The organism is Actinomycetota bacterium (genome assembly GCA_019347675.1).
GTDB lineage: Bacteria > Actinomycetota > Nitriliruptoria > Nitriliruptorales > JAHWKO01 > JAHWKW01.
In genome coordinates this window covers 1-225,267 of the sequence record JAHWKW010000002.1, presented here as the reverse complement: position 1 = coordinate 225,267, position 225,267 = coordinate 1, and the positions used below count along the sequence as shown (strand labels likewise).

Below are 225,267 nucleotides of genomic sequence, written 5' to 3'. Positions count from 1 at the left end.
ACCGCCGCGGTGGTGCGCTGGCCTACCTGGCCGCCTGGGACGTCCACCGCGCCAAGATCTTCGGCGCTGCGAGCCGTCGTCGGGCATCGAGCCGTTCGGCCGGCTCGTCGAGCAGGTCATGACCACCCAGCCCTACGCCTCCGCCAAGCGGGTGTTCTGGGTGGTGGACAACGGCTCGTGCCATCGCGGGCAGGCCTCGGTCGAGCGGGCCGCGAAAGCCTGGCCCAACCTCGCGCTCGTGCACCTGCCGATCCACGCTTCGTGGCTGAACCAGATCGAGATTTACTTCTCAATCGTGCAACGCAAGGTCCTCGACCCCAACGACAGCCCCGACCTCACCGATGTCGAAGCCCGCCTACTCGCGTTCCAGGACCACTACCAGCAGATCGCCACTCCGTTCGAATGGAAGTTCACCCGAACCGATCTCGACCGCGTTCTGGCCCGCTGCGACATGGCCGCCGCAGCCTGAACCGATACGTCAACGAACTTCCGTGCCAGAGCACTAAGGTTGGATGAGCCCCTCGATCGGGAGGCCGATGCAGCGTCAGAGGTTCGAAGTGGCGTGGAGCCCGGCGCCGGAGTACGTGCAGGGCAGCAACCTGCAGCGCCTGTTGGATCGACACGGGATCGCCGCGTTCGAGGACCTGCGGGCCCGGTCGATCGAGGAGCCCGAGTGGTTCTGGGCTGCCGTGGTCGACGACCTTGGCATCCCCTTCCACGACCCCTACGAACACGTGGTGGATACATCCGCCGGACTGGCCTGGGCGACATGGTTCGTGGGCGGCACCCTCAACGTCGCCGACGTCTGTGTGGACCGGTGGGTCCGCGAGCGCCGGGGGGACGCCCCGGCGGTGCGGTGGGTCGGCGAGGACGGGTCCGCGGTCACGCTCAGCTACGCGCAGCTCGCGCGGGAGGTGAACCGGCTGGCCAATGGGCTGGCGGGTCTCGGCGTCGAACCCGGCGATGCGGTCGGGGTGTTGTTGCCGATGGTCCCCGAGGCCGTGACCGCCGTGTACGCCATCGCCAAGCTCGGCGCGATCTGCGTCCCGATCTTCAGCGGCTTCGCAGCGCCAGCGGTCGCGGTCCGACTGCGCGACGCGGGCGCGAAGGTGGTCATCACCGCCGACCGGACCTGGCGCCGGGGGCGGACCGTCCCGCTGAAGAGCATCGCAGACCACGCCGTCGCAGCGTGCCCGGCGGTGCAGCGGATCGTCGTGGTGCGCCGCACCGGGGACCCGGACGTGCCGAGCGACGAAACCCGCGACGTGTGGCTGGACGACCTGGTGGCCACGGCGAGCGACCACCGCGAGCCGGCGTGGGTCCCGAGCGAGCATCCGTTCCTGCTGGCCTACAGCTCGGGCACCACCGGCGAGCCCAAGGGCGCCGTCCACGTCCACGGCGGTTTCACGGTCAAGATCGCCGAGGAGGTCGCCTACCAGGTCGATCTGCGCAGTGGACATGGCGACCGTCGCGGAGACCTGTTGTGGTGGCCGACCGACATGGGTTGGATCATGGGCCCCTGGGAGGTGATCGGGGGGCACGCCAACGGTGGGACCGTCCTGCTCTTCGAGGGCGCACCCAACCATCCGCGCCCCGACCGCATCTGGGAGGTCTGCGCCGAGGAGCGCGTGACGATCCTGGGCTGCTCACCGACCCTGATCCGTGCCCTGCAGGCGGACGGCGACGACTGGGTCGCCGGCCACGACCTATCGGCACTGCGGATCTTCGCCTCGTCGGGTGAGCCGTGGAACCCGTCGCCGTGGTGGTGGCTGTTCGAGACGGTCGGTGGGCGCCAGCGTCCGATCATCAACCTCTCCGGAGGGACCGAGGTCGGCGCGTGCTTCCTGTCACCGCATCCCCTCGAGCCGATCAAACCGACGTCGCTGGGTGGGCCGGCTCTCGGCATGGCCGTGGACGTGATCGGTGCGGACGGCGCGCCTGTTCCACGGGGACAGGTGGGCGAGCTCGTCTGCCGCCGTCCGTGGCCGGGGATGACACGCGGACTGTGGCGGGCCCCCGACCGGTACCTGCAGACGTACTGGTCGCGGTTCGAGGGGATGTGGTGGCACGGCGATTTCGCATCGGTCGACGAGGACGGCTTCTGGTACCTGCATGGCCGGTCCGACGACACCCTGAACGTGGCCGGGAAGCGCATCGGTCCCGCCGAGATCGAGTCGGTCCTGGTCGGCCACGACGCCGTCCGCGAGGCGGCCGTCGTGGGCCTGCCCGACGACGTCAAGGGTGAGGCGGTGGTGTGCCTGGTGATGCTGACCCCGGCCGCGGAGCCGACCGAGCGGCTGCGCCTGGAGCTGTCCGAGGCGGTCACCGCCGCGCTGGGGAAGGCGTTCACGCCCAGGGAGCTGCGCTTCGTCACTGACCTGCCGCGGACGCGGTCTGCGAAGATCATCCGGCGAGCGGTCCGGGCCGTCCTGCAGGGCCACGACCCCGGCGATCTCGCCACGATGGAAAACCCGGAGGCTCTCGACGCGATCCGCGCAGCGTCGTGACACCACGGCGATGGCCTTGACCGTGCGACCACCGCTCTCGCAGACTGCCGTAGCGCGCCGCGCGGCGGGCACGACCAGGTGAGGTGAGTCGTTTGGCCGACCAGGGCAACAAGAACGACCGGCGGTCAACGGGTTCGCGCACTCTGGCCCGCGGCCTGTCGTTGCTCCAGGCGTTGGGGGAACACACCGAGGGCGCGACCGTGTCGACCCTGGCGGACGCCACCGACCTCGACCGTGCGGTGTTGTACCGGCTGCTGGAGACCCTCACGGATGAGGGCTTCGTCACCCGCGACCCCGAGACCCGGCGGTACCGGCTGGGCTTGGCGATGCTCGAGTTGGGTGTGCGCGCCGCTCAAGGACTGGAGGTGCGCCGGCTCGCTGGCCCGCCGCTGCGTTCACTGATGGAGGACACCGGCGAGACCGCCTGCCTCGCGGTCCGTGACCGCGGCGACATGGTCGTGGTGGAGGTGGTCGAGCCGCCGGACCGGTTCGTGCAGGTCAACTACCGGGTGGGCTTCCGCCACGAGTTGGGCGTCGCCGCCCACGGGCGCGCGCTGCTGGCGTTCCTGCCTGAGGGCGCCCGCGACCCCACACTCGCGTCGGTCCGCCAGGGTGGTGTGGCTTTCACCCGCGACGAGCTCGAGCAGGGCGCGTCCGGGGTCGCCGCCCCGGTGTTCGACCACACCGGGAAGGCGGTCGCGGGGGTGGGCATCGTGGCTCCGTCGTCGCGACTACCCAAACCGGAGTCGGCGGCTCTGCGGGTGCTGCGGACCGCACGGGAGATCAGCGAACGGCTGGGTTGGCGCCCGCGGCGTCAGGGACCGGGGGCTCCGGGTCCGGGCGCTGAGGGCAGCAGCGGCGCCCGAGCGACGTGAGACGTGACGTGACGTGGACGGACGACCGGCAGCGGGGCGTCGCTTCCCCGCCGCGGCGGGTGTCAGCCGCCGTTGGTGCCGGTGAGCAGGTCGTGCACCGCCAGCGAGTTGGTGATGGCCTCGCCGAAGCCTTCTGGATCAGCCAGCAGCCACGAGTGGCTCCCGGGGACGACGTCGCCACGGCCGCCCGCAGCCTCGCAGAGCGAGACGAACGCTGCCTCGGGCAGCACCTGATCGCCGTCCGCCCACAGGATCGTGACCGGCACACCGCGTTCGCTCAAGTCGGCCAGTTCCTCGAGGATGTCGGCTTCGACGGCCAGGCGACCCGACCGCAGCAGGTTGCCGGGGTGGCGGATCAGGTTCTCAGCGATGTCGCGGGCCACCGCGGGGAGGACCCGGCGGTAGCCCTTGCGGACCCACTCGCGAGGCAGGTGCAGTGCCCAGTCCCACAGCGGCCGCTCCGCCAGCGTCCGGTCGGCGCTCCACGCTGAGCCTCCGACGGAGTTGATCAGCACCAAGGACCCTGCGCGGCGGGGATGGTGCCAGGCGGTCATGGTGGCCACCCCGCCCCCGAAGGAGTGCCCGACCAGCGACGCCGGCTCGTCGACGCCGGCGTGGTCCAGCAGGTCGTCGACCCACTTGGCCAGCTTCTCCCAGGTCAGCTGGCCGGGAAGGTCCTCGCTCTCACCGAACCCGGGTAGGGCCGGGGCGATGACCCGCCTCCCGGCGCTGGCCAGAAGCGGCAGGACGCCGGCGTAGCAACGGCTGGTCACCCCCCAGCCATGCAGGAACACGAGCGGAGGGCCGTCACCAGCCTCGCCGTAGAACGCGAGGCGGCCGTCGAGGGTCGTACGGTGCCAGCTGAGACGCAGTTGCTCGGGGACGCTGGTGGCCGCCACTGGGGCTCCTGGTCGCTGTGCACGCGGAGTATAGGTGCGGGTGACCACTCAGGGTGCGAGGTTGCCCAGGAAGCGTCGACCCGCGCCCGGGCAGACGGGGTCGAGGCGACCCGCGTCGGGCCCGATTGGCCTGGCACCGCTCCACGTGGGACGCTCGTCGCTATTGTCCGAGCGGAGCGCAGCCGTGACCCAGCCAGTCCCGAAGGAGCGCCTGGGCATCGTGGGGGGAACGGGGCCCCAGGGCCGTGGGCTGGCGGTGCGCTGGGCGCTGGCCGGCTACGGCGTGCTGATCGGGTCTCGTTCGCGGGAGAAGGCCGAAGGAGTGGCGGACCGGGTTCGTCAACGCGCGGGGCGCGATGTGGACGTGCGCGGATGTCCCAACGACGAGGCATGCGCGGCTGGGGACGTCATCCTGGTGACCGTCCCCTACGACGCGCAGCGCAGCACGCTGCCTGACCTGCGCCACGCGGTCGATGGCAAGCTGGTGGTCAACGTGGTCAACCCGGTCGTGTTCGACGAGCTCGGTCCGCGCGGTGTGCGGGTGGAGGCGGGGTCGGCCGCCCAGGAGTGCCAGGACCTGCTCCCGGAGGCCACCGTGGTCAGCGCTTTCCACGAGGTGCCCGCGCGTCACCTGTGGGACGTCGGTGAGCCAGTCAGCTGTGACGTGTTGATCTGCGGCGACGATCACGACGCCGCCCACAGGGTGGCGCACCTGGCGTCGGACATCCCCGGCATGTGGGGGGTGTACTGCGGTCCCCTGCGCAACAGCCAGTACGTCGAGAACATCACCCCGGTGCTCCTGGCGATCAACCGTCACTACGACATCCACGCGGGGTTGCGGATCGAGGGCATCCAGAGGGACGACACGACGCTGCACGGGCGTGCCGACGGCGCTCCGGGCGACGGTCGAGCAGCGGCTCCAGGAGCCTGACGTGAACGAACCCACGGACGTGGCAGAGGGCCAGACCGCCGCCGACGTCCGCGTGCGGTACGAGATCGTGTTCGACGCCCGTGACCGGTCGGTGGGAGAGCGCTTGCGTGGGCAGCTGCAGGAGGTGATCTCGGGGTGGGCTTCCGGCACGGAGCAGCCGGTCGAGGTCGGCGAGAGTGACGAGGGCCCGGGGAGCTGGGGCGTCGCCGTGACGTTCCCCGACGCCGCCGCCGCGGACGGATTCTTCCGGGGCGAGGACTATCGGCAGTTCTGTGTGGAGGTGCGACGCAACACCCAGTCGTCGGTGCTGGTGGTCCCGTCCGGCCCGATCGAGGAGGACGGCTGATGGGGTTCTCGGGTCCTGGACTGCCGCCGCCGATCCACCCCGCGTGGGGTGGACGCCCCGCCCGGCCGTTCTGCCCCCAGAACTGGGAACCACGCTTCGCCCGGTTGGTCTACCACCTTGCCGACGTGCACGACGAGCTCTACCTGCGGTTGGTCGAGCGGCCGGTCGATCAGCTCGCGGAACGACACGCCGAGCTGCACGGTCGCCCCGTGGCCATCGACGAGCACGATCAACTGGTGCAGCACCTCAACACCGAGCACGCGTAGCGCTGGTGCGGAGGCGCATTCGGGATCGGCCGTCTCGCTGGTTGCGAGCAGTCTCAGGTCGTCGACGGCACGCTCCATCGACGTCGGAACTCGGCGTCGCTGAGATCGTCGAGGTCAGCCTCGACCCGCTGGCGGTACAGCTCGGCCTCGGCCTGGTCGGAGAACGTCTGGGCCCACACGAGCGCACCGGTGGCCACGACCTGTAGTTGCAGGTCGTACATGACCGCGCCGTCGTACCCGGAACGGATCCGTGTGAGCAGGCGGAAGGCGTGGCGGGGCGATCGCTCGTGGACGGTCAAAAGCGGTCCTTGTGGGGCGCGCGCTCACGGCGGCTGCGGGCGGGCGGCGCGGTGACGGTAGTGAACCGGCCGGCCGTGCCGCAACGGTCGGTGACGACGATGGCCATCCAGGTCATCGTCGGCCTTCCTACGCTCGTCGCATCCGATGAGGAAGGGCAGCGTTGAAGGTCTACACCAGGCGGGGAGACCGAGGCGAGACCGACCTGTTCCGCGGTGGCCGGGTCCCCAAGGACCATCTGCGGACGGAGGCGTACGGCACCACCGACGAGGTGGTGAGCGCCCTGGGCGTGGCCCGCGCGGAGCTCGCCGCCGTCGGACAGGTCGGCGTCCACGACGCCGTGCTCGACGTCCAGAGGGCTCTGTTCGCGGTCGGAGCGCAGCTCGCCACGGACCCGGATCGTTGGCACGGTCTCCAGGTCGGCGTGAGCCGCGTGGACGACTCGATGGTCGACGAGCTCGAACGTCGGATCGACGCGGTCGTCGCCGACCACGCCCTGCCGCGGGAGTTCGTCGTGCCGGGCGGCAACCGCGCTGCGGCGGCGCTCGACCTGGCACGGACGGTGTGCCGGCGCGCCGAACGGGTCGTTGTGAGCATGTTGCGCGAGGGTTTGCTCCCTGACGAGGCTGTCCTGCGTTACCTCAACCGTCTGTCCGACTACCTCTTCGTCCTGGCCCGCGCGGTGGAGGGCGATCACGTGCCGTCGCGGCCGGACCCGTCAGGCCACGACCGTCAGCTGCCGTAGGTGTGCTCATCGGCTGGGTAGACGCCGTCGGCCACCTCGCTGGCGAAGGCCTTCACCGCGGAGGTGATCTCACTGCGCAGATCGGCGTACTGCTTGACGAACCGTGGGAGCCGGCCGCTGGTCAGGCCGAGCAGGTCGTGCCAGACCAACACCTGCGCGTCGGTGTCGGGTCCGGCGCCGATCCCGATGGTCGCGATGGGAACCGTCTTGGTGATCCGCCGACCGAGCTCGGCCGGGACGCACTCGAGCACCAGGCTGAACGCACCGGCGGCGGCCAGGGCGGACGCGTCCGCCGCGATGCGTTCAGCGCTGCCAGGGTGGCGACCCTGGACCTTGAATCCGCCGAACTGGTTCACCGACTGCGGCGTGAGCCCGAGGTGGCCCATCACCGGGATCCCGGCCGCGGTGAGGGCGGCGGTCACCTCGACCATCGCCCCGCCACCCTCCAGCTTCACGGCGTTGGCTCGACCCTCCTTGAGGAAGCGGGTCGCGGTTCGCAGGGCCTGCGCCCGACCCTCCTGGTACGAACCGAAGGGCAGGTCCGCGACGACCAGCGCCCGCGCGGCACCACGCGCGACCGCGCGGGTGTGGTGCAGCATCTGGTCGACCGTGACCGGGACGGTCGAGTCGTGGCCGAGGACGACCATCCCCAGCGAGTCGCCAACCAGGATGACCGGGATGCCGGCCTCGTCGAGGATCCGTGCCGAGATGAAATCGTAGGCGGTGAGCATGGCGAACCGCTCCCCGCGCCGCTTCATCGCGCTCAGGTCGTGGATGGTCACCCCTCGGGCGGGTGAGTCATCGGCGTGCGGCTGGGGTCGGTGTGACACGAGCGAACCTCCTGCTCCTGCCAGCCGGCGTCCTGCCGGTCCAGCGGTGCAGCCCCATGGTGGCACAGCGCCCGGCGTGCGGCGAAAGCGGAACAGGGCGGCCGGCTGACACATCACACGCTCATCGAGCACCATGGTGGCATGGACAGCTTCGCCGCTCACGACGTGATCGCGACATTCCCGGACATGGCGACAGCGCGCCGGGCGGTGCAGGCCCTGCAGATGGCCGGGATCGACGCCTCCCAGATCACCCTGTTCGGTCCGGCTGCCGACGAGGCCGCCGCGGACCTGACCGTGGCCGACGCAGACGAGGCGTTCACCGCGGTGATGTGGCGGCGGACATGGGTCGGCGCGCTGATCGGGACGGCGCTCGGGGCGGTCCTGGGCGGGGCGATCTCAGCGGCGGTGCTGGCCGGGACCTTCCCCCACAGTGCCGGCGTCCTTGTGGCGGCGATCGTCGGCACGGCGGTGCTCGGCCTGGGGACCGGTGCCGCGACGGGGGCCACCAGCTCCGCCCAGATGTCCCAGGCGTGGGAGCTGACGTTCCACCCGGTGGGGCCAGGCCACGTCGGCGTCGGTGTGCACACCGACTCGGCCAAGGAAGCGAACAGGGCGGAAACCGTCCTCGCCCGTCACGCCCCCACACAGTTGGAGCGCTTCCAGGCAGCCGAGGGGTGACCCCGCCCGGGCGAGAGTCGGTCAGCTCCGCCAGGCGTTGGTGATCGGCACGCGCCGGTCCTTCCCGAACGCCCGCTGTGAGATCTTGATCCCCGGGGGGGCCTGGCGGCGCTTCCACTCGGCGCGGTCGACCATGCCGATCACCCGCCGCACATCCTGCTCGTCGAACCCTTCGTCGATGATCGCCTCGACGCCGCGATCCTCCTCGATGTAGCGGTGCAGGATCGGATCGAGCACCTCGTAGGGCCCGAGCGCCTCCTCGTCGGTCTGATCGGCCCGGAGCTCCGCCGACGGCGCCTTGGTGAGGACCCGTTCGGGGATCACCGCCCCGCGCTCGTTGCGGTAACGGGCCAGTGCGTACACCAGCTGCTTGTTGCAGTCCTTGAGCGGCATGAAACCTCCGACCATGTCGCCGTAGAGCGTGGCGTACCCCACGGACGCTTCACTCTTGTTCCCGGTTGCGAGGACCAGATGGCCGAACTTGTTCGAGATCGCCATCAGCAGCATCCCGCGCAGACGCGCCTGGATGTTCTCCTCGGTCTGGTCGGGCTCCGTGCCTTCGAACAGGTCGCCGAGCATGTCATCGAAGGTCCCCATCCCCGGCTCGATCGGGATGGTCGTCTCGTGGATCCCGAGGTTCTTCACCAGCTCGGCGGCGTCGCTCAGCGACTCCTCCGATGAGTACGGCGACGGCATCCGGACGCCGAGGACGTTGCCCGCGCCGACAGCGTCCGCCGCCACGGCCGCGGTCAACGACGAGTCGATCCCACCGGACAAGCCGAGGGTCACCCGCCGGAAGCCGTTCTTGCGGCAGTAGTCCCGCGTCCCGAGCACGACCGCGTGCCAGACCTCGGCCACGTCGTCGAGGCGAGGTGCAGGATCGCGTGGGGGGAGCTCGGCGCGTACGCCACGGTGTCCGGGAAGTGAGGCAATCCCCGCCACAGGCTCCGTTCGGACGGCCAGGTCCGCGAGCACCAGATCCGTGTCGAACTGCTGGCCGCGGGCCACCACCTCACCGCCGGGCGCCGCCACCAGGGAGTCGCCGTCGAACACCAGCTCGTCCTGCCCGCCGACGCAGTTGACGTAGGCGATCGCGACCCGGTGCTGGACCGCATGGTGGCGGACCCAGCGTTCACGCTCAGCACGTTTGCCCCGCTGGTAGGGGGACGCGTTGAGGTTCACGACCACCGCGGCTCCGAGGCGGGCAGCGTCGGCCACCGGGCCGGTCTGGATCCACAGGTCCTCGCAGATGGTGATCCCGACCGGGACTCCGGCGACGTTGGTGATCAGCGGATCATCGTCGCCGACGAAGTAGCGGGCCTCGTCGAACACGCCGTAGTTGGGCAGGCGGGCCTTGTCGTACACGCCGACGAGCTCGCCGTTGGCGAGCACCGCGGCGCTGTTGCGTCGGTCGCGGAGCGCGGTGACCCGGACGTCCCAATCGCTGGTGTCATCCTCTGCCGGTTCGATGCGGACGTAACCCACCACGGCCACCGTCCCCGGCGGCCCGTCCGCCGCCAGCCGTTGCACGGCCCGTTCGCTCGCCGCGACGAACTCTGGTTTGAACAGGAGATCCTCGGGTGGATACCCGGTGACAGCAAGTTCGGGGAACACGACGATGTCCGCGCTGTCGTCGGCCGCGGCCCTCCACGCCTCGAGGATGCGACCGACGTTGCCGTCGATGTCTCCCACCACGGGGTTGAGCTGTGCGAGGGCGGTCCGTAGTGGCACGGCGACCTCCGGATGTCACGCTGTTCCACGCCGGTGAGACACTCGTCCGGCTGTCCGTGACCCGATGGAACAGCACCCGCCCTGCTTGGGACCGTCCGTCCGTCCCTTCACGCGCGTCGACCGGCGGGTGGATCCGCTCGATATCCGACAGCGGCGACCGCGTCGGTAGTGGCAACTACCATGGATGGGCAGCAGCCGCGGGAGGACACGTGGAGAAGCAACAGGAGTACGTGCTGCGCACGGTCGAGGAGCGCGACATCCGGTCGATCCGCCTGTGGTTCACCGATGTGCTGGGGTTCTTGAAGAGCGTCGCGATCACCTCCGCGGAGCTGGAAGGTGCGTTCGCCGAAGGGATCGGGTTCGACGGGTCAGCCATCGACGGCTTCGTCCGGGTGCAAGAGTCGGACATGCTCGCGGTGCCCGACGCCAGCACGTTCCAGGTGCTGCCGTGGCGGCCGGAGTCGCAGGGCGTCGCGCGGATGTTCTGCGACGTCGCCACCCCCGAGGGGGAGCCGTTCGCCGCCGATCCCCGCCACGTCCTGCGCCGCAACCTGCAGCGCGCTGCCGACCTCGGCTTCACGTTCTACGTGCACCCGGAGATGGAGTTCTTCCTGTTCCCGTCCGCGGACGACCCCACGCCGTTGGACAGCGGCACGTACTTCGACATGACGCCACTGGACATCCAGCAGGACTTCCGCCGTCAGACGATCAACACGCTCGAGAAGGTCGGGATCAGCGTCGAGTACAGCCACCATGAGGTGGCCCCGTCGCAGCACGAGATCGATCTGCGCTACGCCGACGGGCTGACCATGGCCGACAACATCATGACGTTCCGGCTCGTGGTCAAGGAGACCGCGTTGGAGCGGGGCGTCTACGCCACCTTCATGCCCAAGCCGTTGGAAGGTGAGTGGGGCAACGGCATGCACCTGCACGTTTCGCTGTTCGAGGGCGACCGCAACGCCTTCTACGACCCGTCCGACGAGTACCACCTGTCGAAGGTCGCCAAGGCGTTCACCGCCGGGGTGTTGGCCCACGCCCGCGAGCTGACCGCGGTCACCAACCAGTGGACGAACTCCTACAAGCGGCTGTCGCAGGGCTTGCCCGGGCCGTTCCCGTCCGGGGAGGCGCCGGTGCACGTCTCCTGGGGCCGCAACAACCGCAGTGCGCTGGTGAGGATCCCGATCTACAAGCCCAAGAAAGGCGCCTCGACCCGGATCGAGTACCGCGCCCCGGACCCCGCGTGCAACCCGTACCTGGCGTTCTCGGTGATCCTGGCCGCCGGCCTGCATGGCATCGAGGAGAACTACGAGCTGCCGCCCGAAGCGGAGGACAACATCTACGAGATGACCGACGCGGAGCGAGCCGCGGCCGGGATCGAACAACTCCCCGCCGACCTGGGTGAGGCGCTGGAGGCGATGCAACGCTCGGAATTCGTCGCCGAGGCGCTGGGCGAGCACGTCTTCGACTTCTTCCTGCGCAACAAGCGCGCGGAGTGGAACGCCTACAGCCGCCACGTCACCCCCTACGAACTCCAGCGGTACCTGCCGCTGCTGTGACCATGGCCGAGCGTGCGACCAGCACCCGGCCCGGTGGTCGGACCGCGACGCCCGCGGCCGCCTTGGTCGCGGTCGGGCTCGACCCCGACCGAGGCCGTGACCGACTCGTCGAACTCGGCCTGTGGTCGGGTGATGGGCCGACCGCCGAGGGCCACGAGCTCCTGGAGGTGATCTCCGAAGCGGCGTCACCTCCCGATGCGCTGCACGTCCTCGCAGAGCTCGGGCGGAACCAGCCGCACGTCTACGACCGGGTCCGCGCCGACCGGGCGTGGCTGCACCGACTCGTCGCGGTGGCAGGAGCGTCGCGTCCGCTGGGTGACCTGCTCGCCCGCCACGCCGACGCCGTGGAGAGCCTGCGCGAGCCACAACCAGTGCACGCGGCCGGCATCGCCGAGCAGGTCAAAGTCGCGATCGCCTCCACCGATGGCGACGATCGGGCGGCCGCCGTCGCCGGGATCCGCCGGCGCACGACCGCGGCGATCGCCGCCCGGGATCTCACCGGCGAGCTCGACGTCGAGCAGGTCGGGTGGGAGCTGGCGCGGTTGGCCGACGGCGTGCTCGCCGGCGCGACCGCTGCCCTCCACGACGAGCTCGGCGGGGAACGGCCGACCGCGCGTCTGTGCGTGATCGGTATGGGAAAGCTCGGCGGTGAGGAGCTGAACTACGTCTCCGACGTCGACGTCGTGTTCGTGCATGCGCCCCGCCGCGCCGACGCGTCGAACCAGGACGCGCGGGCCGCTCGCGAGGAGGCCCAGCAGGTCTTCACCGCACTGCTGCGCCTGTTGAACGCCTCCACCACCATGGGACGCGCCTACGAGATCGACCCCACGCTGCGTCCGGAGGGGCGCGAGGGTGCGCTGTCACGGACGGTCCCCAGCTTCGTCGCCTACTGGGAGCGTTGGGCCAAGACCTGGGAGTTCCAGGCCATGCTCAAGGCGCGCCCGGTCGCCGGGGACCTTGCGCTGGGCCAGGAGCTCCTCGACGCTGCCGAGCCGTTCGTCTACCCCGAGAACCTCGACCCGTCCACGGTGTCGCAGGTCCGCGACATGAAGGGTCGCGTCGAGGCCAAGGACGAGGTCGTCCGTCACGGGCAACGCCACCTGAAGCTCGCACCTGGCGGATTGCGCGATATCGAGTTCGCCGTGCAGCTGCTGCAGCTGGTACACGCTCGGGGCGACCCCACGATCCGGCAACGCGGCACGGTGCGCGCGCTCGCCGCGCTCGGCGACCGGGGCTACATCGCGGTCGACGACGCCGAGACGTTCTCCAGCGCGTACCGGCGGCTGCGGACGGTCGAACACCGCCTGCAGCTGGCAGAGGAGCGCCGCACCCACACGGTCCCCGACGACCCCGACCGCCAGGAGTGCCTGGCCCGCAGCCTGGGGTACCGGCCGACCGCCGACCGCCGCGCCCGAGCGGCCTTCCTCGAGGAGCTGCGGTCGTTGCAGGGCAACGTCCGTGACCTGCACGCCAAGCTCTTCTACCGCCCGCTGCTGGAGATGCATGCTGCTGTTCCCGCCAGCGACGCTGCACTGGTCGAGCAGCGGACCGGCGTCTTGTCGGAGGACGCTGCGCTGCGCCGGCTCGAGGCGCTCGGCTTCCGCGATGCGCGCGGGGTGTTGCGCGACGTGCGGGCACTGACCGCGGGGGTGTCGCGACGCGCGACCACGTTGCGTATGGCGCTGCCGGCGATGCTGCACGCGCTGGCCGAGAGCCCGGACCCCGACGGCGGGGTACGGGGCCTGCGCACGCTGGTCGAGGCGCACGGTGACGATGCCGCGTTGGTCGCCGCGCTGCGAGACCAGCCGCCGGTCGCGGACCTGCTGGCGCGCCTGCTGGGGACCAGCGAGGTGGCCGGTGAGCTGTTGCTGACCGTCCCGCAAGGCGTCGAGTGGCTGACGAACGCCGACGCACGCGCCCAGCCGCGCCTCCGCGAGGACCTGGTCCGCACCGCGCTGGGGATGCTGCGCTGGCAGGAGGACCTGGCGGGGCGCCAGGCGGCGCTGCGCCGCTTCAAACGTCGTGAGCAGGCCCGCATCGTCATCCGCGATCTGGCCGGCGATGCCAGCGTCACCGCGGTCGGTGCGGAGCTGGCTGCCCTCGGCGACGCGTGCCTGGAAGCGGGGCTCCAGGCCGTCCTCGACGCCGTGCGCGACGCCGAGGGCACCGGCGACGGCGATCCGGCCAGCATCGCGGTGATCGGGCTCGGCAAGCTCGGAGGTCGCGAGCTGCACTACCCATCCGACCTCGACGTGATGGTGGTGCACGGCCCCACACCAGACGACGGTGACGCTGGCGGCGACGAGCGGCGCGCGAGCGTCTTCGCGGTCGAGGTCGCCGAACGGCTGCTGCCGGCCCTGTCGTCGGCCACCGCCGAGGGGACCGCGTTCGACGTGGATGCTGAGTTGCGTCCGGAGGGACGCAGCGGGCCCCTGTCGCGCTCGTTGGCGTCATGCCGGGCCTACTACGAGCGTTGGGCCGAGCCCTGGGAGCGCCAGGCACTGCTCAAGGCCCGTCGCGTGGCCGGCGACATGGAACTGGGCCGCAGCTTCGTTGCGCTCGCCCAGCAACACGCCTACCCGCAGGTGTTCGGGACGGCGGAGGCGACCGCCGTGCGGCGCATGAAGGCCCGCATCGAGCGTGAACGGATCCCCCGCCGCGTGGACCCCAAGCGTCACCTGAAGTTGGGCGCCGGTGGGCTGACCGACGTCGAGTGGACGGTGCAGCTGCTGCAACAGCAGCACGGCGCGCACGAGCCGATGCTGCGCACGCCGTCGACCATGGCCGGCGTCGATGCGCTCCAGGATGTGGGGATCCTCGACGCCACCGAGGCCACGTGGCTGCGTGACGGCTACCGGTTCCTCGCGACGGTGCGCAACCGCCTGTACCTGCTCCGCCAGCGCGACGTGGATGTCCTTCCCACGGCTGTGCTCGTGCTCGAGAAGCTTGCGAGAAGCCTGGGGTACGGGCGCAACGCCCGACAGGTCCTCGAAGACGACTACCTGCGCCACACCCGCCACATCCGTCGGGTGACCGAGCGACGGTTCTACGGGCGGACCTGACGTCGACTTCGGCGCCGTCGACGCGTGGCTCGTAGGCTCGGGGCGTCGAGACGACCGGGGGGTCCGTGGACCGCTGGCGCGAGGGGTACGTGGCCGGAGGTGACACCCGGTTCTTCGTGCGGGCGCTGGGACACGGCCCCGACCTTGCGGTCCTGCTGCACGGCTGGCCGGAGACCGGGCGGGCATGGCATCGCGTGGCGCCGCTCCTGGTCGACGCCGGATACCGGGTGGCGTGCCCGGACCTGAAGGGCTTCGGGCGCTCGGACGCGCCCCGCCGCGGGTACGACTCGCGGACCCTCGCCGACGAGGTCAGCCGCCTGATCCGTGCGCTGCACGTCCGCAAGGCGATCCTCGTCGGTCACGACTGGGGCGGGGCGATCGCCTTGGCGACGGCGTTCCGCCACCCGGGACGGGTCCGGGCACTGGTGATCGCCGACAGCCCCTACCGCCACGTCGACCTGCGTCACGCCTGGCACATCCCGATGCTGAACCTGCCGGTCCTCCCCGAGCTGGCGTTCCGGTTGCAGGCCGACCGACTGGTGCCGTTGGTCCTGCGGTACGCCAGCCGGACCCAGGAGGCGTTCCCCGACGAGGTTGTCGACGAGTACGTCGAGGCGGTCGAGGCCGCGCCGGGCGGCTGGTTGGCCTACTACCGCACCCTGCCGCGTCGTGCGGTGGCTGACGCGGTCACGACCAGGATGCGCCGCCGTGTTCCTGGCATGACCGCCCCCACCGGCCCCCACCATCTACGGGTCCCGGCCGCCGTGGTGTGGGGCGAAGACGACCCCGTCCTGCCCGTGGGCCTCGGTCGTCGCGCCGCCGATCAGCTGGGGGCGGATCTGGTGGTGGTGCCTGGCGTGGGTCACTTCCCGCACGAGGAGCACCCGCGCGCCTTCGCCCGGGCAGTGCTGGACCTCACGGGACCGGCACCGTCCCGCGACGCGCCGTCCGAGGTCGCGGTCGTTGGTTGACGCGGTGTCCGACCGTGACGGCCCACCCGCGTCCACCATGTCGGTCCTGGTCGCCGACGACACGCCCGAGCTCCGCTTGGTGGTGCGCATGCTCTTGGAGCGCGCCGGTGGATTCGACGTGGTTGCCGAGGCCAGCGACGGGCAGGAGGCGATCGAGCTCGCCGAGCGCCACCGCCCGGACGTGGTGCTCCTGGACCTCACCATGCCGCGGCTCAGTGGTGCCGACGCGCTTCCCAGGATCCGTGAAGTCTCCCCGCGCTCGGTTGTGATCGTGCTGACCGGCTACCAGCGCGACGAACGGACCGAGGAGCTCCTCAAGGGCGGCGCGCACGCCGCCTTGGAGAAGGTCGACCTGCCCCGTCGACTCGCCCAGGAGATCAACCGGATCATGCAGGACGTCCGGGGCTGAACGGCCGCGGCGAGGCGCAAGCGTCGTCGCGACCCCGGGGCGCTCATACGCGACATCGGGCGTTCGCTCGGCCTGAAGGCTGATTTCCTCGAACACTGTCCGTCACATACCGCGCGCGGACTGGCGCAGCAGTCCGTTGGTGTTCTCGTTGCTGCCGCGCTGCCAGGGACTGCGCGGGCGCAGAAGTAGATCTGGATCCCGGTGTCGATGGTGAAGTTGGTATGCAGCGCCATCTCCTTGCCCTGGTCCCAGGTCAGCGATCGCATCAGCTGGTCTGGCAAGGTCAGCACCTTCTCACTGAGTTTGTCGCGCACGACTCCACGCGACGCCCGAAGGTGTGCAAGCTGGGCACTCAGCGCGAACACTTCGAGGTGGTCTCCTGAACAGATCGCCGTACAGCTCGCCGTGACCGTCTGCCGCAGGAGTCGCCGATCTCGTAGCGTCCCTGGTGTCCGGCTTCCGGTTGATCGTCGCCACCGATGCGGGATCGTCGGCCACCACACGCTCTGCGGCAATCGACTCAGCGGGGTTCCGCAGCGCGGCGGCCGGGTGGAGCGTTCGACGAGCGTCGTTTCGCCGGCTCTATCCGTAGACGGCCAACGACACCAGCGCTGCGATGACCGAGAGTTGACCGAGGAACAGATCGCGGAGATGTGCGGTTCTCACAGGCACCTCCCCATCCGACGCTAAAGAAGCCCAGCTCTGCTAGACCACAAGTCCCGGGCGACCAATGCCGACAAGGAGCGGACTCTCGTGCCCCAGCCCTCCAACAACGCGCCCCGGCTCCGAAGGGGCGGAACTCGCGGAAACGTGGATCGGCTGGTGGGTCTGGCAGGCGGAAAGCGGTCAGCCGGGTCCGTGCCTTGAGCGGCTCGTGATGCCACTGCATGTTCTGGACGAAGTAGTCGATGGCCGTTGCCACAGAGGCCCAGTTGCAGTCGTCAAGAACGATGAGTCCACCGGCCACGACCAGCCGTTGGAGGTAGTACAGGTCGACGAACACGTTGTGGAACTTGTGACTCCCATCGACGAACGCCGCATGGAAGGAGTTGCAGCGGGCGACCAGGCGGGGCAGTGCGACCTGCGACTCCTCCTCCATCAGCTGGTAGAAGCCATCAAGCCCAGCTTCGGCGAGGACCTCAACACCGACGTGGTCGAACAGCGCCTGGTGCGGGTCGATGATGACATGCCGAGCGTCCACGACCTCATGTGCCGCGAGCGACTTAGCGATGGCCAGCACCGAGCTGCCGTACGCCAGTCCGACCTCAATCACCGAGCGAGCGTTCTGGCTGAGCAGACCTACCAGGACATCCGCGTCAGCGGACGGTAAGGCGATGTTGGCGTAGTCGCCGGCCGACCGTTCCCGCGGCGGACCCAGCTCGGCGAGACGACGCCTGGCACGACGGACAGACGATCGGCTCGGCACGCTCAACCTCGACCTCGAGTCGCTCAGTCAGCCTACGAACGCGTCCTTGGACATCTGCAGGGCTACCGTCGACGTCTGCACGACCATCACCGGGCCGTGGGGGCACTGCGTTGTATTCGGACGAGACCGTCCCCACCCTGCTCATCAGCGGGACTATTGGTTCCGGCAAGACTGCCGTGCTCGACGAGATCACCTACATCCTGCAAGAGGTCGACGTTAGCCCCTTCACCGCCCTCGACGTGGACGCCGTCACGACGATGCACCCAGGCGCGGTTGACGATCCATTCAACCAGCGTCTCGCCATGGCCAACCTCGCCTGCCTCTAGAACTGAGGCGCTCGCCCCGGAAGGTCGTGTGCGCTCCGGGCGAAGGGTTGGCGCTGCGCACGAGGTTGACGACGTCCTGCGGCGGCGCCTGCCAGTCGGTCGCGCAACTTCCACGCTGCCGGAGCGCGTCACTTGCTGCCTTCCGTGTCTTGGAGTCGCGCGCCGCGCTGAACGCCTACCGCAAGGCCATCCCCGGCGCGCAACTCTTCGTCGTCCGACTCGTCGTCTCGGAATCCGACTGCGGCGGCCCGGAAGATCACAACGGACGAGCGTCTTGCGCGTGCCGTCCCGACCTCGCTGTCACGCTCTGCGAGTAGACGGGATCCGCCGTTCTCGCCCGGTTATGGAGCCGGTGTCCCGGCGCGATATCGGTCGCTTGAGCCATCCCGTCGTGGGCTCCGGCATCGTCGGACAACCGCGTCGAGACGACCGCTCCCACCGGCGGAAAGCGCACCTGTTCGATCGCATGGCCGGTTCCGCAAGCGGGCGCTTAGGCAGGCATTCCTGCCGAGGCCTTCTTCTGGGCTATGCGGGGTGTGACGGGAGCGATGTCACGGATGATGATCCACCCGACTGCGGTGTAGCCGTGTCAAGGGCCAGCGAGTTCTCCCCGCGGGCGGCCATGAGATCTCCCCGTGTGCGGCCACGAGGTAGACAGAGCGGATGATGAGGCTCGGCCATTCCCCTGTCCAGAGGAAGGCGATGTCGACGGACAGTAGGAGGCTGGCGCCGAGTGGAAACCGTCGCGCCGGGGTGGGTCAGCGTCGTGCCGCACAACGGTGACCCCGACGACGATGAGCCATGCCATGCTGAGGGGCCAGCCCGCGTCGAGGTGTTGATCCACAGGGTGTCGTGCGGCCGGTTCGCCTGCCACAGGTGGGGGATGGTCCATCCGATCGCCAGGCGAGGAAGAACATCTCGATGTTGAGGGCCGCGCGTCCCCATCGCGAGACACCCGTCGCGTCGGTGGCACGCATCACGGCGAGAAGGGCCACGAGGCCGATCTGGAAGACGCCACTGGCCTCCGTCTCGAGCCGTACGACGAGGGCCGCGTTGTCATCCTCCCGACCGAGGCTGCGCCGCCGTTCGCTGGTAGGACGACCGCCGTATCGTCCACGGCGACCTCGTATGTCTCGAGCCCTTCGTCGGCGATCACCGCTTCGGCGCAGTCGCTGGATCCGGCCGCGTCCGTCCAGATCAAGTCGATCTCGGTGCCCACCACCCAAGCCCGTTCGTGCGGCCACCACAGGTTCGGGCTCTGATACCAGGCCGGTCGTGTGCGACGAAGCGCCAGAGAGGCCGGGCAGCAGGGAGCTCTCGCATTGATCAGACAGGGCGACTGCCGACGGATCGACCGTGACGCACCAACCAACCAGCCATTGGACGCTGGAGTCCCGATCCGGCGGCGTCCGGCCTACACGTCGAAGTAGAGGTTGAACTCCCACGGGTGTGGACGCAGACGGATCGCGTCGAGCTCGTGCTCGCGCTTGTACGCGATCCAGGTTTCGATCAGGTCCTCGGTGAACACCCCACCCTCCAGGAGGAACTTGCCGTTGCCCTCCAGCGCATCGAGCGCCTCGTCGAGCGACCCGGGGACGCTCGGGAGGTTCACCAGCTCCTCGGGCGGCAGGTCGTAGATGTTCTTGTCGACCGGCTCCATCGGCTCGATGCGGTTGCGGATCCCGTCCAGGCCGGCCATGAGCATCGCCGCGAACGCCAGGTGTGGGTTGCAGGACGGGTCCGGGCAGCGGAACTCGAGCCGCTTGGCCCTGGGGCTGGTCCCGCTCACCGGGATGCGGACGGCGGCGGACCGGTTGCGGTTGGAGTACACCAGGTTCACCGGCGCCTCGTAGCCGGGTACGAGGCGCCGGTAGCTGTTGGTGGTCGGCGCGGCGAAGGCCAGCACGGCGGCGGCGTGCTCGAGGATGCCCCCAATGTACCAGCGTGCCGTGTCCGACAGCTGTGCGAAGCCGGCCTCGTCGAAGAACAGCGGGTCCCCGTCCTTCCACAGCGACTGGTGGGTGTGCATGCCCGAACCGTTGTCCTGGAAGATCGGCTTGGGCATGAAGGTGACGGTCTTGCCGTGCTGCCAGGCGGTGTTCTTCACGATGTACTTGTAGATGAGGACCTTGTCGGCCATGCGCAGCAGCGTGTCGAAACGGATGTCGATCTCGGCCTGCCCGGCGGTCCCGACCTCGTGGTGCTGGACCTCCACCTCGATCCCGGCGCGCTGCAGGTTGACGATCATCTCCGAGCGCAGGTCCTGGTAGTGGTCCATGGGCGGGACCGGGAAGTAACCCTCCTTGTACCGCGGCTTGTAGCCCTTGTTCCCCCCGTCCTCGTCACGGCCCGAGTTCCACGCCCCCTCGTCGGAGTCGATGAAGTAGAACGCCGAATGCTGATTCTGGTCGAAGCGGATCGAGTCGAAGATGTAGAACTCCGCCTCCGGACCGAAGTACGCCTCGTCGGCGATCCCGGTGGACGCCAGGTACGCCTCGGCCTTCCGAGAGATGTTCCGGGGATCGCGTGTGTACGCCTCGCCAGTCACCGGGTCGTGCACGAAGCAGGTCAGCGCCAGGGTCTTGCGGGCCCGGAACGGGTCGTGCATCGCAGTGTCGGGATCCGGGAGGAGGAGCATGTCGGATTCCTGGATCTCCTGGAAACCTCGGATCGACGAGCCGTCGAAGTACAGTCCGTCGGTGAACACCGCTTCGGTCAACGCGCTGGCCGGGATCGAGAAGTGCTGCACGGTGCCGGGCAGGTCGACGAAGCGGATATCGATGATCTCGTATCCCCCGTCGGTGACGGTCCTCAGGACTTCTTCCGGTGAGCTCGCCAACGTGTGCTCCTTGGTGATGGCTGTTGCGACCATGCCAGCTTGCGGGTCTCGTGTCGCACGTGGACGGGGGCGCACCGTACGAGTGTGCGGTTTCCCGACTGTGTCACCAGTGTTTCGTCGGCGTTACGTCTCGCCGCGCTCGAAGGACACGACCGCGTCGGGTCCGTCGGGGCGCCGGCGAGGATCCCGACCATCCGCGATGATCAACTTGCGGTGCGGGAAGGGGATCTCGATCCCGCGGGCGTCGAACTCGCGCTTGACATGGCGCCGGAAGCGGCGGCTGACCGTCCACTGCTCGAGCGGTTGCGTCTTGATGAACGTCCGGATGGTGACACCGGAGTCACCCAGCATCTCCACGCCGAGGATCTCGACGTCCTCGAGGATCTTCGGGCCGATCTCCTCGTCGTGGCGCAGACCTGCCGCGACCTTGCGGATGGCCTCCATGGCGACGTCGAGGTCGGATCCGTAGCCCACCTGGAAGTCGACCAGCGCGCGCGCCCACTCCTTCGACTTGTTGCCCAGGAAGCGGATCTCGCCGTTGGGCACGAACCACACCGTTCCGTCCAGGGAACGCAACCGGGTGACGCGCATGGTGATGTCCTCGACGCGCCCGCTGACGTCGGGATCGATCTGCACCACGTCGCCGACGCCGTACTGGTCCTCGAGCAGGATGAAGAAGCCCGAGAAGAAGTCCTTCACCAGGCTCTGCGCCCCGAAGCCCAGCGCGACACCGGCGATCCCCGCACCGGCGATCAACGGCCCGAGTGCGATCCCGAACTGACCCAGCGCGGTGATCACCGCCAGGGTCCAGATCACGATCCGGGTGCTGTCCGCCATGACGTCGCCGAGGGTCTTCGCCCGCAGCTCGGCGCGCATGCGGCGTGTCTCATCCATGCGCGACAGGCTGCGGACGGTGGCACGGCTGACCCACCGGCGCACCCCGTGCTTGGCGAGTCGGGCGAGCACGAACGCCGCGACCAGGACGATCGCGGCCCGGGTGGCGCTGTTGACGATCCCGAACCACCACTGCACGTCGCTCACGCGTTCGACGACCTGCTGAGCGGGATCGGTCGGGGTCTCGGTCTGGAACCGCGCCACCAGGCGCATCAGCACGGGGGTTGCCTCGCTGGGTCGGTGTCGAGCGTCTCGGCGGACCGCGCAGCCTGGGCGCTCACGCGCACGGACTGCGCTCCATTGCGTGCGCGCCGGGCTGGTCACCCGTCGGTGCCCACGTCCCGGCGTCGATCGCCTGCTGGCCGGCGTGGTAGCTGGAGCGCACCAGCGGGCCGGCTTCCACGTGGTCGAAGCCGAGCTCGTCCTCGCCGATGCGCCGCAACTCGGCGAACTCCGCCGGGGTGACGTACCGGTCGAGGCGGAGGTGGTTGGGGGAGGGCTGCAGGTACTGCCCGATCGTCAGCAGCGACACGCCCGCGTCGCGGAGGTCGCGCATCACCGCGACGATCTCCTCGTTGGTCTCTCCCATGCCGGCGATGATGTTCGACTTGGTGGCGCAGCGGTCGGGGAGCCGCCGGCGTGCCTCCTGCAGGAAGCGCAGGGACTCGCGGTAGCGGAAACCGGGGCGGATGATCGGGTAGAGGCGCTCGACGGTCTCGACGTTGTGCGCGAAGACGTCGGGATCCTCGCCGCAGACCTGCTGCAGCGCCGACAGGTTCATCGAGAAGTCGCTGGGCAGCACCTCGACGCCACAGTTGGGCAGCCGGGCCCGGATCTGGCGGATGCACTCCGCGAACAGCCACGCACCGCCGTCCGGCAGATCATCTCGGGCCACACCGGTGATCACGGCGAACCGAAGCCCCAGATGCGCGACCGCCTCCGCGACGCGACGCGGCTCGTCACGGTCGTACCCGACCGGCTTCCCGGTCCGGATCTGGCAGAAACCGCAGCGGCGGGTGCAGTTGTCACCACCGATCAGGAAGGTCGCCTCGCGCACCTCCCAACATTCGGAGATGTTCGGGCAGCCTGCTTGCTCACACACGGTGTTCAGATCAAGGCCGGACATCAGCCGCTTCAGCTCGTGGAAGTTCTCCCCGCGGCGCAGGGTCGTCTTCAGCCACGGTGGTTTCCGCCCCGTGCGGACGCCTCCGTACGCGGGGCGGGCCACGCCCGCGCGCCGACGGCGGTCCTCGTCGAGCAGGCGCAGAGGCCGCACGTCGGGCGGGATCACGGGGTGGGTGCTCACGTTGCCCTCCGCACCGGGGAAGCGACGAGGCCATCGAGGGTCCCCGCGGTGATGTCGCAGCCCAACAGCTCGGCGAACCGGGCCTGCATCCGCTGCCGCACCAACCCAACGTCGGCGTCGACGCCCAGCGAGCGCAGCGAGCACACGCCCCGGTCGGGGATGCCGCACGGCACGATCCCCCGGAAGTGGTCGAGGTCGGTTGTGACGTTGAAGGCCAACCCATGGCTGGTCACGCCCCGGCTGCTCACCCGCACGCCGATCGCCACCAGCTTGTCGCGGCCGACCCACACGCCGGTCAGGCCACGGATCGTCGCGGCCTGCACGCCGAAGTCCGCTGCGGTCCGCACGCACACCTGCTCGAGCGCACGGACGTAGGCCACCACCCGGCGCAGTCCCTGGAGGCGCACGATCGGGTATGCCACGAGCTGGCCTGGGCCGTGGTAGGTGACGTTCCCACCGCGGTCGACCTCGTGCAGCTCGATACCGCGTGATGCGCGCTCGGCAGCGTCCCACAAGACGTGGGAGGGGTCGGCCCGCTTCCCGGTGGTGTACACCGGCGGATGCTGCAGCGTCACGATGACGTCGGGGATCTGCCCGGCGGCGCGGCGTGCGACCAGCGCCCGTTGCAGTTCCCAGGCTGACGCGTACGGCACGAGGCCGGCGTCGACGGACAGGACCGGCTCGTCGGAGCCAGCGTCGCGCAGCGTCCCCGCCAGCCGCTGGACGCTGGGTGAGCCGACCATCAGTAGGCGCTCACCTCCGCCGACCAGTCATGGGTCTCGATCATCTCGGCGAGGTCCGCCAGGAACCGTGCCGCGTCGGCGCCGTCCACCATGCGGTGGTCGTAGGTGAGGCACAGGTAGGTCATCGAGCGGATCGCGATCTCATCGCCGAGCTCGTTGCTGCGGACCACCGGCCGCTTCTCGATCACCGGTGTCGCCAGGATGCCGCTCTCCGGCGGGTTGAGGACCGGGGTGTCGAACAGGACGCCGCGCGAGCCGGTGTTGGTGAGCGTGAACGTGCCGCCCTGGACGTCGTCCGGGTTAAGTTTCTTGTTGCGCACCCGGTCGGCGACGTCGGCGATCGCGCGGGCCAGGGCCGGCACGGTGAGGTCCTGCGCGTCCTTGATGTTGGGGACGATCAGACCCTGGGGCGCGTCCACCGCGACGCCGAGGTTGATCGTTTCGTAGTACTTGGCGACGCCCCCGTCGACGTCGATCGAGGCGTTCAGCGACTCATGGCGTGGCAGGACCATGCACACCGCCCGGGCGATGAACGGCAACGGCGACAGAGGCACGCCCTCACGCTGGCGGAACGCGTCCTTGGCTCGGGCCCGCACCTGCATGATCCGGCTGACATCCACCTCGCGGGCCGCGGTGAGCTGCGCGGTGGTCTGGATGCTGCGGAACATGCTGCGGGCGATCGAAGCCCGGACCCGCGACAGCTTCTCCGTCCGGCCCCGTACGCCCTCGTGCGGCTGGCGCGGGTCGACCGCAGCGGCGGGGCGGCGTGCCTCGCGCTCGGGCTCCTTGTCCCGTTCCTCCTCGGGTGGCGCCTCCGGTTCGGCGCGGCGGGCAGCGCCCTCCTGGATGACCCGCTCGACGTCCTGACGGGTGATCCGGCCCCCCTTCCCGGTGCCCTCGACGCGGGACACGTCGATGTCGTGCTGCTCGACCAGCTGCCGCACGATCGGCGAGAGGAGCTCTTCGCGGGCCTGCCCGTCGCCGCTGGGTTCCCCTTCACGTTCAGGTGCGGCGACCTCGGCGGCCGGCGCTTCGCGTTCGGCCTGCGCTTCTGCCGCCGGCTCCTCCCGGGCTGCGGGTCGCTTGTCACGGCGCGTCTCCTCGGCCGGCTGCTCGGCAGCCTCCTGCTCGGCAGCCTCTTCCTCGGCAGCCTCCTGCTCGGCAGGCGCCTCCGCCTCTGCCCCAGCCTCCTCGGCAGCGGGGGCCCCGGCCTCAGCCTCACCGTCGGTCTCGATGATCGCGACGACGTCGCCGACCTCGATCGTGTCGTCGACCTGCGCGCGGATCTCCTTCAACACGCCGCTGGCGGGAGACGGCACCTCCGTGTCGACCTTCTCGGTGGAGATCTCGAACAGCGGCTGATCCTCGGTGACTTCCTCGCCCTCGTTGACCAGCCATGCCGTGATCGTCGCCTCGGTAACGGACTCGCCCAGCTGCGGCAGCTTGACTTCCTCGGCCACGACGACGACCTCCTTCGCTGCGGTAATCAGCCGTGCAGGGCGCGCCCCGCCAGGGCGAGGTGGGCCTCACCAACGGCCTCGTTGAGGGTGGGGTGAGGGTGGATGAACCGGGCGACGTCCATCGGGAGCGCCTCCCAGTTGTAGATCAGTTCCCCCTCGGCGATCAGGTCGGTGGCGTGCGGGCCGGTGAGGTGCACGCCCAGGATCCGCCTCGCCGTGTCGTCACGCCTGTCCGCGATCAGCTTGACCACGCCCTCCGACTTCATCATGCGGGCACGGGCGATGGTCTGGAACTTGTAGGTCTCGACGACGACGTCGTAGCCCTCGTCGCGGGCCTGCGGCTCGGTCAGCCCCACCGAGGCGACCTCGGGGTTGGAGAACGTGACGCGGGGGACACCGGCGTAGTCGATCGGCGCGGGGGAGAGCCCGCCGAGCTGGTCCGCGACCAGGAAGCCCTCCGCGAACGACGCGTGGGCGAGGCCGAGGGTGGGGATCAGGTCCCCCAGGGCCCACACTCCCTCGATGTTCGTGCGGCAGTACTCGTCGACCGTGACGAAGCCGTCTTCGAGCTCCACGCCGACGCTTTCGTAGCCGCAGTCTTCGATCACCGGACGCCGCCCGACCGCGACCAGCAGGAGATCACCTTCGAGCTTGTCCTCCTGGCCGTCGTCGCCGGTGACGGTGACCACGACGCCGCCGTCGCTGGGATCGGCCGCGCTCAGCCGGGCGCCGGTGCGGACTTCGATCCCCTGCCGCCGGAACTGGCGGGCCACCTCACGCGACGAGTCCGGGTCCTCCAGCGGCAGGACCCGCTCCTCCAGTTCTATGACGGTGACCGTCTGCGACCCGAAACCCTGCCAGACGCTGGCGAACTCCATCCCGACCGCGCCCGCCCCCAGGATGATCGGCCGCTCAGGGACCCGGTCGAGGTTGAGTGCGTGGTCGGAGTGGATGATCCGCTCGCCGTCGAACGGTGCCGGTGGGATCTCCCGCGGCACGGATCCGGTGGCGAGGACCACGGCGTCGCCACGCACCCCTTCGCCGCCGACCTCCACCGTGTTCGGATCCACCAGCCGGCCGTGGCCCTCCAGAGTCTCGATGCCGCGAGCCTTCAACGCGCCTTGCAGGCCCTTCCACATCGCATTGACGACCTTGTCCTTGTGCTCGTGCACCTTGGCGATCTCCACCCCTTCGAAGGTGGCGTTCACCCCGAAGTCGGGTGCGTCGCGGACGTGTTCGGCGATCTCTGCGGAATGCAGCAGCGCCTTGGACGGGATGCATCCCCGGTGCAGACACGTCCCGCCGACCTTGTCGCGTTCGACCAGTCCGACCGACAGACCGAGCTGCGCGGCGCGGAGCGCAGCGGAGTACCCGCCGGTGCCCGCCCCGAGCACGACGACGTCGAAGCGGTCCTCGGCCACGGGCCCTCCCTCCACGACACGGGTGATGTCCTCCAACGCTAGTCCACCCACCCTGTGACGTACCTGGGGGCCTCGACCGGACGGTCCCGTTTCAGCGCGGGTGAAGGACAGTAGGGTCGGGACGTCGCGGGCGACGGAGACGACATGGTCACGGCACAGCACGAGGGCCTGATCAAGACGTCCCTGTACAGCCTGCACCAGCGGCTAGGCGCCCGGATCACAGCATTCGCCGGTTGGGCCGCGCCGCTCGAGTATGCGGGCACCGTGGACGAGCACCGGGCCGTCCGCCGCGACGTCGGGGTCTTCGACGTGTCGCACCTGGGCAAGCTGTGGATCAACGGTGACGGCGCCGAGGCGACAGTGGGTGCGTCGTTCACCAACGACCCGCGCGACCTCGGCGACGGCCAGTCGCAATACACGCTGTGCTGTGACGAGTCCGGCGGGATCCTCGACGACCTCATCGTGTATCGCCTGGCCGCCGACCGCTTCCTGGCCGTCCCCAACGCCGCCAACACCCAGACGGTGTTCGAAGTGCTGCGCACGGCAGGCGACGAACACGGCGCGACCATCAGCGACGACTCCACCCGCCTGACCATGCTCGCGGTGCAGGGCCCACGGTCGCTGGACGTGCTCGAGCAGCTGTTCCCGACCGTCTCCACCTCCGTCCCCGAACGTGGGATCGCGCTGATGGACCTGGGCCCGTCCGACGATGGCTGGTACTGCCGCACCGGGTACACCGGCGAGGTCGGGGCGGAGCTGATCCTGCCGGGCCTGGACGGACCCGGGTACTTCGAGGAACTCCTGCGGCTGGGGGCCACGCCCTGTGGGCTCGGGGCACGCGACACCCTCCGCCTGGAGATGGGATACCCGCTGCACGGCAACGACCTGACGACCGACACCAACCCGTTCGAGGCCCGTCTCGGCTGGGCGGTGGCGCTCGAAGGCCGCGACTTCCGCGGAGCCGAAGCGCTGCGCCGCACTGGAGCCAACCGGCCATCCCGGCAGCTGTGGGGCATCCGCGCCATCGAACGCGGCATTCCGCGTGCGGGGATGGTCGTGTCGCACGACGGGGAACGTGTGGGAGAGGTCACCTCCGGGTCCTACTCGCCGGTGTTGGGCACCGGGATCGGCCTGGCGTACCTGTCCACACCACTTGCTCCCGGCGACCGCGTCACGGTCGACATCCGGGGCCGGTCGACGCCGTTCGAGGTGGTCGACCCGCCGTTCCTGGACCGCGACGCCCGGTGAACGACCAGCGAGATGTCGCAAACGGGCGACAGCGCGCTCATGGCCGTACACGAACGGACGGGGACGCAGGATGCACCGCGACCCGGTCGCCCGCACGGTGGTAGGCGACCCGCACGTCCGCGGCGCACGCCGCCCGCGCCGGACCACCGGGCGGAGAGCAGGAGGCAGCGATGAGCTTCTTCAGCAAGATCAAGGCTATGGGGCTGCTGGGCATCGGCGCTGCGGCCGGTGTGGCCGCCACGTACTTCTTCGATCCCGACCGCGGTCGCGCCCGTCGCGCGCAGACCACCGACCAGATCGGCGCGGCACTCCGCGACCAGGCTGACGACCTGCGTAAGAAGGCCGATTACAAGGCCGGTGAGCTCCGCGGTGCCATCGCGGAGAAGCTCCCGACCCAGGAGGGCGGCGACTACGACGCCAAGACCCTCAAGGAGAAGGTCGAGAGCGAGGTCTTGGGCATGGGCGACATCGACAAGAGCGCCATCGTCGTCACCGCACGCGACGGGATCATCGAGCTCCGCGGCCAGGTTCCCACAGTCGAGCAGCGACGCAAGCTGGTCGAGTCGACCCGCAAGGTCGACGGCGTCCGCGACGTGATCGATCTGACGCACCTGCCCGGCGAGACGCCACCGAACATCGAGGAAGCCGTCGAGGCGAGCGAGTCCGCCGCGACGACGGCGAGCCGGACGAGGCGGAGCTTCCGGTGACGCACATCACAGACGCGTAGCGGCTGGTCCCGGGGGGCAAGGATGGTCACCAAGAGGCTCGCCAGGTTCAACGCGGTCGCGGTGTTCGCGGATCTCGACCGGGCCGTCGAGGCGCTCGATGACCTCTTCGAGGCCGGCTACGACCCCGACGTGCTGTCCCTCCTCGGACGCGAACACGCCATGGCACCCGGGACCGGACAGGTCAAGGAAGAGGTGACCCGCGCGGCCGGGGGTGTCGGCAAGAACTTCGCCAAGGGGATCACCTCCGGTGCGGTCGTCGGGGGGTCGCTCGGGGCGCTGATCGGCGCAGCGGTGACGACCATCCCCGGCGTGGGCATCGCGGCCGGCGCGGGGGCGCTGTACGCCGGCGTCGCCGGAGCGGTGATGGGCCACATCCCCGGTGCCCTGCTCGGAGCGGAGGCCGGAGCGCGGAAGGCGATGATGTGGACCCAGACCCTCGAGCCGCTCCTCGTGCTCGTCGAACACGACAAGGTCCTGCTCGGCATCCACTCCAACGATCCGGAGCGGGTCGAGGAGGGTGAGGAGCGTCTGGGGCGCTTCGATCCTGAGAACGTCGTTCGGCTCGACGCCGACGAGGACTTCGAGCCACCAGGCGATTACGCGGCATTGCTGGGTGTCAGCGTGCCGTCCGACCACCCCGAGCGAGCCGGCGGCGAGATGGGCTTCAAGGAGGCCGAGAAACGCGTCGGCATGACCGAGCGGGGCGAGCCGCCGACCCGCGGCGAGTAGCGGACGCCACAGTCGCTTTGCACGTCGTGATCGCGCCCGACTCGTTCGGTGGGACCCTGACCTCGATCGAAGCTGCCGAGGCGATCGCGGCGGGATGGGGGAGCGTCCGACCGGGCGACGACCTCGCGTCGGTGCCGATGGCCGACGGCGGGGAAGGCACCGTGGAGGTCGTCGCCACCCGAGGCGGCCAGCTGCGCCACGTCGAAGTCGCCCACCCGCGGGGGCGGCCGATCAGGGCAGCGTGGCTGCTGCGCCCGGACGGATCCGCGCTCGTCGAGTCGGCCGCCGCATGCGGGCTCAGCCTCGTCCGCGCGGGCGAGCGCAACCCCATGCGCACCACCACCTACGGCGTCGGACAGCTGCTGGAGGACGTCCGCCGCGCCGGCGTCCCGCGGGTCGTGGTCGGGCTGGGGGGTTCGGCCACGGTCGATGGTGGCGCCGGCGCTGCTCTGGCTCTGGGAGTGCGCCTGACCCGAGCCGACGGCAGCAGCGTGAAGATCGGTGGTGGCAAGCTGCTCACCGTCCACCACGTCGAACCGACCTGGCTGGATCCGGCTTGGGATGCGATCCAGGTGCGGTCGTGGTCGGACGTCACGTCCCTGTTGAAGGACGCCGCCACAACCTACGGCCCCCAGAAGGGCGCCACGCCCGAGATGGTGGCAGCTCTCCAACAGGGCCTGCTTCACTGGGCCGACGTCGTCGAGCGCGACCTGGCTGGCAGCTGGCGGCACCTGCCGGGGTCAGGTGCCGCAGGCGGTCTCGGCTTCGGTCTGGCCGCGGTGCTCGGGGCCACGATCGTGCCCGGCGCCGCGGCTGTCGCCGAGGTGATGGGGCTGCCCGCCGAGGTTGCCCGAGCCGACCTGGTCGTCACCGGCGAAGGCCGGCTCGATGCCACCTCGCGACAGGGCAAGGTCGCCGGCCACGTCGCCGCACTCGGCGCAGACGCAGGTGTCGCGGTGTGCGCGGTCGTGGGCAGCGTCGCCGATGACGTGACCGGCTTCGTCGACGTGGAGGACGCGGCGCGCGGCGGCGACCCGGCCGGGGAGGTCGCCGCCGCGGCGGCGCGACTCGCGCGTCGCGCGGCGCGGGTGACATGACCGGTGCGGTGTTCGAAGCCGGGAAGGTCCGCGGGTAGACTGGCGTTGCAGGTGGCAGCGCCGCACGGAAGCGATCGTGCCGCCACCCTTCTCAGGCCACAAGACGACGGGATATCGAACATGAGCGACGCGACCGACACGACGGTCAAGGAAACCCTCGACGGGCCCCCGGTCCGCGAGACCCTCGACGGCCCGCCGGCGGGTCTGCGCACCAGCGTGGTCGCCGTCACCGAGCGCGCCGCGACGAAGATGAAGGAGTTCCTCGCCCAGGAGGACGCCGCCAGTGAGGACGTGGCGCTGCGCGTGGCGGTACAGGCGGGCGGCTGCGCCGGTTTCCAGTACGCACTGTTCTTCGACGACCGCCGCCTCGACGGCGACCTCGAGGCCGTGCAGCACGGTGTCACCGTCCGCGTCGACGCGCAGTCGGCCAGCCACCTGCGGGGGGCGACCATCGACTGGAAGGAGAGCCTCGAGGCCTCCGGGTTCCAGATCGACAACCCGAACGCCTCGTCGTCGTGCGCCTGCGGCGAGAGCTTCAGCTGATCGCTAACGACGTCGACCAGTGACGACAGCGGGGGCCCGACGGCCCCCGCTGTCGCGTTGGGCGTGCCCCGTCGGGAGTGACATCAGCCGCATCCGCCGAGGGCGTTGCCCCGACGGCGGAGGGGACCGTGGGATCGCCTGAACGAGACCGGCACATGGCCGAGGTCTACGCCGGTCTGGCGAGCCGGGCTGGCCGCGACCGTGGCGCGACGCCGGGGCGATTCGCCCTGGGGACGTTCGCGCTGGCCAACGGGGCGCTGTCCATCGCGATCGTGTCGGTCGCGGCGGCCGTGGTCAACGAGTCGCTGGTGTTCCCGTCGCTGGGTCCGACGGCCTACTTGCTGTCGTACGCGCCGACCGACGTGACCACGACACCGCGCAACATCATCGTCGGCCACCTCCTGGGCGTCGTCGCGGGCTACCTGGCGCTGGTCGTGTTCGGGCTCCTGGACGCGCCGTCGGCTTTCGAGGCTGACGTCACGGCGTCGCGCGCCGCCGCCGCGGCCCTGTCGCTCGGACTGACGGCCGCGTTCATGACCTGGCTCGACGCCGCCCATCCACCGGCCGGGGCCACCACGCTCATCGTCAGCCTCGGCATCCTGACCACCCCGCATCAGGTGACTGCGCTGATGATCGCGGTGGTGTTCCTGGCCTACCAGGGGATCGCGATCAACCGCCTCGCCGGTCTCCGCGTCCCGCTGTGGCGCTGAGCAACGAGCGGCCGTCACCCGGTCGCTCGCCGGCGGAGCCCAATCGACGCAGCCGCTACCGTGCCACCGTGACCCTGATGGTGGGAGCGTGACTCCGTGCGCGTGCTGGTGGTGTCCTCAGACCCCGGTATACGGCTGCGGGCCGGGGCCGCGCTGCGGGCACGCGACGGGTTCGAGGTCGACGAAGCCACCTCGGCGATGGATGGCCACCTGCTCACCTCGGAGCGCGACTACGACGTCCTGGTGATCGACGGCGACATGCGCCCCGAGGGCGGCCAGTCGTTGCTGTTCGAGATCCGGGCACGCGCCGAGTACGAAGGAGTGGCCGCCCCGCCGGCGCTGATGCTGATGGGCCGCGAGGTCGACCGCTGGGTGTCGAAGTGGGCCGGTGCCGCCGACGCGGTGGTGAAGCCGGTGGATTCCTTCGACATCGCCCGCCGCGTCCTCGCGCTCGTCGGCGAGGTCGAGTTTCCCGAGGCCAGCGGGCGGTGGGGACCCGGCAAGGCCCGCGACATGGACACGCCTCCCGCGCTCGACCATCCCGACGCCCCCTCGAGCGAGCTCGCACCCTGACGGCAACCCGTCCGCAGTGGGGCGCCGCCGCCCCATTGGGGGGCGCCCCCGCACTGTTCGCCCGGTTGGGGACCGGCGGCTACCGTGCCGACGACCCGGGAGGCGGCAGTAGTGAGGTCGACATGGTGGTGTGGCCGGATCTGATCGGGGCACTGCTACGCGGACAGGACCTGACAGCCGACCAGGCAGAGGCAGCCCTCAACGCGGTCATGGGTGGCGCTGTCAGCCCCCCCGTGGTTGCCGCCTTCCTCGTCGCTCTCCGCGCCAAGGGGGAGACCGACGAGGAGATCGCCGGCCTCGTGCGCGCCATGGTCAACCACGCCGAGCACGTGGCGCTCGACGGCGCCGCAGTCGACACGTGCGGGACCGGCGGAGACCGTGCCGGCACCTTCAACATCTCCACGGTGGCCGCACTGGTCGTGGCCGGCGCCGGCGTGCCGGTCGCCAAGCACGGCAACCGGGCCGCGTCCAGCCGCTGCGGCTCGGCGGATCTGCTCGAGGCTTGGGGCGTGGCGATCGACCTCCCGCCGCCGGTCGTCGAGCATCTCATGAGGGAGATCGGGATCGGTTTCCTGTTCGCCCGGACGTTCCACCCGGCCATGCGGCACGTCGCACCCATCCGCGCCGAACTCGGCGTCCCAACCGTGTTCAACGTGCTGGGGCCACTGACCAACCCCGCCGGCGTCGACCGGCAGGTGGTCGGAGTCGCCGACGCGCGACTCGCTCCGCTGGTGGCGGGGGCGCTCCTGCGCCTGGGACGGTCGCACGCTCTGGTGGTCCGCGGGGAGGACGGCCTCGACGAGCTGACCACCACCGGTCCGAGCCGCATGTGGGAGATCCGCGACGGCCGCGTGACGGAATCGCGTTTCGATCCGGCCTCTCTGGAGTTTCCCCGCGCCTCGCTCGATGACCTGCGGGGCGGCGACGTCGACGACAACCTCCGCGTGGCCGACTCGGTCCTGGCGGGCGGGCCCGGACCGGCGACCGACGTGGTGGCGCTCAACGCCGCCGCGGCCCTGTACGTGGCGGGCGCCGTGTCGGACCTGCGCGGGGGAGTCGAGCTGGCCCGGGCCACGCTCACGTCGGGCGCCCCCCGCGAGCTGCGAGATCGGTGGGTGAGACGCAGTCGGGAGCTCGCCGCCGAACACGTGGCGTGATGGTCGCCGACGGTTCCCACGATCCCGCGGCCCTCGCCCGCAAACCCGACGTCGGCGTCGACCTCTTCGCTGCCCTGGATGTCCGAGTCGGGCGGGTGGTCGAGGTCGAGGACTTCCCCGAGGTCCGGAGCCCCGCCTGGAAGGTCACGGTCGACTTCGGCCCGGCGGTCGGCCGGCTCCGCACGAGCGCGCGCATCACCAACTACGGACGGCCGGAGCTGCTCGGCCGTCAGGTCATCGGTGCGATCAACCTCGGGACGAAGCGGATCGCGGGGTTCGACAGCCAGTTCCTCATCCTCGGCGCGTTCCAACCCGACGGGACGGTCCGGCTGCTGCAGGTCGACGCCGGCGTCCCTCCGGGTGCGCCGGTGGGCTGAACGGTGGCGCGTGACGTCGAAGCGCTTGCAGCCGCGCTGGTGGCAGCCGCCGGTCGGGTCGTGGTCATGTCCGGCGCGGGGATCTCGGTGTCGAGTGACATCCCCGCCTTCCGTGGGAGCGGAGGGCTGTGGGAGCGGTACGACCCGCTGGAGTACGCCCACATCGGCGCCTTCGTGACGCGAACGCGTGAGGTGTGGCGCATGCTCCGTGAGCTCGACGCGGTCTTGGACGAGGCCCAACCCAACCCGGCGCACCATGCCCTGGCAGAGCTTGAGGACCTCGCGGTAGTCCGCACGATCGTGACCCAGAACGTGGACGGGTTGCACCAGGACGCGGGGAGCCGAGCGGTCGTCGAACTACACGGGTCACGCCACAGCCTGACCTGCCTGGCGTGCGGCGCGGCGGTTCCGCGCGAGGACGTGTTGGACGTGGTGGCGCAGGACGAGGTACCCCGCTGTGAACGGTGCGGCGGCCTGCTCAAGCCGGATGTGGTCTTCTTCGGCGAAGCCCTCCCGGCCGGGGCGATCGAACGTGCGCGCGACGAGGTCCGCGACTGCGGGGTACTCGTGGTCGTGGGCACCTCGGCGGAGGTCGAGCCGGCCGCCAGCCTCCCGACGCTCGCCGCCGCCCACGGGGCCGCGGTGTGGGAGGTCAACCCCGATCCGACGTGGACTGAGGCCGTCCACGTCGTGCTCCCGGCGGAGGACGCCCTTCCCCAGGTGGTGGAGCTCGTCCGCAACCGGCTGCAGTGAGTCGAAGCCGAAGCAGACGGATCCCGGCGACCGGCGGGTGGTGACCAGACGGCCATGGTGCCGCGTGGGTGGCCAGGAACGTTCGGCCGGGCCGTGACGAGGTCGTCGGCCGCTACCTTGCGGAGCACAGAAGATGACCCGAAAGCTGCGGATCGCGAGGGAGCGATGCCTGAGTCGGACACAACACGCAAAGTCGTCATCCTCGGTGGTGGGCCCGCGGGTCTCACGGCGGCCTTGTACGCCGCTCGAGGCAACCTCGAGCCGCTGGTGATCGAGGGCGCCGAGGCGGGCGGGCCGACCGGCGGGCAGCTCATGCTCACCGAGGACGTCGAGAACTACCCGGGTTTCCCCGAGGGGATCACGGGGCCGGAGCTGATCGAGCAGATGCGCGACCAGGCGGAGCGCTTCGGCACGATGTACTGGACCCAGGACGCCGAGGAAGTGGACCTCTCCGAGCGCCCGTTCCGCATCGCGACGGAAGATCGCGAGGTCTTCGCCAAGGCGCTGATCATCTCCACGGGAGCCCGGCCGCGACGACTGGACGTGCCCGGTGAAGACCGGCTATGGGGATCGGGCGTCTCGGCCTGCGCCACGTGCGACGGCTTCTTCTTCCAGGACCAACACGTCGTGGTGGTCGGGGGCGGTGACTCCGCCATGGAGGAGGCGACGTTCCTCACGAAGTTCGCCTCGAAGGTCACGGTCGTGCACCGGCGCGATGAGCTGCGCGCCTCCAAGATCCTGCAGGAACGCGCCTTCAAGAAGGATCGGATCGAGTTCCTCTGGAACGCGGTGGTGACCGAGATCCAGGGCGACGGCCAGGTGTCGGCTGTGACGCTCGAGAACACGGAGCCCGGCGATTCCCTGGAGCGGACCGGCGAGACCCGCGAGCTCGAGTGCGGCGGCTTCTTCCTGGCCATCGGCCACATCCCCAACACCTGGCTGTTCGAGGGCAAGCTGGATATGGACGACGAGGGCTACCTCCTCGTGGATCAACCCAACACAAAGACGAACGTCGCGGGCGTGTTCGCCAGCGGCGACTCCGTGGACCACGTCTACCGGCAGGCGGTCACCGCCGCCGGGACGGGGTGCCGGGCGGCGATGGATGCGGAGCAGTTCCTCTCCGACGTCGAGTGACGTCTTCGGCGTCGGTGTTGCATCTGCAGTGACGCGATCGGTGCCCCATCAGGAGCTCAGGCGGTAGAACCGCCAGAAGTCGTTGTCGATCGGGAGCACGTCGACGTCCGAGAAGCCGGCTGCGTGCGCGTACCCACGGAAGGTCGGTGTCCGCATGATCGTCCCCGTCCCGGCCGCGGGCGCCTCGGTCAGCGCGCACGGCAGGCAGTGCAGCGCGCTCCACCCCCACTGGAAGCGCTCGGCGTCGTCGACGTCGGTCGTGAACTCGTCCGCCACCCGCTCATCGACGACGAGAACGGTCCCGCCTTCGGCCTGCAGCGAGCGCATGGCACGTAGCGCGCCGACCGGGTCGGTCATGTCGTGGATCGTCTCGAACGCACAGACCAGGTCGAAGTCGCCGTCCAGTTCCGGATCCGCGGCGTGGCGCACCTGGAAGGTCGTGCGGTCGGCGACGCCCGACGCTTGGGCGTTGGCTCGGGCTGCCGCGATGGAGGCTTGATCGAGGTCGACTCCGACCACGGTCACCTTCGGGAACCCGCGCGCGATCGCGATGCTCGACCATCCTGTCCCGCAGCCGACGTCGACCACCCGCGCGGGCGGATCTGCCTGCAGTCGTTGCACCAGACCGGGCACGGCGGGGAACCATTCCCGTGCCAGCAGGTTCATGAACATCGGACGGTTGATCCGCGCGATGAACTCCCGTAGGTCGGCGCCGTAGGCCTCGTATGGCACCCCCGCGCCGGTACGGAAGGCCTCGATCACGTCGGGGAGCGCGCGGGCGACGCCGACCACGCCGAGAGCCACCGGCATGGACGACAGGCTGTCGCGGTCGAGTAGCACCTCGGTGTGGGCATCGGACAACCTGAACGTGCGGGTCGTGGGATCCTGGGGGTCGGTGACGACCTCGAGGATCCCGGCGACGGCTTGCTGCTCGAGCCACTCACGGGCGTACCGCTCGGCCACGCCAGCGGCATCAGCGAGTTCGGTGGGGCTGAGCGGGCCCTGTTCGGCCAGAGCGCCGTACAGGCCGAGACGGTCGCCGACGTAGACGTGGTAGAGGTCCAGGGCGGCGATCGATGCGTGGAACAGCCGCCCGGCGAACTCGTCCCGCGCGGCCTCGAAATGGTCGTCAGAGACGTTCACGATCTGTCCCATCCCGTGCTCGTGGTGCAGGCATGTCCGCGGGCCCTGCTCGCCCACGGCGATACCAAAGTACGGACGTCGCGCCCTCGGTGCGGCTGGAGGCTGCGATCCAGCCACCGCCGTTAGGCTGGCCGGATGCCGAGTCAGCGACCCCTGACCGCCGAAGAGGTGCACCGACTCACCCCCCCTGACCGGAACCGCTTCGCGGATCTACTCCGGGTGATCTCCATCATCGTGGTCGTGGTCGGGCACTGGCTCATCGCCGTGGTGGTGGTCAGCGACGGCGAGTGGGTCACCGGCCGGCTCCTGGAGTTCGTCCCGGCCACCCGGTGGGCGACGTGGGTCTTCCAGGTCATGCCGCTGTTCTTCTTCGTCGGTGGGTACGCCAACGCCGCGTCGTGGAGCGCCGCCGCAGCCCGCGGTGTGCCGTGGGCCGTATGGGTGCGGCGGCGGTCCCGCCGGCTGCTCCGACCGGTTGTTCCGTTGCTGGCACTGTGGGTCCCGCTGGCGGCGCTCCTGGGGCTGGCGGGTGTGCCCGGTGAGCTCCTGCAGCTTGGGAGCCAGGTCGCGTTCATTCCCGCCTGGTTCCTGGCTGCGTACGTCCTCGTGGTCGCTGCCGCGCGACCCACGTTCGCCGCCCATCGTCGCTGGGGGCTGGGCGCGCTCGTCGGCCTGGTCGCCGTGGCCGTCGCCGTGGACGCGGCGCACCTGTCAGGTACCCCGGTCGTGGGGTACACGAACTTCTTCTGGGTGTGGGCAGCCGTCCACCAGCTCGGGTACTTCTGGTACGACAGCCGTCTCCCGGGCTCGTTGGGGGCCGTGGGCCTGGCCCTCGGTGGCTACGCGGTGCTGGCTCTTCTGACCACGGTCGGCGGCTACCCCGTCGCGATGATCGGGATCGAACCTGGACAGCGCAGCAACAACTCGCCGACGTCGATCGCCCTGTTCGTCCTGGGAGTCGCACAGTTCGGCGTCGTCGCTGCGGTCCGCGATCCGGTCGAGCGATGGCTTCGCCGCACCAGGACATGGGCGTGGGTGGTTGCGGCCGGGGCGGTGGCCATGACCGTCTACCTCTGGCACCAGACCGCGCTCGTGGTCGTGGCTGCGTTGACGATCCCGACCGGTATCTGGCCAGAGACGGGCGTCGCGGACCTGCGCTGGTGGTTGCTCCGGCCGCTGTGGGTGGTCCTCTGTGGATTGGTGCTGGTCGTCCTCGTCCGAGTGTTCGCCAGGTTCGAGCGGGTCGGCGAGCCACGGTCGCGGCCGGGACGGATCCGCGCCGCGGTCGGGGTGGTGGCCACCACCGCGGGGATCGGGCTCCTACTCGCCGGCGGGCTGTACGACCCCGCCCAGACCGCGGGGATGCCGCTCACCGCCCTCGGGGTGCTGTTCGCCGGTCTCGGCGCGCTGGGCGTGATCCGCAACCATCCTGCTGCCGACCTCCGCACGGCCGAGCCCACGGAGCAGGTGACCGGGCCGTGACCGTTGCTGTCAGGCGACCGTGGCGACGGGTCGGGCTCCGACGTCGGCCAGCGCAGTAACGATGATCTCGCAGCAGCGGCGGACCTGACGGACCGACGTTGTCGGGGCACGACCCGTGCAGGGAAGATCGGGGCGGTTGCGGACACGAGCACGCGACCGCCCGTCCGGACCGCTCGGCTGAAGCCGAACTGGGACTCATAGGGCGAGCCAGAGGTCACCCGCCGCCGATCCATCCCGGCGAGCATAGGAGGACCCAGGCGGGCCGCTGCGCTCGGGGGATAGCGCGGATGGCCTCCACGGGGACCAGCCGCGACGCTCGCCACGCCGGCACGACCGGACCAGCAGCACCGAGCTGTAGCACAGGGCCAGCACGCCGCCGAGCGAGCGGAGCGTGCACCGCGGGGCGGAGGCCGTACGCCCCGGCGCCCTCCGCGCGGACGGCCCCGGCGACGGTGACCTCTTGCGGACCGGTCGGCAGTGCGAGCGACAGCCGATCCCCGGGGACAGCGCGCCGACGGGTTCACGACCGGGACGACGAGTTCAAGACCACGCTGCAACCCGCCGGTGCGCGCGGCCACCTCGGGATGCTCTGCGAGTCGGTCGACCACCTCGCCGGGGAAGGACGCGCCGTCGGGTGCGACGACGACCAGGTCAGTGCCCGCCCAGGTCCGGTACGCGTTGAGCACGGCGGACTCGTCCACGGCGTCAGCGGCGATCAGCGCCGCGGTGATGCCCACCGAGCCGATCGCCAACCCAATGACCACGAGCAGCGACTGCCAGTGGCGGCGCCCGACCTCACGCACGGCCAGACGAGCGACGAACCGCCGCCGCAGTGCGACGACGACCAGGCCCAGGTGGCCGACCAGGAAGCCGGCGACTGCGAGGGCCGCGATCACGCCGGGACCGTCGCCGCGTCGGTGCCGACGACCGTGCGTCTCGCACCTCCACCACACGCGACGCCCGGCGTGCGAGGCCGAGATCGTGGGTGACGAGGACAACCGTGTGGCCGCCCGCGACCAGATCAACCAGCAACTGGATCACCCCGTCGGTGGCCGCGCTGTCGAGGTTGCCGGTCGGTTCGTCCGTCCAGATCACCGCCGGTGCGTGCACGAGCGCCCGGGCCACGGCCACGCGCTGCTGCTCGCCACCGGACAGCTCGTTCGGTCGGTGGTTCGCACGGGCCGCAGGCTCACCCGCTCGAGCAGGCTCACCGCGACCGCCCGCGCCTCTCGGGGACGCCAGCCGAGGTTGAGCAGCGGCAACTCCACGTTCTCCACCGCACTCAACACCGGCAACAGGTTGAGCGCCTAGAAGATGAACCCCATGTGGGCGCGCGGTGGTCGGTGCGCGCGGCGTCATCCAGGTCGGCCAGGTCCAGCCCAAACCCGACAGGCAGTTCAGCAGTGTGGTCTTGCCCGACCCGGACGCGCCGACGATCGGGAGCATCTCCCCGCGGTGCACGTCCAGGTCGACCCCGCGCGGCGCCGGAACGTCGGTTCCGCTGCGGTAGGTCTTGCGGACCCCCTCCGGGCCGTACGACCGGTCCCCACGACATGGACCCGCCTCTCTGTGCATCGACGACGACCCGACGCTACGCACGGAGTGACGGGATCGTTACGACACTGGCTGGGAGGAGACCATCCGACGGCCGCGCTCACTCGACAACCGCGAGCGCCGGGACCGCCTCGCTCACCGTGATCAGTCAGCTGTGGCGGCTGCGTTTCGGCGCGCCCACGACCCGAGTGAGCACCTTGAACTGGCACTGGGAGTAAAAGCCGCCCGGTGGGTGGTAGAGCTTGACGTACATGTCGTGGGCCCGGCACCAGCCGTAGGCCAGTCCGCAGGGTGCGGGGGTGAAGGCGGGGCACGAGCGGCAGTCGCGGTTCCGCTCGTCCGTGCGGGCTGCCCGCTCCGCCAGCGTGACGCGGGGAGCGTCATCGGCCGCGAAGAGCGCCGCCGCGGTGGGAGCGCCAGGTTTGCGGGGCGGCGACTCGAGAGCGGCCAGGGCGGTCGGGTCAGATTTCATGGCGCAGATCCTCTCGGTCGGGGGGGATGTCGCCGCGGGGATCGCCGACCGCGGTTTCCCAGAAGCCGGGCGTGAACTCGGTCGTGGCGGTGACTCGCGCTACCCACTTCACTCCCTTGTACTGCCACTTCCCGGGCGGCGGGACGTAGCGCAAGGGGGCGCCGTGCTCGGGGGTTAACGGCCGGTCGTCGAGGTGGGTTGCGAAGAGGCCGCGGACGAACTCGTCGGTGGTGAGGGCGCTGGCGTAGGTCCCTCCGAAGGCGGAAACGACGACGTACGGGCTGCTGATCCCTGCCGCCGCAGCGACTGCCTGGCCACTGACGCCGCTCCACCGGCACAGCGGCCGGCTCCATCCCCACACGCAGTGGAAGTTCCAATTGGCTGCGAACGACTCCAGCACGATCACCTCCGCGAGCGCGAGCACCTGGGGCCGTTCCACGTGACCGTCGAGGGTGAGGGTCCAGCGTTCCGCGGGCACCATCGGGACGCTCGCTTCGAGGTGCACCACGGGGAGGTCGTCCAGCGGCCGCTGCACCCGACGGATCTCGCCGTCGCGGCGGGATCCTGTCTGCGACGCGTCGTCACGGCGCCTCACGGTCGTCCCTCGGGGCAGGCGACGGCCTCCGGTAGCGGCGCGGTCCCAGCCGGGAGGGGCGCCGTGCGAGACAGTCGGCGGTCGGTAAGGCCGGCGGCCTGCGGCTCCGGCAGCCACCGCAAGGACGCTGCGACCGCGACGGCGGAGACAGCGATCACCGCAAAGAAGCGGGCCGGGCCGACGATGGGCAGGAGCGCGAGGTACAGCAGTGCTCCGACGTTGCCGTAGGCCCCGACCAGGCCGGCGATCTGCCCGCACGCCCGGGGTTCCACCAGAGGGACGATCGCGTAGGTGGCGCCCGCGCCAGCGTGCACGAACAACGAGCTCGCCACCGCCACGGTGGCGGCAAGCAGCCAGCTGCGCTGGACCGATGCCATGCCGGCGTAGCCGACGGCCAGCCCAACCAGGACCACCTGCAGGGTCCGTTGGCGGCTGCCCAGCAGGTCACTGCACAGCCCGCCCGCCGGCCGGGCGACAAGGTTCGTGAAGGCGTACGCGCTGACGACCAGGCCCGCCACGAGCGGTGAGAGCCCGAACGTGTCGGCGAAGAACCCGGGCAACATCGACACGACCGCGAGTCCCGAGCCGAACGTCACGGCGTAGGCCAAACAGAGCGTCACGATGGCCCGGATCCGGTCGTCGTCGGGTGCGCGGGCCCTGCGTCGGGCCGGCCGGTTGACGGCCAGGGCCCGCCACACCTGCACGCAGAACACCACAACCAGGCCGGTGAGAACCGCCCGTAGCGCGTCGAGCTGTAGCAGGTCCAACCGGGCGAGCTGCCATGCGACGAGTGCGAGCACGCCGACCAGCGGCACCTGGAGCGCCACGACCCCCACGACCGCGGCGGGATGGTTGACCTCGAGCGCACCTCGCCGAAGGGCGCGCCGGTCAGCCGATCCGTCGGGGGTATCGCTCACCGCCCGCAGGTACACCCCCCCGTAGACGGCGGCGAGTGCCCCGGTCGTACCGATGGCCCATCGCCACCCCTCAGGGCCACCCACCATCGCCGCGACCGTCGGGAGGGTGAAGGCTGCCGCGGCGGAGCCCGCGTTGCCCCAGCCGCCATAGATGCCCTGAGCCAAGCCGATCTCGTGGGGCGGGAACCACTCGGCCATCATCCGCACACCCGCCACGAAGCCCGCTCCGACCAGGCTGACGGCGAGCCGGCTGGCCACCAGCAACCGAAACGATGACGCGGTGGCGAACACGAGTGTGGGCACCGCCGCGTACAGCAGGACCGCGCCATACACTCGCCGCGACCCCCAGCGGTCCACCGCCATGCCGACGAGGACGCGGCCCGGCACGGTCAGGGCCACGTTGCACAGCGACAGTGCAGCGAGCTGCGGGGCTGTCAGCCCCAGCGAACGCCCCACCTGCGTGGCCAACGGGGCGAAGCTGAACCACACCAGGAAGCTGAGGAACAGTGCCATCCACGTCAGGTGCAGCACCCGCCAGCGGCCACGGAACGACAGCAGAGCGCGTGGCCGTACCGCCACTTCCGCCCATCCCACCGGCTGCGTCGGCCTCAACCGCGGGCAACCTCGGGTTCGCCGTCAACCGTCTCGTCCTGGGCCGACAGCACCACCACGGCCCAGCCGTCTTCGACGCGGGTCGGGTAGGTGGCGAGAGGCTTGCGGGCAGGCCCGCGGTGGACTTCGCCGGTGCGCACGTCGAAGACGGCGCCGTGCCAGGGGCAGGCCAGCAGGCAACCGTCGACCGTGCCCTGGGCGGTGGGGCCGGCGGCGTGGGTGCAGTCGCCGTCGAGCGCGCGGACCTCGTCGGGCCCGCAGCGCACCACGGTGATGCGCCGATCCCCGCACGCCACGCTCACAGCCACCCCGACCGGGAGATCGTCGAGGGGCAGCACGACCGCGTCGGGCCTGCGCCGGGTTGGCATCAGGCGACCGCCAGGGGTAGGAGCCGGTCGGGTTCGAGGGTGAGGCCGGCTGTCGGCGTGTCGCCTGCAGCGCGTGGCCGTTGTCCTGGCTCGGCGCCCGACTCCCAGCGGCCCCGGAAGACCCGGTCGATGTGCGCCGCGAACGCGTCGGGGCCGAGCCGGGTCACCGTCTGGGGCAGCGACTCGCCGGCGGCCCGCAGCGCCTCCCACAACCCGACGATCGCTTCGGTGATCGCTGGCACGTCGCGCTCGGCGACCCGGCCCACCACCTGCCCGACCCGGCCCGCCGCGATGTCGCCGCCCAGCCACACCTGGTAGCCCAACTGAGCCCCGCCGCCCACGTGGACCTTCCCGCCGGAGAACCCCACATCGGCCACCTGCTGTTGCGCGCAGGCGTTGGGGCAGCCCGAGACGGACACCCTCAGGTGGCCGTTGCGGGCCAGGGCAGGGCTGGAGCGAACGGCCCAGGCGACCTGCTGGGAGGCGGTGATCGCCAACGAGCACACCGGACCTCCGGTACAGGCGCGGACGTCGCGCGCCGCGGTGGTGCCGGCGACCGCAAGGCCCAGGTCGCCGAGGTCGCCGCGCAGAGCGGGGACGGCCCCGAGCGGTACGTGTCGCAGGGTGATGTCCTGGTCGCGGGTGAGGTGCAGCACGCCGTCGGCGTACCGCCCGGCGAGGCCAGCCAGGCCGCGCAGGTCGTCGGCGTCGAGGTCTCCGAGGGGGATCTCGACGGTGACCACGGCCCGGCCGGGCGTGCGCTGGGGGCGGACCCCACGCGACCAGCCGCCCTCGGGAGCCTGGGCCAGCACCGCCGCGGCCAGGTCGGCGTCGGAGACCTCGACCTGGGGTGGCGGCGGGTGCGGGCGACGGCAGGTCCGGGCGTACGCGGCGCGGAACAGGTCGAGGAAGCGGTCGGCGCCAAGGTCGCGCAGCAGGAACTTCATGCGGGCCTTGTTGGGCTGGTCGAAGTTGCCGTGGGCGATGTAGACGTCGAGGAGGGCGGTGACCGCCGTGACCGCGTGGGCCCGGGGGACGAAGTCCAGGGCCTTCACCGCTAGGGTGGGCACAGAGCGTCCCAGACTCCCGCCGACCCACAGCTCGTAGCCAGGCTGACCACCCGCGCCCAGCACGGAGACCAACCCGGCGTCGTTGAGCCGGGCGTGGTCGCGACAGGCGGGACAGCCGCCCAGGTGGATGTTGACGCGGGACGGCAGCTGGGTGTCCAGGTCGGGCGTTCGGGCCAGGACCGCGGCGGTGATCGCGTGGGCGTCGGGTGCGCAGTCGAACGGCTCGGCCAGGGCAACGCCGGCGTCGGGGCACCACATCACCCCCCGGACGGTGTGACCGCACGTCGAGCGGGTCGTCAGCCCGAGGGCGCGGACGGCGGCGAGCACGGCGTTCACTTCGGTGGCGTGGACGTGGTGCAGTTCGGCCTGCTGGCGGGTGGTGAGGTGCAGCCAGCCCCGACCGTGCCGCTCGGCGATGTCCGCAAGGCCGCACGCCTGGCCGGCCGTGAGATCCCCACCGTTGCGCACCCGGACCATGAACACCTGGGGCTGCGACTGGGCGCACACGCCGTGGGTCTTGAGGGCGTACCGCTGTTCGGGGCTCAGCCAGTCGTCGCCCTCGGCGGTGAGCCGGTCGAGGTCCACCGGGAGTCCGGCACGCTTCGCGGCGGGGATGTTCGCGACCGGCATGCGGTGCTCCTGTTGGCGGGTGAGCGGGACTGTGCCCGGCCCAGGTTCCGACCTCGTTCCCGCACCGTGATCCGGATGTAACGATCCGGTCGCGCGCGACCGGTGAGTCGCGCTCCGTCGTCCCGCGCAGGGTTGGACGTGCTCACGACGGGCCAGAGCCCGTCCGCATCACCCGCAGCACGCCGTCGCGCACACTCTCGCGGTCCCCGGCGGCGAGCCGCTCGGCCAGGCGTTGCGGATCGCGCAGCGCCGTCGCCCAGCGGCGCTGCCACTCGCTGAACGTGACGGTGCGGGGCAGACAGGCCCGCCGTGCGCCGTCGAGGACCTCGACGAGCTGGCCCCATTCGTCGCCGAAGCGGACTTCCAGTTGCTCGCGCAACCGCCGGGCCAGCGCCGGAGCCTTTCCCCCGGTGGAGACCGCCAGGCGCAGCTCGCCACGGCGCACCACCGCTGCGGCGGCGAAGTCGCAGTGGACGACGTCGTCCAGCGCGTTGAACAGGACCCGTTCCCGCCGGGCCTCCGCCGCCACCTCGATGTTGCTGACCGGATCCTCGCCAGTGGCGATGGCCAAGAAGACGCCCGCCAGGTCGCCGGCGCGGAAACAACGCGCGACGAGCTCGATCCGGCCGGCTGCGGCTGCCTCGCGGAGCCCAGGGGACGGGCGGGCGGCGATCGCGACAACCTGAGCGCCGGCTGCGAGCAGACCATCGGCCTTCTGCGCCGCCAGCGGGCCGCCGCCCACCACAACGCAGCGGCGGCCGGCGACGTCGAGACTGACCGGGTAGCCGAACCTCACCCGCTACCGCCTGCTGACGGCGGCGCGTAGCGGTAACCGACGCCTCGCACGGTCTCGATCGACCGGCCGTGACAGCCGAGCTTGCGCCGCAATCGCCCCACCTGGTGCTTGATCAGCCGGGGGTTGTCCGGGGCTCGGTGGCCCCAGGCTTCCACGGCCAGGAGATCAAGACGGCAGGCCACGTGCGGGCGACGCACCAGCGCGGCCAGCACCCCGAATTCCCGGTGCCCGAGCTCGACACGGCACCCGTCGGCGATGACGGCCCGACCCGCGGGGTCCAGGCGCACGGCCGGAACGGGCAGTTGCCGACCGCTCGCCGCCCAGCCGCCCAGGGCCCCCACCAGCTCACCGGTGCGGGGGCGTGGCGGCATGATCGCGACGGGGACGCCAGCGTTCTCGAGGCTCGCGGCGGTCATCATCCCGACTGCGGCGGCCGCCACACGCTCGCCCAACGCGGTCACCAGGGCGCCCTCCACGCCGATATCTGCCGCGATCCGCATCAGGTTGCCTGCCGCGCTCGGGCTCGTGCACACGACGACGTCGACGACGCCGGCGCAGGCTCGGCGGACCAACTCCCGCGCCGGTCGAAGATCGGCGGGCGGGACCGAGGTGCACGGGACGAGCGGAAGGACCTCGCCGCCGGCGTCAACCAGTCGCTGATACGCACCGAGCGAACCAGCCCCACGGACCTGGACAGCGACCCGGTCCCCGGGCAGAAGCCGCTGGCGCAGCCACGTCGCCACGTCCTCGTCGGTCTCCTGCGCAGACACGAACACGGGGTCAACGCCCAGCCACCGCAATGCACCCAACGCCTTCGAGCGACGGGCGACGACCCGGGCGCGGCGCAGCGTCGCCTCCAACAGGTGGAGCCGGCCGTGGCGCTCGGCGACCTCCGCCCAGGCGCGGACCCCCACCCCCGTGGACGCGACGACCCACGATGGCTCGGCCGCGAGCAGACGATCGATCTGAGCCAGCAGGTCCCGGCCAGTCGCGACACGGCCCTCAACGGTCGGCCCCCAGGTCACCACCGCCCCGCGACGCTCGAGGGCACCGCTCAGCTCGCGAGCCTCGCCGGCCGACGTGACCCCGACCCGGAGACCCTCCACACTTCGCCTTCTGCCAACCGCCTTCTGCCAACCGCCTTCTGCCAAGCTCGACCGCCCGTACCGTGCCACCCGTCTGTTTAGCCGCCACTACGACCAGGTTTCGCTGCGGTGACAACCCAGCGAGCGTCTCGCCGACGTTGCCGGCGCTGGCACGCGTGCTCGACGTCGCGCGCCGAGAGCATCCGCACCCCGCGAGGCGACCTGCGGCCCGAGCGAGGACGGCGGGGTGTCAGGACCCCATCATGGCGACGAGCTTCGTCGTGGTGTTCCAGTTGCGCGCAGTGGCCGTCCGACCCAGCACGCGCTGCCTCCTGGATCTGCGCTGTCGGCATGGCATCGATCCGCGTGGTGGCTTCCCGCTCCCGACGGCGACGGATAACGTCGTGCGGCGCGACCGATCGGGGTGGTGGTGAGCGGACCGGTGGGGGAGCGGGACCAGCAGTGCGACAACGAGGCACTCGACGGAGTTGAGCTCCGCGAAGGACGCCGGACGTCGGTGGGTGGTCTCGGCGTGGTCCGGGTCTTGCCCACCAAGGGTCGTCGCACGGTCGGCGCATGGTGCTTCGTCGATCTGATGGGTGCGGCCGACGCTGACCAGCCGGATCCGATGGAGGTGGGGCCCCATCCCCACATCGGCTTGTCCACCGTGACCTGGCTGATCCAGGGGGAGGCGCTGCACACGGACTCGTTGGGCTCCGAACAGGTCATCCGGCCCGGCCAACTGAACTGGATGACCGCCGGGCACGGGATCGCGCACGCCGAGCTGGCTGCACGCCCGCCGTTCTCGGGGGCGCAGATGTGGGTTGCCCAGCCCGAGGCGACGCGGCACGGCGAACCGTCGTTCCAGCACATCGCGCAGCTGCCAGAGATGCAGGAGGGCAGCGCGACGGTGCGGCTGTTCGCGGGCAGCTTCGGCGCCGCCACCTCTCCGGCCCGCACCGATACACCCCTGGTCGGCGTGGATGTGACGGTGCGTGGCGGCCGCACGGTGCTGCCGACCTCGGCCGGGTTCGAGCACGCGGTCGTGCCGCTTGATGCTTCTGTGCGGGTCGGACCCGAGATCGTTGAGCCGGGTTGGCTGGCTCTGGTGCCCACCGGCGTGGAGGAGCTCCCGATCGAGACCCGCTCGAACGCAGCTCGGATGTTGGTGCTCGGCGGGGAGCCGTTTCCCGAGCGGATCCAGATGTGGTGGAACTTCGTCGCGAGGGATCGCGAGGAGTTCGATGCCGCGTGGCGCGACTGGCAGCAGCGTTCGCCCCGCTTCGGGGAGGTCACGTCGAGCCTCGGCCGGATCGACGCGCCACATCCCCCATGGATGTCGATCTGACTCCTCCACAGCGCAAGCCGGTGGGACGCGTTTGGGCCGTCCAGGCGGCGGCCAGGAGCCCGACACCGAGCACCAGGGTCCCGATTGCCAGGCTCGCGCCGCCCAGGTAGGCGAGGTTGATCAGCCGGTTGGGGCGCTCGGCGTCAGGATGCACCACCGACAGGAAGTACGCGACCGGCTGGCATCGTGTTCATGTGCACCGTCTCCTGTTCGTTGATGCGGCAGGGACGGCACGGCGAGGTCGGGCCTGCGGAGAGCACTGCGATCAGACTCGCGGTCAGGCACTATCAGGTCACGGAGGCCCGGCCCTCGCTGTGCCTGCGAGATGCCGCCCTGCGGTTCGCGGACCGCACGACGTGACCTCGCAGCCGGGGCGTCACAGTGGCTGCGGGCGAGGCAGGGTCGCGGGTGGCGGTCACGCTCCCAGAGGCGTGACGACCCGGGCTCCTGGCCCGGGGCCGCCTACTGGTGCGGGCAGGGACGGTCAGGCGGCGTCGCTGGCGCGCTTGCGGCGCTCGCGGGCCTCGCGTTCCCGGCGGCGAAGGTCTCGGATCAGGGTGCGGCGATCAGATTCGAGCATGCCTCCCCAGATGCCGTACATCTCACGGTTGCGGATGGCGTACTCGAGGCACTCCTGGCGTACCTGACAACGGCCGCAGTACTCAAGCGCCTGCTTCTGATCCTCCTCCTCGACGGAGAAGAACAGTTCGACCTCGGCGCCGTTGCATGCCGCTTCCTCCTCCCACCCCTCGCCGGTACGGAGTTGACGGGCGAGTGCTTGCGTGGACGACAACTGGCAACCTTCCCTAGTGTGAAACAGTGTGAAACCGTCTTTCGGAACCCCGATGCCGCGCGGGCGTACGTCTGGGGCACGCATCCATCAAAACGGGGACCGGGCAGTGTGTGTTCCTGTCGTTCGTTCATCCACCGGCGGTCGGCGGCGTCAGCGTGCGTCCACCGCATTATGCGTGCGCTGAACGCACAGTCCGGGTGTGCAGCCTGTGAGGAAAAAGCTACTGAGAGTCACCACGCGACCGAGTGAGGATCCAGCGAGACGTGCCTGCCCGTAACGCCTTGGTGGCAATGGCGGTGCTGGCCGCACAGATCGCGCTCGTGGCCTGCTCACCGGGTGCAGCATCGCCAGCCGATCCCCCATCGGTTCGCCGCTCATCGACCGCCCCGGCGCGGGCGCCGCCCGGATCGATCGGCGAGCCCTCGTGGGGCATGGCCGCCCCGTCGCTGATCGTGACCGCGCAGCCGGTCACCCCACGCGCTGACGACCTCGACGAGATCGAGATCCGATACGCGGTCGAGCGGCGCACCGACGACGCCGCGACCGCGGGGTTCGCCGCGGTGGTCGACGCCACCCTGTCCGACCCGAGGGGCTGGCAGCGCGCTGGATTGCGGTTCGTTCGCGACGACGCCGCCCCCTACCTGATCGTCCTCGCTGAAGGTCACCAGGTCGACGCCATGTGCCACCCGTACCGGACACGGGGTCTGTACTCGTGCCAGAACGGCCCGGTGGTGGCGTTGAACGCCGACCGCTGGCGGACCGCCACGCCGGAGTGGACCGGGGACCTGGAGACCTACCGGATGATGCTGATCAACCACGAGGTCGGCCACCTCGTGCACCTGCATCATCCGGCGGAGCCGCAGTGCCCACGGCCGGGTGCGCCCGCGGCCGTGATGGCGCAGCAGAGCACCGAACTGAACGGCTGCCTGCCCAACGCGTGGCCACTTCAGTGGGAGGTGGAGTTGGCGGCGCGCCGTGCGGAACCGCTGGCACCCGGACCCGACCACCACGCGGATGACCACCGACCGACACCGCCGTGAGGTCGTCGCGTCACGGCCGCTGGCACGTCGCGCAGTAGGTCGTGCCGCGCTGGGCCACGACGATGCGGCGCAGCTCGGTCCCGCACCGCTGGCAGGCCCTGCCCGCGTGTCCGTAGACCTGCAGGAAGTCGGCGTTGCGTCCGCTCTCGCCGTTGACCATCCGGTAGTCGCGGAAGGTGGTGCCCTCCCGCTCGATCGACTCGGATAGGACCTCGCGGATCGCGGAGTGCAGCATCAGGGCGCGGCGCCACCCCACGCGCCGGCTCGCCGGGTGGATCTTGGCCCGCCAGAGCGCCTCGTCGGCGTAGATGTTCCCCACTCCGGCCACTGCGCGTTGGCCGAGGAGGACCGCTTTCACCGGGGCGGTCGTGGCCGCCAGCGCGCGTGCGAAACCGTCGGGGTGGAACTCATCGGTGAGTGGTTCGGGACCAAGCATCGCCAGGGTGGGGATCGACGTGTAGTCGCCCGCTGGCACGACCGCGAGGCGACCGAACCGTCGCGGGTCGCGGTAGTTGAGCTGGCGCCCGTCGTCGAGGAGGAGCTGGGCTCGGGCGTAGTCGTCCGCCGGTCCGAAGTGCAGGGATCCTGTCATGCCGAGGTTCGCCACGAGCTCCAGGCCATCGTCGAGCGGGCACAGCAGGAACTTCCCGCGGCGGCGAACACCCAGGACCATGTGTCCCGCCAGCCGATCCAGGTTCACGAAACGTCGCTGCGGCACGTGGTCGACGCCAACGACCTGGCGCCCCGTCAGCTCGGGGGCCAACTGTCGTCGGACGGACTCGACCTCGGGCAGCTCAGGCATGCAGCGGAGGGTATCCCGGTGCGGTCGGTACCCTGCGGGGAGACGACCCAGGGGAACCGTGAGCGACCAACGACGCCAGGTCCGCCGCTACGAGCGGGACCGCGACGAGAAGGGCCGCCCCGCCAACGCCCGCCCGCGCGACCGGCTCGGCCGGCCGCTGCCTCGCGGTGCCGAACCGGCCGAGACCGTCGAGGACTTCGCGTCGGACGACATCGAGGACGCACTCGCCAAAGCGGTCGAGCTGTGGGACGAGGAGCGCTTCTTCGAGGCGCATGAGGTGCTGGAGGACGTCTGGAACGCCGCCCCGGATACGGACCGGCTGTTCTGGCAGGGTGTGATCCAGGTCGCGGTGGGCTGCTGTCACCATCAGCGTGGCAACGTCCCCGGGTCGGTGGCGCTGTTCCGCAAGGCCGCCGAGAAGCTGGCCGGGTACCCCGACGTCTACAACGGGATCGACGTCGAGCAGCTCCGCGTCTTCGCGGAGGGAGCAGCCGACGTGGTCGCCGAGACCGGCGAGATCTTCGAGATCGGTTACCTGGAGTTCCCCGCCATGGACGCCGGACCCTGGTTCGGCTCGGTCCGATCGAGGTGATGCTGCGGTGAGCGACCTGGCGTGGGGCCTGGATGCGGAGCACCGGTTCCGGTGCGCGTCGTGCGGGAACGTCACCCGTTTCGACGTGGTCGAGACTGCCCGCACCCGCCGTTTCCACCACTTCGACCTGGGCGGTGTCCGCCGGGTCGAGGAGGAGGAGATTCTCGACCGTCGTGTGGAGTCGGTGACCTGTCGCTGGTGCGGCCGCGACGACGCCGTCGTGGTCGAGGCTGCTCCGGCCCGGGCGGTCGGAACCGAGCACTGAAGACCGTGTTGCTGGCGACGGCGGCGTGTACGGTCGCCAGCATGGACCGTCGTGACCTGGCCATCCGCATCGGTGCGGTCACCGCTGTCGTGGCGAGCGCAGCGGCGACGATCTGGGCGAGGACCGCGCGGCGGCGCCGATTGGCGCTGGGCCCCGACGGCGTCGTGGAGAGCGGCGACCGGCCTCGATCCGGCACCGTGCGTGATCGCGGCAAGGGTGGGTACGCCATCGACGTCGAACGACTGCGGGACGCGTCCGACGGCATCGAACCTGCGGTGGAGTACCTCACCTACATCCAGACCCGCCGGGGCACTTCCGAGCATCTGCTGTTCGTCCGTGACGACGACATCGACGCGATCGCTGCGCTCGAGGGTGAGGAGCCGACCGACTTCCTGGAGCGGCTCCAGAAGCTGGGCGTGGTCATCTCCACCAACTGAGCGTGGCGACCGGTGGGCACGAGCGGCTCGAGGACGCGGTGCCGGCACCGGACGAGGAATTGCTCGAGCGGCTCCCCGCCGACGAGTGGGCGGTGCTGTTGCGTAGCGTCCGCGCTGCGCTGCACCAGCTCGACGACAACGTGGTCACACCGCGGATGGCGCAACTGCGGGCGCTGCCGGCGAGCAGGTTGGCGTCCGGGCGGTCCCGGCGGGATCTGTGTCGCTTCCTGTCGACCGGTGGCGCGCTGTGGCATGGGACGCTCGCACGGCTCGACGACGACCCCGACGGCGGCACCGTGCTCGCGATCCTGCGCGGCGAGGTGGAGGTCGCCGCGCCGCAACCGCGCCACCCCCAACGTGCTGATGCCGGCAGCCCAGACCGCCATCAACGCCTCCGCACGCGCGCCCGCGAGTTCCGCGAGCAGCGGGACGATGCGCGCCGACGCGCCGAAGGCCTCGAGGCGCGACTGCGCGTCGAACAGGGGCGGGTGCAGGAGCTCGAGGACGACGTCCGCACTCTCGAGGAGACGATCGAGGCGCTGCAGCGTCGTCTGACCGCGGCGGCCGAGGAGCGCCACCAGGCGGTCGAACGGGTCCGCCGTCAGGCCGACGCGCAAGTGGCCCAGCTCCGCGATGAGCTACGGAAGCTGCGCCGGCGGGAGGAAGAACGCCTCCAACGCCGACGGCGGCACCGGCGCGCACGCGAGGCCCTCGAACGACGCGCCAGCGAGGAGATCGCCGACTACCGCTCGTCGCTCCGGTCGGGGGCGCGCCCGGCCGCGTCCGGGCGCCCCAGCCGGTTGCCCGCCGGTATCGCCCCGGGCACGGTCGACGCTGCGCAGGCGCTGCTGGTCCCCGGCCGCAGGGTGGTCGTCGACGGGTACAACGTCTCCCTGCAACACCGCGGCCACCTGGAGCTCGAGCAGCAGCGGCTGTGGTTGACCACCCAGCTCGAGTCGTTGGTCGCCCGCCTGAAGGTGCGGTGCACGGTCGTCTTCGACGGGGATCCGGGCGTCAACGCGCCTACGTCGCGGTCGCGTCTGGTCCGGGTGCGCTTCACGGCAGGGGGGACCGCCGACGATGCCATCGTCGAACTGGTCGAGTCGCTGGCCGCCGACGAGCCGGTCGTCGTCGTCACCGACGACCGGGAGCTCGCAGACCGTGTCCGCCGGCTCCGGGCGGACGTGATCGGGACCGCTCCGCTGCTCGCCCTGGCCGGTTGAAAGCCGCACCGGTCCGCCGTGACACCCTTGGTCGCCGTCGCACAACCGGTTCCAGGCGCGGGAAACAGTTGCTCGGCTCCGTCGCGGCGGGCAGGATGCGGGCGTCGGCCGACGCCCGATGGAGGTGTCGGGTCCGCCGCTGCGGCGGCCCGACGAGACAGAGCCCGAGCGTGGGGCGGGTCCGGAGGCAAGCGTGATCGAGGTTCACCTCATCGGCTACACCGCGGACCTCCAACATCTCGTCCTCGACGTGCGTCCCGATGCTCACCATGGCCGGTACCGGCTGGTCGTCGACGCCGACCTGTTCCTCACCGTCGAGGAGATCCGTCGGTTGCGCCAGGGAGCCGGATCCGGCGACGGGGAGCCGACCCGGACGGCTGGGTCGTCGCGGCCGGGCGCGACGCCTCGGATCGACCGCCGGCCACGAGAAGAGACGTCAGCGGACGAACCCGCAGAGCCGGCAGCGACCGGGCCTGACAGCGACGAGACGGTGAACGCCGGACGTGAGGCCGACGTCGCGTCGTCGCCGGACCAGCCCGTCCACGAGAGCAAACTCACGCCGGCCGAGATCCAGTCCCTGCTGCGGGCTGGGCGGTCGCCCGCATCGGTGGCCAAGGCTGCCGGGACCGATGTCACCTGGGTGGAGCGGTGGATGGTCCCGATCGTCGCGGAACGCGACCAGGTTCTGCGCGAGGCCCACAGCCGGCGTCTGACACGGTCGCGTCTGGGGGAGTCCGGGGATCCTCTCGAGCAGGCGGTCGTCCGCAACCTCGCCGAGCGCAACATCGATGCAGACGATACGAGCTGGGCGGCCAGCCGCCGAGCCGACGGTCGTTGGACCGTCTCCGTCCGCTACCGCCAGCGCGGCCGGACCCGGACCGCCAGCTGGTGGCTGGACCGCGACGCCGGGACGCTCACCGCATCGAGTCCGTTCGCCCGCGAACTCGGCTGGACGGCCCCCCGGACCCGGGGGAAGGCGAGCCGGTCGTCGCGGACGTCAGGGAAAGCGTCGGCGAAGCCCTCGAACGGGAGAGCGGCGTCGAAGGCCGGCGGGAAGGGTTCGGCCCCCAGTTCCAGGGCCAAAGGGGCGTCGAAGGCCGGCGGGAAGGGTTCGGCCACCAGTTCCAGGGCCAAAGGGGCGTCGAAGGCCGGCGGGAAGGGTTCGGCCCCCAGTTCCAAGGCCAAAGGGGCGTCGAAGGCCGGCGCGAAGGGTTCGGCCAACAGTTCCAGGGCCAAAGCGGCGTCGAAGGCCGGCGCGAAGGGCGAGGCGTCCAGCCGGAAGGCGCGAGGGAAGTAGCACCACCTGACGTGCGGGTGCTGTGGCTGACCAACGATCTTCCGCCACAGGTCGGTGGTATCCAACGCTTCGTTGATCAGCTGATCCGACGGGTCCGCCCCGAAGCGACGGTGGTCGTCGGCCCAAACCACCCCAACGCGGAGCGGTTCGATGACTCGGCGCCGTACCGGGTCGTGCGCGCGGCGAGCCGTTCGCTCCTGCCGACGCCGTCCACCCTGGATCTGGTCCGGGCCGTTGCACGCGACCACCGCCCCGCCGTGGTCGTGCTCGGGGCGACCTGGCCCCTCGGGGAGCTGGGCCCGGCCCTGTCGCGCGACCCGGCCGTCCCGGTGGTGGGCCTCACACACGGCCACGAAGCGGGCCTGGCCACGGTCGGCCTCGGGATCCTGGTGAGACGCGCGACCCGCGCCTTGGCCGCGATCACCACGATCAGCGACTACACCGAGACTCGGCTGCGGCCGCACCTGCCTGATGTCACCGTGGCACGGATCCCACCAGGTGTGGACACCGACACGTTCCACCCGGACGTGGACGGTTCTGCCCTGAGACACGCGTGGGGTGTGCCGGCCGCTGCGCCGCTGGTGGGGTGCGTGTCGCGGTTGGTGCGACGCAAGGGTCAAGACGTCCTCGTCGACGCTTGGCCGGCGGTGCGCCGTCGCCACGTCGATGCGTGGCTGGTGCTGGTCGGTGACGGCCCGCTCGCGTCGAGGCTGCGCCGCCGGGTGCAGGGCATGCCGCAGGTCGTGGTGGCCGGTGAGATCCAGGGACCGCGACTGCCGGCTGCGTACGGTGCGATCGACCTGTTCACGATGCCGTGCCGCACCCGATGGTTCGGTCTCGACGTCGAGGGGCTGGGCAGCGTCTATCTCGAGGCTCAAGCCGCTGGTGTCCCGGTGGTCGCGGGGCGGTCGGGTGGGGCAGCCGAGACCGTCCGCGGCGGCCAGACCGGCGTCACCGTCGACGGTCGCGACCCCGACGCGGTCGCAGGGGCGATCGCGACCCTGCTCGATGATCGGGAGCGTCGTTCGCGGATGGGCCGCGCCGCCCGGACCTGGGTCGAGGCCCGGTGGTCGTGGGAGCAGATCGCCGCGCGCTTCGACGATCTGCTGGTGGCCGTCGCGTCGCGACGGTGACGGCTCAACCTCCTCCGCCGGCTTCCAGAGGCCGCAGCCCCACCGTCAGCGCCACCGGCAGATGGTCGGATGCGGGACTGGCCGGAACGGACAGCCGGCCGATGAACAGCTCGGATGAGACGAAGACGTGGTCGATCGACTCGCGCGGCCGCCACGACGGGTAGGTCGCTGGGGCGCCCAGAGCCACGGAGGCGTCGACGAAGCGGGTGGCCAGCGGTTCGAGCTCCCCCGCACCGGGCTCGGCGTTGAGATCGCCGAGCACCACCACCGGGCCAACCTGCTGGGCCAGGTCGGAGGCCAGCGCGGCCACCCGGGCGACCTGCCGTCGACGCAGCCCCACGTCGGCGTCGACGTGGTGGAGGTGGGTTGCCACGACCCCGAGCGGTTGGCCGGCGACGTCGACCACGACCGAGAGCGCGCTCCGGGCCATCGCGGCGCGCCCGCGGGGCAGGGGCACGACCTGCGGGTCGAGCATCGGGTACCGGCTCAAGACCGCGTTTCCCCAGACGTCGTCGGCTGCCGGGGCGAAGACGTACGGCAACTGCAGCCGCTCCGTCAGCGCGCGCAGGACATCGGTGCTGCCGGTGGTGAACCAACCGCGGTCGACCTCCTGCAACGCGACGATGTCCGGTTGCTCCTCGCCGATCACCGCCGCGAGCGCGTCGGGGTCGTACCGACCGGCGATGTCGAACCCCATGTGCAGGTTGTAGGTCATCACCCGCACCGGGAAGCCCCGGCCAGGTGCCGGGTGCCCCGGCGGCGTCCGGACGGCGACCGCTGCGACGGCTGCGGCGGTCATGCCGGCCACACCCACCGCGACCGCCACGCCGGCGTGGCGGCAACGTGCTGTCGCTGATGCCGGCCGTGCGAGAGCCGGGGGTGCGATCGCAGCGACCGCTGCGACGACCATGAGGGCGCGCCGGTCGAACGGGAACCGCACGTCGTAGCTGGCGTAGTACCCAGACACGACGACGAACAGGACGAACAGGCCACCGGCTGCGCCCAGTGCCCGTCGGGAGGGTCCCGAACCGTCCGGCCAGCCGACCACGGCCAACAGCAGGTGCACCCCGACGACCAGGGCGACGGTCCCCGCCACCCGGACCGGCGGGGTCTGGACGTGCATCGGCGCCAGGACCGCCGCCGAGAGGCCGACCGCGACCAGCACGCCGCCGGCGCCCGGCGCCCGCCGGGACGGTGCCCCCAACGCCGCGACGGCCGCCACGACCCCGATCACGTGGGCAGTGCCGACCACGGCGACGGCGACAACCGGCGAGACACCGGTCACCGTCTCCACCCGCGAGACCGCCGCAACGATCGCCAGCAACCCCACCGCTGGGCCGAGCGAGATCCACGGCAGCGCCTGCCCGCGATCACCGGCCTGCGGCCCGCGGGTCGCCCACGAGGCCGCGGCGAAGGTGGCCGCGACCGCCAGCGTCGCGAACCACGCTGCGGCGCCGTCCCGCCAAGGCAGGTCCTGGCTGCGCAGCGCCGCGTGTAGGACCGCATCGAGAGCGAGCCCCGCGACGAGCCCCAGGGCGGCGGCTCGTGGCGGGACCGCGCCGGTCGCGACCACCACCAGCCACACCATCCCCACCGTCACCGCCACCGTGGCGACCACCAGCTGGGGGGTCCCTCCCGACGTGCTCTGCAGCGCCAGGCGGGCGGCCACGAGCGCGAACGCCAGCGGAGCAGCGGCGCGGCTGACGTCGACACGGATCGTGGTGGCAGCGACCAGGAGCGCCACCACGAACGGGAGGAGGCCGAAAACGGCCAGGTCGGCCGCTGGCGTGGACCCTGCCCGGCCGTAGATGAACAGCACCGACGGGAGCCAGACCCGCACCGCGACCAGGGTCACCACCATGCCGACCGCGACCGCCGCCGTGGCGACGAGCTCCGCCGGCCACACCCCGACGGGGTGGTCGACTGGTCGGTCGCGACCCAGCTGCACGCGGGACCAGCGTAGGCGGCGCCGGCACGTTCGATCACCGCGACGCCATCCGCGGCGGCGCACAGGCCGCGCGGCGGTCAGGTCACCGCGACGGGTCGCCGCGGCGGAGACCCAGGCGAGCGATCACGACCACTCCGACGGAGCCGACCACCCCCGCAGCCAGGACCAGCGGGACGTCGGCCCAGACGGGGGTCCCCAGACGGACGTCGCCGACGCCGCCCTGGTCGGTGGGCCACATCCACAGGACCCGCAACGACCCGGCCATCAACCCGATCAGGCTCGCCATGACCGTGGCGCGGTGATGCTCCAGGAGCCAGTGCAGCGCGGCAGAGAACATCGCCAGGCCGGTGGCGGCGCCTGCGGTGAACACTGCCAGTTCGACGACGCCGCGCTGGTGCACGACGTCGAGGAGATGCTGGTACAGCCCGATCATCAGAAGGATGAACGAACCGGAGATCCCGGGCAGGATCATCGCGGTGATCGCCGACGCCCCGCCGGCGAACATCACGGCCAGCCCAGGATCGCGCATAGCCATGCCACGGAGACCCAGGAGCACGAACGTGGCGGCTGCCACTGCGGTCAGGATCACCAGGCGAGGCAGGTCCCGGCGGTCGAGTTCGTCGCTCGCCACCACGATCGACCCGACGATGAGGCCGAAGAACAACGCCGACATCAGCACGGGGCGCTCAGCCAGGAGGGTACGCAGGATCCCCGCCAGCGTGGCGATGGCCAGCCCGACACCGGCCACCAGCGGCACGAGGAAGGCCCAGCGGACGTCACGCAGCGCCCGCCACGCGCCGTCGAGGTCCAGCCGGAGGAGCCGGCCGACGGCGGAGGACGCCTGGTAGATCTCGGCCACCAGGTCGTCGTAGATGCCGAAGACCAGCGCGATCGTGCCGCCCGACACGCCCGGGACGAGGTCCGCGCTGCCCATCGCGAAACCTCGGACGACCTGCAGGACGGCTCCCATCGGCCGGTTCCGCGCGGACGCATCCGTGGTGGTCTGCGAATCGCTGGTGGCTGCTTGCGACGCGGTGTGGGCGGCGTCACCGGACCGTGGCATGGCGGCGCACGGTAGCGCCGCGGCCGGAGTGTGGTCGTCGACCGGGCTTGTCCTATGCTCGGCGCCCAATGGAGGGAGGTCTGGCGTGGCTCGGTACGACGTGATGCCTGGAGCGCAGTCGTGGTCGTCGACCGGCAGCGGCGAGCGCGGCGAGATCGGTGTGGCCGTCATCCACGGCTTCACGGGGAACCCGATGGCGACCCGGCCGCTGGGCGAGGCGATCGCCGAGGCCGGGTACACCGTCGAGGTGCCGCGACTGCCCGGGCACGGCACCCACTGGCGTGACCTTGCGCGCCTGAGGTACCCGAATCTTCGGCGGGGCGCCGAGCGGACGTTCGATGACCTCGCCGACCGATGCGGGAAAGTCGTGCTGGTGGGTTTCTCGCTCGGAGGGACCATCGCGCTGGACATCGCGGCGCGTCGTTGCCGCAGTGGCCGGAGCGAACGGCTGGCCGGGGTGGCCACCATCAACGCTCAGATCCTCGATCGCCCGGACCCGCTGGCGAAGCTCGGTGGCGTGCTGCAGTACGTCTTCCCCGTCGTCCCGGCTCCGCTGGTCGGACTCACACGGAACGACATCGCCAAGGGTGGCGACGAGCGGGCGTACAGCCTCGTCCCGGCCAAGGCCGGCTACTCGGTGCAGTCGGCGCTGCGACGCGTCCGCGCCGGGTTGGCCGACGTCACCGTCCCCGTGCTGGTGGCTGGTTCACTCCAGGACCACGTCGTCGACCCGCGCAATGCCGACGGCGTCGTGCAGCGGCTCGGCGCCGGCGACGTGACCCGCATCGAGCTCGAGCGTTCCTACCACGTGGCCACGTTGGACTACGACGCGGAGCTGCTGGCGGACGCGATCGTGTCCTTCGTCGAGCGCATCACCGCGGGCGCGAAGACCGCCTGACCGCGCGGTCCCGTACAGATCAAGAGGCAAGCGCCGCGGTTGTTGTCGTCGTCCTCCGCGCGTGGCGGCTCCTGGGGTGGAGGCGGCGGCGCCGGGATACGCAGCGAGAACGTCCCCGCGTCGTCGAGCATCTGCGGGTGCTGGGAACCGTGCGATCCGCGGACGGTGCGGTTGGCTGACCGTGGTGCCGCGTACGCGAACGCCTCCTGCACGGTGACGTCGCCGTCGCCGTTGGCGTCACCGCCGCGGCCCCTCATCCCGCCCTCGATCAGGAAGTAGCCCCACACGGAGTTGCCCACCGAGGGATCCTCGTAGGACTTCTCCGGCTCCGCCGACGAGAACGTCAGGACCCGCCCCGCGCGGCGCATCCCCGGGTCGGCGTACCCGGCCGCCTCGCAGGCGCCGATGTCGATCCACAGCCGGCCAGCGGACACGTGCGCCAACCGGGCCACGAGCTCGCTGTCGACGATGTGGCGGTTGTCGGCTGGCCACAGCGCCTCGTCGGGGACCTCGCCGTCGCCGTCGACGTCGCGCCCGCGCCACTGCTTGGTGTGGCCGCTGAAGTGGAACACCGCGACGGAGGACCCGTCGGTCTTCCGCGCCAGCCATGCGATGGCCTGCTCGATGTTCTCCCTGGTCGCAACGCGGTCGGTCAGCAGCACGATGTGATCGTCGCGCCACCCGAGCGCGCGCAGGTGGGCGTGGAGGTCCTCGGCGTCCTGGCGCGAGCCAACGTTGTCGCGTGTCCGTCCCTCGTAGTCGTTGATGCCGATCAGCACCGCCCAGCGGGTGGTCGCCGGGTCGCGCGGATCCTGCACCGCTTGCTCGTGGGGTGCGAAGCGTGCGGCGAACCGCGAGCGGCCCGCATCGGAGGCCGGCGGTGGCTGTGCCGGCCTCGACGACCGCGGCGGGGCGGAGGAGCCGCTGGCGGTCGCCCCCGGGTCGATCGCGACCAGGCCTGTCTCGACGGCAGGCTCAGCAGCGGCCTCAGCGACCGGAGCTGGTTCGACCGGTGGCTCCACGGCCGCTGGCTCCTCCGCCGGTGGTGCAGCCGCCGCCTGGCCCGGTGCCGTCGGTGGCGATGACCGCGTCGAGGTCGGCTGGGCGACGTTGGTGGTCGTGTCGTCGATCTCGACGGCGGTGGTCCGTGCACCCGGCGACAACATCACCGCCACGGCCACGGCCTGGGCGGCGAGCATCACCGCGACCATCGAAGCGACCACTCTGGGGTCGCCGGTCGCCCGATGCAGCCGACTCACGAAACGACGACGGTCGAACCTGTCACGGCCCACGGTCTCCCCGCTCCCCGGCCCTACCGAGACTAGCCAGCGAGCCGCCTCCCCCTGCAGGGAGGTCAGCTGGCCCAAGGGCCGCAACCACCGTGGCGGCCCTCACCGACCATCGCTGGCGCTGCTGGGTGACGTAGGCTTGGCGTCACCGTGGATCTGTACCTCGACGACGACGCCTTCGTGCGGGCGCCGCCGGCGCTGGTGTACGCGCAGCTGATCGAGTTCGACGCGTACGACCGGTGGTGGCCGGGCCTCTCGGTCGTCCGCGCCGCCCCGGCCGGCGACCGCTGGGACAGCGAGATGGCCGACCGGGTGGATCCGCTGGTGGGGTTCCCGAGAGATCCTGGCGACAGCCGGTTCGACGTGCACATCCGCGTGGGTCGGCGCCGGTCGGGCTTGCGGCTCCACGTGCGGCCCTACCGCTTCCGTCCCGCCAGCGGGGTGCTGCTCGACGTCACCGGCGACATCACGGGGACGGCGGAATGGTGGTTGGAGGACGGGTACGGCGGGACGGTCGTGCACCACCTCGCGCGAGGTGGCGTGTCGCGTGGGCGCCCATCGTCGGCCACAGCGCGGTACCGGCTGGCTGTCCGCAGCGGCCTGTTCGGGTTGAAGGATGCGGTGCAGTCGCAGGTCCGCGAGGCCCTCGGTCTGGTCCCGTGAGGTGCCCCGACTGCGGCGCGCTGAACACCGATACGGCTGCCTGGTGCACGCAGTGCTACACGGAGTTCCGCGCCCGTGGTGCCGTCGGCGACGAGCGCCCGGCGCGTGACCAGACGTCCACTGCCGGCACGACGCCCGAGCGTGGGCCCGCTCCACCACCGTCGCCGCCCTCGGCAACCACCGCGGTGACGCGGGAAGACGCCGCCGAACAGCCTCGCAGCGCACCAGTGGGGGAGACCCCGTTGCGGGCCGGGGGCGGCCGGTTCCGCAAGATCGACGACGAGCTCGAGTGGCGTTGCGCGGTGTGCGAGGCCTGGAACCCGGTCGGCCTGACCGCTTGCAACGTCTGCGGCAGTCCTTTCGGGCGCACGCTGGGTGAGCCGGGCGACGCCCGCGAGCTGCGACCGATCGAGCCGTGGGCAGCGGCGGCCGCCAGCGCGGTCCTCCCCGGCGCCGGCCACGGGCTGCTGGGCCGGCGCGGAACCGCGACCGTCCGTGCGGTCACCTACCTGCTGTGGCTGCTCGGCGGGCTCCTGCTCGTGCGCTCGGCGGCCGCTGCGGGCCAGACGGTCCTGCCGGCGGTCCCGCTTCTGGGCGGGGCGTTGGCGCTCCTGGTCACCAGCGTCCACGACGCCTACATGCTGGCCGGCGGCCGCAGCGACGAGCTGCTCACCCCGCGGGTGTTCTTCTGGCTGGTGATCGCGGTCAGCGGCGGGTTGATGGTCAGCTTCATCCCGGCGGCGCTCCGGCTGGGCTCCGGGGGATGACCCGGCGGTTGGCGACCAGCAGCGCCGCCACCGTCGCAACCAGCGCGCGCCGCCACCCTCCGACGGGTTGCTAGCCTCGCCCCGTCCAGCCTCGCGAAGGAACCGGGTGATCCGCGTCCTGCTGTTCACGGGGAAGGGCGGCGTGGGGAAGACCACGGTGGCCGCTGCGACCGCAGTCCGGGCCGCCGCCCAGGGTCGCCGTGTCCTGGTCACCTCCACCGATCCGGCCCATTCACTCGCGGACGTGTTGGACGTCCCCGTCGGCGATCGCCCGACCGCGGTCGCGCCCAACCTCGCCGCCCAGCAGATCGACGCGCAGCGGAGGCTCGAGCAGCACTGGCACGACGTCCGCGACTACCTCGTGCAGCTGCTGGCATGGGGAGGGCTCGGTGAGGCCCAAGCCGAGGAACTGGCTCTGGTCCCCGGCCTCGACGAGGTCTTCAGCCTGATCGATCTGCGCGCTCAGATCGCCAGCCGCACCTACGACCTCATCGTCGTCGACTGTGCCCCGACCGCGGAGACGCTGCGTCTGCTCGCGTTGCCCGACGCGCTGCGGTGGTACGTCGAACGCATCGTGGGAACCGGGCGACACCTGGCCCGCGCGGTCCGGCCGGTCGTGACCCGGGTCAGCAACGTCCCCGTCCCGGCCGATCCCGTTTTCGGGGCGGTGGAGCGCATCAACGGTGACCTCGCCGCCGTCCACGCGATCCTGCGGGACAACGCCACCACCAGCGTGCGGCTGGTGGTCAACCCCGAACGGATGGTGATCAACGAGGCGATGCGCACGGCCACCACCCTGTCGCTGTTCGGGTACGCGATCGACAGCGTCATCGTGAACCGGTTGTTGCCGGACGCGCTCACCGATCCCTACCTCGCCCGGTGGAAGCAGCAGCACGCAACCCACCTGGACACCGTCCGGGCCTCCTTCACGCCGATCCCGATCCTCACCGCGCCCCTCCTGGCTGACGAGCCGGCCGGGACCGCTGCGCTGGTCGAGCTCGCGGACGTGGTCTACGGCGACGCCGACGAGGCCGCGGTGCTGCACGACACCCGCCCGATCGAGCTGTGTCGCGATGACGACGGTCTGCAGCTGAGGATCGCCCTGCCGTTCACGACGAAAGACGATGTGCAGCTGCACCGCCGCGGCAACGATCTGCACGTGAAGGTGGGAGCGATCAAGCGCACCGTGCCGTTGCCCGCGGCGGTGCGCCACCAAGACGTGGCCCGTGCCGGCCTGCACGACGGCGTCCTCGAGGTGCTCTTCCGGGAGCGGCCCGTTCCCGCCGCCCAGCGGGGCGTGCGGTGACCGACGGGGACCAGTGGCCCTGGTGGGCCAGCGGTGACCGGCGCGGCGACCCGCCCGGTGGCGATCCGGGTCAGCGCCGCGCAGGGACGGAACCGCCACCCCACCGCCACGGCGACGCGTGCCAGGTCTGTCCCATCTGCAGCTTCCTGCGGCTGGTCGAGGGCGTTCGCCCCGACGTCGTCGACCACCTCACCGAGGCCGCACGTCACCTGACACTGGCCGCCAAGGCGGTGATCGACGCCCAAGCGGAGGGGTTCGCCAGGCGCGACGACCGGCTCGAGCGGATCGAGGTCGACGGCGAGTAGCCGTCGAGCCGCTGCCAACCGCCCTCCGGACACGGCACCATGAGTGCTGCACAGCGCAGGGATCCCGCCCTGCACGGCCGCGAGGAGGAGAAATGTCGGATCCGGTCGCGGTCGGCGTCGACGTCGGCGGGACCAAGCTGTTGGGCCTGGCGGTGGACGAAGACGGTGGCGTCCTCGCCCGTCGACGTCAGACCAGCCCACGCAGCGACGCCGAAGGGCTCGTGGCCGCCATCGCTGCGGTTGCCCGAGAGCTCGGCGAGGGCCTGCGGGTCGGTGTGGGCGTCGCTGGCGTGGTCAGCCGCGACGGTGTCGTCCGCTACGGGCCGAACCTCGACGTCCGGGACGTCGCGCTCCGGGACCGGCTCGCGGACGAGCTGGACGTGCCCGTCGCCGCGTACAACGACGCGACCGTCGCGCTGTACGGCGAGCTGCGTGCCGGTACGGCCCGGGGCGCCCGCGACGTCGTCATGCTGACCTTGGGCACAGGGGTCGGGGGTGCCATGGTCGTCGACGGGCGCTTGGTGCTGGGTTCGTCGGGGATGGCCGGGGAGCTCGGACACGTCATCGTCCACGACGGGGGACGCCGCTGCCCGTGCGGCAACCTCGGCTGCCTGGAAGCGTACGCGTCGGGCACCGCAGTCGGCCTCCGCGGGGAGGAGCTCCTCGCCGCAGAGGACACTCCCAGCAGGCTGCGTGACGTCGATCGGGTCGACGGCAAGGCGGTGACGCTCGCCGCTCACGCCGGCGACGCTCTGGCCCGGCGGGTCGTTGACGAGGCGGGGTACTGGCTCGGCGTCGGCCTGACCGGGCTCGTCAACGTCTTCGACCCGGAGCTGGTGGTGATCGGTGGCGGGGCGGCCACCACGTTGGCCCCGTTCGTGATCCCACGCGCGGTCGAGATCATGAGCGAGCGGGTCCTGGGCGTCGGCCACCGGCCACTGCCGCAGGTCGTGGCCGCCACCCTCGGTGACGACGCCGGGGCCATCGGAGCGGCGCTGCTGGCGCACGGCGACGAGACGGCGGCAGCGGCCGACCCGCACGGCGTGCAGCAACCCTGATCCGGTGATCCGCGTGGCCGCGTACAACCTGTCGGGCGTGCTCGACGCCGGGGCGGTGGTCGACGTCCTCGTCCGCTGCCAGGCTGACGTCGTCTGTGCGGTCGAGGTCCCGGGACCCTTCGCGCTGCGTCGCCTCGTTCGCCGGGCGGGGATGGATGTCGCTGCGCGCGCCGGCGGGCGGCGGCTAGGTGTCGCGGTCCTGGTCGGCGACCGCGTCCGGGTGATCAGCGTCACCCGCCACCAGCTGTCGCGCGCATCCGGCCACCCTCGACGCAGCGTCGCGCAGGCGATCGTGGGCGTGGGGACCCTGCGCTTGGCGGCGTTCTCGACCCAGCTGGGCATGTGGCCGCAGCGGCGGCAAGGACACGCCGAGGACATCGCCGCGGTCGTGGCGGCTGTCAGTGCCCCGGTGGTCCTCGGCGCCGACCTCAACGAGGGTCCGACCGGGCTGGCGGCGCAGCTGCTGGCTGCCCGCCTGACGGACGCCTTCGCTGCCGTTGGCGAGGGCACCGGTGAGACCTTCCCCAACCCGGACCCGATCGCGCGGAACGACTACCTGTTCGTGGACCCGACCCTGGTGGTGCGCCGCGCGTGGGTGCCACGGGACGGCGTCGCCAGGGTCGCCAGCCACCACCGGCCGGTGATCGCCGAGCTGGTCGGTGTGCTCGATCAACGCGGCGCGGTGGCCGCGCCGCCGACCGGCCGCACCGGCGAAGAGTCCGCGGCGTGACCGACGGCGGGCGCGACCGGTTCCCGCGGCAGTCGGCGCGGACCCAGCGGTTCACCCTCGGGCGGCCGCGTGATCTGACCGTCGCGGCCGACGGTTCGCGGGTGCTGTTCCGTCGCTCGGGCGGGGCCGAGGACCCCGTCCACCTGCTGTGGTCCGTCGATGTCGACAGCGGTGAAGAACGGCTGTTGGCGGACCCGGCCGCGCTCGCCGACGTCGATGCCGACACGCTGCCCTCCGAGGAGCGGGCCCGCCGAGAACGTCTGCGGGAGGCAGCCTCCGGGATCGTGTCGTTCGCCGGTGACCGCGATCTCAACGTGGTTGCGTTCGCGTTGGGGGGGCGACTGCACGTCGCCGACGTCGCCACCGGCGCGGTCCGTCGCGTCGAGGGGGCCGACGGGGTGTACGACCCGCGCCCCGACCCCACCGCCCGGCGGGTCGCGTACGTGCGTCAGGGCGCGCTGTGGGTGGTGGACCTCGCTGCAGACACCGCTCGCTGCGTCGCCCGCGAGGACGGCGTGCGTTTCGGGGTGGCCGAGTTCGTCGCGGCCGAGGAGATGGGCCGTTCCCGCGGGTTCTGGTGGTCACCCGACGGTGAGCGGCTCGCCGCGGCGCGGGTCGACGAAGGATCGGTGGCACGTTGGTGGATCGCCAACCCGATCGAGCCGGGGTCGGAACCCACCGCGGTCGCCTACCCGGCGGCGGGCACAGCCAACGCCGACGTCTCGCTGTGGATCGTCGAGCTCGACGGGGAGCGCCGCCGCATCGACTGGGACCGCGAGACGTTCCCGTACATGGCGGCTGTGCGCTGGGAGTCCGACGGCGGGGCGCTGACCATCCTGGTGCAGAGCCGCGACCAGCGACACACCCGGACGCTGGTGGCCGACCCGGACCGCGCCACCACCCGGGTCGTGGCCGAGGACGCCGACCCTCACTGGGTGGATCTGGTCGGTGGCGTGCCGACCTGGCTCCCGGCCGGGCGGCTCGTGACCACAGCGGACCGCGACGGCGTCCGACGGGTGCTGGTCGACGGCGTTGCGGTGTCCCCCCCGGGTCTACACGTCCGTCGCGTCGTCCACGTCGACGACAACCGGGTGCTCGTCACCGCATCGGGCGACGATCCCACCCAGGTCCACGTGGTTGCCGTCCCCGTCGACGGCAGCGCCCCGCAGCCGCTCACGTCGAAGCCGGGCGTGCACGCCGCGACGGCGGGCGGCGGGGTTGTCGTGGTGAGCACCACCACGCTGGGTTCGCACGACGTGTCGGTCACCGTCCGACGACACGGCCGCGGTGACACCAGGATCACATCGCACGCGGCGACGCCGTTGATCGCGCCCCGCGTCGAGCTGCTCGAGCTCGGTCTGCGCCGTCTGCGGGCTGCGCTGCTGCGCCCCAGCGACGATCACGGCGGCTGCCTACCCGTGCTCGTCGATCCCTACGGTGGCCCCCACGCACAACGTGTCCTGCAGGCCCACCACGGGTTCCTCATCCCCCAGTGGTTCGCCGACCACGGCTTCGCTGTCCTGATCGTCGACGGGCGGGGCACACCTGCCCGCGGATCGGCCTGGGAGCGCGCCGTCCACCTCGACCTCGCCGGGCCGGTCCTCGACGACCAGGTCGCTGCGCTGCAGGCCGCCGCTGATCACGAGCCGCGGCTGGACCTCGGACGGGTCGCGATCCGCGGGTGGTCCTTCGGGGGCTACCTGGCCGCGTTGGCGGTCCTGCGCCGCCCCGACGTCTTCCACGCCGCGGTCGCTGGCGCGCCCGTCACCGACTGGCGGCTGTACGACACCCACTACACCGAGCGGTACCTCGGCCACCCCGACGACCACCCCGACGCCTACCGGCGTTCGTCCCTGCTCGACGACGCTCGTCGGCTGGACCGCCCGCTGATGCTGATCCACGGGCTCGGCGACGACAACGTGGTCGCGGCGCACTCGCTGCGGCTGTCGCGCGCCCTGCTGGAAGCCGGCCGCCCCCACAGCGTCCTGCCGCTGTCGGAGGTCAGCCACATGACCCCGCAGGAGGCGGTCGCCGAGAACCTCCTGCGCCTGCAGGTGGCGTTCGTCGGCGACGCCCTGGGTGTGGGATGAACGAGGCCGGTCGGGCGTCCCGCCGCGGAAGGTCACGACGCCCCGGGACCGTACGGACCGTCGTCGTGGGTGGACCGCGACCGCAACCACAGCACCACGACCACGACAGCGACGGCGACGAACGCCGCCAGCCACCGCGGACCCTCGAACGCCAGCGTGACGACCAGCAACGCCGCCAGCAGCACCCCCAGGGGAGTGGCCAACCGCCGGAGGCGCTCGGACAGCAGCGGCCGCTGTTCATCATGCACGGTTGACGGTGTCCCTCCCAGCGGTAGATGGCGGCCGTCGGCGGAAACGCCACGGTCTCTCGGGCACCGTCGAAGGCGTCCTCGCGGCGGGCCGGCGGCCGTTGCCGCGTCCAGCCGCCGTTACGCTCGCAGGGTAGCGGGGACCGATCAGTGGGACGCCATGCCGGGGATGAAGGACGCTCCGCTGCTGTACCGGATCCTGCACGCCACGCTGGGGCCGGTCCTCACCCGCCACCTCCACCTGTACATCGACGGGGCCGAGCACGTCCCGGTCTCCGGCGGCGCCATCCTGGCCTCCAACCACCTGTCGTTCGTCGACTCCCTGCTCCTGCCGCTCCCCCTCGACCGGCCGGTGTACTACCTGGGGAAGGCCGACTACTGGGAGTCGTGGCGGACCCGGTGGTTCTTCGAGGGGGTGGGCGTGATCCCGACCTACCGGCAGGGTGGCGACAAGGCCAAGCAGTCGCTGCAGGCCGGACTGGAGGTCCTCCGGCGCGGTGACCTGCTCGGGGTGTACCCGGAGGGCACCCGGAGCCCCGACGGCCGCCTGTACCGCGGCAAGACCGGGCCGGTCCGCCTGGCGCTGGCGGGTGAGGTCCCGATCGTGCCGTGCGGCGTGGTGGGGACACGCGAGGTGCAGCCGCCGGGGCGGTCCTTGCCGCGCCGCCGCCCCGTGACGGTCCGCTACGGGCGCCCGCTGGATCTGTCCCGCTACCGCGGCCCGGACGACGACGACCCCTTCGTGCTGCGGTCAGCCGCCGACGAGCTGATGTACGAGATCATGCTCCTGTCCGGACAGGAGTACGTCGACGAGTACGCCGGCTCCGTCAAGGCCGGTGCGGTGACCGTCTCGCAGCGTCGACCACCGCCGGGCCCCCTCGACACGCAACGCGGCGGGACCGACCGGCGGGGCCAGCTGACCGGCACCGGCGCGGGCGACCGGCCGGGTGCTCGCCGCTGACCCACCTACGATGGACGTCGAGACCGCGAGACAACAGGAGGCCGCGCGTGACCAACCGGATCGGGATCCTGACCGGCGGTGGTGACTGCCCCGGCCTCAACGCCGTGATCCGCGCCGTGGTCCGCAGAGCCGAGCAGCGCAACATCAACTGCTTCGGCTTCCGCAACGGCTGGGCCGGGGTGCTCAAGATGCAGGTCGAGCCGCTCACGATCTCGTCCACGCGCGGGATCCTCCACCGCGGCGGGACGATCCTGGGCACGTCGCGGGTGGATCCGCTCCGCGAACCCGGCGGGGTGGCTCGCATCCGTGAGGCGTTGGACATCCACGGTCTCGACGGCCTGATCGTGGTCGGGGGAGAGGGGACCCTGTCCGCCGCGACCCGACTGGCCATCGACGAAGGCATCCCGCTCGTCGGGATCCCCAAGACCATCGACAACGACGTGGGCGGGACGAACCTCACGGTGGGGTTCACCACGGCGGTCGGTGTCGCCACCGCTGCGGTCGACCGGCTGCACTCGACGGCCGAGTCACACAACCGCGTCATGGTGCTCGAGGTGATGGGCCGCCACGCCGGCTGGATCGCGACCTACGCCGGCATGGCCGGGGGTGCCGACGCGATCCTCATCCCGGAGTTCGACTTCGACATCGCGGCGGTGTGCCGCCACATCAAGCATCGGGCCGGGTCCGGCCGTGACTTCTCGATCGTCGTCGTGGCGGAAGGGGCACGGCCGGCCGAGGGGACCATGGCGATGCCCGAGTACGACGAGGACCAGTTCGGCCGCCCCGTCCTGGGCGGGATCAGCCACGTCGTCGCTCGTGAGATCGAGGCGCGGACGTCGTTCCCGGCGCGCGTGACGATCCTCGGCCACGTGCAGCGCGGAGGGAGCCCGCACCCACTCGACCGGGTGTTGGCCACACGCTTCGGCGTCGAGGCGGTCGAGCTCGCCGGCGGCGGCGAGTGGGGGACGATGACCGGCCTGATCGGCCAGCACGTGGAAGCGGTCGCACTCGAGGACGCCACCAAGGAGCTCAAACGCGTTCCGCGGGACCTGTACGAGATCGCCGAGACCTTCTTCGGGTGATGGAAGACGAGCTCGTCGAGCTCGCTTCGCGCGTCGCTGAGGACGCCGGCGACCTGCTGCTGAGCTACGCGTCCCGCACGTTGGAGTTCGACACCAAGAGCAGCGCCACCGATCCCGTCTCCGAGGCCGACCACGCGTCCGAGGAGACCATCACCGGTGGCCTGCTCGAGGCCCGCCCCGACGACGGCGTCCTCGGCGAGGAGAACGCCTCGAACCGCGCCGGGACCAGTGGCCTGCGCTGGGTGATCGACCCGCTGGACGGCACGGTCAACTTCCTCTACGGCATCCCGGCGTGGTGCGTGTCGATCGCGTGCGAGGACGAACACGGCATGGTGGTGGGAGTCGTCCGCGACCCGCACCGCCGCGAGACGTTCGCGGCCCGCCGCGGAGGGGGTGCGCTCTGCAACGGCCGACCGCTGCAGGTCCGCAGCAGCGCCGCAGAGCTGTCCATGGCCCTGGTCGCGACCGGGTTCGGCTACGGACCGGCGGTGCGGGAACGCCAGGGGCGGTGGGTCGCAGACCTGCTCCCGCGCGTCCGCGACGTGCGACGGGTCGGTGCGGCCGCCCTCGACCTGGCTTGGCTCGCGGCCGGCCGGTTCGACGCGTTCTACGAGTTCGGACTTCAGCCGTGGGACCGCGCCGCCGGTCAGCTGCTGGTGCAGGAGGCCGGCGGGGTGGTGTCGCTGCACCAGCTGACTGTGGGCTCCGAGGAGGGAACGTGCATCTTCGCCGGGCACCGCCCGATCCACGACGCACTGTCCACGTGGCTGCTGGATGAGATCGGGGTGCAGCGGGCGTCGACCTGACCGGCGCCGCGGGGCGCGGTGCTGTCGGGAACCAGGTCGCTCTCCTGGCTGCGGCGGCCTCGACCGGTCGCCCGACCGGTCGCTGGAGCGCCCCGGCTACGGCCAGCGCAGTGCGGCGTCTCCCAGCAGGTCCACGAACGTGCGGGCGTTGCGCGGGGCTTTGGCCTGGTAGTCGTTGTTGAAGTACACGTACGCGTCGGTCCCGTCCGCGACCGCCTCCACCACCGCGTCCGCCCACGGCTCCAGCTCCGAGGGGGAGTAGTCGTAGCGGTACTGCTCCTCACCGAGACCGTGGAAGCGCACGTACACCAGATCCCCGGTGCGGGTGCGGTCGGGTGGCATCTGACGGGAGCTCAACCACACGTGCGCGACCCCGTGCCGGTCGAGGGTGTCGAAGACGTCGTCGTCGATCCAGGAGGTGTGACGGAACTCCACGGCGTGACCCACGCCCGCGGGGAGGACCGAGACGACCGGTCCAGACGCGGCACGTCCTTGCCCAGGTTGGGCGGCAGCTGCCACAGCATCACGGCGAGGAACGTCTTCAGCGGCGCCATGCGCTCCATCACGTTCCCGACCGCCTCCGCCGAGCCCTCCCCGAGCTTGAGGTTGTGCGTGACGTACCGGCTGCCCTTGCAGGCGTACCGGAATCGGTTCGGTGCGCGGTCGTGCCAGCGCTGCGTGGTCGAGGTCCGCGGCAGGCGGTAGAAGCTGTAGTTGACCTCGACGGTGGGGAAGATCCTGGCGTAGTGGTCGAACCAGCGCGTCCGGGCGACATCGTGGGGGTAGAACCGGCCGTCCCAGTCGTCGTACTGCCAGCCGCTGGTCCCGACGCGGATGTCTCCGGCCACAGGCCGCCCGCGCTCAGCCGCGATCGATGACCCGGAACGACTCGGCGTAGTCCAACCCGTGACGTCGCCCCCGCTCCGCCAGCCGCGCCCGTAGGTCGTCGTCGAGTGTCTGCCAGCCGCCCACCTGGGTGGCGTGCGCCTTGATCGCCGCGATCTTCCTGTCGACGGTGGCGGTGATGTCCACGACCCGGTCGCCGCCTGCCGGGCCCATCACCCAGATGTCCTCCAGGCCACGCCAGGGTTGCAGACCCTCGTCGCGTGCCAGCTCAGGGAAGATCGCAGCGGTCGTCCCACCGGTCACCACCACGTCGAGCATCGCGGTGGCGACGGCGCGGTGGTCCGGATGGTTGACGAACCGGTCGGTGGGCAGCAGCTGCGGGTCCGCCACGACCAGCCGATGTGGCCGGTGCCGGCGGAACTCCCGCGCCAGGTCGCGCAGCAGGTCCCGCCCGTACACGACCTCGCTGTCGAAGTGGTCCAGGAACGTCACGTCGGTCACGCCGCAGATCGCGGCTGCCTGGCGGGCCTCCGCATCACGGACCGCCCCGACCTCCTCGGGGTCACGGTCGACGTGCGACACCCCACGCTGGCCCCGCGTCGCGATCACGTAGCGCACGTCCCAGCCCTCGTCCACCCACCGTGCCACCGTCCCCGCCGCGCCGAACTCGATGTCGTCGGGGTGTGCGCCCACGACCAGCGCCCGCCGCGTTGGCGTCGTCATGCGCCCCTCTCCTTGTGCCGCATCGCCCGACCGGCGCGGGACGCAGGCGGCAGCGCCGTGGCCGACCTACGGTAGCGACACCACCCAGGAGCAGCCGTGCCCGACGTGGTGGACCTGCGCTCGGACACCGTCACGCGCCCGACGCCCGCGATGCGCCGCGCCATGGCCGACGCCGACGTCGGCGACGACGTGTACGGCGAGGACCCGACCGTCAACGCTCTCCAGGAGGAGGCAGCGGCCCTGTTCGGCCGCGAAGCGGCACTGCTGGTCCCGTCCGGGGTGATGGCCAACCAGCTGTGGCTGCGGGTCCTTGCCCGCCCCGCCACCGAGGTCGTGGTCGAGGCCGATGCGCACATCGTCGACTACGAGGACGGCGCCGGCGCGGTGCTCGCGGGGGTGCAGTTCCGCACGGTCGACACCCCAGACGGGCTGATGACGCAGGAGCAGGTCACGGCCGCGGTCCGTCCCGACGCCTACCACCTGACACCCACCTCGCTGGTCGCGGTCGAGCAGACACACAACCGCAGGGGCGGCACGGTCTACCCGCTCGCCCGGTTGCAGGCGATCGCGGACGTGACGCGCACCGCAGGCGTGCGCCTGTACCTCGATGGGGCGCGGATCTTCAACGCTGCGGTGGCTGCGGACGTCGACCCGGACGCGTACGGGCGGGTCGCAGACGGGCTGATGTTCTCGCTCTCCAAGGGGCTCGGCGCGCCGGTCGGTTCGGTGCTCGTCGGGGACGGCGACGCGATCGCGGAGGCACACCGGTGGCGGCGGCGGTACGGCGGCGCGATGCGCCAGGCTGGCGTGATCGCCGCCGCCGGCCTGCACGCTCTGCGCCACCACCGCGACCGCCTGGCGGAGGACCACGCCAACGCGCGGATCCTGGCCGAGACGCTGGTCGAGTCGGCGCCGGACGCGGTCGACCTCGGCCAGGTCCATACCAACATGGTGTACGTCGACACCGTCCCGGCTGACGCTGAGCGCGTGGCCGACGAGCTCGCCGACGCCGGCGTCCTGTGCGGGGCGCTGGGTCCGTGGACGCTCCGCCTGGTCACGCACCTCGACGTCGACCGCGACGGGTGCCTGCGTGCTGCACGGGCCATCGCCACCACCCTGGCGCGTTGAGGAGTCGAGACGGCGCATCGTCGTCGCACCTCACATCGGTCACGCCGGTGGCATAGTTTGGAAGCGATCGCTGTCGCTGACGTGCCGCAGGATCAGATCGGAGGGACCGCATGGCGACGAGCCGCGACGACCGCGCATCCGTGGACCAGCTGCGTCTGGGCAACGGGTTCCCGGACTCCGAACGCGACGAGATCGTCGGAAGGCTGCGCAAGCTCGACCGGCGGTTGAAGCGGTTCAACGGTGACGCCGTCGACCTCGAGCTGTCGGTCAAGGATCGTGACGGCAACGACCAGCAGGTCACGCTCGAAGCCCGTCTGCCCAAGATGCAGCGGATCGTGGTGACGTCGCGCAAGCCGGCCATCAAGGACGCGCTCATGGAGGTTCGCAACGAGCTATGGCGGAGGATCGACACGGAGGTCGACAAGATGACCGTGGAGCGGCACCGCCAGTGATCCGTATCCTCTCCTTCCGGTGCGACGAGCGCGTTGAGGGCAGCCGATGACCGAGACGGCGACGTTCGGGGCGGGGTGTTTCTGGGGCGTCGAGGCGGCGTTCCGGCAGGTCGAGGGCGTCACCGCCACCGCCGTCGGGTACATGGGCGGCCACGTCCAGGACCCCGCCTACGAACAGGTCTGCACCGACCGCACCGGGCACGCTGAGGCCGTCCACGTCGAGTACGACCCCGAACGTGTCTCCTACGACGACCTGCTGGACGTGTTCTGGGACAACCACGACCCGACGCAGCTCGACCGGCAGGGTCCCGACGTGGGTTCACAGTACCGGTCCGTGATCTTCACCCACTCCGAGGAGCAGGCCGCAACCGCCAAGGCGTCGCGGGAAGCCCGTGACCGGTCGGGGCGCTACCGCCGACCGATCGTCACCGCGATCGAGCCTGCCGCGGTGTTCTGGCGGGCCGAGGGCTACCACCAGCGCTACCTCGAGAGACGCGGCCTGGCCTCGTGCACGGTCGAGCTGGCCGACTGAACGGAGGGGCGATGGCCGAGTCGCTGCGCGGCCGGCTGCTGGTGGCGACGCCGACGCTGATCGACCCGAACTTCCACCTCACTGTGATCTTCGTGCTGCAGCACGACGACGAGGACGGTGCCGTGGGCGTCGTCGTGAACCGACCCAGCGACGTGGCGGTCATGACGGCGCTCCCGCCGTGGGCGGCGCTGGCCGACGCGCCACCGGTGGTGTTCCTCGGCGGTCCGGTGAACCACGGAGCGGCGATCGCCCTCGCCCGGCGGCGCAGCGGCGCGTCCCCGGCCGGGTGGGAACCCGTCCTGGACGAGGTCGGTGTCGTCGACCTCAGCGGCGATCCCGACGCGGTGCACCCTGATCTGCAGGACCTGCGGGTCTTCACCGGGTACGCGGGCTGGGGACCCGGACAGCTGGAGGACGAGATCGCCGCCGGCTCCTGGTTCGTGGTGGAGGCCGACCCCAGTGACCCGTTCGCCGACGAGCCTGCCGCCCTCTGGCGGCGGGTGCTCACGCGCCAGGGCGGGGTCTTCCGCACCGTCACGGATGATCCGTCCCGGAACTGAGACGGCGTGGCCGTGGCAGTGGCGCGATCCGCACGGCCCTCGAAGGGCTGCGTCAGGTGCCGAGGCGCCCGAGCAGCACATCGGCGGCCGCGAGCCCGGACAGCGCAGCACCCTCCACCCGCGGCCCGTGGAACGCGTCGCCGGCGAAGACCAGCGGCGGCGCATCCTCGACGACGAGCGTGCGTTCCGGGTAGGGCTCCACAGGTGTCGCGTACCGCCAACGGTGCGTGGCGTGGACCCGGACCGGTCGGCCCAGCAGCGGTTCGGCCGCCGCGGCCAGGGCACCAGTCCAGGATGCGGCGTCGGCGTCGAGATGTTCGCGGCTGAACTGCGCACCGGCGTGGATGGTCACCGTCGGGATGGGGGATATCTCCTTACGGTGGTTGTCACCCAGCCACGACACCGGGTCGCCGTCGCCGTACCACGCCCCGGCGTCGGGCAGCTCGCTGCGACCGTCGAGCACCCCGAGGACACACAGCGTGGGCTCGTACCGCAGCGCCCGCAGGTCGTCGGCGGCCGCTGCGGGGAGCCGGACGCCGCCGGCGTCGAGCAGCGCCAGCGATTCGGGCACGGGGGCCGTCAGCAGCACAGCGTCGCTGGAGGTGGTCGTGGCGTCGGCGGTCTCGGTCCGCCACCGGTCACCGTCACGGACCAGTCGAGCGACCGGCGCGCACGTGCGGACGTCGAGGCTGCGTGCGAGGTGGTCGGCGATCGCGGACATCCCGGGGTGCCCGCGGTGGTGCGGTTCGTGGCGGCGCGGGTCGTCAGCGCCGAGGTAGGGCGGGTCCGGTGGAGGCAGGCCCCGGAACCAGGTCCGCACCATCCCGGTGGCCCGCATCTCGTCCACGAGCGTGACGAACGGTTCCTCGCGGGCGGTGAAGTGCTGCGCCCCCACGTCCCACACCCCACCCATCTCCCGGCGCGTCGCCAGGCGCCCACCGGGTTGCGAGCCCGCGTCGTAGACGGTGACGGACACCCCAGCGTCGCGCAGTCGCCGTGCGGCGAGAAGTCCTGCCAGACCTCCGCCGACGACGACGCACGACGTCACCCGCCCCGCCCCCACGCCCCGGCGGGCTGCTCGGTGGCGGGCCGGGCCACCTGGCGACCGACCAGGTCGGCGAAGCGGACCACGTCCTGACGCAGCTGCACCAGGTCGTCGCGGATCAGAGCCTGCGGTCCGTCACACAGTGCGACCTCGGGGCGCGGGTGCACGTCGACGATGACCCCGTCCGCCCCGACGGCGATCGCCGCCCGCGCCAGGGGCAACACGAGGTCGCGTTTCCCCCCGGAGTGGGACGGGTCGACGATCACCGGCAGGTGCGTCAGCGACTGGGCGACCGGGACGGACGACACGTCGAGCGTGTTGCGCGTGGCGGTCTCGAACGTCCGGATGCCCCGTTCGCACAGGACGATCTGCAGGTTGCCGGTGTGGGCGATGTACTCGGCCGCCATGATCCACTCTTCGATCGTGGCGGTCATCCCACGCTTCAAGAGCACCGGCTTGTTGGACAACCCGGCTTCCTTCAGCAGCTGGAAGTTCTGCATGTTGCGGGTGCCGATCTGGAGCATGTCGGCCTTGTCGGCGACGACCTCCACATCGCGGGGCGTGACCACCTCGGTGACGTAGGGCATGCCGAGCTCGCGTGACACGTCCTTGAGGATGTCGAGGCCCTTCTCCCCCAGGCCCTGGAAGGAGTAGGGCGAGGTGCGTGGCTTGTACGCCCCGCCGCGGAGGATCGCCGCCCCGGCGTCGTGCGCCATGCGGGCCGCTGTCCGCGTCTGCTCCTCGGTCTCGACCGCGCAGGGCCCGGCGATCAGCGTGAACGTGTCCCGGCCGATGGGGACGTCGCCGACCATCACCGTCGACGGTCGGGGGTGGGTCTCGATGCTGACCAGCTTGTACGGTTTCGAGACGCGGATGACGTCCTCCACGCCCGGGAACGCGTGCAGGGGCAGCTCGACGAACTGGCTGATGTCTCCCACCAGCCCCACGATGGTCTGGTGCTTGCCGCGGCTGACGAACGCGTCGCCACCGACCTCGCTGACCGCGGCGACCACGTTGGCCACGTCCTCGTCGGTCGCGGTGGCGCGCATCACGACCACCATGGTGTCCTCCCTTGATCTTGTGCTCGTCACCTGGTGGCCCCTCGGACCGGAACCACAGAGCCCCGGGGCTGAAACCCGGGGCTCGCTCGTTGCTCGCGTTCAGCGTCTGTCGAGCTGGCCCCGAGGCCGGAAGCCAGTGAACCAGAAGCCGTACCGATTGCGGGATCGCATGCCCGGAGGGTAGTCGAGATCTCGCCGTGTGCGCGAACCGCACGTCGTCGGGTTCGCACCGTCGGTGTGTACCCTGCGCGCAGGTCCGGCGGGGGGACGATGGGCGGGCGCGAGGTCACGGGTGAGGCACAGACGGCCTGCCCGTCGTGCTCGGCACCCGTCGCAGTCGATGCCAGGTTCTGTCCCTTCTGCGGGCAGCGCCTGCACCGACCCGCCGAGGCCAGGACGGCCTCGGCGGCCACCGAACCGCCGGTCACGCTCGGGGGCGACGACCGTGCCGAGCAGCGGGCGTCTGCACCTGCTGGGCGGGTTCTCGCGACGTGCCGCCGGTGCGGGGCGGCCAACAGCCCCACGCGCGACGTGTGCGGGCGGTGCGGTGCCGACCTCCACTCCGGCGAGCTGGCGGACAGCCTCGCTGTCGCGGGGACAGGTGCGGTCGACGGCGGTGCCGTCAGCGCCGCGGCCTCGCCGTCGCGGGTCGGCCGGGTCGTCCTGGTCGTGCTGATCGGGGCGCTGATCGGCACCCTGATCGGCGCCTTCATCTACCGGCAGGTCGGCCTCGATATGGAAGCCACCCGCGGGCTGCCCCTTTTCGAGGCGTCGCTGTACCCAGACGACCCCGTCGCGCTCGAGATCGCCGGGAACAGCGCAACCTCGTCGACGGACACGGCCAGGTTCGTGGTCGACGGGGATCCGTCCACCACGTGGCAGAGCGCTGGTGTGGGCAGCCGGATCCAGCTGCGCCTGTCCGGACGTGCGTGGATCGCCGCGCTGGTCGTGCGCAACGGCGACCAGCGTGACGACGACGCGTTCGCAGCGGCTGGACGCGTGTCGCAGGTGGTGGTGTCGGTCGACGACGACGCGGTCTTCGAGGTGAGCCTCCACGACCTCCCCGGTGACCAGCAGGTCACCTTCCCGCAGCCGGTGTTCGGCCGTCTCGTCACGCTCGAGGTCGTCGGCAGCTTCCCCGGGGAGCGGTCCCCTGACGTGGCACTGAGCGACGTGACGCTGCTGGGTTGGCCGGCGCGCGGTCGCGACCGCGGAGCCGCCTGGCAGTGACCACGGCTGTCCGTCCGGGCCGGGGCGCTTCCAGGCCGCGACCCGGCGCCGATCACCTCCACACGTAGATGGTGACGCGGTCTCCCCGCCGGACGGTGACGCCCGGGTCTGGGTCCTGCTTGGCGACCGTGTCCTTGCGGCCGCCGAACCCGAAGATGCGCTCCTGCTCGCGGACCTCGACGCTCAGCCCCAGCTGCTCCAGCATCCGGACCGCGTCCGAACGCTGCGTGTCACGCACCTCGGGCATCGGGAACGGCTGGGGCCCCTTGGACACCACCAGCTCGACGCGGTCCTGACGGTAGGCGGTCGCACCCGGCTTGGGGCGCTGGTCGACCACCACGCCTGCGGGAACCTCGTCGCTGAACACCCGGTCGACCACCACCGGATCGAGGCCGTCCGCGGCGACCGCGGCCGACGCCTCGCCTTCGCCGTCGCCGACGACGCCGGGGACCGTGATCGGCTGGCGTCCCCGGCTCACGGCCAGCGCCACGCTGGCACCTTCCTTGATGGTGGTCCCGGGGGGCGGGTCGACGGCGATCACCAGGCCCTCGGCCACCTCCTCGTGGTAGGTCTCGTGAACCTCGACCACCAGGTGGAGCTCCTCCAGCGTTGCCTGCGCGTCCGCGGCCGGGACGTTGACGACCTCCGGGACGCCGCCGGGCACATCGGGCGGTCCAGCGGACAGGGTCAGCACGACCGTGGTCCCCCGGCGGACGTCGCCGGTGGGGTCCTGCGCGGCCACGTGGTCGGCGGGGATCGTGCGGTCGAAGACGCTGTCGTCGTCGATGGCCGGGGCGAAGCCCGACTCTCGGAGCTCTCGGACGGCGTCCTCGCGCGACAGCTGGACCACGTCGGGGACCGGCGTGACGGGTGCGACGTAGCGGTCCCAAGCCAGGTACCCGCCACCGGCAACCAACGCCAGCAGGACGAGTGCGCCGACGGCCTTCCGGACCCACCGCCGAGCCCGACCGGGACGTTGGCGGGGGCGCCGCCGCGGCGCCGGCCGCTCGGAGACGTCCGTGTCGGCCGGTGCGGGCGACGGCACGACGGTGTCGGTCGTCTCGGGGGGGATCACCACCGTCGCTCGGTCGGGGTCACGGCTGGTTGCGACGACTTCGCTGTCGGGGACCGCGGCGCGGAGCGCCGCAGCGAACGCCGCCGCATCCGGGTACCGGTCGGCGGCGTCGGGGGCTGTGGCGGTCGTGACGACCTCGTCGAGGGCTGCCGCGGCCTCCACCATCGTCGACGGTGCCGGGACGGTCTCGCGGGTGTGGCGCACGGCGGTGGCGACGGCGTTGTCGGCTTGGAACGGCGGGTGGCCGACCAGACACTCGTAGGCGACCACGCCAAGGGCGTACACGTCGGCGCGTTCGTCGAGCTGCTCGTCGCGGACCGCCTCGGGCGCCAGGTAGTGCGGGGACCCCACCAGCGACCCCGGCGCGAACGTCTGCGTGCTGGTCGCGGCGGCACGGGCCAGTCCGAAGTCGGTGACCTTCACCACGCCGTCGTCGGCGACGAGGATGTTGTCCGGCTTGACGTCGCGGTGGACGATCCCCCGGCGGTGCGCGGCTGCGATCCCCGCCGCGGCAGGGGCCAACACGGCGGTGGTCTCGGCGGGCGAGAGCCGCCCGCGGGCGCGCAGCACCTGCCGCAACGACAGCCCGTTGACCTGCTCCATCACGAGGTACGCGTCGTCGCGATCGTGTCCCCAGTCGTAGACGGCGACCACGTTGAGGTGCGACAGACCCGCCGCGGCCCGCGCCTCACGCAGGAAGCGGTCGAGGAAGGTGGGCTCAGCGCTGAGATGGCGGTGCATGATCTTGATCGCGACGGGACGATCCAGGACGACGTCCACGCCGCGGTGGACCGTTGCCATGCCGCCGCGCGCGATCTCCTCGACGACGCGGTAGCGACCGCCGAGCAGCGTGGCGGTACTCGAGGGGGGGGACTCCGACACGCCCGGATGATAGGACACTCAACCGCCACGGCATCCCAGGCGCGGACCTCAACCGTCGGGCACTCGCGTACTCTGAAGGCGACTTCGGCTGTCGGAGGCCACACCGTGACCCAGGCGGACACGTTCGCCGAGAGCCTGGTGGCGCTCGGCTTCGAGGATGCGGGGACCAGCCGATGGGGCGGACAGCAGTGGGTGCTGGAGTTCAACCGGTTCCTGACCTTCAGCGTCCACGACTTCAGTGACGAGGTGGTGTTCACCTGGGCGTTCCTGCTCGGGGACTTCTTCCTCGAGCACGGCATGCAGATCGGGGCGGGCGAGACGACGTTCCAGGAGCTGTACCCGCGCCACGACGTGCGGCTGCGTCCCGACCCCGACGCGGTCCGCACCGAGATCACCCGAACCCTGCGGACGTTGCGGGTCGACCTCGGCGACCCCGGGCTGTAGTCGTGCCGGCCAGCGACCAGCGCGACGAGCCTGTCATCGACTTCGCGTGGGTGCGGCGACGCATCGGTGTGGTCGGCGCCGTTTGGGCGGCGCTCGCGGTGCTCGGCGCGGTGCTCAGCGCCGGCCTGACCGGTGGCTTGTCGGCCGCAGCCGTCCGGCTCTGGCTCGGTGTGGCGGGGCTCGGCACGGTGGTGAGCGCCGTCGGCCTGGTGGCGTGGTCAGCTCTGCGCGGGATGGTCCGCGCCGGCGAGCGTGGCGACCGCCTCGCGGGTGATGACGTTGGCCTGCTCCCGCCGCGCCGGCGGCGCGACCGTGGCCGACAGGACCGGTGGCCGTGACGGTCTTCCCGAGCCTGTCCCCGGCCGGTGAGCGGCGCCAGGCCCGACTCGCCGACTCGCGGCTGGCGGCGGTCGCCGGGACCCGCCCGGCCACCGGCGACCTCGGCGGGCGGCTGGCGGCCCTGTGCGAGGGCAGCGTCGACCTGCTGCTGCTACGCGAACCCACCGCCCCGGAGGACGCCCTCCGCGTCGCCGCGGACGCGTTCCGGCGCGTCTGCGACCGGTACGGGGCGCTGTTCGTCGTGGATGGCCTCCCGGGGCTGGCCGTGCAGGTGGGCGCAGACGGTGTCCACGTCGGCCCGGTGGACGCCCCCCCAGACCACGCCCGCAGGGTCGTGGGCCCCGACCTGCTGATCGGCCGCACCGCGCGCCGTGCGGCCTCGGTGGCGGCCGCCGCGGACGAGGATGTAGACTACGTCGCGGTGGGCGACGGCTTGATCGAGTACGCGTCGGGGCGGTGCCCGCACGTCTGGTTCGCTCCGGCCGGGGCGGACCTCGCTGCAGCGACCGGCGCGCTGGACCGTGGGGCGGGGCGGCTGTTGGCCGAGGGGCTGGATGCGGTCGACGACCCCGGTCCGGTGTGCTGGGCTCTGCGCCGGGCCCTGGCGGCGCATCCGCTGTGACGCCGCCCGACGCCACGGTGGCGTACACGGTCCTGCCCTCACCGCTGGGGCGGCTGCTGGCCGCGGTCACGGCCGACGGGCTGGCCGCGGTCGTGTTCGTCGCTGACGGCGTCGGCCAGGCGGTGCAGCAGCTGGCGGAGCGGCTGTCTGCGCGCACGGTCGAGGATCCGCCCCGTCTCGCGGCCGTCCGCGACCAACTCGACGGGTACTTCGCCGGCGCGCAGACCGTCTTCGACCTGCCGCTGGACTGGTCACTGCTCGGCGACGGGTTCGCACGCCGTGTTCTGCACGCAACGGCACGCATTCCCTACGGGCAGGTCGCGACGTACGGGGAGGTCGCGGCGGCCGCGGGCAACCCCCGCGCCGCCCGGGCCGCGGGGAACGCCCTGGGGGCCAACCCGCTCGCGATCGTGGTGCCCTGTCACCGGGTCGTGCGCCGCGGCGGAGACGTCGGTGGGTACACCGGCGGGGCGCACCTCAAGCACGCGCTGCTGGCCCTCGAGGGGGCGCTGCAGTCGGCGCAACGAGGGCCAGCCCCTCGTCAGTGAGGGTGTGGTTCGGCGTGCTCCTCGACGAACGCCCCGATCGCGTCGGCGTCCACGCCCGTGCACGGCTGGCGCACCCCCCAGGCGTTGAGCACCAGCGGCGCCCCGAGGTCACCGGAGAACGGGGTGACTGTCAGCGCACCGGCGAAGCGGTCGTGCGCCAGCTCCTCGAGCTGCGCGGTGGCGTCGGCGGCCAGGCGCGTGGGGTCGTAGGCGGCAACGACCTGGCCGACCTCCAGGGCCTTGACGATCTCCGGCTCGCTGAGCGGATCCGCCGCCCCGAAGACCCCCGTCCGGGGCGCCCCGGCGGCGTGCCATCCGGAGGTCCCCGGGGTCGACGAGTAGGGGACCGGCGGTGTGGCGCCTCCGATCAGGTGGCTGCCGGCCTGCACCTCGGGGTGCTCGACCGCACCGCACGCGACCTGCGCGTCGCCGTCGCCGCAGCCGGGCAACCCCGTGGCGAGCACGGCCAGCGCCGCGACCCACGGGGCGCCTCGCACTAGATCTGGTCCAGTGACGTCCGGAGCAGATCGGCCGGCGTCGGGCCCTCGTAGCGGTCGGCGAGGTTGCCGTCGGACGTGACGAAGAACGTCCACGGCTCCGACGGCAGCGGCAGGGGCCCGTCCTGGGCCACCAGCGGGATCGGGGTGTTCCCGGCGTCGGAGAAGACCTCAACGTGGATCCAGGCCACGTCGTCACGACCGGAGCTGCCCTTTAGGCCCTCCACGATGTCGACCACGGGGCCGCAGATGGCGGTCTTGCAGTACTTCGGTGTCGCGACGGTCATCACGACCGGTCGTCCGTCGGCCCGCGCAGCCTCCAGTGACACGTCGTGCATGGAGCAGTCCGGTTCGCGGGTGCACAGCTCGTCCATGCCCATCGCATCCTCGACCGTGGGAGTCGGCGCCGACGGGAACGCGCTCCCGATCTCGGGCAGCGGGCTGCGGGCCGCGTCGAAGATGTTGAGCGCCCCGACCGCGGCGTGCTCCGACGACGCCGCTGCCAGCCAGTAGGTGCCCGGGTCCTGGACCGATGTGGTGATCACGTAGATCCCCCGGCCCTCCAGGCCCTCCTCGTGGAAGCTGGCCTGCAGCGGGCCCTCGGCCACCTCCAACCCCAGATCGCTGACCAGGTACGCCTCGACGTCCAGGTTCCCGACGACCTCGGTCGGCGAGGTCCCCAGCCCGAACACCACCCGCCGGCCCGGGCCGGTCAGGAAGAACCCGGCCGGCAGGATGACGCTGAGGTCGAGCGGGGCGTCGATCCCCGCCTGGTCCAACACGGCCTGGCGGACGTCTTCAGGGGTGCCGGTGGGAGCCGGAGACGCCGTCCCGGCGGGGCGGCGCTCACCGCAGGCGGCGAGGAGCCCGGCGATGCCGAGTCCACCGAGGCCGCGGAGCAACCCCCGGCGCGACAACCTGAGGGGGTGTTCTGGGGACATCGCCGCACTCCCGGGCGGGGTGGACGGAGGGTACCCGACGGGCCGATCCGCCGTTCCCGGTGGCGTTCCTGGCCGACGGTGGCACCCTGTGTCCGTGCGCCGTGCCCTGGTCGTCCTCACGATCCTCGCCGTCGGCGCGGCGGGTGGTGTCGCGGCGTGGGCGCGACACGCCCGTCACGCCCCGGACGGGCAGCACCCGGTCCGGGTCGGCACCGGTCCCGAGCGCGAGGCGTCACTGTTGGCGCATGTGCTGGTCGCTCTGCTCGAGGCGGACGACGTCGCCGCCGATGTGGTGGAGTTCGCCGATGCGCGCGATGCCCGCCAGGCGGTCGAGCTGGGCGACGTGGAGGTCGTTCCCAGCTACACCGGCGCAGTGTGGATGGATGCGCTGGGGCTCGTCGACCCGCCACGCGATCCCGCCGCGTCCTACGAGCGCGTGAGCCGGGCGGATGCGCGCCGTCACCCGTTGGAGTGGCTGGCGCCGACCGGGGTCAACGCCACCTTGGCCTTCGTGGTCCAACGTCCGCCGGCGCGGGAGTGGATGGACGACCTCGAGGATCTCGCCACGGTCCTGGCGTCCACCGACGATGCCGCCCGCGACGAAGACCTCCCGCGGCTGTGCGTCCATGCGGAGTTCGCCAGCCGCTCCGACGGGCTGGCCGAGGTGGTCCGGGTGTACGTCATCCGCACCGACAGGACGCTGGACGAGTTCGTCCGCACGCAGGTGCTGGCGGTCCCGCCCGAGGACGCGGTGCGCGGGGTCGAACGCGGCGAGTGCGTTGCGGGGTTGACCACCCGCACCGACGGCAACGCCTGGGTCCGGGGCTTGAAGCCGCTGGACGACCCGCGGGGCGTGTTCCCGGCTTTCGTGGTGGCTCCGGTGATCCACGAGGGCCTGCGACGCACCCACCCGCAGGCGGTCGCGGCGTTGGATCCGTTCCGCGAGCTGAACGAGGAGCTGCTACGGCGATGGAACGGGCGCCTGGTGCTCGACGAGCCGGTGGAGGCTGTCGCGGCCGAGGCGGCAGCCACCTTGCGTGAGCGCAGCCGGCGTCCTAGGACCTAGACAGCACCTCCTGCGCGCTTGACTGCGGGGACCCGACGGTCGTAGCGTCGTATCGAACATCCGTTCGGTGCGAGGACGTTCGGTGCGGGGATGACCAAGCGGTACCGCGAAGCGCTCGATGCGGTTGAGCTCGACACCGACCACGGCCAACCCGCCCCGCGCCGTTTCCGCTGGCGCGGCCAGGGCTACGAGGTGGTGCAGGTCCTCGGGCACTGGCGCGAGGACCCGGGATGGTGGCGGCGCTCCGACGGACGCGCCATCCGCATCGAGCAGGCCGATCTGTGGCGGGTCGAAGCCCGGAACGGAACGCCGGGGTCCCGCGGGGTGTACGAACTGGTCCGTCGCGGCGGCAGTTGGCACCTCGACCGCATCTGGGACTGACCGGTGGGCCACGGTCGCACACGAGCCACCCCTGCGCGGGGCGGAGTCCCGCCGTTCGCACACCTCACGGTGCGCTCGTGCTACTCGCTGCGTGACGGCGCGATCCGTCCCCGTGAGCTCGCGACCGCCGCCGCACTGGCCGGCATGACCCACGTCGCACTCACCGACCGCGACGGGCTGTACGGCGCCGTCCGTTTCGCCCAGGCGTGCGCCACGACAGGGGTGACGCCGGTGTTCGGTGCCGATCTCGCCCTGTCTCCCGACCGGCAGCGTCCGGGGTGGGCGATCACCAGGGCCGGTCGTGCCCGCCTGCCGACGACCGCCGCACGCCCCGATCCGCGCACGATGCGTCCGGGCGCTGGCCCGGCCTGGCTCGAGGACGACGCGGCACGGGTCACCTTCCTGGCCCGGACACAGCACGGCTACGCCAACCTCTGCCGGGTGGTCTCCGCCGCCCACCGTGACGTGCGCAGCTCCCCGCACCTGGGCTGGGATGACGCGACCGCCCGCCCCGAGGGGATATACGTCCTGCTCGGCGTGGACTCGCCGGTGGGGCGGCTGGTGGCACAGGGACGGCTGGGGGCGGCCGAGACCGAGACCCGCCGCTGGGTCGAGGCGTTCGGACCCGATCAGGTGGTCATCGCCGTCTGCCACCACCTCGGCCGGGGAGGTCGGGTGGACGGCCGGGGAGGTCGGGTGGACGGCCGGGGAGGTCGGGTGGACGGCCGGGGAGGTCGGGTGGACGGCCGGGGAGGTCGGGTGGACGGCCGGGGAGGTCGGGTGGACGGCCGGGGAAGTCGGGTGGACGGCCGGGGAAGTCGGGTGGACGGCCGGGGAAGTCGGGTGGACGGCCGGGGAAGTTACGACGACGCCCAGTGGGCGGGGCGGATGGTGGCGCTCGCCGACCGGCTGGGGCTGACCGCCGCGGCAGTGAACGACGTGCGCTACCTGCAGGAGGGTGACGCCTACCTCGCCGACGTCCTGGCGTGCGTGCGCGCGCAGGTCCCCGTCACCGATCGTCACGTCGGCCGCCGCACCGCCGAGGGCTGGTTCAAGAGCGCCGCGGACCTGTTGCGCATACCGCTGTTCGGTGATCGCCCCGACCTGCTGGCCAACGCGGCGGCGATCGCAGAGTCCTGCGAGATCGACCTCGGCCTGGACCGCACCCACGTCCCGCGCCTGACTGGCCTGTCGGAGGGGGACGCCGCCCGCGAACTGCACGTGCGCTGCTGGGTCGGGGTGCACGACCGCTACAGCGGGCGGGGCGGTCCCCGGCTCACGCCTGAGGTCACCGAGCGCCTCCGTCACGAGCTGGCGATGATCGACCGGCTGGGGCTGCACGACTACTTCCTCACCGTCGCCGACATCGCCGCCGCGATCCGCGACGCCGGCGTGCTCACCGCCTGCCGTGGGTCGGCCGCGGGGAGCCTGGTGTGCTACGCGCTGCGCATCAGCGACGTGGACCCGATCGAGGGTGGGCTGGTCTTCGAGCGGTTCATGAACCCCTATCGCGACGAGCTCCCCGATATCGACCTGGACGTGGAGTCGGCCCGCCGTGAGGACGTCTACCGCATGATCCTCGATCGCTACGGCGAGGAACGCACCGCATGCGTCGCGATGGTCGAGACCTTCCAGGCGCGGATGGCGGTGCGGGAGGTGGGGAAGGTCCTGGGTGTGCCACCCGAGGAGATCGACCTGGTGGCGACCTCGCTGCACAACGTCCGCGCCCGCGACGTCCGCGCCGCGCTCCGGGAGCTGCCCGAGCTGGAGGGCTCACGTCTCGGCGCCGGCCAGCTCGACACCCTGTTCCAGGTGGTCGAACGCATCGACGGTTTCCCCCGCCATCTCGCCTTGCACCCCTGCGGCATCGTCCTCGCCGACGTCGACCTGATGGACGTCACCCCGGTGGAACGCTCAGCGGGAACGGGTCGTGACGGGCCCGCCCCGCACGGGTTCTCCATGACCCAGTTCGACAAGGACGACGTTGCCGCGCTGGGGCTGTTGAAGCTCGACATCCTGGCGGTGCGACTGCTGTCGTCGATGCGGCACGCCACCGAGCTCATCCCCACCACCCGCGGCGAGGAGATCGACCTCGACGCGATCCCGTTCCACGACCCGGCCGTCTACGAGCTGCTGCGCACGACCCGCTCGATCGGGGTGTTCCAGGTCGAGTCCCCCGGCCAGCGGGAGCTCCTCGGGCGGCTGCAACCCGACCGCTTCGACGACCTCGTCACCGAGATCTCGCTGTTTCGTCCCGGTCCGGTGAAGGCCGACATGGTCGGCCCGTTCGTGGCTCGCCGCACCGGCGCCGAGCCCGCCACCTACATCCACCCGCTGCTGAAACCCGCCCTCGAGGACACCTTCGGGGTCGTGATCTACCACGAGCAGGTGATGAAGGCCGTGGCGGCGCTCACGGGTTGCGACCTGTCCCGCGCCGACCTCGTCCGCCGTCAGCTCGCCGACGAGACGCAGCTGGCTCACCTGCGGGGATGGGCGCTGACAACGGCGTTGGAACGGGGGATCGATCGGGCGACCGCCGAGGCGGTGTGGCGGCAGGTCGAGTCGTTCGCGTCGTTCGGGTTCTGCAAGGCGCACGCCGCCGCGTTCGCCGTCCCCACCTACCGGTCGGCGTGGCTGAAGGTGCACTACCTGCCCGAGCTGATCGCCGGGCTGCTCACACACGACCCGGGGATGTACCCGCGGCGGCTGCTGCTGGAGGAGGCGCGCCAGTTCGGCGTCGCGGTTCTGTCTGCTGACGTCAACGTGTCGGCGGCCGAGTACACGGTCGAGCGTGTGGCCGAGGAGGAGGCCTACGCCCGCTTGGAGGTCGGTCGCGGCGCCCCGCTGCCGGCCGGATGGACCTGGTCGGATCCAGCCGCGTCCGATCGTGCGGCCGATGGTGCTACCGCGCGAGGTGGTGGTTTGTTCCCGGATGCGGGAACAACCGTGGACACCGATCGGGGTGGGGCGCGAGGTGGTGGTTTGTTCCCGGATGCGGGAACAACCGTGGACACCGACCGGGGTAGGGCGCGAGGTGGTGGTTTGTTCCCGGATGCGGGAACAACCGTGGACACCGACCGGGGTGGCCTGCTCCCGCCGGCGGGGCGCGATGCGGGCGACGCTGGCGTCGATCACGACGGACGGCGGTGGCGCTGGGCGGTGCGGGTCGGCCTGCAGGACGTTCGCGGCATGACCGACGCCGAACGTGACACGCTGATCGCTGGTCGGCCCTACACGTGCCTGGAGGATCTGCGTGCTCGCGGAGGACTGTCGCGACCGACTGCCGAGAACCTGGCCAAGATCGGCGCGCTCGACGAGATCGGCTGCGGCGACCGGCGGGCCACCTTGTTGGCGGTCGAGGAGCTGTGGGGTTCACGCCGGGGACGTCGCGGATCGCGACCAGGCGGTGATGCGATCCTGGATCCGCAGGCAGCGCTGGCTCTGTACGCCGACCACCGCCCGCGGCTGCCGCAGATCACCAGCGCCGACCAGGTGCGTGACGAGCTCGAGGTCCTCGGGCTGGACGTCTCCCGCCACGTCGTCGCGTTCTACGAGCCGTTGCTGGACGTGCTGGGCGTCACCCGCGCAGCCGGCCTCGAACGCGACGACCCGGCTGCTACGCCGAACCCGACCGGCGGCGGGGCGCCGGTGCCTCCCGGCCGGGTCCGGGTCGCCGGGGTACGGGCCGCGCTGCAGTCACCCCCGGTGCGGTCCGGGCAGCGGGTGCTGTTCCTCTCGCTCGACGACCGCACCGGCACGACCCAGTGCAACTTCTTCGAGCGGGCACTGGCGGGCGATGGGCGGGGCGATCGAGGGCACGCCTGGACCGTGCTGCACGCCTGGCTGGTCGTCGTCGAAGGTCGCCTCGACCGGCGCGGACCGCGAGGGATCACCGTGATCGCCGAGAGGGCGTGGGACCTCACGCGCCTGTGGCGCGCCTGGGGGGAGGGACGGCTGGACGAGGACCTGGCCCGCAGCGGACCGCCGCCGCCGCACCGCCGCACCGCTGCGCGCCCTTCGGGACTGTCAGCGGCGATGTTCGCCTCCGGAAGCCGCTGACACGCGTCGGGTCATCAGGGACGTCGGGGCGGTCGCCGCCAGGTGTGGATCGCCAACGATGCAGCGGAGGTGTGGAGCGATCGTCAACGCCGCCCGGTGATCGCACGGTCGGCGACCATCAGGCGACACAGTCCGTGCTGGCTCTCGAAGGTTCCGGCGTACTCGAACCCGGCCTTCTCCAACGCTCGCCACGAAGCGATGTTGGCAAGGACAGGCGACGCACAGACCTGGGTCCATCCCGGATGTCTTCCGAAGACGACGTCCACGGCGAAGCGTCGGATCATGACCGACCCCAGACCTTGCCACGCTCCCGCGGATCGCCGACGAGGTAGTCGATCCCAGCAGCTGTCCGGTGAACGCCGAGCGCCCACCACTGTTCGACCTCGTGCTCGCCGGCGTGGTCTGCGGTGGCGTCGCACTGGGTCCAGCCAACCGGCCGGCCGTGTCGCAGCGAGGCGATCCAGTGCTCGGTGAGGTCGCTCGAGGTTGAGCCGTCGTCGCGGACCACGGCCTCCCATGAGACATCCTCGCCCTCCCACCACCGCACGACGCCCGGCTCGTTGAGCCACCTGCGCAGCAGCGGCAGGTCCTGGTCCGTCAGCCGACGGAAGGTCACGTTCACCACACCATCATCGACGACGGAGATCTCGCCCGTCGGGGCAGTTCGAGGCTCCCTTCGGTCACCGCTGGAGCGTGGCCACCCGTGTCGAGGACGTGCCCGACGACGGGATGGCCAGGCGCGCCGCCGAATGGATGTCGCAGGCCTGAGCGGCGACCGGAAGGTCCGCTGTCGACCTCGCCGCGGCGATGCCCGCGCGGGTTGGTTCAGCCCGGCAGATTCGCGAGGAAGCGCGCCGCGACCGGCGCGGCGACCGCCCCGCCCGACGAGCCGCCCTCGACCAGCACCGCGAAGGCGAGATCCTGCTGCGGTCCGTCTCCGTCCGAGCGGAACCCGATGAACCAGGCGTGGGTTGGTAGCGGATCCCCGGTGCCGTACTCGGCGGTGCCGGTCTTGCCGGCCAGACCGTCGGGGAGGCCGGTGCCTTCGGCGGTGCCGCGCCGGGGCACCTCGCGCATCAGCTCCGTGAGGGTCGCGGCGACGTCCTGCAGGTCGCGCGGGGCGACGCCCGACCGGGTGTCGGACACGAGCGTCGGCGCGGACCACTTGCCTTGCGCGACTGCGGCGGCGACCGACGCGAGCTGGACGGGGCTGACCAGGACGCGGGCCTGCCCGATGGCGGCGGCGGCCCGCTCGGCCAGGTCACCGGGCTCCGGGAACGACGCCGCCGGCTCGCCCACCGGGAGCTGCCAACCGCTGTTGAAGCCGTAGTCGGCGGCGGCCGCTTGGAGCGCGCCCTCATCGAGGTCGGCTGCGAGCTGCACGAACGCGGTGTTGCACGAGCGGTAGAACGCCTCTCGGAAGGGGATGGGGCCGAAGGCCTCCCCCTGGAAGTTGCGGAACGGCCGGCCGTGAACGGTCACGGTCTCCGGGCACGGCACCGTGCCGGACGGGGTGACGCCGCTGCGCAGGATGGCGGTGGCGGTCACGACCTTGAAGGTCGAGCCGGGCGGGTACTTCCCGGTCAGCGCCCGGTTGAAGCCGCCGACGGGACGGTTGACCACGGCGCGGATCTCGCTGGTCGACGCGTCGAGGACCACCAGCGCTGAGGTCGCGCCGCTACCCAGCGCGAGCTCGGCCGTTCGCTGGATGCCTGGATCCAGCGTCGTGCGCAGGGGCTGCGGTCGTTCACCTTCGAAGCGGTGCACGACCTCGACGACCTCGTCGCCGCGCACGACGCGGATCTCACCGGTGGGTGATCCGGCCAGTTGCCGTTCGAACGCCAGCTGCAGGCCGCGCTGCCCGACCGTGTCGCCAGCGAGGTAGGGGTCGCCCAGCTGCACCAACAGCTCGGCGGTGACCTCACCGGTGTGGCCGACGACCAGCCCGAGGCTGCCTTCGCCGGACAGCGGCTGCCCGTCGCGGTCGAGGATCGGGGCGCGGTCCGGCCAGCTCCGCGACCGGTCCAGCGCCGTCCCGTCCGACAGGGATGGGTGTAGGACGGCCGGCGACCACTCGACCCGCCACGTCGCTTGCTCCGCGTCCTCGATGCGAGTCAGCGCCAGGGAGCTGCGATGGCTCCAGTCGCCCAGTCCCGCCAGGTGCATGCGGACCTGGAACGGCACGGTGACGCCAGCGTCGAGGTTCGAGGAGTCGTTGAGCTCGGCCTCGCCGGGTTCGAGATCCAACCGGTCAGCCTGGAGCCGCTCGCGCATGGTGGCGTGGTGGGCGGCGAGGTCGTCGGGCGGGGCACGTGTCAGAGCCGGGAGCTGGTCGAGGTTGCCCTCCTCCCAGGCGTCCAGGAACCGCTGGGCGACGGCGGCGGCCTGACGACGCGCCTGCTCCCGTGCCCGCAGCTGCGACTGCTGCCACCACGCCCAGCCACCGACGGCGAGCCCCGCCACGACGACCGCCGCGACGACAGCGATCAGCACGCGGCGCATCGCCACCTCCCCAGGATCCCGCACCGGTCTACCAGGACGCCCCGTGGGGTGGGCCGACGCGAGTACGCTGCGGCGAACGTACGTTCCCTAGGAGCGCCGCGGTGCGTGCTGACCGCCCCCCCGAGCCGATCCTGCACGTCGACATGGATGCCTTCTACGCGTCGGTCGAGCAGCGCGACGATCCGACCTTGGCTGGCCGCCCCGTCGTGGTCGGGGGGAGCGGCTCGCGTGGTGTGGTCGCCGCGGCCTCGTACGAGGCCCGCAGGTACGGGATCACCAGCGCCATGCCGATGGTCCGGGCACGGCGCCTGTGCGCCGCTCTGGTGGTCGTCGCGCCGGACTTCGCCAGGTACGTCGCCGTCTCGGGACGCGTCCGACAGATCCTGATCGCCTACACCCCACTGGTGGAGCCGCTTGCCCTCGACGAGGCGTTCCTCGACGTCGCGGGCGCGGGGCGCCTGTTCGGCGAACCGACCCGGATCGCTGCACAGGTCCGGGCGGACGTCCGCGACCAGCTCGGCCTGTCCTGTTCGGTCGGGGTGGCCCCCAACAAGTTCCTCGCCAAGCTGTGCTCGGGGAAGGCCAAGCCCGACGGGCTGGTCCACCTCCCACGCGACCGGGTCGCGGCGTTCCTGCGGCCGCTGCCGGTCTCCGACCTGTGGGGAGTGGGCCCACGCACCCTCGAGCGCCTCCACCGGTACGGGTTCCACACGGTCGGTCAGCTCGCCGACAGCGATCGCGTGACCCTCGAACGGGTCCTCGGCGGGGCGGTCGGCGGTCAGCTGCACCGGCTCGCCCGAGGGATCGACGACCGCCCCGTCACCCCGTACGAACCGGCCAAGAGCATCTCGGTGGAGGAGACCTACGACCGGGACCTCGATGACCCCGAGGTCATCGCCCGCGAGCTGCTCGGGATGTGTCGGAAGGTCGGCCGGCGCCTGCGCGACGGTGACCTCGCCGGGCGAACTATCACCCTCAAGGTGAGGTTCAGTTCCTTCCAGACGGTGACGCGGTCGGCCACGCTCGACCTGCCGACCGACCGCACCCACGACCTGGTCACCGTGGCCCGGGAACTGTACGGCCGGTTGCGCTTGGAACGGGTCCGGATCCGCCTCCTCGGCGTCGCCGTGACGAACCTCACTGCGGGCGCGGCGGCGCGCCAGCTCGCCCTGGACGGTGACCAGCGGTGGGAGGACGCCGAGCGGGCTGCGGACGCGCTACGCCACCGGTTCGGCGGTGAGGTCGTCACCTACGGGGCGCTGCTGGATTCCGACGCCCCGGCCGGGAACGCCGCCCCAACCCGCGACGACCTCGAAGGCTGACCGACGCATCGGGCGGTGGCCGCCGCTCCGCGCTCACCGACCGCTCGACACGCGCGATCGACGACGCTCCCAGGCAGCGCTAGTCGGCGACCGGGAGGAACCGCACCGTGTCCCGGCGGCGCCGCCGACGGTCGAGGAACGTGGCGAGCTCGTCGTACACCCCGTCGCCGACCATCTCACGCAGCTCACGTTCCATGCTGCGGTACAGCGGTTGCCGTGCGGTGAACGCCGATGGCTCATCGGTGCACCACCAGGCGAAGTCCGCCCCGCCTTCCCCCCACGTCCCACGTTCGAACGCCGAGATCGTGTGGATCTCGAGCTTCTCGCCGTCGTTGGCGACCTCCTCGGCGATCGAGCGGTGCAGGGGCACCTGCCAGCAGACGGTCGGCTTGTAGGTCATGTGGTGCTCGCCGCGGCGCATCGCCAGCACGTGCAACGAGCATCCTTCGCCGGCCGGCCACCCGCCGCGGTTGAGGAAGATGCACGCGCCGTCGACCAGGCGCGTGTGGGCCTCTCCGTCCTCGTCGAGCGACGTGATGCCGTCCGCCACCGCCTGGTCGTGGAGTTGCATGATCTCGGGATCGAGCTCGTTGAGCAGCTCACCTTCGACGCGGACCCGCTCGTCGGCGTCGACGTAGTACGCCCCGTGCACACAGCAGCCCAGCGCCGGGTCGCTGCCGTCGCACAGGACCCCCGGGCAACCCTGCCCGTAGATGCACCGGTAGTGCGACAGCAGGAAGGACACGTCGAAGGTGTACCGCAGGTGGCCGTCATCGGGGTCGCGGATGCTCACCCACTCACGCTCGAGCACATCGTCCCCGTGGCCGTCGGCGGAGCCGATCGTACCGGCCACGGTCGGGTGACCGTCCGCGAGGTGACCCGACGATCCGAGTGCTCACCCACCGTGGTGGCGGGGCCGCTCGTATACTCGTAGAGCCCCGGCCGTGGTGGCGCAGAGGGAGACACAATGCCGCTGTCCGAGCACGAGGAGCGCATGCTGCAGGAGATCGCGCGGCAGCTGTCCGAAGAGGACCCGAAGTTCGTCGCCACCGTGGCGAACACCACCCCTGCCCGGTTGCACCTGCGTCGTTTGCGCTGGTCGGTGATCGGTTTCCTCGTCGGTCTCGTGACGCTGCTCGGCTTGACCTTCCACCTGGTCCTCGGGATGGTCGGGTTCGCGCTGATGTTCACCTCGGTGCTCGTCGGTGCCGGTGCGGTGCGGGGCCTGGGTTCGGGGCCGGGCGGCGTGATCGACGAGCTCCGTCGAGCCTTCGTGCGCCGCCGCCGCTAGCCGTCCGCTCGCCGGGGCGTCGCGAACCGAGGGCGGCCGCCGCGCCGCCGCACCGGCGGTCGCTGACCGCCGTCGCGAAGCCCCGTCGCGAACCGAGGGTGGCCGCCGCGCCGCCGCACCGGCGGTCGCTGACCGCCGTCGCGAAGCGCCGTCGCGAAGCCCCGTCGCTAACCGAGGACTCGGTGCCTGACCACCGCCGCGGCCCGACGCCCCGTCGACATGGCACCCGCGAGCGGGATCCGGATCGGCGCGACCAGCCGGTGACGGCGCGTCACGGACGCTCGCAGCCCGGCTGTGACCTGCCCGCCCAGCCGTTCGGCCTCATCTGCGGCGCCCCGCTCCACCAGGCCGCCGAACGCGGCGGCCTGCGCCAGGTCGGCGAAGCGGCGGGCCTGGTCGGCGCCGACCCTGCCCTCGGCCGCCCACCGCAACGCGACCTCCCGCGCCGTCTCCGAGCGACGGCGGCCGACGCCGTACCGCCGAGCCTGCGAATGCACCCGCCGTTGGGTGGCCAGGACCCGTTCCCGATCGTCGAGGTCGCCACGCGGCCGCCGCTGCGCGAACAGCAAGGCCGCCCCACCCCCCATCACCGCGACCAGCAGCCACGGCAGGGGCTGAGTGCCGTTGTCCTGCGACCCGGCACCGCCGCGAGCGGCGGGGACGGACGGTCGCGCGGAGGGTTCGGTGGGCGCCACGTCATCGGGCGGTCGGTCGGGGAGCTCCTCACCGGACGCAGGTTGGGCGCCACGCGGCGGTCGCGACCCTCCACCGACCGGTTCGGACGGGATGATCTCCTGGCGGGAGGGAACCAGTGCGTCGGGGAGCGCCGGCGTCGGTTCGAACTGGATCCAGCCGTAACCGGGGAACAGCACCTCGACCCAGGCGTGGGCGTTGTCGGTCGACACCACGTACTGGCCCGACTCGCTCTGCCGTCCCAGCCGGAAACCCACCGCCACGCGGGACGGGATGCCCTCCAGCCGCAGCATCACCGCCATGGCGGTGGCGAAGTACTCGCAGTACCCGGTGCGGTCGGTGGTGACGAACCGTGTCAGCGCATCGGCGTCGCGCAGCGGCGGGACGTCGAGCGAGTACTGGAAGCGGCGGCTGTCGCGGAAGAAGTCCTGCAGCGCGAACGCCGTATCGAACGGGGTCGCGGCGTCGGCGGCGGCGAGCACCTCGTCGGCCACGGCTCGCAGCTCGGGGTAGTCCCGCGGCAGCGCCAACCACCGTTCGTCGCCGGGGTCGCCGTAGTTGTGTTCGGTGACCGTCCGCAGGTCCTCGGGACGTGGATTGGGGATCGCGGACCGCACGCTGTAGGCCAGGCCGGGGACCAGCGCCGGCCTGCCGTCGAGGGTCTGGGACGAGGCGATGAACGTGCCGTCGCGGGAGTACACCATGGAGCGGGCGGCGTCGCCGCCGACCCGGAGCGGGTGGTAGGGGACCGGAACGAAGACGTTCTCCAACGACAGGTTCTCGACCGTCACGGTGACCGGCTCCTGCGCGCGGATCTCGACCTCCGGCGGCAGCGTCCGGTCGACCGGGATGACCTCGTCCGGGGAGAACGAGGGCGACCCGGCCGGGCCGACACGCCAGGTGTACCCATCGAAGGTGTCCAGCCCGGCGAGGCGCAGGTACAGCGGCCGCGGCGCGTCCACGCGGAGCAGGTCACGCGGTGCCGGCAGCGTGAGCCGCGTCGAGACGTCGACGATCGGTTGGTAGCCCCGGGCGGCGCGCTGCCCGGACAGGTTCACCCACGGTGCCTGGCCGTACCCCGGGACGATGGTCGGGGCCGACCCAGCGATGAGGATCGCGACCGCGCCCAGTCCCACCCCTGCCGGGCTCAGCCGCGGCGAGCCGGCGGGTCGCCGCCGGGCCGCCACGTCGGGGTCGGGTTCCAGCAGGAGGACCAGCGCCGCTGCGGCCAGGAACGGCATGGCCTGGGGCCAGGTCCGTCCTGGCGGCTGGGGGACCGCCAGGGGGAACGCCCACAGACACGCCGCGGCCACCAGGGCGTGGCCGGGCCGGCGCAGCCGCACCAGGAGCTCGTGCAACCCGTGGGTCACCCACCAGGCCCCGGTCCACACGATCAGCATCAGCCCGGGTGTGGTCCGGGCGGGGGCAGGTTCGTGAGCGAGGTCGTTGACCGCGACTGCCCACAACGCGGTGTACTCGGCCAGGTCGGCGCGCCCGGGCAGCCAGCCGCCGATGTCCAGGTGCGCCGCCGAGGTGGCTGCCACGAACGCAGCGGCGCTGAGGACGGCGGCGCCCACAACGCCGAGCCGCAGACGGTGGGCGGCGGCAGCCACCGCCAGCGCCACCGCGGCCGCACCCCAGGCGTGAGGTCGCCATGCTCCGTCGAGGAAGACCCGCTGCAGGGAGGCCGTCGCGGTCAACACGACCAGCGCTGCCGCGCCGGTCAACACGAGATCGCGACGCATCAGCGCGGTGACCCCGCGGGCGCGCCGCGCGCCGCGTGCAGTGCCAGTTCCCCCCAGGTGACGTCGAGGCGATCGCCAGGCCGGTGCAGGCTCGCGCGCCACCCTGCCACGCGGAGCGCCCGCAGCGCGTCCCCAGCCGCCAGGCGCTCACGACTGCCGGGTTCGGGGCGTGGTGTACGCGCGGCCACCACCACCGCGACCCGCAGCGCGAAGCCGCGCCCGGCGCGGACCATGTGGCGCAGGTCCTCGGCGCCGGGCGGGGCGACCACCGCGACCAGCATCCCCTCGCCGGCCGTGCCAGCGGCCAGCGGCTGCCACACCGGGCGGAGAGTCGCGCCCCGTCGGGCGCTCACCACGGCGAGGCGCTCGAGGAGCACCTCCCACGGCAGGGTCGGGGCAGGCTCGGTGACGGAGCCGGCCACCAGCCGCAGCCGGTAGCCGCGTTCCGACAGGTCGTAGGCTGCGCTCGCGGCGACCGCGACGGCCTCTTCGAACGTGGAGGTGGGGCCGGTGCCGCGGTGGGCGTCCCGCCGCGTGTCCAAGACGATGGTCGCCTCGGCGCCCTGGGGCGCCTGCTCCTGCTTGATCATGATCTTCCCGCGGTGCGCGGTCGACTTCCAGTGCACCTTGCGCAGGTCATCACCGCGGACGTGCTCACGGATGTTGGCGAAGTCCCCGCTTGTGGCCAGCGGACGTGCGGAGCCGTCGCTGACCGTCCCCACCGGTCCCATGCGTGGCAGCGCCGGTGGCAGTGCCCACACCGGCGGGTACACGAGCACCTCGTTGGTCGCCCCGAACCGCACCGGCCGCTGCGCCACGCCGAACGGGTCCCGCAGATGCACGACGGCCGGTCCGATCGCGTAGCGGCCACGCTGCCGCCCGTGCAGGCGGTACGTGACCTGGTGGACCTGCCGCGGGCGCAGAGGCGGAACGACGAAGCGGGGCGGGATCGCGAGGACGCCGGGGACGCGGTCCTCGACGATCAGGACGGCCGTCGGCAGCCGCCCGTCGTTGCGCACGTCCAGCGTGACGGTGGCGTGGGCGTCGTGGAAGAGGCGGTGCGGGCGCACGCTGCGGCGCATCGACACGTGTGCGGACGCCACCCGCGTGTAGGTGACGCCCACGACGACCAGCGCGATGCACGCGAGCGCCGCCATCGACAGCTCGTCGATCGCGAAGGTCCGGCTCACGACCCAGGATGCGGCCGCTGCGACCAGCATCAGCTTGCCTCGATCGGTCACGGCCCGGTCGGGGCGGGCATCCCGGCGACCACGTCGGCGAGGACGTCGCTGGGGCCGCGGCCGGCCAGCTGCGCCTCTGGCCGTAGGATCAGACGGTGCGGCAGCACGTGCGGCACGAGGGCCTTGACGTCGTCGGGGACCACGTAGTCTCGCCCTTCGGTCGCCGCGAGCGCCCGGGCTGCCCGCATCAAAGCCAGCGACGCGCGGGGCGAGGCTCCCAGCTCCACGTCGCCGTGGGTGCGGGTCGAGCGGCAGATCGCGACGATGTAGCGCTCGACCGACTCGGCGACGTACACCCCTCGGACCACCTCGATCACCTCGGCGACGGTCGAGGCGTCGGTCACCGCAGCCAGGTCGGCGAGCCGGTCGCCGTGGCCGTGCGTGCGCAGCACCTCCAGCTCGGCGTCCGCATCCGGGTAGCCGATCGCGAGGCGCATCATGAAGCGGTCGCGCTGCGCCTCGGGCAGCGGGTAGGTGCCGTCGAGCTCGATCGGGTTCTGGGTCGCCATCACCAGGAACGGCACCCCCAGCGCGTAGGTCACACCGTCGACGGTGACGGTGCGCTCCTCCATCGCCTCCAGGAGCGCGGACTGGGTCTTGGGTCCGGCGCGGTTGATCTCGTCGCCGAGCACCACGTTGGCGAAGACCGGGCCCGGCTTGAACTCGAACTGCCCGGTGTCGGGGCTGTAGACGGTGACCCCGGTGACGTCGGACGGCAACAGGTCGGGGGTGAACTGCACACGCTGCACCGAGCAGTCGATGGAACGTGCGAGCGCCTTGGCCAACAGCGTCTTCCCGACTCCTGGCACGTCCTCGATCAGGATGTGACCCTCGGCCAGCAGCGCGACGACCGCCAGACGCACCACCGCGGGCTTGCCCTCGATCACCGAGCGGACGTTGCCTTCGATGGCGGCGAGCGTCGACGCCAGGGGGACGAGATCCAGCCGTGCCCCCGAACCGGTCATGGCCTTGGCCGCCTTGGCCACGATGCCTCCTGGCCGCCGGTGGTCGGCGGCGCGGCGATGGTAGCCGCGGGGCCGACATCCTCCCCGTGCCGAGACGATCTGGATGCCGGCGTGGCAGGGTGTCACCGGGTTGCGCTGCAACGGGTGCACCGGTGGACGGGGCGTACACTCGCCAGCGTGGGAGGGCTTCACCGGGTTGCGCTGCAACGGGTGCGCCGGTGGACGGGGCGTACACTCGCCAGCGTGGACGACGCTGCCCGCACGAGCGACCACGGCCGGGCCTCCGGTGACGCTGGAGGTCGCCATGTGCTGGTGGCCTCGCCAGGACCGACACTGGTCCTGAACGCCTCCATGGAGCCTCTGGCCGTGGTCTCCGCCCGCCGCGCGGTGGTGCTGGTCCTGACCAGCAAGGCGGAGATCGTCCACGAAGACGGGGCGTGGTTCCGCTCCGAGAGGCTGGCGCTGCGCGCCCCGACCGTGGTCCGCCTCACCCGGTACGTGCACGTGCCGCGGCGGGCCCACGCCGGGCTGTCCCGCCGTGCGGTGTTCGTCCGCGACGGCGGCCGCTGCCAGTACTGCCACGCGCCGGCGGAGGACGTCGACCACGTGATCCCGCGCTCGCGGGGCGGTGAGCACCGCTGGGAGAACGTGGTGGCCGCGTGCCGCCGCTGCAACGCCACCAAGCAGGACCGCACGCCGGCCGAGGCCGGCCTGGAGCTCGCCGTCGCACCGAAGGCTCCGCCGCCGGTGTTCTGGCTCGTGGTCCGCGCTGGGCGCCTGGGCCACGACTGGCGACCCTACCTCCAGCCGTACCTCGGGGCGCGGTGGGACGCCGCCCTCTCCGTCCGGTAGCCCTCCACTTCCCTCCACCAACGCCCCGCGAGGATCTGACGGTCGTTGCTGTTGTGGCACAGGAGGTCGTTGTCGCCGCGAAGACCCAACCGAGTCGACGTGTGACCCGACGGGACTGCAGCGACACATCCGAGCGCGAGATCGTCCCAGGACGCGCCGTCGCGGGGGAGAACGCACGGGGTCCGTTGACGCCACACAGCGCAGGGGCGTATGGTGGTGCGAAGTGGAGGGACCTGGGGCCTGTCGGCATCGCGGCCGGCCGTGTGATGGTCCCCGAGCCGGCAGTCAGTTGAAGCGGAGGCAACCACGTGTTCCTCGGCGAACACCAGCACACGCTGGACGCCAAGGGTCGCGTCATCCTGCCGGCCCGCTTCCGCGATCGGCTCGCCGGGGGGTTGGTCTTCGTGCCCGGGCAGGACCGCTGCATCGACATCTACCCCGCCGCCAGCTTCGAGCGGCGTGTGGAGGAGTTGCGCGCACTCCCACGCGACGATCAGCGCGCGCGTGCGTACCTGCGCGTGTTCCTCGCCGGCGCACACCAGGACAGCCCCGACGGGCAGGGCCGTGTGACCGTCCCTGGCCGGCTGCGGGAGTACGCCGACCTCGACCGTGACCTGACGATCGTGGGGGCCGACGAGAAGGTCGAGGTCTGGGACCGTGGGACCTGGGAGACGTACCGCAGCGACGCGGAGAGGGCCTTCGCCGAGCTCGACCGCCTGTTGCCCCTGCAGGCCACGCCGTGATCGCGTCCTGTCGCGTGACGGCCGCGTCCGGCGCCCCGCACGTCCCGGTCATGGTCGACCGGGTCGTTGGGCTCCTCGCCGATGCCCCGCCGGGGCCCATCATCGACTGCACGCTCGGCGCAGCCGGCCACGCCGCCGCGATCACGCGAACGCGCACCGCACGCGGGCTGTCCACGTCGCTGGTGGGCATCGACCGTGACGCTGACGCCCTGGCGCTGGCGCGTCAGCGGCTGTCCGACATCGACGCCCCGACCGAGCTGATCCAGGCGCGCTTCGACGCGCTCGCCGATGTCCTCGACGAGCTGGGGATCCAGCGACCAGCGGGCGTCCTGTACGACCTGGGCATCTCGTCGATGCAGGTCGACCGCCCCGACCGCGGGTTCAGCTATCGCCACGAGGGTCCGCTCGACATGCGCATGGACCCGACCAGCGGGCGGAGCGCCGCCGACATCGTCAACGAGGCCGACCAGCAGGAGCTGGGCCGGGTCATCTCCCGGTACGGCGAGGAACGCTTCGCCTCGCGGATCGCCGCCGCGATCGTCGCGAACCGGCCGTTGTCGACCACCCGCGAGCTGGCCGAGGTCGTCCGCGACGCGATCCCCGCAGCTGCGCGTCGCACCGGTCCCCACCCGGCGACGCGGACGTTCCAGGCCCTGCGCATCGCGGTCAACGCCGAGCTCGAGGCATTGGAGGCATCCCTGCCGCAGGCCCTCGAGCGTCTGATGGCCGGCGGGGTGTGCGTCGTCCTCGCGTACCACTCGCTTGAGGACCGCATCGTCAAGCGGACCTTCGCTGACGCCGCCCGCGGCTGCATCTGCCCGCCGCGCCTACCGGTCTGCGGCTGCGGCCGCCAGCCGCTGGTGGAGGTCCTCACCCGACGTCCTGAGCGGCCACGAGACGCCGAGGTCGCCGCCAACCCACGCGCCCGCGCTGCGCGACTGCGCGCCGCGCGCCGTCTCGAGGTCCCCGCATGAGTGCAGTCCCCCAGTCCCGTCGTGTTCCCGGCCGCGCCCCGACCCCGCGTCTCCGCGTGGTCACCGCACCGCGGCGGCGGCGGACGCTGCTGTTCGCGCTGGTGCTGGTCACGATCAGCGGCGCCGCCGTGTTCGCCACGCTGACCGTCAACGCGCTCGCCGCCGCCGACGCGGTGCGCGCCGCGCAGTTGGAGGCGGACGTCGCCGAGGCCGAGCGCCGCTACGCCGAGTTGGTCGCGGAGGTGGCGGCGTTGGAGGACCCCGCGCGCATCGAGCAGGTCGCGTTGGATGAGCTCGGCATGGTCCCCGCCGACGGGGCGCGGTTCCTGGTCGTGGAGCGGCGCCTGCCCCAAGACGGGACCGTCGTCACCGAAGCGGCCACCGGCGGCCAGACCGACCGGATGAAGCCCGTTCTGTCGGTGCAGCGGTAGCCGACGGTGCTGGCCGGGGGGGCCGCGGGTCGCGGCGCGACACCGACAGGCCGCCCCGGCCGCGGCCGCCGGCGCCGCGACCCGTTCGCCCGTCGCGCCACCGCCGCGCTGCTGGTGTATCTGCTGGCGTTCGTCGCCGTCGGGTACCGGCTGGTGACGGTCCAGATCGTCCACGCCGCCCACTACGCCGCGCTGGGTGAGCAGCAGCGCCTGCGGACGGTGGAGCTCCCGCCGAGGCGCGGACGGATCTACGACCGTGAAGGCGACGTGCTCGCCACATCGGTCGATGCCGCCACCGTCTACGCCGACCCGCGCGCGTTCCGGGAACGCATCCGCGACGACGGCTTGGTCGTCCCGCCCGCCGCCGACGCCGCCGAGGTCGCCGCGACCGTGGCTCCGCTGCTGGGGACGACGCCCGACGCGGTCGAGGCCCATCTCCGCGCCGAGGGACACTTCCGCTACCTGGCTCGGCAGGTCGATCACGCGCTGGGCCAGCGCATCGCCGAGCTGCAGCTGCCGGGGATCGGGGTGCTGACCGAGCCGACGCGGGTCTACCCCGCCGGTCCGCTCGCCGGGCAGGTCGTGGGGTTCACCGGCATCGACGGGGACGGCCTGTCGGGTCTGGAGCTGCAGTACGACCAGCTGTTGGCAGGCGAGCCGGGCCGGCTCGCGCTGGAGCGCGCCCCGGGAGGTCTGACCATCGCATCCGGGACCCGCGAGCTCCGCCCCTCCCAGGCCGGGACCGACCTGGTCGTGACGCTCGACCGGGAGATCCAGCACGTCGCCGAACGGGCCGCCGCGGCGGCGGTCGAACGCTTCGACGCCGTCGGAGCCAGCGTCGTGGTCCTCGAGGTGGGTAGCGGGGAGGTCCTGGCGATGGCCAGCGCTCCCGGCTTCGACCCCAACCGGCTGCAGGGCTCCGACGAAGGGACGCGCCGCAACCGCGCTGTCACGGACATGTTCGAACCGGGGTCGGTGCAGAAGGCGGTGACCGCCGCCGCGGCGGTCGAGGAGGGCATCGTCGGGCCCGACACGGTCCTCGCCGTCCCCGACCGCCTGCCGTGGGGGCGGAAGGTCTTCAGCGACGCCCATCGCCATCCGACCGAGAACCTGACGCTGCGGCAGATCGTGGAACGGTCGTCGAACATCGGCACGATCCTGGTCGCCGACCAGCTCGGCCCCGACCGGCTCAGTCGCTACCTGGAAGCTTTCGGGTACGGGCAGCCTCTGGGGATCGGTTTCCCCGGTGAGGTCGACGGCGCGCTCCTGCCACGCGAGCAGTGGTCTGCGACCAGCCTGCCCACCATCGCGATCGGTCAGGGCGTGGCCGTGACCCTGCTGCAGGCCGCACACCTCTACGCCACGCTCGCCGACGACGGTGTCGCGACCCAGCCGCGGCTGCTGCGCGGCGTGGTCGGCGCGGACGGACGACTCGACTCCGCCCCGCAGCCCGCCCGTCACCGCGTCATCAGCGTCGACACCGCCCGCCACGTGCGGGCCATGCTCGAAGACGTCGTCAGCGGCGACCAGGGCACGGGTGAGCGGGCGGCCGTCCCCGGCTACGACGTCGCCGGCAAGACCGGCACGGCACGCAAGCCGCTGACCGGGGCGCGGGGGTACAGCGGCGAGTACATCGCCTCGTTCGTCGGTTTCGCGCCCGTGGAACACCCGCGGATGGTCGTCGCCGTCATGGTCGACGAGCCGCGGCCGATCTACGGCGGGGTGGTCGCCGCCCCCACCTTCGCGGAGGTGATGCGCTTCGCCCTGGCCCACCGCCGGATCCCACCGACCGACCCAGCTGCAGCGGACGCCCGCGCCGCCCCGCCGCCGGCCCCAGACACCGCCGCTGCGACCCCGACCCCTGCGGCGACCTTCCGGGGCGTGACGGATGCGCCTGCCGACACCCCCTCGCCATGACCACCGACGGCTCCCCGGAGCCACCAGCCGCCGTGGCTATCCTCGCTTGGCGCCACCGACCCTGCGCGTGCCCGAGGCCGGCTCCGTGACGATCACCCTCCCCGAGGTCGCAGACGCCGCTGCGTCCGGACGGAGCGGACCGATCGAGCGGCGCGGCGACGCGGTGATGACCGACGCGACGCACGACAGCCGTCAGGTGCGGCCCGGCTGGCTGTACTGCGCCGTCCCGGGCGCGACCGTCGACGGTCACAAATTCTGCATCGACGCCGTCGACGCCGGCGCGCCGGCCCTGCTCGTCGAACGCTTCGTCGAGGTCGACGTCCCCCAGGTGCGGGTCCCGTCGGTCCGACGGGCGCTCGGACCCGTCGCGGCGCGCATCCACGATCACCCCAGCGATCGTCTCAGCGTCGTGGGCGTCACCGGCACCAACGGCAAGACGACCACCACGTACCTGCTTGAATCGGCGTTCGGCGCCGGGGCGCTCGGAACCGGCGTGGTGGGCACGATCGAGACACGGATCCACGGCCAGCCCCAACCGGGCGTGCGCACTACACCGGAGGCCACCGACGTGCAGCGTCTGCTGGCCACGATGGACGCCCGCGGGGTCGACGCGGTGGCCATGGAGGTGTCCTCCCACGGGCTCGCCCAGCACCGTGTGGACGGGACCCGGTTCGCGGCGGCGGTGTTCACCAACCTCAGCCAGGAGCACCTCGACTTCCATGGGACCCTCGAGGACTACTTCGCGGCGAAGGCACGGCTGTTCACGCCGGAGCTGGCCGAGGTCGCCATCGTGTGCGTCGACGACCAGTGGGGCCGGCGGCTCGCCGACATCGCCACCATCCCCGTCGTCACCTACGGGCAGTCGCCCGATGCGGACGTGCGCATCGTGGACGTCGACTCCAGCATCGAGGGCGTCACCTGCCGGCTCGTGGCCGACCACGCCGGGGCGCTCCCCGGCGGTCCCGCCATGACGCTCACGACGCGGCTGATCGGCGCGTACAACAGCGCCAACGCCGCTGCCGCGTACCTGGCGGCCACCCGCGTCGGTGTCGAGCCCGACGCCGCCGCTGCTGGGATCGCTGACTGCCCGGGGATCCCGGGGCGGCTGGAACCGGTCGACCGCGGCCAGCCGTTCGCAGTGTTGGTGGACTACGCGCACACGCCCGACGCCCTGTCACGAGCGGTCGCCGAGGTCGACAAGCTGATCGAGCCCGGAAGCCGCGTCCACGTCGTGGTCGGGTGCGGTGGCGACCGCGACGTCGGCAAACGCCCCGTCATGGGCCGCATCGCCGCGGAAGGCGGCCGGGCCGTGCTGACCTCGGACAACCCCCGCTCCGAGGACCCCATCGCGATCCTGGCCCAGGTGGAGGCTGGCGCCCGGCGGGTACCAAGCGCCGACGTGGTGGTCGAGCCCGACCGCCGCGCCGCGATCGCAGCCGCCATCGCCGGGAGCGAGCCCGGCGACGTCGTGCTGATCGCCGGGAAGGGTCACGAGACCGACCAGGAGTTCGCCGACCGCACCGTCCCGTTCGACGACCGCCAGGTCGCCACCGAGGTCCTCGCCGCCCGCGGATGGCGACGCCAGCGCGGAGGCGCAGCGTGATCACCCTGCGCCTGGCCGACGTCGCAACCGCAACCGGTGGGCGGCTCGCGGACCTCTCCAGCGGCGATCGGACGGTGCACGAGGTCACCACCGACTCGCGGGACGTCCCCGACCGCGCGCTGTTCGTGGCGCTGCGCGGCGAACGCCACGACGGCCATGACCACATCGCCGAGGCCATCGACGCCGGCGCGGTGGCCTACGTCGCCGAGCGGCCCACGTCCACGGCCGCTCCGGCCGTCCTCGTCGACGACACACGGCGGGCGCTGCGCGACCTGGCCCGCGTGGTCCGCGAGCGCGTCGCTCCCCAGGTGGTTGCGATCACCGGATCGGTCGGCAAGACCACCACCAAGGACCTGGCCGCCGCGGCGCTCGGCGCTGGCCGGCGGACGGTCGCGGCGCCCGGGTCGTACAACAACGAGATCGGGGTCCCGCTGACCTGCCTGGCGGCACGCGCCGACACCGAGGTGCTGGTGGTCGAGGTGGGCTCGCGGGGCGTCGGCCACATCGCCGCACTGATGGCGGTGGTGCAGCCAGACGTCGCCATCGTGACCGCGGTCAACGCCGCGCACCTGGAGATGTTCGGTGACGTCGACACCGTCGCCCGCGCCAAGGGTGAGCTGGTCGAGGCCCTGAGTCCCGCCGGCACCGCGATCCTCAACGCCGACGACGCACGTGTCCTCGCCATGGCCGCACGCACCGACGCGCAGGTGCTGACCTACGGTCGCACCGACGCCGACGTGGTCGCCGACGACGTCGACCTGGACCGCCTCGCCCGCCCGCGGTTCCTGGCACGCACGCCATGGGGCGAGGCGCACGTCAGCGTTCCGCTCGCAGGTGAGCACCACGTCAGCAACTCCCTGGCGGCGCTGGCCGCCGCGGGGATCGCCGGCGTCGACATCGAAGCTGCTGCGGCGGCGCTGCGAGCCGCGCCGGTCTCGTCCTGGCGGAGCGAGGTGAGCGAGGCCGGCGGGGTGGTGGTCCTCAACGACGCCTACAACGCCAACCCGGCGTCGATGCGCGCGGCACTGGATGCGCTGCTGCGGATCCAGGGCACCGTCGCCGGCCGCAGCTGGGCGGTGCTTGGCCTGATGGCCGAGATGGGCGAGACCTCCCACGACGACCATCGGGCCCTCGGCCGGGAGTGCGCCGCTGCCGGGCTCGACCGCCTGGTGGTGGTCGGCAGAGGCGACGCCGCCGCGATCGCGGCGGGCGCCCGCGAAGCAGGCTTCGCTGGGGATCACCTGTGGCAGGTCGATGACGCGGACGGCGCCGTCGACGTGGTCCATCCACGGGTGCGTGCCGGCGACGTCGTCCTGGTCAAGGCCAGCCGCGTCGGTGGCCTCGAGGCCGTCGCCGATGCCTTGCTGAACCGCTCCGGGGCCGCTCCTTGAGGGCCGTCCTGTTCGCGGCGGCGGTGTCGTTCGTCGCGTCGATCGTGATCACTCCCGCGGTGATCCGGTACTTCCGCGGTCAGGGTTTCGGCCAGCTGATCCGGGAGGACGCCGAGCACCTGCACGCCGCCAAGGCCGGCACGCCCACCATGGGCGGTGCCGCGATCGTGCTGGCGGCGCTGATCGGGTACCTCGCTGCCCGGGTGACGGGCGTGCGCGTCACCCCGACCGGCCTGCTGGTCCTGGGCACGTTCGTCGGGATGGGCGCCGTCGGTTTCCTGGACGACTTCATCAAGATCCGGCTGAACCGCAACCTCGGCCTGTCCAAGACCGCGAAGTTCGTGGGACAGGCGCTCGTCGCGATGACGTTCGCCTACGTCGGACCCAACTTCGGCGGCGTCTCGCAGAAGTTGTCGTTCGTCAGCGACTTCGGCGAGCCCTTGCCGGCCGCGCTGTTCTTCGCCTGGGTGTTCGTGATGATGTCGGGGACGTCGAACGCCGTGAACCTCACCGACGGGCTAGACGGGCTGGCCGCCGGAGCCAGCGTGCAGGTCCTGGCCGCCTACGCGCTGATGGCCTTCTGGCAGTTCCGCCATCCGCTGGCGTACGACGTCCAGCCCAACGACGCCATCGACCTGGCGGTCGTCGCGGCGGCGGGCATGGCGGCATGCGCGGGGTTCCTGTGGTGGAACGCGCCCCCCGCCAAGGTGTTCATGGGCGACACGGGGTCGCTCGCGCTCGGCGGGCTCCTGGCCGCGCTGGCGCTCGCGACCAGCACCCAGCTGCTTCTGGTGACCCTCGGGGGGATCTTCGTGATCGAGACCGTCAGTGTGATCGCTCAGATCATCGCCTACCGCGGGTTCGGTCGTCGGGTGTTGCGCATGGCCCCGCTGCATCACCACTTCGAGATGCAAGGGTGGCAGGAGACCACCGTGATCGTCCGCTTCTGGATCATCGCGGGCATCGGGGTGGCCGTGGGCTTGGGCATCTTCTACGCGGAGTTCCTCGCACGGGGCGGTGCCGGTGGCTGACCTCGGTGTGGGCTGCGCGCTGGTCGTCGGGCTCGGCCGCTCGGGCGTCCCGGCGGTGCACGCCCTCCTGGAGGTGGGCGCGGCCGTGGTCGCCACCGACCGGGAACCGCACAGCGAGCACGCCGACGATCTCCGTGCGGTCGGGGCGACCGTGATCCTCGGCGTCAGCGGCGAGGACCAGGTCGACGGCGTCGACGTGGTCGTCGCCTCACCGGGCGTCCCCGAGCACGCGCCGGTGCTGCGCCGCGCCGCCGAACTCGGCGTGCCGGTGTGGTCGGAACCCGAGCTGGGCTGGCGGCTGTCACCGCGCTCGCTGATCGCCGTGACGGGGACCAACGGCAAGACCACCGTCACGGAGCTGACCACGGCGATGCTGCAGGCCGGCGACCAGGACGCGGTCGCGTGCGGCAACATCGGCCACCCCTTCACCACGGCCGTGCGTGAGGCCGCCTCGAACGCTGTGCTGGTCGCCGAGCTGTCGTCGTTCCAGCTGCGCTTCGCCGAGACGCTCCGTCCCGCAGTGGGGGTCCTGCTCAACCTGGCGCCGGATCACCTCGACTGGCACGGCGACGTCGCGGCCTACGGTGCCGCCAAGGCGCGGCTGTGGCAGGCGCAGCAGGAGGGCGACTGGGCGGTGGGCAACCTCGACGACGAGCCGTCCGCGGCACTGGTCCGGAGGCACGCCCCGGCGCGCGTGGCGTGGTTCAGCCACACCACGGTGCCCGAGCTCGGCGTCGGGGTCGATGGTGGACGGTTGGTGACCCAGCTGCCCCACCGCAGCGGGGTGGTCATGGACACCGGGGAGCTGGGGTCCGCGGCGCCGCATCACCTGGCCAACGTGGCCGCGGCGGCGTGCGCGGCGTTGCTGGGGGGTGCGTCGCCCGAGCCGGTGGCTGACGCCGCCCGCGCGTACCGTCCGGGGCGCCACCGCCTGGAGCTCGTCGCCGACCACGGCGGCGTGCGCTGGGTCAACGACTCCAAGGCGACCAACCCGCACGCGGCCGCAGCGGCGCTGAAAGCCGCGACCACCGACCACGGACGGTCGGTGGTGTGGATCGCGGGTGGGCGGCGCAAAGGGGTCGATCTCGCCGTGCTGGCCGACGAGCTCGGTTGCGTCCGCCACGCCGTCCTGATCGGGGAGGCGGCGCCCGAACTGGCCGACATCGCGGCCCAAGCCGACGTCGCGGTCACACGCGCCAGGTCCATCGAGGAGGCTGTCGCGGTCGCCGCCGACCTCACCCGGCCCGGCGACACGGTCCTGTTGGCGCCCGCCTGCGCCTCGTTCGACCAGTTCCGCGACTACGCCGAACGCGGCGACCGCTTCGCCCGCGCAGCGCGGACGGTGACAGCAGGGACGGCGGCGCGGCGGTGACCGTCTCCAGCCACGCGCCGCCCCGTCCGGCCCAGCCGTCATCCGCCGGCCGGCGGACCGGCCGTCTTCGCCGACCGCGGTGCGGGCCGTGGACGACCGATGCGACCGTCGCCGCCGTGCTGGTCACCGCCCTGGTCGTGGTCGGCCTGACGATGAGCTTCTCGGCTTCGTTCGTGGACGGGGCCGAGGACGGCGACCCGTTCGGGACCTTCCGCCGTCAGCTGCTGTGGACCGCGGTCGGCGTCCCGATCTTCGTGGTGGTCGCCGGAACCGATCACCGCGTCTGGCGGCCGCTGGCGTGGCTGATGGTGGCGGCCAGCACGCTGGGGCTCGCAGCGGTCCTGATCCCCGGTGTGGGACTCAGTGAGGCCGGATCAACGCGCTGGCTCGCACTCGGCCCGGTCGTGGTGCAGCCCTCGGAGCTGGCCAAGCTCGCGACCGTGCTGTGGCTGGCCGACGTCCACACCCGCAAACGCGAACGGGGTATCTCCACCGACCGCCTGTCGCACCTGCTCGTCCCGGCGCTGCCGCTCCTGGCGATCGAAGCGATCCTGATCCTGGCGCAGCCCGACCTGGGCACGACCGTGCTGATCGGGATGGTCGTCGGGCTGGTGCTGTGGGCCGACGGCGTCCCCGCGCGCGCCCTGGCGGCGATCGGTGCCGCCGGCGTCACGCTCACCGCCGCCGCCGCCGTGGTGGAGCCCTATCGCTTCGCGCGGCTGGTCGGGTGGTGGGACCCCACAGCCGACCCGCTGGGCAGCGGCTACCAGCTGCTGCAGTCGCTGTACGCGCTGGGGTCGGGCGGGTGGCTGGGGGTCGGCCTGGGTTCGAGCCGGGGGAAGTGGAACTTCATCCCCAACCCGGAGACCGACTTCATCTTCGCGATCATCGGCGAGGAGCTCGGCGTCGTGGGGGCGGCCACCGTGCTGGCCCTGTTCGCTGCGGTGGTCGTGGTCGGCCTGCGCGTGGCGCGCCGTGCCTCCGACCGGTTCGGGCAACTGGTCGCCTTCGCGATCAGCGGCTGGATCGTGGGCCAGGCCCTGCTGAACGTCGGGGCGGTCACCGGGTTGCTGCCGATCACCGGTGTGACCCTGCCTTTGGTGTCGGTCGGAGGTTCCAGCCTGCTGTCCACGCTCCTCGGCTTGGGCATCCTCGTGGCGGTCGCCCGTGCAGCCGGCGAGGAGGATCGCCGGTGAACGGATCGACACGGTCGGTGGCGTTCGCCGGCGGGGGGACGGCCGGGCACGTGTTCCCGTCGATCGCCGTGGCACGGGCGTTGACCCGGCTCGACCCGTCGATCGAGCCGGTGTTCATCGGCACGCAACAGCGGCTGGAGGGCCGCCTGGTGCCCCAGGCCGGGTACCGCCTGCACCACATCGACGTGCTCCCCGTGCCGCGGCGCCCGTCGTTCAAGATCCTCAAGCTGCCCGGCGCGATCCGGGCAGCGGTCCGCCGTTGCGGCGAGCTCCTCGAACATGAGGAAGCGGTCGCGGTGGTCACCTTCGGCGGGTACGTCAGCTTCCCGGTGGCCCGCGCCGCACACCGACTGCAGCTGCCGCTGATCGTGCACGAGCAGAACAGCGTTCCCGGGCTCGCCAACCGGGTCGCCGCTCGGTGGGCGGACCGCATCGCCGTGAGCTTCCCCAGCTCCGGCGACCGGTTCTCCCACCCCGAGCGCGTCGCGGTCACCGGGAACCCGGTCCGGAACGAGATGCTCGAGCTCGACGAGGACACCGCCCGCGCACAGGCGCTGGAGCGGTTCGAGCTGGACGGCGGCCGCCGCACCGTGCTCGTGTTCGGTGGGAGCCAGGGTGCACGGTCGATCAACGACGCGGCCACCGCCAGCTTCGGGCGGTGGCGGAACCCCGACCGGCTCCAGATCCTGCACGTGGCGGGGCGTGCGTTGCACGCCGAAGCCGCCACCGCGTGGGCGGATGCCCGCACGCGCTGGTCGGGTCCGCTGGTGCACTGTGTCGATTTCGTCGACGAGATGGGCCTGGCGTACGCCCTCGCCGACGTGGTGGTGTGCCGCGCTGGCGCGACCTCCATCGCGGAGCTGACCGTGCTTGGCAAGCCGTCACTGCTGGTGCCGTACCCGCACGCGACCGGTGACCACCAGCGCCACAACGCCGAAGCCCTGGTCCGTGCAGGAGCCGCGCGGATGATCCTCGATGGTGACCTCAACGGCGACCGTCTGGCACGGGCGGTCGAGCCGCTGCTGGAGGATCCGGAGCTGGGCAGCGAGGTGGCCGGCGCCGCCCGGATGTTCGGCCGCCCGGACGCGGCCGACAACGTCGCGCGCCAGGTCCTGGCGGTGATGTCGGTCAAGGCTCCGCCAGCGGCCGCCGCAGGCCATCCGGTGGCGGCCGAGCCGCCGGCCGAGCCGTCGCAACGCAGCCGATGAGCAGCCCTCCGGTCGACCTGTCCCGGCCCCGCAGGGTGCACCTGGTGGGGGTGGGTGGGGCCGGCATGAGCGGCATCGCCAGGATGCTGATCCAGCGCGGCCACCAGGTGTCGGGCTCCGACCGGCAAGAGAGCCGGGCGCTGGAGGCACTGCGGGCCATGGGCGCGCAGATCCGCGTCGGACACGCTGCTGCGGCGGTGTCCGGCGCCGAGGTCGTGGTGACCTCCTCGGCGATCAGCCCCGACAACGTCGAGCTCGTCGCGGCGGGTGACCGCGGCATCCGGGTGCTGCACCGCTCTCAGATGCTGGCGTCCCTGATGGCCGGCAGCCGCACCATCTGCGTCACCGGGACACACGGCAAGACGACCACCACCTCGATGGTCGTGGTCGCTCTGCAGGCGGCGGGGCGCGACCCGAGCTTCGCGATCGGGGGTGCCCTGAACGAGACCGGGTCCAACGCGCACGCCGGGTCGGGTGACCTGTTCGTCGCAGAGGCTGACGAGTCGGACCGCTCGTTCCTGGTGTACACCCCGGACGTGGCCGTGGTCACCAACGTGGAGCTCGACCACCCGGACGCGTTCGACGACCTGGCCGATACCGAACGGGCCTTCGGCGAGTTCCTGGCGCGGCGCCCCGCGGACGCGCCGGCGGTGATCTGTCTCGACGACCCTGGCGCAGCCCGTCTGGTGCAGGCCGGGGGAGAGGTCGTCACCTACGGGGAGGATCCCCGCGCGGACGTTCGCCTCGTCACCGACGACGACGCTGGCGACGCGGTGCAGTCCGGGCGACTGCGTCACCACGGGATCGACCTCGCCACCGTCACGCTGCAGACTCCCGGAGTCCACAACCTGCTCAACGCGACCGCTGCCCTGACGGCCTGCTGGCTGCTGGATGTCGACATGGCTGAGGCCACGGCCGGGCTGGCGTCGTTCACGGGTCCGCTGCGGCGCTTCCAGCGCTTGGGCACCGTCGACGGGGTCGAGGTGGTCGACGACTACGCCCACCACCCCACGGAGCTGCGCGCCACGCTCGCCGCGGCGCGGTCGGTCGCCGCCGAGCGGGTGATCCTGGTGGTGCAGCCGCACCGGTTCTCACGCACCGCCCGGCTGGGCGGTGAGCTCGGCCGGGCCGCCGCAGGCGCGGACCTGGTCGTGGTCACCGACGTGTACGGCGCGGAGGAAGAACCCGTGCCCGGCGTGTCCGGGGAGATCGTCGCCGAGGCGGCCAGGGAGGCGGGCGCCAACGTGGTCTGGGAGCCGCACCTGGGCGGCGTGGCGCCCCGCCTGGCGACGCTCGTGTCTCCCGGCGACCTCGTGGTCGTAACCGGCGCGGGAGACGTCACCGAGGTCGGGGCGGCGCTCCTCGCGCTGCTTCGCGACGGCGAGACCTGACCGAGGATGGTGGTGGACACACGCATCGCCGAGCGACGTGCGGAGGTCCGACGCGAGCACATGCTGCGCCGGCGGCGACGGACGCTCTGGATCGTCGTGCTGGTCACGGTCGGCGGCCTGCTGGCCTGGCTGGAGCGCAGCCCGCTCGTCGCCCTACAGCGCGTGGAGGTGGTGGGGACCTCCCACGTCGATCCCGCCGCCGTCCGCGACGCCGCGGCCCTACCGCTTGGGAGCTCCACCCTGCGCCTTCGGCTCGGCGACGCCCGCTCACGGGTCGAGGCCCTCCCCCGCGTGCATCGCGCCACGGTGCGCCGTGTGGACCCCCTGAGCGTCCGGATCACCGTCGAGGAACGACGGCCGCGGCTCGTGGTGCACACCGCCGGCGCCGCCGCCGTGATCGACCACGACGGTGTCGTCCTCGAGCACCGACGTCTCCCCGACGGCACGGCGGACGCCGGTCGGGCGGACGGACCGCCGGTGGTGGTCACCACGGCCCTCCAGCCGCCCGCGCCCGGCGACACCGTCGATGCCGTGCCGGGGGCGGCCAGCGCGCTGCGCGTCCACCGCCAGCTGCCCGGGCCACTGCGCAGCCAGGTCGAGCGCTACGACGCCACAGAGGTCGACGACCTGACGCTGGTTCTGACCAACGGGGTGCGCGTCCGCTTCGGTCGGGCCGAGCGCATCGACGAGAAGGCGCGGGTCGTCGGGGCGCTTCTCGACGAGTGGTCGGGGACCGTGATCGCCAGCATCGACGTCCGCGCGCCGGGCAACCCGGTGGTCCTGGAAGCGGCGCAAGACCCCACCTGACTCGTCCACCACGTGGGGTGCGAGCCGACGGCCGGCTTGACCGCAGCACCCCACGGGTCTACCGTCCACCGAACCTAGAGGTTGACATAACGATAAAGGTCCAGTTGACCTTTAGGGTCCGGGGAGGTCCCTCGGGGGAGGTCCCTCGTGGGAGGTCTCTGGGAGGGAGAACGGGCCCGTCCCGGGGCAGAGGGGGAGACAGGCCAGCGCTCGGACTCATCCGGTGGCCGCCGACAGCGGCTGCCAACCCACCAGACAGTGGCGCGGGGCGGTGAGCCTCGCCAAGAACGAGGGCCGGTGGGTCCTCGACGAGACCAGACCAGGAGGCCAGCATGGCGGCGAACCCGCAGAACTACCTCGCCGTGATCAAAGTGGTTGGGATCGGCGGCGGAGGTGTGAACGCGGTGAACCGGATGATCGACGCCGGGTTGCGGGGCGTGGAGTTCATCGCCATCAACACCGATGCGCAGGCACTGCTGATGTCCGACGCGGACGTCAAGCTCGACATCGGCCGCGACATCACCCGCGGCCTGGGTGCCGGGTCCGACCCGGTGATCGGCCGCCAGGCGGCCGATGATCACCGCGACGAGGTCAACGAGGTCCTCAAAGGCGCCGACATGGTGTTCGTCACCGCCGGCGAGGGCGGTGGCACCGGGACCGGTGGCGCGCCGGTGGTCGCAGAGGTCGCCAAGGAACTCGGCGCGCTGACCATCGGCGTCGTCACCCGTCCGTTCGCGTTCGAAGGTCGGAAACGCAACCTCCAGGCCGAGGACGGCATCAAGAACCTGCGGGACAAGGTCGACACGCTCATCGTCATCCCCAACGACCGGCTGCTGCAGATCTCCGACGGGGAGACGTCGGTCGTGCAGGCGTTCCGCCTCGCCGACGAGGTGCTGCTCCAAGGCGTTCAAGGCATCACCGACCTGATCACCACCCCGGGGCTGATCAACCTCGACTTCGCCGACGTCCGCACCGTCATGAAGGACGCCGGCTCGGCCCTCATGGGCATCGGGACGGCACGAGGCGACCAGCGCGCGCTCGAGGCGGCCAACCTGGCGATCTCGTCGCCGCTGCTCGAGGCGTCGATCGACGGTGCGCGTGGCGTGCTGCTGATGTTGGCCGGCGGAAGCGACCTGGGCCTGTTCGAGGTCAACGAGGCCGCGGACGTGATCACCAAGGCCGCTCACCCGGATGCCAACATCATCTTCGGGGCCGTGATCGACGACAGCCTCGGTGACGAGGTGAAGGTCACGGTGATCGCCGCCGGGTTCGACACCTGGGACGAGCCGGTCGAGCAGGAGGGCGCCTTCGTCGCTCAGCAGCTGCGGCGCGACACTGCGCCCGCCCCGTCCCCGCTGATCGAGGACGACGACGAGGATGAGTTCGACGACGAGGTGTTCCGCCCGTCGACGCGGCCACGCCCCGCCCCGCGGCCGTCGGTGGTGATCGACGCTGACGAGGACGAGGACCTCGACATCCCGAGCTTCCTGCGGTGACGGTGAACGCCGACGCCGGCCCCGCCGCCACGCGCGCTGAGCCGGCCACCGGCGACGTCGACCGCCCCGAGGGCGTGTCGGGACCGGTGTGGCTCGCGGCGGGGACGGCCGCGTGGTTCACCGGTCGGGCCACGGGCAGCATCGCGCATCGACGTCCGCACCAGCCGCGGCGGCTGGCACGCGTCCGCGCCGCCGTGGCCGACCTGATCGGCGTGTCGGTCGACGCCCTGCACTTCATGCAGCAGCTCCACGGCGCTGAGGTCGGCGTGGTCGACGCCGACACGGTGTCAGGCGCGGAGCTGCGCGGCGTCGATGCGCTCGTCACCGCCGAGCCGGATCGGGCCCTGACGGTGCAGGTCGCCGACTGTGTCCCGTTGCTGCTGGGATCCTCCGCGGGTCCGGTGGCCGCCGTCCACGCCGGCCGCCGTGGTGTCGTCGCCAGCGTGGTGGAGGCGTCCCTGGAGGCTCTCGACCGCCTCGGTGCGTCGCCACAGACGCTCCGCGCCGCGATCGGGCCGGCGATCGGCGGCTGCTGCTACGAGGTGCCGTTGGCGCTGCAGCGCGACGTCACCGACCGCGAACCGGCCGCGGACGCCACGACCGCCTGGGGGACGCCGTCCCTGCACCTGCCCGGTGCGGTCGCTGCGATCCTGCGCCGTTGGGGGGTGGAGATCGTCGAGGACTGGCTCGGATGCACGCGCTGTGATCCGTCAGCACGCTGGTTCAGCTACCGCGCCGACCACCGCGCGGGCCGCCAGGCCGGAATCGTCGTCCGCCACTCGGAAGCCGCATGAGCGCCGAACGCGACGTGGTGTCGCGCCAGGCCGAGCCGGGCGCAGCGATCCCGCATCGGGTCGCGGCGGTGCGAGGACGCATCGCCGACGCCTGTCGCCGGGTGGGGCGGGTGCCGTCGTCGGTGACGGTCGTGGCGGTCACCAAGGGCCACCCGGCTCCGTTGGCGCAGGCGGCGGTGGACGCCGGGTTGATCGACCTCGGCGAGAGCCGGGTGCAGGAGATGCTCGACAAGGCAGCCCAGGTGCGCGGCGCCCGTTGGCACATGGTCGGCCGTCTGCAGTCGAACAAGGCCAAGGGCGTGATCGCTCGCGCCACGCTGGTGCACTCCCTCGACCGGCGGTCGCTGGCCTCGGCGCTGTCGACGAGAGCACACGATGCAGGCGTCGTTCAACGTGTCCTGGTTCAGGTCAACGTGGGGGAGGACCCGGCGAAGGCTGGGTGCCCCGCCGAGGACGCGCTCGCACTGGTCGCCGAGGTGCGTGATCTGCCCAACCTGGCCGTGGAGGGCCTGATGACCATCCCGCCACTCGCGCCGCGAGGCGTTGACCAGGCCGAGGTGTCCCGGCCGCACTTCGCGCGGCTGCGGCGCTTGCGTGACCGGGCCCGTGCCCGCTGGCCCGAGCTCGCGCACCTGTCGATGGGCATGAGCGCCGACTTCGAGACGGCGGTCGAGGAGGGAGCGACGATCGTGCGGCTCGGTACGGTCCTGTTCGGTCCGCGCCGTGACCAGGCCTACGGTACGCGGACAGTCGAGGAGGCACGATGAGCAGCATGTGGCGGAAGACGCTCATCTACCTCGGGCTGGTCGAGGAGCCCGAGGACGACGAGTACGGCCCAGGGACCCCGCGCAACACGGAGCCCGACTTCTCCGCGGCCCCGGCTCAGGACGACCATCGTCGGGCCTGGCCTCGTGCGGTGGGGCCTGACGCGAACGTCCGACCGCTGCGCAGCGAGGATCGCTCGAGCCACGTCCGTCCCCTCGATGGCGGCTACGCCCGCGTCGCGATCGTGCGGGCGACCTCGTTCGATGACGCCGCCGAGCAGGTCGGGGAGGGCTACCGCGGCGGGCAGGCGGTCCTGCTCGACGTCGGCGACGTCGATACCCGCACCGGCAGGCGGCTGCTGGACTTCGTGAGCGGCGTGATCTTCGCTCTGCGCGGGCGGATCGTCCCCGCCGGCCAACGGGCGTTTCTCCTCTTGCCCCAGGGGGTGGATGTGCCGCTCGAGGAACGTCGACGCTTGAGCGACCTCGGCTACCACGTCGACGGCGCCCCGTCTGCCAACGCCTGACCCGGACCGAGGTTCGCCGTGGTCGTTGTAGAGCTGATCTGTCTGCTGCTGCTCGCTGTGGTGATCCTGCTTCTGGTGTACGTGGTGTTCTCCTGGATCCCGAGTCCACCGGAACCGATCCGGCCGTTGGTGCGGTGGGTGGCGCGGATCGTGAACCCCATGCTGGAGCCGCTCAGGCGGGTGCTGCCGCCCCTGCAGTTCGGTGGGATCGGCCTCGACATGTCCGTTCTCGTGCTGTTCGTGGTGATCTTCGTGATCCGCGGGGCGCTGCGCTGCCCGGTGTGACCTCCACCGATCCGGGCCGCTCATCCGCCACCATGTCACCGTCCCGGCAAGGAACCGAACGTGCCCCTGACGCCCAACGACATCGTCAACTACCCGCTGAAGCAGGCCGTGCGCGGCTACTCCGTGCAGCAGGTCGACGAGCTGCTCGATCGGGTCGCTGATCAGCTCGAGCGGCTGGAGTTGCAGCTGCAGGAGGCCCGGCGCGAAGCCGAGCGTGTCGCGGCCCGCGTCGACGAGATGCAGGAGACCGAGGTCACGTTGAAGCGCACGCTCGTCACGGCACAGCGTGCCGCCGAACAGACGCTCGAAGAAGCCCGCGAGCGCGCCGCCGAGATCGTGTCCGAAGCGCATCGCGAAGCGGAGCGGATCGTGGCCCGCGCCACCGATGAGGCCCGAAGGACCCAGGTCGAGCTCCGGCGGGACGTCGACGCGCTCGAGCACCGCATGGAGACGTTGCGCACTCTTGAGGAGGAGTACCGATCGGGTCTTCGGATCGTCGCCGAACGTCACCTGCGTGCGGTGAAAGAGATGGCTCCCGTCGCCCCGCCGGCGGTCAGACAGTCGGGGACCGTAGACGACACAGCCCAAGGTCGGCAAGGTGTCGCCGTCCCCGAGTGAGGCCGCCGGCGAGACCGCACGCATCGCGGACGCGTTTCGCCTGGTAGGTGATCGTCGGTACAGTGCGGCGGCGTTGTGCGGCTCTGACCCGCCCACGCCTGAAGTCCACAAGGGGTGGTGCATCCGGTGATCGTTATCAGTTTCCTGCTCGTCATCGTGGCGGCGGTCACGCTGGCGATCGGGATCATCCAGAACGTCCTCGCGCTCGTGTGGGCGTCGATCGCGTCCTGTGTCCTTGCGATCATCTTCCTCGGGATCGGGGTGCTGCAGCGCCGCGTCGGTCGGGCTGGCGCGCCACAACAGGAACAGGGCTACGGGCCGGGCGCGTCACCTCAGGTGGAGGGCGGCGGGTGGCAGCAACGCGGGCCGGCATCGGCCGGGATCAGCGAAGCGCCGGGAATCTCCGGAGCGCGCCCCGGTGAACGACGGTGGCCGGGGCCGGAAGCGGCCGCCAGGGAGCGCCCGCCGGAGCCTGCGGCCGAGACGCCCACCGGCGCCACCGGCGCCGACCAGCCGGTCAGCCCCTGGGCAGCGTCGGCCACCGAATCGACCGCGCCGCCCGAGGACGTGCGCCCGCAGCCGCCGCCGCGGAGACCCGCCAGGAAGGCTGCCGCAAAGAAGGCAGCGACCAGGGGTGCAGCGGCCAAGAAGACCGCTGCTCCCGCCCGGCGCAAGAAGTCCGCACGCGCGCCAGCCAAGAAGGCCGCGAAGAAAGCCGCACGTGCGCGAACGAAGAAGGCCGCGAAGAAGGCCGCCGGCGGGACGACCGGCCCCGCGGCGATGCGTGAGCTGAACGCGGTGCGCGGGTTGGGTCCCGCCAAGGCGCGGGCGCTCCTCGATCGCTTCGGGTCGCTCGAGGCGATCCGCGACGCCCGCGTCGACGATCTGGTGCAGGTCCGAGGCGTCGGCGAGACGACCGCTCGCGAGATCCACCAGCAGCTGTCCTGATCTGATCGTGACGTGATCCGTCGCGTCCGCTCAGGTGGCCTCCGCGGCCGTCACGGCAGGCTCCCGGTCGCCCACGTGACGGCGCAACGAGCGAGCAGCCCCCAGCCGGGCCGCACGCTCCAGAGGATGGTCGCGGTACCCGCGACGCGCCCAGAACCACGTGTACAGCGGCACGATCAGAACACCGAGCCGCTCGACCTGCCGCACGTGCACGGCCTCGTGGGCGAGCAGGGCCGGTGACGGTGCCGCGACCGCGCTGATCACCACCTGCCCGATCGCGTTGCCGTCGGATCCCAGCCATCCCTGGAGGCGGGCAGCGCCCCGGTCCCCGCCGGCCACGACCCAGCAGCGCAGCGCCCGGTCGCGTCTCCAGTCGCCCTTCGTCGTCGCGCCGGCCGCGACGCCCACCAGCGTGGCCGGTGCGGCCCACACCGCCGCGGCCAAGCGCCCGACAGCGGTCCGCGGGGGCGGCGGCACCCACGACGCCAGACGGCGCGACAGAGGTCCTTCGCCGGCAGGCGGCACGGTGCGGGTCGCGGCGAACACCGGTGGGTCGAGGCCGGTCCGGATCCGGTCCTGCTCGCGCCGCTGGCGGACCAGGCCGATCACCAGCAGCACCGCGAGCGCACCGCCGAGCCCCGCGCCGGCGCGCTCGAGCCGGCCCACGGCGGCGCGGACGGTCAGCGCCGTGGCGTCACGCCCGGTTGTGCGGCGTGACGGTGATCGCGGCCCGAACCCCGCCACTCAGCTCGATCTCGTGGGCACCGGCGACCCGGCCGGGACGGACCTCGTCCGCCAGGACCTCGTGGCCGACCACATCCAGCCAGCCCCTCCCTCGCAGGGACGCGGCCACGTCGCCGGGTTCGATGTCGACCTGCAGGAAGATGTGCTGGTCGAGGTCGAGGCCGAGGTCCTTGCGGCGGTCGTTGACGGCCCGGATCAGCTCACGGGCCAGGCCCTCGGTGCGCAGCTCGTCGGTGAGCTCGGTGTCGAGCGCGACCGACGTCGCACCCTCACGGGTCAGCTGCCAGCCGGTGCGCGGCGTCTCGACCACCTCCACCATGTCGGCGGTGATCGCACGGGCGCGCCCGTCGACGTCGATCGTGGCCTGCCCCTGGGCGAGCTGGTCGGCGAGGGCGCCGGCCTGGTGCGGGCCCAGTGTCCGCAACGCCTCGGCGACGTTCGGGGCGTCCTGCTGGAACGCGGGACCCAGCGCACGGAAGTTGGGCTTGAGGTGGCGGTCGGCCAGGTCGGTGGTGGCGTCAGCCAGCTCGACGGTCTTGACGTTGAGCTCTTCCGCGACCTCATCGAGCAGCGTCCGCAAGGCGGGCCGCTCGTGTCCAGGCACGGTGACCAGGGCGCGAGCGAGCGGTTGGCGGATCCGGATCCCGGACTGGTTGCGGGCCTGCCGCCCGACCTCGACCACGCGGCGGGCGGTGTCCATGGCGGCACGCAGCGCGTCGTCTCGCCAGGTGCGTGGCGGCGCCGGGTAGTCGGTCAGGTGCACCGACGGTGCAGCGTCGGCGTCCTGGGATCGCACCAGATCCTCCCACAGCTGGTCGGCCACGAACGGCGTGAACGGCGCCAGCAGCTGCGACAGCGTGACCAGGACGTCGTGCAGCGTCGCGTACGCGGACGATTTGTCGCGGGGCTCCTCCGCGCTGGACTTCCAGAACCGGCGGCGGCTGCGGCGCACGTACCAGTTGGACAAGTCGTCGACGAAGTCCTCCAGCCGCCGCGTGGCGGTCGTGACGTCGTAGCGCTCCAGCGCGGTGTCCACGGCATCGCAGACATCCGCGAGCTCGGCCAGCACCCAGCGGTCCATCGGGTGGCGGTCGGCGACCGGCGGGGCGTCGCCGATGCGGGGATGCCACCCGTCGATCCGGGCGTAGGTGGTGAAGAAGTAGTGGGTGTTCCACAGCGTGAGCAGGAACCGGCGCAGGATGTCATCGGTGAGTCCCACGCTGACGCGCCGGTTGAGCCACGGGTTGCCCTCGGCGATCATCAGCCAGCGCAACGCATCCGCCCCGCTGCGGTCGAGGAGGGTCCAGGGATCGAGCACGTTGCCCAGCGACTTGCTCATCTTCCGGCCGTCCTCGTCCACGATGTGGCCCAGACACAGCACGCTGCGGTACGGCGTCTCGCCGAACACGAGGGTCGACTCGGCCAGGAGCGTGTAGAACCAGCCGCGCGTCTGGTCGATCGCCTCGGCGATGAAATCGGCGGGGAACCGGGCGGCGAACGCATCCCGCCCGCGGTGCGGGTAGCCGAACTGCGCGAACGGCATCGCCCCCGAGTCCAGCCACGCGTCGGCCACCTCCTCCACGCGCCGGGCGTCGCGCCCACAGTCCGAGCACGGCACCACGATCTCGTCGACGTACGGGCGGTGGGGATCGAGGTCGTCGAGGTCGAGCCCGGCGAGTTGCCCCAGCTCCGCGCGGGACGCCACCACGGTGACGTGGCCGTCGGGGCAGAGCCAGAACGGCAGGGGCGTGCCCCAGTAGCGGTCACGCGACAGCGCCCAGTCGACGTTGTTCTCGAGCCAGTTCCCGAAGCGCCCGTCGCGGATGTGCTCGGGGTGCCAGTCGATCTTGGCGTTCTGGGCGAGCAGCTCCGCGCGACGGGCGGTGGTGCGGATGTACCACGACAGCTTCGCGTAGTAGATCAGCGGGGACTTGCACCGCCAGCAGAACGGGTAGGCGTGCTCGTAGGTGCCGGCGCGCACCAGCGCCCCCGCCTCGTCCAGCGCCTCGATGATCAGCGGGTCGGCGGCCTTGACGAACTGGCCCTCCCACGGTCCACGATCGAAGCGGCCCTGCGGGTCGACGGGATTGACCACCGGGAGACCCTCGCGACGTCCGATCGCGAGGTCGTCCTCGCCGAACGCGGGCGCCATGTGCACCAGCCCCGACCCTTCGGTGGTGGTGACCACGTCAGCGGCGACCACGTAGCGGTAGTCGCCATCGATCTCCACGAGCGTGAACGGTGCCTCGTAGTGCAGGCCGACGAGGTCGCCCGCGGTCAGCTGGTCGACCACCTCGACGTCGTCACCCAGCACGGCGGTGACGCGGTCGGCAGCGACGATCAAAAGCTCGTCCGATCGCTGCGCCGCGCGGGCCAGGACGTAGGAGATGCCGGGCCCGACGGCGACCGCCGCGTTGCTCGGCAGCGTCCACGGCGTCGTCGTCCACACCAGGAGGCTGGCGCCCCGCTCCGCCAGCGGACCATCGACGATGGGGAAGCGGACGTAGACGCTGGGATCGGCCACGTCCCGGTACCCGCCCAGCGCAACCTCCGCGTCCGACAGCCCCGTCCCGCACCGCGGGCAGTAAGGGGTCACCCGGTGGTCGCGGAAGATCAGGTCGTCGTCCCACAGCCTCTTGAGCGCCCACCAGACCGACTCGACGTACTCGGAGTCCATGGTCCAGTAGGCGTCGGACATGTCGACCCAGAACCCGATGCGCTCGGTCAGGTCCTCGAAGTCGCGCACGTACCGCCCGACCGACTCCCGGCAGCGCTGGTTGAACGCCTCGATGCCGAACGCTTCGATCTCCGGTTTGGAGTTGAGGCCCAGCTCCTTCTCCACCTCCAGCTCGACCGGCAGGCCGTGGCAGTCCCAACCGGCCTTCCGCGGGACCTGGAAACCCTTCATCGTCCGGTACCGGGGGAACACGTCCTTGAAGACCCGCGCTTCGACGTGGTGCACACCCGGCCGACCGTTGGCGGTCGGTGGGCCTTCGTAGAACGACCAGATCGGCGCGCCATCTCGGCGGCGCAGGCTCTCGGCGAACACCCCGCGCTCGCGCCAGCGGGCCTGCACAGCCTTGTCCAGGTCAGGGAAGGAGGGGTGGTTGGTGACGTCGGGCCACGCGCGCTCAGGGTCGGTCATGCAGGTCTCACGTCGCGACGGTCGGGAACGGTCGGGAACTGTCATCGTAACCGCCGACAGCGCAAGGCCCGAGTTTGGTCGTCGAGCAGCGTCCGGTTGGGCGCGACGCGGGGTCCCGGTCGGTGAAACCCGGTTCGCCACCGTCCGAACGACCCGATGACTCCGTTCGACTCAGCGAACGCTCCGGTACGGTCGAGGGCACAGCCGCCGCCGCTTGACGCTGGGGCGCCACCGGACGAGCGGTGCAGCCCAACGGGGAGCGTGAGCCGTGCGATCCACTGTCGATGAAGTCGAGCTGGCCCAGATCCGCGACGAGCTGATGACGCAGGCGCGTCTGTTCGAGGACCCGCTGGCGTACGTCGCCGGGGTGGAGGACACCCTGGACGCCGTCCGCCGCGCGCTGCGTCGCGGTGCGGATGGCACGACGATCGTGGTCCCGCAGCTGTCAAAGACGCGCATGCTGTGAGACCGCCACGCGTCTGGTAGCGTCCCCGCGCCCGGGAACGTCCCGCGGGGTTGATACGGCCAGGGGCACGGTGGCAACGACCAAGCGCCTGAACAAGACGACGTTGGCCAGGCTCCGTCGCGAGCTGGAGGCCGAACGCGAACAGCTGTTGGCGCAGGCGAACGAACTCGACGCGACCGCTGTGGTTGGGATGTGGCGCGACGGCGGCGTGAGCGACGACGACGCCGACACCGGGACGGCCACGTCGGAGCGGGAGCGCGCCCAGTCGCTCGCGTTGAACGCCCGACGGATCCTGGTCCAGATCGACGACGCGCTGCGACGCATGGGTGCCGGCACGTACGGTCTCTGCGAACGCTGTGGGAAGCCGATCGAGCCGGCCCGCCTCGAGGCGTTGCCGTACGCCACGCTGTGTCTGGCCGACAAACAGCTCGACGAGCGCATCTTCTGATCCGACCTCACGTGGCGGAGATCGCAACCCCGGGAGCGGCGACGAGCGCGCCGCGCGAGGCCACCGACGAGGGTCGTCGTCGTCGGCCGAGGGCCGCGCCGGGTCCCATCCAGGTCGGCCTCCTCGTGGCCGCGATCGGATGGATCCTCGACCAGGCCACCAAAGCGCTCGCCGTCGAGGCGTTGGTGGGCGGACGCGTGATCGACCTGCCGGGGCCGCTGTTTCTGCGGCTGACCTTCAACGCTGGTGCGGCCTTCTCCGCCCCGATCCCATGGTGGGCGTTCCCGATCGTCACGCTCCTGGTGGTTGTGCTGGTGGCGCGGAACCTGCCGCGGGCACGCGACGCACTCGAGCCGATCGCGTGGGGCCTGCTCCTGGCGGGGGCGTTCGGCAACCTCACCGACCGTCTGGTGCGGGTCGAGCCGGGTGGCGTCGGGCGGGGCGAGGTCGTCGACTTCATCGCCTCGACCGTCTGGCCGACGTTCAACCTCGCGGACGTGGCGATCACGGTGGGCTTCCTCCTGCTGCTCTTCGCGGCTGTCCGCGAGGGTCGCGAGGAGCGCCAGGGGGCGCCGTGACCCGCCGCGAGGCTGCGTGACCTCCCGCCGCTTCCGCGCGGCCCCTGAGGACGCGGGGCTCCGTCTGGACGTCGCCCTGGCCGGTTGGATGGGTGAACCGCGGAGCCGGGCAGCCGCCCGCATCCAGCGCGGCGAGGTCACCGTCGACGGGAACATCGCCGCCAAGTCGCTGCGCCTGGCGGGCGACGAGACGGTCCAGGTCGCCGCGCCCCCGGACCCGCCGCGGGGCGCCGCCGGGGTCCCGCCACCGCCGGTCCGCTGGGAGGACGAGCACTTGATGGTGGTCGCCAAGCCCGTCGGGTTGGTGGTGCATCCGGGGACTGGCCGGACCGCCGGGACCCTGGTGCAGGCGCTGGCCGCGGCCGGCTACCCGCTGGCGCGGGCGGGAGGCGAGGTCCGGCCTGGGATCGTCCACCGCCTCGATCGCGACACGTCCGGGCTCCTCGTGGTGGCGAAGACCGACGCCGCCTACCAGGGTCTCGTTGACGCGTTGAAGCGCCGCGAGGTCGACCGGCGGTACCTCGCGCTGGTGGAAGGGATCGAGACCGCCGGCAGCGGCCGGGTCGACGCGCCGATCGGCCGCGACCCCCGCGACCGGAAGCGCTTCACGGTGACGGCGGCCGGCAGCCCAGCGGTCACCCACTGGGAGGTCTCCGGCGTGGGGCACGCCGGCGACCGCCCCGTCATGCTCCTGGCCTGCCGACTCGAGACGGGACGCACCCACCAGATCCGGGTCCACTTGGCGTTCGCCGGCCACCCGGTGGCGGGGGACCGCACCTACGGCGGCGGACGCGACGTCGCCGCGGCGCTCGGGCTCACCCGCCCGTTCCTGCACGCGGTCGCGTTGCGGTTGGATCATCCGGTCACCGGTGAGCGCGTTGCGGTCGACGAGCCCCTCCCCGACGACCTGGCGGGCGCGCTCGACCTGGCGGGCGTCGCGGCGCCTGCGAGCTAGGCTGATGGCCCCCATGCTCCGATCACGCCACCCCCGGGACCGCACGTTGCTGCAGCGGCTCGATGACCGCGTCGTCCCGGTCCTGCAGCGTCGTGCCCATGCCACGGCGCACAGGATGGGGGCCGCGTGGCCGGTGCGCGCCGCGCGCCGCAGCGGACGTGCGGTGGCGCGCGTGGTGACGTGGCCGTTGCGCCTGTCTCTGGTGCGCCGCATCGGGCGGTTCGTGGTCCTGATCCTGGCGGCGCCGCTGTGGGTGTTGGCGGGTGCGGGCCGCCGCGTTGGCGGATGGCTGATCAGCGACCGGACGGTCGGGATGCTCGAGCGCCACCGCCAGGGGCTGGCTCTCGCCGCGGCGGTGATCGCCTTCGTCGGCTCCTACGTGCACCTGCAGCGCTACCCGGATCTGCGTGCGGACGGTCCCGCCCGCGGGGCGATGGCGCCCTCGTGGGGATCCGACGTCGACAGCGACCCGGCGGCTGCGGTGGCGGTGGGGCCGGCGGTCGGGGTCCTGGTGGCGGCGCACGTGGACGAGCGCCAGCGGGCGCTGGCCGACGCGGCGGACGGCGAGGAACGCCTCGCGGTGGTGTCGTTCGGCCGGTACCTCACGGCGGCGGAGGTCGCCGAGCGGCTCCCTGCCGACGTCACCGCGGCGGTTGCGCTGCTGCGTGTTCCCGCCGAAGGGGAGGAGCCGTTCAGGGTGGAGCTCGGCCGCCGACCGGTCGCGGCGATCGACGCCGCGGTGGCCGCACACCGTCGCAGCCTCGCCGAGGACCAGAAGCAGCTGGCGAGCCTCGTGGCGTCCCAGACGGTCGAGGACCCGACGTTCGAAGGCTTCTACGAGCAGGACCTGCAGCGGCTGAAGGCCGCGCTCGAGGTCATCGCGAGCGACGGTGGGGTCGTGTTCGCGGTGGTCGTGCGCGGTCCGGTCACGGCTCTCCGGGAGCTGGTCGACAGCCCCGACGTGCGCCTGGTCGACGTCGCCCCTGCCGAAGCGGACGCGGCGACGGCGCGGTTCTACGGGATCCTGCCCGAGGACCGCACCCAGACGACCTACGGTGCGCCGGCCTGACCGCAGCCTCCTGGGGGCGCTGGCGTGTTAGCCTCTGGCGAGGTACTTACACGACGGTCATTCTTCCCCAGCCGTCGGGGTCCACAGGACGAGACCGCAGGGGAACCCGCAGTGCCAGCACCGACTCCCTGGAGCCCACCGCCGACGACCACCCGCCTGCGCGACGGGTTCGTCCACCTCCACGTCCACACGGAGTACTCGATGCTGGATGGAGCCAGTCGCGTCGACGACCTGGTGCGTACGGTCGCCGCCGATGAGCAGCCGGCGGTGGCGGTTACGGACCATGGTGTGCTGTTCGGCGCCGTCGACGTCAGCCGCGCGGCGGCGCGGGTGGGGGTCAAGCCGATCATCGGCGCCGAGCTGTACCAGGCCCCGGGCTCGCGGTACGACAAGGGCGACCGGCGCAGGGGTGACGAGCCGTACTTCCACCTGACCGTCCTGGCCGCGGACCAGGCCGGGTACCGCAACCTCGTCAAGCTGTCGTCCCGGGCGTACCTGGAGGGGTACTGGTACAAGCCCCGGGTCGACAAGGAGCTGCTGGCCGAGCACAGCGACGGGATCGTGGCGCTGTCCGGCTGCCTGGCGTCGGAGGTGAACCAGGCGCTGCTCCGCGGTGACCGGGCGGGGGCGCGGCGGTCGCTCGGCGAGTTCTCGGAGATCTTCGGTCGGGATCGCTTCTTCGTCGAGGTGATGGATCACCAGATCCCCGAGCAGCAGACGGTCCTCCCGGAGCTGTTCGCGCTGGCCGCGCAGCTGGGCCTGCGGACGGTGGCCACCAACGACTCGCACTACACCCGGCAGGAGGACTGGGAGGTCCACGACGTCCTGCTGTGCGTGCAGACCGGGGCGCAGGTCAGCGACGAGGACCGGTTGCAGTTCAAGGGGCGCGACTTCTACGTGAAGTCGGCGCGCGAGATGCGTGAGCTGTTCCGCGATCACCTCGACGCCTGCGACGCCACCCTCGACATCGCCGAGATGTGCACGGCCGAGATCCCGTTCGGCCGTGATCTCCTGCCGCGGTTCCCGTGCCCGGACGGCTTGAGCGAGGCCGCTCACCTCCGCCAGAAGGTGTTCGCCGGTGCGGCCCAGCGCTACGGCGACCCGATGCCGGACACCGTCCGCGATCGCCTGGAGCACGAGCTGGCGCTCATCGAGCAGATGGGCTTCCCCGCCTACTTCCTGATCGTGGCGGACCTGTGCGAGCACGCCCGGGCGCAGCAGATCCGGGTCGGGCCGGCGCGCGGCTCGGCCGGCGGCTCAGCGGTCGCGTACTGCACCGGCATCACCGCGATCGATCCGTTGCAGCACGGGCTGATCTTCGAGCGGTTCCTGAACCCCGAGCGTCTCTCCATGCCCGACATCGACATCGACTTCGACGAGCGCCGCCGGGGCGAGATGATCCGCTACGCCGCCGAGCGGTACGGCGCCGACCACGTCGCGCAGATCGTGACGTTCGCCACCATCAAGGCGAAGTCGGCCATGCGCGACGCCGCGCGGGTCCTTGGTTACCCCTACGCCCTCGGTGACCGTCTGTGCAAGGCGATGCCGCCTGCGGTGCAGGGCCGTGAAGCCACCCTGGAGCAGGCGTTCGACAAGTCCGCCGAGCTGCGTGAGGCCTACGACAACGAGCCCGACGCCCGCCGGGTGTTCGACACCGCCCGCGGGCTGGAGGGGCTGCGTCGCCAGCACGGGATCCATGCCGCCGCGGTGGTGATCGGCGCCGAGCCGTTGATGGAGACCGTCCCGCTGTTGCGCACCGACGACGGCGAGTTCGTCACCCAGTACGAGATGCACGGGGTCGAGGCCATCGGGCTGCTCAAGATGGACTTCCTCGGGCTGCGCAACCTGACCGTGATGACCGACGCCGAACGTCACATCCGTGACAACCGTGGCGGGGAGGTCGACGTCGGATGCGTCCCCCTCGACGACGAGCGCACCTTCGCGTTGCTGCGCGAGGGATCCACGCTGGGTGTCTTCCAGCTGGAGTCGCCCGGCATGCAGGCCCTGGTCCGGTTGATGGAGCCGGACTCGTTCGAGGACGTGGTCGCGCTCAACGCCCTGTACCGGCCGGGACCGCTGGGCGAGGGCATGCACGTCGAGTACGCCGAACGCAAGCACGGCCGACGTCCCGTCACCTACGACCATCCCGATCTCGAACCGATCCTGGGCGAGACCTACGGGATCATCGTCTTCCAGGAACAGGTGCTGCGGATGGCCGTGGACATCGCCGGCTACAGCATGGGCCAGGCCGATCTGCTGCGCAAAGCCATGGGCAAGAAGATCCCCGAGATGATGGCCGCCGAGCAGGAGCGGTTCGTCGGCGGGGCGGTCGCCAACGGCTACGACCGCGGCTTCGCCGAGGAGCTGTTCGCCCTCATCGAGAAGTTCGCCGGGTACGGCTTCAACAAGAGCCACTCGGTGGGGTACGGGGTGATCACCTACCAGACCGCCTGGCTGAAGGCCCACTACCCGGTGGAGTACATGGCGGCGCTGCTGACGTCGGTGAAGAACAACAAGGACCGACTGCCGCAGTACCTCAACGAGTGCCGGGTGATGGGCATCACGGTGCTCCCGCCCGACGTGAACGAATCCGACGTCGACTTCACCCCGCGGGGCGACGAGATCCGCTTCGGGCTGTCAGCGGTCCGCAACGTCGGCGAAGCGGTGGTCGAGGCGATACTCCGCGCCCGCCATGACCGCGGACGTTTCGACGACTACCGCGACTTCTGCCGGAAGATCGACCTCACCGCGTTGACCAAGCGGGTCGTGCAGTCGCTGATCGAGGCCGGTGCGTTCGCCAGCCTCGGACACACCCGCAAGGGGCTCCTGGAATCGCCGCGGGGCGGTGATGCCCCGCCGTTCGAGTGCATCTTCGATGTGGAGCTCTCGAAGCAGCGCGCCGAAGCCGCTGGTCAGGTCAGTTTGTTCGGCGGCAACGGGGACGACCCGGCGGCGGTGCAGTTCGATGACGCGGTGCCGATCGGAGACGACGAGTACCGCAAGCCCACCCTGCTCGCCCAGGAGCGGGAGATGCTCGGGCTGTACGTCTCGGATCATCCGCTGTTCGGCGTGGGCCGGGTCCTCGACGAGCTCGCCGACCACCGGATCGGCGAGCTCCGCGACCGCCTCGCCGACGACGGCCGGGCGCCGGACACGGTGACCGTCGGTGGCGTGCTGATGGGCATCGCGAAGCGTTTCACCAGGAAGGGTCAGACCTACGTCCTGGCGACCCTCGAGGACCTGTCGGGGTCGGTCGAGACGATCTTCTTCCCGACCGTGTACCAGCAGGTGCACGAACTGCTCGAGGAGGACCGCGTCGTCGTGGTGCGGGCCCGCGTGGACCACCGCGACGAGAACCTCAAGCTGATCGCGTTGGATGCGCTCGAGCCGGACCTGTCCGATGCCCTCGGTACGCCGGTGACTGTCTGCCTCGATGTCCGCCAGTGCACCGCCCCGACCGTCACCCAGCTGAAGGACATCCTGAGCCGCCACCGTGGCCACGTCCCCGTCCACCTCGAGCTCCGCGGCGGCGAGCAGCGGATGGTCTTCAAGCTCGGTGCCGACTTCCGGGTCACCCGCCGGCCGGGCCTGTTCGGCGAGCTCAAATCACGGTTCGGTCCCGAGGTCGTCTCCGACCCCACGCCGATCGCTTGACGGCTTTGGGTCACGGGTCGGTCAGTCATCGGCCCACAGCGCCGCCACGAGGTCGGCGGCGTGGCGCCCCCCTCGCGCATCGTGGACCCGTAGGAGGCGCGCGCCCCGTTCCAGACCCGCGATGCAGGCCGCGACGCGCCGTGCCGTTCGTCAGCGCCCAGACCCAGCAGTCGCCCCAGGAAGATCTTGTTCGAGGCCGCCAGCAGCAGCGGGTGGCCCAGCGCCGCGAAGACCTGCATGTTGGCCAGCAGCCGAACCGACTGCTGCCAGGTCTTGCCGAGGTCGAGTCCGGGATCGACCACGACACGGGAGGCGGGGAGCCCGGCGGCCGTCGTCTCTCCTGCCAGCCGCCGCAACGCCGCCGCGACGTCCGTCACCACGTCGTCGTAGACGGGATCGGGGTCGGGGACCTGCGGTGCCAGCCGGATGTGGGTCGCGACGACCGACGCGCCGGCCGAGGCCGCCGCAGGCAGGTAGCCGTCGTCGGAGAACCCGCTGATGTCGTTGCCGAGGAGGGCACCTTCCGCGAAGGCAGCTTCGGCGACGCAGGCTCGCCAGGTGTCCACCGCGATCGGGACGTCGAAGCGGTCGCGCAGCGCCGCCACGCTCGACGCCACCAGGTCGGTCTCGGCGGCGGCCGTGACGTCGCGCGTCCCCACACCGGCGGCGCGGGCGCCGACCTCCACGACGTCCGCTCCGTCGGACACCAGCCGTTCGGCCTGCCGCAGGAAGGCATCACGGCGGAGGTAGGCGCCGCCGTCGTAGAAGGAATCGACCGTGCGGTTGAGGATCGCGACCACCAGTGCCCGGCGGGACAGGTCGTAGCGGTGCTCGCCCAGCTCGAAGGCTGTGGAGACGCCGCTGTTGATCACGCGCCGGGGTGGCCGCCGGCGTGGCTCAGACGGTCTTCTTGTCGATGCGTTGCCGGACCGCGTCCCGGACCCGGTCGAGCATCCCCGCGACCGGCCCCAGCAGCACGTTCGCTGGCGGCTCCTGTGGTGCGTGCGGGTGGGGGTTGGTCGGCACCCGACTCTTCAGCTCCTGCATCGCCTCGCCCAGGTCGCGCAGCTCCTGGTCGGACATGCCCTGCCGCACCCGCGGGAACAGCTGGTTCTCCTCCTCGTTGACGTGGTGGCGGACATCGCTGATGACCTGCAGGAACTCCGAGTCGAACTGCGGGTCCGTGGGTTCCATCCCCTGGATGTTCGACAGGGTCTTCTTGACGCGTTCATGCTCCTCGAGGTCCTCCTGGATGTCCTGTTCGGTGTCGGGGAGGGCCTCACGGACGGTCGGGTAGAACGCCACCTCCTCGATCCCGGCGTGGACCGACAGATCGGTGATCACCTGGCGCGCGATCTGCTTCTTGCGCTCGGCCTGTCCGGGCCCGAGTTGCTCGTAGTCGGAGAACAGCCTCTCGACCTCGTTGTGCTGGCTTTTCAGCAGCTCCAACGCATCCACGGTTTCCCCTCCCCAGAGGTGTCGGCGAACGTGCTGCCACCGTTGTCGACGCGCTGTGACCGGGGCACCGACCGGCCCGGTAGAAAGGAGGTGAACCCGCGGGCTGGACCACCCGTCCTGGAGTCCGCCCGTCACTGCTGCCAGACATCACCTCCGAACCGGTGGTCGCCAGCGGCAGCCGGCCGCTCGGCGCCACCGTCGCGACCGCCCGGCACCGGCGTTGTAGGCTCCGGCCCCGCCCGGTGTTCGAGCACATGGCCGTCCTCACCGTCCTGGATCTGCGCGGCGACCGCCGCGACCCCACCGACCGTCTCCCGCGGGGGGCGGTCGACCTGGCGTCCGCCCGCGCCGCCGTCGGGGAGATCCTCACCGAGGTCCGAACCCGCGGCGACGACGCCGTCCGGGACCTGACCGAGCGGTTCGATCACGTCCGGCCCGAGCAGCTGGCCGTCGACCCGGAGACGTTGCGACGTTCGCTGCAGGAGCTGACCGGCGACGTGCGCGCCGCCTTGGAGCAGGCCGCAGCGCAGATCCGCTGGTTCCACCAGCAGGCCAGGCCCGCCGACTGGACCGCGGAACGGGGCGGGGCGCGACTCGGTCAGCGGTTCCGTCCCCTGCATCGGGTGGGGGTGTACGTGCCTGGGGGACAGGCGGCGTACCCGTCCAGTGTGCTGATGTCGGTCGTCCCCGCGCAGGTCGCCGGGGTGGACGAGATCGTGCTGTGCACGCCACCGACCGGGAGCGACGGCCTCCCCGACCGCACGATCCTGGCGGCTGCGGCGATGCTCGGCATCGACGCGGTTTTCGGGGTGGGCGGGGCGCAGGCGGTCGCGGCGATGGCGTACGGGACCGGCACCGTGCCGCGGTGCGACAAGATCGTCGGGCCGGGCAACCTCTACGTCGCGCTCGCCAAGCAGCTGGTGCAGGCGGAGGGCCGCTGCGGCGCCGAGGGGTTCGCCGGCCCGACCGAGGTCGCCATCATCGCCGACGCCTCCGCCGATCCGCGCCTTGTCGCGGCGGATCTCGTGGCCCAGGCCGAGCACGACGAGCTGGCGAGCTGCCTGCTGGTCACGCCCGATCCGGCGCTGGTCGAAGCGGTGGCCGACGCGCTGCGCCGTGAGGTCGCGACCACCCGGCACCGCCAGCGGGTCGAGACCGCGCTCGCCGGGCAGGGCGCGGCGGTGATCGTCGACGACCTCGACCATGCGGTCGAGGTGGTCGATGCGTTCGCGCCGGAGCACCTGGAGGTTCAGACCGCCGATCCCGTCTCGGTCGCCGAACGCGTCCGGTTCGCGGGCGCCATCTTCGTCGGGGCTTCGACCCCCGTGTCGTTGGGTGACTACGCCGCGGGACCAAACCACACGCTCCCGACCGCGCGGACCGCCCGGTTCCGGGGCGGGCTGACCACCAGCGACTTCCTGGTGGCGGTCAACTGGGTGCACTACGACGAGTCGTCCCTGAGGGATCTGGCACCGACCGTCCGCGCCCTGTCGGCGGCGGAGGACCTCCCTGCCCACGCCCGCGCGGTCGACCTGCGTGTGGACGGGAACGGGTCGGCGAGGATGCCGTGATCGACCGGGTCCCCGTCCGCGACGACCTGGTCGGTGTCGAGCCGTACGGGGCGCCGCAGCTCGACGTCCCGGTCAGGCTCAACACCAACGAGACCGCCGAACCACCACCGCCGGAGTTCGAGGACGCCGTCCGGGCGCGGCTGGGTGGTCTCGGGCTGCACCGCTACCCCGACCGGTGTGTGCGGGAGCTGCGGACACGGCTGGCTGATCTGGAGCGGCTGGACGCCAGCCGCGTGTGGGTGGCCAACGGTTCCAACGAGGTCCTGCTTCAGCTGTTCCTGGCGTACGGCGGGCCGGGTCGCCGGTTGCTGCTGTTCCGCCCCGGCTACTCCGCCCACCCACTGATCGCACGTGTCGCGGTCACCGACGTGGTCGAGGAGGACCTCCCCGACGACTTCAGACTGGACGCGGATCTGGCTGGCGCCGCTGTGCGCAGGCACCGCCCCGACCTGGTGACGGTCGCCCATCCCAACAACCCCACCGGTCTGCCCGTGTCGCTGGACGCCGTCCGGGCGTTGCACGACGCCGGCGACGCGCTGGTGATCGTCGATGAAGCCTACGTCGAGTTCGGTGCCGCCTCCGCGCGGGAGCTGCTGGATGGGTTGCCCAGGATGGTCGTGACCCGGACGTTCTCGAAGGCGTACCGCCTGGCGGGACTCCGTCTGGGCTACCTGCTCGCCCATGACTGGGTGGTCAACGACCTCCGCAGGGTCCGGTTGCCTTACCACCTCGACACGGTCAAGCAGGTCGCGGCCCTGGCGGCGTTGGATCTCGGCCCGGCCATGCTGACCCACATCCCGCGTGTGACCGCCGAACGTGCTCGGGTGGCCGCGGCGCTCGAGGCGCTGCCCGATGTGACGGTGTTCCGGTCGTCGGCGAACTTCTTGCTGTTCCGCAGCGACGTCGCCGACCTGTTCCAGCGGCTCCTCGACCGGGGCGTCCTGGTGCGTGACTTCTCGACCAGGCCCCGGCTGGAAGGGTGCCTGCGGGTATCTGTCGGGACGGTCCAGGAGAACGACCGTTTCCTCGAGGCTCTGCGCGCGGCGCTCGGTGCCGACGCCGGCGGCTGAGGCTGGACGCCCGCGTGGCCGGTACGGTTGGCACCCCCGACCATCAACCGGAAGAACATGGCCCGCCACGCCCACGTCGAGCGCGACACCCGCGAGACCGCGGTCGTGGTCGACGTCGACCTCGACGGCGACGGTCGCACCGACGTCGCCACCGGCGTGGCGTTCTTCGACCACATGCTCGACCAGCTCGGCCGCCACGCCCGGTTGGAACTCAGCGTCCGTGCCGACGGGGACCTCGAGGTCGACGCCCACCACACGGTCGAGGACACCGGCATCGCGCTCGGTCAGGCGCTGATGCGGGCGTGGGGTGACCGCGCCGGCGTGGAGCGGTTCGGTGACGCCACCGTCCCGATCGACGAGTGCCTGGCGCGCGTGGCGATCGACCTGTCGGGGCGCCCCTACCTGGCGTACGACGTCGCGACCCCGGTGGAGCTGATCGGGACGTACGAGACCACTTTGACCCGTCACTTCTTCGAGTCGCTGGTCGCGCACGCCCGCATCACCCTCCACGTCGAGCTGATCCGCGGGGGGAACAGCCACCACGCGCACGAGGCGGTGTTCAAAGCAGCGGCGGTGGCGTTGAGGCGGGCCGTGGCCGTGACCGGGAGCCACATCCCCTCGACCAAGGGCGTGCTGGCGTGACCGCGCAACCACACGTGGCGGTCCTCGACTACGAGGCGGGCAATCTCCGTTCCGCCCAGCGTGGTCTGGAGCGCGCCGGTGCCGAGGTGACCGTCACCGCGGATCCGCTGGTGGCGGAACGGGCCGACGCGCTGGTGGTTCCCGGCGTCGGGCACTTCGGGACCTGCCTGGCGAACCTGAAGCGCGGCGGGCTGGCCGACCTCGTCCGCCGGTGGGTCAGGGACGGCCGACCGCTGCTGGGCATCTGCGTGGGGATGCAGCTGCTGTACGAGCACAGCGAGGAAGGCGACTGCCCGGGGTTGGGGATCCTGCCCGGCCGGGTGGTGCGCTTCCCCGACACGGTCCGGATCCCGCACATGGGGTGGGACGTGATCGTCCCCGCCTCCGGACACGACGACGACCCGCTGCTGGCAGGCGTCGCCGGTAAGCGCGCCTACTTCGTGCACTCCTATTACGCGGTGGCGTCCGATCCCGCACATGTCGTCGCGACCTGCCGCTACCCCGAGCCGTTCCCGTGCATCGTCCGCGCCGGTCCGGTGGTCGGTACCCAGTTCCACCCGGAGAAGTCGTCGGACGTCGGCATCCGCCTCCTGACCAACTGGGTGGCGGGTCTGCCGGTTGCGGTGGCGTAACCAGCGGTGGGCTTCACGATCTACCCGGCGGTGGACATCCGCGAGGGGAAGGCGGTCCGGCTCACGCAGGGCAGGACCGACGCGGAGACCGTGTACGACACCGACCCCGTGGCCGCGGCACGTCGTTGGGCCGACGCCGGCGCCCGGTGGCTGCACGTGGTCGACCTCGACGCGGCGTTCACCGGCGAGCCCCGCAACCGTCACCTGATCGCCGACATCGTCGACGCGACGGGCCTGGCCGTACAAGCCTCGGGTGGGATCCGTGAGCTGGACGACGTGGCGGCCTCGCTCGGCTACGGCGCTCAACGCATCGTGATCGGGACCATGGCGCTGACCAGCCCGGAGTTCGTCGCCGAGTGCGTTCACCGCCACGGCGGCGCGATCGCGGTCGGCCTCGACGCGCGTGGCCGCACGTTGCAGGCACGCGGATGGACGCAAGCGGCCGGCGACCTGTTCGAGGCCCTCGACCGCTTCACCAGCATGGGCGTCGCGCGGTTCGTCTACACCGACGTCGGCCGTGACGGCACCCTCGAAGGTCCCAACCTCGACACGCTGCGCGCGGTGGCCGACGCCACCGATGCACGGGTCACGGCCTCCGGTGGTGTGGCCACGATCGCCGACCTGCAGGCGCTCGCCGCCTGCCATGCGCGTGTGGACGCCGCGATCGTCGGGAAGGCGCTCTACGCGGGGCGGTTCGGTCTCGGCGAGGCGCTCGCAGCGGTGGGCAACGTCGGATGACCGACGCGGGAGGCTTGGCGGTCCGGGTCGTCCCGTGCCTGGACGTCACCGGGGGCCGTGTGGTCAAGGGGATCCGGTTCGTCGAGCTCCGCGACGCCGGAGACCCGGTTGAACTGGCCCGGACCTACGACGCGGAAGGCGCGGACGAGCTCGTCTTCCTCGACATCACGGCGTCGTCGGAGGGACGCGCCACCATGGTCGGCGTCGTCGCCCGCACCGCCGAGCAGGTCTTCATCCCCCTCACGGTCGGGGGCGGGATCCGGAGCGTCGACGACGTCCGGCGCATGCTGCGAGCCGGCGCGGACAAGGTGTCGCTCAACACCGCCGCGGTGCAGCGCCCCGAGGTCCTCGCCGAAGCCGCCGACGCCTTCGGCAGCCAGTGCGTGGTCGCCGCGATCGACGCCCGCCGTCGACCGGGGCAGGCCTCCGCGTGGGAGGTTCACGTCCACGGGGGTCGGACCCCCACCGGGATCGATGTGGTGCAGTGGGCCCGAGCGTGCGAGGCGCGGGGCGCCGGAGAGATCCTGCTGACGTCCATGGACCGCGACGGGACCAAGGACGGGTTCGACGTTGCCCTGCTGGAGGCGGTCACCGGTGCCGTCAACGTCCCGGTGATCGCCAGCGGTGGGGCGGGCGGCGCCCACCACATGGTCGATGCGGTCGCCCACGGCGGCGCTGCTGCCGTGCTGGCCGCGTCCATCTTCCATTTCGGGCAGGTGCGCATCGCCGACGTCAAGACGGAACTCGCCGCCGCCGGCCTGCCGGTCCGCCATGTCTCACCGGCCGGACAGCCCACCGCGTGACCGACCGGTTGGCCGCCAGCTGGCGGCGCGACGTGTGGGGTCATCCGCTGGCGTGATGCAGCGCCCGCCGGACCGCGTCGGGGGCATCGGAGGCGACTTCGATGGAGTGCCGCGCGCCGGCGGCGGCCAGGTCCCAGGTACGCAGCCCCACCACCGGGACGCCGGTCTTCAGCGCGAACGCGATCTCCGAGAGCGTCCCGAACGCTCCCCCGATCGCCACCACGACGTCGGCTGCGCGGACCAGCAGGGCGTTGCGCAGCTCACCGACACCGGTGGCAACGGCGACCTGAACCCACCGGTTGGCGGCGCGACGGTCGCTTCCGGGCAGGATCCCCAACGCCAGGCCGCCGGCCTGGGCCGCGCCGCGGCTCGCCGCCGCCATCACACCGTCCAAGCCGCCGCAGATCAGCACCCCGCCGGCGATGGCCACGTGACGGCCGACCTCCTCGGCCAGCGCCTCCAACGCGGCATCGGGCGTGCCCGGGCCCACGACCGCGATGTAGGGCTGTTCGTGGGCCACCGAGGCTCCTCGCGCCGGGACAACCCTACGTCGACGGTGGCGTTCACGAGCGACCGACGCCTCCCGCCGAACTGCTGCTGTGTGGTGAAAACGTGGCGGCCGACCGGCCGCAGGCGTTGCTCATCAGGCGAAGGGGCTGGTGGGGAGGATCTCGGGGGAGGGCGGCGGCTCGGGGAGCACCGCCCGCACGGCCGCCGTCTCCACGTCCTCGGCCACAAGGTGGGCCATGCCGCCCTGGAACACGTAGAGGCTCCCGGGGCCGTCGTCGCAGCGGGGGCGGGCGACGAGCACCAGGCCGCCATCGGGGAGCCAGCCGATGGGTTCCGCGCGCGCCACCGACGTCCCCTCCAGAGCCAGAGCGCTCCCTCCGCGCTCGGCGAAGGTGGGCCGGGTGGTGCCATCGGGCTCGCAGCGTGCGAAGGCGACGGCGTCGGTCTCGAAGGGAGAGACCGCCACCCGCCCGATGTGCTCCTGCCCGCTCACCGTGGCCACCGTTGCCATCGTCCCCCGCTGGAGGTCGAGGCGGTGAAGGTCGCTGTGCCCGCCGTGGTCGGCCACGAACACCAGGGCTCCGTCGGACGAGAAGGCGAGCGAGTCGATGCGACGGGCCGTCTCGCCCTCGGCGAGCGGCTGGGGCGCCCCCTCACCCGTGTTCCGGGCTACGAACAAGCCCCGGACGACCTCGCCCCCGGCGATCTCGCCCTCCCCTGAGGCGGCGATGGTGAGCCCCGCGGGGTGGTAGACGGCGTCGTCGGCGCGTTCCATGGCAGCCAGCTCGCTGACCGCTCCGCCCAGTACCTGCTTGCGCAGCCGCCCCTGGGCATCGACGTGGAGCACCGACTTGCCCGTGGGCGCCGACCAGCGCACACGGCCGTCGGAGGGAAGGGCCAGGGAGACCTCGCCCTCGGCGGTCACGGCCCGGGTGGATCCCAGCAGGACGCGGTCGGCGCTGCCTGCCCACTCCAAGGTCTCGGCCTGGCCGACCTCGAGGAGGCACCGCGCCGGTCCCCCCGCGGTGGCGGCCATGAGCCTGCCCTCCGCTAGCCAGGTGACCTCCGCCAGTTCAGGGGCGGGACCGATCCCCACGCACGGGCCGCTCAGCGCCGTTGGCGTGTCCGTGTCCGAGGTGGGCGCCGCGCTGTCGTCCGTCGCGCAGGCGCTACTCACCAACAGGGCCGCACCGGCCAAAAGCAGTGCCTTCCGGCCGCAGGTGGGGGAGTGGGCAGCGTCTGCTCGGCGGTGAATGGTCAGTCGCTTCATGGCTCGGCTCTTCCTCGCTGTTGGAACGGCGCGAGCGTGCCGCAGGGGATTGCCGGCAGTGTGAACCCGCAACCCCTCCGCGGCCCCGCAGGGATATCGCGCGTGGCATGGATCCTTCCTCACAACGCGCTGTCGAGTGATGAACGCACGACGCGGGGCGCGGGTTGACCGGGGAGACTCCGGGTACTGGCGCATTCTCTCCTTGGAGCTGGTGATACCCCGGCTCGAGTCGGACGCCATGATCGGTCCGGCGGTTCCGCCGCCCCGCACGAGCTGCGGTGAAGCGCCCTGACGGTTGCGACCATCGTCCGTCGAATCTCGGACGGGTCATGGGGGCGCCGAGCTGTCGCAGTGCGTCGAAGCGTGTGGGCACTCCCACCTGTTCGACGACCGTCCCCCTGGGCGATCCGTCGTCCTCGACCGCGATCTGGATGTCGGGAAACGCAGCACGCAAGCTCAGCCGGTCGATCTGTTCCTGGCGTCCGATCCGGGACGACGTTGGCGAGACGTCCCACATGTAGCCCCCATTGAGGAACTCGGCCCCGGCATCGGGGACGCGGACAGCAGCCCGGCCGGGGTCCGGGTTCCATCGCAGGGGATGCCTCGGACTGCGCGGCGCTACTCACCGAGTGACAGATCGACTGCGCGCACGTGGTGGCCTGGTGATCGGGGCGGACTGGCACCAGGTCCCGAGGACCGCCTGCCCGGTTGCTCAGCGCAGATGCAGCGCGATACCGCCACCTTCTTCGACACGGATCTGCCTGCCCTGCTGGACTGGGATCTTGGATCCGCTGACGTCTCCCGCATCACCTGTCCGGTTCGCCGAGGTCCGTGACCGATGCTCTCTTGCTTCCCGATGCGAGCCTTCCTCCGAGCCCAGCCGATGGAAGCGTCCGACGACCGGCGTCCGACGACCGGCATCCGACGACCGGCATCCGCCGACCGGCATCCGCCGACCGTGGTTTTGGACGTCCTGGCGATAGTCGAAAGCTGGCACGTCGGCGAGCACTCCGTGATCATCGCCAACGTCATCTGCAACGCCGGGTGCCCGTGCGGCATAGCAGATGTCCCAAGACCAGGGCTCCTTTTCCTCGGGACCAAGATTCGACCCCACGGCGTCGCTGCTCCGCCACGCCAGCCACGCAACTATGGTTGGAGGCATGCTGGAGTTCGTCCTCGGGGGGCAAGCGATGACCGCGTTCCTCGTCATCGGCGCGGTTGGTCTCGCACTGCTCCTGCTGTCCCTGGTGCTCGGCGAGGTGTTCGAGGGCCTGCTCGGTGGCTTCGATGTCGACGCCGGCGGGGGGATCTTCTCGGGACCCGTGCTCGGTGCATTTCTGGCATCGTTCGGCTTCGGCGCCGCCCTCATCATGTACGCGACGGGCGTCGGCGCGGGGGGCGGCGCGCTCGGTGGCCTCGCGAGTGGGCTGGTCGTCGGTGGCTTGGCGCTCGTCATGATGCGGACGCTCGTCAACATGCCAACTGACGCGACCGTCTCGACCCGTGGGCTCGAGGGCTCCCAGGGCATCGTGATCACGACCATCCCCGACGAGGGCTACGGTGAGGTGACGCTCCGCCACCACGGCGAGCAGCGCAAGTACAACGCACGGGCGGACGCACGGGTGGCCGCGGGGACGCAGGTGCGCGTCGTCGCCGTCCTCTCCGCGTCAGCCGTGCTCGTCGAGCGGGCCACGCTCCCGACCGACGCTTGACCGGAGGGCGCGATGCTCGACTTCATCTTCGCCTCGCCTCTGGTGATCGGGATCATCGGCGCCGTCACCCTGCTCGTCCTCGTCGCTTACCTGATCGTCTCGCGCATCAAGGTGGCCGGGCCCAACGAGGCGTACATCATCACCGGGCGGAAGGGTTCGCCGGTCAAGAACCCCGAGACCGGCGAGGTCTCGCACGACATGAGCGGCCAGAAGGTCGTGATGGGCGCGAGCGTGTTCGTCCTCCCGTTCGTGCAGCGTCTGCACGTCATGGACCTCTCCAGCCGGCGCATCTCGGTGAGCATCCGTGGGGCGGTCTCGAGCCAGGGCATCAAGTGCGACCTGGACGGGGTCGCCGTCGTGAAGGTCGGCGGCAACGAGGACGCGATCCGGGCCGCGGCGCAGCGCTTCCTGACCCAGCAGAGGGAGGTGGACACGTTCACGACCGAGGTCCTGGCCGGCAGCCTCCGCGCCATCGTCGGTCGCCTGACGATCGAAGAGATCATCAAGGACCGCGCGACGTTCGCGTCCGCCGTCGCCGAGGAGGCCGAGACGTCGCTCACGAACCAGGGGCTGACGCTCGACACATTCCAGCTGCAGGACATCCAAGCCGAGGGCGAGTACCTGACGGACCTCGGTCGCCCGGAGGCAGCCCGTGTCGAGCAGTCCGCCAAGATCGCCGAGGCGCGGGCCAACCAGGCCGCCGAGGAGGAGCGGCTGCGGGCCGAGGAGGCGGTCGCGATCCAGGCTCGCCAGCTCGAGCTGAAGAAGGCCGAGATCAAGGCGGAGACGGACGAGGCCCAGGCACAGGCCGCGGCCGCCGGTCCGCTGCGGGAGGCGGCACGGAACCGTGAGGTCATCCAGGAGCAGGAGCTGGTGGCCGAGCGCGAGGCCGCACTGCGAGACCGCCAGCTCGACGCCGAGGTCAGGAAGCCCGCCGACGCCGAGCGTTACCGCATCGAGCAGGAGGCCGAGGCGCGGAAGAACGCGGCGATCTTCGACGCGGAGGCCGAGAAGGCCCGGCGTGCCCGGATGGCGGAGGCGGTCGAGCTGGAGGGGCGTGCCGAAGCCGAGGCCATCCTCGCGAAGGGTGAGGCGGAGGCCGATGCACGTCGCAAGAACGCCGACGCGTTCAAGCTCTACGGCGACGCCGCGACGCTCGACCTCATCGCCGCCGTCCTGCCCGAGCTGGTCCGCGCCGCGAGCGAGCCGTTGAGCTCGGTCGACCGTCTGACCGTCATCTCGACCGACGGCGCGTCACAGCTCGCGAGGACGGTGTCGAGCAACGTCGAGCAGGGCATCCAGATCGGTTCCGACCTGACCGGCATCGACCTCCGGAGCCTGCTGTCGAGTCTCGGCAGCCGTGACGAGGGGTCGGAGGCAGATCCGTTGCGACCGGGGACGGAATAGTTCTCGCCTCGCCGGCTTGGTCGGAGAGAGCGATCGCCTACGACTCGACCGAGCCACGTATGCAGGAACCCGTACGGGACTGTGCCGGAACAGTTGGAGCCCAGGGCGGGGCGCGGCGGTTTGTGCCGTCGTTCGTGACGCGGTGAGTAGCGGCGGTCCCGCCATAGGTGGTACCGACGTCGTCACGAACGGCGAGCATCACGCTTCGTCAGGTGTCGCACCGACGGCTCATCGGGCCGGGTGTGCTCCCACACCTCCAGCGCGAGCAGCACGAGTGTGATCGCGTCGACGTCCACCAGCGGCACGATCGGCACCTGCACCGCGCGCACGAGGTTGGTGGGTTCGGGGTCTAGCGGCTGCCCCCGGGACAGCCTGGCCCAAGACGCGTCAACCTGCGCCCGACGCGTGTCATCGAGCTGCCGTCAAAGCCCGTCGGCACGGCCGGCTCGGTGACGCCTGCAACTCTCGGTGCCTGCACTCCGCTTACGAGCTCGCTGGCGACGATCTGGTCCACGATCCACCCGTCGAACTCGACGCTCTGGCCGGCAGACATTGAACGCGGACGGAGACGGGGATCGTCACCTGGAGAGCACTGGAACCGGGCAGCTGAGAAAGCCGAAGGCGGCGGCAACGAGCGGGGCGGTAGGATCCAACGATTATCCCGACGCTGCAACTCCGACTGCCAAAGGAGATCGGCGGTTCAGATCCGCAGATCTTCCCACTGCCACGGCGCGCCATCGACGAGTAGCTCAGGATCTCCGGTGAGGAGGGTGGCGCCGTGCGCAACGGCGGTGGCGGCTGCGAAGGCGTCTGCGTAGGAAATGGGGTGGTCGGCTTTGAGCCCAGCCGCTTCCAGCACACGGTGTTCGGAGGGCAGGTCCAGGTCCAGCTTGGGACGTAGATCCCGTAACGTCTCGAGGGCTTCTTCCTCGCCTTGGTCCCGCTTGACGACGTAGAACACTTCGCCGAGGTTGATCCAGCTCATGGCCGGCCGTTCCTCGAGCACGTCTGAGATGCGGGAGGCGGCTGGCTCGCTGCCTTCGAGCAGTTCGAGTATCGCCCAGGCGTCGAGCGCGTCGCTCACCGGCGGGTTTCTCGGCGTCGGTCGGCGTCCCGTTCGGCTTCGAGGATCTCGACCAGCCGTCGGCCGGCGTAGCGGCCGTGCAGGGGCCGTTGGGAGCGTGCGGGACGCACCGCAACGTGGTCCCCTTCCCGCCAGAAGGTGACCTCGTCGCCGGGGGCGATCCCGAGCTGCTCACGCAGGTCCTTAGGGATCACGACCTGACCCTTGGGCCCAACCTTACGAGTCATACCAGCAAGTATAACCCTCGGCTGGCTGCAGTGCGCGCTGCACCATCCGCAGCTCACCCCCTCGCCCGGTGTGGTCGCCTCGTACTCGACGTGCCGGGGCGGTCCACCGATCGGACGACCAGTCGCGATCGCGGTTCTCCCGCCACTCGGACGGTCCGACGGAAGCGCTGCTCCGGCTGCGCTGCGACTCGAGCTGGAGCACGAGATCGAGGTGACCCTGGTGCTCCCGTCGTCGATCAACACGCCGGCGTTCGACCACGCCCGGTCGAAGCTCGGGGGAAGCCCCGCCCGCCGCTGTCGAGCCGGTCGGTCAGCCGACTTCTCGAACTCCCAGGAGGCCGAGGAGGGCCACCGCCAGGACGCCGCCATCGACACGCTGCAATGAGGCGGGCCGGGAGCTCACCTTCGCTACCAGCACTCCGACGTCCGCCGTGCGGTCGCCGTCCGCGTCGAGCAGGCGCCGACCGCGCCGGCGTTCGACGGTTCTGGGGTCGTCGCGTCCGGCAGAAGATGAACGAAGTCCGGCGATCGACACGCCGATGCCGATGAGAGGGCCCACGGTGGGTCCAACGGCAGACGATCAGGCCAGGCGTCGCAGCCGTATGCGGTGAGACGCAGTAGATTTCGGCGCGAAGAACGAGCAGAGGCCGTCTGCGGTCCTCGCCGCGGTAGCCAACGGAGTCGGTCGGCGTGGCGGCGGGCATGGCAGTTGTGGAATGGATCGCCCGGCCGCCGCTCGACCGAGCTTTCGACACCGGCCGGCAAGTCCGTAGAGAAGACGGTGTTGGTTCACCTTGGCGGATGGTGAGCGGGCGACGGGAGAGATTCGAAGATGCGCTTGCCGGCCGGCAAGGCCCCGGACCTTACCGCCTACCAGCAGACCCCCCTCAACGTCGGCGCACCACTGGGCCGGCTCGCGGACCATCTCATCACCCCGACCCCGATGGTGTACGTACGCAACCACGCTGCGGTCCCACACGTCGACGCTGACAGACACCGCCTGCAGGTGCGCGGATTGGTACGGCGGCCGCTGGAGCTGTCTCTGGATATCCTCGCCGATCGTTTCGAACGGGTGGAGCTGGTCGCGGCGCTCTCCTGCGCCGGCAACCGGCGGCGGGAGCTGATGCAGCTCGCGGACATCCCGCTGGAGATCCCCTGGGGACCCGACGCCATCGCCAACGTGCGCTGGTCGGGTTGGCGCCTGCGTGACCTGCTCGCGGCCGCCGAGCTGTCCGCCGATGTGAGACACGTGGCCCTCACCGGACTGGACTTCGTTCGCCACGCACATGGGCGGGTCGAACACTTCGGGGGTTCGATCCCCCTTGAAAAGGCCCTGCGAGACGAGGTTCTCGTCGTCGATCGCATGAACGGCGAACCGCTTCCGCCGGTGCACGGTTTCCCCCTGCGCCTCGTGGTCCCCGGATACATCGGAGCCCGCAGCGTCAAATGGCTCGCCGGGGTCGAGGCGTGCGCGGAGCCGTCGACCAACCACTTCCAGCAACGCGCCTACCGCCTGTTTCCTCCCGAAGTCACGGGCGCCACCGTGCGTTGGGAGCACGGCACGGTGTTGGGCGAGCTGGCGATCAACTCGGTGATCTGCCGCCCCGCCGACGGCGATCGCGCGCCAGCCGGCCCGATGCGGTGCGAAGGCTATGCCGTGGCAGGCGGAGGGCGGCGGGTCGAGCGGGTGGAGTTGACCAGCGACGGTGGCCGCACCTGGAGCGAGGCGTCGCGGCTCCACCGGTCGGGTACGTGGGGTTGGACGCTGTGGGGTGGCGACCGCGACCTGTCCCCGGGTAACCAAGAGATCTCGGTCCGTGCCATGGACGCGGCTGGCAAGACCCAGCCGGAACATCCGACGTCAGTATGGAACTTCAAGGGTTACGTCAACAACTCCTGGCATCGCGTCAACATCACCACTTGTTGACGGCGGTGTTCTGCGTCTGGGGCGCTCCCTGCAGCGCAGGAGACAACGGGATCGCGTCCCGACTCGCTCGCTGGCCGCGACCAACAACCTCGTTGTGTGGGCAGTGTCCGGCGGGCGGCGTTGTTCGGCTCGAGGCGCTCGCCGACGCGGACGAGGACCTTTGAACCGATTCTCCGTGGTCGGGGCGGTGCGGGACGTCGCGCGGGACCCGTGGACCGCACCCGCAGTGGTCGGCGTCGTCGAAGTCGAGGTCCATGCGCTGCGGGTGTCGGAGACCGCACCCTTGACTGTGATGGGATCTGCGTCCGAGCGCACGAACCGGGTCGCCCGCTCGTAACGGACGGAAACCGCACTCTTGCTTGGCGGTGCCAGATGTGCTTACGGTCGCCTGCAGGGGAGGCCGCGTAGGTTCACATGGGCGCTTCGGGTTGGCGGGACACGGTTCTGGCTTGGCCGGTGCTGCGCCAGGTCCGCCAGCGGGATCTGTTGGGGCTGGGCGCCACGGCGATGTCCGGCCGCCAGACGGTGGCTCGGACCCGCAACGCCGATGAGGTGAGACGCACCATCTGCCCGTACTGCGGGGTCGGTTGCGGTCAGGTCGTCTACGTCCAGGGCGGTCGGATCACCGACATCGAGGGCGACCCCGACTCGCCCATCTCGCTCGGCAAGCTCTGCCCGAAGGGGGCGGCGACCTTCCAGTTGGTCACGGGTGCCCACCGCGTGCACACCGTGCTGTACCGGCGCCCCGGCGCGACCGAGTGGGAGGAGATCGACCTCGACACCGCCATGGACATGGTCGCCGACCGTATCAGGGACACCCGTGACCGAACGCTGCGGTGGGAGGACGCCGACGGCACGCCCCTGCGCCGCACGCTCGGTTTCGCCCACATCGGTGGGGCGACGCTGGACAACGAAGAGAACTACCTGCTGAAGAAGCTCTACACCGCGCTCGGTGCGTTGCAGATCGAGAATCAGGCGCGGATATGACACTCGTCCACGGTCCCCGGTCTGGGGACCTCCTTCGGTCGGGGCGGTGCGACGACCTTCCAGCAGGATCTGCAGAACAGCGACTGCATCGTCATCCAGGGTTCGAACATGGCCGAGTGCCATCCGGTCGGGTTCCAGTGGGTGATGGAGGCCAAGCGACGCGGTGCGACGATCATCCACGTCGACCCACGGTTCACGCGGACCAGCGCGGTCTGCGACCTGCACGTTCCCATCCGTGCCGGGACCGACATCGCCTTCCTCGGTGGGCTGGTTCGGTACGTCATCGACAACGAACGGTTCTTCCGCGACTACGTGGTGGAGTACACGAACGCTCCGGTGGTTGTCTCCGATGAGTTCCGTGACACCGAGGACCTCAACGGCCTGTTCAGCGGCTGGGATCCCAGGAGCGGTCAGTACGACCCAAGTTCCTGGATGTACGCGGGGGACATCAGCGTCGAACCGGCCGCGGGGGAGCGTGAGCTCTTCGCCGGCGAACCGGAGACCCAGCGTGGTCAACGGGTCCACGAGGCGGAACGCGACGAGACCCTCGCACATCCCCGCTGCGTCTTCCAGATCGTGAAACGGCACTTCGCCCGCTACACCCCGGAGGTCGTCGCCGAGATCTGCGGCATCGACGACGACCAGTTCGTGGAGGTCGCGGAGGCCCTGTGCGACAACTCCGGACGGGAGCGCACGAGCGCGTTCTGCTACGCGGTGGGATGGACGCAGCACTCGAAGGGGGTGCAGTACATCCGCACCGCCTCGATCCTCCAGCTTCTGCTGGGCAACATCGGACGTCCCGGAGGAGGGATCCTCGCGCTGCGGGGCCACGCGTCGATCCAGGGATCGACGGATATCCCGACATTGTACAACATCCTGCCCGGCTACCTGCCGATGCCGAAGGCGGCCTACGACCGCACCCTCGATGACTACATCGGCCACAACCAGTCGGGCATGGGCTGGTGGGCGAAGTTCGACTGCTACACGGTCTCGCTGCTGAAGGCCTGGTTCGGCGACGCGGCGACGCCGGAGAACGACTGGTGCTTCGACCACCTGCCACGGATGGGCGGGGACCACTCGCACATGGCCACGGTGGCCGCGATGGCCGACGGGGATGTCGAGGGCTACCTCGTCGTCGGGGAGAACCCGGTGGTCGGTTCGATGCACGGGGCGCTGCACCGCAAGGGTCTGCGCGAGCTGAAGTGGCTCGTGGTGCGGGACTTCGCGCCGACGGAGACGGCGGAGTTCTGGAAGGTCGCCCCCGAGATCGACCGGGGGGAGGTCCGTCCGGAGGACATCGACACCGAGGTGTTCTTCTTCCCGTGCGCCGCCCACACCGAGAAGCAGGGGACGTTCACCAACACTCAGCGGTTGCTGCAGTGGAAGGAGCAGGCGATCCGTCCGCCCGGCGACTGCCGCAGCGAGCTGTGGTTCGCCTACCACCTCGGCCGGCGGCTGAAGGAGCGCTACGCCTCCTCGGAGCGCCCCGAGGACGCCCCGATCCGCGACCTGGCCTGGCAGTACCCGACCGAGCATGACGACGCGGAGCCGGACGCCGAGGCGGTGCTCCAAGAGATCAACGGCTACGTCGTCGAGTCGGGCGAGATGGTGCCCGACTTCGATGCGTTGGAGGCTGACGGGTCCACGGCTTGCGGCTGTTGGATCTACTCGGGCTGCTTCGCCGGCGGTGTGAACCAGACCGCCCGGCGCAAGCCCGCCTCGGAGCAGAGCTGGGTCGCCCCGGAGTGGGCCTGGGCCTGGCCCGACAACCGCCGCATCCTCTACAACCGCGCGTCGGCCGACGTCGACGGCCGACCGTGGTCGGAGCGCAAGCGCTACGTGTGGTGGGGAGAGCACGATGGCCGCTGGGTCGGCGAGGACGTGCCGGACTTCCCGGCCACCTGCAAGCCCTCCTTCCGCCCCGACCCGGAGGCGCTCGGCACGGACGCGGTCGCCGGCAACGATCCGTTCATCATGCAGAGCGACGGCAAGGGCTGGCTCTACGTGCCGACCGGGCTGCTGGACGGCCCGCTGCCGACGCACTACGAGCCCCAGGAGTCCGTCTTCGACAACCCGCTGTACGCGCAGAAGGCCAACCCCGCTCGCCTCGAGTGGAACCGGCGCGACAACCCCTACCACCGCCACGTCGACGACCCCGACTTCCCGTTCGTGCTGACCACGTACCGGCTCACCGAGCACCACACCGCCGGGGCGATGAGCCGCTGGGTGGCGTGGCTGAGCGAGCTCATGCCGGAGCTGTTCTGCGAGGTCTCACCGGAGCTGGCCCTGGAACGACGGTTGGAGAACGGCGGGTGGGCCGCCATCCGCACGGCACGCGGTGAGATCGAGTGCCGCGTGCTGGTCACCGACCGCGTCCGGCCCTTGCGGTTGGGCAAAGGCCGAGACCGTGTCGTACACCAGGTCGGACTGCCCTACCACTGGGGGACGCACGGGCTGGTCACCGGCGACGTCGTCAACGAGCTCATCGGCTTCGTCGCCGACCCGAACGTCTCCATCCAGGAGTCGAAGGCCCTCACCTGCGACATCCGTCCGGGACGCCGCAGCAGGAAGCGGCGTGCCCCGACCTCCGGTCCCCTCGGCGGACCCAGGGCCGACCCCGGCGAGGGCCGCGACGCCGACGCGGTGCGCGGCACCAAGCCCGAGACCCGCCATGGGCTGCGCAGCGGGCAGAGCCAGCAGTTCGAGGACTTCTGACATGGGTCCCGACCGCTGCCCCGACGTGAAGGACGGGTGACATGGCGACGGGATTCTTCACCGACACCACCGTCTGCATCGGCTGCAAGGCGTGCGAGGTCGCCTGCAAGCAGTGGAACCAACTCCCCGACGACGGCTTCTTCTTCACAGGGATGAGCTACGACAACACGCTCGACCTGGGTGCGACCACTTGGCGTCACGTCGCGTTCGTCGAACGGCCGGTGCCGCTGTCCGGGCAGTCCACCGGGTTCGGCGACTTCTCGTGGCTGCTCATGTCGGACGTTTGCAAGCACTGCGAGCGGGCGGGCTGCCTGGAGGTCTGTCCCACCGGCGCGATCGTGCGCACGGAGTTCGACTCGGTGTTCATCCAGCCCGACGTCTGCAACGGCTGCGGGTACTGCATCCCGGCCTGCCCCTTCGGGGTCGTCGACCGTCGTCCCGACGACGGCCGCGCCTGGAAGTGCACGCTCTGCTACGACCGGCTCCAGGACGGCATGGAACCCGCATGTTCCAAGGCGTGTCCCACCGACTCGATCATCTACGGCGACATCGATGAGCTACGGGTCATCGCTGCAGAACGCGTCGAGACGCTCCACGGGCGGGGGGTGACCGAGGCGTACCTGTACGGGGTCGACGTGGCGAACCAGCCGGGCACGGAGGGGCTGAACGCCTTCTTCCTGCTCGTGGACGAGCCCGAGGTGTACAACCTCCCACCGGATCCGGTGGTGCCCACGAAGAAGCAGCTCCAGTCCTGGGCGGGGGTCGCTGCGGGGACGGTCGGCATGCTCGCCGCGGCGGTCGGTGCGGTGCTCGCGGCGAGGAGGTCGTCGTGACCAGCGACGGACCGGTCGGCACGACGGGCCAGCGTCGGGACATCGATCCGCAGGTCGGCGTACTCGAAGGTGTCGGCTCTCGGATGCGGATCGAGCCCGGGACCCGTGCCCACGGTGACGAGCTCGCCGGCCCGTCGCCCTACGACGTCTGGCATCGCAAGCCGTCGGCCGACGGTCGGGCTGCCGCAACCGGTGACGTCACCTACTTCGACCGACCGGTGCTGAAGGAGCCGGTGTGGATCTGGTCGGTGCCGGCGTACTTCTACGTCGGGGGCCTGGCCGGCGCGGCGGCGCTGCTGGCCGCGGTGGCACGCTCCGACGATGAGCTCGTCGGTCTGGTGGACCGCTGCCGGTGGATGGCCGCACTCGGGACGACGGTCGGCACGGGCCTGCTCATCGAGGACCTCGGACGCCCGAAGCGCTTCCTGAACATGCTCCGTGTCTTCCGGCCGACGTCACCGATGAGCGTCGGATCGTGGGTGCTGGCTGCCAGCGCCGGGCTGGGCTCGGCGGCCGTCGCCGCACGGTTGCTGCGCTCGCGGCTCGACGGCCACGGTTCGCGGCGGATATTCGGTCTCGTCGAGGATGGCACGACCATCGGGGCGGGGCTGCTGGGTCCGCCACTCGCGGGCTACACGGGCGTGCTCGTCGCGAACACCGCGGTACCCGCCTGGCAGTGCGCGCGCCGCAGCCTCCCGCCGCTGTTCATGGCCTCGGCGGTGCTCGCCGCGGCATCCGCCTTGGATCTGATGGACCTCAACGATGAGGAGAGCCGTGTCGTCCGCAACTTCGGTATCGTCGGCGCGCTCGGTGAGTTGCTGCTCGGGAAGTTCGTCGAGAAGCAGGCCGATCGGGAGCAGGTGGGGGAGCCGTACCACGACGGCGCATCAGGGGCGATGTGGCGCCTGGCGAAGGCAGCGACCGCGACGAGCCTCGCGCTGCGCTTGCTGCCGGGCTCGTCGCGCCTCAACCGTGCGGTGGCGGGGGTGGCGGGAACGATGGGAACGGTGAGCCTGCGGTTCGCCGTCTTCCACGCCGGGACACGCTCCGCCCGCGATCCGCGGGCGACGTTCCGCCACCAGCGCGCCGGGCACGGCGCCGCCCAGGTCACCGACCGTCCCGCGGTCGTCGGCGCCGGCAACCGCCGCGCACTGCCCGAGCCGACACGCTGACGGGCGTCACGTGGCCCCGGTGAGCCCGACACGGACGGCCGCGGTGCTCACGGTGAGCGACGGCGTCGCGGCCGGGACGCGGGAGGACCGCTCCGGTGACACCGTCGTGGAACTGCTCGAGCACGCCGGGTTCGAGGTGGTCGCGCGCCGCACGGTCGCCGACCAACGGGCCAGCATCGTCCGTGACCTGACCGAACTGGCCGACCTCGCCTGCCTCGTGGTGACCACGGGCGGCACCGGCCTCGGACCGAGGGACGTCACCCCTGAGGCGACCGGGGACGTCGTCGACCGTGAGGTGCCGGGACTCGCCGAGGCGATGCGCGCCGCTGGCCGGGTCTCCACGCCGCTGGCGGACCTGTCCCGGGGACGCGCCGGCACCATCGGTACGACCTTGGTGGTCAACCTCCCCGGCAGCGTGCGCGGGGCCCGCGAGTCGCTCACCGCGGTCCTCGGCACCGTCCCGCACGCTCTCCAGCTGCTGGCGGGGGAGACCGCGCACCGGGCGGAGACCACGACGTGACACTGCGGGTGCGGCTGTTCGGGGCTCTCGCGGAGCGCGCCGGCGCCCGCGAGCTCCACATCGACGTCGAAGGCGTCGTCACCGTCGGCGAGCTCATCGCGAAGCTCAGCCGGCGGCTACCGGACGCGGCCGCGATCGTGGAGCGGTCGCAGGTCGCGGTCAACCTCGAGATCGCCTCCGACGGGCTCCCGATCAGCGACGGTGACGAGATCGCGGTCCTCCCACCGGTCGCCGGTGGTGCGGACGATGACCCGCGGGTGCTCGTCGACGTCCGCGACGCGGACCTGCCCGTCGACGAGGTGCTGTCGGCCGTGTCTTCGGATGCGGCCGGTGCCACGGTGCTGTTCCTCGGGACCGTCCGTAACCACTCGGAGTGGTTCTCCGCGGTGGAGCGCCTCGAGTACAGCTCGTACGGGGAGATGGCGACGGCGACGATGCGCACCATCGCGGAGGAGGTCATCCAGCGGTGGCCGGCCGTGCGCGGCGTGGCGATGGTCCACGCGGTCGGTGACCTGCCGGTGGGTGCCCACACCGTCGCGGTCGCCTGCTCGGCTCCGCACCGCCAGGAGGCCTTCCAGGCATGCCGGTACGCGCTCGAGGCGGTGAAGGACCGCGTCCCCGTCTGGAAGCGTGAGGTCGCCGCCGACGGCGCACGGTGGGTCGGCGTCGACGACGAGCAACGATGACGCCCACCGTCGGCAGGTCCGTGCGACCCACGGTCGGTGACCTGTCCGGCGCGGTCGCCGATCTCGGGGTGTTCGTCCCGCTCAGCGCCGCCCTCATCGTCGTGAACGGCCTGCGCCCCGGACCGGTGCTCGTCGCAGCAGGGCTCCTTGTGATCCTGTCGGGACTCCGCTTCCGGCTGCCGTGGCCGGTTCAGCCCCTGAAGGCGCTCACCGCCATCGCCGTTGGTCAGGGCCTGTCCGCCGATCTCGTGCACGCCGGCGGGCTGCTCGTCGGGGTCTGCCTGCTGCTGCTGACGGCGACCGGGTGGACCCCACGGCTTGCCGCGTGGTTCACCAAGCCCGTGATCCGCTCGCTGCAGTTGGGGGTGGGAGGCCTGCTGGTGCTGTCGGCGCTGCGGCTCGTCGCGGCTCCGCCGCCGGTGTTCACCAGGCCGCCGCCGCCCGCGCGGGGCCTCTGGTTGCTCGTCGTCGCCACGACGGTCGTCGCGGTGGTCGCGTGGCGCCGTTGGTACGGGACCGGGGTCGCCGGCGTCGCCGTCGGCACGGTCGTCTCGGTGGCGGCCGCCGCACCGCAGCTCGGTGTGATCTCGCCGTCGATTCCGGTGCCGGCGATGCCGGACCTTGGGGCGCTCCCGGCGGCGTTCGCGCTCCTCGTCGTGCCGCAGCTCCCGCTGACGTTCGGCAACGCCGTCGTCGGGGTGAGTGACCTCGCCCGCGAGCACTTCGGCGACCGCGCCGGTCGGGTGACGCCGTCGCGCGTCGCGATCTCCGCCGGATTGGCGAACGTCGGCTCGGCCTTCCTCGGCGGGATGCCGATGTGCCACGGCTCGAGCGGCTTCACGGCGCACGTGCGGCTCGGTGCGCGCAACGCCGGTATGAACGTCGTGCTAGGCGCAACTCTCCTCGTCGTCGGCATCACCCTCCCCCGACAGGTGCTCGCGTTGTTCGGGGCCCTGCCGGTCTGGGCGCTCGGTGGGTTCCTCGCCTACGCCGGCCTGCGCCACGCGCTCCTCGTCGCCGACCTCCGGGGACGCGACTTGACCCATGCCCTCGTGGCTGGCGGCATCGGGCTGGCCACCGGCAACCTCGCCGTCGCCACCGCGGTGGCGCTCGTCCTCGCGCACGCCCCGCGCGTGCTGGCGCCGACGGCACCTGCGCTGCCGACCGCCCGGACCGGCGCGTAGTCTCGCCGTGGACCGCGCGGAGGAGGCCCCGATGACGACGAACGATGCGCTCGGTCGTCCGCTGCGTGACCTGCGCGTCTCCGTCACCGACCGGTGCAACCTCCGCTGCCCGTACTGCATGCCCCGCGAGGCGTTCGGGGCGGACTTCGCCTTCGTCGACCGCTCCCAGCTGCTGACCTTCGAGGAGATCACCCGCATCGCGACGATCTGCGCGACGCTCGGCGTGCGCAAGATCCGTCTCACCGGCGGCGAACCCCTGCTGCGGCGGGACCTGCCGCGGCTCGTCGCGATGCTTGCCGACGTGGCGGGCATCGAGGACGTCGCGATCACCACGAACGGCATCCTGCTGGCCGCCCACGCCGACGGGCTCGTTGCCGCCGGCCTGCGACGGGTCACCGTCAGCCTCGACGCGCTCGACCCCGACACCTTCACCGCGATGAGCGACAGCCGCTTCCCCGTCGCCCGGGTCCTCGACGGGTTGGCCGCTGCCCACCGGGCGGGGCTGCGCCCGGTGAAGGTCAACACCGTGGTCCGTCGCGGGATGAACGACAGCCACCTGGTCGACCTCGCACGGTTCGGACGCGACCACGGACTCACGATCCGATTCATCGAGTACATGGACGTGGGCACCACCAACCATTGGGCCGTCGACGACGTGGTGCCGGCCAGTGAGATCGTCGAGCGGGTGACCTCCCGCTTCCCCGCCGCACCGGTGTCTCCAACGGTGCCTGGCGAGGTCGCCACCCGCTACCGCTACCTCGACGGGGCCGGTGAGTTCGGCGTCATCGCCTCGGTGAGCCGACCGTTCTGCGGATCTTGCGTGCGGGTGCGACTGTCCCCCGTCGGCGAGCTGTTCACCTGCCTGTTCGCCTCGCGTGGGCACGACCTGCGCGCCATCCTGCGCTCCGGAGCCGACGACGAGCGCCTCGCGGCGACGATCGCGCGCATCTGGACGCGCCGGGACGACCGGTATTCGGAGTTGCGCGCACCCGTGGAGGCCCGCGACGGCCGGGTCGAGATGTCCTACATCGGCGGCTGAGGAGACGCAGTGTCCCCCTTCCGAGGCTTGGCGCGCACGACGGTGACCGAGGTCGGCGAGCCGGAACCGCTCGAGGCCTACCGCGACCACGTCCTGACGGGGGTCGCGCCGTTGCCGGTCGAACCCGTCCCCGTCCACGACGCGATCGGCCGCACCCTCGCCCGCGACGTCGCAGCCGGTGTGGACCTGCCCGGCTTCCCGAACGCGGCGATGGACGGCTACGCGGTCCGTGCAGCCGACGTCGACACCGCCTCCGGGGAGCATCCCGTCGCGCTCGACGTCGCCGGTGAGATCGCCGCCGGCTCACCCCACCTCCCCGAGCTCCGGGCGGGCACGGCCCTGCGCATCATGACTGGCGCACCCGTGCCTGGTGGCGCCGACACGGTGATCCCCGTGGAGGTGACCACCGAGCGGGACGGCACCGTGTTCATCCACCGGGCACCACGGACGGGCGAGCACGTCCGCGGGATCGGCGAGGACGTCCGCGCGGGCCAGGTCGTCGTCGTCGCGGGTACGCGCGTCAACGCACGGATCCTCGCGCTGCTCGCGGCGGTCGGTGCGGTGACCGTGGACTGCCACCGCCGCGCGCGGGTGGTCGTGCTGTCAACCGGCGATGAGGTCGTGCCAACCGGACGGGCCCTCGGGCCGGGGCAGCTGTACGACTCGAACGGTCCGATGCTCGTCGCCTGCGCGACGGGGGAGGACGCACACGCTCACGCCCGGGGCCCGATCGCCGACGACCCCGCGGTCCTCCGCGACGCGCTGTCCGAGGCTGCGGCCAGCGCCGACCTCGTGCTCGTCACCGGTGGCGTGAGCGCCGGGCGCTACGACCACCTGCCGGAGGCGCTCGCCTCGCTGGGGCAGACACGCACGGCGAAGCTCGCCATGAAACCCGGCAAGCCCCAGGTGCACGCGCGCATCGGCACCACCACCGTCCTCGGCCTGCCCGGCAATCCCGTGTCGGCGTTCGTCTCCTTCGAGATGTTCGCGGTCCCGATCCTACGGACCCTGCACGGCAGGAGGCAGCTGGCCCGCCCGTCTCTGTGGGCCACCGCGGCCCGCGATCTGCGCGGCTCCGCGCGGCGACGCACCTTCTTGCGTGTCCGCCTGCGGGAGACCTCATCCGGCCTGGAAGCCGAGCCGTGTGGCGGCCAGGGTTCGCACATGCTGAGAGCTCTGGCCGACGCGGACGCTCTGGCGGAGGTACCCGCGGACCGTCCGAGGATCGCCGAGGGGGAAGCCGTCCGCGTGCACCTGCTGTCGGACCAGTGATGACCCGACCGTCGCACCTGGACGACGCCGGCCAGGCGCGCATGGTCGACGTCGGCGCCAAGGACATCACCCACCGCACCGCCCGAGCGGCGTGCCGCGTCGCGTGCTCGCCGGCGACCGTCCGTCTCATCGCCGACGGGCGCCTACCGAAGGGCGACGTCGTTGCCATCGCCCGCATCGCCGGGATCCAGGCGGCCAAGCGCACGTCCGACCTCATCCCCCTCTGTCACGCCGTCTCCCTCACCCATGTTCACATCGACGTGGACGTGGAACCCGACGCTGGCACCGTCGACATCGTCGCCGACGCTCACGCCACCGACCGCACAGGGGTGGAGATGGAGGCGCTCACCGCCGCCGCGGTTGCGGCGCTCACCGTCTACGACATGGTGAAGTCCGTCGAAAGCGGCGTGCGCATCACCGACCTCCGTCTGGTCGACAAGACCGGCGGTGCGAGCGGCGACTGGCACGAGGATCACACCCACGACCGATCGGCCGTCGGCGAGCCGGCCCGTCAGGTGGCGGCCCGACGTGACAGCGACTGCGCCGGGCCGATGCGATCCTCGCCCGAGTAGACGTTGAAGCGATCGTCGCGGAGGAAGCCAACGAGGGTGAGACCGAACCTCTCGGCGATCTCGATGGCGAGGCTGCTCGGAGCGGAGATCGCTGCCAGCACCGGTACGCCCGCCGTCGCGGCTTTCTGCACGAGCTCGTAGCTCGCCCGCCCGGAGACGAGCACGAGGTGACCTTCAAGCGGTAGGCGCTTTTGGAACGCCGCCCAGCCGACGAGCTTGTCCATGGCGTTGTGCCGGCCCACGTCCTCACGGACCGCAACGAGCTCACCGGCGGCGGTGAACAACGCCGCCGCGTGCAGTCCTCCCGTCCGGTCGAAGACGGGCTGCGCCGCACGCAGCCGTCCAGGCAGGGACGTCAGCGTCTCGGAAGGTATCACCGGGCCGGGCGCCGCCATACTCGTGCCGCGTGTCTCCAGCGACTCGAGGCAGCTACGACCACAGACGCCGCAGGCGCTCGTCGTGGTGAAGTGCCGTTCGAGACCGCGGAGGTCGGGCAGCTCCGGACGGTCGAGGTTGACCGTCACGACGTTGAAGCGCTGGTCCTCGTCGAGACCACGGTCGACGCAGTACCGGACCGACGCGACGGCGTCTCCTCCGGCGATGACGCCCTCCCCGACGAGGAACCCAACGGCGAGCTCGAAATCCGCGCCCGGTGTCCGCATCGTCACTGCGAGCCGCTGCACCGCCCCCGTGCGGGAGGTGAGCCGGATCTCCAGCGGTTCCTCGGTGGCGACGACGTCCGCCCGCTCCTGGCGGCGACCAGCCTCGTGGCGGGCCACAACCACGCGGACGCGGGGACCCGGTCGCGGCAGGTCGCTCATCGCGCCAGGTCCTCGGCCGCCGTCGTGCCATCCGGAGAACCGCCCCGCCTCGCCACTGCCGCCGCATCCAAGCCAGCACCGCCGGATCCGCGAACGGTTCGCCGTCCACGCACACCATCGCCTTGTCCCGGCCCATACGACGGCTCGTCCCCCCGGCGAGGACCAGGCCGCTCACCGCAGGCATCTGCACATCGTTGCACTCCTACCCTACGCCTCAGCGACGAGACGGGGCCGCGATGCACGACTGGCTGGACAGCTACGCCCACACGCTCGGCGTCGCGCCGCTCACCGAAGAGGAGCAGCGGACACTGCTCGCGCTCGCCCGCGAGGTCGCCCACGCATCGGAGCGACGCTTCGCACCCCTATCCACCTTCCTCGCGGGGGTACTGGCGGGCAGCCGAGCCGACGGTGCACGCGAAGAGGCGCTGCGGGACGCCGTGGTCGCTGCCCAGGCTCTCCTCGGAGGCGAAGACACCAACGCCCGACGCGGCCCGGCGTCCCCGTGATGGCGAACGCGACCCGCCGAACCCATCCGGTCATTTCCAACCCATCGGCCACGCTCGGCCGCATCCCTGCTGGCGCCGATCGCGGTCACGCCTCAATCCGTGATGCCGTTCTCGCCCGCCGACGGACCGACGCGGCCACGGCCTCGATCCGCGCCGCGCTGGTCGCCGAGTCGCACGCCCGGCTCGCGTCCACACCGCGCCGTCGGGCCCACGGGCGGATCGAGCCGATGGGCGCTTAAAAAGAAGCGCAGGGAGAGTGGGTCAGCGGTCGTGGGAACGAAGATAGGCGGTCAAGTACGCTGCGTGACCGCGCCAGCCCGGAGACCGGATGCCGTTGTCGATCACCGACCTGAGGTTCGACGACCGCGGGTTGATCCCCGCGGTGGTGCAGCAACACGACACCGGCGAGGTGCTGATGGTGGCGTGGATGAGCGACGAGTCCCTCGCCCTCACCCTCGAGCGCGGCGAGACGGTGTTCTGGTCACGGTCCAGGCAGGAGCTGTGGCACAAGGGCGCGACCTCCGGGAACATCCAGAAGGTGCAGCAGATCCTGGCCGACTGCGACGGGGACACCCTTCTGGTCCTGGTCGACGCCGGGAGCGGCCCGGCCTGCCACACCGGCGAACGAACCTGCTTCCACCGTGACCTGGCCGAGGGGGCGGTCGACGGCAAGTGACCAGTCACCGGCCGTCGCGCGAGCAGTTCCTACGGTTGGCTGGTGACCACGCGGTCGTGCCGGTCTGGCGTGAGATCCTGTCAGACCTCGAGACCCCGCTGTCCGTCTACGCCAAGCTTTCGGGTCGGGGGCCGTCCTTCCTGCTCGAGTCGGCCGAGCACGGCGAGCGTTGGGGCCGGTACTCGTTCGTTGGGCTGGAGCCGTTCCTGATCCTGCGCGGCCGCGACGGGACGGTGTCGTGGGACGGTGGCGTGCCGGCCGCGGCCCGGGACGCGACCGGGCCGCTGGACGCGCTCGACAAGGTGACCCGTGCGCTGACCGGCCCGGCGATCCCCGGCCTGCCGCCGCTGCACAGCGGCGCCGTCGGGTACATCGGCTGGGATGCCGTCCGCGAGATCGAACGCATCCCGATCACCGGCCGTGACGACCTGCACATCCCCGACGTCGTGATGCTCTTCCCGCGCCACGTCGTCGCGGTCGACCACCTCCTGCAAAAGCTCACCGTCGTCACCAACGTCGTGATCGGCGACGATCCTGGCGACCAGTACGACCAGGCCTGCGGCATGACCGACGGGCTCGTCGCGCGTCTGGCCGCCGCCGCGCCCTCCACCCTGGCTGAGCCTCCGTCGACCGAGCCGGTCGAGGATGCCCAGTCGAACCTCACGCCCGGCCAGTACCAGGCGATGGTGGCGCGCGCCAAGGAGCACATCGCCGCGGGCGACGTCTTCCAGGTCGTGCCCAGCCAGCGCTTCGGGGTGCCGACCCGCGCATCGCCGTTCGACGTGTACCGGATGCTGCGTGTGATCAACCCATCACCGTACCTCTTCCTGTTCGACCTGGGCGAGCTGCACATCGTCGGTTCGTCGCCGGAGGCCCTGGTCCGCGTCCAAGGCAGGCGTGCGGAGACCTGGCCGATCGCCGGGACACGACCGCGCGGACCGACGCTCGAGGAGGATCGTCGCCTCGAAGGCGAACTACTCACCAGCGACAAGGAACGCGCCGAGCACGTGATGCTGGTGGACCTGGGCCGCAACGACCTCGGCCGGGTCTGCGAGGTCGGGACCGTCAGCGTGGACGAGTTGATGGTCGTGGAGCGCTACTCGCACGTGATGCATCTGGTGAGCCGAGTGACCGGGACGCTGCGGGCCGACGTGACCCCTGTCGACGTCCTACGCGCGGTGTTCCCGGCCGGCACGGTGTCGGGCGCTCCCAAGGTGCGGGCGATGGAGATCATCGACGAGCTCGAGCCCACCCGCCGCGGGGCCTACGCAGGCGCCATCGGGTACGTCGACCTGTCCGGGAACGTCGACACCTGCATCGCGCTCCGCACGCTGGTGCTCCGCGACGGCGTCGCGTACGCGCAGGCGGGCGCCGGTGTGGTCGCCGACAGTGATCCTCCGGCCGAGGAAGCCGAGACGCGGAGCAAGGCGATGGCGCTCCTCACCGCGGTCCGAGCCGCAGAGCGCCTGTCCGGCTGACCACCGCGGTCCGCCAACGTCAACGCTGGCGGATGTGGTCGGCGAACGTCTCGAGGAGCTGGTCGAGGAACCCCAGGCTGTCCTCGTCGACGAGACGGCCGTCCTCGAACTTCTCCGACGCCGACGAGACGAGCACCTCCGGGGTGCTGACGATGTCCGCCTCGAGGTACAGCAGCGTGCGCCGCAGCTGCAGGTGCGCCCGTGCGGTCCCGACCGGGCTCGGGCTCGCCCCCATCATCGCCACCGGCTTGCCCTCCATGACCGACTGTCCCGGCGGGCGTGACGCCCAGTCGAGCGCGTTCTTCAAGACCCCCGGGATGCCGTGCTGGTACTCGGGCGTGGCGATGAGCACGCCATCCGACGCGTCGATGCGTCGCTTGAACTCGGCCACCGGCTCGGGGTCGCCCTGCACCTCGACGTCACGGTTGTACAGCGGGATCGACGCGAGATCGAAGATCTCGATGCGCATGCCCTCTGGCGCCCGTCCCGCCGCCGTGTCGAGCAGCGCCCGGTTGTAGGAGCCCTCCCGCAAACTCCCGGCGAATCCGAGGATCGAGATGTCAGACATGGTGGATCCTGCGCTGGGGGGTCGATCATGACCTCGGCCCGACCGTATGCTGGCACGCTCGGAGTCCGCAACAAAGAGGGGTCGATGTGAAGGTCGCCACCGTGGTGTTCGCCGGCACCGAGTCGCACGACGACCTGGCCCGCATGGTCAACGCCATGATGGTGGTCAGGGAGTTCACGGAGGCGGGTGACGACGCGACGCTGATCTTCGACGGTGCCGCAACCCGCTGGCCCGGCAAGCTCTCCGACCCCGACCACGTCGCCCATCGACTGTACGAGTCGGTTCGAGGAGCGATCGCGGGCGCGTGCAGCTACTGCGCGGACAGCTTCGACGCGACAGAGGACGTCCGGGAGGCCGGTGTCACGCTGCTGGATGAATACAAACGTCACCCGAGCTTCCGCTCGCTCGTGGTGGCGGGCTACCAGATCCTCACGTTCTGAACCAGCCCGCTCCGGGGCGTCCGGCGCCCCGCTTCTCGTACCATCCGGCGGTGTCCCGCCCCGTCCACGTCTTGGCCTCGGGGCTCCTGCTCGCGGCGGTGGCGTGCGCGGGCGGCGCCCAGCCGGCCACGTCGCCGACCGCGACGGCCTCTGACGCGGGTGCGCCCACCGCCGCGCAGACGTCGCCCTCCCCGAGCCCAAACGCACCCTCACCGACCCGCGGGGCGTTCGATGCGGACGCTGCGATGCGAGCCGCGCATGCGCTGACCGCGCTCGGTCCGCGCCCCGCTGGCAGCCCCGCCGACAGCCAGGCCCGCCAACTGATCGCCGACCGGTTGGGGGGCGCTGGCTGGAGCGTGGTCGAGGAACCGTTCCCGCTCCCGCAGGGCGGCGTGACGGCCAACGTGGTGGCGTGGCGCGACCTCGACCCGCGCGGCGGAGCACACGTGGTCGTCGGCGGCCACCACGACACCGTGGCGGGGTCTCCGGGCGCCAACGACAACGCCAGCGGGGTCGGGGTGCTGCTGGCCGTGGCTCGGGAGCTGGCCGACGAGGAAACGGGCGTCCCGGTGGTGTTGGTCGCGTTCGGCGCCGAGGAGTACCAGCCGTCCGAGCCTCGCCAGCACCACCTCGGGTCCGACCGCTACGCCGCGGGCCACGCCGATCGGGTGGTCGCCGCACTCAGCGTGGACATGGTCGGCAACGGCGACGTGACCTGTATCTGCTGGTCCGACGTCGGCCCGGCCACCCTCGCCCAGCGGCTGCAGCACGTGGCCGCCGAGACCGGTCTCACCGGGTACGAGGTCCAGACGCGCGGAGACATCAGCGACCACGGCCCGTTCGCCCGCCGCCGCGTCCCCGCGGCGCTTCTGTGGACGTTCCTCGACGAGGTCTACCACTCGCCCCGCGACACCCCCGAGCATCTGCGCCCGACCGATCTGCGTCGGGCAGGTGACCTCACGCTGTCGTTCCTGCGGAGCCTGGGCCCCCAGGACGCCAACGGCCTGGCACCGGCCACGCCCGCCCCGCGCGACAGGGCCGTAGCCGGTACCGCGCCGCGGCCAGTCACTACCATGGCGCCGACCCTGGTCCCGCCCATCCGGGACGTCGTGTGAGCAGTTACCTCGATGAGTTGGTCGCCGGCGCCCACGCCCGGCTCGACGCCGCGCGGGACGCCGAGCCGCTCGACGCCCTCCGCGAACGGGCGCTGCAGGTCGCACCCGGGCCCTCGCTGGACGTGGCGTTGCGCGGGCCGGGCGTGGCGGTCATCGCCGAGATCAAACGAGCGTCGCCGTCGCGCGGGCCCCTCGCGCCCGAGCTCGACGCGGTCGCCCAGGCAGAGGCGTACCGTGACGGCGGCGCCGCGGCGGTCAGCGTCCTGACCGAGCCCGACCGGTTCCTGGGCAGCCTCGACGACCTGGCGGCGGTCGCCCGGCTGGAGATCCCCACCCTGCGCAAGGACTTCGTCGTGGCGCCGTACCAGGTGTGGGAGGCCCGAGCGGCGGGAGCCTCCGCGGTGCTGCTGGTCGTCGCCGCCCTCGGTCCCCACGACACCCAGCGACTGCTCCAGTCGTGCCGCGAGGCGCAGCTCGACGCGCTCGTCGAGGTCCACAACGAACAGGAAGCTGCCCTCGCCTACGAGGCGGGCGCCGCGATCGTCGGGATCAACGCCCGTGATCTCAACACCTTCGAGGTCGACCAGACGATCTTCGGGCGGGTCCGCCCGGCCCTGCCCGACTCGGTCGTCACCGTGGCCGAGTCGGCCCTGAGCGGACCCGAGGACGTGCGGGCGATCGCGCTGGCCGGTGCCGACGCGGTGCTGGTCGGCGAGTCGCTGATCACCGCGCCCGACCCCCGCGCCGCGGTCGCGCTGTTCGTCTCGGCCGGCGCATCGCCCACCACCGCGACGGAGTACCGGTGAACGCCATCCCGGACCGAACCTTCGGCCGCTTCGGAGGACAGTTCGTCCCCGAAGCCCTGGTCGGCGCCCTCGAACAGCTCGAGGCCGCCTGGGAGGCCGCGCGGAACGACCCCGCGTTCGAGGCGGAGCTGACCCGGCTGCAGCACGACTACGGCGGGCGCCCCACGCCGCTGTACCTGGCCGAGCGGCTGTCACAGGCAGCGGGCGTGGCCACGTACCTGAAGCGGGAGGATCTCGCCCACACCGGGAGCCACAAGCTCAACAACGTCCTCGGCCAGGCGCTCCTCGCCGTCCGGATGGGCAAGGAGAGGGTCATCGCCGAGACCGGCGCCGGCCAGCACGGCGTGGCCACCGCGACCGCCGCCGCCCTGTTCGGCCTGCGGTGCATGATCTACATGGGGGAGGAGGACTGCCGCCGCCAGCGCCTGAACGTTGTGCGGATGCGTCTGCTGGGAGCCGAGGTGATCCCGGTCGCGGCCGGGACCCGGACCCTGAAGGACGCCATCAACGAGGCCATGCGCGACTGGGTGACGAACGTGGAGACCACCCACTACCTGATCGGGTCCGTGGTCGGCCCCCACCCGTTCCCCACCCTGATCCGCGACCTTCAGCGTGTCATCGGTGACGAGACGCTGATCCAGTTCGACGAGCACGTCGGCGGGCTGCCCGAAGCGGTCGTCGCGTGCGTCGGCGGCGGGTCGAACGCGATAGGGAGCTTCCACGCGTTCGTGCCGCACCGGGGAGTGCGGCTGGTCGGCGTGGAAGCCGCCGGGGAGGGGCTCGGCTCGGGGCGGTCGGCAGCCACGCTGACAGAAGGGCGTGAGGCGGTGCTGCACGGGGCGCGCTCGTTCGCGTTGGTCGACGACGACGGCCAGGTGCTTCCTGCGCACAGCGTGTCGGCGGGGCTGGACTACCCGGGGGTGGGACCCGAGCACGCGTACCTGAAGGACACTGGCCGGGCCGAGTACGTCGCCGCCACCGACGAGCAGGCGCTCCGCGCCTTCCGGACGCTGGCGGAACTCGAGGGGATCCTCCCGGCGTTGGAACCGGCCCACGCCATCGGCTGGCTCCTCGACCACGGACGTGTGGCCTTCGGCGACGGGGCGCGGATCGTGGTGACCTTGTCGGGGCGGGGCGACAAGGACGTCGACGAGGTCGCGCGCCTCACAGGGCTCGAAGCGTGACCGGACCCGACCGACCCGGCGTGCGCGACACGCTCGAGGACCGCCGTCGGGACGACCGCCGCGCACTCGTGTGCTACCTCCCGGCTGGCTACCCGGACCTCGACACGTCGGTGGCGTGCCTGCACGCCGCCGACGAGGCCGGTGCGGACCTGCTCGAGATCGGCTTCCCGTTCAGCGACCCGATCATGGACGGGCCCACCATCCAGGCGGCCTGCCAGCACGCGCTCGACCGCGGCTACCGCGTGGACGACTTCCTCGACGTGGCGCGCCGCGTGACGGCCGCCACCCCAGCGCCGGCGCTGGTCATGACCTACTTCACGATCGCGGCGGTCCGAGGGCTCGCCCCGTTCGCCCGCGACTGCGCCGACGCGGGGCTGTCAGGCGCGATCCTCCCCGACCTGCCCGCCGGCGAGTCCGGATCCTGGCTCGCTGCCGCGCGCGACGCCGGTCTCGAGACGGTCTTCCTCGCTGCGTCCGTCAGCTCGGAGGCGCGCCTGGCCGCGATCTCGGCGGCCTCGACCGGGTTCGTCTACGCCACCGGGTTGCTCGGTGTCACCGGGGTCGATGCGGTACGGCGGTCGGCCCGCGACCTGGTGTCGCGCATCCGCCAACACACCAACCTCCCGGTCCTGGTGGGGGTCGGTGTCTCCACGCCGCAACAGGCCCGTGACGTCGCCGGGTACGCCGACGGGGTCATCGTCGGGTCGGCGTTGGTGCGTGCCGCCGGCGACGGCGACCCTGCCGGCGCGCCCGACCGGGTCGCTGCGCTGGTCGGGGCCCTCCGCGCGGGCGTCGACGCCGCGGCGCCCCGCCCCGCCCCCGGAGCCACGCGTGCCTGAACAGCTCGACCTCGACACGTTCCTGGCGATGCCGCGATTGAGCGACCTGCGGCTGTCCCCGGACGGATCCCGCCTCGTCGTCGCGGTCGCGACCCCCGACGACGACCGCAAGCGCTACACCAGCGCGCTCTGGGAGCTCGATCCCGACGGCGCCCGCGAGCCCCGGCGACTGACCCGGTCACCGCGGGGGGAGTCCAGCCCGGCGTTCCTGCCCGCCGGTGACCTTCTGTTCGTCTCGGAACGGGCCAGCCGCGACGACGCCGAGAACAGCGACACCACCGCCGACCTGTGGCTGCTCCCAACCGCCGGCGGCGAAGCACGGCTGGTCGCCGAGCCGCCGGGTGGCCTCGCCGGACTGACCGTCGCCCGCGACGCCGGCCACGTCATCCTGGGCGTCCCAATCCACCCGGGCGCGTCGACCTGGGAGGACGACGCCGGCCGGGACCGCGCCCGACGCGACGCCGGTGTCCGCGCGCTGCTGTTCACCACCTACCCCATCCGCTGGTGGGACCACTGGCTCGGGCCCCGCCAGCGACGGCTGTGGCACGGGCAGCTCCCCGGCCGCGACGAGGGCCGCCTCCAGCTCCGCGACCTCACCCCCGACGTCGGCGATCAGCTCGCCATCGACAACGCCGTCTTCGACGTCACGCCCGACGGCGCCACGGTGGTGACGAGCTGGCAACGGCTGGCCGACGACCCACGCCAGCGCACGTTCGACCTCGTGGCCGTCGACGTCGCCACGCGCGAACGACGTGTCCTGCTGCACCACGACGACCACTGGTACTCGGACCCACGATGTTCGCCGGACGGCCGCGCGGTCGCCTGCCTGCGGACCTTCCAGGGTGACCCGGAGACGGTCACCGACACGAACCTGGTCGTGGTCGACCTCGATCGCGGCGACGTGCGGACGCTGGTGGCCGACGTGGACTTGTGGCCCGACCGGCCGGTGTGGACCCCGGACGGCGCGGCCCTGCTGTTCACCGCCGACCAGGCCGGACATCGGCCCGTGTTCCGCGTGTCGGTCGACGACGGTCGCGTGACCCGGCTTACCGCGGGCGGGGCGTACAGCGACGTCGACGCCACGCGCGACGGTGAGCGGGTGGTGGCGCTCCGCGCGACCATGCAGCGTCCTCCGCACCCGGTCGTTCTCGACGCCACCGCCCCCGATCAGCACTCCCCGGGCGAGATCCCCTCACCGGCGGCCGCCCTGCACGGCCCCGGGCGCGTCGAGCGAGTCACCGCGCGCGCCACGGACGGCACGTCGATCCGGTCGTGGCTGGTCCTGCCGCCGGCCGCAACGACCGCCGGCCCAGCCCCGCTGGTGGTGTTCATCCACGGTGGGCCGCTCGGGACGTGGAACGGCTGGCACTGGCGCTGGAACCCGCACGTCCTGGCGTCCCAGGGCTACGCCGTCCTCTGCCCGGACCCGGCTCTGTCGACGGGGTACGGGCTCGACCTGATCCGCCGGGGGTGGGGACGGTGGGGCGCCGAGCCCTACACCGACGTGATCGCCGCGGTCGAACACGCCGCGGGGCGCGACGACATCGACGCGACCCGCGTCGCGGCGATGGGCGGCTCGTTCGGGGGGTACATGGCCAACTGGATCGCCGGCCACACCGACCGCTTCCGCGCCATCGTCACGCACGCCAGCCTGTGGGCGCTGGACGGCTTCCACGGCACCACCGACCTCGGCGTGTGGTGGGAGCGCGAGTTCGGCGATCCCTACGTCGACCCGGGGCGGTACCGCGAGCAGTCGCCACACCAGCACGTCGGCGCGATCCGGACCCCGATGCTGGTGATCCACGGCGAGAACGACCACCGCGTGCCCATCAGCGAGGCCCTGAGGTTGTGGACGGACCTGTCGCGCCACGGCGTCGACGCTCAGCTGCTGTACTTCCCCGACGAGCACCACTGGATCGCCAAGCCCCAGAACGCGCGCTTGTGGTACCGGACGGTGCTCGCCTTCCTCGACCACCACCTCCGCGGGCGACCGTGGGAGCGCCCCGACCTGCTGTGACCGACGTGGTCCGCCCGCCGGCGCTGGGCCCCGGTGACCGCGTCGCGATCGTGTCGCCGAGCAGCCCGGTGCTGCACCGCGATCGCCTCGACCGCGGTCTGGCTCAGCTGCGCTCGTGGGGACTCCAGCCGGTGGTGTTCCCCCACGTCGACGACGTGCACGGCCACCTCGCCGGCACCGACGAGGACCGGGCCGCCGACCTCAACGCCGCGTTCCGCGATCCCGGCATCCGGGCCGTGATCGCCTCACGCGGCGGGTACGGCGTCACCCGGATCCTCCACCGGCTGGACTGGGAGGCGCTGCGCAACGACCCCAAGCTGGTCGTGGGGTTCAGCGACGTCACCGCTCTGCTGGTTGCGGCGTGGCAGCGTCTGCGCCTGGTGACGGTGCACGGTCCCTTCGCGGGTCGGCTGCACCTGCTGGGTGGGGGTCCAAGCAGCGCGCACCTGCGCCGACTCCTCACCGACCCGCGCCCCGCCGGGATGCTCACCCAACCCGACGATCCACCGGTCGAGACGGTCGTTGGCGGGGTCGCCGAGGGTCGGCTGTTGGGCGGGAACCTCAGCGTCCTGTGCGCCCTGGTGGGCACCGGCGACGCCCCCGACACCCACGGGACCATCCTCGTCATCGAGGACGTCAACGAGGCGCCCTACCGGCTCGACCGGTCGCTGACGCAACTGCACCGCGCCGGGATCCTCGACCACGTCGCCGGCGTGGTCGTCGGCGAGATGGTCGGGTGCCACCCACCGACCGACCGCCCGTCGATGCCCACCGCCGCGGTCATCCGCGCCGCGGTCGCCGGGCTGGGGATCCCCGTCCTCCACGGCCTGCCGATCGGGCACGTCGACCGTCAGCTGGCCCTGCCGCTCGGCGTCCGCGCCCGCCTCGACGCCGACGCCGGGACGCTCACGCTCCTGGAGCCGGCGACCAGACCCCGTCAGCCCGCCCCCGCCGATGCCTCCGCGTAGCTGCGGGGGGCCAAGCCGGGAAGGGGGCGGGCGACGTCGGCCCACGACGCCGGGAAGCTCACCGTGGCCGGGTCGCCGTCGGAGACGAAGCGGCGGCCCGGCTCGGCGTCGAGCCACTCGACCCACTTGTCGAACTCGGGGACGTACGCCTGGACCCGCTGCACCGCCATGGGGTCGTACTCGCTGTGGTGCGGCGAACGGGTCGGCATGAAGCCGACCAGGAGAGCGATGTCGTGCTCGTAGCGGACGCCGTTCGCCTCCCCGCGCATGGCCAGCTCGCGGTTGTTGGGCCAGATGCCCTGGGTGAGCGTGATCGACCGCACGCGGTAGTCGGTCCCCACCACCTCGGCGAGCTCGGCCTCGGCCCGGGCGAGGTTGTCCTGCACCTCGGCGTCGGTGAGCTCGGCGAGGTTGTCGTGGTTGTAGGTGTGGTTGGACAGGTCGAACCCGTTGGCGACCAGGTAGCGCAGCTTCGCCTCGATGGTGTCGCGGTCGGTGTCGCGGAAGGGGACCGGCCAGTAGAACGCGAACGTCGCCCGTGCCCGCCAGGTCGGGTCCTCGCGCTCCATGGCCTGCAGGATCCCTACCACCGAATCGGGGTGGGGGGTGTGGCCATCGTCGGCGAAGAAGAAATGCTGTCGGTAGGAGTCATCGAACGTCAGCAGCACCGGTGATCTCCCCAACGGGATGGGGAACGTCCCGTCGATGAACTCGTCGACCGAGATCGGCCGGTAGCCGCGGTCGTAGAGTTCGCGCAGCTGCGCACGGAAGGTGGCCAGCGAGTTCTCCCAGCGCCCGTCGCGGTCGCCGATGTCGTGCCACTCGACGACCAGCACCCGTCCGAGCTCGTTGACCCCGGCTGCGGCCAGCTCGTCGTCGGCGACCTCGACGACGGTCACCTCCGGTTCGGCCGGTGATGGATGAGCCGGCTCGCGATCCACGGCGGCTGTGGCGTCGGGGACGGGCGCGGCGGCGGGTGGCTGCATGCCGACCGGGGCGGCCGAACAGGCACCCATGAGGGCCGCAGCGGTGGCGAGGACAGCGCGGCGGATCATTCGATGTGTCCTCCGCGGAGCATCACGAACGGCGTGGGTGTCTCCGCGGGTGGCTCCTCCGCGGCAGGCTCCGGTGGGGCTTGGACCGCGCGGGGCCGCAGGACGGGGGCCAGCGCCTCACGGCTGTAGCGGTTCCGCGCGTTCCACAGCAGCCACGACTCGATGCCGTTGTCGTAGGTCGCACGGAGCTGATCGCTGACCCGGCCTGGGTGGTGCGGGACGGTCAGGGAGAAGTCCTCCAGCCACGGGCGGACCTTGGCCCGGTAGCCGGTGACACGTTCCTGAGCCTCGCGCATGGCGTTGACCACGACCTCGTAGGGGTGCGCCTCCGGTCGGGCCAGGCCGTAGTTCCCGGGGTAGTAGTGCGACGGGTACACCATCGGTGAGACGTGATCCACCTCGCTGATCACGTCCTCGAAGAGCTGCCCGGTGCCGTCACCGTCGCCGGAACCCTCCTGCTTGTACGTGGTCAGCCCGAAGATGTCGGCGCTGATCCGCACCCCCTCGGCGTGCAGCTGCTCCCGGGCGTAGGCGAGGAACGCCCGGATCGCGGCGGGGTCGACCGTCTTGCCGTCGTCGTACACGGCTGAGGCGACGTTCCCGTCGGTGGGGAAGCGCACGTAGTCGAACTGGATCTCGAGGAAGCCCATCCGTGCGGCCTCACGGCCGAGATCGACGATGTAGTCCCACGCCTCCTTCTTGTTGGCGTCCAGCCACGCCATGCCCTTGCGGTCGCGCCACACGCCCCCACCGGCGGCCTTGATCGCCAGCTCGGGCTTCGCCGCCGCCACGATCGGGTCCTTGAAGCACACGATCCGGGCGATCGGGTAGCCGCCGGCGTGACGCAGCTGGCGGATCCGCGAAGCCGCACGCGCTTTGGACTGGCCCGAGTGGCTGTCCGCGCCGGACTCGTGCGCGATCGCGACGCGGGAGTCCTTCCACGCGATCATGCCGTTGTCATCCTTGACGTCGATGACGATCGCGTTGATCTCGGTTGTGCGGATCAGGTCCATCAGGTCGTTCCACCGCTCCCCGGCGAAGCTCCACATCGTCGAGTACACCCCCCGCACGATCGGCCACTCCGCGGGGAAGGTCCGCAGCTCCGCACGGGTACGGCCGAGGAGCTCGGGGGTGAGGTCGACCGCGGGTGCCGCCGCGAGCTGCGCCGCGGGAGCGTCGTCGGTCGGGTCGGTGGGCGCTGCCCGTGCTGGGTCGGTCGTCTCCTCGCTGTCCGTCGCCACGATCGGTGGGGTGGCGGGTGTCGCCGCGCTCGACGCCTGGTCTGGCTCGGCCCCGGGCGGTTGGACGCCGGTGAGCCACAATCCGAGGACGAGGCCGGACGCGGCGAACACCGCACGCAGCCTCGTCGGTGTGATCACCATGGTCGACCCATCACCGTCCGCGACGACGGGGACCTCCCATGTTGCCGCCGTGGCCCCGTCCTCCCCGGCGGCGGGTCGGGAACCTAGCACCCCCCACGTGGCTCGGCGGGTGCGAGGCCGTATCCTCGTGGCGTGCCCCGGTAGGCCAATCGGCAGAGCCACGCGCCTCAAGAGCGTGTCAGTGTGGGTTCGAATCCCACCCGGGGTACTTCGCGCTCGAGGTTTGTTTCGCGCTCGGGTCGGCGACGGCTACGCTCCCGCGGGGCGAGGGCTGTCCATCGAGCTCGCGTGACACTCGGGGAGTAGCGCCACGGGCACCGCACGCGATGCGACCAAGCTCCGCGAGCGGTTGGCGAACGTCCACGAGCGTCTCCGCCGTACGCGGGCGAACCTGCGGGTGCTCGAGGAGCAGGTCGCGTACCTGCGGGAACTCGCCGAGGACGCCGAGACGCGGAAGCTCGTCGCGCAGACGCCGCTGGCCGACCGCGAGTGGCGCGAGGCGAAGACGGACCACGACCGGCACGTGCGGCTGCTCGACGAGACCCGCGCCGAGGCTGCCGAGCTGGCCGCCGAGCGGGACCGCCTCCTCGACCGCCTGCTCGAGCTGGAGGGGACCAGGTGACCGAGGACGCCGCGCGGGCGGGGACGCCAGGCGGGCAGGCCCCGGACGACAGGCTCCCGACGCGGGTCCTGATCGCTGAGGACGAGGCGCTGATCCGCCTGGACCTCAAGGAGATGCTCGAGGAGGAGGGGTTCGAGGTCGTCGCCGAGGTGGCGGACGGCGCCTCGGCGGTCCGCCTGACCCGCGAGCTCCGACCGGAGCTGGTCATCCTCGACATCAAGATGCCGGTCATGGACGGGATCCAGGCCGCCGAGGAGATCGCCCGGGAGCGGCTCGCTGCGGTGCTCATCCTCACCGCCTTCAGCCAGCGTGACCTGGTCGAGAAGGCTCGCCGCGCTGGCGCGATGGCGTACCTCGTCAAACCGTTCCAGAAGCACGACCTGCTACCGGCCGTCGAGATCGCCGCGGGGCGCTTCCGGGAGATGTCCGGGCTGGAGTCTCAGGTCGACGACCTCGAGGCTCGTCTGGAGGCCCGCAAGCTCGTGGAGCGCGCCAAGGGGATGCTGCAGGAGTCGCAGGGCATGACCGAGGCCGAGGCGTTCCGCTGGATGCAGCGCCAGGCGATGGAACGGCGCCTGACCATGCGCGCCGTTGCCGAGCAGATCATCGACGAGTTGCGCGGTGACGATCGTCCCTCCGGCTGAGGACCCGGCGCGGGGGGCGTTCCTCGCGAGGTCCTACCGGGGTCGTAGACCTGGGGTGCCCCGGTTCTACGCTCGACCTCGCCGAACCGACCCGGAGGAGCCATGCGCGTCCCGATCAGCCTGCGCACCGTGGCGCTGGCCGCCACCGTCGCTCTCAGCGTCGCCGCCTGCGGCGACGGAGACACCACCGCCACCCCGGGCCCGGCCGGGACGCCGGGGACCGCGCCGGCGTTCGACCTCGTCAACGAAGGCGTGCTCACGGTCTGCTCCGACATCCCCTACGCGCCGTTCGAGTTCGAAGACCCCGAGCGACCCGGCGAGTACACCGGGTACGACATCGACCTGATGCGGGCCTCCTCCGACCGCCTCGGCCTGCAGCTCGAGGTCGTGGTGACCAGCTTCGACGCGATCAGGAGCGGGACCGCGATGGCGGCCGACCAGTGCGATGTGGCCGCGTCGGCGATCACGATCACCGCCGAGCGCGACGAGAACCTCGACTTCACCGACCCGTACTTCAACGCCGACCAATCGTTGCTGGTCCGCACCGATGACCGCGAAACGCATGCGTCGCTGCAGGACCTCGCCGGTCAGTCCATCGGCGTGCAGTCCGCCACGACCGGCGAGGAATACGCGCAAGAGAACAAACCGGAGGGCGCGACCATCACGACGTACGAGGACGCCGGCGCGCTGTTCACCGCCCTGACAGCCGGTGAGATCGACGCGATCCTGCAGGACTTCCCGGTGAACGCCTACCAGGCCACGCAGGACGAGTCGGTGGTGGTCGTCGAGCGGTTCGCCACCGGTGAGCAGTACGGGTTCGCGGTGGCGGAAGGCGACACCGAACTGCGCGACGCGATCAACGAGGTCCTGCACGATCTCGAGGGCGACAACGAGTTCGCCGAGATCCACCGGCGCTACTTCGGGGAGGATCCGCCCGACGACCTGCTGTAGGCGCCGCGGTCAGCGGCACCAACTGTGTGAGGGGGCCCGTTAGGGTCCCCTCGCCGTTCGAGGAGGCCCCACGTGCAGCGACGGACCCAGGTCCGTCTCGTCCGGGTGGTGTTCTACACGCTGTTCGCCGTCGCCGTCGTCTACGTCGGGGTGAACGCGGATTGGGCGCGGCTGCAGAATCGCTTCTTCAACCTCCAGATCGCCGCAGACATGTTCCCCCGCGTCGTGACGGTCGCGGCCCGCAACACCCTGATCTTCACCGTCCTGTCGTTCAGCTTCGGGCTGATCCTCGGCCTGATCCTCGCCCTGATGCGGCTGTCGACCATCCGTCCGTACCGCTGGTTCGCGGCCGTCTACATCGAGGTCTTCCGCGGGCTCCCCGCGCTTCTGACCATCTTCCTGATCGGGTTCGGGATCCCGATCGGGCTGGGGTTCAGCATCCCGGGCCGATACGGCCCCGGAACGGTCGGGCTGGGACTGGTTGCGGCCGCGTACATGGCGGAGACCATCCGCGCCGGCATCGAGGCGGTTCCTCGCGCGCAGATGGAGGCGGCACGGTCACTGGGGATGCGTTACTCGCGCGCCATGGCGTCGATCGTGGTGCCCCAGGCCTTCAGGATCATCATCCCCCCGATGACCAACGAGCTCGTCCTGCTGCTGAAGGACACGTCCCTGCTGTTCGTGATCGGGACCCGGCAGGGCATGGAGGAGCTGACCAAGTTCGGGCGTGACGTGCTGAACCTGCGAGCGAGCCCGACGCCGCTGATCGTCGTCGGCCTGGTCTACCTCGCGATCACCATCCCGATGACCCGGCTCGTCGCGCTGCTGGAACGCCGGGCGAGGAGGGCGCGCTGATGGCCACGTTCGCGAACGCCGGCCAGGCGGAGCACGCCATCGACATCATCGATCTGCACAAGCGGTTCGGTGATCTCGAGGTGCTGCGCGGCATCGACTTCCACGTCGAGCACGGCGAGGTCGTCTGCGTCATCGGGCCGTCGGGTTCGGGGAAGTCGACCCTGCTGCGCTGCGTGAACCGGCTCGAGGAACCCACGTCCGGGCGGATCATCATCGAGGGGACCGACATCACCGATCCCGACGTCGACGTGGATCTGGTCCGCCGCAAGATCGGGATGGTGTTCCAGCAGTTCAACCTCTTCCCGCACCTCACGGTGATGGGCAACCTCACGATCGCGCAGCGGCGGGTCCTGAAACGGTCCAAGCGTGAGGCGAACCAGGTGGGCCGCGACATGCTCGACCGGGTCGGCCTGGCCGAGAAGGCCGACGACTACCCGGTCCGCCTGTCGGGCGGTCAGAAGCAGCGCGTGGCGATCGCGCGGGCGCTGTGCATGGATCCGGGCATGATGCTGTTCGACGAGGTCACGAGCGCCCTCGACCCCGAGCTGGTCGGGGAGGTGCTCGACGTGATGCGCACGTTGGCGGACGAGGGCATGACGATGATGGTCGTGTCGCACGAGATGGGCTTCGCCCGCCGCGTCGCCGACCGGGTCGTGTTCATGGCGGACGGTGTCATCGTCGAACAGGGCCCGCCGTCGCGCGTGTTCGAGGCCCCGGATCAACAACGCACCCGCCGGTTCCTGTCGGTGGTCCTGGAGCGTTGATCGGCGAGGGTCAGAACAGCGCGCGCGACAGGCGCTTCCGGGCTGCCGCGACGCGCGGATCCTGCTGACCCAGCATCGTGAACAGCGCCACGAGTTGTTCGCGGGCTTCCTCGCGGACCCCGCTGCCCGCGTCGACCGCGGCGAGCAACTCCTCGATCGCCTCGTCGTGCTCGCTGCGGGCGGCCAAAGCCCGGCCCAACGCCAGGCGGGCACCACCGTCGTCGGGGTCTGCCGCGACCCGTGCGCGGAGGTCATCGATGCTGTCGCCACCGACCTGGGCGAGTTCCGCCCGGGCGGCGACCTGCTCCGCCGCCGGGTCCGGTCGGTGCGGGGCGACCAGATCCAGGGCAGCGTCCGGGTCGCGCTCGACGAGCAGCCGAGCGAGCGCCACCGCGGCGTCGCGGTGACCGTGTTCGATCTGAAGGGCCTGGCGCAGTGTCGCCTCGGCTTCGTCGCCGTGCTGCTGGGCTGCTCGCTCGACCAGCTGATCGGCGGCCGAGGGCACCAGCCGGTCGAGGAACGCCTCGATCGCCTGGGGCGGCTGCGCCCCGACGAACTCGGCGACGACCGCCCCGGCGCGGAACGCCTTCACGGCCGGGATCCCCCGGACCGAGAACATCGATGCCAGCCGCTGGTTGCGGTCGACGTCGACCTTGGCGAGGACCACGTCACCGCCGCGGGCGGTCACGGCGCGCTCGAGGAGCGGCCCGAGCGTCCGGCACGGTCCGCACCACGCCGCCCAGAAGTCGACGACGACGGGGACGTCGTGCGAGCGCTCGACCACGTCCCGTTGGAAGTCGTGTTCGTCGACGTCGATCACGACCTGCTGTTCCGCCATGCGACCTCCGGGTCCGCGCCCCTGCGAAGGTACGCTCCACCCCGCTCCGGTTCCCAATGCGTCCCACCAGGATCGCGCGTGCCCGACCGCCAGACGTTGCTCCTCCTCGACGGCCACAGCCTCGCCTTCCGGGCGTTCTTCGCCCTCCCCGACAGCCTGCGGACCAAGACCGGGCAGCTCACCAACGCCGTGTACGGCTTCACGAGCATGCTGATCAAGATGATCGCCGACCACCGGCCCGACGGGATCGTGGTGTGCTTCGACAAGGGCCGTGACGTCGCCCGGACCGACGCCTACCCCGACTACAAGGCGGGGCGCGCCGAGACCCCCGACGAGTTCCGCACGCAGCTGGACCTGATCCACGAGGTCCTCGAGGCGCTCGAGATCCCGGTGGTCGAGGTCCCCGGGGTCGAAGCCGACGACGTGATCGCCACGCTGGCGGACCGAGCGGTGCAGGAAGGCCACCGCGTGATGGTCGTCACGGGCGACCGCGACGCGATGCAGCTCGTCGGCGACGGGGTCACGATCCTGTACACGCTGCGCGGCATCACCGAGACGGCCGAGATGACCCCCGAGGCGGTCGAGGACCGGTACGGCATCACGCCCGAGCGCTACCCCGACTACGCGGCGCTGCGGGGGGACACCTCCGACAACCTGCCCGGCGTCCCCGGGGTGGGGGAGAAGACCGCCGCCAAGCTGATCTCCAGGTACGGCGACCTGGAAGGCGTCTACGACCACCTCGACGAGGTCGGAGGGAAGAAGCTCCCCCAGAACCTCGCCGAACACAAGGATCAGGTCTTCGTCAACCGGATGCTGATGCGGCTGCGGCGTGACGTCGACGTCGCCGTGGACCTGGCGACGCTGCGCATGGGACGCCCGGTCCCCGAGAAGGTGCAGCGCCTGTTCGCGACGCTGGAGTTCACCTCGCTGTGGGAGCGCCTGCAGTCGGAGGTGCTCGGCGCGCAGCAGGAGGAGGACGCCGTCGGGTTCGAACGCCAGCCACGCCGGTTGGGCAGCGGCGAGCTCCGTCGCTGGCTGGAGGACATCCGCCCCCCACTCGCTGTCGCGCCGGTGACCGGCGGTGCCGTGCCGAAGCCGCGGTGGACGGCTGCCGGCCTCGCGGCGCCCGGCAGCGACCCGGTGGCGTGCTCGTTCGGTGACCTGGCGCGAGAGGACCTGGAGGCGTTCGCGCGGGCGCTGGCCGACCCGTCCCTGCCGAAGGTCGTGCACGACGTCAAGCTCCTTCACCACGCGACGCGCTCACGTGACTGGCACGTGACCGGGGTGACGCTCGACACGATGCTCGCGGCGTACCTGGTCAGCCCGGATCAGCGGTCGTTCGACCTGGACCGGCTGGCGCTCCAGCATCTCAACCGCACCATCACGGTCGATGAGGCCACGGAAGGCGACCAGCTCGCCTTCGACGTCGAAGACGGCGCGACCGCGTGGCGCGACCGCGCGCTACGTGCTCTGGCCACCCTCGAGCTCGCCGAACATCTCGAGCAGGAGTTGGACCTCCGCGGCCAGCGGGAGCTGCACGACACGATCGAGATGCCGCTGGCTCCGGTCCTGGCCCGCGTCGAGCGCACCGGCATCGCCGTGGACCTCGACGTGCTCGCCGAGCTGCGCGACCGTCTGGCAACCCGCTGCCAGCAGCTCGAGCACGAGATCTGGGACCTCGCGGGCGAGCGCTTCAACGTCGGGTCCACCCCGCAGCTGCAGGAGATCCTGTTCGACAAGCTGGGTCTGCCCAGGACGAAGAAGATCAAGACCGGGTACTCGACCGACGCGGCGTCGCTCGAGTCGATCGTGACCGCCCATCCGATCATCGAACCGATCCTGGAGTGGCGGGAGCTGTCCAAGCTGGTGTCGACCTACCTGGACGCGCTCCCGCCGCTGGTCGACCCCGAGACCGGCCGGGTGCACACCACCTTGTCGCAGGTCACCGCCGCCACCGGGCGTCTGTCCTCGTCGAACCCCAACCTGCAGAACATCCCGGTCCGGCGGGAGGAGGGGCGCGAGATCCGCCGTGCGTTCGTGCCGGGCCAGGGCTACGACCACCTGCTGGTGGCCGACTACTCCCAGATCGAGCTGCGCATCATGGCCCACCTGTCGGGCGACGAGGGGCTGCTGGACGCGTTCGCGTCCGGGGAGGACATCCACGCCACGACCGCGGCCAAGGTGTTCGACCTGCCCCTGGAGATGGTCGACGGGGCGCTGCGCGACCGGGCGAAGGCGATCAACTACGGCCTTGCATACGGCTTGACCCCGTACGGCCTGTCGCAGCAGATCGGCATCCCTCCCGAGGAGGCCCAGGAGATCGTCGACGCCTACATGAGCCGGTTCCCCAAGGTCGGCGAGTTCCTCCGCCAGGCGGTGCTGCACGCCCGCCGCGACGGCTTCACCAGCACGATCTTCGGCCGGCGCCGGTACCTGCCGGACCTGCTGTCGTCGAACTACAACCGTCGCAGCATGGCCGAGCGCATGGCGCTCAACGCCCCGATCCAGGGCGCTGCGGCGGACATCATCAAGCTGGCCATGGCCCGCGTGCAGGAGGCGTTGGACCGGGCGGGGCTGGCGACCCAGCTGCTGCTGCAGGTCCACGACGAGCTGGTGTTCGAGGTGGCCAACGACGAGCTCCGGGAGGCCCGCGACCTCGTCGTCGCCGAGATGTGCGGCGTCGCGGAGCTACGGGTGCCGCTCGAGGTGGACACCGCCTGGGGGCCGACCTGGTTCGACGCTCAGAAACACTGATGATCGCCGGTGGGCGACGCTGCCCGTGGCGCTGCGGTGGCCACGTCGGTCCGGCGCGACGGTCCTCGTCGATCTCGTAGATGCGGTAGGGGCCACGGTTCTCGCGGGCCAGCGCCGGGTGCAAGGTCTCCGCGCCGGGCGTCGGGCCGGTGCCACCGAGACCACCGCCACCGCCACCGCCACCCTCACCGCTGCCGTCACCGCCACCGCCTCCGGTGCCACGCCCGTTGTTGAGCGCGGACAGGTCGCTCCTGCCGGTGTGGCGGGCGCGGGCGCGCGCAGCCGTCTCGCGTCGCACGGTGTCGCCGTCCGGTGAGGTGGCGGTCACGGTGGCGACGTCGTCGACGTTGATGTGCCAGCCGCCGTGGTGGTGCATGGCGTGGTGGGCGGCGCACAGGGGGATCAGCCGGTGGATGTCGGTGTGCCCGCCGTGGTCCCACCAGTCGGCGTGGTGCAGCACGCACCAGGCCAGCGGCATCGAGCAGCCCGGCCAGCGGCACCCGCCGTCGCGCACGCGGGCGGCGGCGCGCTGGTCGGCGGTTGCGTAGCGCCGGGTGCGCCCAAGCCACAACGGGCGATGGTCGACGTCGGTGACCAGCCACGCCATGCCGGCGTCGCAGCACAGCTGCTCCAACGCCTGCGGGGGACAGGGCCCCGACCACGACAAGGTCGCAGGGTCCGCGGCCCGCCCCGCGCGCGCTTCCAGGGTGGCGAGTGGCACGACCGCGGTGATCTGCGGCGTGACCCCACCGTTGGCGGGTAGGCGCCCGCCGCGCAGTGCGATGTCGGCCAGCTGTTCGAGCGCGTCGGCCATGCGCTGACCGTAGGAGCGTTGATCGTCGTCGCTGCGCGGGGCGCCAAGGGCGTGCAGCGCTTCGGCGAGGCGCTCGCCGGCCAGCTGGTGCAGCCGCCCTTGGGTGAACACCGACCCGTGCCCGTCGGGTGTCAGGGTGAAGGTGCGCTGTTCGTAGGCGCGGCGCCCGTCGCGGCGGGCTGCCGCGTCCGCGTCGGCGGCTGCTTGCAGGCGCTGGCCCAGCCGGCGCACCTGAGCCGCGTCGCCGCGTCTGGCTTGGGCCAGCAGCGGCCGTTCGGCGTCGTGTGCGTCGGGCAGGGCTTTGGCGGCTGTGGCGATCGCGGCAGCGTGCTCGACGTTGATGTCCCCGTCAGCCAGCGCCCGACGCGTCGAAGACAGTTCGGTGTCGACGGCCGCCGCCGTGTCGGTCTCCTTCTTGGCCTGCGCGGCCGACATGCGCAGGTTGGACTGCAACCAGCCCTGGACCGACCGCTGCCCCAACCGTCGGTACGTCTCACGCCGCGACATGGTCGCAACCGCCGCCAACTTGGCCCCCGACAGGCGGTTGATCTGCGTGTCGAGCATCTGCACCCACCGGGCGTCCTCCCCGGCCGGCAACGTGTCGGCGTCCACCGCCACCACCGCGTCCACCACCGCCACCAACGCCCTCAACACATCAAGGCCACCGGTGTCGACGTCACGGTCGATGCCCACGCCAGCGCCCACACCGTCTCGGTCGACGCCCACGTCAGCACACGCGCTGTGACTCGCGCGGCCGGTATGGGCCGGGTCGACGCCCGGCTTCACGTCCATCCCCACGTCCATGGCGACCACATCCAGGTCCGAAATGCAGGTCCGACATCCAGGTCCGACATGCAGGTCCGACATGCAGGTCCGAATCCCAGGTCCGAACTGATGTTCGCATCATGCCACACGGCTGCGACAGGCGCCGACCATGGCGCTCATCACCTGTGGAGAACGAGGACGCGCCCGCACTCGCCGACGATGCCGTCGCCCAACCACGTGCGCAGCGACGGCCGCGACAGCCTCCTGCGTCCGTCGGATCCGGAAAGCCATGTGACAGTGCCGCCCTGTGTCAACCCTGCACCGAGGCGGTCGTCTCAGCCGCGGCGACGGCCAGCTCGGATCCGCGCTCGAGCTGCAGTGCACCCGCTGCCACGTCGAGCACCTCGAACCGGTAACGGCCTTCAGGGCCGGCCATCCGGAACCGCACCTGACCGAAGAGGTCGGTGTGACCCATCTTCTGGCCGGCCCGGTCCGGGCCCGCGATCCGAGCGATGACCGCCAGGTCGGGGCAGGGTCGACCGTCGGCGTCGCGGACCTGGATGCGGAAGGTCACCCGCAGCCGCCCGTCGCCCAGTTGCTCGGGCGGGAGCACCTCCACGTCCTCCACGCGGATCGGTTCGCGGAACAGGCCCCGTTTGGGCAGGTCGTCGGGGACGATCCCCGGCTGGCGCGGCGACGGCGGCATGGGCGGAGCGTACCGCCGGGTCGGGCGGTACCCTCGGTGGCGTCGAGCGCCGCGCCAGCGTCCGCAGCCGTTGACAGCGGTTGCCGGGGGTGGGACGCTCGCCACGCCGCGACCCGGTCGCACGGCACTTCGACGTCTCCGCTTCCCGCAGCGAGGAAGCGGGCTGCGTCCGAGGCGACCTGGCCGCGGTGCGCCAGCACCGGGCTGGCGCGACCAGCGACCGAACCAGGAGACCCCCCCAACATCATGGACCAGCAGCAGGAGACCCCGACCCCCGCCACGCCCGGCCAGCCCAGCCCCACGCCACTTGATCCATCGGGCTTGGTGATCATGCACGATCCCGGTAGGGAGATGACCTCGACCGGGGAGGCGATCGTCGAGAACGATCTCGACGTGGACCTCGACACCGCACTCGAGGCGACCTTCAAGTCCGTCGACGAGGGCGAGATCGTCGAGGGGGTGGTCGTCAAGGTCGACCCCGACGAGGCGCTGCTGGACATCGGGTACAAGTCCGAGGGTGTGATCCCCGCGCGGGAGTTGTCGATCAAGCAGGACGTCGACCCGCGGAGCGTGGTCCAGGTCGGTGACGTCGTCGAGGCGCTGGTCATCACCCGCGAGGACGAGCAGGGCCGGTTGGTGCTGTCCAAGAAGCGGGCCCAGTACGAGCGCGCGTGGGGGACCATCGACCGCATCTTCAACGAGGACAAGACCGTCAAGGGCACTGTCATCGAGGTGGTCAAGGGCGGCTTGATCCTCGACATCGGTCTGCGCGGGTTCCTGCCGGCGTCGCTGGTCGAGATGCGCCGGGTCCGCGACCTCAACCCCTACGTGGGGACGGAGCTCGAGTGCAAGATCATCGAGCTGGACAAGAACCGCAACAACGTCGTGCTGTCGCGGCGGAAGTTCCTGGAGGAGACCCAGGCCGAGTTCCGCCACGAGTTCCTGAACAGCCTCCAGAAGGGGGAGATCCGCAAGGGCGTCGTCTCGTCGATCGTGAACTTCGGCGCGTTCGTGGATCTGGGTGGGGTCGACGGCCTCGTGCACGTCTCCGAGCTGGCGTGGCAGCACATCGACCACCCGTCGGAGGTGGTGGAGGTCGGCGACGAGGTCCAGGTCGAGGTGCTCGACGTCGACCTGGAACGCGAGCGGGTCTCGCTCTCGCTGAAGGCCACCCAGGAGGACCCGTGGACGAAGTTCGCCCGCGAGAACCAGGTCGGGAACAACGTCGAGGGCGAGGTCACCAAGCTGGTCCCGTTCGGGGCGTTCGTGAAGGTCGCCGAGGGCATCGAGGGACTGATCCACATCTCGGAGCTCGCCGAGCACCACGTCGAGGCGCCTGAGGCGGTCGTCAACGTCGGCGACAAGGTCACGGTGAAGGTCATCGACATCGACGCGGTCCGCCGGCGCATCAGCCTCTCGCTGAAGCAGGCCGTCGCTCCATCACGTGAGGCCACGATGACGGGTCCGGGCGCCCTGACGCCGGAGCAGATCGCACTGGCCGAGACGGCGTACGTGGCCGGTGAGCGGGTCACGCCGGCGACCTCGGCACTGGGTGACCAGCTGCGCCAGGCCGGGTTCGCATCGTCGGCTGACCAGCGCACCGCCGAGGCGGAGCAGCGTGAGCCCGATCCTGGCGACACCGACGCGTCGCGTCCGACGGAGTCGCCGAGCGACGCTGTCGCCGATGCAGGCGAGCCCGCCCTGGAAGGTGAGCTCGCGGGGCAGGCCCAGGGTTCCGCGGCCGCCGAAGCCGCGACCGCAGGCGGTGACGTCACCGGCGCCGACGTCTCAGGCGGGGACGTCTCGGGTGAGGTCCCCGACACCGCGGAGGAACCGCCGCCGCCCGCCGCAAGCCCCGAGGCGCCGTCCAAGGCGGTCGCTCAGGTCGACGAGGAGGCGCTGGCCGAGACCCCGGAGGAGGCCCCGCAGCTGCCGCCCGAGGAGCAGGCCGGTTCACAGGCCTGACGTCGCGCGACCGCCGTGCACCTGGTGGGGTTGACCGGCGGGCTCGCGAGCGGCAAGAGCACGGTCGCGAGCATGTTCGCCGACCGCGGCGCCGTGGTGATCGACGCCGACGCCATCGCCCGCGAGGTCGTCGCGCCGGGCACGCCCGGGTTCGAACAGGTCGTGGAGCGCTTCGGGGACGAGGTGGTCGGGCCGGACGGATCTCTGGAACGTGACCGGCTGGCAGCGATCGTCTTCGACGACGGATCCGCCCGTGCCGACCTCAACGCGATCGTGCACCCGAAGGTCGGCCAGCGCATCGCCGAGCTGGTCGCCGAGCACGCCGACTCCGACCGCGTCGTGGTGGTCGACGTTCCCCTCCTGGTCGAGGTCCAGGCCGACCGCGGCTACCGGGACGTCGTCGTCGTGACCGCGCCTGAGGAGCTCCGCGTCGAGCGGGTCGTCGCACGGGGCATGGACGAGGGCGATGCGCGCGCCCGCATCGCGGCGCAAGCCAGCGACGCCGAACGCCGGGAAGTCGCCACGCACGTCATCGATAACAGCGGCGACCTGGACCAGCTGGAAGCGCAGGTGGACCACGTCTGGGAGGACCTCCAGGCAGCCGCCGCAGCGGAGGACGGGTGAACGTCACCACCGTCATCTTCGACGCCGGCCTCACCCTCGTTCGCCCGGAGCCGTCGTTCGCCGCGGTGTTCGCGCGTGCGTGCGCAGCGGCGGGTGTCACCGTGGACGCCGACGACATCGCCGCGGCGAACCATCTGTGGGCCGAGCATCACGATGCCTGGCGGGCCCGCGGTGAGCCGTCGCCCTGGGAAGGTGACGACGCTGCCGAGAGCCGGTACTGGCGTGGCCTGTACCGCCGCTACCTCGGCCACCTGAGGGTCGAGCACGACGAGCGCCTCCCGTGGCAGGTGTTCGACGCGTTCATCGACCACCGCTCGTACGGGACGTACCCGGACGTCGCCGAGGCCCTCGACGACCTCGACCGCCGCGCCATCCGCCTCGGTCTGCTGTCCAACTGGGGGAGCCGCCCCGCGCTCCGGGAGGTGCTGTCGCACGCCGGCCTGGCGGACCGCTTCGATGCTGTGGTGGTGTCCGGCGAGGAGCGTGTCGCCAAGCCCAACCCGGCCGCGTTCGACCTCGTGCTGCAGCGGTTGGGGGAGCGGCCCGGTGCACACGTCGCCTACGTCGGTGATGATCTCCGCCACGACATCGACCCCGCCCGTGCACTGGGCTTGACCGCCGTGCTCGTCGACCGCCAGGAACGTCGCCGCCACCACGACGGCCCCCGGGTCACCGACCTGCGTCAGCTCCCGGCGGTGGTCGCTCTGGCCCGGCGGGAGCGTCTCGGGTGACGCCACCGTGGGCGATCCGGGCGCTGGCGGCGCTCGCGGCAGCGATCCTGCTGGTCGGTTCCGCCATCGCGATCTCGCGCACCCGAGCACCAGAGGCTCCCCGGGACGAAGCGGCGACCGAGGCTGACGTGGCGCCGACCCCCACGGGGTCGCCCAGGTCCGCCCCTGACCTGCCGCACGAGCCGGCTGATGCGGAGGCGCTCGGTGGCGACGCGCTCCTGGCCGCCGGCCTACGGGCGGCGAGCGGACCGTGGGCCGACCTGGGACATCCGGCATGGCCGGCGGAGGAACGCCCGGTCTACGTGGCCAGCCTTCGCCTCGATCCAGGCCGTCGACGCCTCCAGGCGGACGTCGTGGTCGCCTACCGGGCCGACCGTGACCTCGACCGACTGGTGCTGCGGCTCCTGCCCGCGTCCGACACCCTCGCCGACGCGGGGACATCGTTGGACATCGCCACCAGGCGCGACGGGAGGGACGTCGCCAGCGACGTCGACCCGGCCGGCGCCCGGCTGTTCGTGAGACTCGACCCGCCGCTGAGGGAGGGTGACGCGACGGTGGTCCGTGCCCAGCTGAGCTACGCGCTCGCCGACCGTGCCGACATCCGAGACGACGGCGGACCGGTCGGGTTCGGGTTGCTGGCGTGGAGCCCTGAGGTCACGGTCCTGGGCCACTGGCTCCCGCTGCTCACCGTCCCTAGCGACGACGGTCCCATGATCCCGATCGGCGACGTGGGTGCCTTCCCGGTGGCGGTGTGGTCCCTGCGGATCCACACCGGTGGGGCGGAGATCCTCACCGGGGCCGAGGAGCAGGACTGCCCCGCGGCGGTGCGGACCATCCCCGACGAGCCGTGCGTGTGGGCGAGAGGTGTCGCGCTCCGCGACGTGGCCGTCGTCGCCTACGACCGGCTCGAGAGCCGGAGTGCCACGGTGGGACCCGTGCGGGTCCACGCGTCGGGACCTGCCGGGATGGCCGGCCTGGACGAGGCGCTGGACATCTCGGCCGCGTCGGTGCGCAGCTTCCTGGAGCGGTTCGGCCCGCTGGCGTGGCGCGAGGTGGACGTGGTGGCCGCGCCGTTGTCGGCCGGCGCTGCCGGGATGGAGTTCCCCGGCCTGGTGGTGATCGGCGAGGACCTGTACGACCGGATGGACGTCCGTTTCGGTGCGTACATCGTGGCGCACGAGGTCGCCCACCAGTGGTGGCACGCACTGGTGGGCAACGGGTCGCTGTCCGCCCCGGTGGTCGACGAGTCCCTCGCCCAGTACTGCGCCTACCTGTTCTACGCCGACACCTACGGGCAGGACGTCGCCGCCCAGCTGGCCGACAGGGTGTTCGTCCGCCGGTACGAGCTCGCCCGGGACGCCGGAGTGCAGGACGAGCCGCCCGCACAGCCGCTCGGCGAGTTCGACAGCGTCGAGGCGTACGGGGCGCTGGTCTACGCCCGTGCGCCGCTGGGATGGCTGGCCGCCGAGGAGGCCGCCGGCCGCGAGCAGCTGGTGGGCTTCCTCGGCGACATCGTCGACCGGGCGGGGCTGGGCTTCATCACCGACCGTGAGCTGCTGGCGCAGGCGCGTGACCGCGACCCGGCTGTCGCCGATGCGCTGCAGCGGTACTGGTTCGACCCGGCCCCTGTGGGTTGACGCCGGGAAGGCGGCTGGGTGGGGTGACGTTACGCTCGGGGCGGGCGCTGTCGCGCTCGCACAGAGCTCCGGAGGGCGTCTACGTGCCCGACTTCCAGGTGGTGAGCGATCTCAGGCCGTCCGGCGATCAGCCGGCGGCGATCGAGGCCATCGCCGAGGCGCTCCTGGCGGGGGAGAAGGCGGTGACCCTCCTCGGCGCCACCGGGACGGGGAAGACGTTCGCGGCAGCCAACGTCATCGAGCGTGTGCAGCGCCCCACGCTGGTGATCGCCCCGAACAAGACCCTCGCGGCGCAGCTCGCCAACGAGTTCCGCGAGGTCTTCCCGCACAACGCCGTCGAGTACTTCGTGTCCTACTACGACTACTACCAGCCCGAGGCGTACATCCCGCAGACCGACACCTACATCGAGAAGGACTCGTCGATCAACGACGAGATCGAGCGCTTGCGTCACCGCACGACGATGTCTCTGCTGTCGCGCCGGGACGTCGTCGTGGTGGCGTCGGTCTCGTGCATCTACGGTCTGGGATCTCCTGCCGAGTACCGCGACCACGTGCTGTGGCTCCGCCGTGGGGACGACTACGGGCTCGACGCCGCGCTGCGCAAGCTGGTCGACCTGCAGTACCACCGCAACGATCTGAACCTGATCCGCGGGAGCTTCCGGGTCCGGGGCGACACCGTGGAGGTGTTCCCCACCGATGACGAGCTCGCCGTCCGCTTCGAGTTCTTCGGCGACGAGGTCGACCGCATCACCCGGCTGAACACCTTGACGGGGGAGGTGACCGGGGAACTGCAGGAGTTCGCGGTCTTCCCGGCGTCGCACTACGTGGCGTCACGGGCGAACGTGGAGCGCGCCATCGCCACGATCGAGGCCGAGCTCGACCAGCGACTGGCTGAGCTGCGCCACCACAACAAGCTGCTGGAGGCGCAGCGCCTGCGGATGCGGACCAACTACGACCTGGAGATGATCCGCGAGGTCGGCTTCTGCTCGGGGATCGAGAACTACTCGCGGCACTTCGACGGTCGTGCGCCGGGGACGCCGCCCTACACCCTGCTGGACTACTTCCCCGAGGACTTCGTCCTGATGACCGACGAGTCGCACGTCACGATCCCGCAGATCGGCGGGATGTACGAGGGCGACCGTTCCCGGAAGGAGGTGCTGGTCGAGCACGGCTTCCGGCTGCCGTCGGCGCTGGACAACCGGCCGCTGCGGTTCGATGAGTTCCTGGACCGGATCGGTCAGCGGCTGTTCATCTCAGCCACGCCCGGCTCGTACGAACGGCGCGAGTGCACGACCTTCGTCGAGCAGGTGATCCGCCCGACCGGGCTGGTCGACCCCGAGGTGGTCGTCCGCGACAGCCGAGGGCAGATCGACGACCTGATGCACGAGATCTCGGCACGTGTCGAGCAGGACGAGCGCGTGCTGGTCACCACGCTGACCAAGAAGATGGCCGAGGACCTGACCGACTACCTGCTCGGCAACGGGATCCGCGTGCGGTACCTGCACTCCGACATCGACACGGTGCAGCGCATCGAGATCCTCCGCGACCTGCGCATGGGCGAGTTCGACGTGCTCGTCGGGATCAACCTCCTGCGTGAGGGCCTCGACCTCCCCGAGGTCTCGCTGGTGGCGATCCTGGACGCCGACAAGGAGGGGTTCCTGCGGTCGGGGACGTCGTTGATCCAGACCATCGGGAGGGCCGCCCGCAACGTCCACGGCCAGGTCATCATGTACGCCGACGCCGTCACCGACGCGATGCGTGCCGCGCTCGAGGAGACCGACCGCCGGCGCGACAAGCAGCTGGCGTACAACCGCCAGCATGGGATCGACCCGCAGACGATCCGCAAACGTGTGGGCGACATCATCCAGGCCGCGCGGGCGGCCGAGGCGGGGCGCGCCTACACGGCGGTGGACCGGCCGCGGCGCGGCGGCCTCACCGAGCCCGACGCCACCGAGCTGCCCCGCGACGAACTACGCGCCTTGATCCAGCGGCTCACCGACGAGATGCACGAGGCCGCCGGGGAGCTGCGGTTCGAGTACGCCGCGCGGCTGCGGGACGAGCTTGCCGAGCTCAAGCGGGAGCTGAAGGCGATGGACGTCGCCAACGTGTGACGGCTCCGTGGTCGGCGGTCTTGGTTCGGCCTGGGTCACCAGGCCGGGGGGGCGGTACGGGACTTCGTTCGCCCGTCCCACTCGTCAAGAGGGGCGCAATGCCACCACCAGTCGGGACGAAGCCGTCCTGCCCCGGGCAGCGCCGTCCGGCCGTTGGCCCACCGCAGGACCTCCCACGGCTCGCCGCCAGCCGGTGCCCAGGGAAACAGCCGTGCCACGACACGGGCGCACAGATCCCCCGGTGGTGCGTACTCCAGGCCGAGGCCCTCGGCGATGTCACCGGTGTGCACGAGGATCTCGTCACACCCCATCGCCGCGAACCCTTCCGCATCGGCCATGCCGGCGGGATGGTAGGCGCGCGTGCCAACCGGCGCGGCCTCGACCACGGCAGCGAGGATCGCCGCGGCCGACTGCACCGCATCCAGCAGGTCAGGCACCGAGGCCTCGGGATCACCGTCGCGCACGAACGCGAGCCGGTCGGTCGCCCGGCTGGCGAGGTGAGCGGCGTAGAGCAACAGCGCATCAGGGAGGTGGTCGAGCGTGCGCCGGCAAGACCAGTCGAGGCCACCGGCGCGACCTCCCCAGTCCCGATCGGCTCCCGGCGCCAGGGAGGCCGTGCACAGCCGGGCGGCCGTTCGCACGTCCTCGGCAGACATCGCCATGGCGCTGAGGCTAACCGCCAGTATGCGACAACCGGGAGCAACCCAAGGGTCACCGCCGCTGATCGCCGCGACGTTTGGAGCGGCCACTCGTCGACGGGCGCGCCGGGGGCGTCGATACGGTGAGGCAGGAGCGAGCGGGAGAGTGAAACCCCATCCGAGGTGAGCCGTGCGGTTCCTGAACGGGGCGCTACCGCCTCACGAACTGACCTACGACGACGTCTTCCTCGTCCCCAGCCGCTCGGCGGTCGAGTCGAGGCTGGACGTCGACGTCGCCACGCACGACGGCAGCGGGACGACCATCCCGATCGTCGTGGCGAACATGACCGCCGTCGCCGGCCGTCGCATGGCCGAGACCGTGGCCCGCCGCGGGGGCCTCGTGATCATCCCCCAGGACATACCCGTCGACGTGGTCGCCGACGTGGTGTCCTGGGTCAAGGACCGCCACGTCGTTCGCGACAGCCCGATCACACTGCGGCCGACCGACACGGTGGCTGACGCGCTCAACCTCCTCCCCAAGCGGGCACACGGTGCGGTCGTCGTGGTCGACAACGACCGCCCCGTCGGTGTGGTGACCGAGGCGGATTGCGACGGCGTCGACCGGTTCACGCAGCTGGCTGCCGTGATGTCGACGGATCTGGTGACCATCCCTGCCTCCCTTGCGCCGCGGGACGCGTACAACGTCCTGTACGAGTCCCGTCGCCGCCTGGCGCCGGTGGTCGGGTCCGACGGCAGGCTGGTGGGGCTGCTCACCCGGGAGGGAGCGGTCCGCGCCAGCCTCTACGAGCCGGCGGTCGATGCGGACGGCCGCCTACGGACCGCCGCGGCGGTCGGCATCACCGGAGACGTCAGCGGGAGGGCCAAGGGCCTCGTGGAAGCTGGCGTCGACGTGGTGGTGGTCGACACCGCGCACGGTCACCAGGAGCAGATGCTCGACGCGCTCGCGACCGTGCGCGGCCTGGACCCCCCGGGTCCGGTCGTGGCCGGCAACGTCGTCACAGCGTCGGGTGTGCGCGACCTCGTCGACGCCGGCGCGGACGTGGTCAAGGTGGGCGTCGGCCCGGGCGCCATGTGCACGACCCGCATGATGACCGCGGTCGGCCGTCCGCAGTTCTCCGCGGTGACCGAGTGCGCCGCACAAGCACGTCGCTTGGGCCGCCACGTCTGGGCCGACGGCGGCGTCCGCCATCCACGAGACGTTGCGCTGGCGATCGCCGCCGGGGCGTCCAACGTCGTGATCGGGTCCTGGTTCGCGGGCACGCACGAGTCACCGGGCGACCTGCATCGTGACGAGGAGAGCCGCCTCTTCAAGGACAGCTTCGGGATGGCATCGGCCAGGGCGGTCCGCAACCGGACGATCGCCGACAGCCCGTTCGAGCGGGCTCGGAAGGCACTGTTCGAGGAGGGCATCTCCACCGCCCGCATGTACCTGGACCCTGACCGGCCCGGCGTCGAAGACCTGATCGACCTGATCGTGGCCGGCCTACGCAGTGCTTGTGCGTACGCCGGAGCACGCGACCTCGAGGCACTCCACGAGCGGGCCGTGGTCGGCGTTCAGACGGCAGCCGGCTTCGCCGAGGGTCGTCCGCGGCGCGAGAGCTGGTAGCGGTTCATAGCAGGGAGAGGGCGCTGCTTCGCCCATGCTGCAGCCCATTGCCTCGCCACGCGTCCTGGAGCGCCGACACCGTGATATCGGCCGCCCGAGCATGCGCCGCAGCGCCGCCGTGGAAGCCATCGGGCCCGAAGTCGCCTTCCAGCTGTTCGGGCAGGGTTGCGAACGGGATCCCGAATTCCTCGGCGACCGACTGCTGTGCGGCGGCGACCGCGCGGCAGGCCGCCCCCACCACGACGTTCAACGGCCGCGGCAACCCGGGAGCGTGGCGGAGATCCGTTGGCCCGCCGAGGAACAGCTGGGCCTCGGGAGCCGCGACGCGGACGGCCTCGAGGAGGTCACGGGTGTCGGCCGTGACGTGACCGGGCAGACGCCGCCCGAACGCGTCGTTGGACCCGACGGACATCACCACGAGATCCGGGTCCATCTCTGCCAGCCTGGGGACCTGCTGATCGATGACGTCGCGCAGCCGTGCGCCGCGCTCGGCGACGCAGGCCACGCGGACGCTGGCCGCCAGCAGCTGCCCGAGACGGGAGGCGAGCTGGTAGGGGTAGGCGAGGTCTGGATCGTCGAGACCGAACCCCGACGCGGATGAGTCGCCGAGGACCGCGACGCGCAGCTGCGCCTCGCCGGCGCCGACGACGGTGTCGTGATCCAGTCGGTGGTCGTGAACGTGGGCGACACGACGCAGTCGCAGGACCCGGCGGACGTTGTGGGCGGTGACCGCCGCGCCGGCGAACACGGCGGCGGGAACCAGCTTCGCTCGGGGCATCTTGGCCGCAGCCTCCCTGACCGGACACGGGCGGGCACGAGGCGGGCAGTTCGCGCCGCTCTTCCGCCCCGGCGACGCAGGGTACAGCGCCGGCCACACAGCCGCCGTCACAGCCGGCTTCGGTTAGGTTCAGGGGTGGAAAAGGAGCGACATGGCGACGGTGGTGGTGGTTGGCGACGGACCTGCGGGGCTGAGCGCCGCGCTGTTCCTGGCCAAGAACGGCCAGGACGTGGTCGTCTTCGCCCAGGACGAGACGGCGATGCACTACGCGTACCTGTACAACTACCTCGGGATCGAGGAGATCGCCGGGACGGAGTTCCAGGGGATCGCCCGTCGACAGGTCCAGCGCTTCGGTGCGCGACTGCGCGAGGACAAGGTCGCATCCATCCGCCGCGACGGCCGGGCGTTCGTCGTGGACACCGACGGGGGAGCACAGCAGGAGGCGGACTACGTCGTGCTGGCGGGAGCGCGCGCGTCGGTCATCCTCGCCCAGGAGCTCGGGGCCGACATCGAGGAAGGCGCGGTCAGGGTCGACGCCAACCAGGCGAGCTCACTGGACCGGCTGTACGCCGCCGGCCGCATCGTCCGCCCGCACCGCAGCCAGGCGGTGATCTCCGCGGGCGCAGGAGCGGTCGCCGCGCTCGACATCCTGTCACGCGAGGCCGGGAAGGACGTCCACGACTGGGACACGCCACCCGAGTAGCGGCCTGCACCGGGTCGCGCCGGGGGCGTGCCACGGTCACTACGCTCCCCGCCCGTCCCCGCCGGGCGGAAGGCGCGACCGTGTCCGACTTCCTCGTCAACGTCCACTCGATGTTGCGCTGGTTCGTCGTGGTGGGCCTGATCGGCGGCGGGGCGTACGCGCTGCTGCGCGCGCCCAGTGACCGCCGCTTCGAACCGCGGGTGTTCGTGGCGGCAGCGATCATCGTGGACGTGGAGGTCACGCTCGGCATCCTGCTGTACCTGGTGAACGCCGGATGGGGACAAGGCCTGTTCATGGCCGTGATCCACCCGGCCATGAGCATCGCCGGGCTCGGCCTGGTGCACGCAGGTCTGGTCCGCGCGCGGCGCAGCGACATTCCGGGCGACGCGTACCGAACGGTCGGGGCGGCGTTCCTCGTTGGGATAATCGTGATCGTCCTCGGAGTTCCGTGGGGGCGGTGACGTGGGCGCGGCATGCGCCCACCGGCTCGGTGGCCGAGCGAGGGCCCATCACCGGTGGTCGACGGTCACCAGCCGCGCGCGCGCCACTCGTCGAGATGCGGCCGCTCACGGCCGAGCGTGGTGTCGTCGCCGTGTCCGGGATACACCCACGTCTCGTCCGGGAGACGCGCGAACAGCTTCTTCTTGACGTTGTCGAACAGCTGAGGGAACGTCTCCGGTGTGGTGCGCCCCACGCCGCCGGGGAACAGCGAGTCGCCCGTGAAGAGGTGCGGTCGCTGGTCGGCGCCGACCAGGAAGTTGATGCTCCCGGGAGTGTGACCCGGGGTGTGGATCACCTCCACGCGCATGCCTCCGAGTTGCAGCTGGTCGCCGTCGTCGAGCAGCCGGTCGGGTTCACGCGGGAACAGCTCGCGGTCGTCGGCGTGTCCCCAGACGTCGAGCCCGGGATCCGTCGCCAGGTCGGGCCACGCCCGGACGTGGTCCCAGTGTCCGTGGGTTTGCAGCACGGCGACGGGCTCGAGGTCGCTCGCCGCCTGGCGGATCCGCTCCGCGTCGGCTGCTGCGTCCACGATCATGGCGGCGCCGGTGGAGGCGTCCGCGACCACGTAGACGTTGTTGTCCATGTCTCCGACGGAGAGCTTGCGCACGAGCAGACGTCCGTCGCGGCGCTCGACCGGCCCGCCGCCGGGGTCGACGTGACCTGAGTAGGCGTCACCCAACGCTGCCTCCTCCATGTCCCCGTGCCACTGTAGAGGCCGGACCCGAACACCGGTTCGCCTCGCGTACCGTCCCCTGCGATACGATCGGCACCTCTCGCAAACGATCCCGCGAACCCTGCCGACCAACCCCGGAGACGTCCGACCGTGCCCAGCGAGCAGGTGATCGAGCACGTCTCGCACGCGGTGATCACCGTCCGCGGTGCCCGCGAACACAACCTCAAGGACGTCAACCTCGAGCTCCCCCGTGATGCGCTGATCGTGTTCACCGGGCTGTCCGGCTCGGGCAAGTCCAGCCTCGCCTTCGACACCATCTACGCCGAGGGGCAGCGACGCTACGTCGAGTCCCTGTCTGCGTACGCCCGGCAGTTCCTCGGTCAGATGGAGAAGCCGGACGTCGACTTCATCGAAGGGCTGTCCCCGGCGATCTCGATCGACCAGAAGTCGACCTCCCGCAACCCGCGGTCCACCGTCGGGACGATCACCGAGATCTACGACTACCTGCGGCTGCTGTACGCCAGGATCGGAACACCGTACTGCCCCAACTGCGGTCGGGAGATCTCGCGCCAGACCGCCGAGCAGATCGTCGACCAGGTCCATGAGCTCCCGCCGGGGACACGTTTCCAGGTGCTCGCCCCCGTCGTGCGTGGCCGCAAGGGCGAATACGCCAACCTGTTCCAGCAGCTGTCACGGCAGGGGTACGCCCGGGTGCGGGTGGACGGCGAGGTTCACCCGCTCGAGGACCCGCCGAAGCTCAACAAGCAGCGCAAGCACGAGATCGAGGTGGTGGTCGATCGCCTGGTGCAGAGGGGGGATCTGCGCCGGCGCCTGACCGACTCGATCGAGACGGCCCTCAACCTGGCGGAGGGGGTCGCGATGATCGAGATCGTTCCCTCCGAGGGCGGCGGCGAACCGGAGATCCTGACGTTCTCCGAGCACCTCGCCTGTCCGGTGTGCGGCCTCTCGTTCGATCAGCTCGCGCCGCGCAACTTCTCGTTCAACTCGCCCTACGGGGCATGCGAGGAGTGCAGCGGGCTGGGGACGCAGCTGACCGTCGACCCCGAGCTGGTGGTCGGCGACCCACACCTGTCGATCGCTGATGGCGTGATCCTGCCGTGGGCCGGCGGCCACCAGAGCAACTACTACGAGCAACTGCTGCGGTCGGTGATCCGCGATCAGGGCGCCGACCCCACCAGCCCATGGAAGGATCTCCCTGCGCGTGTCCGCCGCGCGGTGTTGCACGGGCTCGACCACCGCGTCCACGTGCAGTACACGAACCGCTACGGGCGCCGACGCTCGTACAAGGCTCGTTTCGAGGGCGTCCTCCCGTCGCTGCTTCGCCGCCACACCGAGACCGACTCCGACTACGTCCGCGGACAGGTCGAGCAGTACATGCGTGAGGTGGCCTGTCCAGCGTGTCACGGGCAGCGCCTGAAGCCGCTCGCGCTGGCCGTGACCGTCTCCGGGATCGGGATCGCCGAGCTGGCCGCGCTATCGGTCGCTGAAGCCGACGAGTTCGTCGCTGACCTTCAGCTGTCCGAGCGCCAGCAGCTGATCGCCGCTCGGGTCCTGAAGGAGATCCGGTCGCGACTGCGGTTCCTCCTCGACGTCGGCCTGGAGTACCTCACCCTCGACCGCTCCGCCGGATCGCTGTCGGGCGGAGAAGCGCAGCGGATCAGACTGGCGACCCAGATCGGCGCCGGTCTGGTCGGTGTCCTGTACGTCCTGGACGAACCATCGATCGGGCTGCACCAGCGCGACAACGCCCGCCTGATCGAGACGCTGCTCCGCCTGCGCGACCTGGGCAACACGCTGATCGTCGTCGAGCACGACGAGGCCACCATCGAGGCTGCCGATCACATCGTCGACATCGGTCCCGGCGCCGGCGAACACGGCGGGGAGATCGTTCACTCCGGGTCGCTGGCCGAGCTGCTGCGGCAAGACAGCTCGATCACGGGGCGGTACCTGTCTGGTCAGCTGTCGATCGCGACCCCGACCCAGCGTCGGCCGGTGCACCACGACCGGGCAGTGACGGTCGTCGGAGCCAGCGAACACAACCTCCACGACATCGGCGTGTCTTTCCCGCTGGGGACCTTCACCTGCGTGACCGGCGTGTCCGGATCCGGGAAATCCACGCTCGTGAATGACATCCTCGCCCGGGTGCTGATGAGACACGTCTACTCGTCGCGGGAGGCTCCCGGTCGTCACCGCCGCGTGACCGGTCTGGAGCACGTGGACAAGGTCGTGGTCGTCGACCAGTCACCGATCGGACGCACGCCACGCTCGAACCCGGCCACCTACACCGGCGTGTTCGACCACATCCGCAGGCTCTTCGCGGCGACCCCGGAGGCGAAGCTCCGCGGCTACATGCCCGGCCGGTTCTCGTTCAACGTCAAAGGGGGACGGTGCGAGGCGTGCCGCGGTGACGGAACCATCAAGATCGAGATGCACTTCCTGCCCGACGTGTACGTCCCGTGTGAGGTGTGCCGCGGCCGTCGCTACAACCGCGAGACCCTCGAGGTGCACTACAAGGGCCGCACCATCGCGGAGGTGCTCGACATGACGGTCGAGACGGCGCTGCACTTCTTCGAGCCGATCCCGGCGATCGCGGCGCACCTGCAGACGCTGAGCGATGTGGGCCTGGGCTACCTCCGCCTCGGTCAGCCCGCCACGACTCTGTCGGGCGGTGAGGCCCAGCGCGTCAAGCTGGCCTCGGAGCTGAAGAAACGCGCAACCGGCCAGACCGTGTACATCCTCGACGAGCCCACCACCGGGCTGCACTTCGCCGACGTCGCGCGGCTGCTCGACGTCCTGCACCGGCTGGTCGACAAGGGCAACACCGTGATCGTGATCGAGCACAACCTCGACGTGATCAAGACGGCGGATCACGTCATCGACCTGGGGCCTGAGGGCGGCGTCGGCGGCGGAACCGTGGTCGTCGCCGGAACCCCCGAGGACATCGCGGCCGAGCCCGCGTCGTACACAGGCAAGTTCCTCCGCGACCTGCTCACGTAGCCGATCCCGACCGGCGGCGGCGCCCCGCCCGCACCAGCGCACCCAGCAGCGCCCCGAGAGCCGCCGCGCGCGTCGCCCATACCCACACCAACGGCCAGGCGCGTACCGGGCCGTAGTCGATCGCGTCGGGGTGGTGGCGGTCGAAGGTCTGCTCGAAGCGCACCGGTCCGGGGTCGTCCACGGGGCACAGGATCTGGCCCACCGGATCGCCGCCGCGGTGAACCATCTCCAGGTGCGGCGTGCGATCGCCCCGCGACCAGCCCAGATGCGCCCACGGCGGGACCTCGACGACGGCCTCGGTGACCGCAGCGTCCAACCGGTAGCGCGAGATCGTGAAACCGATCGGGTACCGCACCTCCTCGACGCGTTGCGCGGACCCGCCGCCCGCCACCGTGAGGACCGTGGGGTTGCGGTCCTCGAACGTCAGCGTGAAAGCCGGTGACTGGCAGGGCGCCGACAGACGGACCGGTTCACCGGGGATCCACTCGTCGTTCCAGGTCTGATCGACCACCGGGGCGAGATCGGGCGCGACCACACCGCGGACGTACGTCGCGTCGAGGTAGCGGTGCACGCCGGGCGGCTCCGCCCCGGTGACGAACGCGACCACCGCGAGCAGCGTCACCGCCGCCCAGCGCGCCGGCAGAGCCAGTCCGATCCCGCCGGCCACCGCCAGCACCGCGGCACCCAGCGCCCCGTACAGGTGTCGGCCCACCATCAACCCGACTCCGCCGAAGGCGCCGACGATGACGGCGAGCATCCCGAGGAATGCCGCCGGCGTGGCGACCGCGAGCCATCCCAGCCGCGCAGCCGCCCGCTGCCGGCCGCGGATCAGCGTGACCACGAGGCCGCCGGCCACCGCGGCGAGGAACACCGCGGTCCACCGCAGCGTGTAGGCGTTCCACGCCGGGGCGAGGAGCTGCATGTCCCAGAAGCCCAGCGACGCGGCCTCGACGTGGTCGGCGAGACCCGCGAGGGTGGTCACCGGCGCGCTGAGCTGCAACGCGCCGGTGATCGCGTGGGCTTGCACGGCGCCGCTGGTCGCGCCGTAGACGACCAGGTTCCACACGACCCAGGGGGCGATCAGGACGGCGGCGATCCCCCCCACGACGGCGGGCCAGCCGACCAGCGTGCGCACCGGTGGACGCTGACGGCCCGCCACCAGCAGCGCACCGAGCGCCACCACCACAGCCAGCCCCACCGCCGTGGCCTTGGTCAGCAACCCCAGACCGAACAGCGTCCCGGTCGCGACCGCCTGCCGCCAGGTGATGCCACGGCGGATGGCACGGGCGACCGGGATGAGCGTGGCGACACCGAGCGGGACGATCAGCGCGTCGTTGTTCACGGTGGCGAGGTTGGCGTTGAACCCCTGCACGAAGACCAGCAGCAGCGGGCCACCGAGCCACACCGCGGGGCGCTCCGGGAAGAGCTCGCGGGCGAGAACGTAGATGAGCGGGACGGCGGTCAGCGCCAGCAGCAGCGAGGCGAGACGGAGCGCGAAGACGACAGGTGCGATCCCGGCGTCACGCAGCGCGAGGTACGCCGGTGTCAGGACGGCGTAGTACAGCGGGGGCTGGACCCCCTCGTAGGACTGTGCCACCGCCGCCCAACCGGCCGGCTCCTCGACCGAAACCGGGATCCGGCCGATCGTCGACGTCGGGGCCGATTTCAGCAGCCGGAGCAGATCCGGGTGCAGCGTGTCGGTCCCCACGATCGGTGGCCGGCCCCTGGTCGCCAGGGAGACGACGTAATCGATGTGTTGCGCCTCGTCGATCGGGCTGGTGATCTCCACGACCGTCACCCAGAACAGCCCGCGGACCAGGCCGACCAGGGCGATGGCGAGCAGGACGGCGACGTGCCGCCGCGGCACGGGCACCCTCACGGCCCGACGCCGCAGACCCGGATCCTGTCCGCGACCGGGACCTCCAGGAAGACCGTCGAGTCGGGGCGGGTGACCGTGAGGAACTGCGGGGTGTCCTCCGGGAAAGGCCAGACGCGTGGGTGGCGCACCCCGCGGCCGTCCGCATCGGCGAGGTAGGCGACGAGCTCACCCGCGTGGCTCGTCCGTAGCCGCACCGTGGCCGGGCCCGGGAACGTCAACGCGATCTGCGTGTGGTCCCCGGCGGCGAAGGTCACGCACCCATCCCGGACCGGGGGGACGGTCCCGAACGACACCCCGGTGACCTGGACGGAGGGCTGGCGGGCGGGGGGCCGCACCGCGGTGGCGGTCAGGTCCATCTGCAGGTTGGCCGCGGCTTCCAAGCGAGCCACCGGGCTCGGCCGATCGGGTTCGGGGAGCGCGCCGCGTGCGGCCAGAGCACGCAACTCCGGGGCCTGCAGGTTGGGGAGGCCGGAGGCGACCTGCGCGGAGACCAGCGGGGCACCGGACTCGACCAGGTCCGCTGCGGCGAGGATGTGGGCCTTCAGGTGCTGCTCGTCCTCGCCGGTGATGCGGGCGGCGTCGACAAGCAGGGACCAGTTGCGCCAGGTGAGTGCCACGAGGAGCACCATCACCAGGGTCCGCCGTGTCGAACTGCCGGCGGCCGGGCCGGTGAGCGCCAGCCCGGCCAGCGGCAGCAGCAGGCCGGTGGCCACGTACACGTAGCGCGGGGAGCGGGCCAGTGACAGCCCGGCGCCGGTCCGCCCGACGCCGATCAGAGCGAACAGCGTCATCGCCCCGACCGCCATGGCGATCGGGACCCCCCACGACACCGCCCGGCGTCGCGCCGTGGACGCGGCCAGGACCGCGGTGACGAGCAGGACCAGTCCACCCCAACCGTGCAGGCCCGTGACCTCCTCGGCGGTCCCGGCCATCCCCACCCACACGTACCGGGCGACCCCGCCGATCGAGCGCTGCGCGAGGTGCGCGTGCGAGCCGAGACCCTGCTGCCCGTACCCGGCGAGCCAGGTGACGTACACGACTGCGGCCGGGGCGACCACCAGCGCGGCCGTCCGCACCCGGCCCCGCAGCGCCGCCGCCAGCCCCGCGACCCCGACCATCACCACCGCGACGCCTGAGGTGAGGAGCGAGACGACCGCCGCGCCCACGGCGCCCACGTGGCGCCGTCGACGGTCGTCGGCGACCAGGATGATGGCCAGCAGCCCCAACGCCAGCGCAGCGTTGAAACCCAGCTGGAACGCCCACAGCAGGTTGTCGTGGCCGGCGCCCAGGACGGTGAACACCGCTGCCAACCCTGTGGCGACCCACGGGTCGGTCCCGGTGCGTCGCATGATGCGCCACAGCAGGTGCGCCGCCACCAGGTGGGTCAGCAACGCGATGGTGACGTACGGCACGTACGAGCGCAGCCCGACCGTCGCGATCAACGCCCGGTACACCAGGATGGGCAGCGTCGACCAGTGCTCGTTGTGGGGCTGCAGGAGGCTGTCGAGCGAGTCGGCTCGGCGGTCGACCAGGAAGTCCCACTCGTCGGCGACGAACCACTGGTGCCGGTTGACCCACAGCAGCGCCGCAACCGCCACCAGGAGGACCGCCGCGTGCAGGCGGGCGGCGGCGCGGGAGCGGTCCACGGCGGCGCAGCGTATCTTCGAGCGCGTGGAGAACCCCGCTCTGGCGTTCCGCCCCGAGCCCGGCGCCATCCCCGATGCGGCGGGCTGTTACCTGTTCCGCGACCACCACGGCCGTGTGGTCTACGTCGGGAAGGCGAAGTCGCTGCGACAGCGCCTCGCCAGCTACTTCCAGTCGTGGCAGCAGATCGCACCACGGACCCAGGCGATGCTCGAAGCCGCCCGCAGCGTCGACTGGATCGTCGTGGACAACGAGGTCGAGGCGCTGCACCTCGAGTACAACCTGATCAAGGAACACCGTCCCCGCTACAACGTCCGGTACCGCGACGACAAGAGCTACCCCTACCTGGCCCTGACCACGTCAGAGGAGGTTCCCCGCGCCCGGGTCCTGCGCAACCCCCGCAACCCGCGCGACCGTCGGTTCGGGCCCTACGCACATGCCTACGCCATCCGGGAGACCCTCGACCTGCTGCTGAGGGTCTTCCCGGTGCGTTCCTGCTCCCAAGGCGTCTACGACCGTGCTCAGCGCAGCGGCCGACCCTGTCTCTACTACCACATCGGCCGGTGCGCGGCTCCCTGCGTCGGTCACATCGGCGTGGAAGAGCACCGGCAGCTGGTCGGTCAGCTCGCGGCGTTCCTCGACGGAGACAGCGACGAGACCCTGGCGCGGATCGAGCGGGAGATGCGCACCGCCGCCGACGAGCTGAACTTCGAAGCCGCGGCACGCCTCCGCGACCAGCTGCTGGCGGCGCGGACGGTCCTGTCCAAACAACAGATGGTGTCCAGCCGCCGGGAGGACCTGGACGCGGTCGACCTGGTCGAGGATGACCTCGAGGCTGCGGTGCAGGTCTTCTTCGTCCGGCGTGGGCGCGTGGTCGGCCGGAAGGGCTGGACCGTGGACAAGGTCGAGCAGCTCGACACGCCGGAGCTGCTGACGTCGTTCCTCCTCGAGCTGTACGAGGAGCGCCGCGACGATGTCCCCCCGCTGGTGCTGGTGCCGACCCAACCAGCCGACCACGACGCGGTCGGCGCGCTCCTCGGTGAGCTGCGTGGCAGCACGGTCCGCTTCCACGTGCCGCGGCGAGGAGAGAAGCGGGCCCTGCTCGAGACGGTCCGCGACAATGCGCGGGGAGCGTTTCAGCGGCACAAGCTCACGCGTGCCCAGGACTTCAACGCGCGGTCCCAGGCGCTGCCCGACCTCCAGGCGGCGCTCGGGCTGGGCGACGCCCCGTTGCGGATCGAGGCGTTCGACATCTCGCACCTCGGTGGCACCGAGGTGGTCGGCTCGATGGTGGCGTTCGAAGATGGCCTGCCCAGGAAGTCCGAGTACCGCCGCTTCAAGGTGGGCGCCGATCGCAACGACGACTACGCCGCGATGCACGAGGTGATCCGACGGCGCTTCGCGCGGCTCCTGGAGGACGAGGTCGCGCCGGCGGACGCCCCCAAGCGGTTCGCGTACCCGCCCAACCTCGTGCTGGTCGACGGTGGCCCCGGGCAGCTCAACGCGGCGTTGGCCGCGCTGCGCGACCTCGGGCTCGGGCAGCGGATCCAGGTCGCGGCGTTGGCCAAGCGGTACGAGGAGCTGTACGTCTCCGGCGACCCCCAGCCGATCGTCCTCCCGCGAGGCAGCCCGGCGCTGTTCCTGTTGCAGCGCGTCCGCGACGAGGCGCACCGGTTCGCGGTGAGCTACCACCGGATCCGGCGGCGGCGGAGCGTCATGACCTCGGAGCTGGACGCCGTCCCCGGCGTCGGGCCGGCCCGCCGCCGGGCCTTGCTCCGGCGCTTCGGGAGCGTCACGGCGCTGCGACACGCCAGCGTCGCGGATCTGATGGAGGTGCCGGGGGTGTCTCGTACGATCGCGACCGCGGTCCGAGCCCACCTCGCGGGGCCCGACGGCGAGGAGGCCACGGTTTGAGCCCGGTGGCGCACGTCCTGGTGTCGCTGATCACGTTGGGCAGCGTGACGATGATCCTCCGGCTGGTCCGACGCCGGCAGTTGCGTGTCAAGTACGCCTTCCTGTGGCTGTCGGTCGGTGTCGTCATGGTTGCGCTCGCGATCTCCCCGGCGATCCTCGACCGGGTGTCGCTGTGGCTCGGGATCGACTACGGCCCGGCGACGCTGTTCCTCGCCGCGATCACGCTGCTGCTGCTGGTTGCCGTCCACGTGTCGTGGGAGCTGTCCCGGCTGGAGGAACGCACCCGGAAGCTGGCGGAGGAACTGGCGTTGCTCCGGGCGGAGGGCGACCTCGCCGGGCGACGACCGAGCGACGCCGGCTGACCGCGTGGCGCAGGACCTGCTCGAGCGCGTCCGCGCGCGGAACCCGCTCCCGGAGGGCGCCGTCGCGGTCGGCGCGGGACTGGTGGTTCTGGGCCTCACCTCGTACGGGTTCCTGGTCATCTCCGGCCGGGTGTTGGGACCGGCGGTGTTCGCCCCGCTGTCTGCGCTGTGGGCGGTGGTGTTCACCAGTGGGCCCGGGGTGTTCCTCCCGATCGAGCAGGAGGTCGCCCGGGCCCTCGCCAGCCGCCGTGCCCAGGGCGTCGGCGGCCGACCCGTCGTGCGCCGAGCCGGCGTGGTGGCAGCGACCGCTGCCGCGATCGTGCTGGCGGCAGCGGTGCTCGCCCGCGCCCCGCTCCTCGACGCCCTCTTCGCCGGCGAGCCCCTCCTGCTGGTGGGTCTGGGGCTGGGCATCGTCGGGTACGCGTGGGAACACCTGCTCCGCGGCACCCTGTCGGGGGCGGACCGGTTCGGCCGGTACGGGGTCGTCCTGGCGACCGAGGGCATGGTCCGCTTCGGACTCGCGCTGGCGTTGGCTGTCCTGGGCGTGCAGGTCGTCGGCCCCTATGGCGTGGCCCTGGGTCTGCCGCCCCTGGTCGCGGCCGCCGTGGCGGCCCGCGCCCCGCGGCAGCTGACGGCCGACGGTCCCGAGGCGCAGTGGCGAGAGCTGTCCGCTGCCCTGGGTTGGCTGCTGAGCGCGCAGGTCCTCGCACAGCTCCTCGTCAACGGGCCGCAGATCGCGGCGGTGCTACTGGCCGGGCCGGGCGAGGAGGCCGTGGCGGGACGGTTCATCTCTGGCGTGATCCTCGCCCGGGTCCCGCTGTTCCTGTTCGCTGCGATCCAGGTCGCGCTCCTCCCGAAGCTCGCCAACCTGGCGGGTGCCGGGCTCCACGACGAGTTCCGCAGCGGCTTGTGGCGTCTGCTCGCTGCCGTGGCGGGGATCGGGTCGCTGGCCGCGGCCGGCGCCTTCACGGTGGGTCCCTGGGCGCTGCGGCTGCTGTTCGGCCCCGCCTACGACCTGGCGCGGGCCGACCTCGGCATGCTCGCCTTGGGCGCCGCCATGTACATGCTCGCGCTCGCCCTCGCGCAGGCGCTGATCGCCCTCGACGCGCACGCCCGCGTCGCCGCTGCCTGGCTGGCAGGCGTGGTGGGCTTCACGGTCGTGACGGCGGTCGTCTCCGAGCTGCTCCTGCTGCGGCTGGAGGTCGGGTTCGTGGCCGGTACCGGGCTGGCGCTCGCAGCGATGGGGTGGCTGACGGTCGTCACGGTCCGGGCGGCATCCCACCGCCCCGCCCCACAGCCGTCCGCCGGCCAATTCGCGGCCGAGCCGTGATCCCCGTCACCGCGATCGTCCTGGCCTACCGCGACGAGCCGTGGCTCGAACCGTGTGTCGAGGCGCTGCTGGCGTCGCGCGGTGTGACCGTCGACGTGGTGGTGGTCGACAACGGCTGTACCAGCCGTGAAGCGGTCGAGGCGGCGGCGCTGAGATCAGGCGTGACGTTGCTCCGGCCGGGGACGAACCTGGGTTTCGCCGGGGGCTGCAACGCCGGGGCGGCCCCAGCTCGGGGCCGGGTGCTGGCGTTCGTCAACTCCGACGCCGTGGTCGCACCGGACGCGCTCGCGCGCCTCGCGGCGGTCGCGTGCCGTCCTGGGGTGGGGATCGCGTCGGGGAGCATCCGGCTGGCCGACCGCCCCGACCGGCTCAACTCGGCTGGCAACCCGATCAGCTACGTCGGGTTGAGCTGGGCAGGGGCCTTCGACGAGCCGGCCGATGCCCATCGGGACGAACGTGATGTCGCGGGGGCCAGCGGGGCGGGGTTCGCGATCCGGCGTCGCCTCTGGGAGGAGCTCGGCGGGTTCGACCCGGCCTACTTCGCGTACCACGAGGACGTCGAGCTCAGCTGGCGGTGCTGGCGGCGCGGGCGTCGTGTGGTCCACGTCCCCGACGCGGTGGTGATCCACCACTACGACTTCGCCCGGAACCCGCGCAAGTACGAGCTGCTCGAGCGCAACCGGCTGCTGTTCGTGCTGACCGTCTTCGAGACCCGGACGCTCGCTCTGATCCTCCCCGCGCTGCTGGCCGTGGAAGCGGCGATGCTGGCGGTCGGCTTGGGGCAGGGATGGTGGTCGGCGAAGATCCGCGGCTGGGGATGGATGCTGCGCCACGCGGACCACGTCCGCCAGCGTCGGGCACAGCTCGGCGACGAGCGACGTGTCCGGGATCGCGACCTGGCGTGGCTCCTCGAGGGCGGGTTCGCCCCCCGCAACGTGGACCTGTCCCGCGCCGGGGTGGTGTTCGGCCGGATCCTCGCCGCCTACTGGGAGTTGGTCCGGCGACTGCTGTGACAGGCGACGTAAGGTGGCGGCAGTGAAGCAGCGGCCCTCCACCCTCGTCGTGATCCCGGCGTACAACGAGGAGGCCGCCCTGCCCGGCGTCCTGGCCGAGCTGCGGCGGACCGTCCCCGACGAGGACGTGCTGGTCGTCGACGACGGCTCCACGGACGCCACCAGTGCGGTGGCCCGTGACGCCGGGGTGCTGGTCGCGACGCTCCCGTTCAACCTCGGCATCGGAGGGGCGCTGCGTACCGGCTTCCGGTACGCCGTCCGGCACGGCTACCCACGGGTCGTCCAGTTCGACGCGGACGGCCAGCACGACGCGGAGGCGATCGAGCGGCTGTACGAGGCGCTCGACGACGGCGCTGACATGGTGATCGGCAGCCGCTTCCGGGCGACCGAACGCGACTACGACGTCGGCTTCTTCCGTGGCGGCGCCATGGAGCTGCTGCGGATCTTCATCCAGCTCGCGGTCGGACGCCGCTTCACGGATGCGTCGTCGGGGTTCCGCGCCTTCGGCCCCCGCGCGCTCCAGCTGTTCTCGCACGCGTACCCTGCCGAGTACATGGATTCGGTCGAGGCCATCCTGCTCGCCATCTACGCTGGTCTGCGCGTCGACGAGGTTCCCACCCCGATGCGCGACCGGGTCGCCGGCCGTCCTTCGACCCGCAACCTCAAGCTCGTCTACCACTACCTGCGGGTCCTGCTGGTGATGTTCTTCACCGCGACGTTGCGGCGCGGCCTGCCGTCTGATCGCGAGCCGGAGGCGCAGCCGTGAACGTGGACGGTGCTGCCGAGCTCGTGGTCATCACCGGGATGTCGGGCGCGGGACGAACCGAGGCGGCGAAGGTCCTGGAGGATCTCGGCTTCTACGTGATCGACAACCTGCCTCCCACGCTGATCGGGCAGGTGGTGGGCCTCGCCGCCACGCCCCGGAGCAGCGTGGACCGGCTGGCCGTTGTCGCTGACGTCCGCGGCCGGGAGTTCTTCGGTGAGCTCCAGGAGGAGATCCGGGCTCTGCGCGACGCCCACCGCGACGTGCGCGTGCTGTTCCTCGAGGCGGACGACGACACCCTGGTGCGGCGGTTCGAGGCGTCGCGTCGCCGGCACCCCCTGGGCGAGTCCGGCGGGGCGGAGGGGGTCGTGGAGGGGATCCAACGCGAACGTGCGGTGCTCGAGGATCTCCGTGGTGAGGCCGACCTCGTGGTCGACACCAGCGACCTCAACGTGCACGAGCTCCGCGACCGCCTGGTCGAGTCCTTCGGCTCTCCCGGAGAGGCGACCATGCGCGTGAACCTGGTCTCGTTCGGGTACAAGCACGGGCTGCCACGCGACGCCGACCTCGTCATGGACGTGCGGTTCCTGCCCAACCCGCACTGGGAAGAGGACCTACGTCCCTACACGGGGCGGGACGAGCCGGTCAGGCGGTACGTCCTCGACCAGCCTCACACGGCGCCGTTCCTGGACCGGTTCCGGGACCTGCTCGACACGGTCGTCCCCGGCTACGTCGCCGAGGGGAAGCGGTACCTGACCATCGCGATCGGGTGCACCGGCGGGCGGCACCGGTCGGTTGCGATCGTCGACGAGGTCGCCAGGTACCTGGGTGACACCACGGAGCTGCCCGTGCACGTCGACCACCGCGACGTGGAGCACGAGTGACGGAACTCGCGGGACGCGACGGGGGCGGGTACGGCGCCGGGGCGGTGGGACGCGGCCCCGGGGACGGGAGCCGGGCAGTGGCCATCGGCGGGGGCCACGGTCTGAGCCGCTGCCTGCAGGCGCTGACCCACGTGGTCGATCACGTCACGGCGGTGGTGACCACCGCAGACGACGGCGGGTCATCCGGCCGCCTCCGGGAGCTGCTCGGGGTCATCCCTCCGGGCGACCTGCGGATGGCTCTGACCGCGCTGAGCCCCCGCCGTGACCTCGTCCGGCTGATGCAGTACCGCTTCGGTTCGGGGGAGCTGGAACAGCACAGCCTCGGCAACCTCGTGATCGTCGCCACCACCGATCTCAACAGCGGCGACATCGTCGCCGCCCTCGACTACGTCGCAGCGGTCCTGGACGCCCGCGGCCGCGTCCTGCCGTGCACCACCCACCCGGTGCAGCTGTCGGCGCGCGCAGGCGACGAGGAGGTCGCCGGGCAGGTCGCGGTCGCCAGGTCACAGCGCATCCGGCAGGTGTGGCTGGAACCGGCCGAGCCGCCGGCGACCCCCGCCGCCGTCGAGGCGATCCGCCGCGCCGACCTGGTGGTGCTCGGCCCCGGGTCGCTGTTCACCAGCATCATCCCGAATCTCCTCGTCCCCGGGATCGCCGAAGCGGTCGGGGCAGCGACCTGCCCCGTGGTCCTGGTGGCCAACCTGCGCGAGCAGCCCGGCGAGACCGAGGGCCTCGACCTGCCGGCTCACGTCGACGCGCTGATCGACCACGCCGCGGGGATCCGGCTCTCGGCGATCGTCGCGCACCGCGGCCGACCCGTGACGGACGGACGTGCGCTGACGGTCGACGAGGCCGCGCTGGCGCGCTTGGCGTCCCAGGTCGTGGTCGCCGACGTCCTCGATCCCCGTGGCGGGCACGAGCCGGTCAAGCTCGCCGTCGCGCTGGGCCGCGTGCTCCGTCCCGGACGGGCCGCGTTGGGATGACGACGGCCGCCCGTTCGCGTCATGCAGCCTGATGCGGCTCCGCGCGCGCATCGCTGCGACCGTGGCCCCTGCCGGTCGGACGCTGAGCGGCGGACGTCCATGGGCCGGACGGGCGGGCATGGTCCGCCCCGACGCGGCTGACTAGCCTCGATACCGACGTGTGAACGACAACTCGACAACTCCAGGGGAGGCTTGTCATGGCGATCCGGGTCGGTATCAACGGGTTCGGCCGCATCGGTCGGATGTTCTTCCGGGCTGCGAAGGAACGCGGATCCGATCTCGACTTCGTGGGGCTCAACGACCTCACCGATCCCGAGTCCCTGGCGTTGCTGCTGCGTCAGGACAGCGTGTTCGGGCGGTTCCCCGGCGAGGTCGAGGTCAGCCGGGACGGGCTCCGCGTCGACGGCGACGAGATGCAGGTCCTGTCCGAACGCGATCCTGCGAACATCCCGTGGGACGACCTGGGGGCCGACGTCGTGGTCGAGTCGACCGGGCTGTTCACGAACCGGGAGAAGGCGTCGCAGCACCTCGACCGCGGCGCCAAGAAGGTGGTGATCTCTGCGCCGGCGAAGAACGAGGACATCACGATCGTCCTCGGCGCCAACCAGGACAGCTACGACCCCGACAACCACCACGTCATCTCGAACGCATCCTGCACCACCAACTGTGTGGTCCCGCTCGCCAAGGTGCTCCACGAGAACTTCGAGATCGAGCGCGGGTTCATGACGACCGTGCACGCCTACACCAACGACCAGTCCCTGCAGGACATGCCGCACAAGGATCCGCGCCGGATGCGCGCCGCGGCGCTGTCGATCATCCCGACCACCACCGGGGCGGCGAAGGCGTCGGGGCTGGCCCTACCCGACCTCAAGGGCCGCATGGACGGCATGGCGCTGCGGGTGCCGGTCCCGGTGGGCTCGATCACTGACCTGGTGGTGGTCGCCGGGCGTGAGGTCACGGTCGACGAGGTCAACGAGGCGTACCAGAAGGCCGCCGCCGACGACCTCAACGGGATCGTGGACTACACCGAGGAGCCGGTCGTGTCGGCCGACATCGTCGGCAACCCGCACTCGGTCATCGTCGATGGTCGCAGCACCTTGACCAACGGGAACCTGATCAAGGTGTTCGGCTGGTACGACAACGAGTGGGGGTTCAGCAACCGCATGGTCGAGCTGGTCGAGTTCGTCGGCGAGAAGCTGTAGGTGGGCGTTCTTGACGGCATCGCCACGCTCGACGACCTGGACGCCTCCGGGCGGCGGGTACTGGTCCGCGCCGACCTGAACGTGCCGCTCGAAGACGGCACGATCGCCGATGACCTGCGCATCCACGCGGCGGTCCCCACGCTCCGCGATCTCCTCGACGCCGGAGCGAAGGTGACGCTGTGCTCGCACCTGGGCCGCCCCGGAGGCGAACCCGACGATGCTCTCTCGCTCCGGCCTGTCGCAGAGCGGCTCGGTGAGGTGATCGGGCAGGAGGTCCACTTCTCGGGGGACGTCGTCGGGGACCGCGCCCGCGACACGACCGGGGCGCTGGCCCCGGGCGAGATCGCGCTCCTCGAGAACCTGCGCTTCGACCCCGGTGAGAGGGGCAACGAAGAGCGGTTCGTCACCGCGCTGTCGTGGTTCGGCGACGTCTACGTCAGCGACGCGTTCGGTGCGGCGCACCGCGCGCACGCCTCCGTGGTCGGCGTCGCCGACGTTCTGCCCGCCTACGCGGGGCGGTTGCTGATCCGGGAGCTGGAGATGCTCGGCCGGCTACTCGAGGATCCGCCCCGGCCGTACGTGGCCGTTCTCGGCGGCGCCAAGGTCTCAGACAAACTCGGCGTGCTGCGCAACCTCCTGGAACGGGTGGATGCACTCGCGGTCGGCGGGGCGATGTGCTTCACGTTCCTGCGCGCGGAGGGCACGGACACCGGGGCGTCACGGGTCGAGGACGACCAGGTCGACACCGTGCGGGAGCTGGTCGGCGAGGCGCGGGACCGCGGCGTGGATGTGCACCTGCCCGTCGACGTGGTGGTGGCCCCCGAGTTCGCCGAGGACGCAGAAGCAACCACGGTCGACGCCAAGGACATCCCGGCCGACCAGCTCGGCTTGGACATCGGCCCACGCACCGCCGAAAGCTACGCCGAGGCGATCGCCGGCGCCGGCGCGGCGTTCTGGAACGGGCCGATGGGCGTGTTCGAGTGGGAACGCTTCGCCGCGGGGACGCGGACGGTCGCCGAGGCGATGGCCGACGCCGACGGGTACACCGTGGTCGGTGGCGGCGACAGCGCCGCAGCGGTGCGCGAGCTCGGCCTGGACGAACGCGTCGACCACGTCTCCACCGGCGGCGGCGCGGCGCTGCAGCTCGTGGAAGGCGCTGAGCTCCCCGGGGTCGCGGCACTCCGCGACGCGGCCTCCCGCGGCTGATCCCACCCCGGCGCGGGCACTCCCCGCGCGCAGCCGATCACGCTGCGTCTGGAAGCGAACCCACATCCTCTCCGTGTTACGGTCCGACCGGTGTCGCAGGCGCTGGTCACTCGAGGAGTGCGGGCGGTTCACGGGTCGGGGGCACGGCGCCGACGGGCGCGCTCCACGACACGTTGCTCAGGAGGAACTCGTGAGACGATCCCGGCCCAACCTGGCCCGGATGGTCGCGGCGGCGGCCGCGTTGACGATGGCCGCCTCGGCCTGCGACCGCCAGGGGAACGAGCCAGCGCCAGGCGGGACACCCGGGGCGGCAGGGGGGAGCATCTCGACCTTCATCAAGGAACCGGAAGACCTCCGCACGCTGAACAGCAACGAGTCAGAAGGAATCGCGGTCCTGGACGCGCTCTACGCCACGCTGGTGGAGTACCACAACCGCACGTCGGAACCGATCAACCAGGTGGCGGAGTCCATCGACACCGAAGACGGGGGGCGGACCTACACCATCCGGATCCGGGACGGATGGACGTTCCACGACGGGACCGATGTGACTGCCGAGTCGTTCGTCCGGGCGTGGAACTACGGCGCCTACGGTCCCAACGCCATGCAGAACTCGGGCTTCTTCGCCAGAATCGAAGGGTTCGACGCCGTCCAGTGCGGCACGGTGCGCACGACGTCCGAGGACGGCGAAGCGGAGCAGGTCCCCGACTGTGAGAACCAGCCGCCGACGGCCCAGGAGTTGGCTGGACTGGAGGTCGTGGACGACCTGACCTTCCGGGTGTCGCTGACTCAGCCCGAGACGTTCTTCCCGACACGTTTGGGGTACGTGGCCTACGCCCCGCTGCCCACGTCGTTCTACGCCGACCCGCAAGCGTTCCGTGAGAAGCCGGTCGGCAACGGCCCGTTCCGGATGGCCGAACCGTGGCAGCACAACCGGTCCATCCGCGTGGAACGGTTCGCCGACTACGCCGGCGACGACCAGCCCCTGCTGGACGGGATCGAGTTCCGCATCTACGACGACATCAACACCGCGGTGAACGACCTACTGGCGGGCAACCTGGACGTCGTCGACGAGCTCCCCCCCGAGCGGGTTCGCGAGGTGGAGCAGCAGATCCCCGACCGCGTCGGGGAGTCTCCCGGATCCGGGGTCAACTACATCGGCTTCCCCTCCTACGTCGATTTCCTGCAGAACGCCGACCTGCGCGCCGCCCTGTCCATGGCGATCGACCGTGAGGCGATCACCGAGAGGATCTTCGACGGGTCGCGTCAAGCGGCGAACGCGCTGGTGACGCCAGTGATCCCCGGCTACCAGGAGCATGTCTGCGAGAACTGGGCGCACGACCCCGAAGAGGCCAAGCGGCGCTTCGAGGCTGCCGGAGGCGTGGACGCCATCCCCTCGCCGCTGGTTGTGTGGGTGAACGCCGGCGCGGGGCACGAGCCCTGGGTCGAGGCGGTCACGAACATGTGGCGCGACACGCTCGGGATCCAGGAGATCGACTTCGAGCAGCTGGCCGTGTGGTCCGAGTACCTGGGGAAGCTCGACAACCGGGAGGTCACCGGGCCGTTCCGGTTGGGATGGCAGATGGACTATCCGCACCCGCAGAACTACCTGCAGCTGGTCCTCGACCTCGACTTCGTCCCACCGGTCGGTGCGAACTCGACCTTCTACGACAGCGAGGAGTTCGAGCGCAAACTGGATGAGGCCCTGGCCGTCACCGACCTCGACGAGGCGATCCCCGTCTACCAGGAAGCGCAGCGCATCGCCTGCGAGGACACGCCCCTGGCCCCCGTGTTCTTCAACACCAACTTCTTCGCGTGGGCGGAGGGAGTCCAAGACCTCTACGTCAACGCGTTCGGGAACATCAACTACACGGATGTCAGCACCTCGCGGTGAGCGTGTGAGCTGCCCCCCACGGTGGTGTCGGTCGCAGCCCGCCGCTGGTATGGTCCCCGCCCCGCAGCCCCGTGGGGCATGCGGGGACCGGCGCGCCGGATCCCGCTGCAGGAGGATGCGTGGGTCGCTACCTCGTCCGCCGGGTTCTTCAGTTCATCCCGGTGTTCTTCGGGGCGACCTTCCTGCTCTTCGCGTTCGTGTTCGTGATGCCCGGCGATCCGATCCGGGGACTGTCCGGTGAGCGACCGATGCCGCCGACCGCCCGCCAGCAGCTCACCGACCGGTACAACCTCGACGATCCCTTGATGCGTCAGTACGCGAAGTACATCGGGGTGATGCGGCAGGACGACGAACGCGGATTCAGCGGCATCCTCCAGGGCGACTTCGGACAGGATTTCCGCGGACGGCCGGTGTCCGCTCATTTCCGTGAGCGGCTGCCGGTCACCGCTCGTCTGGCCCTGGGGGCGTTGGGCTTCGAGACGATCCTGGGGATGGTGGCGGGGGTGCTGGCGGGGCTGCGCCGCAGCGGCTTCCTCGACAACCTCGTGCTGGTCGCGACCACGGCGGTGATCTCCATCCCCATGTTCGTGCTCGGCTTCCTGACACAGCTGCTCCTCGGCGTGAAGTTCGGGATCTTCCCCGTGGCGGGGCTCCGCCAGGGATGGATCAGTTACGTGCTCCCCTCGATGGTGCTCGGCTCGGTTTCGCTGGCGTTCATCGCCCGACTGCTGCGCACCAGCCTGGCCGACAACGTCCGCGCCAACTACGTGCGCACGGCGATCGCCAAGGGCCTGACGCGCCAGCGGGTCGTGGGCCTGCACACGCTGCGCAACGCCCTGATCCCGGTCGTCACCTTCCTCGGCGTCGACCTCGGGTTCCTCCTCGGTGGCGCCGTCGTCACCGAGACGGTCTTCAACATCCCCGGGCTCGGGCGGGCGGTGTTCGAGGCCGTGTTGCGCCAGGAAGGGTTCGTGGTGGTGGGGATCGTGACCTTCCTCGTCGTGGTGTTCATGGTCGCCAACCTGGTGGTGGACGTGGTCTACGCCATCCTCGACCCGCGGATCCGGTATGGCTGACGGCCCCGTCCATGGCTGACGGCCCCGTCCGCAGCCCCGCGCACGCGCGCCGACCGGCGCAGCGGCGCGACGCCGGGATCCCGGCCGGAGGGCAGGTCCTGGTCGGTGACGCCTTCTCCGAGGGGGTGGAGGCCGCGGCGGCGCGGACAGCCACTGACCGGGCCCGCGGCGCGGCCGGGGGCGCGAGCCTGTGGGGCGACGCCTGGGCGGAGCTCCGGCGCGACCGGCTTTTCGTGGTCGCCGCCGGGCTGATCGCGGTCTTGACGGTGATGGCGGCGTTCCCGCAGCTGTTCACGACCTTCTACCCGGGCAACCCCGATCCGCGCTCGTGCAGCCTCGTGGACTCGCTGCAGCGGCCCAGCGCCCAGCACTGGTTCGGCTTCGATCTGCAAGGCTGCGACTACTACACCCGGACGGTGTACGGGGCAAGGGTCTCGATGGTGATCGGGGTCTCGGTGGTGGGGGTGGCCGCGGCGATCGCGGTGGTGTTCGGGTCGCTGGCCGGGTACTACGGCGGCGTGCTGGACGCGATCGTCGCGCGCATCACCGACGTCTGGCTGGCCGTCCCCGTCATCCTGGGCGGCCTCGTGGCCATCACCGCGCTGCGCAGCCCCGACGGACACGTGGTCGCCGAGACACTCGCGCGTCTGTTCGGGGCGATCGACCGGGTGACCGGCGCCCGCGGGCTCGGTGTGGTGGCGTTCGTGCTGACGATCCTCGGTTGGCCGACCATGCTGCGGCTGATGCGCTCGTCGGTGGTGGAGAAGAAGGAGGCGGACTACGTCGATGCGGCACGCGCCCTGGGAGCCAGCGATCTCCGGATCATCGTGTGGCACATCCTCCCCAACGCGGTCGCGCCGGTGGTGGTCTACGCCACCCTCAGCGTCGGCTTGATCATCGCTGCCGAGGCGACCCTGTCCTTCCTCGGGGTCGGGCTGAAGCTGCCCGCGATCTCGTGGGGGCTGATGATCCACTCGGCGCAGTACCGTGTCTTGGCCGCGCCGCATCTGGTGCTGTTCCCGGGACTGCTACTCAGCATCACCGTGTTCAGCTTCGTGCTGATGGGCGATGCGATCCGCGATGCCCTCGACCCGAGGCTACGCTGATGGCCACGACCACCGACGGTCTGGCGTTCGGCCACAGCGGGCCGGGTGCGGCCCAGCATCTGCTGGAAGTGCGCGACCTCTGCGTCGAGTTCCGCACGCGCCACGGCGTCATCGAGGCGGTCAACGGCTTGAGCTACAGCCTCGATCCGCGTCAGACGCTGGCGATCCTGGGTGAGTCGGGATCCGGGAAGACCGTCTCCGCCCACGCGGTGATGGGCATCATCGACTCGCCGCCCGGGTACGTGACCGGGGGTCAGATCGTCTACCGTGGCGTGGACCTGCTGCGCCTGCCGGAACGGCAGATGCGCCGCGTCCGCGGGCAGCGCGTCGCGATGATCTTCCAGGACGCCCTCGCGGCGCTCAACCCCGTCTTCACGGTCGGGTTCCAGATCGCGGAGATGTTCCGCGTCCACCGGGGCATGCGCCGCCAGGACGCCCGCGCCCGCGCCGCGGAGCTGATGGACCGGGTACGCATTCCCAACGCCCGCCGCCGGCTCGACGACTACCCGCACCAGTTGTCCGGTGGCATGCGCCAGCGGGTGATGATCGCGATGGCGCTGGCACTCGACCCGGACATCCTCATCGCCGACGAGCCGACCACGGCCCTCGACGTGACAGTGCAGGCCCAGATCATGCAGCTCCTAGCCGATCTGCAGCACCAGACCGGCATGGGCATGATCCTGATCACCCACGACCTCGGAGTGGTCGCCGAGGTCGCCGACGAGGTCGTGGTCATGTACACGGGGCGGGCCATGGAACGCGGTCCCATCCACGACGTGTACGCACGGCCGGCGCACCCCTACACGCTCGGGTTGATGCGCTCGATCCCGCGTGCGGATCACAAGGGCCGCCGGCTGGACCCGATCCCGGGTCAGCCTCCCAACCTCGCCAGGATCCCGCCGGGGTGCGAGTTCCACCCACGCTGCCCGTACGTGCAAGGCGTGTGCGTGGAGCGCCGGCCACCCCTGTTCGACGTCGACAGCGACCGGGCGAGCGCCTGTCACTTCTACGAGGAGATCCTCAACGGTGACGGTTGATCACGGGGGGTCTGCCGGGGTCCGCGAGCGGCGTTCCGACCAGGCTCTGCTCGCGGTCGAGCACCTGGTGAAGTGGTTCCCGGTCGAGCGCGGTGTCCTGTTCAAGCGCCGCGTCGGCGACGTCAAGGCGGTCAACGGGGTCAGCTTCGACCTACGCCCGGGCGAGACGTTGGGGCTGGTCGGGGAGTCCGGCTGCGGGAAGACGACGGTTGCGCGGACGCTGCTGCGGCTGGAGGAGCCGACCGACGGGCACGCCTACTACCGGGGCCGCGACATCTTCGCGATGGACAAGCGCGAGCTGCGGGCACTGCGGCGCCGCGTCCAGATCATCTTCCAGGACCCGTACGCGTCGCTGAACCCCCGCATGACGGTCGGGAACATCGTGACGGAGCCCTGGCAGATCCACCGCGGCGTCGTCGCCAAGAGCCAGCAGGCCGCCCGTGCCAGGGACCTGCTGGAACGTGTGGGCCTCAACCCCGGCGACGTCAACCGCTACCCGCACCAGTTCTCCGGCGGGCAACGCCAGCGCATCGGCGTCGCGCGTGCGCTGGCCCTCAACCCCGACATAATCATCTGCGACGAGCCCGTCTCTGCCCTCGACGTGTCCGTGCAGGCCCAGGTGATCAACCTGCTGGACGATCTGCAGGACGAGTTCGGTCTGGCCTACATCTTCATCGCCCACGACCTGTCCGTGGTGCGCCACATCTGCGACCGGGTCGCGGTGATGTACCTGGGCAGGATCGTCGAGTTCGGGGACGAGCGTGACATCTACGAGCGCCCCACCCACCCGTACACGCAGGCACTGCTGTCGGCGGTTCCGATCCCGGATCCGGCCGACCGCGACCGCCGGGAGCGCATCCTGTTGGATGGTGACCTGCCCAGCCCATCGGACCTGCCGTCGGGCTGCTCGTTTCGGACCCGGTGCTGGAAGGCAGAGGCCATCTGCGCCGAGGACGAACCGGACCTGATCGACCGGTTCGGTCACGGGCATCCCAGCCGGTGCCACTTCGCCGAGATCAGTGACTCGTCGGGTGAACACCGACGGACGGGACCGGAGCACGACACGATCGGCAACTAGCCTCGGAACTGTGCGCAGCGATGTTGCGCTGCGCGGGGAACGCAGGGAAGGCGAGCGTATGGCCCGACGCCCGATCATGGCCGGTAACTGGAAGATGTACAAAGACCAACTCGAAGCGATCCAGCTGGTGCAGAAGCTCGCCTACCACCTCGACGAGAAGGACTACCAGGATCAGGACGTGGTCGTGTGCCCCCCGTTCACGGCGCTGCGCTCGATCCAGACCCTGATCGACGCCGACCACCTCCCGATCCAGCTTGGCGCCCAGAACTGCTTCTGGGAGGAGGAGGGCGCCTACACCGGCGAGGTGTCGCCCCCGATGCTCGCCCGGCTCGACGTGCGCTACGTCGTCGTCGGTCACTCGGAGCGGCGCCACGTCTTCGGCGAGACCGACGAGGATGTGAACCGCAAGGCCAAGGCGGTGCAGCGCCACGGCATGCGCCCGATCGTGTGCGTCGGCGAGACCGAGGAGCAGCGCGACGCCGGGCGCGAGCGTGAGGTGGTCGTGAGCCAGCTGCAGGGCAGCCTCGACGGCGTCGAGATCGATGATCCCGAGGCGCTGGTCGTGGCGTACGAGCCGGTGTGGGCGATCGGCACCGGCCGGACCGCCTCACCCGAGGACGCGCAGGACATGTGCCTGGCGGTCCGCGAGACGATGGCGGACATGTACGGCTCCGATGTGGCAGACGACCTGCGCATCCAGTACGGCGGGAGCGTCAAGCCGGGGAACGTCCGCGACCTGATGGCCAGTCCGGACATGGACGGGGCGCTGGTGGGGTCGGCGAGCCTGTCCTCGGACGACTTCGCCGCGATCGTCCGCCACCGCCGTTGAAGGGGTGACTGTCGGTATAGTGACCTGACACGCGACGTGCATCGCGCCGGCAGCGGACGCTGTCGGGTGCGGACGGTGAGGTGGTGGCCCATGGGTCGGCGCAGTGAGCCCCTGGAGCAGTTGCTCGGGCCGCTCGAACAGGACGTCATGGACGTCGTCTGGGAGCTGGACGACGCGACGGTCCGGGACGTGCACGACCACCTGTCGGCGCGGCGGAAGATCGCGTACACCACCGTGATGACGACGATGAGCCGCCTGGCCAGCAAGGGGATGCTGCGCCGCGATACCGAAGGGCTTGCTCACCGCTACCGCCCGGCGGTCAGTCATGAGGACTACGCCCGGGCGACCGTCGCCAGCGTGCTGGGATGGCTGGTGGACCGTTATCCGGAGCCAGCGACGTCGTACCTCGCCGAGGTGGTCGGGGAGGTGGATGAGGCGACGCTGACCCGGATGCGCGATGCGGTCGCGCGCCGCCGGATCGAGGAACGCTGAGGGCGACGTGTCTGACGTCGCCGTTCTGATCAGCCTGCCGACCGAGTCGGTCGCCGTCCGCGCGACCGTGGCGTCGCTCGTCGCCGTCGCGGCGATCGCGCTGCTGCTGCGCAGCGGCCTGCGGGTGCCGCGGGTGCGTTCCGCTGCCGTCCTGATCCCGGCCGCCGCGTTGCTGGTCGCGGTGCTCACCTCCTGGGGTGATCTGCTGCTTCCCACCGTGATGACCGCAACGGACGCGGACGGGGCGCTCCCGCTGCGGGTCAGCGACGGGTACCTGCGCGTGGCGCCGGTCGGGTGGCCGCTGGCCGCCGTTTGGTTGGCGGTGGTGGCGCTGCGGGTGATCCGCCGGATCGTGGCCATGCGCCGCATGCACCAGCTGGCCGGTTCGGGCGGGACGCGCCGTGACGTGAGGGTGGTCCGCATCCTGGCCTGTGTGGCCGCGAAGTTGCGGTTGCCGGTCCCTGCAGTCTCGATCGTGGACGGCTGCCCCGGGAGCGCCGTGGTGGTCGGCATCCGCCACCCAACCGTCGTGGTCGACGCCGGGCTGCTGCGCAGCCTCGACGACGAGGAACTGGAGGGCCTGCTGGCCCATGAGTTGTCCCACATCCGTCATCGCGACAACCTCATCGGCCTCCTGGTCGGGCTGACGCGTGACGTCTTCTTCTTCGTGCCCGGTGGGAAGTGGGTGGCCCGACGGCTCCGGGACGAGCGCGAGCTCGCCGCCGACCACCTCGCCGTGGCGGCGACCGCCCGACCGGGTGCCCTCGCAAGCGGGTTGCTGAAGGTGATCGACAGCCAGCAGCCGGTGGTGGCGTGCGCCGCGTTCGCTGCGCCGGCGGCGGTCGTCACACGTGTCGAGCGTCTCCTGGCCGACGCTCGGCCTGCCACGCCGCTCCGCGCCGTGCTCGAGGGCAGCGCGGTGGCGGCGGTGCTGGCGGTGGCGACCCTCATGGCCGGGTGGCTTCCCGCAGCGGTGGCGGGACAGTCGGCGGCCGGGGATGCTCTGGCGGTGCTGTGGGCGTGGCGGAGCCAGCCCGCCAGCGAGGTCGCCACCGAGGCGACCGCCCTGGCTGTCTTCCGTCGCAACCAGCCGGATCCGCCCCCGCCGCCGGTCGCGTCCCGCGCATCCTTTGCGGACGGGCAGGAGTTCCATCCTGCGGTGCTACGCGGTTTCCGCCCCGCCGAGCCCACACCCATCGCCACCCCCCCGGACGGCACGCGACCCGGCGCCGTGGACGCCCGTGTCCTCGACAACTGGCGGGCCAGACCGGTGGTCACCTCCGACGGTGGCGTGGCTGTGTACTGGCTCCGCCGGCTCGAGACGGTTGGTTGAGGTGGTAGTCTCCCGCCGCGCGAGGAGGCGTCGCCCCCCGCGGAACTCTTGGAAGCCCCATCAGGAGCGTCGCACCGTGTTCACCGCCGCCCTTGTCGTGGTCCACGTGGTCTTCTCGCTGCTGATGGTGATGTTCATCCTGCTCCACCGCGGGACCGGTGGGGGCCTGTCGGACATGTTCGGTGGTGGAGCCTCGGGCCTGCAGGGCTCGGCGATCGTCGAACGCAACCTCGACCGGTTGACGGTCTTCTCCGCGGTCGGGTTCGCCGTGACCACCGTCTTGCTCGGCCTGCAGCTCAATTAGGTCACGCGGGAGCACAGCAGCCACGGTGATCACCTTCCTCGGCCGCCGCCCGACCGGTTCGCCGATCCCGCGGCCGGGTCACATCCCCGCCGCTGCTCGCCTAACCGTGCTCGTGATCCTGGCCGCCACGGTCGGGGCCTGCACGGAGCAGGGCGGCGAGCCCCGGAACGCGCTGACCCCGACCGCGACCGCCGCGGCGGACGCTCAGGACGGCGGCGGGGGGGTGTTCTACAGCTACCTGCGGCAACCCGAGTCGATCGACCCGGGCGTGGCGGTGGACGCCGACGACCTGGCCGTCGTGAACCAGCTGTTTGACTCTCTTACCGTCAGCGGTCCCGATCTCACGCTCCTGCCGGCCGCCGCGGCGTCGTGGGAGGTGAACGGCCCACCCGATCCTGCCGACCCGCAGGCGCCGGAACCGGCCACGGTGTTCACCTTCCACCTCCGGCCCGACGCCACGTTCCACGACGGCACGCCGGTGACCGCGGAGAGCTTCGTGCGGGGATGGCAGCGCATCGTCGACCGCACCTCGTCGGAGCCGTCACCGACGTTCTACCTCCTCGAGACGGTGAAGGGGTTCGAGGACGCGCAGGCCGGGGGTGAGCTGTCCGGCGTGATGGCCGTGGACGACCACACGCTTCGGGTCGAGCTCACGACCCCGTTCGCGGAGTTCCCCGCCCTGGTCGCCCACCCGACGTTGGCCCCGGTCCCACCAGCCGCTGTGGACGACGCGGACGCGTTCGGCCGGCAACCGGTCGGTAACGGCCCCTTCCGGCTCGCCGAACCATGGCAGCCGGGGCGGTCACGCGGTCTCCGGCTCGCCGCCTACGAGGACCACCCTGACGACGGCCCGATCATCGACCAGCTGGTCTACCGCATCTACCAAGGTGACGGCGCGCCAGCTGAGGGGTACGACGACTTCCGCAACGGCACCCTGGATGTGGCGCCCATCCCTGGCGGCCGGATGATGCGAGCCGTGGAACAGTTCGGCCGCTCCGACGACGGCTACACCGGGCCGGGCGTTGTCGACGGCATCAAGCTGATCACCGCCTTCTACGGCTTCGATACCGAGAAGCCGCCGTTCGACGACCCGGCTGTGCGTCAGGGTCTGTCGCTGCTGATCGACCGACGTGCGATCGTCGAGGAGGTGGTCGGCGAAGGACGGGCTGTCGCCACGTCGGTGGTCCCACCGGGCATCCCGGGGTACGAACCGGCCGCCTGCGCTGCCTGTGACTTCGATCCTGGCCGCGCCAAGCAGCTCTTGGACGGCAAGGTCGGCCCCGACCGTCCGGTCGAGCTCGTGATCTGGCAGGCAGCCGACCACGAGGACGTCGCCGCCCGCGTGGCGCGCGACGTCAACGCAACTCTCGGCGAGGGGTCACTGACCGTGCGGACACTGGCGCACGGGGAGTGGCTGGACGCGATCCGCGCCGGCCAGGCCGCCTTCTTCCTGTCGGGCTGGGTGGCCGAGTACGCCTCCGCAGAGACGTTCCTGTACTCGCTGTTCCACCAGGGACGGATCGGTTCCGACAACCTCACCCGCTACAAGCACCCCCAGGTGAACGAACTGTTGGACCGCGCTCGCCGAGAACTGGACGCGGCCACCCGCGCCGAGCTGTACCAGCAGGCCGAGACGATCGTCCTGCAGGACATGCCGGTCGCTCCACTGTACTTCTACCGCCACCAACGCGTGGTCGGCGAGCGGGTCCGCGGCTTCCGCCTCGATCCCCTCGGCGAGGTCGACATGACCGTGGTGACGCTGCAACCGACGGGGTGACGACGCTGACGGGCTCCGGGTGATCCGGCTCGTCGCCGTCGCGGTCGCCGTCCTCGACGCCTGCAGCGGGAACGCGGACGTCGCCACCCAGCCCGACCGTCCACCCGCCGCTCACCGGCTGGGTCGGCGCCACCGTGGCGTGAGGTCCGCGTCGCACATCCCGAGGAACCGGGGGTCTGGTTGCCCGCGTTGAGCGACCAATCCGCCCCGGGCGGCGCTGGCCAGGAGCGCGACCGCCCGACCGGCCACGCCTGGGTGACCTGGCGGGTCTGTGTGGCCTGCCGCTCTACCGCGTCGACCCGCACGGCCAGCTCCGGCCGGGGCTGGCTGCCTCCGCGGCAGCCCAGCCTGCACGGCGTGCCGGTCTCGGGGGGGCCGTTCCGACTCGACGCGGTGGAACGCGGGTTGCGGGCCACGTTCGTCGCGCACCCCGATGGTCCGCTGGGTTCGCCCGGTGTCGAGCGGGTCGAGGTACCGGAGATCCTCCTACGACACCGCGTTCGGTCTGCTCCGCGATCACCGCGTGGACGCGGCCGCCGGTTACCTGGCGTTGAACCCGGTCGAGCGCGCCCACCCTGTCGCGGGTCTGTCAGCCGCCGCGCCCGTGGGCGGGACGTGGACGCTGCTTCGGTGGCGCGCCGGTGCGACGCTCGACGGCTCGCCGGAGCGCCGTCGCGCCGCGGGGCCGCCGCGGACTCTTCGAGCTGGTCGAGGGGCTGCTGGGAGCGTCCGGCGACACGGCCACCGGTCCTCCCGGACGTGGGGCGCCCGTGGGGGTGGCCGACCGCGCCGGCGTCTTTGCTGAGGGGGAGCGGTTGGCGTTGTTGGTTCCGGCCGACAGGAAGCACCTGCTTTCACCGCCCGCGCTCTGCAGCGCGACTGCGGCGTGCTGGAGCCGCCGTGACCCTTATCCGGACTCCACCGGACCTGTTGCACGTCCGGGTCGACGAGCGGGGCGACGGGGCGCTGCTGGAGCCGCCGTGACCTTCCCCGGCCGAGTCTGCGGGCGTTCGCCCCGCCCGGCGCCGGCACCGACGTGTTGGCGGTCCTCGACGTCGGCGACGCGGCAGCCTCCGTCGCGCGGAGGCCATGGACCGCGCGCAGGAGGCCGTGTACGACGCCGCCTGGCTCCGTCCCCTCTACCGGATCGGTGTGGCCCACGCGTGGCGAGCGCAGCTCCACGGGGCGTGCCCGTCGGCCTGGCCGGGGATCGCTTTCTGGGACGTCGCGGCGTGGCGGTGGGTCCCAGCGGGGCGCCGCCACAGCAGGCCACCCTGCGAGTGATCGGCGAGCGGCAAAACAGTCGCCGGCCCACCCGGAGGCCGGTACGCTAGCCCGTCCGCCGGTCCAGCCTGGCGTTCTTCGCGAGAGTGGCGGAATAGGCAGACGCGCACGGTTGAGGGCCGTGTCCCCGTAAGGGGGTGGGGGTTCAAGTCCCCCCTCTCGCACTTTGTAGTTTTCAGCCTCTACTCGAACGAATTCGTAGGAATCGACCCTCGGCGCCACGCCGAGGGTCGAGGTGTTTCGGGCCCGCAGCAGGGGATCGCCCGCCCGCGACGTCCGGTGCGGGAACGCCGCGGCGATCAGCCCGTCCACCTCCACACGCTCGACACCGCCCGCGCCGCGGCGGGTGCGTGCCGCGTGGCGCTCCACGTAGGCGACCGCTGCTTCGACGGCGGCCTCGTGCGCGGCGAGGATCTCCTCGGCGGTGTCGCGGTCGGCGAACGCCCAGGCCAGCGAGACGGACTTCGGCGCCCGGAAAGTGAGGTCGAACCCCGGCACCTTGCGTGCCGGATGGGAGGCGAGCCGTTCCCCGGTTTGGGGGTGGTCGCCGGCGAGCACGGCGCGCAGCTCGTCGGCCTCCACCCGCCCCTCGAGACCCAAGGGGCCCAGGCCCCGCCCGAGCCAGCGGCCGGGCGCTTCCCCGCGGCGCAGGTAGTAGTCCTCGGTCCGGTCCACCGTCAGCGACAGGTAGTAGTCCTCCGAGCCCGGCCCCATCTTCCCCACGTTCAACACCACGCCACCCGCACCGCCGTCGGCGTCGTGAAAGGTGCGGCCGAAAGAGATGCGAGCGCCGTTGCCGGACCGCCGCCCCGGACCGCGCACTGACCCAGTGACAGTCTGTGCTTCTGCTGCATGGACGTCAGGATGCGTCCGGCACGGGCAGCTGTCGAGCAGCGAAAGTCGCGAATTCGGCACGCTACAGGCGGAAATCGTCAGAATCCGTATCGGTGGATATCCGCCGGTAGTCGGTTGCGTCAGCCGATGACACCGGGTGCCACCACAACTTCCTCCTCGGCGATCACCGCGTTCGTGCGCTACCCGCACGCCATGACCCCAGCTGTCACATCCGCCCACACCGGCCGGGGACTCCCTACCCAGACGCCGGGACCCGGGAGGAACCGCCGTGACCGCCAACGACCAGCCCACCACCATGACCGTCGAACAGGCCGGGGAACTGCTCGGGATCAGCCGCCGCACCGCCTACCGCGCCGCCGCCACCGGCGACATCCCCACCATCCGCCTCGGCCGCCGCATCCTGGTCCCCACCGCCCTGCTGCACCGCATGCTCGGCCTCGACCACGACCCGGCTTCCCACGGCGACCCAGGCGACGGCGGACCCTCGGGCGACGACGCCGCGCCTCCCACCACCCCCGCGTAGCCGCGACCTGCACGAGGCCACCCGATGGGGACCACCTACTACGTCGTGGCCTGGGTCGACCACCAGCGGCGCGACCGCGCCCCGGTCCCACGCACCCGCGGGTACGGCACCGCCAGCTCCAAGCAGGCCGCGATCCGCCTCGCCGAACGGCTCCTCCCGCCCGACGCCGAGTACATCATCACCACCCTCCACCGCACCGTGCTCCACGGCCGCACCCCACGCGCCTTTCCCCCAATCCGCCGAGCGCGATAGCGGCCGCGGACGTGCTCCATCAGGCGTTCTACGTGGGTGGCAGGTTCTGCTCCCCAGATGTTGGCTCGTCGAGGTTGAGGCCTTGGCGGTGGGCGGTCAGGCGTGGCGGCGTCGGTAGCGGCGGGTCTTGATGCGGTTGCCGCAGACGCGGTGAAGCACCAGCGGGCGGTGCGGCTGCGGGAGTGGTCGTAGTAGACGAAGCGGCAGTCGTCCGTGGCGCACATCTTCAGCCGGTCGAGGATCCCTCGGGCGTCGGCGATGGGATCTGCGCGATGATCGCCGTCAGGGCGGCGTCGACCCCGGACGTAGTGGGAGCGAGCCGCGCGGGGTCGGCCAGGTCGATGTGCAGCGCCAACCGTCGGCATATGTTGGAGCGCCCGTTGGCGGCGACTCCGGGGGCCCTATGTCCTCTCAGGCGCCGGTGGGGGCATCGGCCACTCGCGTGTCATGCGACGTCCTTCCCTTCGACGGATCATGCCATGGAAGCCGAGTCGCACGGGGGACAGGGTCACCGCGCCATCGGGCGTTCTGCCGCGGCGTTGTCAGAAGGTCAGCTGGCCAGCCTGTTCTTGAGGTCGGCGACGACGCCGAAGTGGTCGCTGGCCCAGACGTCGTCGATGGTGGATATCGAAGGCGAGTTCGCAGGCGTCGAGAGGGATGCTCCCTTGTCGCCGGTGCGGATGAGGATGTAGTCGATGCGCCGACCCGGTCGTGGTCGCCACTGCTCCGATACGAGCGGGTTGTCGGGGGTGAACGTGTGCCCGGGTTCTGCCGCGTGCGTGACATCCCACGCGTCCTGGTAGTGAACGCTCATGGCGTCGAGGGACTGCTTGCCGCACCAGAACCGGATGCTGGCGGAGTCGGGCATGGCGTCGAGATCCCCCGTCAGGACGACCTGGGAGTCGTCCCCGTCGAGCAGTCGTTCGATGAGGCGGGCCGCCCGGACGGCCTGCACTTCCCGGGCGTGTTCACGGTTGGATGGCCCATGCAGGGCTTGTGGTCGGCGAGCAGTGGCGGCTCGTTGGGAGACGGCACGTGGATCCTGACGACAGTGAGGCTGCCGATCCACCCTGCGGTGGTGTTGTCGTCTGCTACGGGCAGGTCCGCCTCGAGGACCACGTCGAACGGCCAGCGGCTGGCGATGGATGCTCCGACACCGTCGGGGGACCGGCCGCGCTGGTGAACACGTCGTGATCGTCGCCGAGGACCTCGACGACTTGATCGTAGGTGCGGGTCATAACGGTCTCTTGGAGGGTCACCACATCCGGTTCCACCTCTCGGGGCCCCTCGGTGAGGACGGGACGTCGCGCGTCCCATCGCCCGTGGTGACCGTAGACGTTCATGGTCAAGATCCGCGTGCGTGGCCCCGCCTCCGCGACTCATTGCACCTTGCGTCCCAGCCTGCGGCGTCGACGGCGGGTCAGACGGGCCACGTGGTGGCGACGGTGTGGGTAGCCGCAGACTTTGATGCTGGCGGTCCACGCTACGAGTACCTCGCCTCATCGGGCGATGTAGCGGGGTAGCCGTTCCGGGTCCGCCCGACCCCTGCTGCTACTCGTAACCGCACGCGCGTTCCTCAGCAGACGCTTGGCCCGCCGGGCGGCACCTGGAGTGATGGGGCTCGTGGCGAGCAGCCGGGCCGCCTGGCGCATGACGTGCGGAGCGCGCGAGCTTGTCAAGTCCTTTGTGTGAGGAGTTGGCACTTCGTTAGATGGTGAGTCGTCCGGGGAACGCGATCGCGAACGCGTTGAGTGCCTGCTTCCAGCCGTGGGTGCCGGTACCGAGTTCCCCACCGCGGTCGTGACCGATGTTGCGGATCGCGAGGTAGAGGATTTTCAGGACGGCCTGTTCGGTGGGGAAGTGCCCGCGGGTCTTGGTGACCTTGCGCAGCTGGTAGTTGAGCGACTCGACCGCGTTGGTGGTGTAGATGATCTTGCGCACGGGCGCGGGGAACGCCAGGAACGGCGTGAACCGCTCCCAGTTGCGCCGCCACAGGTCCACGATCGCGGGATAGCGGTCGCCCCACTCGAGCTCGAAGTCATCGAGCGCGTCGGCGGCGGCCTCGACGGTGGCGGCCCGGTAGATCGGCTTGAGCGCTCTGGTGACGTGCTTGCGGTCTCGCCACGAGCAGAACTTGATCGAGTTGCGGATCAGGTGCACGACACAGGTCTGGACTGTGGTGCGCGGCCAGACGGTCTCGATCGCCTCGGGCAGGCCGGTCAGCCCGTCGCAGCAGATGATCAGCACGTCCTTGACGCCACGGTTGGACAGCTCAGTTGCGACACCCAGCCAGAACTTGGCGCCCTCACCGCCGTCGCCGAGCCACAGGCCCAGCACGTGCTTGCGGCCCTCGATATCGACCCCCAGCGCGATGTAGACGGGCCGATTGACCACGACGTGGTCGTCGCGGACCTTCACCACGACCGCGTCGAGGTACACGATCGGCCAGACGGCGTCCAGCGGCCGGTTCTGCCACGCGCGCAGCTCGGGCACGACCGCGTCGGTGACCTTGGACACCAGCTCGGGGGACACCGCCACGCCGTACACCTCGGCCAGGTGCGCCTGGACGTCGCGTACGGTCATGCCGCGGGCCACCAGTCCGATGATCAACTCGTTGAACCCATTCAGGCGTCGCTGGTGCTTGGGCACGACCTTGGGCTGGAAGCTGCCGTTGCGGTCGCGGGGCACGGCGACCGGCACCGCGCCGGCGTCGGTCAGCACGGTTTTGGGCGAGCTGCCGTTGCGGTGGTTGCCCGACCCATAGCCCGAGCTGTCGCCGCGCTCGTAGCCCAGGTGATCGGTCAGCTCGACGTCCAGCGCCCGTTCCAAGATCTTGGAAGTCAGCTCGGTCAGGATCCCGTCGGGGCCCAACAGCTCGAGCTCGTCCTCGTCGACCCGGTCCATCAGGGCCTCGACCAGCCGATCGTCGATCGCTGGCTCAAGATCCGCATCCCGCGGGACCCCAGGCTCGGGCCTCACGCCGCTCGTCGTCTTGTTGTTCGTCATGTCAGGTGTCCCTTCTGGCCGGAGGGTCCCGGCCTACTCCGGTTCACCTCACACAGAGGATTCAACACGCCCGAGCGCGCCGTCGGGCGAGTTGCGTGTCCGATGCCCCGAGTGCGGCCACATACAACTGCCGGGTCGCATCGGCATCGCATCCTCGCGAGCCAACTGGACGGCGTGCCGGGCAACCTGCGAAGCAAACCGCGGCACCACGCCGGTCAAGTCACGATCGGGACCATCCCAGGCCGTCGCGCCCTGCACGTTCGTCGCGCGCATGTACTGCGACATCCAGACACCGGACGGTGACGCGTTCGCCGCCGACGCCCGCCAGGTGCTGCGCCGCAACCTCCAGCGGGCGGCCGACCTCGGGTTCACCTTCTACGTCCACCCGGAGATGGAGTTCTTCCTCTCCCGTCGACCGACGACCTCACGCCGCTGGACGGCGGCGGGTACTTCGACATGACGCCGAGCGACGTCCAGCAGGACTTCCGGCGCCACGCGATCACGACGCTCGAAAAGATGGGCATCAGCGTCGAGGACAGCCACCACGAGGTCGCGCCGAGTCAGCACGAGATCGACCTGCGTTACGCGGACACGCTGACCATGGCGG

General features: G+C 71.4%; 209 protein-coding genes, 2 tRNA genes and 7 pseudogenes. 152 read left to right on the top strand and 66 right to left on the bottom strand.

The features are described 5' to 3' along the window. Positions 1-118 precede the first annotated feature (118 nt). The 3 genes from KY462_02300 (at position 119) to KY462_02290 (ending at position 3,382) form a co-directional block, all read left to right on the top strand. On the top strand, positions 119-469 hold the full coding sequence (locus KY462_02300) for a transposase (protein MBW3576572.1): 351 nt from the start codon (positions 119-121) through the stop codon (positions 467-469). A gap of 67 nt (positions 470-536) precedes the next feature. Continuing rightward, on the top strand, positions 537-2,507 hold the full coding sequence (locus KY462_02295; protein ID MBW3576571.1) for an AMP-binding protein: 1,971 nt from the start codon (positions 537-539) through the stop codon (positions 2,505-2,507). 92 nt (positions 2,508-2,599) lie between these two features. After that, positions 2,600-3,382: an IclR family transcriptional regulator gene (locus KY462_02290; GenBank protein MBW3576570.1), complete on the top strand. Its 783-nt coding sequence runs from the start codon at positions 2,600-2,602 to the stop codon at positions 3,380-3,382. 62 nt (positions 3,383-3,444) lie between these two features. Here the strand turns inward: KY462_02290 and KY462_02285 are convergent, their stop codons facing one another. Continuing rightward, positions 3,445-4,281 (bottom strand): alpha/beta fold hydrolase, encoded by an 837-nt coding sequence (locus KY462_02285; protein ID MBW3576569.1) that lies wholly within the window; start codon positions 4,279-4,281, stop codon positions 3,445-3,447. A gap of 184 nt (positions 4,282-4,465) precedes the next feature. Here KY462_02285 and npdG point away from each other — a divergent pair, with 184 nt between their 5' ends. The 3 genes from npdG to KY462_02270 are packed head-to-tail and all read left to right on the top strand — an operon-like array spanning position 4,466 to position 5,824. Beyond that, positions 4,466-5,212, top strand: a complete 747-nt coding sequence (gene npdG, locus KY462_02280; protein MBW3576568.1) for an NADPH-dependent F420 reductase — start codon at positions 4,466-4,468, stop codon at positions 5,210-5,212. A 1-nt stretch (position 5,213) separates the two neighbouring features. Then, the gene (locus KY462_02275) at positions 5,214-5,558 is read left to right on the top strand and encodes a hypothetical protein (GenBank protein MBW3576567.1); all 345 of its coding nucleotides are present in this window, start codon (positions 5,214-5,216) and stop codon (positions 5,556-5,558) included. After that, positions 5,558-5,824: a hypothetical protein gene (locus KY462_02270; protein MBW3576566.1), complete on the top strand. Its 267-nt coding sequence runs from the start codon at positions 5,558-5,560 to the stop codon at positions 5,822-5,824. Before KY462_02275 ends, KY462_02270 begins: the two co-directional genes overlap by 1 nt. Positions 5,825-5,877: 53 nt before the next feature. Here the strand turns inward: KY462_02270 and KY462_02265 are convergent, their stop codons facing one another. Further along, positions 5,878-6,123 (bottom strand): hypothetical protein, encoded by a 246-nt coding sequence (locus KY462_02265; protein MBW3576565.1) that lies wholly within the window; start codon positions 6,121-6,123, stop codon positions 5,878-5,880. Positions 6,124-6,284: 161 nt separating this feature from the next. Here KY462_02265 and KY462_02260 point away from each other — a divergent pair, with 161 nt between their 5' ends. Beyond that, positions 6,285-6,866, top strand: coding sequence for a cob(I)yrinic acid a,c-diamide adenosyltransferase (locus tag KY462_02260; GenBank protein MBW3576564.1), 582 nt, complete (start codon positions 6,285-6,287; stop codon positions 6,864-6,866). Here KY462_02260 and panB read toward each other — a convergent pair. After that, positions 6,854-7,810, bottom strand: coding sequence for a 3-methyl-2-oxobutanoate hydroxymethyltransferase (gene panB / locus KY462_02255; protein MBW3576563.1), 957 nt, complete (start codon positions 7,808-7,810; stop codon positions 6,854-6,856). The two genes, KY462_02260 and panB, sit on opposite strands and share 13 nt — an antisense overlap. 27 nt (positions 7,811-7,837) lie before the next feature. On the opposite strand from panB, the gene KY462_02250 reads away from it, so the two are divergent. Further along, positions 7,838-8,374, top strand: coding sequence for a hypothetical protein (locus KY462_02250; protein ID MBW3576562.1), 537 nt, complete (start codon positions 7,838-7,840; stop codon positions 8,372-8,374). A gap of 21 nt (positions 8,375-8,395) precedes the next feature. Here the strand turns inward: KY462_02250 and KY462_02245 are convergent, their stop codons facing one another. Continuing rightward, positions 8,396-10,105: an NAD+ synthase gene (locus tag KY462_02245; protein ID MBW3576561.1), complete on the bottom strand. Its 1,710-nt coding sequence runs from the start codon at positions 10,103-10,105 to the stop codon at positions 8,396-8,398. A gap of 209 nt (positions 10,106-10,314) precedes the next feature. On the opposite strand from KY462_02245, the gene KY462_02240 reads away from it, so the two are divergent. From KY462_02240 to KY462_02225, 4 genes are all read left to right on the top strand, one after another. Then, complete coding sequence (locus tag KY462_02240) at positions 10,315-11,661, top strand: glutamine synthetase family protein (GenBank protein ID MBW3576560.1); 1,347 nt, start codon at positions 10,315-10,317, stop codon at positions 11,659-11,661. Between the two features lie 2 nt (positions 11,662-11,663). Next, positions 11,664-14,723, top strand: coding sequence for a bifunctional [glutamine synthetase] adenylyltransferase/[glutamine synthetase]-adenylyl-L-tyrosine phosphorylase (locus KY462_02235; GenBank protein ID MBW3576559.1), 3,060 nt, complete (start codon positions 11,664-11,666; stop codon positions 14,721-14,723). A 65-nt stretch (positions 14,724-14,788) separates the two neighbouring features. After that, complete coding sequence (locus KY462_02230) at positions 14,789-15,694, top strand: alpha/beta hydrolase (protein MBW3576558.1); 906 nt, start codon at positions 14,789-14,791, stop codon at positions 15,692-15,694. Next, entirely contained in the window at positions 15,687-16,103 is a 417-nt protein-coding gene (locus KY462_02225; GenBank protein ID MBW3576557.1) for a response regulator transcription factor, read from the top strand. Before KY462_02230 ends, KY462_02225 begins: the two co-directional genes overlap by 8 nt. 120 nt (positions 16,104-16,223) lie before the next feature. On the opposite strand, the pseudogene KY462_02220 reads toward KY462_02225, so the two are convergent. Both KY462_02220 and KY462_02215 read right to left on the bottom strand, forming a co-directional pair. Next, a pseudogene (locus KY462_02220) lies at positions 16,224-16,384 on the bottom strand (IS30 family transposase). Between the two features lie 239 nt (positions 16,385-16,623). Then, entirely contained in the window at positions 16,624-17,529 is a 906-nt protein-coding gene (locus KY462_02215) for a class I SAM-dependent methyltransferase (protein MBW3576556.1), read from the bottom strand. 110 nt (positions 17,530-17,639) lie between these two features. Here KY462_02215 and KY462_02210 point away from each other — a divergent pair, with 110 nt between their 5' ends. Further along, positions 17,640-17,855 (top strand): ATP-binding protein, encoded by a 216-nt coding sequence (locus KY462_02210; GenBank protein MBW3576555.1) that lies wholly within the window; start codon positions 17,640-17,642, stop codon positions 17,853-17,855. Here KY462_02210 and KY462_02205 read toward each other — a convergent pair. The 7 genes from KY462_02205 to lpdA form a co-directional block, all read right to left on the bottom strand. After that, positions 17,815-17,916 (bottom strand): hypothetical protein, encoded by a 102-nt coding sequence (locus tag KY462_02205; protein MBW3576554.1) that lies wholly within the window; start codon positions 17,914-17,916, stop codon positions 17,815-17,817. The genes KY462_02210 and KY462_02205 overlap by 41 nt on opposite strands. 1,353 nt (positions 17,917-19,269) lie before the next feature. Next, entirely contained in the window at positions 19,270-20,694 is a 1,425-nt protein-coding gene (glnA, locus tag KY462_02200; GenBank protein MBW3576553.1) for a type I glutamate--ammonia ligase, read from the bottom strand. A 123-nt stretch (positions 20,695-20,817) separates the two neighbouring features. Then, positions 20,818-21,807 carry a mechanosensitive ion channel family protein gene (locus tag KY462_02195; protein ID MBW3576552.1) on the bottom strand — a complete coding sequence of 330 codons (990 nt, stop codon included), beginning with the start codon at positions 21,805-21,807 and terminating at the stop codon, positions 20,818-20,820. 58 nt (positions 21,808-21,865) lie between these two features. After that, positions 21,866-22,849, bottom strand: coding sequence for a lipoyl synthase (gene lipA, locus KY462_02190; protein MBW3576551.1), 984 nt, complete (start codon positions 22,847-22,849; stop codon positions 21,866-21,868). 41 nt (positions 22,850-22,890) lie between these two features. Further along, entirely contained in the window at positions 22,891-23,637 is a 747-nt protein-coding gene (gene lipB, locus KY462_02185; GenBank protein MBW3576550.1) for a lipoyl(octanoyl) transferase LipB, read from the bottom strand. Then, a complete protein-coding gene (locus KY462_02180; GenBank protein MBW3576549.1) occupies positions 23,637-25,097 on the bottom strand; it encodes a 2-oxo acid dehydrogenase subunit E2 in 1,461 nt (486 codons plus the stop codon). Before KY462_02180 ends, lipB begins: the two co-directional genes overlap by 1 nt. 26 nt (positions 25,098-25,123) lie before the next feature. Beyond that, complete coding sequence (gene lpdA / locus KY462_02175) at positions 25,124-26,518, bottom strand: dihydrolipoyl dehydrogenase (protein ID MBW3576548.1); 1,395 nt, start codon at positions 26,516-26,518, stop codon at positions 25,124-25,126. Positions 26,519-26,662: 144 nt separating this feature from the next. Here lpdA and gcvT point away from each other — a divergent pair, with 144 nt between their 5' ends. From gcvT to trxB, 11 genes are all read left to right on the top strand, one after another. Then, entirely contained in the window at positions 26,663-27,766 is a 1,104-nt protein-coding gene (gene gcvT / locus KY462_02170; GenBank protein ID MBW3576547.1) for a glycine cleavage system aminomethyltransferase GcvT, read from the top strand. 170 nt (positions 27,767-27,936) lie between these two features. After that, on the top strand, positions 27,937-28,473 hold the full coding sequence (locus KY462_02165; protein MBW3576546.1) for a BON domain-containing protein: 537 nt from the start codon (positions 27,937-27,939) through the stop codon (positions 28,471-28,473). Positions 28,474-28,515: 42 nt separating this feature from the next. Continuing rightward, the gene (locus tag KY462_02160; protein ID MBW3576545.1) at positions 28,516-29,223 is read left to right on the top strand and encodes a hypothetical protein; all 708 of its coding nucleotides are present in this window, start codon (positions 28,516-28,518) and stop codon (positions 29,221-29,223) included. A gap of 17 nt (positions 29,224-29,240) precedes the next feature. Next, entirely contained in the window at positions 29,241-30,320 is a 1,080-nt protein-coding gene (locus KY462_02155; protein ID MBW3576544.1) for a glycerate kinase, read from the top strand. Positions 30,321-30,440: 120 nt separating this feature from the next. Beyond that, entirely contained in the window at positions 30,441-30,863 is a 423-nt protein-coding gene (locus KY462_02150) for an iron-sulfur cluster assembly accessory protein (GenBank protein MBW3576543.1), read from the top strand. Between the two features lie 155 nt (positions 30,864-31,018). Next, the gene (locus tag KY462_02145) at positions 31,019-31,573 is read left to right on the top strand and encodes an HPP family protein (GenBank protein MBW3576542.1); all 555 of its coding nucleotides are present in this window, start codon (positions 31,019-31,021) and stop codon (positions 31,571-31,573) included. Positions 31,574-31,669: 96 nt separating this feature from the next. Further along, on the top strand, positions 31,670-32,146 hold the full coding sequence (locus KY462_02140) for a hypothetical protein (GenBank protein MBW3576541.1): 477 nt from the start codon (positions 31,670-31,672) through the stop codon (positions 32,144-32,146). A gap of 122 nt (positions 32,147-32,268) precedes the next feature. Then, positions 32,269-33,303 (top strand): anthranilate phosphoribosyltransferase, encoded by a 1,035-nt coding sequence (gene trpD, locus KY462_02135; protein ID MBW3576540.1) that lies wholly within the window; start codon positions 32,269-32,271, stop codon positions 33,301-33,303. Then, complete coding sequence (locus tag KY462_02130) at positions 33,303-33,680, top strand: tRNA-binding protein (protein ID MBW3576539.1); 378 nt, start codon at positions 33,303-33,305, stop codon at positions 33,678-33,680. Before trpD ends, KY462_02130 begins: the two co-directional genes overlap by 1 nt. A 66-nt stretch (positions 33,681-33,746) precedes the next feature. Then, positions 33,747-34,433, top strand: a complete 687-nt coding sequence (locus KY462_02125; GenBank protein MBW3576538.1) for a Sir2 family NAD-dependent protein deacetylase — start codon at positions 33,747-33,749, stop codon at positions 34,431-34,433. A 165-nt stretch (positions 34,434-34,598) separates the two neighbouring features. Next, the gene (gene trxB, locus KY462_02120; GenBank protein MBW3576537.1) at positions 34,599-35,567 is read left to right on the top strand and encodes a thioredoxin-disulfide reductase; all 969 of its coding nucleotides are present in this window, start codon (positions 34,599-34,601) and stop codon (positions 35,565-35,567) included. 48 nt (positions 35,568-35,615) lie between these two features. Here the strand turns inward: trxB and KY462_02115 are convergent, their stop codons facing one another. Next, positions 35,616-36,722: a methyltransferase domain-containing protein gene (locus tag KY462_02115; GenBank protein ID MBW3576536.1), complete on the bottom strand. Its 1,107-nt coding sequence runs from the start codon at positions 36,720-36,722 to the stop codon at positions 35,616-35,618. Positions 36,723-36,845: 123 nt separating this feature from the next. Between KY462_02115 and KY462_02110 the strand changes: the two genes are divergently transcribed. Next, positions 36,846-38,192, top strand: coding sequence for an acyltransferase family protein (locus KY462_02110; GenBank protein ID MBW3576535.1), 1,347 nt, complete (start codon positions 36,846-36,848; stop codon positions 38,190-38,192). 795 nt (positions 38,193-38,987) lie between these two features. Here KY462_02110 and KY462_02105 read toward each other — a convergent pair. From KY462_02105 to KY462_02070, 8 genes and pseudogenes are all read right to left on the bottom strand, one after another. Continuing rightward, positions 38,988-39,767, bottom strand: a pseudogene (locus KY462_02105) (ABC transporter ATP-binding protein). A 127-nt stretch (positions 39,768-39,894) separates the two neighbouring features. Further along, the gene (locus KY462_02100; protein ID MBW3576534.1) at positions 39,895-40,218 is read right to left on the bottom strand and encodes a hypothetical protein; all 324 of its coding nucleotides are present in this window, start codon (positions 40,216-40,218) and stop codon (positions 39,895-39,897) included. Then, entirely contained in the window at positions 40,208-40,813 is a 606-nt protein-coding gene (locus KY462_02095; protein MBW3576533.1) for a molybdopterin-dependent oxidoreductase, read from the bottom strand. The genes KY462_02100 and KY462_02095 overlap by 11 nt, the downstream gene beginning before the upstream one ends. Continuing rightward, positions 40,810-42,342, bottom strand: coding sequence for an MFS transporter (locus tag KY462_02090; protein ID MBW3576532.1), 1,533 nt, complete (start codon positions 42,340-42,342; stop codon positions 40,810-40,812). Before KY462_02090 ends, KY462_02095 begins: the two co-directional genes overlap by 4 nt. Further along, a complete protein-coding gene (locus KY462_02085) occupies positions 42,339-42,710 on the bottom strand; it encodes a Rieske (2Fe-2S) protein (protein ID MBW3576531.1) in 372 nt (123 codons plus the stop codon). The genes KY462_02090 and KY462_02085 overlap by 4 nt, the downstream gene beginning before the upstream one ends. After that, positions 42,710-44,410 (bottom strand): nitrite/sulfite reductase, encoded by a 1,701-nt coding sequence (locus KY462_02080; protein ID MBW3576530.1) that lies wholly within the window; start codon positions 44,408-44,410, stop codon positions 42,710-42,712. The genes KY462_02085 and KY462_02080 overlap by 1 nt, the downstream gene beginning before the upstream one ends. 142 nt (positions 44,411-44,552) lie before the next feature. After that, a complete protein-coding gene (locus KY462_02075) occupies positions 44,553-45,206 on the bottom strand; it encodes a bifunctional precorrin-2 dehydrogenase/sirohydrochlorin ferrochelatase (protein ID MBW3576529.1) in 654 nt (217 codons plus the stop codon). Continuing rightward, the gene (locus KY462_02070) at positions 45,203-46,312 is read right to left on the bottom strand and encodes a uroporphyrinogen-III synthase (GenBank protein ID MBW3576528.1); all 1,110 of its coding nucleotides are present in this window, start codon (positions 46,310-46,312) and stop codon (positions 45,203-45,205) included. The genes KY462_02075 and KY462_02070 overlap by 4 nt, the downstream gene beginning before the upstream one ends. Before the next feature lie 409 nt (positions 46,313-46,721). On the opposite strand from KY462_02070, the gene KY462_02065 reads away from it, so the two are divergent. Next, entirely contained in the window at positions 46,722-47,639 is a 918-nt protein-coding gene (locus KY462_02065; GenBank protein ID MBW3576527.1) for a pirin family protein, read from the top strand. A gap of 484 nt (positions 47,640-48,123) precedes the next feature. On the opposite strand, the gene KY462_02060 is transcribed toward KY462_02065, so the two are convergent. After that, the gene (locus KY462_02060; GenBank protein ID MBW3576526.1) at positions 48,124-48,516 is read right to left on the bottom strand and encodes a WhiB family transcriptional regulator; all 393 of its coding nucleotides are present in this window, start codon (positions 48,514-48,516) and stop codon (positions 48,124-48,126) included. A 179-nt stretch (positions 48,517-48,695) separates the two neighbouring features. On the opposite strand from KY462_02060, the gene KY462_02055 reads away from it, so the two are divergent. After that, on the top strand, positions 48,696-49,472 hold the full coding sequence (locus tag KY462_02055; protein MBW3576525.1) for a DUF3152 domain-containing protein: 777 nt from the start codon (positions 48,696-48,698) through the stop codon (positions 49,470-49,472). A 10-nt stretch (positions 49,473-49,482) separates the two neighbouring features. On the opposite strand, the gene mutM is transcribed toward KY462_02055, so the two are convergent. Continuing rightward, a complete protein-coding gene (gene mutM, locus KY462_02050; GenBank protein ID MBW3576524.1) occupies positions 49,483-50,274 on the bottom strand; it encodes a bifunctional DNA-formamidopyrimidine glycosylase/DNA-(apurinic or apyrimidinic site) lyase in 792 nt (263 codons plus the stop codon). On the opposite strand from mutM, the gene KY462_02045 reads away from it, so the two are divergent. The 6 genes from KY462_02045 (at position 50,273) to KY462_02020 (ending at position 55,221) form a co-directional block, all read left to right on the top strand. Next, a complete protein-coding gene (locus KY462_02045) occupies positions 50,273-50,866 on the top strand; it encodes a DUF309 domain-containing protein (protein ID MBW3576523.1) in 594 nt (197 codons plus the stop codon). The two genes, mutM and KY462_02045, sit on opposite strands and share 2 nt — an antisense overlap. A gap of 16 nt (positions 50,867-50,882) precedes the next feature. Then, complete coding sequence (locus KY462_02040; protein ID MBW3576522.1) at positions 50,883-51,131, top strand: hypothetical protein; 249 nt, start codon at positions 50,883-50,885, stop codon at positions 51,129-51,131. Positions 51,132-51,172: 41 nt separating this feature from the next. Continuing rightward, entirely contained in the window at positions 51,173-51,568 is a 396-nt protein-coding gene (locus KY462_02035) for a hypothetical protein (GenBank protein MBW3576521.1), read from the top strand. Between the two features lie 2 nt (positions 51,569-51,570). Then, on the top strand, positions 51,571-52,791 hold the full coding sequence (locus KY462_02030) for an NYN domain-containing protein (protein MBW3576520.1): 1,221 nt from the start codon (positions 51,571-51,573) through the stop codon (positions 52,789-52,791). 193 nt (positions 52,792-52,984) lie between these two features. After that, entirely contained in the window at positions 52,985-54,088 is a 1,104-nt protein-coding gene (locus KY462_02025; GenBank protein MBW3576519.1) for a DUF3071 domain-containing protein, read from the top strand. A gap of 11 nt (positions 54,089-54,099) precedes the next feature. After that, a complete protein-coding gene (locus KY462_02020; GenBank protein MBW3576518.1) occupies positions 54,100-55,221 on the top strand; it encodes a glycosyltransferase family 4 protein in 1,122 nt (373 codons plus the stop codon). Between the two features lie 4 nt (positions 55,222-55,225). On the opposite strand, the gene KY462_02015 is transcribed toward KY462_02020, so the two are convergent. Both KY462_02015 and KY462_02010 read right to left on the bottom strand, forming a co-directional pair. After that, entirely contained in the window at positions 55,226-57,169 is a 1,944-nt protein-coding gene (locus KY462_02015; protein ID MBW3576517.1) for an endonuclease/exonuclease/phosphatase family protein, read from the bottom strand. Between the two features lie 82 nt (positions 57,170-57,251). Beyond that, the gene (locus tag KY462_02010; protein ID MBW3576516.1) at positions 57,252-58,139 is read right to left on the bottom strand and encodes a DUF368 domain-containing protein; all 888 of its coding nucleotides are present in this window, start codon (positions 58,137-58,139) and stop codon (positions 57,252-57,254) included. A gap of 178 nt (positions 58,140-58,317) precedes the next feature. Between KY462_02010 and KY462_02005 the strand changes: the two genes are divergently transcribed. Beyond that, on the top strand, positions 58,318-59,130 hold the full coding sequence (locus KY462_02005) for an alpha/beta fold hydrolase (protein ID MBW3576515.1): 813 nt from the start codon (positions 58,318-58,320) through the stop codon (positions 59,128-59,130). Here KY462_02005 and KY462_02000 read toward each other — a convergent pair. Then, positions 59,055-60,422 carry a caspase family protein gene (locus KY462_02000; protein MBW3576514.1) on the bottom strand — a complete coding sequence of 456 codons (1,368 nt, stop codon included), beginning with the start codon at positions 60,420-60,422 and terminating at the stop codon, positions 59,055-59,057. The two genes, KY462_02005 and KY462_02000, sit on opposite strands and share 76 nt — an antisense overlap. A gap of 147 nt (positions 60,423-60,569) precedes the next feature. Between KY462_02000 and KY462_01995 the strand changes: the two genes are divergently transcribed. The 7 genes from KY462_01995 to KY462_01965 all read left to right on the top strand — a co-directional run bounded on the left by KY462_01995 (position 60,570) and on the right by KY462_01965 (position 67,338). Then, complete coding sequence (locus tag KY462_01995) at positions 60,570-61,082, top strand: hypothetical protein (GenBank protein MBW3576513.1); 513 nt, start codon at positions 60,570-60,572, stop codon at positions 61,080-61,082. Between the two features lie 242 nt (positions 61,083-61,324). Next, positions 61,325-61,849: a hypothetical protein gene (locus tag KY462_01990; protein MBW3576512.1), complete on the top strand. Its 525-nt coding sequence runs from the start codon at positions 61,325-61,327 to the stop codon at positions 61,847-61,849. A 106-nt stretch (positions 61,850-61,955) separates the two neighbouring features. Then, positions 61,956-63,155 (top strand): ArsA family ATPase, encoded by a 1,200-nt coding sequence (locus KY462_01985; protein MBW3576511.1) that lies wholly within the window; start codon positions 61,956-61,958, stop codon positions 63,153-63,155. Next, positions 63,152-63,460, top strand: coding sequence for a hypothetical protein (locus tag KY462_01980; GenBank protein ID MBW3576510.1), 309 nt, complete (start codon positions 63,152-63,154; stop codon positions 63,458-63,460). Before KY462_01985 ends, KY462_01980 begins: the two co-directional genes overlap by 4 nt. A 92-nt stretch (positions 63,461-63,552) precedes the next feature. Continuing rightward, positions 63,553-64,518: an ROK family protein gene (locus KY462_01975; GenBank protein MBW3576509.1), complete on the top strand. Its 966-nt coding sequence runs from the start codon at positions 63,553-63,555 to the stop codon at positions 64,516-64,518. Positions 64,519-64,531: 13 nt separating this feature from the next. Further along, complete coding sequence (locus KY462_01970) at positions 64,532-65,248, top strand: hypothetical protein (protein MBW3576508.1); 717 nt, start codon at positions 64,532-64,534, stop codon at positions 65,246-65,248. Beyond that, complete coding sequence (locus KY462_01965; GenBank protein ID MBW3576507.1) at positions 65,245-67,338, top strand: prolyl oligopeptidase family serine peptidase; 2,094 nt, start codon at positions 65,245-65,247, stop codon at positions 67,336-67,338. The genes KY462_01970 and KY462_01965 overlap by 4 nt, the downstream gene beginning before the upstream one ends. Positions 67,339-67,370: 32 nt before the next feature. On the opposite strand, the gene KY462_01960 is transcribed toward KY462_01965, so the two are convergent. After that, positions 67,371-67,586 carry a hypothetical protein gene (locus KY462_01960; GenBank protein MBW3576506.1) on the bottom strand — a complete coding sequence of 72 codons (216 nt, stop codon included), beginning with the start codon at positions 67,584-67,586 and terminating at the stop codon, positions 67,371-67,373. A 169-nt stretch (positions 67,587-67,755) separates the two neighbouring features. Here KY462_01960 and KY462_01955 point away from each other — a divergent pair, with 169 nt between their 5' ends. From KY462_01955 to KY462_01945, 3 genes are all read left to right on the top strand, one after another. Further along, the gene (locus tag KY462_01955; protein ID MBW3576505.1) at positions 67,756-68,547 is read left to right on the top strand and encodes a 1-acyl-sn-glycerol-3-phosphate acyltransferase; all 792 of its coding nucleotides are present in this window, start codon (positions 67,756-67,758) and stop codon (positions 68,545-68,547) included. 65 nt (positions 68,548-68,612) lie between these two features. Further along, complete coding sequence (locus tag KY462_01950; protein MBW3576504.1) at positions 68,613-69,629, top strand: 6-phosphofructokinase; 1,017 nt, start codon at positions 68,613-68,615, stop codon at positions 69,627-69,629. Further along, positions 69,629-70,435: an inositol monophosphatase gene (locus tag KY462_01945; protein ID MBW3576503.1), complete on the top strand. Its 807-nt coding sequence runs from the start codon at positions 69,629-69,631 to the stop codon at positions 70,433-70,435. Before KY462_01950 ends, KY462_01945 begins: the two co-directional genes overlap by 1 nt. Before the next feature lie 96 nt (positions 70,436-70,531). Here KY462_01945 and KY462_01940 read toward each other — a convergent pair whose 3' ends face one another. Genes KY462_01940 through KY462_01930 form a run of 3 tightly spaced genes read right to left on the bottom strand, consistent with a single transcriptional unit; the run spans position 70,532 to position 72,004 of the window. Further along, positions 70,532-70,870, bottom strand: a complete 339-nt coding sequence (locus KY462_01940) for a DUF72 domain-containing protein (protein ID MBW3576502.1) — start codon at positions 70,868-70,870, stop codon at positions 70,532-70,534. Continuing rightward, complete coding sequence (locus tag KY462_01935) at positions 70,789-71,283, bottom strand: DUF72 domain-containing protein (protein MBW3576501.1); 495 nt, start codon at positions 71,281-71,283, stop codon at positions 70,789-70,791. The genes KY462_01940 and KY462_01935 overlap by 82 nt, the downstream gene beginning before the upstream one ends. Before the next feature lie 13 nt (positions 71,284-71,296). Continuing rightward, entirely contained in the window at positions 71,297-72,004 is a 708-nt protein-coding gene (locus KY462_01930) for a PIG-L family deacetylase (GenBank protein MBW3576500.1), read from the bottom strand. Between the two features lie 96 nt (positions 72,005-72,100). Here KY462_01930 and KY462_01925 point away from each other — a divergent pair, with 96 nt between their 5' ends. From KY462_01925 to KY462_01910, 4 genes are all read left to right on the top strand, one after another. Beyond that, a complete protein-coding gene (locus KY462_01925) occupies positions 72,101-73,132 on the top strand; it encodes an aminotransferase class I/II-fold pyridoxal phosphate-dependent enzyme (protein MBW3576499.1) in 1,032 nt (343 codons plus the stop codon). A 110-nt stretch (positions 73,133-73,242) separates the two neighbouring features. Further along, positions 73,243-73,584 carry an HPF/RaiA family ribosome-associated protein gene (locus KY462_01920; GenBank protein ID MBW3576498.1) on the top strand — a complete coding sequence of 114 codons (342 nt, stop codon included), beginning with the start codon at positions 73,243-73,245 and terminating at the stop codon, positions 73,582-73,584. Positions 73,585-73,630: 46 nt separating this feature from the next. Beyond that, the gene (gene msrA, locus KY462_01915; protein MBW3576497.1) at positions 73,631-74,116 is read left to right on the top strand and encodes a peptide-methionine (S)-S-oxide reductase MsrA; all 486 of its coding nucleotides are present in this window, start codon (positions 73,631-73,633) and stop codon (positions 74,114-74,116) included. 11 nt (positions 74,117-74,127) lie between these two features. Continuing rightward, entirely contained in the window at positions 74,128-74,676 is a 549-nt protein-coding gene (locus tag KY462_01910; GenBank protein ID MBW3576496.1) for a YqgE/AlgH family protein, read from the top strand. A 52-nt stretch (positions 74,677-74,728) separates the two neighbouring features. Here the strand turns inward: KY462_01910 and KY462_01905 are convergent, their stop codons facing one another. Then, a complete protein-coding gene (locus KY462_01905) occupies positions 74,729-75,724 on the bottom strand; it encodes an FAD-dependent oxidoreductase (protein MBW3576495.1) in 996 nt (331 codons plus the stop codon). Beyond that, entirely contained in the window at positions 75,721-76,782 is a 1,062-nt protein-coding gene (aroF, locus tag KY462_01900) for a 3-deoxy-7-phosphoheptulonate synthase (protein MBW3576494.1), read from the bottom strand. The genes KY462_01905 and aroF overlap by 4 nt, the downstream gene beginning before the upstream one ends. Before the next feature lie 270 nt (positions 76,783-77,052). On the opposite strand from aroF, the gene KY462_01895 reads away from it, so the two are divergent. Further along, a complete protein-coding gene (locus tag KY462_01895) occupies positions 77,053-78,012 on the top strand; it encodes a zinc ribbon domain-containing protein (protein MBW3576493.1) in 960 nt (319 codons plus the stop codon). Positions 78,013-78,064: 52 nt separating this feature from the next. Here the strand turns inward: KY462_01895 and KY462_01890 are convergent, their stop codons facing one another. Continuing rightward, positions 78,065-79,987 carry a PASTA domain-containing protein gene (locus KY462_01890; GenBank protein ID MBW3576492.1) on the bottom strand — a complete coding sequence of 641 codons (1,923 nt, stop codon included), beginning with the start codon at positions 79,985-79,987 and terminating at the stop codon, positions 78,065-78,067. 87 nt (positions 79,988-80,074) lie between these two features. Here KY462_01890 and KY462_01885 point away from each other — a divergent pair, with 87 nt between their 5' ends. Genes KY462_01885 through KY462_01870 form a run of 4 tightly spaced genes read left to right on the top strand, consistent with a single transcriptional unit; the run spans position 80,075 to position 81,922 of the window. Further along, on the top strand, positions 80,075-80,413 hold the full coding sequence (locus KY462_01885; GenBank protein ID MBW3576491.1) for a hypothetical protein: 339 nt from the start codon (positions 80,075-80,077) through the stop codon (positions 80,411-80,413). Between the two features lie 2 nt (positions 80,414-80,415). Continuing rightward, positions 80,416-80,751 (top strand): hypothetical protein, encoded by a 336-nt coding sequence (locus KY462_01880; protein ID MBW3576490.1) that lies wholly within the window; start codon positions 80,416-80,418, stop codon positions 80,749-80,751. Next, positions 80,748-81,374 carry a thiamine phosphate synthase gene (locus KY462_01875; protein ID MBW3576489.1) on the top strand — a complete coding sequence of 209 codons (627 nt, stop codon included), beginning with the start codon at positions 80,748-80,750 and terminating at the stop codon, positions 81,372-81,374. The genes KY462_01880 and KY462_01875 overlap by 4 nt, the downstream gene beginning before the upstream one ends. Further along, positions 81,371-81,922, top strand: coding sequence for a methylated-DNA--[protein]-cysteine S-methyltransferase (locus tag KY462_01870; protein ID MBW3576488.1), 552 nt, complete (start codon positions 81,371-81,373; stop codon positions 81,920-81,922). Before KY462_01875 ends, KY462_01870 begins: the two co-directional genes overlap by 4 nt. On the opposite strand, the gene KY462_01865 is transcribed toward KY462_01870, so the two are convergent. Together KY462_01865 and KY462_01860 are read right to left on the bottom strand one after the other, a co-directional pair. Continuing rightward, on the bottom strand, positions 81,916-82,419 hold the full coding sequence (locus KY462_01865; GenBank protein ID MBW3576487.1) for a DUF3105 domain-containing protein: 504 nt from the start codon (positions 82,417-82,419) through the stop codon (positions 81,916-81,918). The genes KY462_01870 and KY462_01865 overlap by 7 nt on opposite strands. Beyond that, positions 82,419-83,360 (bottom strand): hypothetical protein, encoded by a 942-nt coding sequence (locus tag KY462_01860; protein ID MBW3576486.1) that lies wholly within the window; start codon positions 83,358-83,360, stop codon positions 82,419-82,421. Before KY462_01860 ends, KY462_01865 begins: the two co-directional genes overlap by 1 nt. 88 nt (positions 83,361-83,448) lie before the next feature. Here KY462_01860 and KY462_01855 point away from each other — a divergent pair, with 88 nt between their 5' ends. From KY462_01855 to dnaE (KY462_01845), 3 genes are all read left to right on the top strand, one after another. Next, positions 83,449-84,426 (top strand): hypothetical protein, encoded by a 978-nt coding sequence (locus tag KY462_01855; protein ID MBW3576485.1) that lies wholly within the window; start codon positions 83,449-83,451, stop codon positions 84,424-84,426. A gap of 90 nt (positions 84,427-84,516) precedes the next feature. After that, the gene (locus KY462_01850) at positions 84,517-84,807 is read left to right on the top strand and encodes a nucleotidyltransferase (GenBank protein MBW3576484.1); all 291 of its coding nucleotides are present in this window, start codon (positions 84,517-84,519) and stop codon (positions 84,805-84,807) included. A gap of 3 nt (positions 84,808-84,810) precedes the next feature. Further along, positions 84,811-88,866, top strand: a complete 4,056-nt coding sequence (gene dnaE, locus KY462_01845) for a DNA polymerase III subunit alpha (GenBank protein ID MBW3576483.1) — start codon at positions 84,811-84,813, stop codon at positions 88,864-88,866. Between the two features lie 83 nt (positions 88,867-88,949). Here dnaE (KY462_01845) and KY462_01840 read toward each other — a convergent pair whose 3' ends face one another. The 3 genes from KY462_01840 to KY462_01830 form a co-directional block, all read right to left on the bottom strand. Next, complete coding sequence (locus tag KY462_01840) at positions 88,950-89,150, bottom strand: hypothetical protein (protein ID MBW3576482.1); 201 nt, start codon at positions 89,148-89,150, stop codon at positions 88,950-88,952. After that, positions 89,147-89,488, bottom strand: a complete 342-nt coding sequence (locus KY462_01835; protein ID MBW3576481.1) for a GNAT family N-acetyltransferase — start codon at positions 89,486-89,488, stop codon at positions 89,147-89,149. Before KY462_01835 ends, KY462_01840 begins: the two co-directional genes overlap by 4 nt. A gap of 203 nt (positions 89,489-89,691) precedes the next feature. Further along, on the bottom strand, positions 89,692-91,368 hold the full coding sequence (locus KY462_01830; protein MBW3576480.1) for a cell division protein FtsI: 1,677 nt from the start codon (positions 91,366-91,368) through the stop codon (positions 89,692-89,694). 143 nt (positions 91,369-91,511) lie between these two features. On the opposite strand from KY462_01830, the gene KY462_01825 reads away from it, so the two are divergent. Beyond that, complete coding sequence (locus tag KY462_01825) at positions 91,512-92,690, top strand: DNA polymerase IV (protein ID MBW3576479.1); 1,179 nt, start codon at positions 91,512-91,514, stop codon at positions 92,688-92,690. A gap of 79 nt (positions 92,691-92,769) precedes the next feature. On the opposite strand, the gene KY462_01820 is transcribed toward KY462_01825, so the two are convergent. Further along, a complete protein-coding gene (locus KY462_01820) occupies positions 92,770-93,543 on the bottom strand; it encodes a hypothetical protein (GenBank protein ID MBW3576478.1) in 774 nt (257 codons plus the stop codon). A gap of 114 nt (positions 93,544-93,657) precedes the next feature. Between KY462_01820 and KY462_01815 the strand changes: the two genes are divergently transcribed. Beyond that, complete coding sequence (locus KY462_01815; protein MBW3576477.1) at positions 93,658-93,981, top strand: DUF3040 domain-containing protein; 324 nt, start codon at positions 93,658-93,660, stop codon at positions 93,979-93,981. A 167-nt stretch (positions 93,982-94,148) separates the two neighbouring features. Here the strand turns inward: KY462_01815 and KY462_01810 are convergent, their stop codons facing one another. From KY462_01810 to KY462_01800, 3 genes are read right to left on the bottom strand one after another with little or no spacing between them, the layout of a single operon-like run. After that, the gene (locus KY462_01810) at positions 94,149-96,419 is read right to left on the bottom strand and encodes a DUF3488 and transglutaminase-like domain-containing protein (GenBank protein ID MBW3576476.1); all 2,271 of its coding nucleotides are present in this window, start codon (positions 96,417-96,419) and stop codon (positions 94,149-94,151) included. Next, positions 96,419-97,660 carry a DUF58 domain-containing protein gene (locus tag KY462_01805; GenBank protein MBW3576475.1) on the bottom strand — a complete coding sequence of 414 codons (1,242 nt, stop codon included), beginning with the start codon at positions 97,658-97,660 and terminating at the stop codon, positions 96,419-96,421. Before KY462_01805 ends, KY462_01810 begins: the two co-directional genes overlap by 1 nt. After that, positions 97,657-98,625 (bottom strand): AAA family ATPase, encoded by a 969-nt coding sequence (locus tag KY462_01800; protein ID MBW3576474.1) that lies wholly within the window; start codon positions 98,623-98,625, stop codon positions 97,657-97,659. The genes KY462_01805 and KY462_01800 overlap by 4 nt, the downstream gene beginning before the upstream one ends. 351 nt (positions 98,626-98,976) lie before the next feature. Here KY462_01800 and KY462_01795 point away from each other — a divergent pair, with 351 nt between their 5' ends. The 20 genes from KY462_01795 (at position 98,977) to KY462_01700 (ending at position 118,973) form a co-directional block, all read left to right on the top strand. Next, positions 98,977-99,477 carry an HNH endonuclease gene (locus tag KY462_01795; protein ID MBW3576473.1) on the top strand — a complete coding sequence of 167 codons (501 nt, stop codon included), beginning with the start codon at positions 98,977-98,979 and terminating at the stop codon, positions 99,475-99,477. Positions 99,478-99,785: 308 nt separating this feature from the next. Continuing rightward, entirely contained in the window at positions 99,786-100,220 is a 435-nt protein-coding gene (gene mraZ, locus KY462_01790; GenBank protein ID MBW3576472.1) for a division/cell wall cluster transcriptional repressor MraZ, read from the top strand. 50 nt (positions 100,221-100,270) lie between these two features. Then, entirely contained in the window at positions 100,271-101,194 is a 924-nt protein-coding gene (rsmH, locus tag KY462_01785; GenBank protein ID MBW3576471.1) for a 16S rRNA (cytosine(1402)-N(4))-methyltransferase RsmH, read from the top strand. Further along, positions 101,191-101,625, top strand: a complete 435-nt coding sequence (locus KY462_01780; GenBank protein ID MBW3576470.1) for a cell division protein FtsL — start codon at positions 101,191-101,193, stop codon at positions 101,623-101,625. The genes rsmH and KY462_01780 overlap by 4 nt, the downstream gene beginning before the upstream one ends. 6 nt (positions 101,626-101,631) lie before the next feature. Then, a complete protein-coding gene (locus KY462_01775) occupies positions 101,632-103,542 on the top strand; it encodes a penicillin-binding protein 2 (protein ID MBW3576469.1) in 1,911 nt (636 codons plus the stop codon). Then, complete coding sequence (locus KY462_01770) at positions 103,514-105,145, top strand: UDP-N-acetylmuramoyl-L-alanyl-D-glutamate--2,6-diaminopimelate ligase (protein MBW3576468.1); 1,632 nt, start codon at positions 103,514-103,516, stop codon at positions 105,143-105,145. The genes KY462_01775 and KY462_01770 overlap by 29 nt, the downstream gene beginning before the upstream one ends. Next, the gene (murF, locus tag KY462_01765; GenBank protein ID MBW3576467.1) at positions 105,142-106,536 is read left to right on the top strand and encodes a UDP-N-acetylmuramoyl-tripeptide--D-alanyl-D-alanine ligase; all 1,395 of its coding nucleotides are present in this window, start codon (positions 105,142-105,144) and stop codon (positions 106,534-106,536) included. The genes KY462_01770 and murF overlap by 4 nt, the downstream gene beginning before the upstream one ends. Continuing rightward, a complete protein-coding gene (gene mraY / locus KY462_01760; protein ID MBW3576466.1) occupies positions 106,533-107,567 on the top strand; it encodes a phospho-N-acetylmuramoyl-pentapeptide-transferase in 1,035 nt (344 codons plus the stop codon). Before murF ends, mraY begins: the two co-directional genes overlap by 4 nt. Next, entirely contained in the window at positions 107,560-108,939 is a 1,380-nt protein-coding gene (murD, locus tag KY462_01755) for a UDP-N-acetylmuramoyl-L-alanine--D-glutamate ligase (GenBank protein ID MBW3576465.1), read from the top strand. Before mraY ends, murD begins: the two co-directional genes overlap by 8 nt. Positions 108,940-109,055: 116 nt before the next feature. Continuing rightward, positions 109,056-110,135: a putative lipid II flippase FtsW gene (ftsW, locus tag KY462_01750; protein MBW3576464.1), complete on the top strand. Its 1,080-nt coding sequence runs from the start codon at positions 109,056-109,058 to the stop codon at positions 110,133-110,135. Beyond that, complete coding sequence (gene murG, locus KY462_01745) at positions 110,132-111,343, top strand: undecaprenyldiphospho-muramoylpentapeptide beta-N-acetylglucosaminyltransferase (GenBank protein MBW3576463.1); 1,212 nt, start codon at positions 110,132-110,134, stop codon at positions 111,341-111,343. Before ftsW ends, murG begins: the two co-directional genes overlap by 4 nt. Next, the gene (gene murC / locus KY462_01740) at positions 111,340-112,734 is read left to right on the top strand and encodes a UDP-N-acetylmuramate--L-alanine ligase (GenBank protein MBW3576462.1); all 1,395 of its coding nucleotides are present in this window, start codon (positions 111,340-111,342) and stop codon (positions 112,732-112,734) included. Before murG ends, murC begins: the two co-directional genes overlap by 4 nt. A gap of 12 nt (positions 112,735-112,746) precedes the next feature. After that, on the top strand, positions 112,747-113,541 hold the full coding sequence (locus tag KY462_01735) for an FtsQ-type POTRA domain-containing protein (protein ID MBW3576461.1): 795 nt from the start codon (positions 112,747-112,749) through the stop codon (positions 113,539-113,541). Between the two features lie 332 nt (positions 113,542-113,873). Further along, positions 113,874-115,037, top strand: coding sequence for a cell division protein FtsZ (gene ftsZ / locus KY462_01730; GenBank protein MBW3576460.1), 1,164 nt, complete (start codon positions 113,874-113,876; stop codon positions 115,035-115,037). Next, positions 115,034-115,831: a polyphenol oxidase family protein gene (locus tag KY462_01725; protein MBW3576459.1), complete on the top strand. Its 798-nt coding sequence runs from the start codon at positions 115,034-115,036 to the stop codon at positions 115,829-115,831. The genes ftsZ and KY462_01725 overlap by 4 nt, the downstream gene beginning before the upstream one ends. Then, a complete protein-coding gene (locus KY462_01720) occupies positions 115,828-116,598 on the top strand; it encodes a YggS family pyridoxal phosphate-dependent enzyme (protein MBW3576458.1) in 771 nt (256 codons plus the stop codon). The genes KY462_01725 and KY462_01720 overlap by 4 nt, the downstream gene beginning before the upstream one ends. Continuing rightward, entirely contained in the window at positions 116,595-117,122 is a 528-nt protein-coding gene (locus tag KY462_01715; GenBank protein ID MBW3576457.1) for a cell division protein SepF, read from the top strand. The genes KY462_01720 and KY462_01715 overlap by 4 nt, the downstream gene beginning before the upstream one ends. Before the next feature lie 18 nt (positions 117,123-117,140). Next, positions 117,141-117,407, top strand: a complete 267-nt coding sequence (locus tag KY462_01710) for a YggT family protein (GenBank protein ID MBW3576456.1) — start codon at positions 117,141-117,143, stop codon at positions 117,405-117,407. 60 nt (positions 117,408-117,467) lie between these two features. Further along, complete coding sequence (locus tag KY462_01705; GenBank protein ID MBW3576455.1) at positions 117,468-118,025, top strand: DivIVA domain-containing protein; 558 nt, start codon at positions 117,468-117,470, stop codon at positions 118,023-118,025. Positions 118,026-118,151: 126 nt separating this feature from the next. Beyond that, the gene (locus tag KY462_01700; GenBank protein MBW3576454.1) at positions 118,152-118,973 is read left to right on the top strand and encodes a hypothetical protein; all 822 of its coding nucleotides are present in this window, start codon (positions 118,152-118,154) and stop codon (positions 118,971-118,973) included. A gap of 30 nt (positions 118,974-119,003) precedes the next feature. Here KY462_01700 and KY462_01695 read toward each other — a convergent pair whose 3' ends face one another. Then, positions 119,004-119,717: a hypothetical protein gene (locus KY462_01695; protein MBW3576453.1), complete on the bottom strand. Its 714-nt coding sequence runs from the start codon at positions 119,715-119,717 to the stop codon at positions 119,004-119,006. Next, positions 119,668-122,862, bottom strand: coding sequence for an isoleucine--tRNA ligase (gene ileS / locus KY462_01690; GenBank protein MBW3576452.1), 3,195 nt, complete (start codon positions 122,860-122,862; stop codon positions 119,668-119,670). The genes KY462_01695 and ileS overlap by 50 nt, the downstream gene beginning before the upstream one ends. A 268-nt stretch (positions 122,863-123,130) precedes the next feature. On the opposite strand from ileS, the gene KY462_01685 reads away from it, so the two are divergent. The 6 genes from KY462_01685 (at position 123,131) to dnaE (KY462_01660) (ending at position 130,032) form a co-directional block, all read left to right on the top strand. Continuing rightward, entirely contained in the window at positions 123,131-123,328 is a 198-nt protein-coding gene (locus tag KY462_01685; protein MBW3576451.1) for a hypothetical protein, read from the top strand. 70 nt (positions 123,329-123,398) lie between these two features. Next, the gene (locus tag KY462_01680) at positions 123,399-123,776 is read left to right on the top strand and encodes a TraR/DksA C4-type zinc finger protein (protein MBW3576450.1); all 378 of its coding nucleotides are present in this window, start codon (positions 123,399-123,401) and stop codon (positions 123,774-123,776) included. Positions 123,777-123,787: 11 nt separating this feature from the next. After that, positions 123,788-124,354 carry a signal peptidase II gene (locus KY462_01675; GenBank protein ID MBW3576449.1) on the top strand — a complete coding sequence of 189 codons (567 nt, stop codon included), beginning with the start codon at positions 123,788-123,790 and terminating at the stop codon, positions 124,352-124,354. 16 nt (positions 124,355-124,370) lie between these two features. After that, on the top strand, positions 124,371-125,309 hold the full coding sequence (locus KY462_01670) for an RluA family pseudouridine synthase (protein MBW3576448.1): 939 nt from the start codon (positions 124,371-124,373) through the stop codon (positions 125,307-125,309). Between the two features lie 13 nt (positions 125,310-125,322). Beyond that, a complete protein-coding gene (locus KY462_01665) occupies positions 125,323-126,378 on the top strand; it encodes a hypothetical protein (GenBank protein MBW3576447.1) in 1,056 nt (351 codons plus the stop codon). Positions 126,379-126,534: 156 nt separating this feature from the next. After that, positions 126,535-130,032, top strand: a complete 3,498-nt coding sequence (gene dnaE / locus KY462_01660) for a DNA polymerase III subunit alpha (protein MBW3576446.1) — start codon at positions 126,535-126,537, stop codon at positions 130,030-130,032. A gap of 897 nt (positions 130,033-130,929) precedes the next feature. Here dnaE (KY462_01660) and KY462_01655 read toward each other — a convergent pair. Further along, the gene (locus KY462_01655; protein ID MBW3576445.1) at positions 130,930-131,490 is read right to left on the bottom strand and encodes a hemerythrin domain-containing protein; all 561 of its coding nucleotides are present in this window, start codon (positions 131,488-131,490) and stop codon (positions 130,930-130,932) included. 254 nt (positions 131,491-131,744) lie between these two features. On the opposite strand from KY462_01655, the gene hisD reads away from it, so the two are divergent. Genes hisD through hisF form a run of 6 tightly spaced genes read left to right on the top strand, consistent with a single transcriptional unit; the run spans position 131,745 to position 136,946 of the window. Continuing rightward, positions 131,745-133,061: a histidinol dehydrogenase gene (gene hisD / locus KY462_01650; protein MBW3576444.1), complete on the top strand. Its 1,317-nt coding sequence runs from the start codon at positions 131,745-131,747 to the stop codon at positions 133,059-133,061. Further along, positions 133,058-134,131, top strand: a complete 1,074-nt coding sequence (hisC, locus tag KY462_01645; GenBank protein ID MBW3576443.1) for a histidinol-phosphate transaminase — start codon at positions 133,058-133,060, stop codon at positions 134,129-134,131. Before hisD ends, hisC begins: the two co-directional genes overlap by 4 nt. 57 nt (positions 134,132-134,188) lie before the next feature. Further along, entirely contained in the window at positions 134,189-134,773 is a 585-nt protein-coding gene (hisB, locus tag KY462_01640) for an imidazoleglycerol-phosphate dehydratase HisB (protein MBW3576442.1), read from the top strand. Continuing rightward, positions 134,770-135,405 carry an imidazole glycerol phosphate synthase subunit HisH gene (hisH, locus tag KY462_01635; GenBank protein MBW3576441.1) on the top strand — a complete coding sequence of 212 codons (636 nt, stop codon included), beginning with the start codon at positions 134,770-134,772 and terminating at the stop codon, positions 135,403-135,405. The genes hisB and hisH overlap by 4 nt, the downstream gene beginning before the upstream one ends. 6 nt (positions 135,406-135,411) lie before the next feature. After that, the gene (gene hisA, locus KY462_01630; GenBank protein ID MBW3576440.1) at positions 135,412-136,143 is read left to right on the top strand and encodes a 1-(5-phosphoribosyl)-5-[(5-phosphoribosylamino)methylideneamino]imidazole-4-carboxamide isomerase; all 732 of its coding nucleotides are present in this window, start codon (positions 135,412-135,414) and stop codon (positions 136,141-136,143) included. Continuing rightward, complete coding sequence (gene hisF / locus KY462_01625) at positions 136,140-136,946, top strand: imidazole glycerol phosphate synthase subunit HisF (GenBank protein ID MBW3576439.1); 807 nt, start codon at positions 136,140-136,142, stop codon at positions 136,944-136,946. The genes hisA and hisF overlap by 4 nt, the downstream gene beginning before the upstream one ends. 40 nt (positions 136,947-136,986) lie before the next feature. Here hisF and KY462_01620 read toward each other — a convergent pair whose 3' ends face one another. Beyond that, positions 136,987-137,445: a TIGR00725 family protein gene (locus tag KY462_01620; protein MBW3576438.1), complete on the bottom strand. Its 459-nt coding sequence runs from the start codon at positions 137,443-137,445 to the stop codon at positions 136,987-136,989. Between the two features lie 144 nt (positions 137,446-137,589). After that, positions 137,590-138,726 (bottom strand): hypothetical protein, encoded by a 1,137-nt coding sequence (locus KY462_01615; protein ID MBW3576437.1) that lies wholly within the window; start codon positions 138,724-138,726, stop codon positions 137,590-137,592. Positions 138,727-139,886: 1,160 nt separating this feature from the next. Between KY462_01615 and KY462_01610 the strand changes: the two genes are divergently transcribed. Further along, positions 139,887-140,438 carry an NfeD family protein gene (locus KY462_01610; GenBank protein ID MBW3576436.1) on the top strand — a complete coding sequence of 184 codons (552 nt, stop codon included), beginning with the start codon at positions 139,887-139,889 and terminating at the stop codon, positions 140,436-140,438. A 12-nt stretch (positions 140,439-140,450) separates the two neighbouring features. Then, on the top strand, positions 140,451-141,845 hold the full coding sequence (locus KY462_01605; GenBank protein ID MBW3576435.1) for a flotillin family protein: 1,395 nt from the start codon (positions 140,451-140,453) through the stop codon (positions 141,843-141,845). A 700-nt stretch (positions 141,846-142,545) separates the two neighbouring features. Here the strand turns inward: KY462_01605 and KY462_01600 are convergent. After that, complete coding sequence (locus KY462_01600; protein MBW3576434.1) at positions 142,546-142,929, bottom strand: PIN domain-containing protein; 384 nt, start codon at positions 142,927-142,929, stop codon at positions 142,546-142,548. Then, positions 142,926-143,156, bottom strand: coding sequence for an AbrB/MazE/SpoVT family DNA-binding domain-containing protein (locus KY462_01595; protein ID MBW3576433.1), 231 nt, complete (start codon positions 143,154-143,156; stop codon positions 142,926-142,928). The genes KY462_01600 and KY462_01595 overlap by 4 nt, the downstream gene beginning before the upstream one ends. A 211-nt stretch (positions 143,157-143,367) precedes the next feature. Between KY462_01595 and KY462_01590 the strand changes: the two genes are divergently transcribed. The 11 genes from KY462_01590 to moaC all read left to right on the top strand — a co-directional run bounded on the left by KY462_01590 (position 143,368) and on the right by moaC (position 156,063). Then, a complete protein-coding gene (locus KY462_01590; GenBank protein MBW3576432.1) occupies positions 143,368-143,541 on the top strand; it encodes a hypothetical protein in 174 nt (57 codons plus the stop codon). A gap of 447 nt (positions 143,542-143,988) precedes the next feature. Further along, positions 143,989-145,083, top strand: a complete 1,095-nt coding sequence (locus KY462_01585) for a molybdopterin-dependent oxidoreductase (protein ID MBW3576431.1) — start codon at positions 143,989-143,991, stop codon at positions 145,081-145,083. Positions 145,084-145,497: 414 nt separating this feature from the next. Next, entirely contained in the window at positions 145,498-148,785 is a 3,288-nt protein-coding gene (gene fdnG / locus KY462_01580; protein ID MBW3576430.1) for a formate dehydrogenase-N subunit alpha, read from the top strand. Positions 148,786-148,826: 41 nt separating this feature from the next. Next, positions 148,827-149,618 (top strand): 4Fe-4S dicluster domain-containing protein, encoded by a 792-nt coding sequence (locus KY462_01575; GenBank protein MBW3576429.1) that lies wholly within the window; start codon positions 148,827-148,829, stop codon positions 149,616-149,618. Continuing rightward, positions 149,615-150,790, top strand: coding sequence for a polysulfide reductase NrfD (nrfD, locus tag KY462_01570; GenBank protein MBW3576428.1), 1,176 nt, complete (start codon positions 149,615-149,617; stop codon positions 150,788-150,790). The genes KY462_01575 and nrfD overlap by 4 nt, the downstream gene beginning before the upstream one ends. Before the next feature lie 19 nt (positions 150,791-150,809). After that, positions 150,810-151,310 (top strand): MogA/MoaB family molybdenum cofactor biosynthesis protein, encoded by a 501-nt coding sequence (locus tag KY462_01565; GenBank protein MBW3576427.1) that lies wholly within the window; start codon positions 150,810-150,812, stop codon positions 151,308-151,310. Next, the gene (locus tag KY462_01560; protein MBW3576426.1) at positions 151,307-151,996 is read left to right on the top strand and encodes a molybdenum cofactor biosynthesis protein MoaE; all 690 of its coding nucleotides are present in this window, start codon (positions 151,307-151,309) and stop codon (positions 151,994-151,996) included. Before KY462_01565 ends, KY462_01560 begins: the two co-directional genes overlap by 4 nt. Next, positions 151,993-153,180 (top strand): putative sulfate/molybdate transporter, encoded by a 1,188-nt coding sequence (locus tag KY462_01555; GenBank protein MBW3576425.1) that lies wholly within the window; start codon positions 151,993-151,995, stop codon positions 153,178-153,180. The genes KY462_01560 and KY462_01555 overlap by 4 nt, the downstream gene beginning before the upstream one ends. 31 nt (positions 153,181-153,211) lie before the next feature. Then, the gene (gene moaA / locus KY462_01550) at positions 153,212-154,219 is read left to right on the top strand and encodes a GTP 3',8-cyclase MoaA (protein MBW3576424.1); all 1,008 of its coding nucleotides are present in this window, start codon (positions 153,212-153,214) and stop codon (positions 154,217-154,219) included. 9 nt (positions 154,220-154,228) lie between these two features. After that, positions 154,229-155,491 carry a molybdopterin molybdotransferase MoeA gene (locus tag KY462_01545; GenBank protein MBW3576423.1) on the top strand — a complete coding sequence of 421 codons (1,263 nt, stop codon included), beginning with the start codon at positions 154,229-154,231 and terminating at the stop codon, positions 155,489-155,491. After that, a complete protein-coding gene (moaC, locus tag KY462_01540; protein MBW3576422.1) occupies positions 155,491-156,063 on the top strand; it encodes a cyclic pyranopterin monophosphate synthase MoaC in 573 nt (190 codons plus the stop codon). Before KY462_01545 ends, moaC begins: the two co-directional genes overlap by 1 nt. Here the strand turns inward: moaC and fdhD are convergent. Together fdhD and KY462_01530 are read right to left on the bottom strand one after the other, a co-directional pair. Continuing rightward, complete coding sequence (gene fdhD, locus KY462_01535) at positions 156,003-156,884, bottom strand: formate dehydrogenase accessory sulfurtransferase FdhD (protein MBW3576421.1); 882 nt, start codon at positions 156,882-156,884, stop codon at positions 156,003-156,005. The genes moaC and fdhD overlap by 61 nt on opposite strands. 94 nt (positions 156,885-156,978) lie before the next feature. After that, positions 156,979-157,068 (bottom strand): annotated as a pseudogene (locus tag KY462_01530) (NTP transferase domain-containing protein). 52 nt (positions 157,069-157,120) lie between these two features. Here KY462_01530 and KY462_01525 point away from each other — a divergent pair. From KY462_01525 to trpE, 3 genes are all read left to right on the top strand, one after another. Then, the gene (locus KY462_01525; protein ID MBW3576420.1) at positions 157,121-157,390 is read left to right on the top strand and encodes a molybdopterin-guanine dinucleotide biosynthesis protein MobA; all 270 of its coding nucleotides are present in this window, start codon (positions 157,121-157,123) and stop codon (positions 157,388-157,390) included. Positions 157,391-157,724: 334 nt separating this feature from the next. After that, positions 157,725-158,066: a phosphoribosyl-AMP cyclohydrolase gene (gene hisI / locus KY462_01520; protein ID MBW3576419.1), complete on the top strand. Its 342-nt coding sequence runs from the start codon at positions 157,725-157,727 to the stop codon at positions 158,064-158,066. Further along, positions 158,063-159,544 carry an anthranilate synthase component I gene (trpE, locus tag KY462_01515; GenBank protein MBW3576418.1) on the top strand — a complete coding sequence of 494 codons (1,482 nt, stop codon included), beginning with the start codon at positions 158,063-158,065 and terminating at the stop codon, positions 159,542-159,544. The genes hisI and trpE overlap by 4 nt, the downstream gene beginning before the upstream one ends. A 19-nt stretch (positions 159,545-159,563) precedes the next feature. Here trpE and KY462_01510 read toward each other — a convergent pair whose 3' ends face one another. Continuing rightward, complete coding sequence (locus KY462_01510; protein ID MBW3576417.1) at positions 159,564-160,112, bottom strand: NAD(P)H-dependent oxidoreductase; 549 nt, start codon at positions 160,110-160,112, stop codon at positions 159,564-159,566. Between the two features lie 143 nt (positions 160,113-160,255). On the opposite strand from KY462_01510, the gene KY462_01505 reads away from it, so the two are divergent. The 7 genes from KY462_01505 (at position 160,256) to KY462_01475 (ending at position 167,481) form a co-directional block, all read left to right on the top strand. Further along, positions 160,256-160,552 carry a hypothetical protein gene (locus KY462_01505; GenBank protein MBW3576416.1) on the top strand — a complete coding sequence of 99 codons (297 nt, stop codon included), beginning with the start codon at positions 160,256-160,258 and terminating at the stop codon, positions 160,550-160,552. A gap of 245 nt (positions 160,553-160,797) precedes the next feature. Next, entirely contained in the window at positions 160,798-161,667 is an 870-nt protein-coding gene (locus tag KY462_01500) for a M28 family peptidase (protein MBW3576415.1), read from the top strand. Further along, positions 161,664-162,473, top strand: coding sequence for an indole-3-glycerol phosphate synthase TrpC (locus KY462_01495; GenBank protein MBW3576414.1), 810 nt, complete (start codon positions 161,664-161,666; stop codon positions 162,471-162,473). The genes KY462_01500 and KY462_01495 overlap by 4 nt, the downstream gene beginning before the upstream one ends. After that, positions 162,443-163,657 (top strand): tryptophan synthase subunit beta, encoded by a 1,215-nt coding sequence (trpB, locus tag KY462_01490; protein MBW3576413.1) that lies wholly within the window; start codon positions 162,443-162,445, stop codon positions 163,655-163,657. The genes KY462_01495 and trpB overlap by 31 nt, the downstream gene beginning before the upstream one ends. Then, entirely contained in the window at positions 163,654-164,496 is an 843-nt protein-coding gene (gene trpA, locus KY462_01485) for a tryptophan synthase subunit alpha (GenBank protein ID MBW3576412.1), read from the top strand. The genes trpB and trpA overlap by 4 nt, the downstream gene beginning before the upstream one ends. A 28-nt stretch (positions 164,497-164,524) precedes the next feature. Then, entirely contained in the window at positions 164,525-166,513 is a 1,989-nt protein-coding gene (locus KY462_01480) for a S9 family peptidase (GenBank protein MBW3576411.1), read from the top strand. Then, positions 166,510-167,481 carry an LD-carboxypeptidase gene (locus KY462_01475; protein MBW3576410.1) on the top strand — a complete coding sequence of 324 codons (972 nt, stop codon included), beginning with the start codon at positions 166,510-166,512 and terminating at the stop codon, positions 167,479-167,481. The genes KY462_01480 and KY462_01475 overlap by 4 nt, the downstream gene beginning before the upstream one ends. Here the strand turns inward: KY462_01475 and KY462_01470 are convergent. Next, positions 167,451-168,536, bottom strand: a complete 1,086-nt coding sequence (locus tag KY462_01470; GenBank protein ID MBW3576409.1) for a polysaccharide deacetylase family protein — start codon at positions 168,534-168,536, stop codon at positions 167,451-167,453. The genes KY462_01475 and KY462_01470 overlap by 31 nt on opposite strands. Then, the gene (locus KY462_01465) at positions 168,533-169,918 is read right to left on the bottom strand and encodes a putative glycoside hydrolase (protein ID MBW3576408.1); all 1,386 of its coding nucleotides are present in this window, start codon (positions 169,916-169,918) and stop codon (positions 168,533-168,535) included. The genes KY462_01470 and KY462_01465 overlap by 4 nt, the downstream gene beginning before the upstream one ends. A gap of 134 nt (positions 169,919-170,052) precedes the next feature. Between KY462_01465 and KY462_01460 the strand changes: the two genes are divergently transcribed. From KY462_01460 to KY462_01435, 6 genes and pseudogenes are all read left to right on the top strand, one after another. Continuing rightward, positions 170,053-170,126 (top strand) — tRNA-Leu (locus KY462_01460). A 141-nt stretch (positions 170,127-170,267) separates the two neighbouring features. Then, entirely contained in the window at positions 170,268-170,540 is a 273-nt protein-coding gene (locus KY462_01455) for a hypothetical protein (protein ID MBW3576407.1), read from the top strand. A 62-nt stretch (positions 170,541-170,602) separates the two neighbouring features. Then, positions 170,603-171,184 (top strand): annotated as a pseudogene (locus KY462_01450) (response regulator). A 102-nt stretch (positions 171,185-171,286) separates the two neighbouring features. After that, positions 171,287-172,135: a transporter substrate-binding domain-containing protein gene (locus KY462_01445; GenBank protein ID MBW3576406.1), complete on the top strand. Its 849-nt coding sequence runs from the start codon at positions 171,287-171,289 to the stop codon at positions 172,133-172,135. A 72-nt stretch (positions 172,136-172,207) separates the two neighbouring features. Next, complete coding sequence (locus tag KY462_01440) at positions 172,208-172,990, top strand: amino acid ABC transporter permease (GenBank protein ID MBW3576405.1); 783 nt, start codon at positions 172,208-172,210, stop codon at positions 172,988-172,990. Next, positions 172,990-173,754, top strand: coding sequence for an amino acid ABC transporter ATP-binding protein (locus KY462_01435; GenBank protein MBW3576404.1), 765 nt, complete (start codon positions 172,990-172,992; stop codon positions 173,752-173,754). The genes KY462_01440 and KY462_01435 overlap by 1 nt, the downstream gene beginning before the upstream one ends. Before the next feature lie 10 nt (positions 173,755-173,764). Here the strand turns inward: KY462_01435 and KY462_01430 are convergent, their stop codons facing one another. Further along, positions 173,765-174,592, bottom strand: coding sequence for a tetratricopeptide repeat protein (locus tag KY462_01430; GenBank protein MBW3576403.1), 828 nt, complete (start codon positions 174,590-174,592; stop codon positions 173,765-173,767). Between the two features lie 96 nt (positions 174,593-174,688). Between KY462_01430 and polA the strand changes: the two genes are divergently transcribed. Continuing rightward, positions 174,689-177,346: a DNA polymerase I gene (gene polA / locus KY462_01425; GenBank protein ID MBW3576402.1), complete on the top strand. Its 2,658-nt coding sequence runs from the start codon at positions 174,689-174,691 to the stop codon at positions 177,344-177,346. Positions 177,347-179,235: 1,889 nt separating this feature from the next. On the opposite strand, the gene KY462_01420 is transcribed toward polA, so the two are convergent. Next, positions 179,236-179,631 (bottom strand): hypothetical protein, encoded by a 396-nt coding sequence (locus KY462_01420; GenBank protein ID MBW3576401.1) that lies wholly within the window; start codon positions 179,629-179,631, stop codon positions 179,236-179,238. 351 nt (positions 179,632-179,982) lie between these two features. Between KY462_01420 and rpsA the strand changes: the two genes are divergently transcribed. The 5 genes from rpsA to uvrB all read left to right on the top strand — a co-directional run bounded on the left by rpsA (position 179,983) and on the right by uvrB (position 186,699). Beyond that, the gene (gene rpsA, locus KY462_01415; protein ID MBW3576400.1) at positions 179,983-181,596 is read left to right on the top strand and encodes a 30S ribosomal protein S1; all 1,614 of its coding nucleotides are present in this window, start codon (positions 179,983-179,985) and stop codon (positions 181,594-181,596) included. A gap of 15 nt (positions 181,597-181,611) precedes the next feature. After that, complete coding sequence (coaE, locus tag KY462_01410; protein ID MBW3576399.1) at positions 181,612-182,220, top strand: dephospho-CoA kinase, long form; 609 nt, start codon at positions 181,612-181,614, stop codon at positions 182,218-182,220. Further along, positions 182,217-182,951, top strand: coding sequence for an HAD family hydrolase (locus tag KY462_01405; protein MBW3576398.1), 735 nt, complete (start codon positions 182,217-182,219; stop codon positions 182,949-182,951). The genes coaE and KY462_01405 overlap by 4 nt, the downstream gene beginning before the upstream one ends. Next, complete coding sequence (locus KY462_01400) at positions 182,948-184,588, top strand: hypothetical protein (protein ID MBW3576397.1); 1,641 nt, start codon at positions 182,948-182,950, stop codon at positions 184,586-184,588. Before KY462_01405 ends, KY462_01400 begins: the two co-directional genes overlap by 4 nt. A gap of 83 nt (positions 184,589-184,671) precedes the next feature. Further along, the gene (gene uvrB, locus KY462_01395; GenBank protein MBW3576396.1) at positions 184,672-186,699 is read left to right on the top strand and encodes an excinuclease ABC subunit B; all 2,028 of its coding nucleotides are present in this window, start codon (positions 184,672-184,674) and stop codon (positions 186,697-186,699) included. 35 nt (positions 186,700-186,734) lie between these two features. Here the strand turns inward: uvrB and KY462_01390 are convergent, their stop codons facing one another. Further along, positions 186,735-187,361: a hypothetical protein gene (locus tag KY462_01390; protein ID MBW3576395.1), complete on the bottom strand. Its 627-nt coding sequence runs from the start codon at positions 187,359-187,361 to the stop codon at positions 186,735-186,737. Positions 187,362-187,527: 166 nt separating this feature from the next. Here KY462_01390 and KY462_01385 point away from each other — a divergent pair, with 166 nt between their 5' ends. Next, on the top strand, positions 187,528-188,964 hold the full coding sequence (locus KY462_01385; protein ID MBW3576394.1) for a GuaB1 family IMP dehydrogenase-related protein: 1,437 nt from the start codon (positions 187,528-187,530) through the stop codon (positions 188,962-188,964). Positions 188,965-188,968: 4 nt separating this feature from the next. Here the strand turns inward: KY462_01385 and KY462_01380 are convergent, their stop codons facing one another. Then, positions 188,969-189,742 carry a hypothetical protein gene (locus tag KY462_01380; protein ID MBW3576393.1) on the bottom strand — a complete coding sequence of 258 codons (774 nt, stop codon included), beginning with the start codon at positions 189,740-189,742 and terminating at the stop codon, positions 188,969-188,971. A gap of 151 nt (positions 189,743-189,893) precedes the next feature. Here KY462_01380 and KY462_01375 point away from each other — a divergent pair, with 151 nt between their 5' ends. Continuing rightward, positions 189,894-190,445 (top strand): FAD-dependent oxidoreductase, encoded by a 552-nt coding sequence (locus KY462_01375; protein MBW3576392.1) that lies wholly within the window; start codon positions 189,894-189,896, stop codon positions 190,443-190,445. A gap of 80 nt (positions 190,446-190,525) precedes the next feature. Further along, positions 190,526-190,906 carry a hypothetical protein gene (locus tag KY462_01370; GenBank protein ID MBW3576391.1) on the top strand — a complete coding sequence of 127 codons (381 nt, stop codon included), beginning with the start codon at positions 190,526-190,528 and terminating at the stop codon, positions 190,904-190,906. Positions 190,907-190,971: 65 nt separating this feature from the next. Here KY462_01370 and KY462_01365 read toward each other — a convergent pair whose 3' ends face one another. Beyond that, positions 190,972-191,640 carry an MBL fold metallo-hydrolase gene (locus KY462_01365; GenBank protein ID MBW3576390.1) on the bottom strand — a complete coding sequence of 223 codons (669 nt, stop codon included), beginning with the start codon at positions 191,638-191,640 and terminating at the stop codon, positions 190,972-190,974. A gap of 168 nt (positions 191,641-191,808) precedes the next feature. Between KY462_01365 and uvrA the strand changes: the two genes are divergently transcribed. Next, positions 191,809-194,637 carry an excinuclease ABC subunit UvrA gene (gene uvrA / locus KY462_01360; protein ID MBW3576389.1) on the top strand — a complete coding sequence of 943 codons (2,829 nt, stop codon included), beginning with the start codon at positions 191,809-191,811 and terminating at the stop codon, positions 194,635-194,637. Here uvrA and KY462_01355 read toward each other — a convergent pair. Together KY462_01355 and KY462_01350 are read right to left on the bottom strand one after the other, a co-directional pair. Further along, a complete protein-coding gene (locus KY462_01355; GenBank protein ID MBW3576388.1) occupies positions 194,630-196,504 on the bottom strand; it encodes a glycosyltransferase family 39 protein in 1,875 nt (624 codons plus the stop codon). The two genes, uvrA and KY462_01355, sit on opposite strands and share 8 nt — an antisense overlap. Before the next feature lie 8 nt (positions 196,505-196,512). Continuing rightward, positions 196,513-197,958, bottom strand: coding sequence for a hypothetical protein (locus KY462_01350; protein MBW3576387.1), 1,446 nt, complete (start codon positions 197,956-197,958; stop codon positions 196,513-196,515). A 16-nt stretch (positions 197,959-197,974) separates the two neighbouring features. On the opposite strand from KY462_01350, the gene uvrC reads away from it, so the two are divergent. The 20 genes from uvrC (at position 197,975) to KY462_01250 (ending at position 220,188) form a co-directional block, all read left to right on the top strand. Further along, positions 197,975-200,074, top strand: a complete 2,100-nt coding sequence (gene uvrC, locus KY462_01345; GenBank protein ID MBW3576386.1) for an excinuclease ABC subunit UvrC — start codon at positions 197,975-197,977, stop codon at positions 200,072-200,074. A 50-nt stretch (positions 200,075-200,124) separates the two neighbouring features. Then, positions 200,125-200,436 (top strand): DUF2304 domain-containing protein, encoded by a 312-nt coding sequence (locus KY462_01340; protein ID MBW3576385.1) that lies wholly within the window; start codon positions 200,125-200,127, stop codon positions 200,434-200,436. Between the two features lie 4 nt (positions 200,437-200,440). Next, positions 200,441-201,766, top strand: a complete 1,326-nt coding sequence (locus tag KY462_01335) for a hypothetical protein (GenBank protein MBW3576384.1) — start codon at positions 200,441-200,443, stop codon at positions 201,764-201,766. Then, positions 201,763-202,779, top strand: a complete 1,017-nt coding sequence (locus tag KY462_01330) for a glycosyltransferase family 2 protein (GenBank protein MBW3576383.1) — start codon at positions 201,763-201,765, stop codon at positions 202,777-202,779. The genes KY462_01335 and KY462_01330 overlap by 4 nt, the downstream gene beginning before the upstream one ends. 22 nt (positions 202,780-202,801) lie before the next feature. Further along, positions 202,802-203,545, top strand: a complete 744-nt coding sequence (locus KY462_01325; protein MBW3576382.1) for a glycosyltransferase family 2 protein — start codon at positions 202,802-202,804, stop codon at positions 203,543-203,545. Between the two features lie 2 nt (positions 203,546-203,547). Further along, positions 203,548-204,426 carry an RNase adapter RapZ gene (rapZ, locus tag KY462_01320; GenBank protein ID MBW3576381.1) on the top strand — a complete coding sequence of 293 codons (879 nt, stop codon included), beginning with the start codon at positions 203,548-203,550 and terminating at the stop codon, positions 204,424-204,426. A 77-nt stretch (positions 204,427-204,503) separates the two neighbouring features. Further along, entirely contained in the window at positions 204,504-205,409 is a 906-nt protein-coding gene (yvcK, locus tag KY462_01315; protein ID MBW3576380.1) for a uridine diphosphate-N-acetylglucosamine-binding protein YvcK, read from the top strand. A 197-nt stretch (positions 205,410-205,606) separates the two neighbouring features. Beyond that, a complete protein-coding gene (gene gap / locus KY462_01310) occupies positions 205,607-206,611 on the top strand; it encodes a type I glyceraldehyde-3-phosphate dehydrogenase (protein ID MBW3576379.1) in 1,005 nt (334 codons plus the stop codon). Between the two features lie 18 nt (positions 206,612-206,629). Further along, on the top strand, positions 206,630-207,817 hold the full coding sequence (locus KY462_01305; protein ID MBW3576378.1) for a phosphoglycerate kinase: 1,188 nt from the start codon (positions 206,630-206,632) through the stop codon (positions 207,815-207,817). A 190-nt stretch (positions 207,818-208,007) separates the two neighbouring features. Then, positions 208,008-209,708 carry an ABC transporter substrate-binding protein gene (locus tag KY462_01300; protein ID MBW3576377.1) on the top strand — a complete coding sequence of 567 codons (1,701 nt, stop codon included), beginning with the start codon at positions 208,008-208,010 and terminating at the stop codon, positions 209,706-209,708. Positions 209,709-209,914: 206 nt separating this feature from the next. After that, positions 209,915-210,784 carry an ABC transporter permease gene (locus KY462_01295; protein MBW3576376.1) on the top strand — a complete coding sequence of 290 codons (870 nt, stop codon included), beginning with the start codon at positions 209,915-209,917 and terminating at the stop codon, positions 210,782-210,784. An 11-nt stretch (positions 210,785-210,795) separates the two neighbouring features. Continuing rightward, complete coding sequence (locus KY462_01290) at positions 210,796-211,890, top strand: ABC transporter permease (GenBank protein ID MBW3576375.1); 1,095 nt, start codon at positions 210,796-210,798, stop codon at positions 211,888-211,890. After that, the gene (locus tag KY462_01285; GenBank protein MBW3576374.1) at positions 211,890-212,927 is read left to right on the top strand and encodes an ABC transporter ATP-binding protein; all 1,038 of its coding nucleotides are present in this window, start codon (positions 211,890-211,892) and stop codon (positions 212,925-212,927) included. Before KY462_01290 ends, KY462_01285 begins: the two co-directional genes overlap by 1 nt. After that, complete coding sequence (locus KY462_01280) at positions 212,917-214,005, top strand: dipeptide ABC transporter ATP-binding protein (protein MBW3576373.1); 1,089 nt, start codon at positions 212,917-212,919, stop codon at positions 214,003-214,005. Before KY462_01285 ends, KY462_01280 begins: the two co-directional genes overlap by 11 nt. A gap of 58 nt (positions 214,006-214,063) precedes the next feature. Continuing rightward, positions 214,064-214,834: a triose-phosphate isomerase gene (gene tpiA / locus KY462_01275; protein MBW3576372.1), complete on the top strand. Its 771-nt coding sequence runs from the start codon at positions 214,064-214,066 to the stop codon at positions 214,832-214,834. 90 nt (positions 214,835-214,924) lie between these two features. After that, positions 214,925-215,326, top strand: a complete 402-nt coding sequence (locus KY462_01270; protein MBW3576371.1) for a BlaI/MecI/CopY family transcriptional regulator — start codon at positions 214,925-214,927, stop codon at positions 215,324-215,326. A 998-nt stretch (positions 215,327-216,324) separates the two neighbouring features. Then, positions 216,325-216,963 carry a preprotein translocase subunit SecG gene (secG, locus tag KY462_01265; protein ID MBW3576370.1) on the top strand — a complete coding sequence of 213 codons (639 nt, stop codon included), beginning with the start codon at positions 216,325-216,327 and terminating at the stop codon, positions 216,961-216,963. A 25-nt stretch (positions 216,964-216,988) separates the two neighbouring features. Next, on the top strand, positions 216,989-218,740 hold the full coding sequence (locus KY462_01260; protein MBW3576369.1) for an ABC transporter substrate-binding protein: 1,752 nt from the start codon (positions 216,989-216,991) through the stop codon (positions 218,738-218,740). 1,089 nt (positions 218,741-219,829) lie between these two features. Beyond that, positions 219,830-220,024, top strand: coding sequence for a hypothetical protein (locus KY462_01255; protein MBW3576368.1), 195 nt, complete (start codon positions 219,830-219,832; stop codon positions 220,022-220,024). 80 nt (positions 220,025-220,104) lie between these two features. Further along, positions 220,105-220,188: transfer RNA gene (locus KY462_01250), tRNA-Leu, on the top strand. A gap of 88 nt (positions 220,189-220,276) precedes the next feature. Here the strand turns inward: KY462_01250 and KY462_01245 are convergent. After that, positions 220,277-221,176 (bottom strand): annotated as a pseudogene (locus KY462_01245) (relaxase domain-containing protein). On the opposite strand from KY462_01245, the gene KY462_01240 reads away from it, so the two are divergent. Then, positions 221,175-221,402, top strand: a complete 228-nt coding sequence (locus KY462_01240) for a helix-turn-helix domain-containing protein (GenBank protein ID MBW3576367.1) — start codon at positions 221,175-221,177, stop codon at positions 221,400-221,402. The pseudogene KY462_01245 and the gene KY462_01240 sit on opposite strands and share 2 nt — an antisense overlap. A gap of 24 nt (positions 221,403-221,426) precedes the next feature. After that, a complete protein-coding gene (locus KY462_01235; GenBank protein MBW3576366.1) occupies positions 221,427-221,654 on the top strand; it encodes a hypothetical protein in 228 nt (75 codons plus the stop codon). A 96-nt stretch (positions 221,655-221,750) separates the two neighbouring features. Here KY462_01235 and KY462_01230 read toward each other — a convergent pair. From KY462_01230 to KY462_01220, 3 genes and pseudogenes are all read right to left on the bottom strand, one after another. Then, positions 221,751-222,019 (bottom strand): annotated as a pseudogene (locus KY462_01230) (CGNR zinc finger domain-containing protein). 185 nt (positions 222,020-222,204) lie between these two features. Next, a complete protein-coding gene (locus tag KY462_01225) occupies positions 222,205-222,876 on the bottom strand; it encodes an endonuclease/exonuclease/phosphatase family protein (protein MBW3576365.1) in 672 nt (223 codons plus the stop codon). Positions 222,877-223,361: 485 nt separating this feature from the next. Continuing rightward, on the bottom strand, positions 223,362-224,558 hold the full coding sequence (locus KY462_01220) for an IS256 family transposase (protein ID MBW3576364.1): 1,197 nt from the start codon (positions 224,556-224,558) through the stop codon (positions 223,362-223,364). Between the two features lie 100 nt (positions 224,559-224,658). Between KY462_01220 and KY462_01215 the strand changes: the two are divergent. Beyond that, positions 224,659-225,267: pseudogene (locus tag KY462_01215) on the top strand (hypothetical protein).

Bases quoted from the DNA above. Each gene is read 5' to 3' on its own strand.
- KY462_02300 (MBW3576572.1), top strand. From the start codon at position 119: ATGACCACCCAGCCCTACGCCTCCGCCAAGCGGGTGTTCTGGGTGGTG.
- KY462_02295 (MBW3576571.1), top strand. From the start codon at position 537: ATGCAGCGTCAGAGGTTCGAAGTGGCGTGGAGCCCGGCGCCGGAGTAC.
- KY462_02270 (MBW3576566.1), top strand. From the start codon at position 5,558: ATGGGGTTCTCGGGTCCTGGACTGCCGCCGCCGATCCACCCCGCGTGG.
- panB (MBW3576563.1), bottom strand. From the start codon at position 7,810: ATGTGTCAGCCGGCCGCCCTGTTCCGCTTTCGCCGCACGCCGGGCGCT.
- KY462_02250 (MBW3576562.1), top strand. From the start codon at position 7,838: ATGGACAGCTTCGCCGCTCACGACGTGATCGCGACATTCCCGGACATG.
- KY462_02235 (MBW3576559.1), top strand. From the start codon at position 11,664: ATGGCCGAGCGTGCGACCAGCACCCGGCCCGGTGGTCGGACCGCGACG.
- lipB (MBW3576550.1), bottom strand. From the start codon at position 23,637: ATGGTCGGCTCACCCAGCGTCCAGCGGCTGGCGGGGACGCTGCGCGAC.
- gcvT (MBW3576547.1), top strand. From the start codon at position 26,663: ATGGTCACGGCACAGCACGAGGGCCTGATCAAGACGTCCCTGTACAGC.
- KY462_02165 (MBW3576546.1), top strand. From the start codon at position 27,937: ATGAGCTTCTTCAGCAAGATCAAGGCTATGGGGCTGCTGGGCATCGGC.
- KY462_02160 (MBW3576545.1), top strand. From the start codon at position 28,516: ATGGTCACCAAGAGGCTCGCCAGGTTCAACGCGGTCGCGGTGTTCGCG.
- KY462_02150 (MBW3576543.1), top strand. From the start codon at position 30,441: ATGAGCGACGCGACCGACACGACGGTCAAGGAAACCCTCGACGGGCCC.
- KY462_02145 (MBW3576542.1), top strand. From the start codon at position 31,019: ATGGCCGAGGTCTACGCCGGTCTGGCGAGCCGGGCTGGCCGCGACCGT.
- trpD (MBW3576540.1), top strand. From the start codon at position 32,269: ATGGTGGTGTGGCCGGATCTGATCGGGGCACTGCTACGCGGACAGGAC.
- KY462_02130 (MBW3576539.1), top strand. From the start codon at position 33,303: ATGGTCGCCGACGGTTCCCACGATCCCGCGGCCCTCGCCCGCAAACCC.
- KY462_02125 (MBW3576538.1), top strand. From the start codon at position 33,747: ATGTCCGGCGCGGGGATCTCGGTGTCGAGTGACATCCCCGCCTTCCGT.
- trxB (MBW3576537.1), top strand. From the start codon at position 34,599: ATGCCTGAGTCGGACACAACACGCAAAGTCGTCATCCTCGGTGGTGGG.
- KY462_02115 (MBW3576536.1), bottom strand. From the start codon at position 36,722: ATGGGACAGATCGTGAACGTCTCTGACGACCATTTCGAGGCCGCGCGG.
- KY462_02110 (MBW3576535.1), top strand. From the start codon at position 36,846: ATGCCGAGTCAGCGACCCCTGACCGCCGAAGAGGTGCACCGACTCACC.
- KY462_02100 (MBW3576534.1), bottom strand. From the start codon at position 40,218: ATGAAATCTGACCCGACCGCCCTGGCCGCTCTCGAGTCGCCGCCCCGC.
- KY462_02085 (MBW3576531.1), bottom strand. From the start codon at position 42,710: ATGCCAACCCGGCGCAGGCCCGACGCGGTCGTGCTGCCCCTCGACGAT.
- KY462_02080 (MBW3576530.1), bottom strand. From the start codon at position 44,410: ATGCCGGTCGCGAACATCCCCGCCGCGAAGCGTGCCGGACTCCCGGTG.
- KY462_02060 (MBW3576526.1), bottom strand. From the start codon at position 48,516: ATGCGTGCCCCAGACGTACGCCCGCGCGGCATCGGGGTTCCGAAAGAC.
- KY462_02045 (MBW3576523.1), top strand. From the start codon at position 50,273: ATGCAGCGGAGGGTATCCCGGTGCGGTCGGTACCCTGCGGGGAGACGA.
- mutM (MBW3576524.1), bottom strand. From the start codon at position 50,274: ATGCCTGAGCTGCCCGAGGTCGAGTCCGTCCGACGACAGTTGGCCCCC.
- KY462_02035 (MBW3576521.1), top strand. From the start codon at position 51,173: ATGGACCGTCGTGACCTGGCCATCCGCATCGGTGCGGTCACCGCTGTC.
- KY462_02010 (MBW3576516.1), bottom strand. From the start codon at position 58,139: ATGGGAGCCGTCCTGCAGGTCGTCCGAGGTTTCGCGATGGGCAGCGCG.
- KY462_01975 (MBW3576509.1), top strand. From the start codon at position 63,553: ATGTCGGATCCGGTCGCGGTCGGCGTCGACGTCGGCGGGACCAAGCTG.
- KY462_01955 (MBW3576505.1), top strand. From the start codon at position 67,756: ATGAAGGACGCTCCGCTGCTGTACCGGATCCTGCACGCCACGCTGGGG.
- KY462_01945 (MBW3576503.1), top strand. From the start codon at position 69,629: ATGGAAGACGAGCTCGTCGAGCTCGCTTCGCGCGTCGCTGAGGACGCC.
- KY462_01930 (MBW3576500.1), bottom strand. From the start codon at position 72,004: ATGACGACGCCAACGCGGCGGGCGCTGGTCGTGGGCGCACACCCCGAC.
- KY462_01920 (MBW3576498.1), top strand. From the start codon at position 73,243: ATGGCGACGAGCCGCGACGACCGCGCATCCGTGGACCAGCTGCGTCTG.
- msrA (MBW3576497.1), top strand. From the start codon at position 73,631: ATGACCGAGACGGCGACGTTCGGGGCGGGGTGTTTCTGGGGCGTCGAG.
- KY462_01910 (MBW3576496.1), top strand. From the start codon at position 74,128: ATGGCCGAGTCGCTGCGCGGCCGGCTGCTGGTGGCGACGCCGACGCTG.
- aroF (MBW3576494.1), bottom strand. From the start codon at position 76,782: ATGGTGGTCGTGATGCGCGCCACCGCGACCGACGAGGACGTGGCCAAC.
- KY462_01895 (MBW3576493.1), top strand. From the start codon at position 77,053: ATGGGCGGGCGCGAGGTCACGGGTGAGGCACAGACGGCCTGCCCGTCG.
- KY462_01860 (MBW3576486.1), bottom strand. From the start codon at position 83,360: ATGTCCCCAGAACACCCCCTCAGGTTGTCGCGCCGGGGGTTGCTCCGC.
- KY462_01850 (MBW3576484.1), top strand. From the start codon at position 84,517: ATGACCAAGCGGTACCGCGAAGCGCTCGATGCGGTTGAGCTCGACACC.
- KY462_01840 (MBW3576482.1), bottom strand. From the start codon at position 89,150: ATGATCCGACGCTTCGCCGTGGACGTCGTCTTCGGAAGACATCCGGGA.
- KY462_01830 (MBW3576480.1), bottom strand. From the start codon at position 91,368: ATGCGCCGCGTGCTGATCGCTGTCGTCGCGGCGGTCGTCGTGGCGGGG.
- KY462_01825 (MBW3576479.1), top strand. From the start codon at position 91,512: ATGGATGCCTTCTACGCGTCGGTCGAGCAGCGCGACGATCCGACCTTG.
- KY462_01815 (MBW3576477.1), top strand. From the start codon at position 93,658: ATGCCGCTGTCCGAGCACGAGGAGCGCATGCTGCAGGAGATCGCGCGG.
- KY462_01810 (MBW3576476.1), bottom strand. From the start codon at position 96,419: ATGCGTCGCGATCTCGTGTTGACCGGCGCGGCAGCGCTGGTCGTGTTG.
- KY462_01800 (MBW3576474.1), bottom strand. From the start codon at position 98,625: ATGACCGGTTCGGGGGCACGGCTGGATCTCGTCCCCCTGGCGTCGACG.
- KY462_01795 (MBW3576473.1), top strand. From the start codon at position 98,977: ATGGAGCCTCTGGCCGTGGTCTCCGCCCGCCGCGCGGTGGTGCTGGTC.
- rsmH (MBW3576471.1), top strand. From the start codon at position 100,271: ATGGTCGACCGGGTCGTTGGGCTCCTCGCCGATGCCCCGCCGGGGCCC.
- KY462_01780 (MBW3576470.1), top strand. From the start codon at position 101,191: ATGAGTGCAGTCCCCCAGTCCCGTCGTGTTCCCGGCCGCGCCCCGACC.
- KY462_01770 (MBW3576468.1), top strand. From the start codon at position 103,514: ATGCGCCTGCCGACACCCCCTCGCCATGACCACCGACGGCTCCCCGGA.
- murC (MBW3576462.1), top strand. From the start codon at position 111,340: ATGAGCAGCCCTCCGGTCGACCTGTCCCGGCCCCGCAGGGTGCACCTG.
- ftsZ (MBW3576460.1), top strand. From the start codon at position 113,874: ATGGCGGCGAACCCGCAGAACTACCTCGCCGTGATCAAAGTGGTTGGG.
- KY462_01720 (MBW3576458.1), top strand. From the start codon at position 115,828: ATGAGCGCCGAACGCGACGTGGTGTCGCGCCAGGCCGAGCCGGGCGCA.
- KY462_01715 (MBW3576457.1), top strand. From the start codon at position 116,595: ATGAGCAGCATGTGGCGGAAGACGCTCATCTACCTCGGGCTGGTCGAG.
- ileS (MBW3576452.1), bottom strand. From the start codon at position 122,862: ATGACCGACCCTGAGCGCGCGTGGCCCGACGTCACCAACCACCCCTCC.
- KY462_01665 (MBW3576447.1), top strand. From the start codon at position 125,323: ATGCTCCGATCACGCCACCCCCGGGACCGCACGTTGCTGCAGCGGCTC.
- hisD (MBW3576444.1), top strand. From the start codon at position 131,745: ATGGCCGTCCTCACCGTCCTGGATCTGCGCGGCGACCGCCGCGACCCC.
- hisB (MBW3576442.1), top strand. From the start codon at position 134,189: ATGGCCCGCCACGCCCACGTCGAGCGCGACACCCGCGAGACCGCGGTC.
- hisF (MBW3576439.1), top strand. From the start codon at position 136,140: ATGACCGACGCGGGAGGCTTGGCGGTCCGGGTCGTCCCGTGCCTGGAC.
- KY462_01615 (MBW3576437.1), bottom strand. From the start codon at position 138,726: ATGAAGCGACTGACCATTCACCGCCGAGCAGACGCTGCCCACTCCCCC.
- KY462_01610 (MBW3576436.1), top strand. From the start codon at position 139,887: ATGCTGGAGTTCGTCCTCGGGGGGCAAGCGATGACCGCGTTCCTCGTC.
- KY462_01605 (MBW3576435.1), top strand. From the start codon at position 140,451: ATGCTCGACTTCATCTTCGCCTCGCCTCTGGTGATCGGGATCATCGGC.
- KY462_01595 (MBW3576433.1), bottom strand. From the start codon at position 143,156: ATGACTCGTAAGGTTGGGCCCAAGGGTCAGGTCGTGATCCCTAAGGAC.
- KY462_01585 (MBW3576431.1), top strand. From the start codon at position 143,989: ATGCGCTTGCCGGCCGGCAAGGCCCCGGACCTTACCGCCTACCAGCAG.
- KY462_01575 (MBW3576429.1), top strand. From the start codon at position 148,827: ATGGCGACGGGATTCTTCACCGACACCACCGTCTGCATCGGCTGCAAG.
- KY462_01555 (MBW3576425.1), top strand. From the start codon at position 151,993: ATGACGCCCACCGTCGGCAGGTCCGTGCGACCCACGGTCGGTGACCTG.
- moaA (MBW3576424.1), top strand. From the start codon at position 153,212: ATGACGACGAACGATGCGCTCGGTCGTCCGCTGCGTGACCTGCGCGTC.
- moaC (MBW3576422.1), top strand. From the start codon at position 155,491: ATGACCCGACCGTCGCACCTGGACGACGCCGGCCAGGCGCGCATGGTC.
- fdhD (MBW3576421.1), bottom strand. From the start codon at position 156,884: ATGAGCGACCTGCCGCGACCGGGTCCCCGCGTCCGCGTGGTTGTGGCC.
- KY462_01525 (MBW3576420.1), top strand. From the start codon at position 157,121: ATGCACGACTGGCTGGACAGCTACGCCCACACGCTCGGCGTCGCGCCG.
- KY462_01510 (MBW3576417.1), bottom strand. From the start codon at position 160,112: ATGTCTGACATCTCGATCCTCGGATTCGCCGGGAGTTTGCGGGAGGGC.
- KY462_01505 (MBW3576416.1), top strand. From the start codon at position 160,256: ATGGTCAACGCCATGATGGTGGTCAGGGAGTTCACGGAGGCGGGTGAC.
- KY462_01500 (MBW3576415.1), top strand. From the start codon at position 160,798: ATGCGAGCCGCGCATGCGCTGACCGCGCTCGGTCCGCGCCCCGCTGGC.
- KY462_01480 (MBW3576411.1), top strand. From the start codon at position 164,525: ATGCCGCGATTGAGCGACCTGCGGCTGTCCCCGGACGGATCCCGCCTC.
- KY462_01470 (MBW3576409.1), bottom strand. From the start codon at position 168,536: ATGATCCGCCGCGCTGTCCTCGCCACCGCTGCGGCCCTCATGGGTGCC.
- KY462_01465 (MBW3576408.1), bottom strand. From the start codon at position 169,918: ATGGTGATCACACCGACGAGGCTGCGTGCGGTGTTCGCCGCGTCCGGC.
- KY462_01445 (MBW3576406.1), top strand. From the start codon at position 171,287: ATGCGCGTCCCGATCAGCCTGCGCACCGTGGCGCTGGCCGCCACCGTC.
- KY462_01435 (MBW3576404.1), top strand. From the start codon at position 172,990: ATGGCCACGTTCGCGAACGCCGGCCAGGCGGAGCACGCCATCGACATC.
- KY462_01430 (MBW3576403.1), bottom strand. From the start codon at position 174,592: ATGGCGGAACAGCAGGTCGTGATCGACGTCGACGAACACGACTTCCAA.
- KY462_01420 (MBW3576401.1), bottom strand. From the start codon at position 179,631: ATGCCGCCGTCGCCGCGCCAGCCGGGGATCGTCCCCGACGACCTGCCC.
- rpsA (MBW3576400.1), top strand. From the start codon at position 179,983: ATGACCTCGACCGGGGAGGCGATCGTCGAGAACGATCTCGACGTGGAC.
- KY462_01390 (MBW3576395.1), bottom strand. From the start codon at position 187,361: ATGGCGATGTCTGCCGAGGACGTGCGAACGGCCGCCCGGCTGTGCACG.
- KY462_01380 (MBW3576393.1), bottom strand. From the start codon at position 189,742: ATGCCCCGAGCGAAGCTGGTTCCCGCCGCCGTGTTCGCCGGCGCGGCG.
- KY462_01375 (MBW3576392.1), top strand. From the start codon at position 189,894: ATGGCGACGGTGGTGGTGGTTGGCGACGGACCTGCGGGGCTGAGCGCC.
- KY462_01365 (MBW3576390.1), bottom strand. From the start codon at position 191,640: ATGGAGGAGGCAGCGTTGGGTGACGCCTACTCAGGTCACGTCGACCCC.
- uvrC (MBW3576386.1), top strand. From the start codon at position 197,975: ATGGGCAGCGTCGACCAGTGCTCGTTGTGGGGCTGCAGGAGGCTGTCG.
- KY462_01340 (MBW3576385.1), top strand. From the start codon at position 200,125: ATGATCCTCCGGCTGGTCCGACGCCGGCAGTTGCGTGTCAAGTACGCC.
- gap (MBW3576379.1), top strand. From the start codon at position 205,607: ATGGCGATCCGGGTCGGTATCAACGGGTTCGGCCGCATCGGTCGGATG.
- KY462_01295 (MBW3576376.1), top strand. From the start codon at position 209,915: ATGCCCGGCGATCCGATCCGGGGACTGTCCGGTGAGCGACCGATGCCG.
- KY462_01290 (MBW3576375.1), top strand. From the start codon at position 210,796: ATGGCTGACGGCCCCGTCCGCAGCCCCGCGCACGCGCGCCGACCGGCG.
- KY462_01285 (MBW3576374.1), top strand. From the start codon at position 211,890: ATGGCCACGACCACCGACGGTCTGGCGTTCGGCCACAGCGGGCCGGGT.
- tpiA (MBW3576372.1), top strand. From the start codon at position 214,064: ATGGCCCGACGCCCGATCATGGCCGGTAACTGGAAGATGTACAAAGAC.
- KY462_01270 (MBW3576371.1), top strand. From the start codon at position 214,925: ATGGGTCGGCGCAGTGAGCCCCTGGAGCAGTTGCTCGGGCCGCTCGAA.
- secG (MBW3576370.1), top strand. From the start codon at position 216,325: ATGCTCTGGCGGTGCTGTGGGCGTGGCGGAGCCAGCCCGCCAGCGAGG.
- KY462_01255 (MBW3576368.1), top strand. From the start codon at position 219,830: ATGGACCGCGCGCAGGAGGCCGTGTACGACGCCGCCTGGCTCCGTCCC.
- KY462_01240 (MBW3576367.1), top strand. From the start codon at position 221,175: ATGACCGTCGAACAGGCCGGGGAACTGCTCGGGATCAGCCGCCGCACC.
- KY462_01235 (MBW3576366.1), top strand. From the start codon at position 221,427: ATGGGGACCACCTACTACGTCGTGGCCTGGGTCGACCACCAGCGGCGC.
- KY462_01220 (MBW3576364.1), bottom strand. From the start codon at position 224,558: ATGGACCGGGTCGACGAGGACGAGCTCGAGCTGTTGGGCCCCGACGGG.